This is a genomic window from Ruegeria sp. BE9, assembly GCF_056538765.1.
This window is the reverse complement of record NZ_JBQFTS010000001.1, coordinates 851,207-1,081,892: the sequence shown is the minus strand read 5'-3', so window position 1 is coordinate 1,081,892 and position 230,686 is coordinate 851,207. Positions and strand designations below refer to the sequence as shown.

211 protein-coding genes and 4 tRNA genes (2 of these 215 cut by a window edge) are annotated in these 230,686 nt (G+C 54.6%); 102 read left to right on the top strand and 113 right to left on the bottom strand.

What is annotated here, in order from left to right:
- Window positions 1-207, top strand: the 3' end of a protein-coding gene (gene preA, locus ACR0EO_RS05225; RefSeq protein ID WP_480687675.1) for an NAD-dependent dihydropyrimidine dehydrogenase subunit PreA. It extends 1,098 nt beyond the left edge of the window; the window shows 207 of its 1,305 coding nt (coding positions 1,099-1,305); the start codon falls outside the window, past its left edge; its stop codon occupies window positions 205-207.
- Between the two features lie 45 nt (window positions 208-252).
- Here the strand turns inward: preA and ACR0EO_RS05220 are convergent, their stop codons facing one another.
- Window positions 253-861, bottom strand: coding sequence for a TetR family transcriptional regulator C-terminal domain-containing protein (locus ACR0EO_RS05220; protein WP_480687673.1), 609 nt, complete (start codon window positions 859-861; stop codon window positions 253-255).
- Window positions 862-1,031: 170 nt separating this feature from the next.
- Here ACR0EO_RS05220 and ACR0EO_RS05215 point away from each other — a divergent pair, with 170 nt between their 5' ends.
- From ACR0EO_RS05215 to ACR0EO_RS05170, 10 genes are all read left to right on the top strand, one after another.
- A complete protein-coding gene (locus tag ACR0EO_RS05215) occupies window positions 1,032-2,282 on the top strand; it encodes a Zn-dependent hydrolase (protein ID WP_480687671.1) in 1,251 nt (416 codons plus the stop codon).
- Window positions 2,283-2,371: 89 nt separating this feature from the next.
- Entirely contained in the window at window positions 2,372-3,826 is a 1,455-nt protein-coding gene (gene hydA, locus ACR0EO_RS05210; protein ID WP_480687670.1) for a dihydropyrimidinase, read from the top strand.
- A 79-nt stretch (window positions 3,827-3,905) separates the two neighbouring features.
- Window positions 3,906-4,952 (top strand): hypothetical protein, encoded by a 1,047-nt coding sequence (locus ACR0EO_RS05205; protein ID WP_480687668.1) that lies wholly within the window; start codon window positions 3,906-3,908, stop codon window positions 4,950-4,952.
- Window positions 4,949-5,743 carry an ABC transporter ATP-binding protein gene (locus ACR0EO_RS05200; protein ID WP_480687666.1) on the top strand — a complete coding sequence of 265 codons (795 nt, stop codon included), beginning with the start codon at window positions 4,949-4,951 and terminating at the stop codon, window positions 5,741-5,743. Before ACR0EO_RS05205 ends, ACR0EO_RS05200 begins: the two co-directional genes overlap by 4 nt.
- Complete coding sequence (locus tag ACR0EO_RS05195) at window positions 5,736-6,665, top strand: ABC transporter permease (protein WP_480687664.1); 930 nt, start codon at window positions 5,736-5,738, stop codon at window positions 6,663-6,665. Before ACR0EO_RS05200 ends, ACR0EO_RS05195 begins: the two co-directional genes overlap by 8 nt.
- Window positions 6,662-7,507: an ABC transporter permease gene (locus ACR0EO_RS05190; RefSeq protein WP_480687662.1), complete on the top strand. Its 846-nt coding sequence runs from the start codon at window positions 6,662-6,664 to the stop codon at window positions 7,505-7,507. Before ACR0EO_RS05195 ends, ACR0EO_RS05190 begins: the two co-directional genes overlap by 4 nt.
- A 53-nt stretch (window positions 7,508-7,560) precedes the next feature.
- On the top strand, window positions 7,561-8,550 hold the full coding sequence (locus tag ACR0EO_RS05185) for an ABC transporter substrate-binding protein (RefSeq protein ID WP_480687660.1): 990 nt from the start codon (window positions 7,561-7,563) through the stop codon (window positions 8,548-8,550).
- Between the two features lie 155 nt (window positions 8,551-8,705).
- On the top strand, window positions 8,706-9,419 hold the full coding sequence (locus ACR0EO_RS05180; protein ID WP_480687658.1) for an ABC transporter permease: 714 nt from the start codon (window positions 8,706-8,708) through the stop codon (window positions 9,417-9,419).
- Window positions 9,412-10,146 carry an ATP-binding cassette domain-containing protein gene (locus tag ACR0EO_RS05175; protein WP_480687656.1) on the top strand — a complete coding sequence of 245 codons (735 nt, stop codon included), beginning with the start codon at window positions 9,412-9,414 and terminating at the stop codon, window positions 10,144-10,146. Before ACR0EO_RS05180 ends, ACR0EO_RS05175 begins: the two co-directional genes overlap by 8 nt.
- 18 nt (window positions 10,147-10,164) lie before the next feature.
- Window positions 10,165-10,980, top strand: a complete 816-nt coding sequence (locus ACR0EO_RS05170) for an ABC transporter substrate-binding protein (protein ID WP_480687654.1) — start codon at window positions 10,165-10,167, stop codon at window positions 10,978-10,980.
- A 6-nt stretch (window positions 10,981-10,986) separates the two neighbouring features.
- Here the strand turns inward: ACR0EO_RS05170 and ACR0EO_RS05165 are convergent, their stop codons facing one another.
- The 10 genes from ACR0EO_RS05165 to ACR0EO_RS05120 form a co-directional block, all read right to left on the bottom strand.
- Window positions 10,987-11,859, bottom strand: a complete 873-nt coding sequence (locus ACR0EO_RS05165; RefSeq protein ID WP_480687652.1) for a substrate-binding domain-containing protein — start codon at window positions 11,857-11,859, stop codon at window positions 10,987-10,989.
- Entirely contained in the window at window positions 11,860-11,985 is a 126-nt protein-coding gene (locus ACR0EO_RS05160) for a hypothetical protein (protein ID WP_480687650.1), read from the bottom strand. It abuts the gene before it with no gap.
- A 13-nt stretch (window positions 11,986-11,998) separates the two neighbouring features.
- Window positions 11,999-13,261 (bottom strand): c-type cytochrome, encoded by a 1,263-nt coding sequence (locus ACR0EO_RS05155; RefSeq protein WP_480687648.1) that lies wholly within the window; start codon window positions 13,259-13,261, stop codon window positions 11,999-12,001.
- Complete coding sequence (locus ACR0EO_RS05150) at window positions 13,262-14,470, bottom strand: formate dehydrogenase subunit gamma (RefSeq protein ID WP_480687646.1); 1,209 nt, start codon at window positions 14,468-14,470, stop codon at window positions 13,262-13,264.
- A gap of 70 nt (window positions 14,471-14,540) precedes the next feature.
- Window positions 14,541-15,134, bottom strand: coding sequence for a formate dehydrogenase FDH3 subunit beta (gene fdh3B / locus ACR0EO_RS05145; protein WP_085821701.1), 594 nt, complete (start codon window positions 15,132-15,134; stop codon window positions 14,541-14,543).
- An 11-nt stretch (window positions 15,135-15,145) separates the two neighbouring features.
- Window positions 15,146-18,040, bottom strand: a complete 2,895-nt coding sequence (locus tag ACR0EO_RS05140) for a formate dehydrogenase subunit alpha (RefSeq protein ID WP_480687644.1) — start codon at window positions 18,038-18,040, stop codon at window positions 15,146-15,148.
- A 104-nt stretch (window positions 18,041-18,144) separates the two neighbouring features.
- A complete protein-coding gene (locus ACR0EO_RS05135; protein WP_039530250.1) occupies window positions 18,145-18,333 on the bottom strand; it encodes a ubiquinol-cytochrome c reductase iron-sulfur subunit N-terminal domain-containing protein in 189 nt (62 codons plus the stop codon).
- Between the two features lie 58 nt (window positions 18,334-18,391).
- The gene (locus tag ACR0EO_RS05130) at window positions 18,392-19,003 is read right to left on the bottom strand and encodes a TorD/DmsD family molecular chaperone (protein WP_480687642.1); all 612 of its coding nucleotides are present in this window, start codon (window positions 19,001-19,003) and stop codon (window positions 18,392-18,394) included.
- Between the two features lie 4 nt (window positions 19,004-19,007).
- The gene (locus ACR0EO_RS05125; RefSeq protein WP_480687640.1) at window positions 19,008-19,583 is read right to left on the bottom strand and encodes a DUF3306 domain-containing protein; all 576 of its coding nucleotides are present in this window, start codon (window positions 19,581-19,583) and stop codon (window positions 19,008-19,010) included.
- Window positions 19,580-20,134, bottom strand: a complete 555-nt coding sequence (locus ACR0EO_RS05120; RefSeq protein WP_480687638.1) for a DUF3305 domain-containing protein — start codon at window positions 20,132-20,134, stop codon at window positions 19,580-19,582. Before ACR0EO_RS05120 ends, ACR0EO_RS05125 begins: the two co-directional genes overlap by 4 nt.
- A gap of 229 nt (window positions 20,135-20,363) precedes the next feature.
- Here ACR0EO_RS05120 and ACR0EO_RS05115 point away from each other — a divergent pair, with 229 nt between their 5' ends.
- On the top strand, window positions 20,364-22,316 hold the full coding sequence (locus ACR0EO_RS05115) for a 4Fe-4S binding protein (protein ID WP_480687636.1): 1,953 nt from the start codon (window positions 20,364-20,366) through the stop codon (window positions 22,314-22,316).
- Here the strand turns inward: ACR0EO_RS05115 and ACR0EO_RS05110 are convergent.
- Window positions 22,310-23,038 carry a c-type cytochrome gene (locus ACR0EO_RS05110; RefSeq protein WP_480687634.1) on the bottom strand — a complete coding sequence of 243 codons (729 nt, stop codon included), beginning with the start codon at window positions 23,036-23,038 and terminating at the stop codon, window positions 22,310-22,312. The genes ACR0EO_RS05115 and ACR0EO_RS05110 overlap by 7 nt on opposite strands.
- A gap of 108 nt (window positions 23,039-23,146) precedes the next feature.
- Here ACR0EO_RS05110 and ACR0EO_RS05105 point away from each other — a divergent pair, with 108 nt between their 5' ends.
- From ACR0EO_RS05105 to ACR0EO_RS05095, 3 genes are read left to right on the top strand one after another with little or no spacing between them, the layout of a single operon-like run.
- A complete protein-coding gene (locus tag ACR0EO_RS05105) occupies window positions 23,147-24,208 on the top strand; it encodes an Mrp/NBP35 family ATP-binding protein (protein WP_480687632.1) in 1,062 nt (353 codons plus the stop codon).
- Window positions 24,205-24,897, top strand: a complete 693-nt coding sequence (locus ACR0EO_RS05100; RefSeq protein WP_480687630.1) for a biotin/lipoate--protein ligase family protein — start codon at window positions 24,205-24,207, stop codon at window positions 24,895-24,897. The genes ACR0EO_RS05105 and ACR0EO_RS05100 overlap by 4 nt, the downstream gene beginning before the upstream one ends.
- Window positions 24,898-24,900: 3 nt before the next feature.
- The gene (locus ACR0EO_RS05095) at window positions 24,901-25,380 is read left to right on the top strand and encodes a DUF6505 family protein (protein WP_480687628.1); all 480 of its coding nucleotides are present in this window, start codon (window positions 24,901-24,903) and stop codon (window positions 25,378-25,380) included.
- Window positions 25,381-25,383: 3 nt separating this feature from the next.
- Here the strand turns inward: ACR0EO_RS05095 and ACR0EO_RS05090 are convergent, their stop codons facing one another.
- The 9 genes from ACR0EO_RS05090 to acs form a co-directional block, all read right to left on the bottom strand.
- Window positions 25,384-26,073 (bottom strand): sulfotransferase family 2 domain-containing protein, encoded by a 690-nt coding sequence (locus ACR0EO_RS05090; RefSeq protein WP_480687626.1) that lies wholly within the window; start codon window positions 26,071-26,073, stop codon window positions 25,384-25,386.
- A 63-nt stretch (window positions 26,074-26,136) separates the two neighbouring features.
- Window positions 26,137-26,637, bottom strand: a complete 501-nt coding sequence (locus ACR0EO_RS05085) for a flavin reductase family protein (RefSeq protein ID WP_480687624.1) — start codon at window positions 26,635-26,637, stop codon at window positions 26,137-26,139.
- Between the two features lie 89 nt (window positions 26,638-26,726).
- Window positions 26,727-28,139: a 3'-5' exonuclease gene (locus ACR0EO_RS05080; RefSeq protein ID WP_480687622.1), complete on the bottom strand. Its 1,413-nt coding sequence runs from the start codon at window positions 28,137-28,139 to the stop codon at window positions 26,727-26,729.
- 1 nt (window position 28,140) lies between these two features.
- Window positions 28,141-28,659, bottom strand: a complete 519-nt coding sequence (locus ACR0EO_RS05075) for a hypothetical protein (protein ID WP_480687620.1) — start codon at window positions 28,657-28,659, stop codon at window positions 28,141-28,143.
- 53 nt (window positions 28,660-28,712) lie between these two features.
- Entirely contained in the window at window positions 28,713-30,536 is a 1,824-nt protein-coding gene (locus ACR0EO_RS05070) for a DUF294 nucleotidyltransferase-like domain-containing protein (RefSeq protein ID WP_480687618.1), read from the bottom strand.
- A 107-nt stretch (window positions 30,537-30,643) separates the two neighbouring features.
- A complete protein-coding gene (locus ACR0EO_RS05065; RefSeq protein WP_480687616.1) occupies window positions 30,644-32,428 on the bottom strand; it encodes a sodium:solute symporter family protein in 1,785 nt (594 codons plus the stop codon).
- A 15-nt stretch (window positions 32,429-32,443) separates the two neighbouring features.
- Window positions 32,444-32,728, bottom strand: a complete 285-nt coding sequence (locus tag ACR0EO_RS05060; RefSeq protein WP_480687614.1) for a DUF4212 domain-containing protein — start codon at window positions 32,726-32,728, stop codon at window positions 32,444-32,446.
- Between the two features lie 182 nt (window positions 32,729-32,910).
- The gene (locus tag ACR0EO_RS05055) at window positions 32,911-33,594 is read right to left on the bottom strand and encodes an adenylate kinase (RefSeq protein WP_480687612.1); all 684 of its coding nucleotides are present in this window, start codon (window positions 33,592-33,594) and stop codon (window positions 32,911-32,913) included.
- A 7-nt stretch (window positions 33,595-33,601) separates the two neighbouring features.
- Window positions 33,602-35,566, bottom strand: a complete 1,965-nt coding sequence (acs, locus tag ACR0EO_RS05050) for an acetate--CoA ligase (protein ID WP_480687610.1) — start codon at window positions 35,564-35,566, stop codon at window positions 33,602-33,604.
- Between the two features lie 426 nt (window positions 35,567-35,992).
- On the opposite strand from acs, the gene dctP reads away from it, so the two are divergent.
- The 3 genes from dctP to ACR0EO_RS05035 all read left to right on the top strand — a co-directional run bounded on the left by dctP (window position 35,993) and on the right by ACR0EO_RS05035 (window position 39,110).
- Complete coding sequence (dctP, locus tag ACR0EO_RS05045; RefSeq protein ID WP_480687608.1) at window positions 35,993-37,009, top strand: TRAP transporter substrate-binding protein DctP; 1,017 nt, start codon at window positions 35,993-35,995, stop codon at window positions 37,007-37,009.
- A 64-nt stretch (window positions 37,010-37,073) separates the two neighbouring features.
- Complete coding sequence (locus ACR0EO_RS05040) at window positions 37,074-37,703, top strand: TRAP transporter small permease subunit (RefSeq protein ID WP_480687606.1); 630 nt, start codon at window positions 37,074-37,076, stop codon at window positions 37,701-37,703.
- A gap of 3 nt (window positions 37,704-37,706) precedes the next feature.
- Window positions 37,707-39,110, top strand: a complete 1,404-nt coding sequence (locus ACR0EO_RS05035) for a TRAP transporter large permease (protein WP_480687604.1) — start codon at window positions 37,707-37,709, stop codon at window positions 39,108-39,110.
- A 53-nt stretch (window positions 39,111-39,163) separates the two neighbouring features.
- On the opposite strand, the gene ACR0EO_RS05030 is transcribed toward ACR0EO_RS05035, so the two are convergent.
- Window positions 39,164-40,207, bottom strand: a complete 1,044-nt coding sequence (locus ACR0EO_RS05030) for an ornithine cyclodeaminase (RefSeq protein ID WP_480687602.1) — start codon at window positions 40,205-40,207, stop codon at window positions 39,164-39,166.
- Complete coding sequence (gene rocF / locus ACR0EO_RS05025) at window positions 40,207-41,127, bottom strand: arginase (protein ID WP_480687600.1); 921 nt, start codon at window positions 41,125-41,127, stop codon at window positions 40,207-40,209. The genes ACR0EO_RS05030 and rocF overlap by 1 nt, the downstream gene beginning before the upstream one ends.
- An 86-nt stretch (window positions 41,128-41,213) precedes the next feature.
- On the opposite strand from rocF, the gene ACR0EO_RS05020 reads away from it, so the two are divergent.
- Both ACR0EO_RS05020 and mprF read left to right on the top strand, forming a co-directional pair.
- Window positions 41,214-41,642, top strand: a complete 429-nt coding sequence (locus ACR0EO_RS05020) for an Lrp/AsnC family transcriptional regulator (protein ID WP_480687598.1) — start codon at window positions 41,214-41,216, stop codon at window positions 41,640-41,642.
- A 101-nt stretch (window positions 41,643-41,743) separates the two neighbouring features.
- The gene (gene mprF, locus ACR0EO_RS05015) at window positions 41,744-44,353 is read left to right on the top strand and encodes a bifunctional lysylphosphatidylglycerol flippase/synthetase MprF (protein WP_480687596.1); all 2,610 of its coding nucleotides are present in this window, start codon (window positions 41,744-41,746) and stop codon (window positions 44,351-44,353) included.
- A gap of 3 nt (window positions 44,354-44,356) precedes the next feature.
- Here the strand turns inward: mprF and ACR0EO_RS05010 are convergent, their stop codons facing one another.
- The 6 genes from ACR0EO_RS05010 to ACR0EO_RS04985 all read right to left on the bottom strand — a co-directional run bounded on the left by ACR0EO_RS05010 (window position 44,357) and on the right by ACR0EO_RS04985 (window position 49,098).
- Window positions 44,357-45,919 carry an efflux transporter outer membrane subunit gene (locus ACR0EO_RS05010; protein ID WP_480687594.1) on the bottom strand — a complete coding sequence of 521 codons (1,563 nt, stop codon included), beginning with the start codon at window positions 45,917-45,919 and terminating at the stop codon, window positions 44,357-44,359.
- An 11-nt stretch (window positions 45,920-45,930) separates the two neighbouring features.
- Window positions 45,931-47,076 (bottom strand): HlyD family secretion protein, encoded by a 1,146-nt coding sequence (locus tag ACR0EO_RS05005; protein ID WP_480687592.1) that lies wholly within the window; start codon window positions 47,074-47,076, stop codon window positions 45,931-45,933.
- 21 nt (window positions 47,077-47,097) lie between these two features.
- Complete coding sequence (locus tag ACR0EO_RS05000; RefSeq protein WP_480687590.1) at window positions 47,098-47,460, bottom strand: DUF3302 domain-containing protein; 363 nt, start codon at window positions 47,458-47,460, stop codon at window positions 47,098-47,100.
- Window positions 47,461-47,494: 34 nt separating this feature from the next.
- Window positions 47,495-48,058: a disulfide bond formation protein B gene (locus ACR0EO_RS04995; RefSeq protein ID WP_480687588.1), complete on the bottom strand. Its 564-nt coding sequence runs from the start codon at window positions 48,056-48,058 to the stop codon at window positions 47,495-47,497.
- Between the two features lie 8 nt (window positions 48,059-48,066).
- Window positions 48,067-48,222, bottom strand: a complete 156-nt coding sequence (locus tag ACR0EO_RS04990) for a DUF5993 family protein (RefSeq protein ID WP_480687586.1) — start codon at window positions 48,220-48,222, stop codon at window positions 48,067-48,069.
- A 114-nt stretch (window positions 48,223-48,336) separates the two neighbouring features.
- Window positions 48,337-49,098 (bottom strand): DeoR/GlpR family DNA-binding transcription regulator, encoded by a 762-nt coding sequence (locus ACR0EO_RS04985; protein ID WP_480687584.1) that lies wholly within the window; start codon window positions 49,096-49,098, stop codon window positions 48,337-48,339.
- A gap of 190 nt (window positions 49,099-49,288) precedes the next feature.
- Here ACR0EO_RS04985 and glpD point away from each other — a divergent pair, with 190 nt between their 5' ends.
- Window positions 49,289-50,875: a glycerol-3-phosphate dehydrogenase gene (gene glpD, locus ACR0EO_RS04980; protein ID WP_480687582.1), complete on the top strand. Its 1,587-nt coding sequence runs from the start codon at window positions 49,289-49,291 to the stop codon at window positions 50,873-50,875.
- A gap of 39 nt (window positions 50,876-50,914) precedes the next feature.
- Here the strand turns inward: glpD and ACR0EO_RS04975 are convergent, their stop codons facing one another.
- The 3 genes from ACR0EO_RS04975 to metG form a co-directional block, all read right to left on the bottom strand.
- Window positions 50,915-54,052, bottom strand: coding sequence for an efflux RND transporter permease subunit (locus ACR0EO_RS04975; RefSeq protein WP_480687580.1), 3,138 nt, complete (start codon window positions 54,050-54,052; stop codon window positions 50,915-50,917).
- 3 nt (window positions 54,053-54,055) lie between these two features.
- Window positions 54,056-55,216: an efflux RND transporter periplasmic adaptor subunit gene (locus ACR0EO_RS04970; protein WP_480687578.1), complete on the bottom strand. Its 1,161-nt coding sequence runs from the start codon at window positions 55,214-55,216 to the stop codon at window positions 54,056-54,058.
- Between the two features lie 268 nt (window positions 55,217-55,484).
- Window positions 55,485-57,203 carry a methionine--tRNA ligase gene (gene metG, locus ACR0EO_RS04965; RefSeq protein ID WP_480687576.1) on the bottom strand — a complete coding sequence of 573 codons (1,719 nt, stop codon included), beginning with the start codon at window positions 57,201-57,203 and terminating at the stop codon, window positions 55,485-55,487.
- 256 nt (window positions 57,204-57,459) lie between these two features.
- Here metG and ACR0EO_RS04960 point away from each other — a divergent pair, with 256 nt between their 5' ends.
- Window positions 57,460-58,176: an OB-fold-containig protein gene (locus ACR0EO_RS04960; RefSeq protein ID WP_480687574.1), complete on the top strand. Its 717-nt coding sequence runs from the start codon at window positions 57,460-57,462 to the stop codon at window positions 58,174-58,176.
- Window positions 58,177-58,210: 34 nt separating this feature from the next.
- A complete protein-coding gene (locus ACR0EO_RS04955) occupies window positions 58,211-59,881 on the top strand; it encodes a flotillin family protein (RefSeq protein WP_480687571.1) in 1,671 nt (556 codons plus the stop codon).
- Window positions 59,882-59,915: 34 nt separating this feature from the next.
- On the opposite strand, the gene ACR0EO_RS04950 is transcribed toward ACR0EO_RS04955, so the two are convergent.
- From ACR0EO_RS04950 to ACR0EO_RS04920, 7 genes are all read right to left on the bottom strand, one after another.
- A complete protein-coding gene (locus ACR0EO_RS04950) occupies window positions 59,916-61,136 on the bottom strand; it encodes an MFS transporter (protein ID WP_480687569.1) in 1,221 nt (406 codons plus the stop codon).
- A 70-nt stretch (window positions 61,137-61,206) separates the two neighbouring features.
- Window positions 61,207-61,803, bottom strand: coding sequence for a YceI family protein (locus tag ACR0EO_RS04945; RefSeq protein ID WP_480687567.1), 597 nt, complete (start codon window positions 61,801-61,803; stop codon window positions 61,207-61,209).
- Window positions 61,800-63,014, bottom strand: coding sequence for an MFS transporter (locus ACR0EO_RS04940; RefSeq protein ID WP_480687565.1), 1,215 nt, complete (start codon window positions 63,012-63,014; stop codon window positions 61,800-61,802). Before ACR0EO_RS04940 ends, ACR0EO_RS04945 begins: the two co-directional genes overlap by 4 nt.
- 65 nt (window positions 63,015-63,079) lie before the next feature.
- Window positions 63,080-63,700: an ImuA family protein gene (locus tag ACR0EO_RS04935; RefSeq protein ID WP_480687563.1), complete on the bottom strand. Its 621-nt coding sequence runs from the start codon at window positions 63,698-63,700 to the stop codon at window positions 63,080-63,082.
- 59 nt (window positions 63,701-63,759) lie between these two features.
- Window positions 63,760-64,341: a retropepsin-like aspartic protease family protein gene (locus ACR0EO_RS04930; protein ID WP_480687561.1), complete on the bottom strand. Its 582-nt coding sequence runs from the start codon at window positions 64,339-64,341 to the stop codon at window positions 63,760-63,762.
- A 40-nt stretch (window positions 64,342-64,381) separates the two neighbouring features.
- Complete coding sequence (locus ACR0EO_RS04925) at window positions 64,382-65,002, bottom strand: MarC family protein (protein ID WP_480687559.1); 621 nt, start codon at window positions 65,000-65,002, stop codon at window positions 64,382-64,384.
- On the bottom strand, window positions 64,999-66,852 hold the full coding sequence (locus ACR0EO_RS04920) for an ABC-F family ATP-binding cassette domain-containing protein (protein ID WP_480687557.1): 1,854 nt from the start codon (window positions 66,850-66,852) through the stop codon (window positions 64,999-65,001). The genes ACR0EO_RS04925 and ACR0EO_RS04920 overlap by 4 nt, the downstream gene beginning before the upstream one ends.
- Window positions 66,853-66,960: 108 nt before the next feature.
- Between ACR0EO_RS04920 and ACR0EO_RS04915 the strand changes: the two genes are divergently transcribed.
- Both ACR0EO_RS04915 and ndk read left to right on the top strand, forming a co-directional pair.
- A complete protein-coding gene (locus ACR0EO_RS04915) occupies window positions 66,961-68,163 on the top strand; it encodes a multidrug effflux MFS transporter (RefSeq protein ID WP_480687555.1) in 1,203 nt (400 codons plus the stop codon).
- A 115-nt stretch (window positions 68,164-68,278) separates the two neighbouring features.
- The gene (ndk, locus tag ACR0EO_RS04910) at window positions 68,279-68,701 is read left to right on the top strand and encodes a nucleoside-diphosphate kinase (RefSeq protein ID WP_155143779.1); all 423 of its coding nucleotides are present in this window, start codon (window positions 68,279-68,281) and stop codon (window positions 68,699-68,701) included.
- Between the two features lie 53 nt (window positions 68,702-68,754).
- On the opposite strand, the gene ACR0EO_RS04905 is transcribed toward ndk, so the two are convergent.
- A complete protein-coding gene (locus tag ACR0EO_RS04905; RefSeq protein ID WP_480687553.1) occupies window positions 68,755-69,102 on the bottom strand; it encodes a TfoX/Sxy family protein in 348 nt (115 codons plus the stop codon).
- A 498-nt stretch (window positions 69,103-69,600) separates the two neighbouring features.
- Between ACR0EO_RS04905 and ACR0EO_RS04900 the strand changes: the two genes are divergently transcribed.
- Genes ACR0EO_RS04900 through ACR0EO_RS04890 form a run of 3 tightly spaced genes read left to right on the top strand, consistent with a single transcriptional unit; the run spans window position 69,601 to window position 72,176 of the window.
- The gene (locus tag ACR0EO_RS04900; protein ID WP_480687551.1) at window positions 69,601-70,953 is read left to right on the top strand and encodes a CHAD domain-containing protein; all 1,353 of its coding nucleotides are present in this window, start codon (window positions 69,601-69,603) and stop codon (window positions 70,951-70,953) included.
- A gap of 3 nt (window positions 70,954-70,956) precedes the next feature.
- A complete protein-coding gene (locus ACR0EO_RS04895) occupies window positions 70,957-71,712 on the top strand; it encodes a ParA family protein (protein ID WP_480687549.1) in 756 nt (251 codons plus the stop codon).
- Window positions 71,709-72,176 carry a CYTH domain-containing protein gene (locus ACR0EO_RS04890; protein WP_480687547.1) on the top strand — a complete coding sequence of 156 codons (468 nt, stop codon included), beginning with the start codon at window positions 71,709-71,711 and terminating at the stop codon, window positions 72,174-72,176. The genes ACR0EO_RS04895 and ACR0EO_RS04890 overlap by 4 nt, the downstream gene beginning before the upstream one ends.
- Here the strand turns inward: ACR0EO_RS04890 and ACR0EO_RS04885 are convergent.
- The 8 genes from ACR0EO_RS04885 to ACR0EO_RS04850 all read right to left on the bottom strand — a co-directional run bounded on the left by ACR0EO_RS04885 (window position 72,173) and on the right by ACR0EO_RS04850 (window position 83,579).
- The gene (locus tag ACR0EO_RS04885) at window positions 72,173-73,543 is read right to left on the bottom strand and encodes a sensor histidine kinase (RefSeq protein ID WP_480687545.1); all 1,371 of its coding nucleotides are present in this window, start codon (window positions 73,541-73,543) and stop codon (window positions 72,173-72,175) included. The genes ACR0EO_RS04890 and ACR0EO_RS04885 overlap by 4 nt on opposite strands.
- Window positions 73,536-74,216 (bottom strand): response regulator transcription factor, encoded by a 681-nt coding sequence (locus tag ACR0EO_RS04880; RefSeq protein WP_480687543.1) that lies wholly within the window; start codon window positions 74,214-74,216, stop codon window positions 73,536-73,538. The genes ACR0EO_RS04885 and ACR0EO_RS04880 overlap by 8 nt, the downstream gene beginning before the upstream one ends.
- Before the next feature lie 182 nt (window positions 74,217-74,398).
- Window positions 74,399-75,832, bottom strand: coding sequence for a Do family serine endopeptidase (locus tag ACR0EO_RS04875; RefSeq protein ID WP_480687541.1), 1,434 nt, complete (start codon window positions 75,830-75,832; stop codon window positions 74,399-74,401).
- 755 nt (window positions 75,833-76,587) lie between these two features.
- The gene (locus ACR0EO_RS04870; RefSeq protein WP_480687539.1) at window positions 76,588-77,187 is read right to left on the bottom strand and encodes a nucleotidyltransferase family protein; all 600 of its coding nucleotides are present in this window, start codon (window positions 77,185-77,187) and stop codon (window positions 76,588-76,590) included.
- Window positions 77,188-77,218: 31 nt separating this feature from the next.
- Window positions 77,219-79,636, bottom strand: a complete 2,418-nt coding sequence (locus ACR0EO_RS04865; RefSeq protein ID WP_480687537.1) for a GcvT family protein — start codon at window positions 79,634-79,636, stop codon at window positions 77,219-77,221.
- A 92-nt stretch (window positions 79,637-79,728) separates the two neighbouring features.
- Window positions 79,729-81,036 (bottom strand): HlyC/CorC family transporter, encoded by a 1,308-nt coding sequence (locus ACR0EO_RS04860; protein ID WP_480687535.1) that lies wholly within the window; start codon window positions 81,034-81,036, stop codon window positions 79,729-79,731.
- 63 nt (window positions 81,037-81,099) lie between these two features.
- Window positions 81,100-82,053, bottom strand: coding sequence for a tyrosine recombinase (locus ACR0EO_RS04855; RefSeq protein WP_480687534.1), 954 nt, complete (start codon window positions 82,051-82,053; stop codon window positions 81,100-81,102).
- Between the two features lie 2 nt (window positions 82,054-82,055).
- A complete protein-coding gene (locus ACR0EO_RS04850) occupies window positions 82,056-83,579 on the bottom strand; it encodes a hypothetical protein (protein WP_480687532.1) in 1,524 nt (507 codons plus the stop codon).
- A 218-nt stretch (window positions 83,580-83,797) separates the two neighbouring features.
- Here ACR0EO_RS04850 and ACR0EO_RS04845 point away from each other — a divergent pair, with 218 nt between their 5' ends.
- Together ACR0EO_RS04845 and aroB are read left to right on the top strand one after the other, a co-directional pair.
- A complete protein-coding gene (locus ACR0EO_RS04845; protein WP_480687530.1) occupies window positions 83,798-84,385 on the top strand; it encodes a shikimate kinase in 588 nt (195 codons plus the stop codon).
- On the top strand, window positions 84,386-85,498 hold the full coding sequence (gene aroB, locus ACR0EO_RS04840) for a 3-dehydroquinate synthase (RefSeq protein WP_480687528.1): 1,113 nt from the start codon (window positions 84,386-84,388) through the stop codon (window positions 85,496-85,498).
- Here aroB and ACR0EO_RS04835 read toward each other — a convergent pair whose 3' ends face one another.
- The 3 genes from ACR0EO_RS04835 to ssb form a co-directional block, all read right to left on the bottom strand.
- Window positions 85,499-86,569 carry a site-2 protease family protein gene (locus ACR0EO_RS04835; protein ID WP_480687526.1) on the bottom strand — a complete coding sequence of 357 codons (1,071 nt, stop codon included), beginning with the start codon at window positions 86,567-86,569 and terminating at the stop codon, window positions 85,499-85,501.
- Window positions 86,570-86,958: 389 nt separating this feature from the next.
- Window positions 86,959-89,001, bottom strand: a complete 2,043-nt coding sequence (locus tag ACR0EO_RS04830; RefSeq protein ID WP_480687524.1) for a hypothetical protein — start codon at window positions 88,999-89,001, stop codon at window positions 86,959-86,961.
- Window positions 89,002-89,286: 285 nt separating this feature from the next.
- Window positions 89,287-89,799: a single-stranded DNA-binding protein gene (ssb, locus tag ACR0EO_RS04825; protein WP_480687522.1), complete on the bottom strand. Its 513-nt coding sequence runs from the start codon at window positions 89,797-89,799 to the stop codon at window positions 89,287-89,289.
- 207 nt (window positions 89,800-90,006) lie between these two features.
- On the opposite strand from ssb, the gene ACR0EO_RS04820 reads away from it, so the two are divergent.
- Window positions 90,007-90,585, top strand: a complete 579-nt coding sequence (locus ACR0EO_RS04820) for a lytic transglycosylase domain-containing protein (protein ID WP_480688235.1) — start codon at window positions 90,007-90,009, stop codon at window positions 90,583-90,585.
- Window positions 90,586-90,594: 9 nt separating this feature from the next.
- On the opposite strand, the gene ACR0EO_RS04815 is transcribed toward ACR0EO_RS04820, so the two are convergent.
- From ACR0EO_RS04815 to miaA, 6 genes are all read right to left on the bottom strand, one after another.
- Window positions 90,595-91,776: an MFS transporter gene (locus tag ACR0EO_RS04815; protein ID WP_480687521.1), complete on the bottom strand. Its 1,182-nt coding sequence runs from the start codon at window positions 91,774-91,776 to the stop codon at window positions 90,595-90,597.
- 121 nt (window positions 91,777-91,897) lie between these two features.
- Window positions 91,898-93,985: a dipeptide ABC transporter ATP-binding protein gene (locus tag ACR0EO_RS04810; RefSeq protein WP_480687519.1), complete on the bottom strand. Its 2,088-nt coding sequence runs from the start codon at window positions 93,983-93,985 to the stop codon at window positions 91,898-91,900.
- Window positions 93,986-94,079: 94 nt separating this feature from the next.
- Window positions 94,080-95,543, bottom strand: a complete 1,464-nt coding sequence (locus ACR0EO_RS04805; protein ID WP_480687518.1) for an ABC transporter permease — start codon at window positions 95,541-95,543, stop codon at window positions 94,080-94,082.
- 13 nt (window positions 95,544-95,556) lie between these two features.
- Complete coding sequence (locus ACR0EO_RS04800; protein ID WP_480687516.1) at window positions 95,557-96,603, bottom strand: ABC transporter permease; 1,047 nt, start codon at window positions 96,601-96,603, stop codon at window positions 95,557-95,559.
- A gap of 122 nt (window positions 96,604-96,725) precedes the next feature.
- Window positions 96,726-98,396, bottom strand: a complete 1,671-nt coding sequence (locus tag ACR0EO_RS04795) for an ABC transporter substrate-binding protein (RefSeq protein ID WP_480687514.1) — start codon at window positions 98,394-98,396, stop codon at window positions 96,726-96,728.
- Between the two features lie 327 nt (window positions 98,397-98,723).
- Entirely contained in the window at window positions 98,724-99,617 is an 894-nt protein-coding gene (gene miaA / locus ACR0EO_RS04790; protein ID WP_480687512.1) for a tRNA (adenosine(37)-N6)-dimethylallyltransferase MiaA, read from the bottom strand.
- 97 nt (window positions 99,618-99,714) lie between these two features.
- On the opposite strand from miaA, the gene pyrH reads away from it, so the two are divergent.
- The 11 genes from pyrH to ACR0EO_RS04735 all read left to right on the top strand — a co-directional run bounded on the left by pyrH (window position 99,715) and on the right by ACR0EO_RS04735 (window position 112,766).
- Complete coding sequence (pyrH, locus tag ACR0EO_RS04785) at window positions 99,715-100,467, top strand: UMP kinase (protein WP_480687510.1); 753 nt, start codon at window positions 99,715-99,717, stop codon at window positions 100,465-100,467.
- Window positions 100,468-100,676: 209 nt separating this feature from the next.
- Window positions 100,677-102,263, top strand: a complete 1,587-nt coding sequence (locus tag ACR0EO_RS04780; protein WP_480687509.1) for a BCCT family transporter — start codon at window positions 100,677-100,679, stop codon at window positions 102,261-102,263.
- A gap of 255 nt (window positions 102,264-102,518) precedes the next feature.
- Window positions 102,519-103,745 (top strand): aminotransferase class V-fold PLP-dependent enzyme, encoded by a 1,227-nt coding sequence (locus ACR0EO_RS04775; RefSeq protein ID WP_480687507.1) that lies wholly within the window; start codon window positions 102,519-102,521, stop codon window positions 103,743-103,745.
- Between the two features lie 48 nt (window positions 103,746-103,793).
- Window positions 103,794-105,218, top strand: a complete 1,425-nt coding sequence (locus ACR0EO_RS04770; protein ID WP_480687505.1) for a cryptochrome/photolyase family protein — start codon at window positions 103,794-103,796, stop codon at window positions 105,216-105,218.
- A 69-nt stretch (window positions 105,219-105,287) separates the two neighbouring features.
- A complete protein-coding gene (locus ACR0EO_RS04765; protein WP_480687503.1) occupies window positions 105,288-106,496 on the top strand; it encodes a class I SAM-dependent methyltransferase in 1,209 nt (402 codons plus the stop codon).
- Window positions 106,497-106,512: 16 nt separating this feature from the next.
- On the top strand, window positions 106,513-106,953 hold the full coding sequence (locus ACR0EO_RS04760; RefSeq protein WP_480687501.1) for a TrgA family protein: 441 nt from the start codon (window positions 106,513-106,515) through the stop codon (window positions 106,951-106,953).
- 28 nt (window positions 106,954-106,981) lie between these two features.
- The gene (locus ACR0EO_RS04755; RefSeq protein ID WP_480687500.1) at window positions 106,982-108,097 is read left to right on the top strand and encodes an NUDIX domain-containing protein; all 1,116 of its coding nucleotides are present in this window, start codon (window positions 106,982-106,984) and stop codon (window positions 108,095-108,097) included.
- A 69-nt stretch (window positions 108,098-108,166) separates the two neighbouring features.
- The gene (locus ACR0EO_RS04750) at window positions 108,167-109,201 is read left to right on the top strand and encodes a cysteine synthase A (RefSeq protein ID WP_480687498.1); all 1,035 of its coding nucleotides are present in this window, start codon (window positions 108,167-108,169) and stop codon (window positions 109,199-109,201) included.
- Window positions 109,201-111,639 carry a DUF3772 domain-containing protein gene (locus ACR0EO_RS04745; RefSeq protein ID WP_480687496.1) on the top strand — a complete coding sequence of 813 codons (2,439 nt, stop codon included), beginning with the start codon at window positions 109,201-109,203 and terminating at the stop codon, window positions 111,637-111,639. Before ACR0EO_RS04750 ends, ACR0EO_RS04745 begins: the two co-directional genes overlap by 1 nt.
- A gap of 90 nt (window positions 111,640-111,729) precedes the next feature.
- Window positions 111,730-111,819, top strand: a tRNA-Ser gene (locus ACR0EO_RS04740).
- Between the two features lie 332 nt (window positions 111,820-112,151).
- A complete protein-coding gene (locus ACR0EO_RS04735) occupies window positions 112,152-112,766 on the top strand; it encodes a YrbL family protein (RefSeq protein ID WP_480687494.1) in 615 nt (204 codons plus the stop codon).
- 63 nt (window positions 112,767-112,829) lie between these two features.
- On the opposite strand, the gene ACR0EO_RS04730 is transcribed toward ACR0EO_RS04735, so the two are convergent.
- The 5 genes from ACR0EO_RS04730 to ACR0EO_RS04710 form a co-directional block, all read right to left on the bottom strand.
- Window positions 112,830-113,390: a sarcosine oxidase subunit gamma gene (locus ACR0EO_RS04730; RefSeq protein WP_480687492.1), complete on the bottom strand. Its 561-nt coding sequence runs from the start codon at window positions 113,388-113,390 to the stop codon at window positions 112,830-112,832.
- Window positions 113,383-116,328, bottom strand: coding sequence for a sarcosine oxidase subunit alpha family protein (locus ACR0EO_RS04725; RefSeq protein WP_480687490.1), 2,946 nt, complete (start codon window positions 116,326-116,328; stop codon window positions 113,383-113,385). Before ACR0EO_RS04725 ends, ACR0EO_RS04730 begins: the two co-directional genes overlap by 8 nt.
- Complete coding sequence (locus ACR0EO_RS04720) at window positions 116,325-116,612, bottom strand: sarcosine oxidase subunit delta (RefSeq protein WP_480687488.1); 288 nt, start codon at window positions 116,610-116,612, stop codon at window positions 116,325-116,327. Before ACR0EO_RS04720 ends, ACR0EO_RS04725 begins: the two co-directional genes overlap by 4 nt.
- Before the next feature lie 10 nt (window positions 116,613-116,622).
- Window positions 116,623-117,873, bottom strand: a complete 1,251-nt coding sequence (locus ACR0EO_RS04715) for a sarcosine oxidase subunit beta family protein (RefSeq protein WP_480687486.1) — start codon at window positions 117,871-117,873, stop codon at window positions 116,623-116,625.
- A gap of 84 nt (window positions 117,874-117,957) precedes the next feature.
- Entirely contained in the window at window positions 117,958-118,803 is an 846-nt protein-coding gene (locus tag ACR0EO_RS04710; protein WP_480687484.1) for a LysR family transcriptional regulator, read from the bottom strand.
- Between the two features lie 106 nt (window positions 118,804-118,909).
- Here ACR0EO_RS04710 and ACR0EO_RS04705 point away from each other — a divergent pair, with 106 nt between their 5' ends.
- The 6 genes from ACR0EO_RS04705 to ACR0EO_RS04680 are packed head-to-tail and all read left to right on the top strand — an operon-like array spanning window position 118,910 to window position 124,592.
- Entirely contained in the window at window positions 118,910-119,509 is a 600-nt protein-coding gene (locus ACR0EO_RS04705) for an amino acid synthesis family protein (protein ID WP_480687482.1), read from the top strand.
- Entirely contained in the window at window positions 119,481-120,260 is a 780-nt protein-coding gene (locus ACR0EO_RS04700) for an alpha/beta fold hydrolase (protein WP_480687480.1), read from the top strand. The genes ACR0EO_RS04705 and ACR0EO_RS04700 overlap by 29 nt, the downstream gene beginning before the upstream one ends.
- Complete coding sequence (locus ACR0EO_RS04695) at window positions 120,257-121,165, top strand: flavin reductase family protein (protein ID WP_480687478.1); 909 nt, start codon at window positions 120,257-120,259, stop codon at window positions 121,163-121,165. Before ACR0EO_RS04700 ends, ACR0EO_RS04695 begins: the two co-directional genes overlap by 4 nt.
- Window positions 121,166-121,177: 12 nt before the next feature.
- Entirely contained in the window at window positions 121,178-122,212 is a 1,035-nt protein-coding gene (locus ACR0EO_RS04690; protein WP_480687476.1) for an LLM class flavin-dependent oxidoreductase, read from the top strand.
- Window positions 122,213-122,220: 8 nt separating this feature from the next.
- A complete protein-coding gene (locus tag ACR0EO_RS04685; protein ID WP_480687474.1) occupies window positions 122,221-123,699 on the top strand; it encodes an aldehyde dehydrogenase in 1,479 nt (492 codons plus the stop codon).
- 26 nt (window positions 123,700-123,725) lie between these two features.
- A complete protein-coding gene (locus ACR0EO_RS04680) occupies window positions 123,726-124,592 on the top strand; it encodes an urea carboxylase-associated family protein (RefSeq protein WP_480687473.1) in 867 nt (288 codons plus the stop codon).
- Here ACR0EO_RS04680 and argE read toward each other — a convergent pair.
- Both argE and ACR0EO_RS04670 read right to left on the bottom strand, forming a co-directional pair.
- Complete coding sequence (argE, locus tag ACR0EO_RS04675; protein ID WP_480688234.1) at window positions 124,589-125,746, bottom strand: acetylornithine deacetylase; 1,158 nt, start codon at window positions 125,744-125,746, stop codon at window positions 124,589-124,591. The two genes, ACR0EO_RS04680 and argE, sit on opposite strands and share 4 nt — an antisense overlap.
- Complete coding sequence (locus ACR0EO_RS04670) at window positions 125,743-126,927, bottom strand: M24 family metallopeptidase (protein ID WP_480687471.1); 1,185 nt, start codon at window positions 126,925-126,927, stop codon at window positions 125,743-125,745. The genes argE and ACR0EO_RS04670 overlap by 4 nt, the downstream gene beginning before the upstream one ends.
- Window positions 126,928-127,011: 84 nt before the next feature.
- Here ACR0EO_RS04670 and ACR0EO_RS04665 point away from each other — a divergent pair, with 84 nt between their 5' ends.
- From ACR0EO_RS04665 to ACR0EO_RS04630, 8 genes are all read left to right on the top strand, one after another.
- Entirely contained in the window at window positions 127,012-128,055 is a 1,044-nt protein-coding gene (locus ACR0EO_RS04665; RefSeq protein ID WP_480687469.1) for a pyridoxal-phosphate dependent enzyme, read from the top strand.
- The gene (locus ACR0EO_RS04660) at window positions 128,052-129,197 is read left to right on the top strand and encodes a M24 family metallopeptidase (RefSeq protein ID WP_480687467.1); all 1,146 of its coding nucleotides are present in this window, start codon (window positions 128,052-128,054) and stop codon (window positions 129,195-129,197) included. The genes ACR0EO_RS04665 and ACR0EO_RS04660 overlap by 4 nt, the downstream gene beginning before the upstream one ends.
- Window positions 129,194-129,901, top strand: coding sequence for a maleate cis-trans isomerase family protein (locus ACR0EO_RS04655; protein ID WP_480687465.1), 708 nt, complete (start codon window positions 129,194-129,196; stop codon window positions 129,899-129,901). The genes ACR0EO_RS04660 and ACR0EO_RS04655 overlap by 4 nt, the downstream gene beginning before the upstream one ends.
- A 150-nt stretch (window positions 129,902-130,051) precedes the next feature.
- Window positions 130,052-131,143 (top strand): ABC transporter ATP-binding protein, encoded by a 1,092-nt coding sequence (locus ACR0EO_RS04650; RefSeq protein ID WP_480687463.1) that lies wholly within the window; start codon window positions 130,052-130,054, stop codon window positions 131,141-131,143.
- A 109-nt stretch (window positions 131,144-131,252) separates the two neighbouring features.
- Entirely contained in the window at window positions 131,253-132,344 is a 1,092-nt protein-coding gene (locus ACR0EO_RS04645) for an extracellular solute-binding protein (protein WP_480687461.1), read from the top strand.
- Window positions 132,345-132,410: 66 nt separating this feature from the next.
- Window positions 132,411-133,682 carry an ABC transporter permease gene (locus ACR0EO_RS04640; protein WP_480687459.1) on the top strand — a complete coding sequence of 424 codons (1,272 nt, stop codon included), beginning with the start codon at window positions 132,411-132,413 and terminating at the stop codon, window positions 133,680-133,682.
- Between the two features lie 5 nt (window positions 133,683-133,687).
- Complete coding sequence (locus tag ACR0EO_RS04635) at window positions 133,688-134,899, top strand: ABC transporter permease (protein WP_480687457.1); 1,212 nt, start codon at window positions 133,688-133,690, stop codon at window positions 134,897-134,899.
- Window positions 134,900-135,061: 162 nt separating this feature from the next.
- Entirely contained in the window at window positions 135,062-136,282 is a 1,221-nt protein-coding gene (locus ACR0EO_RS04630; RefSeq protein ID WP_480687455.1) for an aminopeptidase P family protein, read from the top strand.
- 21 nt (window positions 136,283-136,303) lie between these two features.
- Here ACR0EO_RS04630 and speB read toward each other — a convergent pair whose 3' ends face one another.
- Entirely contained in the window at window positions 136,304-137,278 is a 975-nt protein-coding gene (speB, locus tag ACR0EO_RS04625) for an agmatinase (RefSeq protein WP_480687453.1), read from the bottom strand.
- 131 nt (window positions 137,279-137,409) lie between these two features.
- On the opposite strand from speB, the gene ACR0EO_RS04620 reads away from it, so the two are divergent.
- The 3 genes from ACR0EO_RS04620 (at window position 137,410) to ACR0EO_RS04610 (ending at window position 139,805) form a co-directional block, all read left to right on the top strand.
- Window positions 137,410-138,252, top strand: a complete 843-nt coding sequence (locus tag ACR0EO_RS04620; protein WP_480687451.1) for a glycosyltransferase family 25 protein — start codon at window positions 137,410-137,412, stop codon at window positions 138,250-138,252.
- Window positions 138,253-138,372: 120 nt separating this feature from the next.
- Window positions 138,373-138,750 carry a group I truncated hemoglobin gene (locus ACR0EO_RS04615; protein ID WP_480688232.1) on the top strand — a complete coding sequence of 126 codons (378 nt, stop codon included), beginning with the start codon at window positions 138,373-138,375 and terminating at the stop codon, window positions 138,748-138,750.
- Window positions 138,747-139,805, top strand: a complete 1,059-nt coding sequence (locus ACR0EO_RS04610) for an adenylate/guanylate cyclase domain-containing protein (RefSeq protein WP_480687449.1) — start codon at window positions 138,747-138,749, stop codon at window positions 139,803-139,805. The genes ACR0EO_RS04615 and ACR0EO_RS04610 overlap by 4 nt, the downstream gene beginning before the upstream one ends.
- Window positions 139,806-139,808: 3 nt before the next feature.
- Here ACR0EO_RS04610 and ACR0EO_RS04605 read toward each other — a convergent pair whose 3' ends face one another.
- The 9 genes from ACR0EO_RS04605 to guaA form a co-directional block, all read right to left on the bottom strand.
- On the bottom strand, window positions 139,809-140,423 hold the full coding sequence (locus tag ACR0EO_RS04605) for a TetR/AcrR family transcriptional regulator (protein WP_480687447.1): 615 nt from the start codon (window positions 140,421-140,423) through the stop codon (window positions 139,809-139,811).
- A 79-nt stretch (window positions 140,424-140,502) separates the two neighbouring features.
- Complete coding sequence (gene ppk2, locus ACR0EO_RS04600; protein ID WP_480687445.1) at window positions 140,503-141,372, bottom strand: polyphosphate kinase 2; 870 nt, start codon at window positions 141,370-141,372, stop codon at window positions 140,503-140,505.
- 49 nt (window positions 141,373-141,421) lie between these two features.
- On the bottom strand, window positions 141,422-142,375 hold the full coding sequence (locus tag ACR0EO_RS04595) for an alpha/beta fold hydrolase (protein ID WP_480687443.1): 954 nt from the start codon (window positions 142,373-142,375) through the stop codon (window positions 141,422-141,424).
- Window positions 142,365-143,282 carry a homoserine O-acetyltransferase MetA gene (gene metA, locus ACR0EO_RS04590; protein ID WP_480687441.1) on the bottom strand — a complete coding sequence of 306 codons (918 nt, stop codon included), beginning with the start codon at window positions 143,280-143,282 and terminating at the stop codon, window positions 142,365-142,367. Before metA ends, ACR0EO_RS04595 begins: the two co-directional genes overlap by 11 nt.
- A 39-nt stretch (window positions 143,283-143,321) precedes the next feature.
- The gene (locus ACR0EO_RS04585) at window positions 143,322-144,194 is read right to left on the bottom strand and encodes an ATPase (protein WP_480687439.1); all 873 of its coding nucleotides are present in this window, start codon (window positions 144,192-144,194) and stop codon (window positions 143,322-143,324) included.
- Between the two features lie 50 nt (window positions 144,195-144,244).
- Window positions 144,245-145,141 carry a DMT family transporter gene (locus ACR0EO_RS04580; protein ID WP_480687437.1) on the bottom strand — a complete coding sequence of 299 codons (897 nt, stop codon included), beginning with the start codon at window positions 145,139-145,141 and terminating at the stop codon, window positions 144,245-144,247.
- Between the two features lie 101 nt (window positions 145,142-145,242).
- A complete protein-coding gene (locus tag ACR0EO_RS04575) occupies window positions 145,243-146,370 on the bottom strand; it encodes an OmpP1/FadL family transporter (RefSeq protein ID WP_480687435.1) in 1,128 nt (375 codons plus the stop codon).
- A gap of 121 nt (window positions 146,371-146,491) precedes the next feature.
- Window positions 146,492-147,397 (bottom strand): DMT family transporter, encoded by a 906-nt coding sequence (locus ACR0EO_RS04570; RefSeq protein WP_480687433.1) that lies wholly within the window; start codon window positions 147,395-147,397, stop codon window positions 146,492-146,494.
- A gap of 97 nt (window positions 147,398-147,494) precedes the next feature.
- Window positions 147,495-149,054 carry a glutamine-hydrolyzing GMP synthase gene (gene guaA, locus ACR0EO_RS04565; protein WP_480687431.1) on the bottom strand — a complete coding sequence of 520 codons (1,560 nt, stop codon included), beginning with the start codon at window positions 149,052-149,054 and terminating at the stop codon, window positions 147,495-147,497.
- A 171-nt stretch (window positions 149,055-149,225) separates the two neighbouring features.
- Between guaA and ACR0EO_RS04560 the strand changes: the two genes are divergently transcribed.
- Complete coding sequence (locus ACR0EO_RS04560; RefSeq protein ID WP_480687429.1) at window positions 149,226-149,924, top strand: MgtC/SapB family protein; 699 nt, start codon at window positions 149,226-149,228, stop codon at window positions 149,922-149,924.
- Window positions 149,925-149,998: 74 nt separating this feature from the next.
- On the opposite strand, the gene ACR0EO_RS04555 is transcribed toward ACR0EO_RS04560, so the two are convergent.
- Entirely contained in the window at window positions 149,999-150,700 is a 702-nt protein-coding gene (locus tag ACR0EO_RS04555; RefSeq protein ID WP_480687427.1) for a DUF2270 domain-containing protein, read from the bottom strand.
- A 155-nt stretch (window positions 150,701-150,855) separates the two neighbouring features.
- Here ACR0EO_RS04555 and ACR0EO_RS04550 point away from each other — a divergent pair, with 155 nt between their 5' ends.
- Window positions 150,856-152,400: a trimethylamine methyltransferase family protein gene (locus tag ACR0EO_RS04550; RefSeq protein WP_480687425.1), complete on the top strand. Its 1,545-nt coding sequence runs from the start codon at window positions 150,856-150,858 to the stop codon at window positions 152,398-152,400.
- Here the strand turns inward: ACR0EO_RS04550 and ACR0EO_RS04545 are convergent, their stop codons facing one another.
- Window positions 152,401-152,700 (bottom strand): DUF6477 family protein, encoded by a 300-nt coding sequence (locus ACR0EO_RS04545; protein WP_480687423.1) that lies wholly within the window; start codon window positions 152,698-152,700, stop codon window positions 152,401-152,403.
- A gap of 238 nt (window positions 152,701-152,938) precedes the next feature.
- On the opposite strand from ACR0EO_RS04545, the gene ACR0EO_RS04540 reads away from it, so the two are divergent.
- Complete coding sequence (locus ACR0EO_RS04540; protein WP_480687421.1) at window positions 152,939-154,045, top strand: DUF6456 domain-containing protein; 1,107 nt, start codon at window positions 152,939-152,941, stop codon at window positions 154,043-154,045.
- Window positions 154,046-154,100: 55 nt separating this feature from the next.
- Window positions 154,101-155,024, top strand: a complete 924-nt coding sequence (locus tag ACR0EO_RS04535) for a hydrogen peroxide-inducible genes activator (protein WP_480687419.1) — start codon at window positions 154,101-154,103, stop codon at window positions 155,022-155,024.
- 46 nt (window positions 155,025-155,070) lie between these two features.
- Here the strand turns inward: ACR0EO_RS04535 and ACR0EO_RS04530 are convergent, their stop codons facing one another.
- Window positions 155,071-155,619, bottom strand: a complete 549-nt coding sequence (locus ACR0EO_RS04530) for a redoxin family protein (RefSeq protein ID WP_480687417.1) — start codon at window positions 155,617-155,619, stop codon at window positions 155,071-155,073.
- 262 nt (window positions 155,620-155,881) lie between these two features.
- On the opposite strand from ACR0EO_RS04530, the gene lipA reads away from it, so the two are divergent.
- Window positions 155,882-156,832 carry a lipoyl synthase gene (gene lipA / locus ACR0EO_RS04525; RefSeq protein ID WP_480687415.1) on the top strand — a complete coding sequence of 317 codons (951 nt, stop codon included), beginning with the start codon at window positions 155,882-155,884 and terminating at the stop codon, window positions 156,830-156,832.
- Entirely contained in the window at window positions 156,829-157,971 is a 1,143-nt protein-coding gene (locus tag ACR0EO_RS04520; protein WP_480687413.1) for an amidohydrolase, read from the top strand. The genes lipA and ACR0EO_RS04520 overlap by 4 nt, the downstream gene beginning before the upstream one ends.
- 27 nt (window positions 157,972-157,998) lie before the next feature.
- Here the strand turns inward: ACR0EO_RS04520 and hpt are convergent, their stop codons facing one another.
- Entirely contained in the window at window positions 157,999-158,541 is a 543-nt protein-coding gene (hpt, locus tag ACR0EO_RS04515) for a hypoxanthine phosphoribosyltransferase (RefSeq protein ID WP_480687411.1), read from the bottom strand.
- 71 nt (window positions 158,542-158,612) lie between these two features.
- On the opposite strand from hpt, the gene ACR0EO_RS04510 reads away from it, so the two are divergent.
- Both ACR0EO_RS04510 and ACR0EO_RS04505 read left to right on the top strand, forming a co-directional pair.
- Window positions 158,613-159,059 carry a type II toxin-antitoxin system RatA family toxin gene (locus ACR0EO_RS04510; RefSeq protein ID WP_480688230.1) on the top strand — a complete coding sequence of 149 codons (447 nt, stop codon included), beginning with the start codon at window positions 158,613-158,615 and terminating at the stop codon, window positions 159,057-159,059.
- 37 nt (window positions 159,060-159,096) lie between these two features.
- Window positions 159,097-160,392: an MmgE/PrpD family protein gene (locus ACR0EO_RS04505; RefSeq protein ID WP_480687409.1), complete on the top strand. Its 1,296-nt coding sequence runs from the start codon at window positions 159,097-159,099 to the stop codon at window positions 160,390-160,392.
- Here the strand turns inward: ACR0EO_RS04505 and pyrC are convergent.
- Window positions 160,389-161,426, bottom strand: a complete 1,038-nt coding sequence (gene pyrC / locus ACR0EO_RS04500; RefSeq protein ID WP_480687407.1) for a dihydroorotase — start codon at window positions 161,424-161,426, stop codon at window positions 160,389-160,391. The genes ACR0EO_RS04505 and pyrC overlap by 4 nt on opposite strands.
- Window positions 161,427-161,561: 135 nt before the next feature.
- Between pyrC and ACR0EO_RS04495 the strand changes: the two genes are divergently transcribed.
- Window positions 161,562-162,470 carry an AAA family ATPase gene (locus ACR0EO_RS04495; RefSeq protein WP_480687405.1) on the top strand — a complete coding sequence of 303 codons (909 nt, stop codon included), beginning with the start codon at window positions 161,562-161,564 and terminating at the stop codon, window positions 162,468-162,470.
- Window positions 162,470-163,726 carry a vWA domain-containing protein gene (locus tag ACR0EO_RS04490; protein WP_480687403.1) on the top strand — a complete coding sequence of 419 codons (1,257 nt, stop codon included), beginning with the start codon at window positions 162,470-162,472 and terminating at the stop codon, window positions 163,724-163,726. The genes ACR0EO_RS04495 and ACR0EO_RS04490 overlap by 1 nt, the downstream gene beginning before the upstream one ends.
- Window positions 163,727-163,729: 3 nt before the next feature.
- On the opposite strand, the gene ACR0EO_RS04485 is transcribed toward ACR0EO_RS04490, so the two are convergent.
- A complete protein-coding gene (locus tag ACR0EO_RS04485) occupies window positions 163,730-164,230 on the bottom strand; it encodes a hypothetical protein (RefSeq protein ID WP_480687401.1) in 501 nt (166 codons plus the stop codon).
- Between the two features lie 235 nt (window positions 164,231-164,465).
- On the opposite strand from ACR0EO_RS04485, the gene ACR0EO_RS04480 reads away from it, so the two are divergent.
- The 5 genes from ACR0EO_RS04480 (at window position 164,466) to ACR0EO_RS04460 (ending at window position 170,398) form a co-directional block, all read left to right on the top strand.
- Complete coding sequence (locus tag ACR0EO_RS04480) at window positions 164,466-165,434, top strand: XdhC family protein (RefSeq protein WP_480687399.1); 969 nt, start codon at window positions 164,466-164,468, stop codon at window positions 165,432-165,434.
- Window positions 165,431-166,432: a molybdopterin-binding protein gene (locus ACR0EO_RS04475; RefSeq protein ID WP_480687397.1), complete on the top strand. Its 1,002-nt coding sequence runs from the start codon at window positions 165,431-165,433 to the stop codon at window positions 166,430-166,432. The genes ACR0EO_RS04480 and ACR0EO_RS04475 overlap by 4 nt, the downstream gene beginning before the upstream one ends.
- A 151-nt stretch (window positions 166,433-166,583) precedes the next feature.
- On the top strand, window positions 166,584-167,069 hold the full coding sequence (locus tag ACR0EO_RS04470) for a (2Fe-2S)-binding protein (RefSeq protein WP_480687395.1): 486 nt from the start codon (window positions 166,584-166,586) through the stop codon (window positions 167,067-167,069).
- 82 nt (window positions 167,070-167,151) lie between these two features.
- The gene (locus ACR0EO_RS04465) at window positions 167,152-169,512 is read left to right on the top strand and encodes a xanthine dehydrogenase family protein molybdopterin-binding subunit (RefSeq protein WP_480687393.1); all 2,361 of its coding nucleotides are present in this window, start codon (window positions 167,152-167,154) and stop codon (window positions 169,510-169,512) included.
- A 94-nt stretch (window positions 169,513-169,606) separates the two neighbouring features.
- Window positions 169,607-170,398: an FAD binding domain-containing protein gene (locus ACR0EO_RS04460; protein WP_480687391.1), complete on the top strand. Its 792-nt coding sequence runs from the start codon at window positions 169,607-169,609 to the stop codon at window positions 170,396-170,398.
- Between the two features lie 41 nt (window positions 170,399-170,439).
- Here the strand turns inward: ACR0EO_RS04460 and ACR0EO_RS04455 are convergent, their stop codons facing one another.
- Complete coding sequence (locus ACR0EO_RS04455) at window positions 170,440-171,285, bottom strand: MurR/RpiR family transcriptional regulator (RefSeq protein ID WP_480687389.1); 846 nt, start codon at window positions 171,283-171,285, stop codon at window positions 170,440-170,442.
- Window positions 171,286-171,425: 140 nt separating this feature from the next.
- Here ACR0EO_RS04455 and ACR0EO_RS04450 point away from each other — a divergent pair, with 140 nt between their 5' ends.
- Both ACR0EO_RS04450 and ACR0EO_RS04445 read left to right on the top strand, forming a co-directional pair.
- Entirely contained in the window at window positions 171,426-172,205 is a 780-nt protein-coding gene (locus ACR0EO_RS04450; protein ID WP_480687387.1) for a beta-keto acid cleavage family enzyme, read from the top strand.
- The gene (locus tag ACR0EO_RS04445; protein ID WP_480687385.1) at window positions 172,202-173,518 is read left to right on the top strand and encodes an aspartate aminotransferase family protein; all 1,317 of its coding nucleotides are present in this window, start codon (window positions 172,202-172,204) and stop codon (window positions 173,516-173,518) included. The genes ACR0EO_RS04450 and ACR0EO_RS04445 overlap by 4 nt, the downstream gene beginning before the upstream one ends.
- A 75-nt stretch (window positions 173,519-173,593) precedes the next feature.
- Here the strand turns inward: ACR0EO_RS04445 and infC are convergent, their stop codons facing one another.
- The 7 genes from infC to cobA all read right to left on the bottom strand — a co-directional run bounded on the left by infC (window position 173,594) and on the right by cobA (window position 179,217).
- On the bottom strand, window positions 173,594-174,055 hold the full coding sequence (gene infC / locus ACR0EO_RS04440; protein WP_480688228.1) for a translation initiation factor IF-3: 462 nt from the start codon (window positions 174,053-174,055) through the stop codon (window positions 173,594-173,596).
- Window positions 174,056-174,298: 243 nt separating this feature from the next.
- The gene (locus tag ACR0EO_RS04435) at window positions 174,299-175,132 is read right to left on the bottom strand and encodes a ferredoxin--NADP reductase (RefSeq protein WP_480688226.1); all 834 of its coding nucleotides are present in this window, start codon (window positions 175,130-175,132) and stop codon (window positions 174,299-174,301) included.
- Between the two features lie 108 nt (window positions 175,133-175,240).
- Entirely contained in the window at window positions 175,241-175,648 is a 408-nt protein-coding gene (locus ACR0EO_RS04430; RefSeq protein ID WP_480687383.1) for a DUF934 domain-containing protein, read from the bottom strand.
- Window positions 175,645-176,406, bottom strand: a complete 762-nt coding sequence (locus ACR0EO_RS04425; protein WP_480687381.1) for a phosphoadenylyl-sulfate reductase — start codon at window positions 176,404-176,406, stop codon at window positions 175,645-175,647. Before ACR0EO_RS04425 ends, ACR0EO_RS04430 begins: the two co-directional genes overlap by 4 nt.
- The gene (locus tag ACR0EO_RS04420) at window positions 176,396-178,060 is read right to left on the bottom strand and encodes a nitrite/sulfite reductase (protein ID WP_480687379.1); all 1,665 of its coding nucleotides are present in this window, start codon (window positions 178,058-178,060) and stop codon (window positions 176,396-176,398) included. The genes ACR0EO_RS04425 and ACR0EO_RS04420 overlap by 11 nt, the downstream gene beginning before the upstream one ends.
- A 66-nt stretch (window positions 178,061-178,126) precedes the next feature.
- Complete coding sequence (locus ACR0EO_RS04415) at window positions 178,127-178,441, bottom strand: DUF2849 domain-containing protein (RefSeq protein ID WP_480687377.1); 315 nt, start codon at window positions 178,439-178,441, stop codon at window positions 178,127-178,129.
- The gene (gene cobA / locus ACR0EO_RS04410; protein ID WP_480687375.1) at window positions 178,441-179,217 is read right to left on the bottom strand and encodes a uroporphyrinogen-III C-methyltransferase; all 777 of its coding nucleotides are present in this window, start codon (window positions 179,215-179,217) and stop codon (window positions 178,441-178,443) included. The genes ACR0EO_RS04415 and cobA overlap by 1 nt, the downstream gene beginning before the upstream one ends.
- Window positions 179,218-179,358: 141 nt before the next feature.
- On the opposite strand from cobA, the gene ACR0EO_RS04405 reads away from it, so the two are divergent.
- A complete protein-coding gene (locus tag ACR0EO_RS04405) occupies window positions 179,359-179,838 on the top strand; it encodes an Lrp/AsnC family transcriptional regulator (RefSeq protein ID WP_480687373.1) in 480 nt (159 codons plus the stop codon).
- Between the two features lie 6 nt (window positions 179,839-179,844).
- On the opposite strand, the gene ACR0EO_RS04400 is transcribed toward ACR0EO_RS04405, so the two are convergent.
- The gene (locus tag ACR0EO_RS04400; protein WP_480688224.1) at window positions 179,845-181,026 is read right to left on the bottom strand and encodes a cytochrome P450; all 1,182 of its coding nucleotides are present in this window, start codon (window positions 181,024-181,026) and stop codon (window positions 179,845-179,847) included.
- 62 nt (window positions 181,027-181,088) lie between these two features.
- Between ACR0EO_RS04400 and ACR0EO_RS04395 the strand changes: the two genes are divergently transcribed.
- The 6 genes from ACR0EO_RS04395 (at window position 181,089) to ACR0EO_RS04370 (ending at window position 188,260) form a co-directional block, all read left to right on the top strand.
- Complete coding sequence (locus ACR0EO_RS04395; RefSeq protein ID WP_480687371.1) at window positions 181,089-182,807, top strand: sensor histidine kinase; 1,719 nt, start codon at window positions 181,089-181,091, stop codon at window positions 182,805-182,807.
- Window positions 182,804-184,033, top strand: coding sequence for a sigma-54-dependent transcriptional regulator (locus ACR0EO_RS04390; protein ID WP_480687369.1), 1,230 nt, complete (start codon window positions 182,804-182,806; stop codon window positions 184,031-184,033). Before ACR0EO_RS04395 ends, ACR0EO_RS04390 begins: the two co-directional genes overlap by 4 nt.
- A gap of 372 nt (window positions 184,034-184,405) precedes the next feature.
- Window positions 184,406-185,407, top strand: coding sequence for a DctP family TRAP transporter solute-binding subunit (locus ACR0EO_RS04385; RefSeq protein WP_480687367.1), 1,002 nt, complete (start codon window positions 184,406-184,408; stop codon window positions 185,405-185,407).
- 113 nt (window positions 185,408-185,520) lie between these two features.
- Window positions 185,521-186,198, top strand: coding sequence for a TRAP transporter small permease (locus ACR0EO_RS04380; RefSeq protein ID WP_480687365.1), 678 nt, complete (start codon window positions 185,521-185,523; stop codon window positions 186,196-186,198).
- The gene (locus ACR0EO_RS04375) at window positions 186,198-187,574 is read left to right on the top strand and encodes a TRAP transporter large permease (protein WP_480687363.1); all 1,377 of its coding nucleotides are present in this window, start codon (window positions 186,198-186,200) and stop codon (window positions 187,572-187,574) included. Before ACR0EO_RS04380 ends, ACR0EO_RS04375 begins: the two co-directional genes overlap by 1 nt.
- A gap of 374 nt (window positions 187,575-187,948) precedes the next feature.
- Window positions 187,949-188,260, top strand: a complete 312-nt coding sequence (locus tag ACR0EO_RS04370; protein WP_480687361.1) for a DMT family transporter — start codon at window positions 187,949-187,951, stop codon at window positions 188,258-188,260.
- 6 nt (window positions 188,261-188,266) lie between these two features.
- Here ACR0EO_RS04370 and tpiA read toward each other — a convergent pair whose 3' ends face one another.
- Window positions 188,267-189,016 (bottom strand): triose-phosphate isomerase, encoded by a 750-nt coding sequence (tpiA, locus tag ACR0EO_RS04365; RefSeq protein ID WP_480687359.1) that lies wholly within the window; start codon window positions 189,014-189,016, stop codon window positions 188,267-188,269.
- Window positions 189,017-189,142: 126 nt separating this feature from the next.
- Here tpiA and ACR0EO_RS04360 point away from each other — a divergent pair, with 126 nt between their 5' ends.
- On the top strand, window positions 189,143-190,057 hold the full coding sequence (locus ACR0EO_RS04360) for an isopenicillin N synthase family dioxygenase (protein ID WP_480687358.1): 915 nt from the start codon (window positions 189,143-189,145) through the stop codon (window positions 190,055-190,057).
- On the opposite strand, the gene ACR0EO_RS04355 is transcribed toward ACR0EO_RS04360, so the two are convergent.
- A complete protein-coding gene (locus ACR0EO_RS04355) occupies window positions 190,054-190,419 on the bottom strand; it encodes a HesB/IscA family protein (RefSeq protein ID WP_480687356.1) in 366 nt (121 codons plus the stop codon). The two genes, ACR0EO_RS04360 and ACR0EO_RS04355, sit on opposite strands and share 4 nt — an antisense overlap.
- A gap of 210 nt (window positions 190,420-190,629) precedes the next feature.
- Here ACR0EO_RS04355 and ACR0EO_RS04350 point away from each other — a divergent pair, with 210 nt between their 5' ends.
- Window positions 190,630-190,935: a hypothetical protein gene (locus ACR0EO_RS04350; RefSeq protein ID WP_480687354.1), complete on the top strand. Its 306-nt coding sequence runs from the start codon at window positions 190,630-190,632 to the stop codon at window positions 190,933-190,935.
- A 219-nt stretch (window positions 190,936-191,154) separates the two neighbouring features.
- On the opposite strand, the gene ACR0EO_RS04345 is transcribed toward ACR0EO_RS04350, so the two are convergent.
- The 3 genes from ACR0EO_RS04345 to ACR0EO_RS04335 form a co-directional block, all read right to left on the bottom strand.
- Window positions 191,155-191,517: an SUF system Fe-S cluster assembly protein gene (locus tag ACR0EO_RS04345; protein ID WP_480687352.1), complete on the bottom strand. Its 363-nt coding sequence runs from the start codon at window positions 191,515-191,517 to the stop codon at window positions 191,155-191,157.
- A 94-nt stretch (window positions 191,518-191,611) separates the two neighbouring features.
- On the bottom strand, window positions 191,612-191,890 hold the full coding sequence (locus ACR0EO_RS04340; protein ID WP_480687350.1) for an NfeD family protein: 279 nt from the start codon (window positions 191,888-191,890) through the stop codon (window positions 191,612-191,614).
- A complete protein-coding gene (locus ACR0EO_RS04335; protein WP_480687348.1) occupies window positions 191,890-192,780 on the bottom strand; it encodes an SPFH domain-containing protein in 891 nt (296 codons plus the stop codon). Before ACR0EO_RS04335 ends, ACR0EO_RS04340 begins: the two co-directional genes overlap by 1 nt.
- A gap of 173 nt (window positions 192,781-192,953) precedes the next feature.
- Here ACR0EO_RS04335 and ACR0EO_RS04330 point away from each other — a divergent pair, with 173 nt between their 5' ends.
- The 3 genes from ACR0EO_RS04330 to lon all read left to right on the top strand — a co-directional run bounded on the left by ACR0EO_RS04330 (window position 192,954) and on the right by lon (window position 197,683).
- Window positions 192,954-193,865 carry a nucleoside hydrolase gene (locus ACR0EO_RS04330; RefSeq protein ID WP_480687346.1) on the top strand — a complete coding sequence of 304 codons (912 nt, stop codon included), beginning with the start codon at window positions 192,954-192,956 and terminating at the stop codon, window positions 193,863-193,865.
- 64 nt (window positions 193,866-193,929) lie between these two features.
- Window positions 193,930-195,060, top strand: a complete 1,131-nt coding sequence (tgt, locus tag ACR0EO_RS04325) for a tRNA guanosine(34) transglycosylase Tgt (RefSeq protein ID WP_480687344.1) — start codon at window positions 193,930-193,932, stop codon at window positions 195,058-195,060.
- Between the two features lie 211 nt (window positions 195,061-195,271).
- Window positions 195,272-197,683 (top strand): endopeptidase La, encoded by a 2,412-nt coding sequence (gene lon, locus ACR0EO_RS04320; RefSeq protein ID WP_480687342.1) that lies wholly within the window; start codon window positions 195,272-195,274, stop codon window positions 197,681-197,683.
- A gap of 114 nt (window positions 197,684-197,797) precedes the next feature.
- Here the strand turns inward: lon and ACR0EO_RS04315 are convergent.
- A tRNA-Val gene (locus ACR0EO_RS04315) sits at window positions 197,798-197,872 on the bottom strand.
- Window positions 197,873-198,044: 172 nt separating this feature from the next.
- Window positions 198,045-199,925: a M10 family metallopeptidase gene (locus ACR0EO_RS04310; protein ID WP_480687340.1), complete on the bottom strand. Its 1,881-nt coding sequence runs from the start codon at window positions 199,923-199,925 to the stop codon at window positions 198,045-198,047.
- Between the two features lie 582 nt (window positions 199,926-200,507).
- On the opposite strand from ACR0EO_RS04310, the gene ACR0EO_RS04305 reads away from it, so the two are divergent.
- The 3 genes from ACR0EO_RS04305 (at window position 200,508) to uvrA (ending at window position 203,740) form a co-directional block, all read left to right on the top strand.
- Window positions 200,508-200,584: transfer RNA gene (locus ACR0EO_RS04305), tRNA-Asp, on the top strand.
- Window positions 200,585-200,629: 45 nt separating this feature from the next.
- A tRNA-Asp gene (locus ACR0EO_RS04300) sits at window positions 200,630-200,706 on the top strand.
- Window positions 200,707-200,881: 175 nt separating this feature from the next.
- Complete coding sequence (gene uvrA, locus ACR0EO_RS04295; protein WP_480687338.1) at window positions 200,882-203,740, top strand: excinuclease ABC subunit UvrA; 2,859 nt, start codon at window positions 200,882-200,884, stop codon at window positions 203,738-203,740.
- 16 nt (window positions 203,741-203,756) lie between these two features.
- On the opposite strand, the gene ACR0EO_RS04290 is transcribed toward uvrA, so the two are convergent.
- The 5 genes from ACR0EO_RS04290 to ACR0EO_RS04270 form a co-directional block, all read right to left on the bottom strand.
- The gene (locus ACR0EO_RS04290; protein ID WP_480687337.1) at window positions 203,757-204,080 is read right to left on the bottom strand and encodes an excinuclease ABC subunit A; all 324 of its coding nucleotides are present in this window, start codon (window positions 204,078-204,080) and stop codon (window positions 203,757-203,759) included.
- Between the two features lie 97 nt (window positions 204,081-204,177).
- Complete coding sequence (mmsB, locus tag ACR0EO_RS04285; protein ID WP_480687335.1) at window positions 204,178-205,047, bottom strand: 3-hydroxyisobutyrate dehydrogenase; 870 nt, start codon at window positions 205,045-205,047, stop codon at window positions 204,178-204,180.
- Between the two features lie 3 nt (window positions 205,048-205,050).
- On the bottom strand, window positions 205,051-206,091 hold the full coding sequence (locus ACR0EO_RS04280; protein WP_480687333.1) for an enoyl-CoA hydratase/isomerase family protein: 1,041 nt from the start codon (window positions 206,089-206,091) through the stop codon (window positions 205,051-205,053).
- A gap of 7 nt (window positions 206,092-206,098) precedes the next feature.
- Window positions 206,099-207,241, bottom strand: coding sequence for an acyl-CoA dehydrogenase family protein (locus ACR0EO_RS04275; RefSeq protein ID WP_480687331.1), 1,143 nt, complete (start codon window positions 207,239-207,241; stop codon window positions 206,099-206,101).
- Window positions 207,242-207,335: 94 nt separating this feature from the next.
- On the bottom strand, window positions 207,336-208,451 hold the full coding sequence (locus ACR0EO_RS04270; RefSeq protein ID WP_480687329.1) for a carboxylate-amine ligase: 1,116 nt from the start codon (window positions 208,449-208,451) through the stop codon (window positions 207,336-207,338).
- Window positions 208,452-208,582: 131 nt separating this feature from the next.
- Here ACR0EO_RS04270 and ACR0EO_RS04265 point away from each other — a divergent pair, with 131 nt between their 5' ends.
- Entirely contained in the window at window positions 208,583-209,434 is an 852-nt protein-coding gene (locus ACR0EO_RS04265) for a class I SAM-dependent methyltransferase (protein ID WP_480687327.1), read from the top strand.
- 60 nt (window positions 209,435-209,494) lie between these two features.
- Window positions 209,495-209,971 carry a fasciclin domain-containing protein gene (locus ACR0EO_RS04260; RefSeq protein ID WP_480687325.1) on the top strand — a complete coding sequence of 159 codons (477 nt, stop codon included), beginning with the start codon at window positions 209,495-209,497 and terminating at the stop codon, window positions 209,969-209,971.
- A 50-nt stretch (window positions 209,972-210,021) separates the two neighbouring features.
- Here the strand turns inward: ACR0EO_RS04260 and ACR0EO_RS04255 are convergent, their stop codons facing one another.
- Both ACR0EO_RS04255 and ACR0EO_RS04250 read right to left on the bottom strand, forming a co-directional pair.
- On the bottom strand, window positions 210,022-210,606 hold the full coding sequence (locus ACR0EO_RS04255; RefSeq protein WP_480688222.1) for a L,D-transpeptidase: 585 nt from the start codon (window positions 210,604-210,606) through the stop codon (window positions 210,022-210,024).
- Window positions 210,607-210,814: 208 nt separating this feature from the next.
- Window positions 210,815-212,314: a CoA-acylating methylmalonate-semialdehyde dehydrogenase gene (locus ACR0EO_RS04250; RefSeq protein WP_480687323.1), complete on the bottom strand. Its 1,500-nt coding sequence runs from the start codon at window positions 212,312-212,314 to the stop codon at window positions 210,815-210,817.
- Between the two features lie 103 nt (window positions 212,315-212,417).
- Here ACR0EO_RS04250 and ACR0EO_RS04245 point away from each other — a divergent pair, with 103 nt between their 5' ends.
- The 3 genes from ACR0EO_RS04245 (at window position 212,418) to coaD (ending at window position 214,395) form a co-directional block, all read left to right on the top strand.
- Window positions 212,418-213,320, top strand: coding sequence for a LysR family transcriptional regulator (locus ACR0EO_RS04245; RefSeq protein ID WP_480687321.1), 903 nt, complete (start codon window positions 212,418-212,420; stop codon window positions 213,318-213,320).
- Between the two features lie 60 nt (window positions 213,321-213,380).
- Window positions 213,381-213,818 (top strand): CBS domain-containing protein, encoded by a 438-nt coding sequence (locus tag ACR0EO_RS04240; protein WP_480687319.1) that lies wholly within the window; start codon window positions 213,381-213,383, stop codon window positions 213,816-213,818.
- A gap of 85 nt (window positions 213,819-213,903) precedes the next feature.
- Complete coding sequence (gene coaD, locus ACR0EO_RS04235) at window positions 213,904-214,395, top strand: pantetheine-phosphate adenylyltransferase (RefSeq protein WP_480687317.1); 492 nt, start codon at window positions 213,904-213,906, stop codon at window positions 214,393-214,395.
- Here coaD and gap (ACR0EO_RS04230) read toward each other — a convergent pair.
- The 3 genes from gap (ACR0EO_RS04230) to gap (ACR0EO_RS04220) all read right to left on the bottom strand — a co-directional run bounded on the left by gap (ACR0EO_RS04230) (window position 214,387) and on the right by gap (ACR0EO_RS04220) (window position 216,690).
- A complete protein-coding gene (gene gap / locus ACR0EO_RS04230; RefSeq protein WP_480687315.1) occupies window positions 214,387-215,391 on the bottom strand; it encodes a type I glyceraldehyde-3-phosphate dehydrogenase in 1,005 nt (334 codons plus the stop codon). The genes coaD and gap (ACR0EO_RS04230) overlap by 9 nt on opposite strands.
- Window positions 215,392-215,473: 82 nt before the next feature.
- Window positions 215,474-215,617, bottom strand: a complete 144-nt coding sequence (locus ACR0EO_RS04225) for a hypothetical protein (RefSeq protein WP_480687314.1) — start codon at window positions 215,615-215,617, stop codon at window positions 215,474-215,476.
- A 71-nt stretch (window positions 215,618-215,688) separates the two neighbouring features.
- Complete coding sequence (gene gap / locus ACR0EO_RS04220; RefSeq protein ID WP_480687312.1) at window positions 215,689-216,690, bottom strand: type I glyceraldehyde-3-phosphate dehydrogenase; 1,002 nt, start codon at window positions 216,688-216,690, stop codon at window positions 215,689-215,691.
- A 179-nt stretch (window positions 216,691-216,869) separates the two neighbouring features.
- Here gap (ACR0EO_RS04220) and ACR0EO_RS04215 point away from each other — a divergent pair, with 179 nt between their 5' ends.
- The gene (locus ACR0EO_RS04215) at window positions 216,870-217,829 is read left to right on the top strand and encodes a DUF808 domain-containing protein (protein WP_480687310.1); all 960 of its coding nucleotides are present in this window, start codon (window positions 216,870-216,872) and stop codon (window positions 217,827-217,829) included.
- Window positions 217,816-218,244 (top strand): hypothetical protein, encoded by a 429-nt coding sequence (locus ACR0EO_RS04210; RefSeq protein ID WP_480687308.1) that lies wholly within the window; start codon window positions 217,816-217,818, stop codon window positions 218,242-218,244. The genes ACR0EO_RS04215 and ACR0EO_RS04210 overlap by 14 nt, the downstream gene beginning before the upstream one ends.
- 46 nt (window positions 218,245-218,290) lie before the next feature.
- On the opposite strand, the gene tkt is transcribed toward ACR0EO_RS04210, so the two are convergent.
- Entirely contained in the window at window positions 218,291-220,315 is a 2,025-nt protein-coding gene (tkt, locus tag ACR0EO_RS04205; protein ID WP_480687306.1) for a transketolase, read from the bottom strand.
- 236 nt (window positions 220,316-220,551) lie between these two features.
- Here tkt and ACR0EO_RS04200 point away from each other — a divergent pair, with 236 nt between their 5' ends.
- The 3 genes from ACR0EO_RS04200 to ACR0EO_RS04190 are packed head-to-tail and all read left to right on the top strand — an operon-like array spanning window position 220,552 to window position 222,085.
- A complete protein-coding gene (locus ACR0EO_RS04200; protein ID WP_480687304.1) occupies window positions 220,552-221,340 on the top strand; it encodes a hypothetical protein in 789 nt (262 codons plus the stop codon).
- Complete coding sequence (locus ACR0EO_RS04195) at window positions 221,340-221,735, top strand: cell division protein ZapA (RefSeq protein WP_480687302.1); 396 nt, start codon at window positions 221,340-221,342, stop codon at window positions 221,733-221,735. Before ACR0EO_RS04200 ends, ACR0EO_RS04195 begins: the two co-directional genes overlap by 1 nt.
- A complete protein-coding gene (locus ACR0EO_RS04190; RefSeq protein ID WP_480687300.1) occupies window positions 221,732-222,085 on the top strand; it encodes an MliC family protein in 354 nt (117 codons plus the stop codon). The genes ACR0EO_RS04195 and ACR0EO_RS04190 overlap by 4 nt, the downstream gene beginning before the upstream one ends.
- On the opposite strand, the gene grxD is transcribed toward ACR0EO_RS04190, so the two are convergent.
- The 6 genes from grxD to ACR0EO_RS04160 form a co-directional block, all read right to left on the bottom strand.
- Entirely contained in the window at window positions 222,086-222,448 is a 363-nt protein-coding gene (gene grxD / locus ACR0EO_RS04185; protein ID WP_155147033.1) for a Grx4 family monothiol glutaredoxin, read from the bottom strand.
- Window positions 222,435-222,725 carry a hypothetical protein gene (locus ACR0EO_RS04180; RefSeq protein ID WP_480687298.1) on the bottom strand — a complete coding sequence of 97 codons (291 nt, stop codon included), beginning with the start codon at window positions 222,723-222,725 and terminating at the stop codon, window positions 222,435-222,437. Before ACR0EO_RS04180 ends, grxD begins: the two co-directional genes overlap by 14 nt.
- 175 nt (window positions 222,726-222,900) lie before the next feature.
- Window positions 222,901-223,137, bottom strand: coding sequence for a BolA/IbaG family iron-sulfur metabolism protein (locus tag ACR0EO_RS04175; protein WP_155147029.1), 237 nt, complete (start codon window positions 223,135-223,137; stop codon window positions 222,901-222,903).
- A 135-nt stretch (window positions 223,138-223,272) separates the two neighbouring features.
- A complete protein-coding gene (gene purL / locus ACR0EO_RS04170; RefSeq protein WP_480687296.1) occupies window positions 223,273-225,432 on the bottom strand; it encodes a phosphoribosylformylglycinamidine synthase subunit PurL in 2,160 nt (719 codons plus the stop codon).
- A gap of 173 nt (window positions 225,433-225,605) precedes the next feature.
- Entirely contained in the window at window positions 225,606-227,891 is a 2,286-nt protein-coding gene (locus tag ACR0EO_RS04165) for a mechanosensitive ion channel domain-containing protein (protein ID WP_480687294.1), read from the bottom strand.
- Between the two features lie 278 nt (window positions 227,892-228,169).
- On the bottom strand, window positions 228,170-229,078 hold the full coding sequence (locus ACR0EO_RS04160; protein ID WP_480687292.1) for a LysR family transcriptional regulator: 909 nt from the start codon (window positions 229,076-229,078) through the stop codon (window positions 228,170-228,172).
- Between the two features lie 169 nt (window positions 229,079-229,247).
- Here ACR0EO_RS04160 and ACR0EO_RS04155 point away from each other — a divergent pair, with 169 nt between their 5' ends.
- On the top strand, window positions 229,248-230,686 hold the 5' end (the start) of the coding sequence (locus tag ACR0EO_RS04155; protein ID WP_480687290.1) for an indolepyruvate ferredoxin oxidoreductase family protein. 1,981 nt of this gene lie beyond the right edge of the window; the window shows 1,439 of its 3,420 coding nt (coding positions 1-1,439); it begins with the start codon at window positions 229,248-229,250; the stop codon falls past the right edge of the window.

The window sequence follows — 230,686 nt, the reverse complement described above, 5'->3', positions numbered from 1 at the left end:
ATGTCCGAAGACCGCGTATTCGAGGTGATGGATGACGAGTGCGTCGCCTGTAACTTGTGCGTGGACGTCTGCCCGGTGGATGGATGTATCTCAATGGTGCCGATGGAGGCTGGAGAAATCGATCCTCGCACTGGCGCGGAAGTTCAGCCCGACTATGCCAACTGGACAACCCATCCGAACAACCCAATGGCCAAAGCCGCCGAGTAGGTCAGTGGCAGAAATAAAAAAGGGGCCGATTTTCGGCCCCTTTTCTCATGGTGTCAGTAGCTTGCGATACAGTGTGTCGATGAACGGTTCGGCCCCTTCGAACGGATCCTCGTCGCCCAATATTGCACGGACTTGTACATCGAAATCCGCGTAGTGTTGCGTAAGAGCCCAGATCGAAAAGACGAGGTGGTAAGGGTGAACCTGCGCAATTTTACCCTCGTCCATCCATTTTTGGATAATTGTGGTTTTCTCATCCACCAGTACCTTCAGATCCTGCGACAGCGCGTCGTGGATACGTGGCGCGCCTTGGACCAGTTCGTTGGCAAATAGGCGGCTTTCGCGGGGCAGCTCGCGACTCATCTGCAGTTTGCGGTGGATGTATTTGAGGATTTCCTGCATCGGGTCGCCGGCCTCATCCAAGTCATGCAGCGGGGCAAGCCAGACGTCCAGCAGACCTGATAGGAGGGCAGTGTGGATGGCCTCTTTTGAGGGGAAATAATACAGCAGATTTGGCTTGCTGAGCCCCGCCTCGGTCGCGATCTGGTCGACGGTTGAACCACGAAACCCGTGCGCCGAAAACACATTCAGGGCAGCGTCCAGAATCGCTGCTCGGTTCTTTTTCTGAATTCTGGTCGGGGCACGGTCTTTGGGCATGTTTTTAGGTTGTCTCTTTTTCCGGCAAGCAGACGCCGTTTATGCCAAAATTTTCGACGGCGTCTCGCAATTTCTTGACTGATGTCGAACCCGTGATAGCGTGAGTTTGACCATATGGTCAAATCAAGACACCAAAAGCGAGCCAAATCGCAAGCAACAGGGAAGATATTATGGCAGCTCCGGCGCAGAACCTAAGGATCAATGGCGATAGGTTGTGGGACACTCTAATGGAGATGGCCAAGATCGGGCCGGGTGTTGCTGGCGGCAATAATCGTCAAACCCTGACGGACGAGGATGCCGAAGGGCGTGCACTGTTCCAGAAGTGGTGTGAAGATGCCGGTTGCACGATGGGGTTGGATCAAATGGGTAATATGTTTGCCCACCGGGAAGGAACTGACCCTGAGGCCTTGCCGGTTTATGTTGGATCGCACTTGGATACTCAGCCAACAGGCGGAAAGTATGACGGTGTTTTGGGCGTTTTAGGCGGGTTGGAGATTATTCGCACGCTGAACGATCTGGGTATCAAGACCAAACATCCTATTGTCGCGACGAACTGGACCAACGAAGAGGGTACGCGTTACGCGCCGGCGATGCTGTCATCGGGTGTTTTCGCAGGTATCCACACGCAGGATTGGGCTTACGATCGCGAGGACGCCGAGGGTAAAAAGTTCGGTGATGAGCTGACCCGTATTGGATGGCGTGGCGACGAAGAGGTTGGCGCTCGCAAGATGCACGCTTTCTTTGAGCTGCATATTGAGCAAGGGCCTATTCTAGAGGCCGAAAGCAAGGATATCGGCGTCGTTACTCATGGTCAGGGCCTTAGTTGGACACAGATCACGGTGACCGGGAAGGACGCTCATACTGGTTCGACCCCTATGCCGATGCGCAAAAATGCCGGTTTGGCGATGGCACGAATCCTTGAGAAGGTGGACGAGATCGCGTGGTCCCACGCGCCGCACGCCGTCGGCGCGGCTGGACATATCGATGTTTTCCCAAATTCTCGCAACGTGATCCCGGGCAAGGTTGTTTTCACAGTGGATTTCCGCTCGCCAAACCTGGACGTGATTACTGATATGGAAAACCGCCTACGCGTCGCCGCCGAGGATATCGTGGAAGAAATGGGCCTGCAGATCGAATTCGAGAAGGTTGGCGGTTTCGACCCGGTACAATTTGATGAGCGCTGCGTAGCGGCTGTGCGCGATGCGGCTGAGCGGTTGGGCTATTCGCATACCGACATCATCTCTGGGGCCGGGCATGACGCGTGTTGGATCAACCGTGTGGCTCCGACCGCGATGGTCATGTGCCCCTGCGTGGACGGGTTGAGCCATAACGAGGCCGAAGAAATCAGCAAAGAGTGGGCTGCGGCCGGGGCAGATGTTCTGTTGCACGCGGTCGTTGAAACGGCGGAAATCGTGGAGTAGGGGGCCCTGCCTCCGTCGCCCATTGGGTGATTGCCACTGAACGTTTTGCCAGAAAAACAAGCGGCGTAGACCGCGTCAGGGAGATTAATATGAGCACTGTTATCAAGAACGGAACCATTGTGACCGCCGATCTATCCTATAAGGCGGATGTGTTGGTCGAAGATGGAGTGATCACCGAGATTGGCATGGATCTAAAGGGCGACAAGGAATTGGACGCAACCGGTTGCTATGTCATGCCCGGCGGGATTGATCCGCACACGCATTTGGAAATGCCCTTTATGGGGACCTATTCCAGCGATGATTTCGAAAGCGGAACACGGGCGGCCTTGGCTGGCGGCACGACAATGGTGGTTGATTTTGCGCTGCCTAACCCGGGCGAGAGCCTGTTGGATGCGCTGAAGCGCTGGGACAACAAATCGACCCGTGCGAACTGCGATTACTCATTCCACATGGCCGTGACATGGTGGGGTGAGCAGGTATTCGATGATATCAAGTCGGTGATCGAGACACGCGGTATCAACACATTTAAGCACTTCATGGCCTACAAAGGCGCGCTGATGGTGAATGATGATGAGTTGTTCGCCTCATTTAAACGCCTGGCTGAGCTGGGCGGCATCGCCATGGTTCATGCCGAGAACGGCGACGTGGTAGCTGAGCTGAGCGCCAAACTTTTGGCCGAGGGTAATACCGGACCCGAAGCGCATGCCTATTCCCGCCCGCCGCAAGTGGAAGGTGAGGCGACAAACCGCGCAATTATGATCGCTGATATGGCGGGTGTGCCGCTCTACGTTGTTCATACTTCGTGTGAAGAGGCGCATGAGGCCATTCGTCGTGCCAAGATGAATGGCAAGCGTGTTTGGGGTGAACCTCTGATCCAGCACCTGACCCTGGATGAAAGCGAATACTTCCATCAGGATTGGGACCACGCGGCGCGACGGGTCATGAGCCCTCCGTTCCGGAACAAACAACATCAGGACAGCCTTTGGAATGGTCTGCACTCAGGCACGCTTAGCGTTGTCGCAACCGACCATTGTGCGTTCACAACTGAGCAAAAGCGCTATGGTGTAGGGGATTTCACCAAGATTCCGAACGGCACCGGCGGGCTGGAAGATCGGATGCCGATGCTGTGGACGTATGGTGTAAATACCGGGCGTCTGACGCCAAACGAATTCGTAGCGGTCACTTCAACTAACATCGCTAAGATTATGAATTGTTACCCAAAAAAGGGTGCAATTCTTGTTGGTGCTGATGCCGATATTGTTGTTTGGGATCCAGAAAAGTCCAAAACGATCAGCGCGGATACACAGCAATCCTCGATTGACTACAACGTGTTCGAGGGAAAAGAGGTCAAAGGTCTGCCGCGCTTTACCCTGACACGTGGTCAGGTGGCGGTGCATGACGGTGAAATCCGTACTCAGGAAGGTCATGGAGATTTCGTTGCGCGTGAACCCAACGGGCATGTGAATAAGGCTTTGAGCACCTGGAAGGAACTGACAGCACCGCGCCCGGTCGAGCGGACGGGTATCCCGGCAACGGGTGTCTGATGGGGTTGCCGCGAGAAACTGATGGTCTGCCACTGGAAAAAGGCACGCATGAATTGTTGCGGTGGCTATGGTAAGCAGCATGAAATACCCCAGTCAAAGTAATGTCAGCATCGGGCGTTTCGCGTGCTTTGTGCTGGCGTCCGTTTTCTTGGCGTTTCAATTTGCTTTGCCGTTGCCGTTTGTTTGGTCACTCTTTGGGTTGGAAGCAGTCCCTTACGATCACCTTGGTGCATGGCTGCGGATGCTGCAGTTCTTCGCAACTTTTGTGTGGTTGCCGATTGCCGTCGTGGCTGTGTTGCCGGGTTTCTTCATCCATATGTTGCTTCACCGACTGTGCCAAAACTTTGGGTTTGGGCCTTTCTCATCGAAACTGATTGTCTCCGGAGTTTTAGGGGCTGTAGGATGGGTTCTTTTCGTGCTGGCGATTTATAGCTTCAATCGTGAGGGCGATATCTGGCAACAATTTCTGAATGACAGTGTGTATTTGCTGGCAATAGTTCCAGCCGCCGTGGTTGCCGGCTATCTTGTCCTTTTGCGCAGTCGTGAAGGCAGGGAAACAGAACCACAACCTGACCCGGCCATTGCGCCCGACGCAGATGAAGTAGGGCAAAAGCCGTCTGAACCACGCGGGTACTGGCGCCCAAGTGCTTTTCGCTTTGCTGCCTTTTTGATCGTGTCGGGCGTCGTGGCGACCCTTGGTGCTCTTGTCTTTGCATTCGCTGGGGTATTTGGGTCCGGCTCTTCGATCAGTTTAGACAAGGGCGTTACTCTCGTCGTAAGCGCCCTGTTTGTTTTCCCTATGTTCTGGCTGAGTTATGTGTTTGTTGGGCTATTGCCAAGTTTTGCGGCGTATCTTGGCGTAAGGGGCTTGCTGCACAAGCTTAAACGCTCAAAATCAGCCTCGATCGTTGCAGCTTCTGGGTGCGCTATACTTGTTTGCTGGCTTATTGGTGGGCTGGCCCAGGGTGAGTTGTCGGACAACTATATTCTCCATACACCAGGTTGGAAAAGCAGCATCTGGTCTCTTCTTCCATCGTCTATGTTGATCGGACTGTTGATCCTGCGAAGACAGGAAACGCGTCGCGTTTCCACCGAAATGAAATACGAACAGAATGAATGTACATGAGTGAAGCAGCTTCCAATAATACGGTGGTTCAGGCGCAGAGCCTTGACCTGACCTTCCAGACTAACGACGGGCCAGTTCACGCGCTCAAAGACGTGAACCTGACAATCGACAAGGGTGATTTCGTCAGCTTCATTGGTCCCTCTGGCTGCGGAAAGACCACTTTTCTGCGCTGTATCGCGGCACTGGAAACGCCGACCGGAGGTACACTTACGGTTAACGGCATGACGCCGGATGAGGCGCGGCGGAAGAGGGCCTATGGCTATGTCTTTCAAGCCGCGGGTTTGTATCCGTGGCGCACCATTGCCAAGAACATCAAGCTGCCGCTTGAGATTATGGGCTACTCAGCTTCTGAACAGGAAGAGCGGGTAAACAAGGTGCTGGAACTTGTTGATCTTGCTGGGTTTGGAGGCAAGTTCCCATGGCAATTATCCGGCGGTATGCAGCAACGAGCCAGTATTGCACGGGCTCTGGCGTTTGATGCTGATATCCTATTGATGGACGAACCTTTCGGAGCGCTGGACGAGATCGTGCGCGACCACCTGAACGAACAACTATTGGCGCTTTGGGCGCGGACGGGCAAGACCATTGGTTTCGTAACGCACTCAATCCCAGAGGCGGTGTATCTCAGCACCAAGATCGTAGTGATGAGCCCGCGGCCCGGGCGTATTACGGATGTGATAGATAGCCCTCTACCAAAAGAACGTCCCTTGGATATACGCGATACGCCCGAGTTTATCGAAGTAGCCCACCGCGTGCGTGAAGGCCTGCGAGCGGGGCATGCGGATGAATAGCAGTCTCAAAGCGTTTTGTGCTGTCTTAACGGTTCTCGCGGTCATAACTGCATTCTGGTACGCGGCCTGTGTACCTATGAACATCAAAGGCGTGCTGACCGAGCAAGAGCGGGCAGGTGCCGAGGTACAGCCTCCGTCCGCTAAGGATCGGCGCGACATGTCCGAGTTCGGTTTGGCCTTGAACAATAGCTTCGCCATTCCAGCGACTTGGGAACAGGACAGGCCACGCCTGCCGGCTCCGCATCAGGTGGCGATCGAGATGTGGGAGACTACGGTAGAGAAGAAGATCACCTCAAAACGATCGCTGATCTACCACGGCTGGGTCACGCTGAGCGCGACGATGCTGGGCTTTGCTATCGGTACAGGTTTGGGCATCTTGCTGGCCGTTGGGATCGTGCACAGCCGGGTTATGGATTTGTCGGTCATGCCGTGGGCCATCGTTAGCCAAACGATACCGATCATTGCGCTGGCGCCCATGATCATCGTGGTCCTGTATTCAGTTGGTATCCAGGGGATCATTCCCAAGGCGATTATCTCGGCCTATCTGAGCTTCTTCCCGGTCGTAGTCGGCATGGTCAAAGGCCTGCGGAGCCCCGATGCGATGCAACTGGATCTGTTGCGGACATACAATGCCAGCCGCTCACAAGGGTTTTGGAAGCTGCGCCTGCCTGCGTCGATGCCCTACCTGTTTACGTCTCTAAAGATCGGTATCGCTGCCTCATTGGTCGGTGCCATCGTTGGGGAATTGCCGACCGGAGCGGTCGCCGGGCTTGGCGCGCGACTTCTGGCGGGCAGTTACTACGGTCAGACGGTGCAAATCTGGTCGGCGTTGTTCGCCGCTGCCATTCTCGCAGCCTGTTTGGTTGGGTTGCTGGGATTGGTCGAGCGAACAGTGCTCAAACGGATGGGGATGGCGCAATGATTTTGGTTTTCTGTGCCATCCTTTTGTGGCTTTTCGGCTGGTGGCTGAACAGTCGCCTCGCCAGCGGGCCCTATGCTGATACGCGAATGGTGCGGTTTCTGGCACCACTTATCTTTGGTCTTACTGTGATTGGGATTTGGGAGCTGGTGGTTAGGGGGCTAGAAGTGCCTCTGGTCATTCTGCCCGCACCCTCCGTAATTGCTGTACGTTTTGCTGACAGTCTTCCGATTCTGTGGGCAGATTTCGTGCAAACGATCATCAAGGGCGCGTTCAGTGGTTACATCATCGGTTGCGGGTCGGCCTTCCTAATGGCCATTGCGGTCGACCGCTGGGACTTCCTGCGCCTTGGGTTGTTACCTGTCGGCAACTTCGTTGCGGCGCTGCCGATCGTGGGCACGGCTCCAATCTTGGTCATGTGGTTCGGGTTCGACTGGCACTCAAAGGCAGCGGTGGTCGTGGTCATGGTATTCTTCCCAATGCTGGTGAACACGGTGGCCGGTCTGCGCGAGGCGACTGCCATGCAGCGCGACCTGATGGAAACCTACGCGGCGACCTATTGGCAGAGCTTCCTTAAGCTCCGCCTGCCAGCCGCGATGCCGTTTATTTTCAATGGTCTAAAGATTTCTACCACTCTGGCGCTGATCGGCGCTATCGTGGCTGAGTTCTTTGGTTCACCAACCCTGGGCATGGGCTTTCGAATTTCGACCAGTGTCGGGCAACTGTCGCTGGATATGGTCTGGGCTGAGATCGTTGTGGCCGCCTTGGCCGGGACAGCGTTCTATGGGCTTGTTGCCATGATCGAAAAGGCGGTGACATTCTGGCACCCGTCGCAACGAGGATAACAATTTAATAGACCCCGAAAATGGGGCGAAAACAGCAACTAGGAGAAATGAAGATGAAGAAGCTACTCAGCGGGGCGGTTACAGCCTTTAGCATGGCAGCCAGCGCCGCATTTGCGGCGGATGAGGTGACCTTGCAGCTTAAGTGGGTCACGCAAGCGCAGTTCGCGGGTTACTACGTGGCTAAGGATAAAGGGTTCTATGAGGAAGAAGGTCTGGACGTGACCATTCTGCCCGGCGGACCTGATATCGCTCCAACGCAAGTAATTGCCGGTGGCGGTGCCGATGTGACCGTCGAATGGATGCCTGCTGCCTTGGCCGCGCGTGAGAAGGGCTTGCCGCTAGTTAATATTGCGCAGCCGTTCAAGAGCTCGGGCATGATGCTGACCTGCTGGAAGGATGCAGGGATATCCTCTCCTGAAGATCTGAAAAACCGCACGCTGGGTGTTTGGTTCTTTGGCAACGAATTCCCGTTCATGAGCTGGATGAGCCAGCTTGGCATCGACACAGGTGGCAAAAGCGAAAGCGGTGTTGAGGTTCTGAAGCAGGGCTTTAACGTTGACCCGCTGCTACAGCGCCAGGCCGACTGCATCAGTACCATGACCTACAATGAGTACTGGCAGGTTATCGATGCTGGCGTCAGCCCGGACGAACTGGTGACCTTTAAGTATGAAGATCAAGGCGTCGCCACTTTGGAAGACGGTCTATACGTGTTGGAAGAGAACCTCGGCGATGCGGCCTTTGTAGACAAGATGGAACGGTTCGTTCGCGCCTCAATGAAAGGCTGGAAGTACGCCGAAGAGAATCCTGATGAAGCGGCGGACATCGTTCTTGAGAACGACGCTACCGGTGCTCAGACCGAAGAACATCAAAAGCGTATGATGGGTGAGATCGCCAAGCTGACCGCAGGCTCGAACGGCGCACTCGATCCGGCAGACTTTGAGCGTACGGTTGGGACACTTTTGGCTGGTGGCTCTGATCCGGTGATTACCAAGCAACCAGATGGCGCTTGGACCCACCAGATTACAGATGCTGCTTTGAACTAAGGCAGGTACATTAAGTCTAAGTTTGCGCGGTCCCCTAGGGGGCCGCGTTTCTCATTTCGGGTGTCGGAATTGTGTCTGTACTTGGTGTCGAAATGGCTTAGTATTGCATTGAAAATAACCGCATTTAGTACGAATACTGGAAAAGATCGAATAAAATGCAGGGATTTGCATCAGAATTCAACTCAGCCTTTGCTTTGATCCTGACTGGGGATCCAGAGCTTTGGGCGATTGTTCTGCTGTCTTTGAAAGTTTCTATTCTGGCTGTACTGATTTCTGCGCTGATCGGAATGCCTGTGGGCGCTGCGCTGGCAGTAGCGCGCTTTCCAGGAAGACGAATGTTAATCGTACTGATGAACGCCTTGATGGGTTTTCCGCCGGTCGTTGTTGGCCTGCTTGTTTATCTAATGCTGTCACGTTCGGGGCCTCTGGGTGTTCTCGAACTGCTTTACACACCGACCGCAATGATTATTGCCCAGGTGGTTCTTGTCACGCCAATCGTCGCCGCGTTGACACGGCAGGTCGTTGAGATGTTGGCCGAAGAGTATTCGGAACAACTGAGGTCGCTAGGGGTATCACGACTGGCGTCTGTTCCCGTATTGCTATGGGACGCACGACTGGCGTTGGTAACGGCCTTGCTGGCAGGGTTCGGCCGGGCCATTGCCGAGGTGGGGGCAGTGATCATTGTAGGCGGGAACATAAATCATGTGACCCGCGTAATGACGACGACAATTGCGTTAGAGACATCAAAGGGCAACCTGGCGCTGGCTTTGGCTTTGGGCGCTATTCTGATCGGTATTGCTGTAGCGGTGAATGCCATGGTCAGTGCTCTCAGCCTCAGGGCGGAGCAGGAAGGGTTGCGTCATGCGTGACCTGATCTCGGATATGGCGGGTCACCTGACGGCCACTGGGGTCCAGATTTCCCGCAAGGGCAAGGCTCTGTTGGATGTGCCTAATCTGTCGCTGGACGGTCCGGGGCCGACATTGATCCTTGGGCCGAACGGTTCGGGTAAGAGCCTGTTATTGCGCTGTCTGCACGGCTTGATTGTGCCTGATCGGGGTCAGGTAAGGCAGGACGGTGAGGTTCTGAACGCCAACCACAAGTCACGGCAGGCGATGGTGTTTCAACAACCCGTACTGTTGCGCCGTTCGGTCTCCGCCAATCTGGATTTCGTCCTCAAGCGACAGCACCTTCCGAGGGTCATTCGTAAGTCTAGGATTGAAGAATTGTTGTCGGAAGGCGGGTTGGAGGGCAAAGCAAGGCAATCGGCCCGATCTCTTTCCGGTGGAGAAGCTCAGCGGTTGGCGATTTTACGCGCACTCGCGCTGGATCCTGAAACGCTGTTTTTGGATGAGCCAACAAGTGCTCTGGACCCCGGTGCCACGCAGATGATTGAACGAATGATCCTGCGCGCTTCGTCTCGTGGAGTTCGCATCGTTATGGTTACGCACGACATCGGTCAGGCCCGGCGGTTAGCCGCCGATATCGTAATGATGCAAGGCGGGCAGGTGGTTGAACACGGGGTGGCCAAGCAGGTATTGGACGCCCCGAAAAGCGCCGCCTCACGCAGGTATTTGGCTGGCGGGCTAGTAACTTAAATAAAAATGGAGATCGGAATGATCCGGAATTTTCTTGGGGCAGCCCTGGCATCAATCGGCCTTTTTACGGCTCCTTCTTTAGCTGAGGAACCTTTTATCGTTGTGCAGTCGACGACTTCCACTCAAAACTCGGGCCTTCTGGATTACATCCTGCCGGGGTTCGAAGCCGAGACAGGAATTGACGTGCGCGTTGTTGCCGTTGGAACAGGACAAGCGATCCGGAATGCCATCAATGGGGATGGCGATGTGCTTTTAGTTCACGCCAAACAGGCCGAAGACCAATTCGTTGCCGATGGTTGGGGCGTTGAGAGGTTCGACGTGATGTACAACGATTTCGTTTTGGTTGGTCCCAAATCCGATCCCGCGAAAATCAAAGGTGGGAATGACATAGTGGCAGCCTTGACGGCTATATCAGAGGCCGAAGCCCCCTTTGCTTCGCGCGGCGATGATAGCGGTACGCACAAGGCTGAGATGCGCCATTGGGAAACTGCTGGCTTAGATCCAACCGATGCCTCCGGCGCTTGGTACCGTGAAACCGGTTCAGGTATGGGTGCGACGTTGAACGTGGCCAGCGGAATGGGGGCTTATGTCTTGACGGACCGGGCAACTTGGCAGTCCTTTGGCAACCGAGGGAACCTTGAGGTTTTGGTCCAAGGTGATCCACGCCTGTTCAATCAGTATGGCGTAATCCTTGTTAATCCTGAAAAACACCCAAGGGTGCGCGCCGCAGCAGGGCAGCGTTTCATTGATTGGTTAACCAGCCCGGACGGGCAGGCAGCTATTGCGTCATACAAGCTGGACGGTCAGCAACTGTTCTTTCCCAACGCCGAGTGATTGGATTTAGCCACTTGCACCATTGTGGTGGATCGTGCCCAGGCCGGACAGGTCATAGCTACCAAGCTCGGTTGCGCGAGATGTAAACCGGTCGGATTGCAGGAAACTAAGTAACTTGAGCATAGGATCATCGAAATAGGCGCGTCGCCAGATCGCCAGATCAAGACGCTCAGAATGGGTGGCGACAAAGCCCAGATCATATAGTGCTGCCAGAGCTCCGAGGCCAAAACCGGCCTCGGCTTTCCCGTCATGCAGAGCAATTGCCAGTTCTTCCTCGGTACGAGCACAGGTGGGCAATGCATCCAAATCATCGCGAGACAGGCCGTGGCCCTCAAGTTGAGCATCGAACAGTCTCTGACTGGCAGCACTGTCCTGACGCAGGATGACACGCCTGCCTTTAAGATCTTCAAAACCGTTGATGCCTGTAACACCAGGCGCCAGCAACAACCCGCGCTGCCTTTTGGCGACTTCGAACAAAACCACCGGAGCCTCGCCCAAGCTGTCATGCAAACTCTGCGTGTTAAAGCCTTCGTCTTCGTGGATATGCAACGCGGCCGCCTGCGCTGTGCGGTCCTTTAGCCTATCGAGACCGTCAAATGAGCCGTCATAATAAGTAGCAAGTCCAGAACCGCTTTCTCTGAGTGCCCAATCCAACAAAGGATCATGGCTGCCGGCGACAATCGGGGGCAGGGGTGGCTCTGCCACTTGGGGGCCAGATCGAGAGGCGTTCAGCCAGGCGATAACTTCGGTACGTGGAAACAGAAGTTTACCCATTGCACGAACACACGGGACCTCGCCAGACGAGGCCAGATCATAGGCTTTACGCTCGCCGATCCGAAGCAGGTCAGCCAGCTCTTTGGTGGTTAGGTATTCTGGCATTTAGTCGAGACGCACCGAGGATCCAGACCCGACATCTGCGGCGCTGAAACCGATTTGGTCCAACGTAAACGGTGCAGCGACCGTGATCACAACCATTGCAGCAACAGCGGCAAAAAAGGCTTTCATATTCTCCTCCGGCTCAGTTCTCCGGTGCCGTGGCGCTTTGCAGAAATACGATCAGATCGTCCCGATCGCTGGCCTGCGTGATGCGCTGCATCGGCATCTTAGACCCCGGAATGTAATGGTCTGGCCCCTCATCGAAAAGGGCATTTATTGTCTTATCATTCCAAACGATATCAGAGTCTTGCAGCGTGTCCGAGTATAAATATCCCGGCAGCGTTCCCGCCTTTCGGCCGAATACCCCGTATAGGGTCGGCCCCGCGCGGCGTTGCCCATCAGGTGTCAGGCTGTGGCAAATCGAACATTTGCGGGTGAACTGGCGCTCACCGTTACTCATTTCGCTGGGGTTCTTGAGAAAGCTGGGTTCGATGGCGGCCATCTGATCCTGGTCACCCAATGCGGAAACTGGCCAGCTGTACATTGCTTCATCAATCCCACCGGCGTGAAGGTTTTGACCATCTGCAGAAAAGGCCAGCGCCCAAACGGGGCCACGCAGTGTGGCGCGAAAATCTTGTGCTATGCGCCATTCTGCAGTGTCGATCACCATAATATAGCCTTCGCCGTCACCCACCGCCAATTTGCTGCGATCGGGACTTAGCGCGAGAGCAAGGATAGGACGGCGGTCCAAAGTGAAATCCTGCTCATCTCCGGTTTTCAAATCGTGAATTCGGGTTACGCCATCCACAGCGCCATATGCGATCCACCCATCCTGCGCATTCAGAACCAGTTCGTTTATGCCAAACCCATGCTCCACCATACGCAGAGTTTCTTGCCCGGTACTTAAGTCCCAAAGGCGTAGAGCACCGTCCATACCAGCAGAATAAAGCTCATCGCCATCCGGAGTGAAAACCACTGCGTTCACGCCGCTGCCTGTCGGTCCTAGTATCTTTGGGGATGAACCATCCACAGGCCAGATACCGATTGTGCCGTCCCAACTGGCCGTTGCGACATGGGTTTTGGATGCCGCGATGCTAACGATTTTCCCTTTGTGCTGACCCACAACGTCTCCGCCAGGCCATCGGCGCAGCGTGAAATCATCTCCGGCTGAATAAATCGCGGTACCGTTAAAGGCGACGCTGTTGACTGCGGCTTCGTGCCCCTCAAGCCATTCCGGCATTTGGTCCGACCATACCCCGACTGAGTTGTCGAAGCTTGCAGTCGCGATCCGCCCGTCCGGCGCAGTCGCGATCCCCATGATCGGTCCACCGTGACCTTTGAGTGTAAAAAACTCGGCCAAAGCAGGCAGGGGAGCCAGCGCTAATGCCAGAACCAGCAATCGCATCTATTCGGCGGGTGAGGCCGCAGCTTTTTCAGCCTCTTTTTCCTGAACCTCTTCCAGCCACAGCGAGTGGTGCTCGCGCGCCCATTGCTCTTCGACTTCGCCTGTGCCCATGGCGTCGAACGCACCTTCCATGCCGACCGAGCCGAGATAGATGTGCGCGATGATGATGGCGATGAATACGTAGGCGACCATTACGTGCCAAACCTGAGCGTACTGCATCTCTTCTTGCGGAGACATCTGAACGGGAAGGTTTAGGCCGAACATCTGTGGAATGCCGGTGGAGTTTGCGATTTCGAAAGTCTTGGCAAACATCGGAAGTTCAAACGGGAACAGCAACGATAGGCCCGACAAGCTGATCGAGACGCCGAGCAAGATGCAGGCCCAGAAGATAACCTTTTGGCCCGCGTTGAATTTCTTGGCAGGCGGGTGGCTACCTTTGGTAAACAGCCCACCTCCGGCGGCCAACCATTTCAGATCTACCCGGTTGGGAATATTGTGGGCGATCCAATTCACCGTGACGATGACCAACCCAAGCATGAAGGACCAAGCCAGATTGTTGTGCAGCCATTTGCAGCCCTGAGCGATGGTTGCAAATCCCTCTTTTCCGAAAACCGGGATCAAGAAGTCACGACCGTAAAGGGTCAGCAGGCCGGTAATACCAAGGACCAAGAACGACCCGGCGAAAAGCCAATGCCCAAAGCGTTCGAAGCCATTAAAGCGGGTCACGGTTCGACCGGTTTTCTCTCCGTCGATGCGTATTTTTCCACGGATCAGGAAGAACAGCACAATGATAGCCAGCATTCCGGCAATGATGTAAGAACCGTATTCGCGAAGTGGCCCGGTGCGGAAACTCCACCACCACATGCCGCCATCTTGGATCAGAACACCTGCTGCCGGACCCTTAGACGACACGGTTGTGCTTGCCGATCCATATCGTATCGCCCGGTATACGTCGCTGTCAGAGGCGACACCGCGCGTGCCCAACTGTCCCAATAGGCCTTCGGCATTCCCTTGGCCGGTGTTGTCCGATCGATAACTATTATCCACCTTTTCGCCGCGCTGTCGCGCCAAGATGTCTTCCAGCGTAGTTGCGCCGCCGGTGGAAACGCGTTCGTCGGCGGTAGCTGGTGCTTCAGCTTCATTGGTTTGCGCGATGGCGGCCTGAGTTAACCCAATGGTGAACAGCAGTGCAAAGAGTAAGCGGAACATCTGGACCTCGGTCAAAATTCCAAAACAGGCGACCCACCGAAGCAGGTCACCTGATTTTCATGCGGACGGATCAGCCGTCCTTCTGGTCGTAGGCTGTACCCCAACCCCACGCGCCCGAGCCAAACCCGCGTGCGACGACGCGCTCGCGGTAGATGGCCGAGACTACATCGCCGTCACCGGCGAGCAGGGCCTTGGTAGAACACATCTCGGCGCAGATGGGCAGTTTGCCCTCGGCGATCCGGTTGCGACCATATTTGGCGAACTCTGCAGTCGAGTGCGTTTCCTCGGGGCCGCCGGCGCAGAAGGTACACTTGTCCATCTTGCCGCGCGATCCAAAGTTGCCAGCCTGCGGATACTGCGGCGCGCCGAAGGGGCACGCGTAGAAGCAATAGCCGCAGCCAATGCACAGGTCCTTGGAATGCAGGACGACGCCTTCTTCGTTCTGATAGAAGCAGTCGACCGGGCACACCGCCATGCAGGGCGCATCCGAGCAATGCATACAGGCAACCGAGATTGAGCGTTCGCCCGGGTCACCGTCATTGATCGTCACCACCCTACGGCGGTTGATGCCCCAAGGCACCTCATGTTCGTTCTTACATGCGGTGACACAGGCATTGCATTCGATGCAGCGTTCAGCGTCGCAGAGAAACTTTGCTCTAGCCATTATCGTCCTCCTTACGCTGCCCAGATTTTGCAGAGAGTCGCTTTGGTCTCCTGCATCTGAGTCACTGAATCATAGCCATAGGTCTGGGCGGTGTTGGTACTTTCACCCAGCACATAGGGATCGGCACCTGCAGGATATTTCGACCTGAGGTCCTCGCCCTGGAAATGGCCGCCGAAGTGGAAGGGCATAAAGGCCACGCCGGCACCGACCCTGTTGGTCAGCATCGCCATCACCTTGACCTTGCCGCCCTCAGGACCTTCGACCCAGACCTGTGATCCGTCACGAATACCAAGATTGTTGGCATCACGCGGATTGATCTCGACGAACATGTCCTGTTGAAGCTCGGCCAGCCACGGGTTCGACCGTGTCTCATCACCGCCACCTTCATATTCGACCAAACGACCAGATGTCAGGATTATCGGGTAATCCTTTGAAAAGTCGTTCTTTTGGATCGAAGCATAAAGCGTGGGCAGGCGATAGGCCTGACGGTCCTCGTAGGTTGGATAGTCCTCCACCAGATCGCGCCGGTTCGTATAGAGCGGCTCGCGGTGCAGTGGGATCGGATCCGGGAAGGTCCAGACAACCGCGCGGGCTTTCGCGTTCCCGAAGGGCGCGCAGCCGTGCTCGATCGCGACCCGCTGGATGCCGCCGGAAAGGTCGGTTTTCCAGTTGGTCTCTGGTCCCGCAACGGCATCGATCGCCGCACGTTCCTCAGCGGTGAGATCGCCGTCCCAGCCAAGGTCCATCAGCATTTGCATCGTAAATTCGGGATAGCCATCCTGAATTTCCGATCCAGCGCTATAGACCCCTTCGGCCAGCAGGTTGTCGCCATCACGCTCCACGCCGAAACGGGCGCGGAAAGTCAGGCCGCCTTCGGCCACGGGTTTGGACATGTCATAGAGGTTTGGTGTCCCCGTATGACCCATTTCCGGCGTTCCCCAGCAAGGCCACGGCAGACCGTAATACTCACCGTCATTCGGGCCGCCAACAGCTTGCAGCGTGGTTCTGTCGAACGTGTGCTGGTTGGCCATATGGCTTTTCAAACGCTCTGGTGACTGACCTGTATACCCGATGGTCCAGAGGCCCGAGTTGAACTCACGTGTGATGCTTTCAACATTCGGGGTTTCTGCGTCTTCCATCTCGATATTACGGAAGAACCGATCCGCCCAGCCGAACTTGTTGGCGAACTTGGCCATGATGACCTCGTCCGGCAAGCTTTCGAACAGAGGGTCCACCACCTTGTCACGCCACTGAAGCGAGCGGTTCGAGGCCGTGACAGAACCACGGGTTTCGAACTGCGTGCAGGCGGGCAACAGGTAAACACCGTCAGTGCGGTCATGCAAAACGGCCGAGACAGTGGGATACGGGTCGATCACGACCAGCATGTCCAGCTTCTCCATCGCCGTCTTCATTTCCGGACCGCGGGTCTGCGAGTTCGGAGCGTGACCCCAAAGAACCATGGCGCGGACGTTGTTGTCCTGATCCATGTTGGCCGGGTCTTCCAGAACACCGTCGATCCAGCGAGAGACCGGGATGCCGCGTTCGTTCTGAAGCGACTTGTCCTTGCCTTCCTTGTCTTTGATCGAAGCGAACTGACCCGCTAGCCATTCGGAGTCTTCACCCCAGACGCGTCCCCAGTGGCCCCAAGCTCCTTTGGAGAGACCATAGTAGCCGGGCAGGGTGTGTGACAGAACACCAAGGTCCGTCGCGCCCTGAACGTTGTCGTGGCCGCGGAAGATGTTGGTACCACCGCCCGAAGTCCCCATGTTGCCCAGAGCAAGCTGGAGCACACAGTAGGCGCGGGTATTGTTGTTGCCGTTGGTGTGCTGCGTACCGCCCATACACCAGATCACCGTACCGGGACGGTTGTTGGCCATGGTGCGCGCAACACGCTTCAGCTGCGAGCCGGGTGTGCCGGTGACACGCTCGACCTCATCCGGGTTCCATTTAGCGACTTCTTCACGGATCTGGTCCATTCCCCAGACACGGGTGCGGATGAACTCTTTGTCCTCCCAGCCGTTGTCGAAGATGTGCCACAGGATACCCCAAACCAGAGCAACGTCTGTGCCAGGGCGGAAGCGGACATATTCATCCGCATGAGCCGCGGTGCGCGTAAAGCGCGGGTCGCAGACGATCAGCGGGGCGTTGTTCTGCTCTTTCGCGCGCAGAACGTGCAGCAGCGAGACGGGGTGCGCCTCGGCCGGGTTGCCGCCGATGATGAAGATGGCCCGAGAGTTATGGATGTCGTTGTACGAATTGGTCATGGCGCCGTAGCCCCATGTGTTCGCAACACCCGCAACAGTGGTTGAGTGGCAGATACGGGCCTGGTGGTCCACGTTGTTCGTGCCCCAGTAGGCGGCGAACTTGCGGAACAGATAGGCCTGTTCGTTGTTGTGCTTAGCCGATCCGAGCCAGTAAACGCTGTCTGGTCCGGACTCTTCGCGGATGCTCATCATGCCGTCGCCGATCTCGTTGATCGCCTCTTCCCAGCTGATACGCTTCCACTCGCCGCCTTCCTTTTTCATCGGATACTTCAGGCGACGCTCGCCATGAGCGTGCTCACGGACTGCTGCACCCTTGGCGCAGTGAGCACCCAGGTTGAACGGGCTGTCCCAGCCGGGTTCCTGCCCGACCCAAACGCCGTTCTGCACTTCGGCGACTACTGTACAGCCGACCGAGCAGTGGGTGCATACGGATTTGATATTCTCAACGGCTTGGTTGGCCGCTGTTTGGGCGCTGGCTGGCGTCACGGTTCCACCCGTAGCGCTGATCGCGGCAAGGCCACCGATCGTCAGGCCCGAGCCACGCAGGAATGCGCGGCGATCGACGGTCTTTTCGCCGACCTGGGACAGGATACTTGTCCGCTGGGGGCGTCTCGCAACCCCGTTGGTCTTTTTCCTAAGCATTTCTTTCCTCCCTTGCTGGCCATGTGTGTCATGGCTCGCTTGGTACTGCTGATGCCGACGTCAGGGCCAATCGCAACCGTCAGTCGGGTGTGACGTCGTCCGGGTTAGAACCGGGCGCTGTCGAGATACGCGCGAGTATGCGCAGTATCCTGCATCCGGGTTTCGTCCGTTGGTAGCTCGGCTGCCTCGGCCTTCCCGGTCAGACTGGCTGCGGCAACGGCAGCGGGTGCTGCGGTTCCGGCCAGTTTGAGGAAGTCACGGCGCGTTGCGCCTTCTTCCTTGGTCTTGCTCATGGGGTTCTCCTCTCCCATTTGCGTTCTAGCGCCAATTCGGGCGCTGGCGAGTGGCGGGTTATGCCGCCGTCATTCGGAAGGCTTCGCGCTCGATCTCCATGAATACCCGGCCGGCGGTACCGACTGAGGCATAGAGAACCGAGTTTTCAGCGGCTTCCAAATCTGAATAGAAATGCGTGGCCCATGGGCCGATATGTTTGTTCCAAAACGCCTTCTGGTCGTCGAGAGAGGCGGGCGAGCCAAAACGGCCTACGATCATACCAGCCATCATCTCCATCAGCGAAGCGATGTTGTCCTCGGGCTCGAATACGTTGCGTGCGCGGGTGATGCCTCGGACTGCCATGTCGTTGCGCAGCTGGGCCAAGGGTTTCTCGTTCAGGAAACCAGTTAGATAAAAACTGGCATAAGGCAGCAGTTCGCCGCGTCCAAGTCCGATAAAAAGTGCATTGAATTCTCGTTCGGCGGCGGCGGGTTTTGTGACCTTGGCCACCCTAGCCATCGCCTGAATGGCTTGACCCAAGTCGGTTTCGTCCCCAGAGAGCCCGGCAACCTGATCCAACAGCATCTGGTCTGGTGGCGCCGACAGCATTAGGCCGAGGAAATTGTAAAAGTCCGCGCGCAAGCGGTCCTCGGTCGAAACATCCATCTGTTGCGCTTCACTAGCCGTCATTAGGTTATCCTTCGAATTCAAATTTCATACGGCGCGGGGCAGGGTGAAGTTCCGCCTCTTCCGGGTATTCCGGGTGTTCGACCTCTGACACCATGATAGGGGCAGGGTCTGGTTCTTCGATGATGCCTGGCTCTTCTTCAGGTGTATCTACTTCGATCTCGGCGTCGGCCTCTTCTTCCTCAGCTGCCAAAGCTTCGATATGGGCCAACATGCCTTTGCCGACTTGATAAGTGGTCTGGAGGTTTTCGATCACACAGGCGGCGTCAGTATAATCCTCGCCATAGTCCACCAGCCCATCGACGTTTGCGAGAACTGGGTTCAACCGCCACAGGCGACGCAGCGCGCGGCGGCGCAAACGATCTGGCACCGCCTTGGCCATAAAGCCCGAGACATCGTCTCCGGCCTTTAGTTGATCGGGATCTGGCAGATTGAACTCGGCCAGAATTTCGGCGTCAGTCTTTTCCTCAAGCTCTGCGCGTTGTTCTGCAACGACCTGTTCTTCTGTCGCGATGACTTCTGCCTCAGCCTCTGCCTGAACGGCGGCTTTGCGACGGGACCAGAAATCGCGAGCTTCGGTCATTGTACGAACCTCCGCGGTGCACGATAGACGTCCGACTCTTGACGAATGCGCGCATCGCCTTTGCCATCCTCCACAAGATCGGTCCGTTTTTTGTCGCGACGTCGTTTGACAAAGACCTCGTCGCGATGATGCTCCAGGGCAAAGTCCCGCACCCAGGCGATCAAGCCTTCGGTCATCGGGATTTTTTCGACAATCTCTTCGCCAGTGTCGGCATAGTCCTGACCTTCGAACGGAGAGGCTGTTACCAAAACGGCGTCCATAGGGCGCTCCCCGTCCAGCGCGTCGCGTAGAACAAGATAGATAGAAGGTTGCCCGTCCGAGAGATTGACCATGTAGGCCTCGGTCTCGTCCACCCAAAGTGTAAGGGGCAGGGTGGCGGCGTGGTATTCGACGGCTTCACCCTCGCGGCGCAGCTCAAGCCAATCGGCAGGTCCTGCTCCTGGTAGCACGGCAACTGCACGCCAGTTCCATTTCGCCCAGCGGGTTACACCGGGTGTTTTGCGTACAATGACGCCGATCGGCATTTCAATGCGGCTTGCGGCCTTGGCCACTGGCTCCTCCCCGAAAGGCTCTCCCCTGCCTTCCTTGTGGTCTACTATGGTACACAAACTTGCCTTGTGCCAAGCCTGTAATGGAACTCAAATGCAGTGATCACGCATATGTTTGGCGCCAGACATTCTTTTCGGTGCTTTTGCGATCCCATTTCAGCAGATCAACCTAGGGCAGGGATTGCCACTTTCCACATACACCCTAATCTGTTGTTGATGGGGAGGAGAGGTTATGGGCACGAAATTACTTCTATGCGATTGCGCAGGAACGCAGCGGGTGGACGCAGACAAAATTGCATCCGCCTGTGAAGCTGAATGTTCCAAAGTTCACACGGCACTCTGCACGACAGAATTAGAAAAGGCGGCAGCACTAATGCAGGGGGCGGATACAGTCGTCGCCTGTGGACAGGAGCTAGACGTCTTCAAGTCCCTCGCAGAAGAACTGAACGTGGAGACTCCGGGCTTCGTCGACCTGCGTGATCGGGCCGGCTGGTCCAAACAAGGCAACGACGCGGCGCCCAAGATGGCCGCGCTGGCTGCAGAGGCTTTGTTGCCCCAACCGATTACTCCCAGCGTGGATGTGTACAGTGAAGGCACGTGTTTCATTATAGACGCGGGTGGCGTTGCCTTTGACCTGGCACAGCGCTTGTCATCCACATTGGCCGTCACAGTTCTGGTGACAGACGATGCCGAAACGGTTTCGCGCGATTTTGACGTGGTTCGCGGTCGCGTTCGATCGCTGAATGGGGCGTTGGGTGGATTTTCTCTCCGACTAGACGCTCTCCAACAGCTTAACCCGGGTGGTCGTGGTGCATTTGGATGGGCTGAACCGCGCGATGGTGCACAATCAACTTGCGATATCGTCATCGACGTCAGTGGTGAAACACCCCTAGTGCAGGCGCCCGCTAAGAGGGAAGGCTACTTGCGTGCCGACCCGAAAGACACCGTTGCAGTAGAACGTCTGGCTTTTGAAGCCGTACAGCTGGTTGGTACGTTTGAAAAACCGCTTTACGTCCGAATGGAAGAAACCCTTTGCGCTCATTCCCGCGCAGAGCATGTCGCGTGCACAAATTGTCTGGATATTTGCCCGACCGGTGCAATTACTCCAGTGGGAGAGCATGTCTCCATCGACCCGATGGTTTGTGCCGGTTGCGGAGAATGCGCAGCTGTATGCCCTTCAACTGCTATCACCTACGAAGATCCACCAGTTTCCGCGTTGTTGTCTCGGATGCACATTCTAGCCCGTACATATCGAAGAGCGGGAGGCACTGCACCACGCTTATTGGTACATGACGCCCATGGGGCCGAAATGATCCGCCTTGCTGCCAGATTTGGAAATGGTTTGCCGGCCGACGTCATCCCGCTGGAGTTGGGTGTGATCTCTGGTTTCGGCCACTCCGAGATGTTGGCGGCTTTGGCACACGGATTTGCGCGCGTCGACGTTTTGTTGGCTCCGACCACTGAAAGGGATGCCTTGGACCGTGAGCTTGAATTGGCAGCCGCGATAGCCGGGCCAAGTAAGCTGGGTTTGATAGGCGAAGCGGACCCCGATGCAATGTCCGATTTCCTGTATGTGCAGGAAGTTCCTTCACCATTGGCGGATCCAGTTTTACCGCTTGGCAATCGCCGACAAATCGCACGGCTGTCAGCCCAGGCTTTAAACCCGCAAGCAGATGCTCCTCTACCTCTGCCCGACAACGCGCCATATGGGGCCGTCGCGGTAAATACAGACGCATGTACTCTGTGTCTAAGCTGTGTCTCACTGTGCCCATCTGGTGCTTTGGTAGATAACCCAGATAAACCGCAACTGAACTTTCAGCAGGACGCTTGTCTGCAGTGCGGGTTGTGTAAGGGCATTTGCCCTGAGAACGCGATCACACTGGTTCCGCAACTTGATCTGAGCGATGCAGCCCTATCGCAACAAGTTCTGAACGAAGAGGAGCCCTTTGCCTGTGTCGAATGTGGAGCTTTGTTCGGGGTAAAGTCTACGGTCGAGCGTATCATGGAGAAGCTGTCCGGCACGCACCCGATGTTTGCCACGTCGGATAAGGCCCGGATGATCCAGATGTGCGACAATTGCCGTGTTAATGCGCAGTTCCAGCAACAGGACAACCCGTTCCAGTCTGCGCCCCGCCCTAAGGTGGTGACGACCGACGACTATTTCTCAAAAAGAAAGGATCACTGAAGCTGTAGTGGCTCGCCAAGGTCGGCAGCCTTGATGACTGAGACAAAGGCGAGAATCGCCTCCAACTCATCCAGTGTCATTTCGACGGGGTAAATCGGTGAAGGACGCTCGGGATCGAACGGCGGGGTAAGGCCGTCGATCTGAGTGAACGCTGGGTGCGGGTTCAATGCAAAGAATGCTTCAAACCGTTCAGACCAATCAGGCATTGCCCGCAAGACCGCAAAAGAAGGGGTGGAGCCCAGCCCGTTCATCCGGTTCTTTGGCCCGATCACATGACATCGGCCGCAATGAGTCATCGACAGTTCTTCGCCAAGTGCGGCGTCACCATCAATTGGGGTGTCATGTTGCACTGCTGCAATCTCGAAACTGGCAGAGAAAGAAGTCCCTTGATCAGGAGAGAAGCTTTCAACGGTGTTCTTGCCGATATCGGACAAAAGCCAGTCCCGGAACCGTTCATGCCTGGCGTCGTTTTCTATCCGTAAATGGTAAACTTTACCGTCTCGGGCAAAGACCGGATCGCCTGGAGGCGCGGTTTCCAGCACCAAAACACCGTTATCGTCCGCAATAACGCGAATACCGGTCTTGAGAGAGAAGCGTGGAAGGATATGTTGCAACAGACCAGAGTCTTTTACCTCTGCCGGGGCAGCAAGCCCCAGTGCCTCTTGCGACCAAGAGGGGCTGGCAGAGAGCGTCAGGCTCAGGCACAAAAGGACAAAGCGCATGGCCCAACCTAACGGCCCGGGCCTAAATGCGTCAAATAAACTGAATGAGACGGAGACACATGCAATGAAACGCAACCTCATCCTGGGGCAAGTCAAAGGGAAAAAAGCATGAGTGTTCGTGACGCAGTTCTGGCGAACTTAAAGAAAATTACCGATCCGGTTTCGGGGCAGGATATCGTGAGCGCGGGCGTTGTGCGCGCATTGAACGTAGAGGGTGATACCGTCCGCTTCGTGCTTGAGATCGACCCCAAGCAGGCCGAGCGGATGGAGCCTGTTCGTGCAGCAGCCGAGCAAGCCGCGCAGATGGTCGAGGGGGTCGGCAGTGTCTCGGCCATGTTGACAGCGCATTCTGACAAAGCACCACCGGATTTGAAGCCCAAACCCAAGCCATCGCAAACGGGACCGCAGGCTGTGCCCGGCGTTGATCGGATCATTGCCGTAGCATCGGGTAAAGGCGGTGTCGGGAAATCCACCGTTTCCGCCAACCTCGCCTGTGCCTTGGCGGCTGAAGGTCGTCGTGTGGGTTTGTTGGATGCAGATGTTTATGGCCCATCGCAGCCACGGATGCTGGGAGTATCCGGTCGTCCAGCCAGCCCGGATGGCAAAACCATTCTGCCGCTGCGCAATCATGGTGTGACCATGATGTCGATGGGGCTGATGACAAACGAAGGTCAGGCAGTCGTCTGGCGCGGCCCGATGCTTATGGGCGCGTTGCAACAGATGATGAGCCAAGTGCAATGGGGGGCGTTGGATGTTCTGATCGTTGACCTGCCGCCCGGCACCGGAGATGTGCAGCTGACACTGAGCCAAAAGTTTAAAGTGGACGGCGCGATTGTCGTATCTACGCCGCAGGACGTTGCGCTGATTGACGCCCGCAAGGGCATCGACATGTTCAACCAACTCAAGACGCCAATCTTCGGTATGATTGAGAATATGTCGACCCACATCTGCTCGAACTGCGGGCATGAGGAACATGTGTTTGGTCATGGCGGCGTCGCGTCCGAGGCCGAGTCCCTTGGTGTTCCGTTACTCGGCGAGATTCCGTTGCACCTGGATATCCGGGTCGCGGCAGATGGGGGTGCCCCGATCGTGGTGAGCAAGCCAGACAGCCCTCAGGCCGAATCCTTCCGCAAAATCGCTCGCGACTTGATCGCACAAGGCAACGCATGAGCGAGCCAACCTTCCCCCCCTTGCTAACGGGCCACCCGGTTCAGGGTGGGGAAGACCCGTTTGAGCGGGCTCAGGCAATGGCCGCACTCGGCTGCGACGCTGGGTCGGTCGTTTATAACGCTCAAGCCGATCGGTTACGGGTTGCGATTGTCTTTGCACCCGAGGTGCCCTTGAAAGACGCAATGGCTATGTTGCCTTTGTGTGCTGTGGGGTTTCAGAATGCGCTGGGCGCACTGGCCCCGCCAGAGGTCGCGGTGCATCTTGGGTGGGACGGTTTAATCTGCGTGAACGGTGCAAGATGCGGAACGTTCCGAGCCGCCGCATCGAACAATTCCCCGGACGAAGAACCTGACTGGCTTGTTGTTGGTTGGGAATTGGCATTGTTGCAAACAGGTGATGCGCCGGGTGAAAACCCTGATATCACAGCGCTTTACGATGAGGGATGCGCGGACGTTTCCCCGGTCCAATTGATCGAAAGCTGGTCACGGCACGCATTAACCTGGCTTAATCGCTGGGAAGAGGACGGCAATGCACCACTGCATGCTGAATGGCTGGGACTGCTGCGGGGTGTTGGAGAAGCTTATGGAGAGTCAGGCGTGTTCTTGGGCACGGATGAACGGTTCGGGATGCTGATCCGTGACGGCTCTGAAACGCGGCTGCGCCCCATGACAGAAATATTGGAGACCTGAAGAATGAAACTCGCCCGCGCGATCCATTTCGATGAAAGTGACATGAATGTCTTTCACTCTCCGGCGCGTACCGGGGAATGGTGTATTTCCGGGGGCTTTGAGTTTTCGAATTGGGGCGACGGTGATCTTGAAGGAAAGGCACGACAGGCTTTTTCCAATGGATGGCTGGGTGTTGAAACTTTCGGTCGAGTGACCTTTGTCGCCGTCACGCAGGTGGAACCGGCTGAACTCGAATCCATTACGCGCAATTTGGCCGAGCACTTCGTCCAGTTCTATGGCGCGCCTTCGGTCGATTCTGCCATGGGGGTGGCGCAGGCCGAAATAGCCCATATGAGCGAGCTGTGTGATGAACACGATCCGAACACTTTGCTTACGGTTGCGCGCGAGCTATCGGACACTGGCGTGCACGAAGCGTTCCGTATCATCACGCCGCAGGAGACTCAGCTTGAGGCGTTGGCTGTTCACGGATCGCTGGATGACTGAGGTTTAATTCAACAGCTTGGGATGCTTATTCAGCTTCATCCCCAACATCTGGTTGTCTGAGGGATCAGTGCTGTAGCCGAAGGCTTCGAAATCTTGCTGGAACAGATCGGCTACGATGCGCGTGTTCGCTTCATTGAAGTAATCCGAGAAATCTCTGTGCTCGGATTTGTTGACATGCTTTAGCTTTACATTGCGGTTCAGATCGCGGCATATGTCACTGAAATCACTACTAATTGTTTCGACTTTGCCGACTTTCTTCACAAGGCATTTGCCCTGCTTGTCCAGGATGTAGGAAGTCTGAGTAGGGACAGCGACGGGGATGTCGACAACAAAAGAAATGAACTCGTCGAACGTGAGGTGGTGCACCCTGTCGTACAAGTGGTGATGATTGGTCTGTTGAATGTAGTGATAGTGAGACACCAACCGGTCAAACGGATTTCTGACGAAGGTAAAGCTGAGCATACTCCAATACTGGTCTCCGAGATGCTCGACATAGTCAGACGCGGTTGCGTGGTCCCCTAGTTTCTCTACCGGTTTGAAAATCTGACGACCGTAGACGCGCTTCGAAACTCGGTTTGCCAGTTTTTGAAAAGCGTTCAGCTTTCCAAAACTATTGTAGAGAGCTGTTGTAACGGATGTACCTGCGTTCTTTGGAATATGAACAAATACAAAGTTACTTTTCGTGCAGATCATTCGGTCTCAAACGTTTGGCTATTCAACGTCGAAAATTCTCTAACACATATTCGTATCCGATGGTTAGAGTAAATCAGCGAACCCACCAAATTGGCCGCGTTTAAAAATCAAACCTTTACCGGTTCGATACATGACCTTTTTGACTTCACCCACGAGGATATAGTGATCTCCGGCCTCATGCCGGTTGTGCAGTTGGCAGTCAAAGCGGGCGAGACAGTCGGACAATTGTGGACGACCATCCTGGTCTTCGGTCCAGTCAGCATGCGAAAAGTCCAACCCGTTACGAGCGAACTGCAACGCTTGTTGTTGCTGTTCTTGAGCCATGACGTGGATGGCGTAGTGTTCACAGGTGCTGAAGGCATCAAAACGGTTCGAATCTTTGGCCAGGCACCACAAAACTAGGGGGGGATCCAGCGAGACGGATGAAAACGAGTTCACGGTAATCGCACGCGGTCCCTGTGCGGTGTTTGTCGTCACAACCGTGACACCAGTCCCAAAACACCCCAGCGCCTCGCGAAAGGCGATGTTTTGATCCGGGGTAGGGGTGAAGGTCTTTTCCGTCATCGCGTGCTCATTCCGTGGTCGGGCATCAGGTGACACGACCCGTTGGAATTGTCCATCAAAAGCTGAACTTAACCCGCATGTTTCGGTGTTCAGTTCAGGTCTTCAAGCAGACGACCGTGTTGGCGGGTAGCTTCGATAACCTCGCCAAAGGTGTTCATACCTCGCGCCTGTAGCATCGGCAGCATTTTTACCAAGGCTTTGGCTGTTGCAACCGCGTCACCTAGCGCAGTGTGTCGAAGTTCTTCTGGTATGGTGATCTCCAGCCTGTCGCACAGAGCATCCAGCGTGTGTTTGTCGCTTGCGCCAAATAATACGGCGGACAAAAGAACGGTGTCTAAAATGGGGTGGTCCCATTCCACACCCATCGTTTTGGCATGACGTCGCAGAAAGGCCATGTCAAAGGGCGCATTGTGCGCAACGATTACGGCGTCTTTAGCAAACTGGTTGAATACGCGACCGGCCTCGCCGATGCCGGGGGCTCCTTGGACCATTTTATCGTTGATCTTGTGCACCTTAGTCGACGCTGCCGGGATCGGTATTCCGGGATCGACCAGTGTGTCCAGCTTTTCACCTTCGACGATGCGCCCTTTTACAACTCGGACCGCACCGATCTGTACGATCTCATCCTTGTGCGGCAGAAGGCCTGTCGTCTCGGTATCGAAGACAACAAAACACAGGTCCTGCAGGGCCAATTTTTCGAATTGATCCTCACTGTCACTGTGAAGCAGTTCGAAATTGTAGACCAAAGGCCGCGCAGCCTCGGGGGCGATGTTGGCAGAGCTTTCCTCGAACAACAGCAGGTAACCGGGGGCGCCCCCCAATGGCTTCATTCGGGCGCTGTAAGTCTGTGCTCCGTTTATGCTGGTCAGAGCGCATTCCACCTCAAGGCCGGTTTTCATCAGCTTTGCGTAAGCTTTTTCAAGCGGTTCGGGCTGCAGGTATTCGAAAAGCGAAGCGTTCAGCCGCGGATGCGCAATTTGGGCCAGAACACCGGCCGCCTGCCCATCATAAAGAACGATTTTATGGGACGGGCTTGCCAAAACCATCGCGACCGGAATTTCGGTTAGTAGCGCGGTAAGTCGTTGCTTTTCAGCTGCCAAATGGGCGGTTTCTGCCGCAACAGCTTCGGCGACGTCCATTGTTTTGTCAGATAGCTGATCTGCCAACCCTGCGGCCGCAGGTGCCAGATCGCCAAGGTATCGCGCGGCCTGCATGTCTACATCCGTGCTTACACCAGCATGTGCGCGAGCGCGTAACTGTGCAGACAAACGCTCAATCGGTTTTGCGACGTTGTCATCGAACAGCAGCCAGACCGCCGCAATCAAAGCCACAAAGCCGAAGCCCATCAAAATTTCTGCAAAAACAAATGCGCTTGCGAGTTCTTGGTTGGCGGCCCGTTTGTAGCTGATCCACAAAGCGATGGAACTGACAGCCAGGCCCCCAACGGCCAGAAGGCAGAAGAAGAGGAAAATCCTCAATCGCAGGCTTAACCGGGTCAGCATGTTATACTCCGCAAGTCGCCTCAACAATTGGGTCGCCGGATTGGACAGAGATCCAATCAGCGTTCAACAAACGCCCATCATCCCCAAACTCAGCACCATCGGCCAGATTAGCACGACTGTTTTCGGCGCAGTTAACCGCGACTGGCATTTTGGAAACCGGAGCCCAGCGGCCGAAGAAGTAGAGATCAACCAGGCGTTGCTCGGGAACCTGATCGTTGGTGCGCACGGAGACAGTGTCGATTGCAGCGAAACGGTCGACAAACGGAACGGCATAGGTCCAAGGACGGTATATTGCGCGGCTCTCAACTTCTTGAATCACGGTCAACTCATCTGGCAAGGTGTCCCGAGTGCGATCATACCAAGTGTACTCGCTGCTGATCGTCATTCCGATCATACCCAAACCTGCGGCAACCGGAGCCGCCCAGCGGGGCAGTCGACCGCCAGTGAGTTTATTCACAACCATCACCACACCTGCAAAGGCAAAGCCCGCAAAGATGGTGCCGATCAGTTCCAGAAACATAGTGTATCTCCGAATTTCGAGCGCGTCGCGCCCGTCTTAAAGGTGCGTATGCTTTAGCCGAGCATACCCTTGCCGTGACCGACCGCCGATTGCATCGTTTTTACAACAACAAATGCGTCTCGTAGATGACTTCGCTCAAAGTCGGACAGGCCAGATGGTGGAAGATAATTGTCCGGTTTTTTACCGGATTTTACCAGACTCACCTGATGCTCAAGCCGTGTTTCAGCGATAAGGTCATAAGCGTCCAGCAAATCACGTGCGCCCGATGGGCTAAGAACTCCGGCCGCTTCAGCCGCTTTCAGGCGGGCGCGAGTGTTTGCTTCGGGCAATTGACCTTGCAAGCTGTAAACACGGGCTAGGTCAACGATCGGTACGACACCGTTATGCTTTAGATCCAATGTGTTACGGTGCTCACCTGAACGAATAGTCGCGAAGCCACGCAACAGGCCCAGAGGAGGAGTGTGTTTCAGTGAATTCGAAATCATGTGGGCCACGAAGATTGAGTTCGCATTGGCTGCCGCCAGCGTTTCATCTTGCAGATCCGCAAACAACTCGAAAGCTCCGCCGATAGGGCGAAGATCGAACATGACCGAGGCCAACATCTGCGCTTCAGGATTTGGTTTGGCGATCCAGCCTCTGAAATACTCGCGCCAGACACGCACCGGCTGGCACCATTGCGGGTTGGTCGCCATCATATCACCGGGGCAGTAGAAATAGCCGCAAGTATCCAGGCCGTCTGAAACGTATTTCGCAAGCTCTGTGAAATACGACATGTCAGCATCGGATACGCTATCGTCCAGCATCAGACAGTTGTCCTGATCCGAAACGCCAGTCTGTTCTTGCCGTCCTTGCGAGCCGCAGGCCAACCAAAGATAGGGAACCGGCGGAGGCCCCAATTTTTCTTCCGCCAGAGTAAGCAAGCGGCGTGTGGCTGTGTCGGCTATGTCGGTGATCAGACGCGTGACGATTTCATGTCTGTTTCCACTGGCAACCAGTTGAACCAGAAGTTGGGGTATCTCAGCAGTTACATGCGCCATGTCCTGAGCCGAACGTGCCTGTGCTATACGCCGGACCAGTTCTGCCGAGTTAACTGCTTGATAATGTGTCAGATCGGTCTGCGTTACGACGCCAACCAGTTTTCCACCCTCGGAAATCGGTACATGCCCGATCCCGCGTTCCATCATGACGTGCAGAACATCCGATCCAATATCCGCGGGGGACAAGGTTATCGGATCCGCGGTCATGATTTGCGCAATCGTAGTAGCCTCGGGCATTCCGTCTGCCACATATTTTCCCGAGATGTCCCGCAGAGTCGCAATGCCAACCAGCGCATCGCCCTCGGTCACACAAAGAGAGGAGATATGGCGGTCCCTCATCATTTGAGCAGCTTTTTGTACGAGGGTGTCCGGTGTACATGTGGCGGGGTTTTTTGCCATTAACACGTCAATCGAACTGGTTGCCAGACTTTGAGGGTTGGTTCGGTCGCCGCGTGTGCGGTCAAAGAAGCTCGAAACGACCTCGTGGTCGTCGGCGAGACCGCGCACTAGGTCAGGCGCCAGCAAAATCAGAACGGATGGGGCCTGAGCAGAAGCGTTTGTTGCAGCTCGGCCATCCTTGAAGAGACCACGCTCACCGAATGAGTTGCGCAAGCCAAGATGAGACACGACTGCGCCGTTCTCATCAGTAATTTCTACCTGTCCTTCGTAGATTAAAAAAACGCCGGGCAGGGGACTGCCGAGTTCGTAGAGCGAGGCATCCTTTTCAACCTCAAGCACTTCAATTCTTCGGGCAGTTATTTCCAGCACATCTGCGGGCAGGGCGTCGTAAGGGTGTACGGATTTCAGAAACCGGGTGATCGCTTCGTGGGACAGGGGCATGGAATGGTCCTGGGTTTCTGGTTAAAAATCCCGCCCGGTGGAGTGCCGGGCGGGAAAGTCAGTCGAAAGATGCGGTCTTGGGACGGATCCCAGCGACCGCATAAGGCTCATTTATTCTGAGCTGCGCCCGCGCCACGGGGAATGCGAACGCTTTCGACCAGATCTTTGATCTCCTGCGGAGTCTCTTTGGTCATTCCGGCTACAACAAATGCGACTGCAAAGTTGATCATCGCACCGATGGCGCCGAACGAAGTCGACTTGATCGGACCCAGAAGCGGATCAGCATCGGTGAACGAGTTGGTGCCAGGAATGAACAGCCAGCCTTTGTGCAGGAAGATGTAGACCAGAGTAACGGTCAAACCTGCCAGCATGCCGCAGACTGCGCCGGTGTTGTTGATGCGGGTCGAGAAGATACCCATCATCAGCGCCGGGAAGATCGAAGCAGCAGCCAGACCGAAGGCCAGAGCAACCGTTTGCGCCGCAAAGCCCGGTGGGTTCAGACCCAGGTAGGTTGCGACAACGATGGCAACAGCCATTGCGATACGAGCAGCCAGCAGTTCACCCTTTTCAGAGATTTGCGGGTTGATCGCACCTTTGACAAGGTCGTGGGACACAGCTGACGAGATCGCCAGCAACAGACCCGCAGCGGTCGACAGAGCAGCCGCAAGACCACCAGCCGCGACCAGACCGATTACCCAACCCGGCAGGTTGGCGATTTCGGGGTTGGCCAGAACCAGGATGTCGCGGTTGAACTTGGTCAACTCGTTACCAACCCAGCCATTTTCTTCCGCGATTGCGGTCATCGCTTCGGACTTGTCGTTGTAGTACTGGATTTTGCCGTCGCCGTTCTTGTCTTCCCAATCCAGGAGACCGGTTTTCTGCCAGGTTTTCATCCAGTCGTAACGCGGATCCGTGTCGATTTCTTCGACCGAAACAGCGCCACCTTCGATGCCACCGTTGGGCCACATCATGTCGGTGATGTTCAGACGTGCCATTGCACCAACCGCAGGAGCAGTCAGATACAGCAGGGCGATGAAGACCAACGTCCAACCAGCCGACCAACGTGCGTCAGACACTTTGGGAACGGTGAAGAAGCGCATGATGACGTGCGGCAGACCGGCAGTACCGATCATCAGCGACAGTGTGAACAGCACCATGTTCAACGTGTTCGAGTGGTGAGCTGTGTATTCAGCAAAGCCCAGCTCGGTCACGATAGCGTCCAGCTTGGTCAGCAGAGGCTCACCGCTTGCGGTGTCACCGAACAGACCCAGCGCCGGGACCGGCGTGCCCGTCAGCTGCAGCGAGATGAAGATCGCCGGGATGGTATAGGCAGTGATCAGCACGCAGTACTGAGCAACCTGGGTGTAGGTTACACCCTTCATCCCGCCAAACACCGCGTATGCAAACACGACACAGGCACCGATCAGCAGACCGGATGTGTTGGAAACCTCAAGGAAGCGGCCGAAAGCCACGCCAACGCCGGTCATCTGACCGATAACGTAGGTAACCGACGCAACGATCAGACAGATCACCGCAACAACGCGTGCGGTCTGGCTGTAGAAACGGTCGCCGATGAATTCCGAGACAGTGTATTTGCCGAACTTGCGCAGGTAAGGCGCAAGCAGCAGAGCCAGCAGCACGTAGCCACCGGTCCAACCCATCAGGAAGGTCGAGTTGTCATAGCCGGTAAAGGCAATGAGGCCCGCCATCGAGATGAACGAGGCCGCAGACATCCAGTCCGCCGCTGTTGCCATACCGTTGGTGACCGGGTGAACGCCGCGACCAGCAGCGTAGAATTCAGATGTGGAACCCGCACGGGCCCAGATCGCGATGCCGATGTATAGCGCGAAGGATGCGCCAACAAACAGCAGGTTGATGGTAAACTGATCCATTATCCCCGCTCTCCTTTATTCTTCGTCTACGCCGTGTTCGGCGTCTAGCTTGTTCATGCGCCAGGCGTAGTTGAAGATCAGCACCAGAAAGACCAGAATCGATCCCTGCTGAGCGAACCAAAAGCCCAGGTCGGTTCCGCCGACGGCGATGCCCGACAGCAAAGGACGCAGCAGGATGCCGAATCCAAAAGACACCAGCGCCCATATGATGAGGCTGATGTAGATTAGGCGCAGGTTGGCCTGCCAATAGCCCTTATCGGCTTCGGCAGACTGCGCAGAGTTGGTAGATTGATCCGCCATAGCGGGTTCCTCCTTGCTTCCCTCTTGGGCGGCCCGTGCCCGACTCCTCCAGTGCCGCAGGCCGCTCTCTGATTGCGTCTGACGCCTGAATGACGGCAGACAAAACTCCTCTGTTCCGCCAAGGCGGTCCTTCGAAGTATTCCTTTAAAGGATCAAAGCCTCTCGGGGCCTTGCTCCTCCCCTTAGTTCATCGCGTTGTTCACGATCTCCTCCAGATCGCTTGCAATGTTCGAAATCTTGCCCATGGCGTCAGTGCGCTTAAGGACGCCCTGGCCGTCATAGTAAGTGATCAGCGGTGCGGTTTGCGCGTGATAGGCCGTTAGGCGAGACGCAACCGTTTCTGCATTGTCGTCGGCGCGGCGTTTGAATTCGGTGCTGCCGCACTTGTCGCATTTACCTTCGACCGCCGGTTTCTTGAACTGGTCGTGGAAGCCTTCGCCGCAGCCTGCGCAGGTGTAGCGGCCCGAGATACGGACAACCATTTCGGCGTCCTCGACCTCGAGGCTGACAGCGGCACTGATCTTTTGTTTGCTTTCAGCCAGAAGGGCGTCGAGCGCCTCTGCCTGAACGGTTGTACGTGGGAATCCGTCTAGGATCACACCTTTAGAACAATCAGGTTCGGCCATGCGATCGCGCAGGATGGCGATGACGATCTCGTCGCTGACCAGATCGCCGGCTTCCATAACGGCCTTGGCCGCTTTACCTGCGTCTGTCCCAGCGGCGACAGCAGCACGCAGCAAGTCGCCAGTGCTGAGTTGAACCAAGCCGAATTTGTCCTCAAGCATGCGAGCTTGTGTTCCCTTCCCGGCGCCCGGAGGGCCGAGAAGGATCAGAACAGCGGGAGTGGTGGTTGTGGCAGCGTCCATCACACCCTCACTTCGTCGCGCGATTTTGGATCAGGTCGTCAACGACCGAAGGATCCGCAAGGGTCGAAGTATCGCCCAGCGAGCCAAAGTCGTTTTCGGCGATCTTACGCAGGATGCGGCGCATGATCTTACCCGAACGGGTTTTGGGTAGACCGGGGGCCCATTGGATCACGTCCGGGCTGGCGATCGGTCCGATTTCGGTCCGTACCCAGGTGCGCAGTTCTTTCAACAGCTCATCGCTGGGCTCACGGTCATTCATCAATGTGACATAGCAGTAGATGCCTTGCCCTTTGATTTCATGCGGATAGCCAACCACGGCGGCCTCAGCGACTGCAGCGTGTGCAACCAGCGCGCTTTCGACCTCGGCGGTGCCCATGCGGTGACCCGATACGTTGATCACGTCGTCAACACGGCCAGTGATCCAGTAGTCACCGCCCTCGTCACGGCGGCAACCGTCGCCGGTAAAGTAGTAGCCCTTGTAGTCCGAGAAGTAGGTTTTCTCGAACCGTTCATGGTCACCCCAGACAGTACGCATTTGACCGGGCCAGCTGTCCTTGATGCACAAAACACCTTCGACGCCATTTCCGTTGATTTCGACGCCAGACTGCGGGTCCAGAACCACGGGCTGCACACCAAAGAAAGGCTTCATGGCTGCGCCGGGCTTCATTGCATGAGCACCGGGCAGGGGGGTCATCAAGTGACCACCAGTTTCGGTTTGCCACCAAGTGTCAACGATCGGGCATTTGCCTTTGCCGATGACGTCGTTGTACCAGTTCCAAGCTTCCGGGTTGATCGGCTCACCCACTGTTCCCAGCAGGCGTAGATCACTGAGATCGTGCTTTTCGACGAACTCGTTGCCCTGACCCATAAGGGCGCGAATGGCGGTCGGAGCAGTGTAGAACTGGTTGACTTTGTGCTTGGCGCAAACTTCCCAGAAACGACCTGCATCTGGATAGGTCGGAACGCCTTCAAACATGACAGAAGTCGCGCCGTTGGCCAGCGGACCGTAGACGATGTAGCTGTGACCGGTAACCCAGCCGACGTCAGCAGTACACCAGTACACGTCACCTTCGTGGTAATCAAAAGTGATTTCGTGGGTCATTGCGGCATAGACCAGATATCCACCCGTTGTATGAACAACCCCCTTGGGCTGACCGGTGGAACCCGATGTATACAGAATAAACAGTGGGTCTTCGGCGCTCATCTCAGCGGGGGCGCAATAGTCGTCCGCTTCGAGAGCCATTTCGTTGTAGTCATAGTCCCGGCCAGAAACCCATGTGGTTTGACCGCCGGTGCGCTTAACAACCAGACACTTAACGGTGTCTTTACAATGCAGCAGAGCAGCGTCTGCATTTGATTTAAGCGGTGTCTTGCGGCCGCCGCGCGGTGCTTCGTCGGCGGTGATGATTACTTTGGCGTCGCTTCCGTTTACACGTGCGGACAGAGCGTCAGGAGAGAAACCAGCAAAAACAATCGAGTGGATGGCGCCGATGCGGGCACAAGCCAGCATGGCATAAGCCGCCTCGGGGATCATCGGCAGATAGATGACGACGCGATCGCCTTTGCGAACACCCATGGTCTCAAGAATGTTTGCCATTCGGCAGGTGCGACGGTGCAGTTCAGCGTAGGAGATGTACTGCGCTTCGTCGTTCGGATCATCCGGCTCCCAGATGATTGCAGTCTGATCGCCGCGCGTCTTAAGATGACGGTCCAGGCAGTTGGCCGATACGTTCAGTGTGCCGTCGGCGTACCATTTGATGCCGACCGAACCGAAGTCATAGTTGACGTCTTTGACCTGTGTGTAGGGCTTGATCCAGTCGATACGCTTGCCTTGCTCACCCCAGAACGCTTCGGGGTCGTTAATTGAGGCCGCGTACATTTCATTGTACTTTTCTGCGTCTACATGAGCACGCGCGACGGTCTCTGCACTTGGCGGATAGACTTTTGCACCTTCCTGGGCAGCGGTTGTCATACTGAGGCTCCTCCCTCTGGACTGAATTTCACTGGATCGATGTTGACCTGAACTTCAGGTCACGTCGATCTTGCTCCTCCCCGAGACGAATAATACTGGGAACTGAAAACAATGGAATAAATTACAGAAAACCATGAGTTAGTTTGTAAATAAATTTCTCGCCAGCGGTATAAACTGTTAACAAATGGTCAAATTAGGTGTAAAAAATAAATAAAAACAGATAAATAGATGTCAAAGAAAAGTCGCTCGGTTTTGGGCTTTATTTTGCCGAAACTGAACTGCTGTACTCTCCTTTTGGTTGTTAGCGTGTAACATATTCCGGGATCAGAGACCCGGAACTTTACGCGGGGTTGGCACATTTCGATGTTGGCGCTAGCTTTGGCGTCAAGCGCCTTAACAAGGGGCGCATCAAAGGGAGAAATCAGTATGAAGAAGATGTTGAGCGGCGCAGCCGTGGCCGCTTTGGGCGTTGCCTTGGTGTCCGAAGCAGCAGCAACCGAATGGAACGCCTCGGTCTGGGGTAAACGACGCGCATTCACTGAGCATGTCGAAAAGCTATCAGAGTTGGTAAGCGAAAAAACCGGTGGCGAATTTACGATCAACGTCAGCTACGGCGGCTTGTCCAAGCCCAAAGAGAATCTGGACGGGATCGAGATTGGTGCCTTTGAGATGGCTCAGTTCTGCGCCGGTTATCACCGCGATAAGAACCGTGCAATCACGGTGCTGGAATTGCCGTTTCTCGGCGTGAATACTCTGGATGAAGAAGTGGCCGTCAGCCACGCAGTTTATGATCACCCGGCAGTAAAAGATGAAATGGCGCAATGGAACGCGCGCATCATCATGACCTCACCCATGCCACAGTACAATCTGGTAGGGACCGGCGATCCGCGGGCAACGCTCGCTGACTTCGATGGCATGCGTGTGCGCGCAACAGGCGGTCTGGGCCAGGCTTTTGAAGCGGTTGGTGGGGTTCCGACCTCGGTACCCGCGACCGAAGCTTTCAACGCTATGGAATCCGGAGTTGTGGACACAGTGGCATTTGCCCAGCATGCGCACCTGTCTTTTGGCACAATCAACGAAGCTGATTGGTGGACAGCTAACCTGAACCCCGGCACTGTGAATTGCCCTGTTGTGGTGAACATCGAAGCCTATGAGGCGCTGCCCGCCGAACACCGCGAAGCGTTGGACAGTTCGATTGATGAAGCCATTGACCATTACCTAACGAACTATGGTGGCTTGTTAGAGCAATGGGATGGCGTGCTGTCGGAGAAGGGCGTTGAGAAGGTCATGATCGACGACGCCGTGATCGAAGAATTCCGCACCAAAGCCGCCGATCCTATTCGCGAGCAATGGATTGCAGACATGTCTGCACAGGGGCTTCCTGCTCAGGACCTTTACGATCTGGTTCAAACTACTCTGACGCAGCAGCGTGGCGGTAACTGATCGCAATTTCCGGGTGCCTGAATGGGCACCCGGACACCAATCATAAATACAGGGGAACACCGTAATGGCAGGACAGGCCACGGTGCTAGAGGATGGCAGTCGCCTAAGTCGGCTGGACCGCCACCTTTTGAAGTTAGAGCAGTTTTTAGCATTGATCAGCGGCCTTGCCGTCTTCGGTCTTATGGTACTCGCTGTTGTTTCAGTCAGCGGGCGCAATGCGATCAACGCACCACTGCCGGGGTATGTCGACTGGATCGAACAGGCGATGCCTTTGATCGCCTTTCTGGGCATCTCTTATGTCCAGCGCGATGGCGGGCATATCCGCATGGATATCGTTATCTCGCGCCTTCACGGACGAGCACTGTGGCTGTTCGAGCTGATCTCGGTCATTTTAATACTTGTTCTGATGCTGGCGCTGGTTTGGGGAAGTTGGTCCCATTTTGACCGATCTTTCGATTTTGGTGCCCCTCTGTGGAGTAGGGACAGTTCCATCGACATCGGCATTCCTTTGTGGCCAGCAAAGCTCTTGGCGCCGGTGGCTTTTTCTGTGCTGTGCGTTCGCTTGGTGCTGCAGGTTTGGGGATATGGGCGCGCCCTCGTGCTGGGCCTCGAAAACCCGGTCGCCGTGCCTTTGATACAGGACACAGCAGCGCAGGCCGCCGCCGAAGCTGAGCAATTCGAAGGGCAGGACTAACAAATGGACACGATCGAAATTGGCCTGTGGGTCACGGGCGGTCTGTTGGTTCTGGTTGTCACCGGAATGCGCGTGGCCTTTGCGGCAGGACTTGCCGGATTGATCGGGCTGATCTGGATTTTCTGGGCTAAATTTGGCTACGATCCGGATCGTTTTGGCAAGGCTGTGACGGTGGCCGTGAAAACGGCTGGGCAAGTACCGCACTCTAAGGTTGCGGCCCACACGCTCAGCCTGATCCCCACCTTCATTCTCATCGGTTATCTTGCGTACTACGCCGGTCTGACCCGCGCGTTGTTCGAAGCGGCAAAACGATGGGTTGCATGGGTGCCCGGAGGATTGGCGGTTTCTACGGTCTTCGCCACTGCTGGGTTCGCCGCCGTTTCTGGCGCGTCGGTGGCCACGTCGGCCGTCTTCGCCCGGATCGCTATCCCCGAGATGTTGAAGGTCGGATACAATAAACAATTCGCAGCTGGGGTTGTTGCGGCAGGTGGTACGTTGGCCTCTTTGATCCCGCCGTCGGCGATCCTTGTGATCTATGCGATCATCGTTGAGCAGGATGTCGGAAAACTTCTGTTGGCGGGGTTTATTCCCGGTGCCTTCTCAGCTGTTGTTTATGGTCTGCTGATCGTGGGTATTGCCGTTATTTTCAAGTCAGTAGGTCCACCCGTCACCGGCTTTACATGGAAGCAGAGGTTTGCGTCCTTGCCCGGCGCTTTTCCAATCGTCGCGGTCATCCTGATCATCATCTGCTTTGTCTACAATCCATTTGGTGAGGACGCGTGGGGCACGCCAACCGAAGGCGGTGCCATAGGGGCCTTTATCGTGTTCTGTTTTGCCCTGTTCCACGGGATGCGGTGGAAGGAACTGAAATCAGCTCTGCTGGAAACGGCCAAGCTTACTGCGATGATCTTCACGATCATCTGGGGCGTTTTGATCTACGTCAGGTTCCTCGGGTTTGCGGATCTTCCTGGCGCCTTCTCTGATTGGATTACGTCCCTGAAAATGTCACCGATGTTAATCCTGATTTGTATTCTGCTGGCTTATGCCGTGCTGGGTATGTTCATGGATGCCATCGGGATGTTGCTGCTGACGCTACCGGTGGTTTACCCGGCCGTGATGGCCCTGAACGGAGGAGAATCTGTCAGCGCAGCAGACAGTGCCTTTGGCATGTCGGGGCCGATGTGCGCGATATGGTTCGGTATATTGGTAGTGAAGATGGCAGAGTTCTGTCTGATTACGCCGCCTATTGGTCTGAATTGTTTCGTAGTCGCTGGCGTGCGCCCTGATCTGAGCGTTCAGGACGTGTTTAAAGGCGTAACACCATTCTTCATCGCTGATGCGGTCACTATCGCTCTGCTGGTGGCGTTTCCCGGCATCGTTCTCTATTTGCCGTCCTTGGCAGGTTAGAAAAAAGCCCCCGGCGAGAAGCCGGGGGCGAGTTCCTGCAATCTACGGGTTCTTCAGCTTGCCCGCATTAGCATTCCAAACAGGTCACGCGGGTCGTCCGGGTCGGCCAGCATGTCCAGCGGTTCATAAAAATCAGTGCCTTCGATGGCTTCCTTTATGTAGCGAAGTGCCGAAAAGTCTTCGATCGCAAAGCCAACACTATCGAATAGGGTGATCTGACGGTCATCACGACGCCCTTCGGCCTGTCCAGAGATAACTTGCCACATCTCGGTCACCGGGTGATCGTCGTCCAGCGCCTGAATCTCACCTTCGATCCGTGTCTGTTCGGGGTATTCAACAAAGATGTCCGATCGAAGGAGGATGTCACGGTGCAACTCGGTTTTACCCGGGCAGTCCCCGCCGATGGCGTTAATGTGCACGCCTGGTCCGACCATGTTGTCGGTCAGGATGGTGGCGTATTTTTTGTCTGCGGTGCATGTGGTGATGATATCCGCGCCCTCAATAGCGTCTTCGGGCGTCTTGCACGGCACAACCGTCAGGCCTTTACCCTGAAGGTTAGCAGCACACTTCGCTGTTGCGTTCGGGTCGGTGTCATACAGTCGAACGGTTGTGATCCCGCACATCGCTTTGAAGGCCAGGCACTGAAATTCTGACTGCGCGCCGTTGCCAATCATGGCCATTACAGTCGAGGATTTCGGTGCCAAATAGCTGCCCACCAGTGCGGAGGTCGCTGCGGTTCGTAGCGCCGTCAGCATTGTCATTTCGGTCAGAAGTGTCGGGTAGCCAGTATAGACATCAGCCAGAAGCCCAAACGCGGTAACGGTCTGCAGACCTTCTGAGGTGTTCTTTGGGTGGCCGTTAACGTATTTGAACCCATATGCTTCGCCGTCCGAGGTCGGCATCAGTTCGATCACGCCATGCGGTGAGTGGGCTGGGATGCGCGGAGTTTTGTCAAAGCTTTCCCAGCGTTTGAAGTCCGCTTCGATTTGGGCCGCGATCTGAGTGATCATCCGCTCCAGGCCAACGTGATGAACAAGGCGCATCATGTTATCGACGGAAACAAATGGCACTAGGGCCTTGTCAGAAGGTTGGGTCATCAGAAACTCCGGGTGGGGCGGTCAAATATACGGCGGCCCAACAGGGACGCGGCAAGATCGACCATCAGTTTTGCGGTGCGCCCGCGTTCATCAAGGAAAGGGTTCAGCTCGACCAGATCCAACGAGCAGACCAAGCCACTTTCATGCAATAGTTCCATGACCAGATGCGCTTCGCGCTCTGTCGCGCCACCGGGCACGGTTGTACCGACAGCAGGCGCGATGGACGGGTCAAGAAAATCAACGTCAAGCGAGACGTGCAGGATACCGTTTGCAGCCCGAACACGGTCTAAGAATGCCATTAAAGGAGCTTTGATTCCGTGTTCATCGATGCTGCGCATGTCAGCCAGCATCGCTTGGTCTTGTTCTAGGCGGGCACGTTCTGCTGGGTCGACCGAACGCAAACCAATCATTCCAACGCGGTCAGTCGGTACCGGGTTTGGAACAGATGGGAACGCGTCAAACCCCGGTTGTCCGGTGAAATAGGCGACGGGCGTTCCGTGAAGGTTGCCGCTGCCGGTGCTGTCCGGCGTGTGGAAATCGCTGTGTGCGTCCAGCCAAAGAACGAACAGAGGGCGTCCAACCTGATCAGCATGAGCCGCCATTCCAGTTACAGTGCCCATCGACAAAGCATGGTCGCCGCCCATGAATATTGGCAGGCCCTTCGGTGCTGTATCCTGCGCAGCTCGGCTCAAGGCGCTTGTCCAACCGATACATTCGGGCAGAGCGAACAGATGATCATGCTCAGCCACGCCGGTTGTGTCCGGGGCAACATCTCCAACGTCAGAGACCGTTTGACCCAGATCTGTCAGAGCTTCTTTTAGCCCTGCCACCCGATAAGCATCGGGGCCCATTCGACACCCTTGTCGGCGTTTACCCGAGTCCATCGGGGCGCCAACCAGTATAACGTTTTTCTTTTCCATATGATTATCTAGGCCGACGCGATGTCTTGCGAGAAGAGGGCAAAATGTTCAAAATGAAACCATCTAGTGCGAATTGAGAAGATCATATGGACGATTTGGATAATAGGCTGCTCAATGCGTTACATCGGGACGCGCGAGCCTCGTTGTCTGAACTTGCCGAAACGCTTGGGGTGACCCGGACGACGGTGCGTAGCCGATTGCAGCGGTTGAAGCATTCAGGCGAGATCGTGGGCTTTACCGTTCTCACAAGGCAAGACGTCGCTGAAAGCCCCGTTCGTGGTCTTATGATGCTCGAAATCGAAGGCAGAGGAACCGAGCGGACAATGGCCAGAATTGCTGCCATGCGTCAGGTACGCGCTGTTCATTCAACGAATGGCAGTTGGGATCTGATTGCAGAAATTGGCACAGAGACACTGGCTGAACTTGATGAGGTTCTGTTCCAGATCCGGCGGATGGAGGGGATTACACGTTCTGAAACCAATCTGTTGCTGTCTACACGTAAAGGTCGGGTGTAAACCTCGTAGTGCTTTGAGGTTCAAAGAAATTGTGCCAGAGTTGCCCTGCGCGGCTGATATGCGCGAGGTATGATTGCAGTGCCTGAGGGCAGGGGAAGACCATGACCGATCAGGAGACGGGCGAAGAACTCTGGGCAGTTCGCTGGGCTGAACGTGTGTCAGGTTTTCTGGAAAAACCGTGGATTAAAATAGCGATCCCAATTCTGGTCACTTTGATCGCCCTGACTGTTCTGCACGAACTATCTTCGCACGTAAAATGGTCGGACGTGAAAACGGATGTGGCGAATACATCATGGAAGCTGATGTTCTTTGCTCTATGCTGGACCGCTTTCAGTTTTCTGTCCCTATCAATGTACGACGTCTTTGCTGTTCAAAGCGTGGCCGACGGAGAAGTACCTTTGCCAGTGGCTGGCATGGCTGGCGCCAGCGGCTATGCGGTGTCGAACTGCCTTGGGTTTTCGTACATCACTGGAACGGCGATCCGATACCGCATCTATGCGTCGTTAGGGTTGGACCTGAGCCGTGTAGCTGGAGTCATTGCAACCTCGTGGATCGCTTTTTGGTCCGGTCTGGTGCTTCTGCTTGGCATTCTGCTGACCCTTCACCCTGATGGTATCTCTAAGGTTTTACCAATCAGTGACACAGCGGAAACTCTTATCGGTTTGTGTCTGCTGGCAGCTTTAGTAGCTCTGTTCATTTGGCTTGCAAAAGGCGGGCGCAGGCTGGCTTACGGAGGGGTGGGCTTCAATCTGCCGGGCGGCAAACTATCAGGTCTACTAACGCTTGCAGCGATCGGAGATCTGACTGGCGCATCCATGACTTTGTATGTGCTGATGCCGGACGATTTAGGAGTTGGTTATCCATACTTCTTTACGATTTACATAGGTGCCATCGCGGTCGGAATCCTTAGCCACGCTCCGGGCGGTATTGGTGCATTCGAGGCGACCTTGATTGCCGGGCTGGGAGCGTCTGGGCGGTCTGATGTAATTGCGGCTTTGCTTTTGTATCGTTTGGTGTACACCTTTTTGCCATTTGCGATCGCCAGCCTGTCTATCGCCGCAGCAACCGCGCTAAGTCATCGCCATCATATTGGCGGGGCGGCGACTTGGGTATATCGGGCGATCCGGCCGATCGTTCCAATGGTCGCAGCGGGGGTGGCAGCCGTAGCGGGGGTGGTACTGCTGGTATCCGGAGCGCTTCCCTCCAGCAGCCAAAACCTCGGTGCTCTGCGTGACTTCCTGCCCCTGTCGTTTGTCGAGGCCTCACATCTGGCGGGCAGTGCGGTTGGTGTGTTGCTGTTGCTTGTTTCAAGGGGATTGTTCCGCAAGCTTTATCGGGCCTGGGTCGTTGCGATGTTGTTGATGGTGGCAGGTTTCGTCGCCTCGTTGACTAAGGGCTTGGATACCCACGAAGCGCTGAGTTTGCTGGGTACAATAGCCTTGTTGGCAACATTCCGCAGTGCGTTCTATCGTGTAAGTGGCGCATCCATATTCCGCCTGAACATACCGTGGTTGGTAAGCGTTATGGCCTTGTTGGCCGTTATTTTCTGGATCGGACTCTTTGCCTATTCGCACGTCGAATATCAAAACTCACTATGGTGGGAGTTTGCCTGGAATGGGGATGCTTCACGCTTCTTAAGGTCAAGCCTTGTTGTGGCCGTTATTTTGGGGGTGGTCGCCGTCAACTCATTGTTCGGGCGCGAGATCCCGGTGCCAGTTCGCACTGAAATTCCCCCGGCTGTTGAGCGGCTGGCCTTGGAGAGCGAGGATACCGAAGCTCAAATATCGCTCACAGGAGACAAGCAATTCCTAATTTCGCCGGATGAAACCGCGTTTATTGCTTATGCGGATACCGGAAATGCTTTGATAAGCAAGGGGGAGCCAGTCGGCGATGAAAAGGCCGGGCAACAACTGATCTGGCAATTGCGTGAAATGGCGGACCGAGAAGGGAAACTGTGTGCCTTCTATAGTGTTTCCACCAGATACCTGCCGACCTTCTTGGATCTGGGGCTTTCGATTTTAAAAATCGGTGAAGTGGCGCGCGTGCCGTTGAAAGATTTCTCTCTGGACGGCAAATCGCGCAAGCGGTTTCGTCAGGCGAAGAACCGCGCCGAACGCGAAGGATACATATTCGAGATCATTCCAAAAGAAGAGCTGGCGCCAGTCCTGCCTGAATTGCGCAAAGTTTCGGATCATTGGCTTGAAAACAAGGCAGGAGAAGAGAAGGGTTTTGCTCTGGGCGGGTTTGATGACAACTACCTGTCGTACTTTGATCACGCTGTTTTAAGGAACGGAGATACTGGGCAGATCGTTGCGTTCGCTAACCTCTTTCAAGGCGGTCACAAATCTGAGCTTTCGTTGGATTTAATGCGATATGAACCTGATAGCCCCAGTTTTGTCATGGATGCTTTGTTTGCCGAAATGATGTCATGGGGCGCTGAGCAAGGGTTTGAATGGTTTTCTTTGGGTGCGGCACCCTTCGCCGGGATCGAAAACCGCCAGTTGGCTTCGTTTTGGAACCGGGTTGGCGGCTTTGTGTATGAACATGGTGAGCAGTTCTATCACTTCGAAGGGCTCCGTTCTTTCAAGCAGAAGTTCGACCCGGAATGGAGCCCGAACTACCTAGCCAGCCCCGGCGGTCTGGCAGCCCCACGTATTCTGTACGAGGTGAACATCCTGATTTCAGGCGGGCTTCGTGGGCTTACGAAGTAGGTGTTAGTTCAGGCTGGCGCGCGTAGGTGCTTCTTCCAAGAGATCGCCCCAATCCGTGCGATATGCCATTTCGGCCAAAACGGTCTCAGGTAGGAATTCTTGGTTCTGGCGGATCTGCCATCCGCCCCCAAGTCCCTTGTAAACTGCAACCAGATTGCTTGAGACCTGCTGTCGCGCTTCAATCAGGTTGGCTTGCGACCGCAGCAGGGCTGTCTGAGTGTTTAGAATCCGAGAATAGCTTGCAGCGCCGTCACGATATTGATCGATCGCTATTTCGGCCGCCTTCCGCGACGCCGCAACACTGTTTTCGTAGAAACCGACCTGCTTTCTGGACTGCGAATAAGCAACCATTGCGCTTTCGACTTCGGAATATGCTGTAAGCACGGTGTTTTGGTAGTTCGCGATCAATGCTTGATAGGCTGCATCCTGTGCGCGGACATTGTTCTTAATCCGGCCGTAGTTCAGCACGTTCCAAACAACACCTGCATTCGCCAAACCGGTAGAGCTTGCGGACGTAAACAAATCGCGCCCACCCGATGCCTGCAACCCGATTGAACCAGACAAGATGAATTGAGGATATAGATCGGCCAACGCAATGCCGACTTGTGCGGATTGTGTGGCCGCGGCCAGTTCGGCGGCGCGGACGTCGGGGCGTCGACGCAGCAATTCGGCGGGAACTCCGACTGCTACGTTTGAGCGGGCCGAAGGGATGCGGCCGGAATTACCTAGCAGGCTGGTCATACGTGATGGTGTGGTCCCCAGCAAAACGGCCAGAGCATTCTTGGCTTGCTGCAAGTCGCTTTCGATCTGCGGCACCAAGGCCTTAGTGTTGTTCAATAGGGCAGTGGATTCCTGCACGTCCAGTTCGGTTGTTACGCCATTGTTGAACCGTAGTTGGGTCAGGTCAGCGGATTCTTGTTGCAGCTTGATGTTCTCTCGAGCAACAGAAAGAGATTCCTGCAACGCGCGAATGTTCACGTATAGGGCCGCAACATCGCCCGTCAGTGTGACCAAAGCATCGTCGTAGTTGGCGACTTGCAGAGCCAGATTAGAACGAGCAGCTTGTACTCCACGTCGCTGCTGCCCCCACACATCCAATTCCCATTGTGCGTCAAAGCCAACCTGCGAGGTTGAGAACTCGGTGTCCAAAGGGATGATCCGGCGAATATCCGAAATAGGCCCGAGATTGTCACTGACTTGACGGCGTTCAACCGAGGCACCGATGGCTTGAGACTGCGGATAGAGTTCTCCAAATGCGATGCCCAATTGTGCCCGAGCTTGTAGAACTCGAGCGCCGGCCACTTGAAGGTCGAGGTTCTGTGCATAAGCCTCTGAGATCAGCTTGTTTAGAGTGGGGTCATTGAACGTTTCCCACCATTTGACGACAGGTGCACTGCGGGATGTTAAGCCGCTTTGGCCAGTGCTGGGGCTATTTACCTCGATCCATTGTTTTACGACCGGAGAGTTAGGGCGCACGAAGTCTGGGCCGACAGGCGTGCAGCCGACGAGCAAGGCTGCACTTAGGGCTGTCCCCATCAGTCTGCGGTATACTCTGAACCGGGTCATATCAGGTGTCCTCAGATATCCAGGGGTCGGATGAAATTGGCAAAGGAGTAGAGGCGAATATTTATGCGCCGCAGGAACTCAAAACTCTTACCTTGCCCAGTGTAAATGGCCACTGCTGCGTGCCCACCGGCCGGGAAAGTGTGGCCGTCCGGGATGTCGACCGATATTTGCACCGCAATGCGACCGGGCAGCTTAGGAAGTTCAAAGCCCGGCAGCCGACCGGACGGAAGGTACTGTCCTTGACGAGTGGCCCACCAGATAGCCTCGACTTTGCCCGTCAGGATTTCGCCGGGATAAAGATCAAGCGCGACTTCAACTTCTTGGCCGGGCTCGACAAACTTTAGGTTCTGCTGCCGGTACGTCGCCAGGATGTAGGGATTATCCGTGGTGACGAAGCTGGCGATTGCCCCCAATCGAATATCGCCAACAACTAAGCCCGGTCTAGCTTGCTGCGAGACGATCATGCCGTCCTCTGGTGCGTAGATCGTTGTATTGTCGAGGAAATACTGGGCCTTATCCAACTGGGCCTGCGCCTGAAGGATTCCGGTGTTTACCCCGTCGATCTGAGAATCCAGCGCCAACTGTGCTTTTTCCAGATTGGCCTCGGCCTCTTTGATTTGAGCTTGGTCCTCAGTGACTTGCTCGTTCCATCGATCCAGTTCATCTTGCCGAGCACCACCCGCCGGAACGAGGTTCTCATAACGCGCTTGTTGTGTCAGCGCGTAGGCCAGTTGCGCATTTGCACGCTCCACAGCCTCAGAGGCAACGATCACATCTTGTTCGAGTATTTTGGCGTTCTGTTCGGCCGCGACCAACTGAGCATTAGCTTCTTCGACCTCAAGCGAGAAAACGGTGTCGTCAAAACGATAAAGGGGATCTCCCTTTTTCACTTCGGTATTCGGTTCAACCAGCACTTCTGTCAGGATGGTCGGTTCGGTCAGTCGCGGCACGATCTGAATGGTCGAGCGGACCACGTGGCTATCAACAGAGAAAGGCTGAAAGAACCGAAGCGCAACGAGGAAAATCAACAGCAGATGAGCCCCGACCCAGAAGGATACGATGCCCCATGTAATGTTGAATTTCAGCCATTGCGCTTTGAAAAAAATGAACCAAACGAAAATGATGTAAAACAGCGTAATGCCTAGGGCAACGAACATAGTCTGTGGTTTCCTTTGGCCTTAGCTCTTCTGGGTGTCGTCAGGGTCCAGCGGGTCGCGGTACTCTTCGTTCACCGAACCACCCAACCGTTTGATTTCTTTGCGGATAGCATCCTTTTCGTCATCAGGGGTGCGGCGTATGTCGACCGTGACGCCATCGTGGAACGCCCACATAAAGGCGTGAACCCATGGGACAATGGCTAGGAAACCCATCCAGCCCATGATCTTGACGGCTTCGGCATGGGGGTGATTGCGTTTGATCGCAATGCGCCCTGGCAGCCCCATTAGGAACAGAAACAACGCCATTACAGCGGCCAGCAGCAAAATTAGTGCCACGAATGTCAGATAGTCGTAAAAGCCAAGCGGCTGCCCCAGTAATCCCATGCTCGTGCCTCCTTTTGGGAAGGTTGCCCCATCCTCAGCCGTTGCCACCCATTTCGTCAATCAATTTGTAGCTCGTGGGAGGGTCTGCGCAGATTCCCGGGCCGCATTCCAGCAGGGTTGAGACCGCATTCAACGCAGCCAGACCAAACATGACGAAAAACGCGATTTTCGCCAATAGGCTGCCCCCGAAACGTGGCTGTGGTTCGCTTTTGTATTGGCGGTCGAACAACAGCATGAACGCCGTCCCCAAAAGGATCAGGAAAAAGCAGATTGCTGCCCAAGTGTAGTAGTGAAGACCCAGAACAGGCGATCCATAGTGCCCGGTGCCGGGAACGATGTGCAGGAGGATTTGGCGTACAGAAACACTTCCACCGAACAGTGCGGCAAACAACATGATTGCGTAGTGCTGAGGACGTGCGCCGTACAGTAAGTTCAGTCCTAGACCCACGCCCACGGCGACAAAACCAACCCGTTGCAACAGGCACAAAGGGCAGGGCAGTTCGTATAGTTTCAGCTGATAGACGTAAGCGAGCAGCAGGACGAGGCTAACTGCCAGCATTCCCAGCGCGTTCAGAGTGCGTGAAAGTTCAGGTGTCATCTCGCCCCCTACAACTGGATCGTCAGTTGACTGGTGGCGTGGTACTTCAGCCAGTACACACTCAACGCCAGAGTGAAAAAGAACAGCACGTTGGCGGCTGTCGTTCGATTAAAGTAATTTAGCCCCATAGTGGCTGTAAGTAACGCAAACAAAAGCGCTATCATGGCCCGGATCTCCCCTCCCGTGCTACGATTGCTATTTACTTGAGTTTGTCAGGCGAATGCAGGTCTGGCAAGAACCAGAGTTGGGGATTCATCTTTAATGCGAATTACTTAACGTCAGCCACACAGTTTCAATTGTGTTTGCCATTCTGAGCATTTCTGAGTGAGGTGTTCTTGCAAGACGTGGTCGGTATAAAAGACATCTACATCTGACAAAGACGCAATTCGAGCCGGTGCGGTGCGCTGGAATTTGGATTGGTCTGCCACAAGGCAGGTCTGACGAGCCTGGGCTATGATTGTTTGGCTCACCCGAACTTCCTGAAAATCAAAATCCAGAAGGTCCCCTTGGGCGTCCAATGCTGAACACCCGATGATGGCATAGTCGAACTTAAACTGTTCAATGGTCGAAATAGTCAGGTTTCCAATCAACCCACCATCCGAGCGTCGCAGTACACCGCCCGCCACAACAATTTGGCAGTCTGGGTTGTCGACTAGGATATTCGCCACATTCATGTTGTTGGTCACAACCATCAGATCCTTGTGACCCAGTAGTTGTCGGGCGACAGCTTCGGTCGATGTGCCTATGTTCAGAAAAACCGAAGCCCCGTCAGGAATGTCCTGTGCGCAAGTTTGGGCGATGCGTGCCTTGGTGTCCGCGTTCAGGGCGCGACGGTCTTCATATCCGATGTTCGATACGCCTGAACGTAGAACCGCACCCCCGTGCACTCGATCAAGTTTACCCATTTCGGCCAACTCGGACAGATCCCGGCGGATTGTTTGAACCGTCACCTCAAACCGCGCGGCCAAGTCCTCGACCATAACGCGGCCGTCTTGTCTGGCGATGTTCAGGATGTCTGACTGGCGAAAAGAAAGGGACACTGTTTGCTCCAACTAAGACATTTTCGTTTTTGTTCTGTTTTGTGGAACTTTCAACAGTGTTTGATGGGGTAACCGCATTTTTCTCTTCCTATTGCGACAAAACGAACATAAACGAAAGCTAACGCTGATGAAACGAGGAATCGTACGTTTAACGGATCCACGTTTTCCACGAATGGAGAAGCAACCGGGCATGGAACAGACACAAGAACAGATCTCTGATCTTTTCATCATTGGTGGTGGCATAAACGGGTGCGGCATCGCTCGTGATGCTGCGGGGCGGGGGCTATCGGTGACTTTGGCAGAGATGAACGATCTTGCTTCGGCGACGTCTTCTGCTTCGACCAAGCTGTTTCACGGTGGTCTTCGCTATTTGGAGTATTTCGAAATTCGCCTTGTGCGTGAGGCCTTGATCGAACGCGAAACTCTTCTGCGGGCTATGCCACATATTAGTTGGCCGATGCGCTTCGTGCTGCCGTATCACAAGGACATGCGCTTTGATTCCGAGACGCCAACGTCTCGCTTGTTAAGTACGGTTATGCCCTGGATGAAGGGGCGGCGCCCTGCTTGGCTGATACGTTTGGGGCTGTTTATGTATGATCACCTGGGAGGGCGAAAAATCCTTCCGGCTACAAGCTCGCTGAACTTGAGAACCGCCCTTGAAGGGCAGCCGCTGCAGGACAAGTTTGAAACCGCCTATGAGTATTCGGATTGCTGGATCGAAGACGCGCGACTGGTTGTCCTAAACGCCCGAGACGCGGAAGCGCGAGGGGCGAAGATTATGGTGCGTACCGAAGTTCTTTCGGCCGAGCGTGTCGACGATTTGTGGGAAGTAACGATCCAAGATCGCGACAGTGACGAGACACGAGTGATCAAAGCCAAAATGCTGATCAACGCCGGTGGCCCTTGGGTTGGGGACATCATCCAGACGAAAATCCGAGTGAATTCGCGCGAGGGTGTTCGCTTGGTTCGAGGAAGTCATATCGTGACCCGCAAGTTGTTTGATCACGACAAGTGCTATTTCTTTCAGGGCGAGGACGGACGCATCATTTTTGCTATTCCGTATGAGCGTGACTTCACTCTGATTGGAACGACAGATCAGGATCATCCGGACCCTTCAGAGCCTCCGATTTGTACCGAAGCCGAGCAAGATTATCTGTGCGCCTTTGCGACGAAGTATTTCAAGAATCCGATCACCCGAGAAGATGTCGTATGGACTTACTCTGGGGTGCGCCCGTTGTACGATGACGGTGCCAGCAGTGCGACAGCAGCTACTCGGGATTATACACTGAAAGTCGATGCGCAGGGCGGGGCACCCGTGCTCAATGTCTTTGGTGGAAAGATCACAACTTACAGGCGGCTTGCCGAAAGCGCTTTGGAAAAAGTGGCTGAGCATTTCCCTAATCTCCCCGGACCTTGGACGGCGAGGGTTGCCTTGCCCGGCGGTGATTTTCCGGTTGATGGGGTGCAGGATCTGATCGGTAAGCTCGAGGTGGACTTCCCTTTTGTTGGTCGCGGTTGGGCAGAACGCTTGGTGCGCGCCTATGGCACCGAAGCCCGAGCTATTCTGGGCGATGCAAAGTCTGTTGATGACTTGGGTGAAAGCTTCGGCGCCACGCTTACAGAGCGGGAGCTTGAGTGGCTGATGGACAAGGAATACGCACGTAAGGCCGATGATGTGGTTTGGCGTCGAAACAAGTTGGGTTTGCGGCTAAGTACCGACGAGATCGAGCGTATTCAGAACTGGATGGAACAACGCGGCGCCCAGGTTGCCGCCTAAGAAAAAGCCCCGCCGGTTTGGCGGGGCTTTTCGATTAGGTTATGCAGTTTCCTCGGATGGCCCGGGATCGTTCTTGGTGCCTTTGATCCATTCTCTGAGCCCTTGCATCAGGGCATAGAGAACTGGGACCAGCACGACGCCAACCAATGTAGCTGCCAGCATGCCACCAAATACAGCCACACCGATTGCTTTCTGACTGGCCGCACCCGCGCCGCTTGCTGCAAGCAACGGCACAACACCCAGCAAGAAGGACAGCGCGGTCATCATGACCGCGCGGAAACGCTGATAGGCAGCTTCGGCGGCGGCGTCTTTGATCGACAGCCCATTGGCGCGCTGCTCCATCGCGAATTCCACGATGAGAATACCGTTTTTAGATGCCAAGCCCACAAGCATGATCATCCCGATTTGCGTGTAGAGGTTGATATCGCTCCCGACAATCGCCACCGCCGCGACCGCGCCGAATAGGGCAACGATTACCGACAGTAGGATTGAGACCGGCATCGTCCAGCTTTCATATTGCCCCACAAGGAACAGGTATCCGAACAGGATCGCCAAACCCAAGATGATGATTACCAGACTACCAGAGGCAAGCTGCTGTTGCGCTGTCCCAGTCCATTCGAATGCATATCCTGGGGGTAGGGCAGTCGCTGATTCTTCGGTCATTACAGATATCGCGTCACCGGTCGAAAGTCCCAGAGCCGGAACCGCAGTCACTGTTGCCGAGCGGAACAGGTTGTGGCGTTTCAGCAGAACCGGGCCAAGTACGTTTTCGACATCGACCAGAGTTCCAAGCGGAACCATCTCGCCCTTTGTCGAACGAACGTAGAGGTTCGAGATATCCTCCACCTTGTCACGATAGCTGCCGTCGGCTTGGATCATAACGCGGTAAACTCGCCCAAACAGGTTGAAGTCGTTTACGTAGTACGACCCCAATTGTGCCTGCATGGTCTGGAATACCTCGGCCACAGACACCTGTAGCGTCTTGGCTTTTTCGCGATCCAGATCGACGAACAACTGTGGTACGTTCGCGCGGAAGGTCGTGTAGGCCTGACCGATTTCGGGTCGTTGGTTCGCGGAGTAAACGAACGAACCCACAGCCGAGGCAAGATCCTGTGGCGAACCGCCACCTGTTTGCTGGACCTCCATCTCAACACCGGCCGACATGCCCAAACCCTGAATAGGCGGCGGGTTGAAGGCCACGATTGAGGCGGCCGACTCGCCATTTGCGATGGTCAAAATTTTCGCCAGAATCGCGTCAGCGCTAAGATCGTCGTCCTGTCGTTCGTCCCAGTTGTCGAGGTTTACGAAGATTGCCGAACCATTGGTGATGGTTCCGTTCAGCAACGAATATCCGTTGATCAAAACGGTGCTTGCGACTCCTGGCAGCTGTTGAATTTGATCGTCGACGCGTTCCGAAACAACTTCGGTACGCTCAAGCGTCGCCGCGTCAGGCAACTGTATGTCAACAAACAGGTAGCCATTGTCCTCAAGCGGCAGGAAGCCACTGGACGTATTGGACATGATGGTTCCGGCCCCCATCGCCAGTGCAACGATGATGCCAAGCCCAATGACGGGCAGGATCAGCAGTTTGCGGACAATGGCCACATAGCCGCCGCGAATTGAGCCGATGAACCTTTCAAAGACAGCCAGCAGGCCTTTGGGAGGGCCCGAACGTGCTTGAAGAACAAGCCCGCACAATGCCGGCGACAAGGTCAGAGCATTGATCGAAGAGATCACAACTGCGGTCGAGATGGTTACTGCGAACTGCGAATACAGCCGTCCTGAAATCCCCGGCATGAACGTCACAGGGACGAACACCGCCAGCAAGACCAGAGTGGTTGCAATCACGGGACCAGTGATCTGCCCCATGGCTTTGCGGGTCGCTTCGGCAGGGGGTAGCCCCTCGTCAGCAATGATACGTTCGACGTTTTCGACAACAACGATCGCGTCGTCCACCACGATGCCGATGGCAAGAACCAAAGCGAACAAAGAGATGGTGTTAAGTGACATTCCAAAGAGCAGCAAGAAAGCAAATGTACCGATCAGCGAAACCGGGATTGCAACCGCCGGGATGATGGTCGCGCGCCAACTGCCAAGGAAAACGAACACAACCGAGATCACAAGAATGAACGTCAGGATCAAGGTTGAGACCACGTCGTTCAGAGACTGTTCAACGAAGTCAGTGGTGTTGAAAGGAACGTCATACTCTACGTCGGTAGGGAAGGTTCGCGAGAGGCGCTCCAATTCAGCCTCGACACGTTCAGACACCGCCAGCGCGTTTGCGCCCGGGGCCTGGTAGATACCGATGACAGTCGCAGGAACACTGTCAAAGTAACCAGAGGCGGCGTAGTACTCGGCACCCAGTTCCACGCGTGCAATGTCTTTGACGCGCACAATGGAACCAGCATCACCGGTACGAATGACGATCTCACCGAATTCGGCCGCTGAGGTCAGGCGCCCTTTGGTTTTGATTGTGTACTGAAAGGTCTGCCCTTCGGGCACTGGCGGAGCACCAATTGAACCCGCCGACACTTCAACGTTTTGTTCACGAATGGCGTTGATCACGTCGCCCGGTGTGATGGACAGGGCTGCCATTTGGTCCGGATCCATCCAGATCCGCATGGCGTATTCCAGATTGGTCAGAACGTCCGCTTTACCAACACCCTGCACCCTCGCCAGCGCGTCTTTTAGGTTGATCGACGCGTAGTTCGACAAAAACACACTGTCATAGGTGCCGTCGGGCGAGGTTAAGGTGACCAGCAATAGCATGTTGGTCGACGCTTTTTGCGTGACCACACCCGATGAGGTAACCTCGGCTGGCAGAGACGACATCGCCTGTGCCACACGGTTCTGGACGTTGACCGAAGCGATATCTGGGTCTGTTCCCACCTCAAACGTAATGTTCAGCGAGTATGAGCCGTTGTCCGAAGAGGTGGACGTCATGTAGATCATGTCGTCCACACCGTTCACCTGTGCCTCAATGGGCGCGGCGACGGTGTTTTCCACGGTTTCGGCGTTGGCGCCGGTGTAGGTGGTTGTAACGCTGACAACCGGTGGCGTGATATCAGGGAACTGGGCGACTGGCAGAACCAGGTAGCCGATGCCTCCCATGATGGTTAGCACCAGCGAAATAACAAGCGCCAGCTTGGGCCGGCTAATGAACAGGGCAGAGAACATTGGTTACTCTCCCGGCTGCTCAGATGCCACGACGGCATCAACGGCGACACCGGGACGAACCCTTTGCAACCCCTCTACAATGACGCTTTCTCCTTCGCGAAGGCCATCTTTGACGATAATGGCAGTGCCTTCGGTGTCTCCGGTTGTGATGTAGCGCTGTTCGACCATTTGCTTATCGTTGACGACCAGAACAAAATCACCTCGTTGATCGCGCTGTAGAGCGGCCTGAGGTACCAGGACTTCGAGGGTTGGTTCGAGTGCTTCGATCTGTACGCTTAGGAATTGGCCATCTACGATCAGGCGGTTGTTGTTTTCGAACTCAGCTCGAATGGTGATTGCACCGGTCAGAGGGTCGATGCGGTTGTCTACGAAAACAATCTCGCCAGTCTCGTCCAAATTGGTCCCGTTCGGCAGGGTTAAGTGCACATTTGGGCTCTTGTTGCTGTCGGCCAACGAGGCCGCGCTCTCACCGTACTGTTCAAGGACTGAGGTGAATTGCTTTTCGTTTAACGAGAAGTTCACGTAGATTGGTGCTTCACTGACCAAATTGACGAGCGGAGGGTTCGTTGGCCCAACAACGTCGCCTACACTTGTGGTCACCCGGCCGATCCGCCCAGCGAAGGGGGCGTGGATCTTTGTATAACTCAAATCCAACTCTGCCTGCTGGATTGCTGCATTGGCTGCTTTGACTTCCGCTTCGGCTACCAATTCATTGGCTCGGGCGATGTCCCGCTCGGATTCCGGGGTCGCGTCGCGTCTGTAGAGTTCTTCTTTCCGGGCCAGTTCGACTTTGGCCAGTTCCAAACTGGCTTCTGCACGATCCAGATCAGCTTTGCGAGCTTCTAGAGTTGCCTCATAGAGATCGGGTTCGATTGTGAACAGCAGGTCATCTTGGTTTACAAGTGAGCCGTCAGTCACATCTTGGCTTTCAAGAAATCCATTTACCCTAGCCACGATGTCCACTTTATCGATTGCTTCGGCGCGACCGATGAAGACGGCTTCTTCTGTGATTTCTTGAGTGTAGGCAGCCGCGATTGATACTTTAGGCGGCGGCGCGTCACTTTGATCCTGCGCCAGGGCAGAGTGAGCCATGCCCATACAGACAACAGCGGCAAGGGCCGGTCCGTAAAGACGGAATTTCAAGTTCTTCAATGCAAGGGACATGGCAGGTGCCTCGTTAAAACTACGGTTTTTGCGCCAAAGTGGGACAGGTCCCTTTGACGAGTCGATGAATTCCCGATCAGGATGGCCGTTTTGCGCGTATATCTCAAGCTTCTTGAATGCGATTTAACTGTACAGAATTGCAGAAGTTTTCGCGTCTACATGCCGACTTAGCTCTGAGAGTTCGCGTCTCTGAGGCTAATTTTAGCTATTGAGCAAAAAAAACGGGGACCATGAGGCCCCCGTCGTCAAATGAGCATTGTGCGCTCGTTCAATCACGAGTTCCGGCAAATTTGGTTTGCCAGTCTTCACGCTGTTCGTCGGTAATTTTGGCGAACAGCACATCAGGGACGGTAAACGCGTGCCCAGCGGGCAGAGCATTCAGCGCGGCATCAACATCTTCGGGCCAGCTCGTGTCCAGTGTGTTCATTGCGCTCAGCATTTTCGCCGATGTTTCAGGAATGAACGGAGCGCTGAGGACCGCGTACAGACGGATCAGGTTCAGACCCAAGCGCACTTGTGCGGCAGCTTGTTCGGGATCTTCCTTAAACGTCGACCAAGGAGCCGCTGCTTGCAGGTATTCGTTACCAGCAACCCAGATTGCACGCAGTTCTTGTGCCGATTTGCGAACCTCCATCGCCTCCATATGGCCTTCATAGGCGCGGACGCGTTTGGTCAGTTCTTCGACTAGCGCCTGTTCTCGCTCGCCATAGGTGCCGCCTTCAGGCACGGCCTCGGAAAACTTTGAGCGGCAGAACTTGGTGATCCGGCTGACGAAGTTACCCAGAACGTCGGCCAGGTCTTTGTTCACGGATTGCTGGAAGTTCTCCCAGGTGAACTCACTGTCGCTGCTTTCCGGCGCATGGCTCAGCAGCCACCATCGCCAGAAGTCGGCGGGCAGGATTTCCAATGCCTGATCCATAAAGACGCCACGGCCCTGAGAGGTCGAAAACTGGCCGCCGTCATAATTCAGGTAGTTGAACGATTTCAGGTGGTCGACCATCTTCCACGGCTCGCCCGAGCCCAGAATTGTGGCAGGGAAGCTGAGCGTGTGGAAAGGAACGTTGTCTTTGCCCATGAACTGGACATAGCGAACGTCATCCGCGCCCTTATCGGTGCGCCACCAACGCTCCCATTCGGAATCTAGCTTGCCGTTGGCGTCGGCCCATTCTTTGGCGCAAGCGATGTATTCGATGGGGGCGTCAAACCAGACGTAAAAGACCTTGCCTTCCATTCCCGGCCAGTCCTGATCACCTTTCTTGACCGGAACACCCCAATCCAGATCTCGAGTGATGCCGCGATCCTGTAGGCCGTCACCGTCATGCAGCCACTTCTTCGCAATCGATGTCGTCAGGATCGGCCAGTCCGACTTGCTGTCGATCCAAGCGTCCAGCTGATCCTTCATCGCGGACTGACGCAGATACAGGTGCTTGGTTTCACGCACTTCCAGATCGGTCGAGCCGGAAATGGCGGAGCGCGGTTCGATCAAATCGGTTGGATCCAGCTGCTTGGTGCAGTTCTCGCACTGGTCACCGCGCGCACGGTCATAGCCACAGTTGGGGCAGGTACCTTCGATGTAGCGGTCAGGCAAGAAGCGACCGTCGGCGTTGGAATACACCTGTTTCTCGCTGACTTCACGGATCAGACCGGCATCGTCGAGTTTGCCGGCGAAATGCTGAGTCAGATGCTTGTTCTGATCGCTGGACGAGCGGCCGAAGTGATCAAAGCTCAGCCCAAATCGATCGGCGATGTCAGATTGTACGCCGTGCATCTCGGCACAATACTCGGCCACTGGTTTACCCGCCTTGGCAGCGGCCAGTTCAGCTGGTGTGCCATGTTCATCTGTCGCGCACAGGAACATGACCTCATTTCCCCGGCCGCGCTGATAACGCGCGTACAAGTCGGCAGGCAATTGCGAGCCGATCAGGTTGCCGAGGTGCTTGATCCCGTTGATGTAAGGGATCGCCGAGGTGATGAGAATCCGAGCCATTTTGCGCTTCCACGTAACTATCTGCCGGCTCGTCTACAGTATGTCACTGGTTAGAAAAAGCCCGGCTTTTGCCATGATGCTCTTTTCGGCAATCGGATCAGGGAAAAACAGTCTGAATCGAGATTGCGGATTGCACCTCAGAGCAACCACACAATACCCATAGGTTGAAAATCAGAATCACAACATCTTGAAAAATTGAAATGACTTCCCACCTAAAGTGTATACCAAAGTATACAATAACGAGGGCGATCCGCTGATGTTCGACTTTTTGCTCGAGGGTGCATTTGTGCCCTTTACCATTTCGCTTGCGCTGTTGTTCGGTCTTCTGGGGCTGGAGTTGGTGGCCTTGATGGTAGGTGGCAGCCTGTTGGCCGGCGAGGGCGAGGCCGATCTGGATATGGTCGATGCACCAGATTTGGATATCGCAGACTTCGAACTGGATATCGACGCGGATGTAGATCTGGGCGACTTTGAACTGGCCGAAGTCGAGGCAGAAGCACCTAATGTAACTCACGCAGGTCCACTGTCATGGCTGGGGATCGGCAAGGTGCCATTCATGATATGGCTTGCGGTTTTTCTTGCAGGGTTCGGCTTGTCCGGCATGGGCCTACAATTGGCACTGCGCGACTTACTTGGATTCGATTTACCAAGCTGGATGGCAGCCATTCCGGCCGGAGCCTTTGGTCTGTGGTTTGCGCGCGGCTTTGGTAGTGTTTTCGCCCGCTTGCTGCCCAAGGTTGAAACAGAGTCGGTTTCCGAACGAATGCTTGCGCGTCGGCGCGGTGTGATCACTCAGGGCACTTCCACGCGTGGCCGTCCTGCCGAAGTGCGCGTTATGGACCGGTTCGGCAACACCCACTATCTGCGTGCTGAACCGTTGCAGGACAAAGATACGCTCGTGCAGGGCACTGATGTTCTTGTTCTGCGCGACAGGCGTCGTGATCGGTTCGTTCTGGTCGGCCTCTCAGAATAATCAAAATTTCAAACCCCTACACGGAGGATTTTGCATGGAACTCGATTTCCTAATCGTCATCGTTGCGGTTGCATTGGCGGTACCCGCGTTAATTGGACTGATCCTAAAGCGGCTTTATCGTCGGACTACCCGCGAGGTCAGCTTGGTGAAAACCGGGGCAGGCGGCAAAAGGGTTATAATGGACGGCGGCACCTGGGTTATCCCGCTTTTGCACGAGGTCAGCCCTGTAAACATGAAGACTCTGCGCCTTGAAGTGCAGCGTAGTGCTGAGGCGGCTCTGATCACCAAGGACCGTATGCGTGTGGATGTAGGCGTCGAGTTCTATGTCTCAGTTATGGCAACGGATGAAGGCATCGCTCGCGCGGCGCAAACGCTAGGCGACCGCACCTTTGATGTCGAGCAATTGCGCGAGATGATTGAGGGCAAACTGATCGACGGTTTGCGTGCTGTGGCGGCTCAGATGACCATGGACGGGTTGCATGAAAACCGCGCTGATTTTGTGCAAGAGGTTCAAAATGCGGTGTCCGAAGACCTGCTTAAAAACGGCCTGTCGCTGGAATCCGTTTCTCTGACCGCGCTGGACCAGACACCGTTCGAAGCACTGGACGAAAACAACGCCTTTAACGCTGTAGGTATGCGCAAACTGGCCGAGGTCATTGCGGTATCCAAGAAAGAGCGCGCGCAGATTGATGCTGAGGCCGAGGTTGAGGTGCGCCGCGCCGCGATGGAAGCACAACGTCAAAAGCTGTTGATTGAGCAGGACGAAGCGCAGGCTCGCATCGAGCAGACCCAAAAGGTCGAAACCATGCGCGTGGCGCAAGAGGCCGAGATCGCGGCACGGACCGAGGACTCGGTAAGGGAAACCGAACGCGCGCGTATCGCTCGTGAAGAGGCTATTCGGGCCGCTGAAATTGAGCGTGAGCGCAAAATCCGCGATGCCGAGATTGCCAAGGAGCGTGAAATCGAAGTGGCAGAGCAAGAACGCCAGATCATCATTGCGCAGAAGTCCGAAGAAGAAAGCCGCGCACGCGCATCTGCCGACTTGGCCCGTGCAGAGGCAACCAAAGCGAGCGAAGCCGTATCCACCGCGCGACAGGTTGCTGAAGCCGAACGCCAGAAGCAGATCGTATTGATCGAAGCGACACGTGAAGCCGAGCGTCAGGCGACCGCGATCCGTTTGTCTGCGCAGGCCGAGAAAGAGGCCGCCGCTGACCGTGCCGAAGCCCGCCGTGAGGAAGCCCAGGCCGAAGCAGACGCGCTCAACATTCGGGCTGAGGCCAAGAAAAACGACATGCTGGCCGAAGCGGAAGGTAAGCGCGCGATTGTAGAGGCAGACAATGCGCTGTCACCGGAACAAATCCGTATGAAGGTTGATATGGCTCGTATCGAAACCATGCCGTCAATCATCTCGGAGATGGTCAAACCTGCCGAGAAGATCGACTCGATCAAGATCCATCAGGTAGGTGGCATCGGCGGTGCGGCAGGGGGAGGCGCGGCCAACAGCGACAAGCCGGTCGTAAATCAAGCGCTGGACTCGATCATGGGCATGGCGGTTCAAATGCCTGCGCTCAAAAAGCTGGGTGAAGAGCTGGGCCTGTCTATGGAAAACGGCGTCGGTGGCGTTGTGAATGGAGCGCTCGAGCAGACTTCGGAGCCTGCAAAAGTGGTTGAGGTCGTCGAAGAAGATACCCCGCTTACACAATAAAACAGGAAAGGGCCGGTTCTTACCGGCCCTTTTTCTATTCTTCCCGCGATTTTTTTAGCAACCTTCCAATCGTGAACGACGTGCGTGGTGCATAGACATAATTTGTGCGTTCTTCTGGGGTAGGGCGCGATTTCATCCTGGCAAGGCCGAAAACGATCAATCCCAGATGCCCGACGGCCACGAACCCAAAAAGCGCGCCGGGGCCAAACTGTTGTATCAGCGTGGACGAGATATAAGGCGATGCAATCGCTCCCAACGCGTACCAGAACATCAAGGCTGCCGCCAATTCGACTCGCTGCTCTGTTGTGGCAAAGTCATTGGCATGGGCGGATGAGACCGAAAAGATCGGGAACGTCGTAAGGCCGAAGAATACCGCGGCTAGCATAACGCCGAGCGTTCCGGTGCTGCTGGCGGCCATTGTAACGCCGCAGCTAAGAACAGCCGCTGCGGACAACCAGATCAATACCCAACGGCGGTCGTACTTGTCGGCCAGCCATCCTAGTGGATACTGCGCCAATGCGCCGCCCAGAACGAAAGAGGCGAGGAAGAACGCAATCTGGTCCACATCCAGACCAACCTCTTGCCCATAAACCGGACCCACCATTCGGAACGAGGCGGAGCTGAGCGCGGCCACGATAACCCCGGCCACGGCTAGCGGAGAGTTTGTCCAAGCCAGTTTCGGACGCAGGCGCGGTGCATCAGGCGTTTTGGGCTGACTTGCTTTAGTCAGGGTCAGCGGTAGCAAAGAAGCGCAGCACAGGATGGCCAGCAAGTTGTACGAAACATAAGACGCGGGCGGTAGAACAGCGATGATAAGCTGGGCGCACAACGACGCACCAAGATCCGCGATACGGTAGGTGCCCATCGCTCTGCCTCGGGTTTCGTTGGTCACTTTTGCGTTTAGCCATGCCTCAATCACAGTGTAGCAACCCGCGACGCAAGTCCCGGATGCGATCCTCAATGCGGCCCAGACATAAGGATTGTCGGTCAGTGTATGACCCAGCAGCCCCATTGCCCCCAAGGCCGTGCAAACCGCAAACGCGCGGGAATGACCGACGCTTCCCATAAGGCGCGGAACCCACCAGCAACCTATGAAAAAGCCGATAAAATGGGCCGAACCCAGCAGGCCGATCTGCTCGGTTGTGAAATCCAGCGTCAAACCCGAGATGGCGTCCAATGGGCCAACGCCACCCGTCGAAAGCTGCAGTAGAATGACGGAAAGAAACAGGGCGGCAAAAGAAATAATCGTGCGCATGATAATCTCAGATTGGTGAAATAGCCCCACGTTGCGCGCAACTATTCGACTTTATGGCGTCGTTTTTTGTCTATCCGGTGCGTTTGATCTCGGCCTGAATGTCGAGACCTACGGTGTCTTGTACCAGATCAGCGTAACCGGAAGCTCCGAAATCATGACGGTTTACTGCTCCGATCAGATTAATTGAGAGATCATCAAGGCTGTCTGCGGTGCTACCAGGTCGGCGGAATAGATCAGCTTGAAGGGCTATGGGGCGTGTCACACCACGCAGGGTCAGATCTCCGATAACCTTGGCTCCGCGCGAGATACGTCCACCGTCACCTAATTTGATCTGCCTGGATACAAACTGGATGGTGGGGAAGGTTTCTGCATCCAGCACGTCTTTGCTGAGCATCGGCGTTCGCGCGAATGGCAATTTGGTTCGCGCTTTTGCCACGTTCAGAATGACATTCACTCGGCTGTTGGTCAGATCAAAAAGGTCGATCTGAATGTCGGCGGATTCGACCGGCATGGTGCCGGACTGGGCGATACCGGACAGATCGAAGGTAAAATCGACTGATGTCCCTTCGGGCACCAGTTTGTATGAGCTGAGCCCGGCAGCAGCCGGTTTGCAGAGGGGGAGGGTGGCTAGCCCTGCCACGACGGCGCGGCGCGTAAGTTGGATCATGCCAAAGCCTCCTGTTTGCGGGGCCTAGAACGTTGCAGAAGCATCAACAGGATCGCGATGTTCAAACCGTTCCACAGTATCCCGTTGATAAAGGCCAATTGGTAATTTCCGGTAAAGTCGTAAATCCATCCTGACATCCAACCACCTAGGGCCATGCCCATAATGGTCATCATCATCACGAAGCCGACGCGTGCACCGGCTTCTTTCGGTGGCATGTACTCTCGGACGACCAGCGCATAGCTGGGTACAATACCGCCCTGCGCCAGTCCGAACAAAAGACTAATGACATACAGCGAGACCATTCCGTCGTAGGGAAGGAACAGAAACAGTGCTATGCACTGTAGAACGGAACCAATTAGCAGAGTCATGATCCCGCCAAGCTTGTCAGCTACCAGTCCCGATATTACGCGGCTGACCACGCCTCCCAGTAGCATCAGTGACAACATCTCGGCCCCTACTGCCGGGCCATACCCCAATCCGACACAATAAGACACGATATGCACTTGGGGCATCGACATGGCGACGCAGCAACCAATCCCGGCCAGCCCCAGAATATACTGCAAGGCGCGCGGGGATATTCCAACACTGCGCGCATTGATTTGCGCGTTGGCGGCAGCGGTGGTGTGTGCCTCATCCGGTACTTGGCGGCGTAGTAGGAGAGACAAGGGGATGACGACCGCCAAGGTCATTACGGCGAGCGTCAGATAAACCTGTTGCCAGCCATCACGTGCCAAAATGCCAGATAGCATGGTGGGCCAAATGGCACCGGACAAATAGTTTCCGCTAGCCACTAGTGCCACCGCAATCCCGCGTCGCCGCATAAACCAATGCGAGATATCTGCGATCAGTGGCCCAAACCCGATCGAAGTGCCAAGACCCAGCAACAGATGTGCAACCGACAGCAGCAATATATTAGGAGCCCACGTCGCCAGTAGATAGCTGATCGCGCTGAGAACGGCAGCGCCGATCAATGCCCTGGTTACCCCCAGACGATCGACCATTTGGCCCAGCCACATGTTTCCCAATGCAAAGCCGATCATTGCCAATACGTAAGGCAAAGAGGCCTCGGCCCGGCCAGCCTCGAATTGTGCTTCGACGGCGGGCATTACCACGATTACCGCCCACATTCCGACATTCGCTACCATCGCAATGGCAAGCGTGATTATCAGTCTAAGCCAAGAGTATCGGCTGTCATGGATCGGGTGGCTCATGAAAAAAACGCTAGGGCGGGGGTGAGGCTTTTGCCAGTCACTTGTTTTCTTAACTTTGTGAGGTGTCACACCAAAGCATCTTCGGCACCAGTCCGCGTCAGGCTCAGTCCCGCGCGCGGTTTGGTCTGAGTGGCTTGCCAACTGACCGGGGGAAGAGCGCGGGCGCGGCGACGGGTCAGGGTCCAACATCGGGCCTCACCCTGATGGTTCGCGGCCATGTGCCAACGGGTCTCAACCCCTTGCGCGCCGCCGTCACCGGGCGTCAGCAACAGGCCCAGCGGAGCCCGCCCCATCGTGCCGCCCTGTTCGGCAGCCAGATGCATGCGCCGTACCGGAGTCAGTCCGGGTGCGCCGGGCAGGTCACCAATGATCAGTGGAATAGCTCCGCTGCGCAGCGCCTCTTCCATACACCACAGTAGATCCTCGGCGCGGGTAGGGCGGACGAACAGGAACCGGGCAGGATCAGCAAAGGGCATCATTCCATCGGGGTTCAGTTGGCCGGGCTCCCACGCGGGGGAAATCCATAGCACCGGCCCCTGCGCCTGACCGGCCAACCACATGGCAAAACTGCGCCGGGCGGGGCCGCAAGCCTCGTGCACACGACCCAGTTGCAGGGTGATCTGTGGATGCAGGGCCAGTCCCGGCGCCTCACGCGCGGGTTTACGGCCAAGAAGGTTTGTAGACATGCCACCACTCTAGCATGTTCACATTTTGTTCTCAATTCTGGAGTTTTGTCGAGCCCCCTTTATCGGGACAAGATCATACGGCCATCTGTGAACTGGATATTCGAGAAACGATGCAAATAATCCATGCCTAGCAGTGATTGACGCAAATCGCCTTCATTGACCCAGGCTGCGACGCCATGGTCGGTGATCGGACCCAGCTCAAGGCTGTCCAACCGGACGGGTGCAGTGCGCACCTCTCCATTGGCGGTTGAGGCTCGGCCAAGGTAATTTAGCTGGTCAGGGTCGATACCAATTCGCTTGGCATCTTGTTCGCTCAAAACGATCTGGCTGGCGCCTGTGTCGACGAGAAAGGTAATCGGCTCTCCATTCACCAAAACCGGCAGGTAATAGTGGCCATCATAGGAGCGAGGCACTTGGATCGTTTCGCCGGTGACTGTCATTTGCGGAGCAGGGCCTACTGTCGAGCGGATGTCTTCCCAAAGACCGACAACGGCAATCGCACCGACGAAAATAAAAACCCAAGCCATCGCCTGTTGCATCGTTTTATTCAGTGATTGGCGGTTTTGCGAAACGAACCACGCCACAACGGCAGCGCCGAGTACGACCAGATATACCAAACGTCCAATGCTGTCGCCGTCCATGCCAAAACCCCAGAAACTACACTTAAGCTAATATGGGGATTTACGACGCAAAACCAAAGGCCTTGAGGCCATCCAAAATGAACTGAACCGACAGGGCTGCCAGCAGCATACCCAACAAGCGGGTCAGAACATTCAGACCTGTTTTACCCAGTATGCGCGCGATCAAACCGCCCGACAGGAAGAAGGCCAGAACCACGGCCATCACGGCCAGCATGACGATGCAGGCTTCGGCAATGCCCAAAATTCCGGGATGTTGCCCGGCCAGAAGAATGATTGTGGCGATAGAACCCGGGCCAGCGATCAGTGGAATGGCCAAGGGAAACACGGAGGGGTCCGGGTGCTCTTCTTCCTCGGCTCGATCCTCACGCCTTTTTGTTCGGCGGTCGAATAGCATATCAAGCGCGGTCAGGAACAAAAGTGCACCACCGGCCACGCGGAATGCTTCCATTGAGATACCGACGAACCCTAGGACAGCTTCACCAAAGGCAGCAAATGCAATCAGGATGAACACGGCGGTCAAGCAACTGCGGATCGCAGTTTTGCGACGTGTCTTTGCGTCCATGTCCTGGGTCAGCGCCACGAAAATCGGCGTGGTTCCGAATGGGTCGATCACCACGAACAGCGTCGTGAAGGCGGTGATGAAAAAGGCCATGTCCATCATGCGGCGTTCTCGGCGTTTTCGAGTCGTTCTGCAGCGGCTACCCAAAGAGTTTCAGCCTTCTGCATAGCCTCGACTACCTCAGCGAACTTGCGGTTCCAAGTCTCAAGGTCATTGATTTTGTCATCTTCGTACAAGGCTGGGTCTGCCAGTTTCGTCGAAAGCTTGTCGTGCATATCCGACAGCTTCTCGATCCGTTCTTCGCATTTGCGCAAATCGGCTCGCAAGGCCAGCATTGCCTCGCGAGAGGGGCGTTTCGGCTTTGTGACTTGCGGCTTTGCCTTGACCGGTTTGTCGCGGGCCAACAGTGTGGCACGATAGGTCTCGAGGTCTCCTTCAAACGGTTTGACTGTTCCGTCCGAAACCAGCCACAGCCGGTCTGCAACCAAAGACAGCAGATGCATGTCGTGACTGACCAGAACCACCGCACCCGAATACGCGGTTAGTGCCTCGACCAGTGCTTCTCGACTTTCGATATCCAGGTGGTTGGTCGGTTCATCGAGGATCAGCATATGCGGGGCGTCTATTGTCGCGATCAGCAGCGAGAGTCGCGCTTTTTGGCCGCCCGACAAACGACCGACAAGCGTTTCCGCCTGATCCGAATTCAGACCAAAACCCGCCAGACGCGATCTCCATTTACCCGGTGCCTCGTCCGGGCGCAGGCGGCGCAGGTGATCCAGGGGTGTTTCGTCTACATGCAGCTCATCGACTTGATGCTGTGCAAAGTAACCGATGCGCAGCTTGTTGCTGCGGCTCATTTTGCCTGCCATCAATGGCAGGCGATCGGACAGAAGCTTTGAAAGAGTCGATTTGCCCTGACCGTTCTTGCCTAGCAGTGCGATGCGGTCGTCCTGATCAATTCGCAGGTTCAGCCGGCGCAGTACTTCAGTCTCGCCATACCCCGTCACGCCGCCTTCGATCTGAATGATAGGGGGCGAAAGTTCCTCAGGCTCGGGGAAGGAAAACGCGCGCAGAGCAGCCTCTTGCGGGGTCGAGACCAGTTGGATGCGCTCGATCATCTTCAGACGCGATTGAGCTTGAACAGCCTTAGACGCCTTATATCGGAAACGGTCGACAAAGCTTTGTAAATGGGCGATGCGGGCCTTGGCTTTGGCGTTTTCAGATTCCGCCTGTGCCAACCGTTCTGCGCGACGTTCGGCGAACTTGTCATAGGGCACCGCATAATAGATTAGCTTCCGGTCCTCCAAATGCAGGATGGATCCCACCGCCCGGTTCAATAGTCCGCGGTCGTGACTGATGATGATTACCGTGTGCGGATACTTGGCCAAGTAGCTTTCCAGCCACAGCGCACCTTCGAGGTCCAGATAGTTGGTCGGTTCGTCCAGCAGCAGCAGATCGGGCTGAGAGAACAAAACTGCCGCAAGTGCCACGCGCATCCGCCAACCGCCCGAGAAGTCGGAACAAGGGCGCAACTGGTCTTCGTCGTCAAACCCCAGGCCTTTCAGGATCGAAGCTGCACGCGCTTCGGCTGACCAGGCGTCGATATCGGCCAGACGGGTCTGGATCTCGGCGATGCGGGCAGGGTCTTCGGCGCTTTCGGACTCAGCCATCAAAGCGCTGCGTTCGGTATCAGCAGCAAGAACCGTGTTGATCAGCGATACATCCGAAGACGGCACCTCTTGCGCAATACCGCCAATCCGAGCTCGTTTCGGGATCGAGATATTGCCGGATTCCAAGGCTAACTCACCTCGGATCAGGCGAAAGAGGGTGGTTTTGCCAGTCCCATTGCGCCCGACCAGACCAACCTTGTGGCCGTCAGGGATGGTTGCACTGGCCCCGTCGAACAGGGGGCGGCCTTCAACGGCATAGGTGATGTCTTCGATCCGTAGCATGAGCCGCTCTTAGCAGAGCCGTGGTGCCGCCGCCAGACGCTTAGCATGTTCAACGTGCAAGCAATGTGTTAGCGCTGTCTCGTTTGCTTTTCTTAAACGGTTTTCGACATGCGCGCGGCTCAGACGCCCCCATCTTTGATCACGTTGATCTTTGCCACGGCGCTATCCGTGCTATCGCTGAATATGTTCCTGCCTTCCTTGGCTCATATGAGTGAAGACTTCGGGGTGGACTATGGGCTCGTGAATCTTTCGGTCGCTGGATACCTCGCGGTTTCCGCTGTGTTGCAGTTGATTATGGGGCCGCTATCGGATCGCTACGGGCGCCGGCCTGTTTTGTTGATCTGCATGGCTGTCTTTGCGATTGCTTCTTTGGGATGTGCGCTATCAGAAACGATCTGGCCGTTTCTTGGGTTTCGTCTGTTGCAAGCATCCGTAGTCGCTGGATCGGTGCTGTCCAGTGCCTCGATCCGAGATCGGTACTCTTCGAACGAAGCCGCCAGTAAGTTGGGCTATGTTGCAATGGCTATGGCTCTGGCTCCGATGCTCGGACCGATGTTGGGCGGCGCATTGGATATGGCTTTTGGCTGGCGCTCCGGGTTTGTTCTCTACTCGGTGCTGGGGGCAGGGCTCTTGGCGCTATTGTGGTTCGATATGGGCGAAACCAATAGGGACAGGTCCTCGACCTTTGCCGCGCAATTTCGAGAGTACCCGCACCTGTTTCGAGCTCGCAGGTTTTGGGGATATGCCTTGTGTGCAGCCTTCTCGATCGGAGGGTTCTACAGCTTCATCACAGGTGCGCCGCTTGTTGCCGCTGCTTGGTTCGATCTAAGCCCGGCGATGCTAGGTTTGGGTATCGGCATCATCACCGGCGGCTTCATGGTTGGTAACTTTGTGACCGGCAGGATCGCGGCGCGCACTCGGCTGACGACAATGATCCTGATGGGGCGGATCGTCGCTTCGTCCGGGCCATTTTTGGGGTTGGTTTTGTTTGTTACCGGCTTTGGAAGTGTGTGGGTTTTCTTTGGGGCGGCCATTTGTGTTGGGTTTGGCAATGGTCTGACCAACGCCAACGCATCGGCCGGGGTTATGTCGGTAAGACCTAAACTGGCAGGCAGCGCCGCCGGATTGTCCGGAGCGTTGGTCGTGGCATTGGGGGCCATCTTGACCTCGATGACGGGTGCCTTGGTCAGCCCTGAAAACGCTCCGTACGTGGTTCTGAGTATGATGTGCGCAAGCAGTTTCGTCGGTTTGCTCGCCGTATTGTATGTTCAGCGTGTCGACCGTTTGGACCCGCTGCCTGACACAATCTGAACAGCAAAGAGCAGGGCAGGGCATCATAACACTTTTCATGAGCCACAGACCATGTTAGGCGGCGCGCGATGGATTTCGGCGCGGACCCCGCGCCACATTGTAAGGAGAGGCCGACATGGCACTGGAACGCACATTCTCGATCATCAAACCCGATGCAACCCGCCGCAACCTGACTGGCAAAATCAATGCCAAATTTGAAGAAGCTGGCCTGCGCATTGTTGCGCAAAAGCGCATCCACATGACCAAAGAGCAAGCCGGCAAGTTTTACGAAGTACACGCCGAGCGTCCGTTCTATGACGAACTGTGCGAATTCATGTCGTCGGCTCCGGTTGTTGTTCAGGTTCTGGAAGGCGAAGGCGCCATTGCAAAGAACCGTGAAGTCATGGGCGCAACCAACCCTGCAGACGCGGCCGCCGGCACCATCCGTGCCGAGTTCGCTGAATCGGTTGGCGAAAACTCGGTCCACGGTTCAGACGCTCCTGAAACCGCAGCGGTCGAAATCGCATACTTCTTCTCGGGTATCGAACTGGTCGGCTAATTTGCCATCAGATTGAATCTTTGGGCCGCTCCCGGAAACGGGGGTGGCCTTTTTTATACGAGCTTGAGGTCGTCAGCGGACACTCGTACGCCAACTGCATCCAGCTCCGAGACCATCTGAGTTTCAGGTGTAGCGCTGACACTGGCTTTGATTGCGTCGAACCTTTGGCGCAGGGCCTTTTTTTCTTCGCCCTTGCAATCGTTCCACGGTCGCCCCTGAAGCCCCATCACCAAAACATAGTATCCAATGAAATGCGGGCGTGATCCGTATTGGAGCAGTTTGGCATATGCCGCATCCGGCCCCAACTCGCGTAACTGCTGAGCCGAGTGGATTCCGGCCCGCGCGCACGCTTGTTCAAATGCAGGGCCGAGGTTGCGGATCGATGAAACAGGATCGGACATAGGAAACTCTTACTGAGGCCTTAGGGCGATGTCATCAGGTTGTTTTTTGAACATGACCAGATAACTCTTACCCTGCGAAAATTTAAATCAGGCTTGCCAGATTGTCGGGCATGCGCTCACATAACAACATGCTGTCATGAGGTTGCCGATGTCTAAGAACAAGGAAGCCGCGGAAGAGCCTTGCAAGGGCAAAAAAAGCGTGTTGCTCGGACTGGATTGCAACGTACTGAAAGCCATGAGAATTAGAGCGCCCGTTGTGAGAGCGCGTATTCTGAAGACAATCGATGTGCTGGTTGGTGAAGGCCTAGGAATACCCAAGCAGGGGTGTTGTTGATGGCACGAAAGCATGAGTTCTTCTGTGTGCCAGGCAAGTTCGATTGGGAAGGGTTTGGCTCAAACCTTAAAGGCTTGAGGCCACAGCCCCTGACGCGGACTTCCGCGCAGCCTTTTGATCTGTTGGATTGTCATGACCAGTCGTTAAGGGCTGAGGGACGCCTTTTGATCGAAACAATGGGCTCATTGCATTTGGTGCAGAGACAAGGGGAGACCCTTACTCAAGCCTGTGCTGGGAAAGGAAAGTTTGTAGCCGATCTTCCAGCGGGCCCAGTTCGAACTGCGTTGCAAGGGTTTCCGAAGTTGCGCGCATTGATGAGCCTAGGCACCGGCATGATCGAAACCGGCACGCTCGTGGTTTTGGACGACCTGCAAAAGACGCAGGTACGCGGTTTGTTTCTGTCTATGGCGACTAAAGAAGGGCATGCCACTCTTCTAAGTTTTGAGCCGATGCGCGGTTATGATCGTGCCTTCAAAGCCGTTTGTTCGGCGCTAGGTGATATGAGGTGCGATCTAAACGGTGCTGAAACGGTTTTTGAAAGCCTGTATCCCGGTAGTGTTCCGTACAATGCCAAGCCCGAAGTCGTCCTTAGCACCAAGGAGCCCTCGATAGAGGTCGCGACAGATATTATTGGCACCTATATTTCCGTCGCACGTCAGAATGAAGCGGGTGTAATCGCTGATATCGACACAGAGTTTCTACATGACTACCGCGTCTCGTTACGCCGTGTCCGCTCCGTACTCAGCCTTTTTAAAGGCGTGTTTTCATCGGAACAAACTGCAGTGCTAAAGCGCGAGTTTTCTGACCTGATGGCGCCCACGGGGCGTGTCCGCGATTTGGATGTTTACCTTCTAGAAAAAGATAATTTTTTCAAATTAATACCACCCAACCTTCATCAAGGCGCTGAGGCTATGTTCGCGCAGTTTTCGCAGGAGCGAACTCAGGGATTAGTCGCTTTATCCAAACGATTTCGAAGCCAGACATACAATAAACAGATGAACGAGTTGGCGGCGTTGTTTGAAGATGCCCAAAAGTTAGAACCCGGCCCAAATGCGGATCGGGGGGCATATGGGTATGCCTGCGCACTCATCTGGAAGCGCTACCGAAAGGTCTGCAAGTTGGCGCGCGCTATTACCCCGGAAACGCCTGACGAGACGATCCATGAGTTGCGTATAGACTGCAAAAAGCTGCGGTACTTGATGGAGTTCTTTGGTCCGCTTTTTGATAAACGCGACTTTAAAACGCTCATTAAGCCTCTGAAAAAGCTTCAGGATAACTTAGGGCTGTTTAACGATTGTTCTGTTCAGCAAGAAGCGCTGATGGACTTCGTCGCGACCCAAAGCAACGCGCAAGGTCGGGCCAATGCTCAGTTGGCAATGGCCGTCGGTGGGATGATCGCGGTGCTCGACCAACGTCAGAAAGCTGAACGGGAGAGGGTGATCGCCAATTTCCAGCATTTTGACAGCCCGAAAATACAAAAACTGTTCCGGACACTGTTCCACCGCAAGGAGGATTGAGTATTGAAGATCATTGCCTGCTACAGCAACAAAGGCGGTGTTGGAAAAACCGCGACATCGGTCAATCTTGCTTATGCCTATGCGCAGGCAGGTTACACAGTGTTGCTTTGTGATCTTGATCCCCAGGGCGCGTCTGGCTTTTACCTGCGCGTAAAACCGTCAAAGAAGCTGAAAGACGAGCGGTTTTTTGAGGACGTAGAACGCTTTACAGACTCGATTAGGGCCAGCGATTTCGACAGGTTTGACGTTTTGCCTGCAAACCTGACCTTCCGCGACTTTGATGTGTTCCTGTCGCGTATGCGCAATAAACGCTCGCGGTTAAAAAAGGCTCTGACAACAGCCGGCAATGACTACGATGTAATTGTTCTGGACTGCCCTCCGAACTTCTCGACTCTATCCGAGAACATTTTCAAGGCCGCAGATCAGATCGTCGTGCCTGTCATTCCAACAACTCTGTCTGAGCGCACGTTTGATCAGCTTGTTAGTTTTTTCGATAAGCAGGGTTTGCCAAAAAAGAAGATCAAGGCGTTTTTCTCAATGGTGCAGCGTAGAAAGACCTTGCATCAGGACACTATGGACAAGATGCGAAAACTATATCGCAAGCGGTTCTTAAATACTGAGGTTCCGTTCGCCGCAGATGTTGAACGAATGGGCCAGAACCGCGCACCGGTTAGTATTTACGCCGCACGAAGCGCCGCAGCAGCGTCCTATCAGGCGTTGTATGATGAACTGGAAAACGGAGTGGTTTCAAATAAATGAGCACCGAAATTGAACGAAAGTTTCTGGTCACTGAACTTCCGGATCTAGGAAACACAGTCAAAGCAGTTGTTCGTCAGGGGTATCTTACAGCACCGGATGACTCCACGGAATTGCGACTTCGCCAGAAAGACGAAAAGTTCTTTCTAACGCTCAAAGGAAGCGGCGAGTTGGTGCGGGTTGAGCGCGAAGCTGAGATTTCGGCTGAACAGTTCGAGACCTTTTGGCCAGAAACAAATGGGCGTCGGGTTGAGAAAGAGCGTTACACCGGAAAGCTGTCCGATGGACGCGTATTTGAGTTGGACATTTTCTTGGGCGACTTGGCACCGCTGCGGCTGGTTGAAGTAGAGTTTGACAGCGAAGCTGAAGCACAAGGATACGAGCCTCCAGAATGGTTCGGTGCGGATGTAACTTCTGATAAACGCTATAAAAACAAAACGATGGCGATTGACGGGGTGCCCACTTAGGGCTTACGGGCAAGCTTGATTGTGACCTCTAACCCGGGATCGCAGTTGCGTGCCTCAAAGTCGCCGCCGTGCATACGTGAAATCGCTGCGACCAACGCTAGACCGAGACCAGCGTTGCGTTCGGTGCGTGCTGGATCGAGTGTGACAAAGGGCATCTGCAATCGCGAAAGATCTTCCTCCGGGACACCGGGGCCGCAGTCCCGGACACTCAGGTAAGTGTAGGGGCCGTCCTCGGATAGGGTAATTGTGATCGCAGTATCACTCGGCGCATAGCGCATCGCGTTTTCCAGCAGGTTAGACAACGCCTGAGAGAGCAGGGGGCGATGGCCCGGGATTGCGTTGGCAGCTCCGGTGACCTCGATCTGGATATTTTGATCAGCGGCGACGGGATCGTACAATTCAGCCACATCGGCCACCAACTGCTGTAGGTCAACGGGTTCGAATTGCTCGCGCCCGACACCTGCCTCAGCCCGGGAAATCTCGGTAAGTTGGCCAAGTACGCGTAGCACGTGATCAATCTCGGTAGTCGCTCTGGCGACATCGATCTCACGCTCTTGTTCGGTCTTTGCGGGGTCAGACAGGGCCTCAACCCTTTGTTTCAGCCGAGAAAGAGGCGAGCGCAGATCATGCGCGATTGAGTTAGAGGTTGTGCGAAGATTGCTGACCAGTTCTTCGATGCGATCCAGCATAGTGTTTAGCGTACTTGCGACCTGATCAAACTCGTCTCCGGTTCCACGGAGAGGCATGCGTCGGGACAAGTCACCCGAAACGATGTTTTCCGCAGTGCTGGCGATGTCAGAAAGGCGTGAAAACACCAATCTGGTGAACAGCCAGCCAGTCAGCACACTCAGAACCAACGCAATCCCAAGTGCAATACCAACGGACCTCAACAAAACACGGTCGAATTGTTGGCGCGCCAGCGCATCGCGTCCCACCAACAAGCGCTCACCTCCAGGCAACCGAACAGACGCGGCGGAAATTGGCACAAGTTGGTCATTGTCAGCGCGGCGGAGTTCGAGGTCGACCCATCCGCTACCGGCCGTAACGCCTTCGGGCCATTGCTTGAGGTTTCCTGTCAATTTCGCACCGAAGCGGTCAGTTAGAAGGTACAATGCGTCCCGTTCCGAGGCCGTAGGAATGCGCCGCTCGATTGCGGTTATGAGGCCGATCAAACCTCTACGCTCATATTCATCGGCCAAGCCCGTCAGCTCTGCCGAAACAACAGATCGAGTCTCGCCTTCGATGCTGCGATTGGCTGTGACATAAACCAGAGCCAGCACCGTTGCCGTCAGCAATGTGCTAAGGACCATGCTGGCTAAAACGAGGCGAGTTCTGGAATTGTTGAACGAAAGTCGCAGGTTATCCATCAGATATCATGTAACCGGCCCCACGGATGGTCTCAATCAGCGGGGGCGCGCCGCCTTCGTCCAACTGACGCCGTAGTTTTGAGATGTGGACGTCGACCACATTTGTATTTGGGTCAAAGTGGTAGTCCCAAACACCCTCCAGCAGCATAGTGCGTGAAACCACACGGTTCTTACGGCGCAGGAAGAATTCAAGTATTTGAAACTCGCGCGGGGTAAGGGTGATCTCGTGCCCATTGCGGGTGACCTTGCGGGTCAACAAATCCATTTCAAGGTCGCGACATGACAGGGTTGGGCATTCCTCAGCCTCTTGCGGGCGCCGCAGTAAAGCCTCGATACGGGCATGCAATTCTTGGAATGAAAACGGCTTAACCAGATAGTCGTCTGCGCCAGCACGAAGCCCTTTGACGCGCTCGTCAACGGCACTCATGGCGGTAAGCATCAGAACCGGCGTTTGCAAACCTGCTGCACGCATTGACTTTATCAGGGACAGGCCATCCAACTCTGGCAGCATCCGGTCCAGAACGACTGCATCAAATCCGCCATCGGTCGCATGATAGAGGCCTTCGCGACCATCAGCGGCTTGCTCGACAACATAACCTTCTTCGCCAAAACCCTTGGCGATGAATTCCCGGGTGTCTTCGTCATCTTCGACGATCAGCAGGCGACGGCTCATAATGCGAGTTCCTTTCTAACGGGATTTAAACACAAATTTGCGGCAAAGCACATGGTTTGACTAAATAATCTGCCGGGTGCGGAGAAGCGCACCCGGCAGTCCCGGCGGTTTGCGGACAATTCAAACCCGCCGAGGAGGCGCCCGCCAGATTTCCCCATCACGTGGCGCGCGCAGGTGTCAGATCAAGCGATTTCCACCGCCACAAAGATCTGGTTTCCACCGCGATTGATCAGCACAAGAGCCGGATCGGTCTTTTCGCTGTCGAGTGCGGCTTTCAGTGCATCGGGTGTCGCGGTTTCCTGGCCGCCAAGCTTAACGATCACATCGCCGCGCTGAAGGCCGGCTTTTGCGGCAGGGCTATCTGGCTTGAGGTCAGTAACCACAACGCCGTCGACATTCTCGCCCACACCCACCTGAGCACGGTTGGTTTCGTTCAGCGGAGCTACAGTGACACCTAAAGCAGTACCCGAAATTGTTTCGTCTACCGATTTGTCGATCTCTGCCGAGGCGCTTTGGTGTTGGCCGATAGTCAGCTCTAACTGCTGTTCCTTGCCATCACGCAAAACGGTCAAAACACTGTCGGAGCCAACTTTCGTTGTGCCGACAAGGATTGGCAGATCACTGCTGGAGTCTACGGCTTCGTTGTTGAAGGTCAGAATTACATCACCTTGTTCAAGGACGCCCTCAGCCGGGCTTCCCGCGACAACGTCTGAAACTAACGCACCACTTGACGCATCGATGCCCATTGCTGCCGCTATTTCGGGGCTGACGTTCTGGATAGACACACCCAGCCAGCCGCGGCTGACTTGGCCATCATCCCGCAGGTCGGCCGCGATGTGTTCGACGATGTTGGAAGTCACCGCAAAACCGAGACCTACGGAGCCACCAGTCGGCGAGTAAATCGCTGAATTAACACCAACAACTTCACCTTCCATGTTGAACAGCGGACCACCTGAGTTGCCTTTGTTTATGGCTGCATCTGTCTGAATAAATTCAGCATAAGGCCCCTCTGAGATGTTACGCCCTTTGGCCGAGACGATCCCAGTGGTAACGGTTGAATGCAGGCCGAATGGGTTACCAATGGCGACCACGTCCTCGCCGACGCGGATAACATCGCTGTCACCGAGCTCTACTGCCTGAAGGTTCTCACCGGCGTCGATCTTGAGAACCGCGATGTCGGTCAGTGGGTCTGTGCCGATGATCTCAGCGTCAAAGCTACGATTGTCATTCAGGCGTACGGTAACGGTCGACGCGTTGTCTACAACATGATGGTTAGTGACGATGTAGCCTGCTTCGTCCAACACAAATCCCGAACCCAAACCTTGTGCAGGTCCACGTTGTGGCGCGTTGAAACCCTCGGGGGCTCCGAAACGCTTAAAGAACTCGCCAAAAGGATGTCCTTCAAAATCGAATTCCTGACCGCGAGCGGGCACTGGCGCCGCAGTCTGCTCTGCGATGATAGTGACGACTGACGGCGAAACGTTTTCAACTAGGTCGGCCAATGCCTCATCAGCCATCGAGGGCAGGGCGGTTGTCGCCAGCATCGCGGCACTCAAGGTGCCAATGCCGAGCCAGCCAGTTGTCCCGGGAAGAAGAGAGGATTTGCGGATGCTCATTTTTGTCTCCTATTTATTCCACGCGATTGCGTCCGCGCGTTGAAGCAGGAGATGCGGTATCAGTCTGGGTGTTTCCTGAGTGATTTGTTAAGAAATCTTAATTTTGCCATAAAGGCTCGGTTCTATGCGCCCAAGCTTGGGGCGGGAATCGGAGGATTTGCGCGAATCATGCGTCACGAATCGGAGGATTGTTGCCGATCTGGACGTCAAACCCTGAAAAGAGTTGAATTGAATCATTTTCGTTAACAAATCGATCGCGGATCTGGTTGAAATTTCCTCATTCATCTTATGGTTGTTTTCGGACCGTGATGCGACCGTTCCTTTGGTCAATAAATGTTGACTTGAAGGTTCGCGTGTTCATTGTTTTTGTACAAAACGCTGGCTTTCACAAGTTCATTAAAATGCATACCTCACCTTAGGGTTGAATTGGTGCGTAATAATTGTTGCGGAAAAACCATTCTGATACCCGCAAAATTAACCGTTCTCTCTAATTTTACGTTGTTTGAAGGCGCTGGATCGGTGACGATGAAAGAGCCCAAGCGAGGGGGAGCCGATGGCACTAGGGGGTGCCAAAGGCTTGTCACAGTCACTGGAAGCGCTGAGCGGCATGTTAACGAGGGGGTCTTGTTTAGGTTCGGCAGCGGAATAGCCATTTTGCCATTAGGCATTTCTGGCCGCGTTTCTAGGATTGATGAAAAGTGGTAGTCCTGTTTTGGGCAACCGGCCCGGTCTTAATCGACCGGGCCGTGTTCTTTTCAGCGTTCTAGTTTCGCTTTCCATGCGGCCCAATCTTCGGGCGTATCAAGGTCTAGTAGAGCGTTGTTCGAAGGCAAGTTGTGCAGGTGCACTTTGTTCAAATTTGAGCGCACCACACTTTGTGCGCCTTCGTCGCCGGATAAACTGCTGAGTTGGCCAAATAGCCTGCGATCAAACACTACTGGATGCCCAGGTTTGCCGGATTCGGTTGCACCGCGCCAGATCCAACTGTTCGGGTTGGCGTGCACAGCGTTCAAAACAGCCGCAAGATCATCCGCGGTGATATTGGGTAAGTCGGCCAGCAAAACCATGACCGCACGGGAATCTGTTGGAATCTGAGCTAAGGCTCCACGCAAGCTCGCGTTGATCCCTTCGTCAGCGTTCGCGATTTCAATCTTAGAGAGATCCAGCCCCTCTAATGCGTCGTAGCGCGGGTGCGGAAAGGGAGGTAGCGCAACAAATACCGACCCGGCCTTAAGTGCAATTGTTGCCGAACGACGCAGCAAGGGTACACCGTCCACGGTTTGCATCAACTTATCCGTACCGCCCATGCGGCTGGATTGTCCGGCGGCCAGCAGAATGATGGGAATCTGTGTCATGGCGCCACTTTGCCGCCGGATTGGGCGCAAGTCATCCCCGCATACGCGCGCCATCCGCGTCGAACAAAGGCTTTGAAATAACGCGGGCTTTTCTCATCTGGCCGAGAATTTCGATCTCGACTTCCAACCCTTCAGTTGCCCGGCCTGCTGGCAGAAAACCCATTGCGATGGATTTCTCGGCATGGTGCGAGTATCCGCCTGACGTACAGAATCCAGCAACTTCGCCATCTAGCCATATCGGTTCATAAGCGTTGACGTCAGCATCGTCGGCATCGACTTCAAAGGCTACCAGTGTGCGCGTTGGTCCTTCGGAACGTTCCAGTTCGACGGCCGAGCGGCCAATGAAGTCAGTGTCTTTGGAGAAGGAAATAAAGCGGTCCAGACCAGTATCCGCCGCTGTGTAATCCGGTGAAAACTCGCGCATCCAAGAGCCAAAGAACTTATCCAGCCGAAGGCTCATCATGGCGCGCATGCCAAATGGCATCATACCGTGTTTCTGACCTGCGTTCCAAAGCGTCCACCAAAGTTGCCTTTGCGCCATTGGATCGCAATAGATCTCATACCCAAGATCTCCGGTATAGCTGACGCGCTGCACAATGCAGTCGGTCATGCCAACAGTCATAAGTCGCACGTCGAGGAACCGCAGGTTCGAGACATCGTCGCGGGTACAGGCAGACAGCACCTCCGCCGCCTTTGGACCTGCGATCTGAAAACCATTCATCTGGTCGCTGATGTTCTCGATGGTCACGCCGTCCTGTTGGTGCTGCAAGAACCAGCGCATATGGAACGCCTGAGCTCCGTAAGATGCGGTCAGTTGGAATTCGCTCTTTCTCAGGCATGAGACGGTGAAATCCCCGATCAGCTTACCTTTGGGCGACAGCATCGGCGTCAAGGATACCCGCCCGGGCTGCGGGATGCGCCCGGCCATGATCCGATCCAGCCAAGCGCGCGCATTGGGACCCGTGATGCGGTACTTTCCGAAATTGTGGACTTCGTTGATACCGACGCCGTTGCGAACACCGCGCACCTCGCGAGCTGTCGCCGCGAACGCGTCAGATCGGCGGAATGATGGTGTTTCGTATCCGGGCTCGCCGTCTTGCGCGAAATAGTTCGGCACCTCCAACCCGTACTGCTGACCCCATACCGCGCCGAGATCGCTGAAGATGTCGTACATCGGAGTCGTGCGGTTAGGGCGCGCAGCGGGCAGTTCCTCATTGGGGTAGGCGACACTGAACCGTTTTTGATAGTTCTCGATTACTTTCGGTCTGGTGTAACCTGGGCTGATCCAGTCGCCGAACCGTGCCACATCCATAGCAAACACGTCGCGTTCGGGTTCACCTTCGATCATCCATTGCGCCAGCGTCAGACCAACGCCGCCGCCTTGGCTGAATCCGGCCATGACACCGCAGGCAGACCAATAGTTGCGCACACCTGGCACAGGGCCGACCAGAGGGTTCCCGTCCGGCGCAAAGGTGAAAGGTCCGTGTATCACCGATTTCACTCCGGCTTCGGCCAGAACTGGAAACCGTTTATAGGCAAATTCAATGCTATCCGTGATCTTGTCGAAATCGTCGGGCAGCAACTCATGACCGAACTCCCACGAAGTTCCGTCCACCGCCCAAGGTTTGCAGGGTTGTTCATAAAACCCAATGCATAGGCCCCGACCTTCCTGACGCAGGTAGCTCTCACCAGCTGGGTCCATGACGTGAGGGTGCTCGCCACCGGCGTCAATGATCGCTTCGATCTGCGGGATCGAGTCCGTCACCAGATACTGGTGTTCCATAGGGTGTAGGGGGAAATAGATACCGGCCATCGCGCCGACTTCACGCGCCCATAGACCACCTGCGTTGACGACGTGTTCTGCGTGAACCGTGCCTTTATCGGTCACCACATCCCAAGTGCCATCGGGACGTTGGAGCGTTTCGCGTACCATACAATGTGTTTCGATCGTCGCTCCGCCCATTCTGGCAGCCTTGGCATAGGCATGAGTGGTACCCGATGGATCAAGGTGTCCGTCCAGGGGGTCGTATAGTGCGCCGATGATCCCGTCGGTGTTGGTGATTGGGGCGATTTTCTTTATCTCGTCCGGGCCAACAATTTCGGTCTCTAAGCCCATGAAGCGATGCTTCGCGCGCTCGGCCAAGAGCATGTCAAACCGATCCTGATTATCCGCTAGCGTCACACCGCCAACATGATGCAAGCCGCAGGACATGCCGGTGATTTCCTCTAGCTCTTTGTAGAGACGGATCGTGTACCCCTGCAAAGCAGCCATATTCGTGTCGCCATTCAGGGTGTGAAACCCTCCGGCTGCGTGCCAGGTCGATCCGCTTGTTAACTCCGAACGCTCGAGCAGCATGACGTCGGACCACCCCAGTTTCGTCAGATGGTACAGAACCGAGCACCCGACGACACCGCCGCCAATTACTGCTACCTGTGTTGTGCTCTTCATGGATCTGCCTCCCATCCGATTTGAACGAAGACTGCAAGTGCAGAGCGGGGCGTACTGTCTCGTTCACGACATTGCTTGTCGCAGATTGCAGATCAGAGCGGGCGGATCTTCAGTTCAGTAATTCGGTTTCCATCGCGCGAAGTGACTTCGAAGCGAAATCCGTGGAACGAAAACACCTGGCCGACCACTGGGATCATCTGAGCCTCGTGAATGACTAGCCCTGCGATAGTGTTGGCTTCTTCGTCGGGCAAAGACCAATCCATCGCACGGTTGGCATCTCGGATCGTCATCGCACCTTCAACCAGAAATTGGCCGTCTTCTGTGCGTGTCACCGGTACGTCTTCGTCTATGTCGAACTCGTCGGCAATTTCCCCGACGATTTCCTCGAGAATATCCTCAAGTGTTATCAGACCTCGCAACGAGCCGTATTCGTCAACCACCAGAGCAAAGTGGCTGTGCATACGCAGGAACTCACGCATTTGGTCGTCCAGCGTCGTGGTTTCAGGCACGAAGTAGGGATCGTTCGCCACCTTCGAGATGTCGAACTCTTTGAGGCGATTGGTGTCATCTTCGCTCGAACCTGCGTGCGCGTACATGGCTCGGAACAGGTCTTTGGCGTGTACAACGCCCACGATGTTTTCTGGTTCATCCCGGAACACTGGCAAGCGAGTGTGTGGGCTTTTCAGACATTGCTGAAGAATATCTTCGGGCGCATCGTCAGCGTCGATCATCTCGATATTCGAACGGTGAAGCATGATCTCTTCAACTGTACGGTCGCCAAGATCAAGCGCGCCCAAAATCCGGTCGCGGTCTTCTTTCTCGACCACGCCCTCGGAGTGGCCCAGATGCAGAGCACCTGCGATTTCCTCGCGTACGGCAAGGATGTTGCTGTCAGGGTCGATTTGAACGCCGAACAGGCGCAGAACGCCGCGCACCAGCAGGCGTACCGCCGCAACCATGGGCGAGAAAACTGTTACCACAACGCTGATGATCGGCGCGACGGCGGCGGCAGCTTTTTCCGCGTTGGTGATAGCGTAAGTTTTGGGCAGAACCTCGGCAAAGATCAGAACCAGAAGGGTCATTACCAGAGTCGCAAGCGCCACGCCGCTCTCGCCGAAAAGCCTTGTGAACAGCGCTGTCGCTAGCGAGGCTGCGAGGATGTTCACGAGGTTATTGCCCAGCAGGACCGAGCCGATCAGCCGCTCATTGTCATCGGTGATATCCAGCGCCTTTTGCGCTCCGCGCGACCCCTTGTCGGCCTGCGCCCGCAACTTGCCGCGCGAAGAGGCAGTCAATGCCGTTTCAGAACCCGAGAAAAAGCCCGACAGGACAAGCAAAAGCAGAATGGCGCCTGTGGTAAACCAGAATGCGCCGTCGATCAGAGAAGAAGAGGGTTCCATCGGTCCTTGGTTATTCGTGTAGCTGCATCCGTTATGGGGGCGCGGTGCCGCCGGATCAAGGGGTTAGCCCTCGCCTTGTTGTTCTTTGGCCAGAGGATGATGCTCTAACACCAGTTCTGCCAGCCTCTCGTCTAAAACATGAGTATAAATTTCTGTGGTCGCGACGTCAGCGTGGCCCAGCAAGGTCTGGATCGAGCGCAGGTCAGCTCCGTTTGCCAATAGATGCGTGGCAAAGGCGTGGCGCAAAGTATGTGGGGTTACTTTTTCTGGTGAAATCCCACCCTGAACAGCCAGTTCTTTCACGAGCAGAAAGAACATATGGCGTGTGAGATGTCCGGATTTTCCGCGCGAGGGGAACAGATACTTGGATCTCTGACCACCATTTGCAACCAACGCATCTTCGTTCTCATCCCGAACCGAGAGCCAAGCGGCCAGCGCGTCGCGAGCCGGTGGAGAAAGAGGGACCATGCGCTCTTTGCCGCCTTTGCCCAGCACCAATAGCATCCGTGGATCCCCTCGAGCAGAGGAGACAGGCAGTGATACGAGTTCGGTGACCCGCATTCCCGTGGCGTATAGCACTTCCATCAGGCATGCGTTACGCACGCGGTCAGACTCTGTGCGCCCTGTCTGGCGGGCAGCTTGCAGCAATCGATCTACTTCGGGCACGTCCAGCGTTTTCGGAAGGCGTTTATGGCGACCCGGTCCTTTGATCTGTATGGCAGGGTTGGTTTCGCGCCATCCTTCTTCGAATGCGAAACGGTAGACCTGTTTGATCGCAGATAGCCTGCGCGCCCGGGTAGAACGCGACAGTCCCTGCGCATCGCAATCGACTAGATACGCTTCTATCTGGTCCCGGTCTGCGTCGGAGAACCCGGTTTTGCGCCGCTCGAGCCAAGAAGCAAAATCTTTCAGGTCGCGACCGTACGCCAATAACGTATTTGTTGCGGCCCCCAGTTCGGCTGCTTGGGCCTGTAAAAAAGTGGAAATCCACAGTTCTTGTGAGGCCGGAGCTGTCATGGTCAATTATCCTGAAGGATAAGCAGGTTCAGTGCCGCTCGGCGCGCAGTATCCTCAAGGCCAACGCGGCGAAGCGTGGCGATGGCGGCTGTCAGATCAACCAGATTGCCACGTGCTCCGTGTGCGAACAGCTGCATCGTTTCAAGAATGGCTTCTCCAAGCTGTCCGCTTGACAGCATCACATCGATGTCCGCAGGGATCGGAGCCGCCCAAGCAAAACCTTCTGCTACTGCGTCTGCCAGGGGGGAGGGGCTGCGTGCACGCCCGGGATCGCCTTGCGCCAATGCTGCTAGGAACAAAGTGTCCTGAGACTGGTTTGGCGGCAAAAGGGCAGCGGTTTCGTAACGCTCAGACAACAATAGGATGCGCCAACGCAGCTCTTCTGCAGATTGTTCATCCAATGTGATCTGGGAAAGGCGTTCCGCGAACAGCTCTGCAAATGGTACTTCTAACCCGACACTTCGCATTTGCTCCCAAACCGCCGGCAGAGTTTTGGCAATAGCGTCAGTGTTCCCCGATTCAAGCGCCTCTTCGAACTTCTGAATTGCTGAAACCCTGTCCCAGACTGCACCAGAAGCCGCAGGCGCGCGTTCGGTGTATAAGCCCAGCAGTTGGTTCGGCGTCAACGCTCCGATCCGTGTAAGACGTTCAGCGGCCTCGACCTGAGCTTTCCAACCCGCGACATCACGTAAGTCGGCGTTTGCGAAAGCCCTTGGAAGAGGGGTTGAAGGCAGACGTTCACCAATTGCTTCGAACAGGCGGAAACTCAGTGGATCCGGATCATCGGGTTGTGGAAGGTACTCGGCGTCTTCGAAAAGTTCAGGGCTAAGGAAGCGATCCAGTACGTCCAACTCTTCTTGAGAAAGAATTTGTAGGGCGTGGGCGGCCTCGAGTGTCAGCGCGGCTGAGGCCCAATCACCTCGACGAGCCTTGCAAAATATCTGCGCTGAGTAGTCTTGCGACAAGTGCGGTTGCGCGATCAGAGCGGTGCAGCTGCGGTCTTCATCCCCGGTCAGCAGGGTGGCGTCAAACCACCGCTTGAAGCGGGCTCGACTGTCAGTTGGGCCGGCCAATTGCACCAGCGATTGAACCGGATCAGCGGCCCCAAGTTGCATCAGCCGATCCAAGCGCGCCAACAAGAGTGCGTCTTGAGCACCTGGTTCGGCAGGAGCACGTGCTTCGGACAGCAAGAGAGTAAACAGCAGGCGCTGCATCGCTGGGTTATATCTTACAGGCACTTGCGCGATAAGTTGAGCCAGTCGGTCAGGGTCGCTGCTTTGCCACATGTCGATGGGCAACCCGGTAACAGACGATGAAACCAGACCAAGAGGGGGCGAGAGCGCCTCAAGCGGAGTAACCTCAACATCCGGTCTATTGCCGCTCTGCGAAACCGGTGGTTCAAGCAAAACCGTTCCCGGCAGGTTTTCCGGCGGGTTGTTCAACCAGTCGATGACAGAGAGTGGTTCCTGCTGTGCCTGCGCCGATCCGGCCAGAAACAGAGCGAACACTGCGGCCTTATTCGACATTCAGGATTACCGGCTCCCGAACTTCATCTTGCGGTGCCGAGAAGTCAGCGCCGAAGAATTCTCCTAAGTAGGCGTATGCCACCAGCCCGATAAAACACAGGCAAATCAAATATAACAGGAACTTAACAAGTCGGCCCATTGCTCAACGCTGCCCCAATTTTCTCTTTTGTCATAGTTATAGCTAGCATTTTCCGTAAGATCACGTCATTCACGGTTAAATGAGCGAAATTAAGCATAACACTGAAAGCTCGAACCCGGTCTCGGGCTTTGTCTTGCACAAAACAGTGGTTCTTGTCGGAATGATGGGAGCAGGAAAGACAGCTGTTGGGCGAGCATTGGCGGCACGACTCGCCGTTCCGTTCCTAGATAGCGATGCTGAGATCGAATCAGCGGCGAATATGACTATCCCTGAGATTTTTCAACGCGACGGAGAACCGTTTTTTCGGGCGAAGGAAACGCAAGTCATCGGTCGACTACTTGAGGAAGAAAAAGGCATCCTCTCGACCGGCGGCGGCGCCTTTCTGGCAGAGCAAAACCGTACGATGATTACCGAGCGAGGTGCATCTGTCTGGTTACGGGCCGATCTGGATGTGCTGTGGAACCGCGTTAAACACAAGGATACCCGTCCATTGCTGCGTACCTCCGATCCTCGTGCGACTTTGCGCGCCTTGTACGACGAGCGCGTGCCAGTTTATGCGCAGGCTGATCTGGTGGCGGATTCCGATGGCGAAACCTCGATCGAGAATATGGTGGACAGGGTGCTGGTGGCTTTGGCGACACGCCCCGATGTTTTGGAACGGAAATAAATGCATCAAACCGTACATGTAGAGCTGGGCGAACGCTCGTATGACGTAGAAATCGGCCCGGAGTTGCTAGCGGAATCCGGCGCTCGGATTGCGCCTTTACTGCACCGTCCGAAAGTAGCCGTTCTCACCGACGAGAATGTTGCAGCTTTGCATTTGGAGGCACTGAGTGACGGTTTAGCAAAATCGGGAATCGAAATGTCGGCGCTAGCGTTGCCCGCAGGTGAATCCACAAAGAGCTGGCCACATTTTGAGCGCGCGGTTGAATGGTTGCTGGCCGAAAAGGTCGAACGCCGCGATGTTGTCGTCGCTCTGGGTGGGGGTGTCATTGGCGATCTAGCTGGATTTGCCGCCGCAGTGTTGCGACGCGGTGTAAGGTTCGTTCAGATTCCAACATCTCTTTTGGCACAGGTCGATAGCTCGGTGGGGGGTAAGACCGGAATAAACGCACCTCAGGGCAAGAACCTCATTGGTGCATTTCATCAACCCTCGCTGGTTCTGGCCGACACTTCGGTGTTGGGTACGATGACCCAAAGGGATTTTTTGTCGGGCTACGGTGAAGTCGTCAAATACGGGCTGCTTGGGGACTCCGCGTTCTTTGAATGGCTTGAGGCAAACGGTCCTGACGTTTCTGGTGGGGAAATGGCTGCGCGGGTTCGCGCTGTGACGCGTTCGGTTCAGATGAAAGCAGACATCGTTGCCCGTGATGAGACCGAGCAGGGAGACCGGGCTTTGTTGAACCTTGGCCATACGTTCTGCCACGCGCTTGAGGCTGCCACTGGGTACTCAGACCGCCTGCTGCATGGTGAGGGTGTTGCCATCGGCTGCGCTTTGGCATTCGAGTTGTCGTCGCGCCTTGGGCTGTGTTCTCAAGAAGACCCAAGCAGAGTGCGAGCGCACCTGCGTGCTATGGGCATGAAAACCGACCTAGCCGACATTCCAGGAGAGTTACCCGGTGCCGGCGCGTTGGTCGATCTGATGGCGCAGGACAAAAAGGTTATCGACGGTCAACTTCGGTTTATTCTGGCGCGCGGGATCGGTCAGGCCTTCGTTACTTCGGACGTACCGCGTGAGGCCGTTTTGTCGGTGCTAGAAGACGCTTTGGCAACTGTTTGATCACCGCCCTCGGATCACCATTAACTCACCGATGTTTTCACGCGTGATGTAACCGACCATGTTTCCGGCTTTCGTACAAACTGCGATGGCCGGAGCCCCGTTGTGCAAACTGTCCAGAACAGTCTCAAGCCCTGTGGTCAATTCAACTGTCGGGATGTCGGTGACCATGATCGAGGTGGCCGGATCCGAACGTGGGCTGTCCTCGGCCAGGGCGGTGAATAACCGGTCTCGCGTTACAAAACCCAACAACGCCCCGTCCGCATCTGTCACGGGAAACTCGTGCTGTGTCGTATGAATGACGGCCTGAGCCGCAGTGGCCAATGTGTCTCCAGGGGACAAGGCGTGAAATTCAGTGATCATGGCGTCTCGGGCCAGAACCCGCCGAGCGATTGATCGAATAGCAACATCCTGACTTTCAGAAGTAGCGGCGATAAAAACAAACACAGCGATAAGAACAAGTATTGGGTTCCCTGAACTGAGCCCCCAGAAAACAAAGGCTACGGCAACGATCTGGCCGCAGATGGCTGCAAGTTTCGTGGCTTTTACTCGGTCCATCTTCAGGCAAAGCAAAGCGCGCAGTACTCTGCCGCCGTCCATTGGGAAGGCGGGGATCATGTTGAAAGCTGCCAACAGCAAATTCACATAGGCCAAACGGTTCCAAAGGCCGGGTCCAGTGGATTCAATTTGGGCCATCGTCTCAAGTGGCATTCCTGCCCCAAGAGCGACAAGGACAATCCAGATCACGATATTGACTGCCGGTCCGGCCAGGGCGACCCATACTTCTTGCATCGGTTTTTCAGGCATGCGTTCCAGGCGGGCGAGGCCGCCGATCGGCAAAAGAGTTATATCCGGAGTTTTTATTCCATATCGCCGCGCCATCAGCGCGTGGCCAAACTCATGTGCGACAACACACGCAAACAGCGCCAAAACAAAGATCAAGTTCTCAACTGCGGCAGGTACACCGCCGCTGGAGTAGGCCGCAAATCCGACCCATGCCAGCAATAGAAAAAATGTGACGTGAACCCTCAGTTCCGACCCGAGCAGCCGACCGAGTGAGAAGGACCATGTCATCGCGAAACTCCGTTTGTTTTGGCATAGTTGCGCCTGAAGTGCACACCGCTGTGCGAGCGTTCGTGAATGAGATCGCTTATTAGTATGTCGGGATTAAGTGTTTGTCAGCGTTTATATGTTGAGACTTAATCTAAAGCGGAATGGCTGCGTATCGACACTTTGCAGGCCGGTTTGTTCAAAGCCTGCGAAAATCGAGCTTGAAACGATGGACACGAAGGGCTGACAGTTGAGCGCGTGCGCACTTACCTGCAAACTCGTGTGCTATTTGCCAAAGCCATACAATCGTTCGTTTGCGATACGAAGGCGCCAAGCTTAACAAGGTTCTTTTCCGTTAATGAAACTGGCGCCTGTTTATTTAACCGCAAAAATGAAGCTGGCGGGTATGTTGGCTACCGAACACTCTCAACCCGATAGACTGCAATTTTCCGTTCATCGAGGCGATTTGTGAACAAAAGCCCGTTCGAAGGAGACACGGCAAAGGGTATCTGCGCCGTGCTTCGGATGATTTGATGAATTGCACCGCTTTCACGAGATTTGACGACTAGCGTTCCCGCCTTGTCGAGACTGTCGAGCACCCCGACGATTTCCAAGTTTTCTTGGACGAAAGGGAATTCTCGAATTCTTGGCGCTTTCCTTGGGATACGAGTTTCTTCACCGTCAACAAAACCCGCCAAGGATCCAGTGTCGCGGTCGTAGAGTAACCGTCGGCAAAAGGAAGGGCCCCATACCGCATCGGAATGATGGTAAGGAGGGTTTGAGACATCCTGAATTGAGCCACAGAACGTCAGCCGGATCGTTTCTGGCTCTGTTTCGTTGATGGAGAAACCTTGGAAAGTTAGGCGCCCACCTCGATCTAGTCGGAGCGGATTATCAAAAATGATATTTTGAGCCGGGTCAGAGAGATTGGATAGGAAAAATCCACCGTCGTTTCCGCTGACAACCATTGGGATGTATGTGGCATTTTCCAAATGTATGATTGGGCGCATCCAGCCTTGCTTTTCAACACCAAGCCGTTTTCTTGAGCGAACCACTTCGAGACCCGGCAACGAAAGAGTAACCGCCAGTATGCTCTCAGCGTTCTTAGGTGGATCATAACAAATGACGACCAACTCATCCCGATCGTTGAAGAACAAACCGTTCCGTTCAGCCACCGGAAACTGACAGCCAATAGCAGAGGATTGCCACTGCGCGACCATTTGGTAATCCGGCAACTTGTATAACGTGATCTTCGTTTCGTAACGCTTGTAACGTTGGTCTTCGCGCAGTGCTCCCCGAGAACGAACCGCGAGATACTCTGCTGATTTATTCCACAGGTAAGAGGAACGCTCATATCTCGCGAGTGGTTCGCCCAAAGGTCTAAGTCTTTTGCCGGACACAACACCGTAAATCGCAAGTTGCCCTTGGTTTTTACCGTATTGCTCCAAAAGGACTGCCGTTCTTTCATCTGGGGCGAGGCGAAAGCTTACGAAATTTGGATTTGGAAACTCGTAGGCTGGTGCGTCAAGGACATACGAAAACCGAAGTATCTCTTGCCCGGAAAACGTATCTTGTGAAGGGCGAATGGTCAGGTATTTGCGAAACTCGGCAAAGCCTGAACGAAAGCCCTTTGGACCTGAAATGTAGTCAATGGAACAAATTACAGCCCAGAGAGTTACTGCAGTGGCCGCCGACAACATCAGTGCGGAACAACACGGTTTTGGCTTGCTACCTTTTACTCGAACGGGTGCCTCTTGGTCCGAAGACAGAACGCTGTTTAGTCCGATGAAGCTGATTGTTGCACCAATTGCGGACGAGGCTGACCAGGTTGCGATTGCTGAAATGCGTTTCCACCAATCTTGTCCATTCAGTCGCCAAAAGGTCAGCTCGCGAATGTCAAAAATTCCGAAAAGCGTGTTGGACGTAGCAGTTACAAGGCCGGCGAGGAGGACGAACACCATGACGGTGCCAAATGAGCGAACGCTTTGAGAAAGAAGACATATGAGCAGAACCGGACCCCCAAACGTAATGGCTGTATAGGCCAGCGTCGATAAGTAGAGCTTCCACCAAGGCAACGTAAGGATGTCTAACATCCGTATCGGTGGTTCAAATGAAAGTTTGCGGGCTTCGGAAGAAAGCCCAGTTCTCAACCGATGCAATCCATCAACGAAGTAGTCGCTCCCCATCCAAAGGACTAAAATCCAACCAGCGATGATTGTGCCAAGAGATAACAAGTGAAGCCCAATGCCATATCGTGGGACGTGGTGTTTAAGGACAAAAAACGGGGCGGCCAGCAAGATAGCCAGCGAACAGGCGAAGACTTGGAAAGTACCTATTCGGTGAAGTTGAGCCAATGGATCTTCTGCATTGATCTGCTTGTTGATCGCCATCTGAAAAAAAGACAGTGCTATTGGGACTACAGCCCAGAGAAGCACCCAGTCTTTCCACAGTTTCATGTTCATGATGACGCTCGTTTCAAATTATTCGGTCTTAGGTGTTATGGATTTGAAAATGTGCAGAATTTGAGCAGGGTTCGCGCAGACGTTGCTCAGAAAAGGTTCGGTGCTTGAGGGGGGGGCATAGCCGATACCGGACTGCCGAAACTGAAAAGCAAAGTCGTGCTTTCCGTCTGCTGGCCGCTTTCAACTAAAACTTGCAGTTTAAGCAAAAGAAAAGGGCTGGCGATTGCCAGCCCTGAGTAGTCAAAAATGACGTAAAGACGACTAAACCGTTCGTTAGATTTAGAACGGAATTTCGTCGTCGTCGATGCCGCCTGATGCAGGAGCAGGGGCGCTGGACGGTGCTCCGTATGGGTCGCCATAGCCCCCACCGCCACCAGCCTGGCCGCCGCCGTAGCCACTCGACTGGCCGCCACCGTAACCGCCTCCGCTGCCACCTTCACCGCGGTTATCCAGCAAGGTCAGTTCACCGCGATAGGGGCGCAGAACTACCTCTGTCGAGTAGCGGTCCTGACCGGATTGGTCTTGCCACTTGCGAGTTTCCAGCTGGCCTTCAATGTACACTTTGCTGCCTTTGCGCAGGTACTGCTCGGCAATCCGTGCCAATGGCTCGGAAAAGATCGCTACCGAGTGCCACTCAGTTCGTTCGCGGCGTTCTCCGGTGTTGCGGTCTTTCCAAGTTTCAGAGGTGGCGATGCGCAGATTGCAAACCTTACCGCCGTTCTGGAACGACCGGACCTCGGGATCGCGGCCAAGATTTCCGACCAGAATGACTTTGTTGACTGAACCCGCCATGTATTTCCCCGTTCTTAACTGGTTTGGATGCGCCCGAATCTGGCGCGTTGTCTCTGAGCGACCCTATACGGACTGCAGCGGGGTTGGAACACAGTTGATGTGGGCAACAGTGGGCAGGAAAATTCTCAGGCGCTGTTCACTATGCTTTCATTTTTAACTGAAATATTTATACTTAGTCGGGTTACTGGACGAGCGAGATTGGCATTAATGCGTTTTCTGGTTAGTGGTTTTTCAATTGTGTATCTTGCGCTGGTCTCAGTTCCAGCTGCGGCTGATACTTTGTCGACGAAAAGTCGTAAGGACATTTTCCTTAAACAATCCAAGATCTTGGACTCACGTGCGGCTTCGCAGTACCGGGATTCTGAGCGATTGAAGCCTAAGACGGCTCAACCCCAGTTTAGCAAGCGCTATACCGGAAAATATCGCGGTGAATATATGACTTTGGCCCGTCAAGCCGCGCGCAAGCATAATGTGCCCGAAGAGCTTTTCCTGCGCCTTGTCCAACAGGAAAGCGGCTGGAACCCGCGGGCTGTGTCCCACAAAGGCGCCTTAGGGCTTGCACAATTGATGCCGGGAACAGCGCAACTTTTGGGCGTGAACCCACATGATCCCAAGCAAAATCTAGAAGGCGGCGCACGGTATTTGTCGTGGCAATACCGTAAGTTTAAATCGTGGCGCCTGGCTTTGGCTGCCTACAATGCTGGGCCAAAAGCGGTTGAAAAGCATGGTGGTGTACCGCCCTACAAAGAAACTCAAAACTATGTTCGGGTGATTTGGGGCGGGTAAATGCCGTCTTTAGGTTTCGCTATTACTGCTGTGCCTCCCGGTCTTGGACGTTACCGCCAGTACAATCAGAGCGCACAACATTGGCAGGCACGCCGCAAAAATTGCAGTTTGGAAGCTGCTGAATTGCGCGATTAAGCCAACTGAAGGGCCAGCCGCCAAGGCTCCTATGAACAGGCTGTTTACATACAGCGCGTTGGCACGCGCCATGCGTCCGTTTGCAAAGCTCTGAACGTAAGTAAGGCTGACCCCAGCGAACAACCCATAGTACGCGCCTTCCAATGCGGCTCCAACGACCATTGTGCTGATGCCAGACACCTGAGACAGAAGCAGGAATGCACATAGGCCAAGGCATCCAGAAAAAACTAGGCTCGTTAGTGGCGCGATCCGGCGAAGCAACACGGAGGTCGCCAGGATGACTACAATTTCAGTTGCCGTCTTAACTGAAAATGACAAGCCCGGGGCAAAGCTGGGTAATCCGGCTTCGCGTACATAAAACAAGGGTAGGGCACTACTGCAAAGAACGTGGGCGGTCGAAAATAATAGGCATGCTGTCACAGCCAGCCAAAGCATCTGATCGGCCCCGCTAAGGCTCGATTTGGGTTTTTCCGAAACTTCCGAACGCGCATCTTTGGGCATGGTCCTCCACCAAAGAAACGCCCAAACAAATGCCGTCATCAAAGCCGCAATAAAGGTCTTGTTCGGTCCCCATTGACCAGAAATGAAGAATGCGAGGGCTGGCCCCATCATCCATCCCAATGAGGTCATGGCACGCAGCCATGCATTGAATGGAGCGATTTCAAAGCCGTACCGCTCGGCGCTGATCCGGCCAAAACTGTACATCGTGGAGAGAGAACTGCTGCTGAGACTAAAGCCCAAAACGCAGATGGAAACCAACGTCCAATATGATGGCCAAATCAGGACGCATACCAAAGCGATCATGTATCCGGTAATTGACGCCCCGACCAATGGTGCGAAACGTTGCCCTTTGTCTAGTCGTGTAGCAAATACACGATTGAAAGACACTGTCAGTAAAATGCCCAAAGCGCTGTAGATGCTGATCTGCCAAGGGGGATGCCCCAATTCCTGGACAATAAAGAACGGAATGAACGGGGCCATCATACTGGCGCAGAAGGTTCCGGATAAGTGCAGACCCAAAATGGCACGCGCGCGGCGATCGCCGAGTAAAGTCATAAAATGCTCTCAAAAAATATGGTCACGAATGGCGGGGTTTGAGCGCTATTCGAAGAGGCTTTCAGAAATATGACAGGGGCGCCAGTCTAATGACGGCGCCCCTGCTTAGCTGTTCCAAAGGCTATTCAGCCGCAATCTTGATGACGGGTTCCATCCGGGCCAGAACTTCCTCGGACAGATGGCATTTAACCTGATGCCCATCTTCTAATGTCTTCACCGGCGGCACGTCGCGTTCGCACATCCCACCCGGCACTTCCGACTTCCAACGGCAGCGGGTTTGGAACGGGCAACCCGGAGGTGGGTTCATTGCCGAGGGGATATCCCCTTCCAACACTATGTGTTGTTTTTCGATCGACGTATCCGCGATAGGAACGGCGCTCAGAAGAGCTTCGGTATAGGGATGATAAGGGGGCGCAAAGACCTGATCGGTTGTGCCCAGTTCCACCACATGGCCGAGGTACATAACCATTACCCTGTCGCTGAGATAGCGGACGATTGAAAGGTCGTGGCTGATGAACAACAGCGTTGTCTTATGTTCCCGCTGAATTTCCATCAGCAGATCAGTTACCGCCGCCTGTACGGATACGTCGAGGGCCGATACTGGTTCGTCCGCCACAACGATCCGCGCGTCACCGGCAAAGGCTCGGGCAATACCAACGCGCTGCTTTTGCCCGCCAGATAGCTGCCGTGGCATTCGATCGGCAAACGCGCGGGGCAGTTTCACCAGATCCAAAAGCTCTAGCATCCGCTTTTTACGCTCTGCTTCGGATTTGCCTACGCCAAAGATCTCTAGTGCGCGAATGATCTGGCGGCCAACAGTCATCGACGGGTTCAGCGTGTCAAACGGGTTCTGGAACACCATTTGCACTTCGCCGACGGTCTTGGCGTCGCGCTCCTCAATCGGCATAGCTTCGATGTTGCGGTTATCCAGCAGGATCTGGCCGTCCGTGGCGGTTTCCAGACCCATCAGCACCTTGGCAAAAGTGGATTTCCCACAACCGGATTCACCCACGATGGCCAAAGTCTCAGATTCATGCGCTTCGAAACTAAGCGTCTCGTTGGCCTTCACAACTTTGGTGTCACCGCCGCCAAAGAGGGCATTTGCGGCCACCTCGTAGTACTTCTTGAGGTTGTCCATCTTAAGGACAGTGCGTCCGATCTCGCCTTTCTCTTTCTGTTCACCCACGGTGATCGGAGCGTTCCAGTCGATCTCATTGAATTTCAAACAACGAGTATGGTGGCGGTCATTGCCCGGCACCGGCTCCATCAGGATGTTCTGTGCGTCGCAACGGCCTTCTTCGAAGTAGTCGCAGCGTGGGCCAAAGTTACAACCCGGCGGGCGTTCGTGGGGCAGGGGAAAATTGCCTGGAATAGCCACAAGCGGACGCGCGTTCTTGTCCGCGCCGGGCAAAGGGATCGAGCGGAACAGAGCCTGTGTGTACGGATGCTGCATCTCGTCGAACACATCGTGGATCGAGCCACGCTCGACCGCTTCACCGGAGTACATCACGCACAGCCGGTCGCAGGTTTCTAGAACGAGCCCCAGATTGTGCGAGATAAACAGCATCGAGGTGCCGTATTTCTTACCCAAATCCTTGACCAGCTCGACTACGGCGGCCTCGACCGTCACGTCCAATGCGGTCGTAGGTTCGTCTAGGATCAACAAAGCCGGTTTTGACATTAGCGCCATGGCGATGACGATCCGTTGCTGCTGACCTCCCGAAAGCTGGTGCGGGAAAGAGTTCAGCATCCGCTCAGGGTCAGGTAGGCGAACGTCAGTGACTACTTCCAAAGCGCGGGCATAAGCTTCGTCAGAGCTGACACCCTCGTGAATCATCGGCACTTCCATCAACTGCTTGCCGATCTTCATGGCTGGGTTCAACGATGCCATCGGTTCTTGATAGATCATCGCAATTTCATTGCCGCGAATGTCGCGCAATTCGTCCGCAGTCATCTCGGAAAGATCGCGCCCCTTGAACTTTATTGATCCGCCAACAATCCGCCCGTTTTTACCAAGGTCCTGCATAACCCCAAGCGCCACGGTGGACTTGCCGCATCCGGATTCTCCAACCAATCCGACAGCTTCGCCGGGTTGTACGCTCACCGAAAAGTCCATAACGGCCGGGATTTCCCGAAGGCGGGTAAAGAATGAAATCGACAGCTTATCGATTTCTAGAATAGGCCCGTCATAGTCCGCCAATTTGTTCATCTGTGTTTCTCCTCGCGAGAGTCAGGGAGTGTCCCCATCATCTGGCTAAAATCTCGGGGAACCGGGGGAAGTGTTCCCCCCGGCCTCGATCACATCAGTCTTTCAGACTTTCTTCGCGCAGACCGTCGGCCAGCAGGTTCAAACCCAGAACCAGTGACAACAGCGCAAGCGCGGGCGGCAGGGCCGGGTGCAGATAGATCGACAAGAGCTTACGCCCTTCGTTGATCGTCGAACCCCAGTCCGGGCTTTCCGGTGGCAGTCCCAAGCCGAAGAAACCCAAAGTCCCCAACAGGATTGTGGTGTAGCCAATGCGCAGACAGAAATCGACGATCAGTGGACCACGCGCGTTGGGCAGGATTTCCCACAGCATGATGTACCACGGACCTTCTCCGCGGGTTTGAGCCGCCGCCACGTAGTCGCGCGTTTTGATGTCCAGCGCCAGGCCCCGCACGATACGGAACACTGTTGGCGAGTTCACAAACACAACCGAGACGAACACCACCAGGATGCCTCCGGGAATGTCGAACAGGTCCAGATAGGTAGGCAAGCCCCAGATGCTATAGCTGTCGGTGTTTATGATGTAACCGCCGGTCGAAATCAGGGACAGATACAGCCACAAAGCAATGCCCAATACGCCGATCAACAAAGGGGTTCGGAAGGTGGGGCGGGTGTAGAACCGCGAGTTCAGCAGAACTGCAAGGAACAGTATTGGGAACACAAACAGCACTGCCGCCATGTAGTTCGGCACCCCAGTTGCCACGATTTCCGGTGTGACCAGCAGATAGAACAGCAGGATCACGGGGAACGCCAGGATCAGGTTTGCCAGAAACGACAGGAACGTATCCAAGCGACCGCCATAGTAACCCGCAGGCAGGCCCAAAGTGATCCCGACCATAAAGGCAAACATGGTGGCCAGCGGTGCAATTTGCACGACGATCCATGCACCTTTGACCATGCGACTAAAGACGTCGCGCGCAAGGTTGTCTCCGCCCAGTAGATACCAAGCGTATTCTCCGTCTTCCGTTGAGGGCAGAGGAGTTCCTGGCACTTTGTTCTTCATGCCGGAAACTTGGTCTAGAGGATCATGGGTGATGATCAGGTCCATCGCCCCAAAGATGCCGGTGAACACCCAGAACATCACAAGGCCAAATCCAATCATGCCAATCGGGCTATCGAATAGTTTGCCGTACAAGCCCAGCTTGCGTTTAAAGGCAATCGACATTGCAAACAGGATGATTAAGGACAGCCATACAGGCAGAAACTGCTGTGAAATGGCGCCAATGATGCCAGCGCTGGTGCCCATGAGAACACCCAGAACGATGTAGGCCAAAGCGAGCGCGACGCATGCCATAAAGCTGTAGCGCAGCGCCAGCTGTGTCAGTCCACGAAGGCCTGAGCTGGAGCTGATCGTGCCGTCGATATTCACGCTTATCGTTGGCTCTGGCAAAACGATGCTGCCAACGATCCAAACAACAATCGACACCAAAAGGGCTGCTATCGCGATCAGAAGCAAAGGGTTCAGGAGGGCGATAGAGCCGGTCCAGGTAAGTGGTTCCATGATCTATCCCTCCTTACGAAATACGGATGCGTGGGTTGAGGTAGACATAGCCGATATCTGAGATCAGCTGCGTCACGAGCACCACAAAGACCGACACGACCGAAATCGCCAGCAATAGCTGAATGTCATTGTTGCCTGCCGCCTGAACCAGTGCCCAACCAAAGCCTTTATAGTTGAACAGGGTTTCGACGATCACGACGCCGTTCAACAACCAAGGGAATTGCAGCATGATTACTGTGAACGGCGCGATAAGCGCATTTCGAAGGGCGTGCTTCATAACGATGTTCGAAAAGGACACCCCTTTGAGGCGTGCGGTTCGGATGTATTGGGCAGTCATGACCTCCGTCATCGACGCGCGTGTCATCCGGGCGATATACCCCATGCCGTAGAGTGCGATGGTCAGCACCGGTAAGAAGAAGTTCTCGAAAGTCGGATTCTCCATCGCTTGCGTCGCCGTGCCCTTGAACCATTTCAAGCCAACAGCAGATGAGGTGAAGATCGCGATGAAGATCACGCCCGAAACGTATTCTGGCGTTGCCGTAGTGGTGATGGCAAAGGTGGACAGCGTCCGGTCTGTCGCTGATCCCTCTTTCATACCGGCCAATACACCTAGTATCAGCGCAGAAGGGACCATCAGTAACATCACCCAGAACATCAGCCTACCTGTCAGGCCCAGACGAGTACCGACAACGGTTGACACTTCTTCTTTGAAGACTGTGGAGTACCCCCAGTAGCCTTGCAAAATGCCGCAGAATTTCGGGGCGGTCTCTGCGGATTCTCCCGGCAGAATACATCTTCCCTGAACTGTGCCGTCCTCATTCGTGTGTCGATAGGATGGCAGAACACCAAGCCATTCGCCGTATTTCACCGGCATCGGCTGAAGATATCCGTTCTTTTCCAGAAAGCTCTCAACCTGTTCATCCGACATTCTGAAGTTGCCTTGCGTTTTCGCAAGCTTTTCCAGGTTCGGATAAAGGTTGGTTAGGAAAAAGACCAAGAATGTCAGGCATAATGCTGTCATGAGCATGATGCCGACACGCTTTAGAATGAAAAGTCCCATATTGGCCCCTGTTGGTAGGCTAGCGCGAAGAAATTCCGGTTCCGCGCGTTGCTGTTTTTTTGTGTTACCGCGGTCAGGACGAAAAGGCCGCGCCTCTGTGGCGCGGCCCGTTTGTAATCGGCTTAGCCAATCAAGCCGAATTTATAGAGTTGAGGCAGGTCGGCGATATGCTTTTCAACACCGACCATGTTGTCACGGTGGTGACGCATTGCGGTCCGCCAGTAAGGCTGGATGACAACACCTTCGTCGATCATGATCGCTTGAAGCTTGGCCATCACTTCGCGACGCATGTCCACATCAGCGATCGAGTTTGCTTCTGCCAGCAACTTGTCAAACTCTTCATTGGCAAAGCCGGATTCGTTCCATGCCACGCCCGACTTGTATGCAAGTGCAAGAACCTGCGTACCCAACGGACGGTGGTTCCAGTTGGTCGAAGAGTACGGGTACTTGGTCCAGTCGTTCCAGAAGGTCGACCCAGGCAGAACCGTGTGCTTGGCCTTGATGCCCGCGTCATTGAGCTGAGCAACAACCGCCGCAGTTGTGTTACGGCGCCAGTCATCGTCGATGGACTGAACTTCGTGCTCAAAATCGCCCATGCCCGCTTCGTCCATCAGCGCTTTCGCTCCGGCCGGGTCATACGGAATACGTGTCACTTCCGAGTCGTATTCGGGGTGCATCGGACCGACATGGCTGTTTTCGGCTACAATGCCGTAGCCGGACATGCCGAGCTCCAGGCACACTGCGTTATCGACGGCCATTGCAAGCGCCTGGCGCACGCGTTTGTCACCGTAGATTTTGTTACCGTTCGCATCTTCAGCCAACTGGTTGGGACGGATGACGATGGTAAAGCCCGACGGGATTTCCGAACGGACAAGGCCGATGCTGTCAAAGATGTCGACGAATTCACCAACCGATTCCCAGTTCATGTCGATTTCTTCGGCTTCGTAGGCAGCTAGGAAGGCCGCCGGGTCGGTGCCGTAGTCGATAAACTCGATCCGGTCGATATAACCGCCTTTTCCGGCTTCATATCCCCACCATTCGAAGTCTTCGTTACGAACCAGAACGCCTTTAACGCCGACCTCATGGCTTTCCGGGATCATGAACCCAGTGCCGATCGGGTTTTCCAGCATATTGTTGGCATCATGGCTGCTGTGAACGATAGCGCCAGGATAATCAGCCATGCCTGGGATAATCGTGATGTCAGGCGCGTTACACTTCAGCTTTACAGTGTGGCTGTCGACAACAGTGATAGCACCTTCTGATGCCTGCTGGGTATTTTCGTCGATCAACGATGCCATACGAGACGCCATCGAGTTACCCTCGAGCGTGGTGTCGCACCAGCCAGTTATGTTGCGCGCGACGTCTTCGGCGGTAAAGTCATCACCATTGTTCCACTTTACGCCTTTGCGGACGTTCAGTGTGTATTCGGTCGCGTCATCGTTCGTTTCCCAGCTTTCCAGCAACATTGGCTTGAACGAACCGTCGTTGTTGTACTCGACCAGATACTCCAGCCAGCCTGCAGTAAAGGTGGCGATCTGTGTCCAGTCATAAGTCCGCGGATCTTTCAGCGCGCGCACTTCCATTTGATAGCGGATTGTGCCGCCACGCTGAGGCTCTTGTGCCGCAGCAGGTGATTGCAGACCAATCATCCCGTAAGCAGCTGGCACGGCAACACCTAGCGCGGTGGCGCGGGCTAGGAATTCTCGCCGGTTCAATTTGCCGTCCCGATACTCCTGAGCGTGCATCTCTGCTGCCCAGTGAATCGGTGCTCCGGTAATTGTTTGCTTTTTCATGTATGTCTCTCCCTGTGACATAGTGTTTTTTTCGAAGAATTTCTGAACCGCTTAGCTCGAAAAGCACCGAGCAGCAGGTTCGCGGGTTTCGTTTTTTTTGGATTCTGCGTATCCCCATGTCGGTATTCGGCCCCAGAAATTCGGTTAGGTCAACGTTCGAAATCGTCATTCGACGCCCAAAAACGACATATTGAAGTCGGTTACTCCGACAGATCCGACCTAGAAGGCGTATGATTCCCGGCGATTCCGCTGGTTGGATTCAGTGGATTCGTTTCAGTTGAGCGTGTTCGAATATTTTAGCCGAAGATGGCTAAATTGTTCGTGGTATCATTTTGAGAAGTCTACTGGATTCCAGTTTTTCATTCGCGCTCGAAACCAGGTGCGCTGCCGTTTGGCGAATTGACGGGTGGCAATTGTTGCGCGTTCTCTGGCTTGGTCCAATGTCATTCGCCCCTCAAGATAGGCGATGAGTTCTGGTACGCCGATTGCTTTAAAGGCAGGCAGAGAGGGATCGTAGAGGCCGCGCATCTTCTCAACTTCGGCCAACGCACCGGTTTCAAGCATCAGATCAAAGCGACGGTTGATACGATCCAAAAGCCATAGCTTATCGACGTCAAAAACGATTGGGAGCGTGTTGCTGAGGTCAAGAACCGGAGGAGGCGTGTCCGCTTGCCACTCGCTCAAGCTCCGACCGGTGGCCTGTTGCACTTCCCAAGCACGTTGAACGCGTGCACGGTTTTGTGTGTCTATCCGGGCCAAGGTGCGGGCATCTACACCGGCAATTAGTGTCGTCAGATCCAGCTGGTCCGCATCGGCGCGTATTTCTGGCGGGGTTGCCGGAATCTTCGCCATCCCTTCAGTCAGCGCAGTGAAATACAGGCCGGTGCCGCCCACAATGATCGGGCGCTTGCCGCCCGAAAGCAATGGTATCACCTCTCGCAACCAATGGCCGGTGGAATACTCCTGATCATATGGAACATGACCATACAGCAGATGCGGTGCGCGGGCTTCATCTTCGTCCGATGGCCGGGCCGAGATTATTTGCCAACAGTCATATACCTGGCTGGCGTCGGCGTTGATGATGACGCCGCCAAATTCTTCAGCGATCCGCAGGGCCAGTTCGGATTTCCCCGATGCAGTCGGGCCCGCGATGAGCACAGGCTTCCCGTCGGGAATAGGGGGCAGGCGGTCCCAAAACTGCACTGATTTGACGTTGGCCATCCGCAGGCGCCTCATTCCTTATCATCCGCATTGAACCTGCGGAGTTTTTGCTTCATTTTGCGCCGGAAAATAAACCCGTGCCAGCCCGGAGCGCAACATGAGCCTTTCCCCCACATCCGACACTGTCGATAGCCCGAAGACAAAGTACAACCGCGTTATGCTGAAAATTTCTGGTGAGGCGTTGATGGGGGATCAAGGGTTCGGTCTGCACCCGCCGACTGTCCAGCGGATCGCCCAAGAGGTGAAATCGGTTCACGATCTGGGTGTTGAGATTTGTATGGTAATTGGCGGAGGAAACATCTTCCGTGGTCTCAGCGGCTCGGCCCAGGGTATGGAGCGGACAACCGCCGATTACATGGGCATGCTGGCAACTGTTATGAATGCGCTGGGGATGCAATCGGCATTGGAAGAGATTGGGGTCTTTACCCGGGTAATTTCAGCCATCCGCATGGACGAGGTTTGCGAGCCCTACATCCGTCGCCGCGCCGTGCGTCACCTTGAAAAGAAACGTGTCTGTATTTTTGCCGCCGGCACCGGGAACCCGTACTTTACCACCGACACCGCCGCGACGTTGCGCGCCAACGAAATGGCCTGTGAAGCTATCTTTATGGGTAAGAACGGTGTTGACGGTATTTATGACAAAGACCCCAAAGAGCACGCGGATGCCGTTCGCTATGACACGGTGACGTATGACGACGTTTTGGCCAAGCGCCTGCGCGTTATGGATGCTTCGGCCATCGCGCTTGCGCGCGATAACAACCTGCCGCTGATCGTGTTTGGCCTAGACGAACCCGGCGGGTTCCGCGGTATTCTGGCGGGTGAAGGGACCTACACCAAAGTTCAGGGCTGACCTACAGAAAAAGAACTCACAGGCCGGGCTTCAATCCCGGCCTTTTTTGTTTCAAAGCCTTGTTCCAATAATTTCGCAAAGCGTCGCAATCTGTATGTCGGTTTTTGTGAATTTTGTCGTTTTTTCCTGCTAACTAGTCTTCTCAGCCAACCCTTTTCGGTGACGGATATTGAAAGTCCGGAGCACCGAGGAAGGAAGGAAAAGAGACAATGTCCGATAATACGGAGACCGACTATGAAGTCGGTCAGGATAACGTCCAGATCATGGGTCTGGATGTCCATAATCCGGTCTTTGCCGTTTCGGGGCTTACTATCATTGCGTTCGTGTTTTTCTCGCTCGTTTTCCGCGAGCAGGCTAGCGAATTCTTTGGGTGGCTGCGTCCGGCACTGACCAGCAAATTTGACTGGGTGTTCATGATAGCCGCGAATATTTTCGTGGTGTTTTCGCTGCTGTTGATCGTAACGCCCTATGGCTCGATCCGTTTGGGCGGAGACGATGCCAAGCCGGATTACAGCTACGCTGGCTGGTTTTCGATGCTTTTTGCTGCAGGCATGGGAATCGGGCTTGTCTTTTGGGGTGTGGCAGAGCCGATTTCACACTACGGGTCATCGCTTGGCGGTGTCGCTGTTGGTGAGGATGGTGTGCGCACAGACTGGGCACCGTTGGGGGCAGGGCTAGAGGACCCAGAAGCCTCGAAAAAGCTGGCTATGGCCGCCACCATTTTCCATTGGGGCATGCACCCTTGGGCTGTCTACGCCGTTGTCGCTTTGGCGCTGGCTTTTTTCAGCTTTAACCGTGGTTTGCCGCTGACCATGCGGTCCGTATTCTACCCGTTGTTTGGTGAGGCTACATGGGGTCCGCTGGGGCATATCATTGACGTCTTGGCGGTCTTTGCAACGATCTTTGGTCTGGCAACATCGCTTGGCCTTGGGGCGACGCAAGCACTGGCTGGTCTGAACTATTTGTTCGATGTGCCGATTACGGACGGGATGAAAGTGCTGTTGATCGGTTTGATCACAGTATTTGCTTTGATCTCTGTCGTTGCTGGCCTCGACAAGGGGGTAAAACGCCTGTCCGAAGCCAATATGATCCTGGCCGCAGCGCTGCTGTTGTTGGTGCTGATCGTTGGGCCTACTGCCGCAATTCTGACTGGCTTTTTCGACAGCATGGTCGAGTACTTCATCGCGTTGCCCGCTTTGTCGAACTGGGTAGGTCGTGAAGACGCCAACTTCATGCAGGGCTGGACCACTTTCTACTGGGCGTGGTGGATTTCCTGGTCACCTTTCGTTGGCATGTTCATTGCTCGCATTTCGCGTGGTCGGACGGTGCGCGAATTCGTGACCTGCGTAATTCTGATCCCAACTGTCGTTGGCGCACTTTGGATGAGCGTCTTTGGTGGTGCGGCACTGGATCAGGTCATGTCTGGTTCTGGTCAGGCACTGTCGGATGCCGCGCTTGAACTCAAGATGTTCAAGATGTTCGAAGCCTTCCCTATGACAGGATTGCTCTCGTTCGTTGGCATCATCTTGGTCGTCGTGTTCTTTGTGACCAGCTCAGACTCAGGTTCGCTCGTGATTGATACGATCACGGCTGGTGGCAAGACCGATGCTCCCACTGCGCAGCGCGTATTCTGGTGCATTCTGGAGGGCGCGATTGCTGTCGTGCTGTTGTTGGGCGGTGGACTTGGCGCCTTGCAGGCTGCCGCGATTGCAACTGGCTTCCCGTTTGCGATCGTCCTCGTGCTGATGTGCGTATCGATCTTCATCGGTTTGGCGAACGAAAAACGCCGCCGCTGATTTCAGTAGCGATTACAAAAGCCCCGGCCAGTTGCCGGGGCTTTTTTTGTTTTTGGTCGGGTTGACCCAAGACGCTGTCAGTGTCTAGGTAACCATGCCTTTTGGTTGCGATTTATTGCCCAGAAAGGCTGCCCATATCTTTGTTTGTTTAAAGGTGAGTGGGTGGGCTGGAAGACCTGCCGTGATTTCCGAGCTGTCCGAAATCATGCGCGGGCACTTTGCCGGAAAAACCGCATGACTAAGGAGCGACGTGCCATGAGCACTCTTGATATAGATTTTGTCCGAGCGCAGTTTCCGGCCTTCGCTGAGCCCAGCCTGAAAGGACATGCGTTTTTTGAGAATGCGGGTGGGTCATACACGTGCAAGCCGGTACTAGATCGTCTGACACGGTTCTACACGCAGCTTAAAGTTCAGCCTTACAACCCTTTTGAGCCCAGCCGTTTGGCAGGCGAAGAGATGGACGAGGCCCGCGCACGCATGGCTGCGATTTTGGGTGTGGACACGGATGAACTGAGCTTTGGACCATCAACCACGCAAAACACCTATGTGTTGGCGCAAGCGTTTCGCCAGTGGATGAAGCCGGGGGAAGCCATCGTTGTTACGAACCAGGATCACGAGGCGAATTCCGGGCCGTGGCGGCGACTTGCCGAAGAAGGTATCGAGATCCGGGAATGGCAGATCGATCCTGAGACTGGCTCTTTAGATCCCCAAACACTGGAGAATTTGTTGGACGAGAAGGTCCGTCTGGTTTGTTTCCCTCATTGCTCAAATGTGGTCGGTGAAATCAACCCGGTAACCGAGATCACTGCAATTGCTCATGCTGCAGGCGCTTTTGTTTGTGTGGATGGTGTTTCTTACGCTCCGCACGGTTTTCCCAATGTCGGTAATTTGGGGCCAGATATTTATCTTTTTTCGGCTTACAAAACCTACGGTCCGCATCAAGGGTGCATGGTTATTCGTCGTTCTCTGGGTGAGTTGCTGCCGAACCAGGCGCATTATTTTAACGGCGATACCTTGTACAAGCGCTTTACTCCGGCGGGCCCGGACCACGCACAAATTGCAGCCAGTGCAGGTATGGCGGATTATATCGACGATTTATGCGCACATCACGGAGGCCCTGAGACAGACGCCAACGCACGTGGAGAGTTTGTTCACGATCTGATGCGCGCCCATGAAGTTTTGCTGCTTCAGCCTGTGCTTGATGCGGTCAAAGATCGTAACGACGTCCGTTTGATCGGACCGTCGGATGCGTCACTTCGTGCACCTACCGTTGCACTTTCTCTTAACAGGGATGCCTACGCAGTTGCTTCTGAACTGGCGTCGCATGGCGTGATGGCCGGAGGCGGAGACTTCTACGCTGTACGCCCTTTACAAGCGATGGGCGTGGATCCCGATCAAGGCGTGTTACGTGTGAGTTTCACGCATTACACGTCAAAACAGGAAATTGATCAGTTATTAGCTGGACTTGACGCCGTTTTGTGATCCAATTTTTGCTCTGCTTCGTACCTCGAAGAAAACTACAGGGCTACTATGGAAAACGAGCTGTCACCGGTAATTCTCTGGTTCCGGCGAGACTTGCGTCTGTCGGACCACCCGGCTTTGAATGAGGCGGTGGAGTCAGGCCGGCCGGTCATTCCACTATTTATTCACGATGATAGCGTACAAAATTTGGGTGCTGCACCCAAATGGCGGCTTGGGCTGGGGCTTGAGAAACTCGCGCAGTCCTTGAGGGATGCTGGTAGTCAATTGGTTCTCCGACGTGGAGATGCTTTGACTGTGTTAAAGGGGTTAATCGCCGAGACCGGCGCTACTACTGTGTACTGGTCTCGCCTCTACGATCCCGAAGCCATTGCGCGGGACACTCGGATAAAGGCGAGCCTCTCTGATGACGGGATAGAGGCAAAGTCCTTCGCGGGTCATCTCTTGTTTGAACCGTGGACGGTGGCGACGAAAGCAGGCCAGCCTTTCCGCGTCTTCACACCGATGTGGAGGGCAGTGCAGGGGCGCGCAGTAACGGCTCCTGTTCGGGCGCCGTCTCTTGTTTCAGGGCCTGTTCGGTGGCCCGATACCGATGAATTGGAAGCTTGGAACATGGGCGCAGCGATGAACCGAGGAGCTTCTGTCGTTGAACAATTTGTTCGGGCCGGAGAAGCTTCGGCGTACGATGTTCTACACGACTTTCTGGAGCGCATTTCCAACTATTCTGAAGACAGAAATACCCTCTACCTGAATGGGACGTCGGGCTTGTCCGATTATCTTTCGCTTGGAGAGATCAGTCCACGAAGCGTGTGGTATGCGGTCGAACGGGTAGCAATGAATGGCGCAAAGGGGACAGACGCATACTTGCGCCAACTGGTTTGGCGCGAGTTTGCCTATCACCTGATGTTCCATACGCCGCAATTGTTAAGCAAAAACTGGAAGCCTGAATGGGATTCCTTCCCCTGGAACACAGACGAGTCTCGGCCGGAAGTTCTTGCATGGAAACAAGCACGTACGGGAATACCGGTTGTCGACGCCGGATTGCGGGAAATGTACGTTACAGGCCGAATGCATAACCGCGCTCGAATGATTGTAGCCAGCTATCTTACCAAGCATCTTATGACCCATTGGAAAATCGGTATGGATTGGTTTGCCGATTGCCTTGTGGATTGGGATCCGGCGTCAAATGCGATGGGGTGGCAGTGGGTCGCCGGCTCAGGGCCTGACGCTTCTCCGTTTTTTCGGGTTTTCAATCCACACACCCAACAGGAAAAGTTTGATACAGAGGATGCCTACCTAAACCGATGGATTGCAGAAGGTCAGTCTAATCCGCCACCCACTGCATTGGCGTATTTTGACGCCACGCCGCGATCGTGGGGGCTTGACCCAAGTGAAATGTACCCAGCCGCCGTAGTCGATCTTGCAGAGGGGCGGGCGCGTGCATTGGCGGCTTATGAAGACCGGAAATCCCAGTAAGGAATTGAAAACTTGCCAGAAACACAAACTCGGCCTAGCCTTATCGTACCACCGCACAGGGGAGAGCGGATGATCCTTACGACGACTGAAGGTCAGAAAGACTTGCCCAGATACTTTGCGCAGGTCTTTAAGATGTTGAACAAGATGGAGGCAGGGCGCCTTGATATTGCGCTGCCTGATGGTCGTGTTTTTCGATCCGAAGGGCGAAAGCCGGGCCCCGTGGCCCGTGTTGATATTCACGACCCTGACGTCTTTGCACGGTTGATCCGGGAGGGAGAGCTTGGGTTTTCGGATGCCTATCTTGAAGGGGACTGGAGCACACCTGATCTGCGGTCCTTCATGGATCTGGTGCATTTGGGTACTGAGACAGTCTATGACGACTTTACTGGCAAGTTCCTCGTTCAAGCTTATGAGCGTCTAAGGTTCTGGTTGCATCGAAACAACCGCAAGCAAGCAAAGAAGAATATCTCCTACCATTACGATTTGGGTAATGAATTCTATGGCTTGTGGCTGGATGATACCATGACGTACTCCAGCGCGTTGTTTGAGACAGGGCAAGAAAGCTTGGAAAAGGCTCAGACCGCCAAGTATGCAAGTCTCGTTGACGAAATGGGGGCAAAGCCCGGCGATCACATTCTGGAAATCGGATGTGGCTGGGGAGGTTTCGCAGAATATGCTGCGAAAGAGCGTGGCTTACGGGTCACAGGTCTGACGATCAGCCGAGAACAGTTGAAGTTTGCGCAGCAAAGAATTGATAATGCTGGACTTTCAGACATGGTTAACCTGAAGTTGCAGGACTACCGTGACGAGCAGGGTCAATATGACGGCATTGCTTCGATTGAGATGTTTGAGGCCGTTGGTCAGAAATACTGGCCGGTGTACTTCGAAACTGTACGCGAGCGTCTAAAGCCCGGAGCACAAGCCACTTTGCAGATCATAACAGTTGCCGATCATCGGTGGGATATCTACAAAAACGGCGTTGATTTTATTCAAAAATATATTTTCCCCGGCGGAATGCTTCCCGCGCCTTCGATCCTGAAGCAAGAGATTACTCAGGCTGGATTGAGCGTCGTGAAGTCGCGGGAGTTCGGCAAAAGTTACGACCTGACCCTGCGCCGTTGGTACGATACTTTTAACCACAAATGGGACGAAATTTCGGAATTGGGTTTTGATGAGCGTTTCCGCCGCATGTGGAATTATTATTTGACTGCATGCGGCGCAGCCTTTGACACCGGCAATTGCGATGTGACACAGATCACTATAGCAAAACCCGGTTAACAAACGGAAATTTCGAATGCCAACTGCTTCGCGTCTTGTTGCTGCTCTCTGCCTATTGGCGGTGGCCTTTTTGGTTTCGGGCATGATCATCGATAACGGGGACGAGGGTAAGGACTATGGATCTTTCACTGTCGTCAACATGTTGATTGGGTTCGTTTGTGGTTGGGTTGTCATGGGCAAAAGGGCCGGGAAGGGGTGGACGTCTGCTGTGAACAACGGTCTGACGGGCATTGCGACGTTGGTGTTCTGGGGGCTGTTCGTTCAGGGTTGTTATGAAATGTTCCGCTTGGCGATGCGTCATCGCTATGAAGGACCGTTCGAAGCCCTTATCGCTATCTTTAAGATTGGCGTGGAATACGGACACCAGCTTATTGTGCCGGAAATCCTGTGGACTTTGGCAATCGGAGCACTTATCGCCGGTCTTGCGACTGAAGAAGCGAGCCGCCGCTGGCGGTGAGCCCCAAAATTAACGCGAGACCACTTCCGTGTCCCAATTATTCTTTTATGGCACGCTTCGGCACCTGCCGCTGCTGGAGCAGGTGCTTGGCCGTCCTTTGTCTAAGCTGTCCTTTTCGCAGGCTGTATTGCCCGATCACGTAGTTTACGGAGTAAAAGACCAGCCATTTCCGATGATCGTGCCGGAAAAAGGCGGAAAAGCCGAAGGGCTATTGGTCGAAATGCTTGAGCCCGAAGACTTTAAAAGGCTCATCTATTACGAGGGTGGTTTCGACTACGACCTAAGCCCCCGCACTGTGGAAATGCTCGATGGCTCCACAGCAGAGGCGAGCGTGTTTTTCCCAGAACCCGATCTGTGGACTCCTGATATTCCTTGGTCTCTGCAGGCCTGGGCTGAGGATTGGGGGGACTTGACGGTTACCGCGGCGCAAGAGGTTATGGGGTATTACGGCAAAGTAAGCGCCGAAGTCATCGCCCGTAGCTTTCCGTCGATACGGACTCGTGCCTGGGCTAAGCTGGCTGCGCGCTCACGCCGTACTGGTGATCCGCGGGACGTGCGTAGTGACGTTGTGGTTCATCGCCACTCTCGAGCTTATGTCGATTACTTTGGAATGGAAGAGATCGAACTGCAGCATCGAAAACATGACGGTTCGATGGGGCAGGTTCTGAACCGTAACGGGCTGATGCAGGGCAGTGCTGTGGTAGTTTTACCCTACGATCCTGTCCGGGATACGGTTCTTCTGGTTGAACAGTTTCGACCACCTGTGTTCCTGATCGACGACCCCGAGCCGTGGATGTGGGAGCCTGTCGCTGGAATGATCGATCCGGGTGAAACACCCGAGCAAGCCGCGCATCGTGAGGCTTTGGAAGAAGCGCAGATTTCGTTGGATGATCTGGAATTCGCGGGCGAGGCATACTCGTCCAGCGGTTCTTCGACAGAGTACGTGTATCTTTATGTAGGCGTGGCTGATCTGACCCGAACAATCGATAACGGTGGATTGTCGACAGAAGGGGAAGATATTCGTACCCAAATCCTGCCGTTCCAGACCTTTATGGAAAAGGTAGATGGTAACGAATTCAAAGATTTACCTTTGTTGTCGCTGGCTCATTGGCTGGCTCGAAACCGCGACCGTTTGCGCGGGTGACTATCGCTGCTTGTGGTTATCGCACGGCATCTGTAAATCTTCGTTGATACGTAATGAAATGAGGGCGCCATGCGCATTGCACGAGACCTTGCCGACGCAGTCGGGAAAACACCTCTGATCCGGTTGAACCGCATCAGTGACGAGACCGGGTGCGAAATTCTCGGCAAGGCCGAGTTCATGAATCCGGGCCAGTCGGTTAAAGACCGCGCGGCGCTCTACATCATTCGCGATGCGATCGCGCGGGGGGATCTGAAGCCAGGCGGAACTATCGTCGAAGGTACCGCGGGCAACACTGGTATCGGTCTTGCGCTGGTTGGTGCGTCGATGGGGTTCAAGACGGTTATCGTAATCCCGGAAACCCAGTCCGAAGAAAAGAAAGACATGCTGCGTCTGGCTGGCGCCCAGTTGGTTCAGGTTCCGGCTGCCCCTTATCGCAACCCGAACAACTTCGTGCATTATTCGCGTCGCCTGGCCGAAGAGTTGGCGCAGACCGAACCAAACGGAGCGATTTGGGCAAACCAGTTCGACAATGTTGCGAACCGTCAGGCGCATATTGAAACCACTGGTCCAGAAATCTGGGAACAGACAGACGGCAAAGTAGATGGCTTTGTCTGTGCGGTAGGGTCTGGTGGTACGTTGGCCGGTGTGGCCGATGCGCTGCAGCCGAAAGGCGTCAAAATCGGTCTGGTCGATCCAATGGGTGCAGGGCTTTACTCCTATTACACCACTGGTGAGATAGCGATGGAGGGTAGCTCGATCGCCGAAGGTATCGGTCAGGTGCGGGTCACAAAGAACCTAGAAGGTTTCAAGCCGGACTTTTCGTATCAGATGAGCGACAACGAAGCGCTGCCTTATATCTTCAATCTGCTGCGCGAAGAGGGACTCGTCATGGGCGGCTCGACCGCGATTAACATGGCGGGTGCGGTACGCTTGGCCAAGGATCTGGGGCCGGGGCACACTATTGTGACGATCCTGTGTGACTATGGCACACGCTATCAGTCCAAGTTGTTCAACCCTGAATTCCTGCGCGAAAAGGAACTGCCGGTCCCTGAGTGGATGACTGAGGCCCCGCGCAGTATCCCTGGCGTGTTCGAGGACGTATGATGCTGCGGCAGGTCCGCCTGTTTCTGGCTCTTGTTTCTTTTTGCCTGATTGCGCTTGGTAGCATTGCAAATGCCCAGCTTACAGACCGTCAGAGCGAATACTATCAAGGCTGGTTGAAAACGGCGGACCGTGCTGAAACGGTTATCGAAGCGAACAGAGCGTCCAATGCGTCTCTGGAAAATTTGCGCGCAGAAATAAACGGTTATCGTGATGACTTTAACCGAGCGCGTGGGGCCAACACAGAGCGTATTCAAACTCTGGACAGCCAAATTGAAGCGCTTGGCCCCAAACCAGAAGGTGACGCTACTGAGCCCGAGGATATTGCCAGGCTGCGAGCTCATCTGGAAGAGCAATTAAACAGCCTGCGTGTCCCGCGGGTCATATCTGAAGAAGCCTTTAGCCGGGCCAACGGTCTGATCAGTGAGATCGATCAGATTATTCGGAATCGGCAGACAAAAGAATTGCTGGAAAGAGGGCCATCGCCCATCAACCCCATCTATTGGAGGCCGGCCTGGCAGGACATCAAGGAAGCTGCGACCAGCCTGTTCAATGAAACGCTGGAAAACTTGCGAACCGATGTAGTGCGCGAGCAAATCCGGGACCGTGGTTTGGGCATTTTCTTGCTGCTGGTTGCGTCCGCAGTCCTTCTGGTGTTCGGCCGTTACTGGTCTGAAAAGGGTGGCGATTACCTTCGAATGTTGGGCGGCTCGGGTACAGGTGTCTGGACCTTTGTCATCTCTTTGTTGCGGATTTTGCTTCCCTGGCTTGGTGTCTGGGCTGGGGTTCAGGCGATCAGCCTCACAGGTGTCTTAGGTGTGCGCGGAGCGCTATTGCTTGAGAACGTTCCTTACTGGGCAGCGATCATATTCTTCTATGATTGGATCGGGCGCCAAGTCTATCTGATGGGGGCTGCGCAGAACTTTAGAAAGCTTTCCGCGGCCAAAATTACTGAACTGCGTGTCTATATCGACTTTCTCGCAGTGATGTTGATCCTGCACGAAATGGCGATCTTGTTCGAGCAGATCGAAAACGTGTCGGATGCGACCCGGGCTGTCGTGAGCTTTCCGGTTATCATCGCAACAGCACTACTGCTTCTTAGGGTGCGTCAGGTTCGGAGTGCCGACGTTCCGCAGGATACGGCGGATACAAACGCCAATTCACGTTCTGCCGGTTTCAGCCAATTGGTCGAATTGCTGCGCCGCGCGCTGTTCCTTTTGGGTATGGCAACTCCTGTTCTTGCCATTTTCGGCTACACCAATGCCGCTGAGGCGATTGTCTTTCCTGCCGTCAAAACTCTGGTGCTGATTGCCGCTCTGGTCATCTTTCAGCGATTTATCAGTCAGGTTTATGGTTGGGTTACGGGGCAGGGCGATGCCGCCCGAGACTCCCTATTTGCGGTTTTGGTCGGGTTTGCGCTTGCGATCTTGGCGTTGCCCGTTCTGGCGATCTACTGGGGCGCTCGGGAAACAGACCTTATCGAGGCCTGGTCGCGGATGCTTCTTGGGTTTGATATCGGGGGAGTCACGATTTCACCCAGTAATTTCCTGACTTTTGTGGCGATATTTGCCATCGGCTATACGTTAACGCGTCTGTTGCAAAGCGGTTTGCGGAATTCTCTGCTGCCGAAAACAAGTATCGATCCCGGTGGTCAAAACGCTATCGTGGCCGGTTCGGGATATGTCGGGATTTTCCTGGCCGCATTGGTCGCGATCATGGTCGCCGGTTTCGACTTGTCGTCTCTAGCTATTGTCGCTGGCGCACTGTCGGTTGGTATCGGCTTTGGCTTGCAGACCATCGTTTCGAATTTCGTCTCCGGCATCATTTTGCTGGTCGAGCGCCCCATCTCTAAAGGGGACTGGATCGATGTGAATGGGATGATGGGGTATGTCCGTGACATATCTGTTCGGTCAACACGGATTGAAACCTTTGACCGTACGGATGTCATCGTCCCGAACTCTGACCTGATTAGTGGAGTCGTCACAAACTACACGCGCGGCAATACGGTTGGTCGTGTGATTGTGCCTGTAGGGGTGGCGTATGGGACGGACACCCGTCTAGTCGAGAAAATTCTAGGCGAGATCGCGAATGCTCACCCTATGGTCCTTGCGAATCCAGCTCCCAGCGTTGTGTTCCAGGGTTTTGGGGCAGATTCTCTGGACTTTGAAATTCGAGCAATCTTGCGGGATGTGAACTGGGTACTGTCTGTAAAATCCGACATGAACCATGAGATCAATCGCCGCTTTGTCGAAGAAGGTATCGAAATTCCATTCGCTCAACGCGATGTCTGGCTGCGAAACCCCGAAACACTTCAGGCTGTGCCGCCAAAGCCAAATCAGAGCGAGGCGCCTGCCAAAAAAGAACCCTCATCGCCGTCCGCTAGTTCACCTGTAGAGATGACTGAAGGTGACATGTCCGACGCGGATGGGGACGAGATTTAGTGACATCTGAGACGCAAGTGCGGTTGGTTGAAATTTCACTGTTTTCGCCTCTTGCAAATCCCCCGGCGATGGTCCAAATATCGCGCCCACGGAGAGGTGGCCGAGTGGTCGAAGGCGCACGCCTGGAAAGTGTGTAGGCGGGAAACCGTCTCCAGGGTTCGAATCCCTGTCTCTCCGCCACTTACCCTCGATATCCGGTTTTCATTTCGATTTGTGCAGTAAGTCGTTAGACGGATGCAGGTACGTTTGCTCCCGTTAGTTGGTACTTAGTTTGCGTGTCGACATTCGGAGTTTTGAACGGGAAGTGCCTTGCGGTCCCGCTCTTTCATTGGACCGGTTTTCACCCAACCGGCTTCGCTGTGTTTTGAAAGCTTGGTTGAGAGCGTAACTTCTCTGTTACATTCAGGCAGATGATCAATTGTAACGGTTGCGAGAACGTTTTAAGACGGTCACTCATTTTTATACACGGCGCTCACCTTGACGCGCGTATTCTATGAACTGGACCCTGCTATATGATTGACCTGAGTGGTATCAGAGCACTGCGCGAAAGCCGCAACTACAAGATTTTCCAGCACCCCGAGCAGGAGGGGGCATTGTTGAAAGTTCGGGTGGATGCCGAAACGCGCAGCCACATTATCCCCCGTTACTCCGAGTGGCGCTATGGCAACCTGAGACAGTGGAATCGGGAGGCTAACGAATATCTTGCTGCGTTACATCGCGGCTGTCCGGAAATTGATAGGTTGGCGAGATTCATGGGTTATTCAACAACCACAGAAGGTCCGGCCATGGTCGTTGAAAAACTGACAGGCGTAGATGGCGACCTAGCGCCGACTTTGCATGCAGAACGTGTGGCGCTCCACAAAAAGGATCGTGAAGGCCGTCAGAAGCTGCACGATGAGCTGATGGAACTGCTCGACGACTTGAAACGCGGTCAGATTATTGTCGGGGATATGGGGTTCGAAAACATTGTTCGTGCGCAAGAGCGCGGCGGTAAGCTTGTTGTAATCGACGGGTTGGGTGAACGGGTAATGTTCCCGCTTTCGTTGTTCAGCAACTGGGCCTTTGAAAAGTCGATCGAACGCCGCCGTGAACGTATGTCCAAAGGGTTTGGCCTAAAGACTAGTTGAACGGCTGGTCGTGCTCAAACTCACTGATAGTATCAAAGGCCCGCTTCGTTTGGTTGTTGCATTCTAAAGCGCTGCCCGCATTGCAGTGGTGATAGCATGGTGCAGCGACCCAGCAGAGGATCGAGGGCAGTATATGCTGACCATTAGCGCTGTCCGGCAAAGTACAAAGCAGCCTATATGGTGGATCGCGCAGCGTGCGGCACTTCCCTCAGTAAACTTGCGCAGGTCCAGTTGGCACATGAGTTCCAATACCGCATGAATATCGTCACCGCTCAGATCAAAGCGCACCCATGCGTCGGTCTGCTCGGCAACCGAAGCTGTATCACCCACCAATGCTTTAACCTGCTCAGCCAAGTTCTCGTGCGTATCAAGCGGTGCCTCGACCATCCACTGTTCCGGTCCCGTCCAAAATATGGTTACTGACTTGCCAGCCCAGCGGCCAACACCGGGTGTTGGGGCGCCAACCAGTTGAGCCAGAGCTTTTTCAGCTTGTGCTTCCTTTCCCATACGCGCGGCGACTGAGGCCAAGGCGACGTCGGGTACTTCTGTGCACGTAACGCTACCGACATTGTCGACACGCGGCTCGGAACCGCCCAATGCGGTTTTCGCAACAAGATCATGCACGCAGACGTTCTCCTTCAGGATCGACAAAGTGGGGTGATACGAGTTCGACCTCGACGGTCAGATCGGTCAAAGGTGAGACCAGCCGCATTCTTTCGCCCAGCCTTTCCAAACCGTTCTTAACCAAACCCAAACCAATGTTGCTATTTAGGATAGGCGAATAAACCGAGGATGTTACGTAGCCTTGGTCATTGGCCGCATCGACAGGGCCATCGGCATTCATAAGATGTCCACCCGCAGTGATTTTCTCTTCTGCTTCCAACGGTTTTATTCCCACAAGCCGCAGGCCATCCGGTTCAACAAGGGCTTCGCGCTCGGAAAGAACCGAGCCGATGCCGTCCTTCTTCTTTGAGACCATCTTGCCCAAGCCAAGGTTCAGCGCAGTGGTTGTGCCATTCAACTCGTTTCCTGCTGCATGCCCCTTTTCGACGCGCATCACGCCCAATGCTTCAGTTCCATAGGGAACCAAATCGAACTCTTCACCCTCAGTCATCAGACGCCGCATAAGAGCATCGCCGTAACGAGACGGGACAGCAATTTCATAGGCGAGCTCGCCCGAGAACGAGATCCGGAATAATCGTGCCCGCAATCCGCCGCAGACAGTGACGTTTCCGCAGGCCATGAAAGGGAAAGCCTCGTTTGAAATATCGAAGTTTTGGTCGACGATCTTTTGCAACAGTTTACGCGAATTGGGGCCGGCTACTGCGTATTGGGCCCAAGCTTCGGTGGTCGAAACCAACTGTACATCCATGTCCGGGAATAGGCACTGGCGCGTGAACTCCATGTGGCGATATACACTGACCGCGTTTGCTGTGGTCGTGGTGACAACGAAGTGATCCTCGGCCATTCGCGCCGCGGTGCCGTCATCCATTACCATTCCGTCTTCTCGCAGCATTAAGCCGTACCGGGTCTTGCCAACCGCTAACTTGGCAAAACCGTTTGCGTAGATCCGGTTCAGAAACTCGGCGGCGTCAGCGCCTTGCACGTCGATTTTTCCAAGCGTCGTACAATCGCACACCCCAACTGAAGCGCGCGTCTGGCGTACCTCACGGTCTACAGATTGTCGCCAATGCGTCTCGCCGGGCAGGGGAAACCATTGTGCTCTAAGCCAGTTGCCAACCTCGACAAACACCGCGCCACGTTCCTTGGCCCAATAGTGCGAGGGCGTCAGACGTGTCGGATGGAATTCCTTTCCCTTAATTCGGCCGGCAAATGTAGCGATTGGAACAGGAGTGTATGGGGGACGGAAAATAGTTGTGCCGACCTCGGGTATCGACTTCCCTGCGACCTCGGCCATGATTGCCAGGCCAGTGATGTTTGAAGTTTTACCCTGATCCGTCGCCATGCCCAAAGTGGTGTAGCGCTTCAGATGCTCGACCGAGCGGAAACCTTCCTGATAGCTAAGCTTTACGTCCTTAACTGTGACGTCGTTTTGCTGGTCTACCCAAGCGCGCTTGCAACCCTCCACATACCAGAATGGCGTTTGCGCAACGGGCGCGTCCTCGGTCTCGGGAAAATCGGGTAGGGGGCTTGTAAGCTCCAGCGCTTTGGCCGCGCTTTCAGCGCCGGTTAGCAGAGCGCCGTGAGTGGACAAAACACCATTTGCAGCTCCTGCTACGAACATGCCCACTGGTAGCTCTCTGCCGGGCACAAAGGTGGCCAAATCCTCATCCCAGATCGGTCGACCGCGTTGATGGCAAGTCAGGTGTACATTCGGGTTCCAACCGCCGGACACGCCCAGCGCACCGCAATCCAATGTGCGCGTGGAACCATCGGGCATTGCTACATCAACAAAGGTCAGGCCTAGCCTACCCTTGGTGTCCTTTACGTGTGCGCCGCGCAAAACCTGATAGTTATAGCTGATTGGCGCGTCTTCACGCACATCAACGACCGCGGCAATCTTGACGCCCTTTGCGTGAAGGTCTTCAGCAGTGCGATGGCCATCGTCATTGTTGGTGAAAACCGCCACACGGTGTGATGCAGTGACCGCGAACCGGTTAGCATAAGTCCGTAATGCGCTGGCCATCATGACTCCAGGACGGTCGTTGTTTTCAAATGCGATTGGACGTTCTGTGGCTCCTGCGCAAAGCAGTGCTTTTTGAGTGTAGATGCGCCAAAGGATTTGTCGGGGTTTTCCTGAGGGCAGGGTAGCTAGGTGATCTCCGGTCCGCTCTACGGCTCCGTAAATACCGTGATCGAATGCACCAATCACAGTGGTGCGCGGCATCAGACGAACATTGGGTAAAGACGAAAGCTCCGCCACGGTCTGTGCTGCCCAGTCAGCTGCGCCTTGATCGCCCAACGCAAAGGTTTCGCTATTCAGGCGTCCTCCAAGCGTAAAGTCCTCATCTGCCAAAATGACATCCGCCCCGGAACGACCGGCGGTCAGTGCAGCCATCAATCCTGCTGGTCCTGCGCCGATGATCAGCAGGTCACAGTGACGGAACCCTTTGTCATATTCATCTGGATCTGCCTCTTGCGACAGCGAACCCAGACCAGCGGCGCGGCGGATCATTGGCTCGTATAGCTTTTCCCAAAGCGCGGCAGGCCACATGAAAGTCTTGTAGTAGAAACCCGCCGACAAGAAGTTTGAGAACATGTCATTTACGGCCAAAGCGTCGAATTTTAGGCTGGGCCAGCGGTTCTGCGATTTCGCCTCGAGCCCGTCAAACATCTCAATCGTCGTGGCGCGGGTGTTGGGCTCTTTCCGGGCGCCAGTACGCAATTCGACCATGCCATTGGGCTCTTCCGATCCAGCTGTCAGCAGCCCGCGTGGTCGGTGGTATTTGAAAGATCGCCCGATCAGCCGCACGTCATTGGCCAGCAGGGCTGAGGCCAAGGTGTCCCCCGGGTGCGCCGTATAGCTGCGTCCGTCGAACCGGAAGGACAAAGAGGTGTTTCGGTCGATCTGACCGCCATCAAGCCTGTTGGTCTGGGTCATTTGGATCGCCCTCTTGCGCGGGCCACGTCGCGGGCCAGTTCCACCTTTGAAATCTCATGCGTCAGAGTATTGCGTGTCACGACCAGCCAGGATCGGTCTCCGGCCTCGTGATACCACAGCTCCCGATGCTCTCCGGCCGGGTTGCCGCGTAAGTAACCGTATTCATAGAACGCCTCGGCCGCGTTTTCAGATTTCCAGTCAGGGCGGTCGATTAGGGACGCGTCGCCTAGGTAGGTGAATTCCGAGGCGTCGCGTGGGCCTAACAGGGGATGGTTGATAATCATGGAGGTCCCCTCAGTGCAGATTAGGCTGGTTGCCCACGCCTTTTTCGTCGATCATCCGACCGGTTCCGAACCGGCCTAGGCGATAGGCGGTGGCAACCGGGTGTGGTTCATCCTTGGCCAGCAGATGGGCAAAGCAATGGCCCGAAGCTGGGGTCGCCTTGAACCCGCCGTAACACCAGCCGCCATTGAAATAGAGCCCTTCGACCGGCGTGCGGTCGATGATGGGTGAGCCGTCCATCGACATGTCCATCACGCCGCCCCACATCCGCAGCAGGCGCGCACGTCCGATCATCGGCATCAGGGCCATGCCTCCTTCGCAGACATCTTCGACGACTGGCAGGTTGCCGCGTTGAGCGTAGGTATTGTAACCATCGATATCCCCGCCAAACACCAAACCGCCCTTATCGGACTGGCTGACGTAAAAATGGCCAGCGCCAAAGGTTATAACGCTGGGTAGGACGGGTTTCAGACCTTCTGAGACAAACGCCTGCAGTACGTGGCTTTCGATCGGCAGCCGCATGCCAGCCATTCCCATGACACGGCTGGAACTTCCTGCGACTGCGCAGCCCACCTTGTTGGCGCCGATGAACCCCTTGGTGGTTTCAACGCCCAAGCATTTGCCGTTCTCAATCCTTAGACCAGTGACTTCGCAATTCTGGATTATGTCGACGCCGTGCATATCGGCGGAACGTGCAAATCCCCAGGCCACCGCGTCGTGACGTGCTGTACCTGCGCGGCGTTGAACCAGGCCGCCCTTGATCGGAAAACGAGCGTCGTCGAAATTCAGGTATGGGTGTTCCTTGCGGACTTGTTCCGCATCCAGCAATTCGGCGTCCGCGCCATTCAAGATCATTGCGTTGCCGCGTCGAATGTAGGCATCGCGCTGGCCATCGGTATGAAACAGGTTGATGATTCCGCGCTGGCTCATCATTGCGTTGTAATTCAGATCCTGCTCGAGACCTTCCCACAACTTCATCGAGAATTCATAGAACGGTTCGTTCCCGTCCAGCATGTAGTTTGACCGGACAATGGTCGTGTTTCGACCCACGTTGCCGCCACCGATCCAGCCTTTTTCGACTACGGCCACGTTGCGCTGACCATAAACTTTGGAAAGGTAGTGCGCCGTAGCCAAACCGTGACCACCACCGCCGATAACGACGATGTCGTAGTGCGGTTTGGGTTCTGGTTCGCGCCAAACCGGTTTCCACCCCTTGTGGCCGGTTAGCGCCTCTTTGATGACTCGAAAGCCGGAATATCGCATGAATCGGACCTTTTTTGACAGAATTCACTATTCTGAGGTGTTTGGATATCCTCAGATGCGACATCGACTTGTCTAAATCAGCCGCTAACTGGAAAGCGTTCGCGAGAACCAATCCACGAACGCCTCAACTTCGGTCGAGTTTCGCTGGACTGCAAGAAAATACCCTTCACTCGCTGGTGCCGACGTTTCAGCGGCAAGATGAACCTGCCCGGTGTGAAGGGCGTGTTTCGCAATCAGGGCATTCACCAATGCAACGCCGCTGCCGGTCGTTGCTAGCTTTAGCGCCAGACCATAAGAATCTACATAGTATGTAGGCGCATGTACGGGATGACCGGTATCTTCGGCCCAGGAAGCCCAGTTGTCCGACGTGCCCACGGATTCGATTAGCGGAAGCTCTTGCATCACTCCTTCAGACAAGGGTGACTTTACGGCGAGCAGCCTGTTGGGCTGGAGCGGGATGGCGTTCTTTCCAACTTGTTTCTCTGATCCAAATCGAATCTCCACATCAGCGCGCGATGCCGCGTATTCGTCCGGCCAAATGGTGCTGACAAAGCGTACAGATGTATTCGGGTGTTCAGACTGAAATCGCGGTAGGGCAGGTGCAATAACCCACTCTAGAACGCTGACCGACGCAGCGACGGTAATGTGGCGTGCGTTATCTTCGGCCAGGTAAGGTGACGCGGCGGTTTGCAACATTTCAAGCGCTGCTTCGACCTGAGGAAGAAGCTTTCTCCCTTCGTCGGTCAGGGACAAACCGCGCGCGTGACGATGAAAAAGCATCACACCTAAGCGTGTTTCCAAAGACTTGATCTGCTGGCTGACGGCCGATTGTGTCAGCCCGATTTCGTCCGCTGCCGCCGTAGAGCTAAGCCGCCGAGCTGCTGCTTCAAACGACCTGAACCACGTGAGTGGAGGCATGGATTTTGTCATCGGTAACTCACATATTACTGTTATTAATACCTAAGACCGAAGTTCTTTCGTTTGTCAAAGCGCTCCTACTCCAGAGATATGAGGGCAACAGAATTGGGAGCGCGTCGTGGAGCCTGAAATCCGAAAAATCGTAACCTTTGACGAAGAAGTCCTGGTTGAAGGTTTCCGTAAAGCAGAACGCCCTTGGCGGATGTTCGCGGTGGCAGCAGTGGTCAAAAATCCGTGGGCTGGGCGTTATGTCGAAAATTTACAGCCCGAAATTTTAGCCTATGGTCCGATCCTCGGAGAGGTGTTGACCAGCCGTATGATTGCTCTGGCCGGTAGTGGAGAGGCAATCGAAGCCTATGGCAAAGCTGCAGTAGTGGGTTTGGACGGAGAGGTCGAACATGCCTCAGGACTAATCCACACCCTGCATTTCGGAAACATCTTCCGTCAGGCCGTTGATGCGAAATCCTACCTGTCATTCACCAATACTCGGGGCCCGGCGAACGCGCCTATTATGGTGCCCTTGATGGATAAGAACGATGCGGGACGGCGGTCGCACTACCTGACGCTACAGTTCGCGATCCCTGATGCGCCGCGTGCGGATGAAATCGTCGTTGTTCTGGGCGGGGCAACGTCGGGTCGGCCGCATCACCGCATCGGAGACCGGTATCAAGATTTGAAGGACCTGGGTCATGACGTGGACAACCCAGCCTCGGTCTGAATTTGGTTCTCTGGCCGCGATTGATCGTGGCCAAGGACCATTGGTTGTGTTGCTGCACGGTGTCGGCCTTCGCGCCGAGGCCTGGGGCGGACAGATAGCCCCCTTGGTTGCCGCCGGTTACCGGGTCGTTTGCCCTGATATGATTGGGCACGGTGAGACAGCGTTCTACGAACCTGATGGGTTGGAAAGCTATGCGTCTGCGGTGGCTAGGGCTGTAGAGGAACCAGCAGTTCTCGTTGGCCATTCGATGGGGGCGCTGATGGCCGCTCATATAGCGGCATCGGGCAATGAGCATGTCAAAGGTATAGCCGCCTTGAACGCGATCTTCCGGCGTGCTCCAGCCGCACGAGACGCTGTAGTTGCGCGGGCACGTGCCTTGGATGCTCAACGTATGAACGACCCAACAGTCACTTTGAGCCGCTGGTTTGGAGATGGGGTTTCGGCCGAGCGTGCGGCTTGTGATGAGTGGCTGCGCGAGGTCGATCCCCGGGCCTACAAGGCGGCCTATACGGTCTTTGCAGAAAGCGATGGTCCGACACAGGCCCAACTAAGCGAAATCGCATGTCCCGCGTTATTTTTGACCGGAGCAGATGAGCCGAATTCCACCCCTCAAATGTCGGAGGAAATGGCGAAGTTGGCACGAAAGGGTCGGGCCGAAGTCCTACCTAATGCAGCGCACATGATGCCTATGACCCACGCCGATGAAGTCAATTCCATCTTGCTGAGTTTCATTCAGGAGTGCTTGCCATGACTGCCTTGGACCCCCGAGCGTTGCGTGATGCGTTCGGTAGCTTCATGACGGGTGTAACCGTAGTTACGACACGTGATGCGAATGGGGCTCCGGTCGGGTTTACGGCTAACTCGTTTTCTTCGGTGTCTCTGGAGCCTCCGTTGTTGTTGGTTTGCCCAGGCAAGTTTCTCTCCAGCTATGAGGTGTTTACAGGGTGTAAACACTTCGCTGTGAATATTCTGGCTGAAGGACAGCAAGAGGTATCGAACACCTTCGCGGGGTTCAAAGGCGATCGTTTTGCCAAAGTGCCTCATCAAAACGGTGTTAAAGACCTACCGTTGATTGACGGCGCGTTGGCGCAGTTCTGCTGTGAGACTTTCCAGACCATCCCGGCCGGCGATCATACTGTTCTGATTGGTAAGGTCTTGGACTTTCACCATGCCTCAGGTGACGGCTTGGGATACGTTGGTGGTTCGTATTTCAGTCTAGGGCTTGAACGCGAAATAGATGCCAAAGTCCCAACGATCTGCGGCGCTATTGTCGAGTCCAACGGCAGTGTTTTGCTGCAAAGAGACAAAGACGTTTTTGCTCCGGTGCAAATCTCAGGGGCCGAGAGAGGTGGCCAGCTAAACCGACTGACCGAGGGGTTGTCCGAACGTGGAATCACCGCGCGGATAGAGCAGGTCTATTCCTCGTTCAACGATGTCGGCACTCGGCTGCATTACACGTTCTTCCTTGCGTCGGCCGACCCCATGGACCCACCAGAGAATACCATTTGGGTTCCAGTAGATGACCTGCCGAACCTAACCTATGCCAACCAAGGCATTCACCGCATGATGACCCGCTTCGCGCGCGAAGCCCGCACGGGCGACTTCGCTCTTTATTTGGGCGACGCTGAGCAGGGTGAGATCCATAGTTTTCGTTGAAGGAGCCGTTTGATGGAGTTTTCGCTGTTTGCGCACATGGAGCGTCTGACGCCCGACCAACCCCACGATGTTTTGTACGACGAATTCGTTGGATTGGCGAAAATGGCAGACGAAGGTGGAATGCGGGCCGTTTGGACCGGTGAGCATCATGGGATGGAGTTCACTATTGCTCCAAACCCATTCCTGCCATTGGTCGATCTTGCGCACCACACAAAGAATGTCCGTTTGGGAACCGGCACTGTGATTGCGCCATTCTGGCATCCGATCAAATTGGCCGGAGAGGCCGCCTCGGCCGATCAGATCACCAAGGGTCGCATCGAACTGGGAGTTGCGCGTGGGGCCTATTCGTTTGAATACGAGCGTCTTGCACCGGGAATGGACGCTTGGGAAGCCGGTCAAAAAATGCGTGAGTCCACGCCGTTGTTGCCAAAGATCTGGCAGGGCGATTGCGCTCATGAGGGCGAATTCTATTCCTTCCCGGCTACGACCTCAGCTCCGAAACCGTTGCAAGACGGAGGTCCGCCTATTTGGATCGCGGCGCGTGATCCCAATAGTCATGAATTTGGCGTTCACAACGGATTCAACATTCAGGTCACGCCGCTGTGGCAGGGAATGGAAGAAATCGAGACATTGATGAGCCGCTTCAACGAAGCCTGCGAAAGCTATGCTGGGCCGCGTCCGAAAATAATGTTGTTGCATCATACCTATGTGGGCAAAGACGAAGCTGATGTAGCACAGGGTGTCGAGGATTTGAGACGCTACTATAATTACTTCGGTGCGTGGTTCCTAAACAAACGCCCTGTTCAGCAGGGCCTGATCGAACCGATCTCGCAGGAAGAGATGGATGCGAACCCGATGTACACGACCGAGAAATTGGGCCGCGATCTAACCGTCGGCACCGCGCAGCAGGTAATTGACCAGATCAAACGTTATGAAGATCTGGGGTATGATGAGTTTTCGTTCTGGGTCGACAGCGGGATGACCAATGAAAGAAAACGTGCGTCTTTGGCGCGGTTCATCGATGACGTCATGCCAGCTTTTCAGTGAGGACCATCATGGGAAATCTTCAACATTTTCAGTTGTTCATTGACGGTGAATGGACAGAAGGTTCAGACGCTCAGGTCATGACCTCAGAGAATCCGGGGACAGGTCAGGGATGGGCCACTTTTGCTTGCGCCTCGTCTTCGGATGTAGAACGCGCCGTCGCGGCGGCTAAACGCGTTTTGGACGACCCGGTTTGGCGTGACATGACGCAAACAGAGCGGGGAAAGCTTTTATACCGACTGGCTGATCTAGTGGCGGAAAACGCCTCTCGACTGGGTGAGTTGGAGACAACAGACAGCGGCAAACTGTTGGCTGAAACGTCAGCGCAGACTGGGTATGTGGCGGACTACTACCGTTATTTTGCTGGGTTGGCGGATAAAGTCGAAGGTACGGTTCTGCCTATCGACAAACCCGACATGCATGTGTTCACCACCCGTGAGCCTATCGGTGTTGTTGCTGCAATCGTTCCTTGGAATGCGCAGATGTTCCTAACGGCAACCAAACTTGGTCCGGCATTGGCAGCAGGATGTTCCGTCGTTCTAAAGGCCTCGGAAATTGCGCCAGCACCAATGCTGGAATTTGCCCGGCTGATCGAACAGGCTGGGTTCCCACCGGGTGTCGTCTCGATCATTACCGGCGACGCTGAAAACTGTGCTATCCCCTTGACCCGACATCCGGATGTCGACCGAATTGCCTTTACGGGCGGGCCGGAAACAGCACGGCATGTCGTGCGCAACTCGGCCGAGAACTTTGCTGTCACTTCATTGGAGCTGGGTGGCAAATCCCCCATACTCGTCTTCGATGATGCCGATCTGGACGGGGCTGCGAACGGGCTTATTGCGGGGAATTTTGGTGCTTCGGGCCAAAGTTGTGTGGCTGGAACACGCGGTTTAGTGCACCGATCCATTTTAGAGCCGCTGATTGAGTTGATCGAACAAAAGGCCAGCGCCATTCGGTTGGGAGATCCTTTGCAATCCGATACTCATGTTGGTCCGCTATGTACGGCTGCTCAGGTGCGCAAGATCGAAGCCACGCTGGCCAAAGCGCAGGGGCAGGGAGCGGTTATCCGTTTCGGCGGCTCAGTTGCGGATCGTCCGGGCAACTATATAATGCCCACGCTGGTGCAGTGTGTCTCACCCGAGACCGAAACGCTGCAGGTCGAAATGTTCGGGCCGGTAATGTCATTGCTGCCATTCGACACTGAAGAAGAGGCGATCGCATTGGCGAATAGTACACCCTACGGTTTGGGTTCAGGGGTCTTTACGCAAAACTTAGCGCGAGCGCATCGGGTATCGAAACGGATCAGAGCAGGGATTTGCTGGGTCAATACCTACCGTGCCATCTCACCCATTGCTCCGTTTGGCGGGTTCAATCAATCGGGCTACGGGCGTGAGGCTGGAGTAGAGGCGATGCTCGATTACACCCGAACCAAAACAACCTGGATCAGCACATCCCAAGAGCCGATGGCGAACCCGTTCGTTATGCGCTAAGCCTGTCCAAAAGCAGGGGGGCTCAGATGAAACTGGAGAAACCGAATTTTGTGGCACCTTCGGATGCCGAGGATCGAAAAACCATTCATCCGGTCATTTGCTACCCGCCGGAGACTTTGGAGCAACCGGACTTGGCCGCTCTGCACAAGTTGCGTCAGGTGGCCAGCAAAACGGCCGAAGTCACTGCGGCCCCTCGTGATGCCGCCTGCATCGATGTTCCTGCTGGAGCTTTCGTGCGGGTTGTATCGGTAGATGGGCCGCAGGTCGGTGACCTTAACATGTGGAACAAGCATGACCTGACCGAACGGTTCTATTCGGGTAAAACTCGCGCACTCCATGGAACTCATCTATCAACCGGCGACCGGATGTGGTCCAGCTTTCCGAACATGCGCCCGATGGCTACTATCGTGGCCGATACCTTGGATTGGTACGGTTTCGATTCTTTTGGTGGCTCAGTGCATGACGTGATCGGAACACGCTGCGACCCTTATACTGGACGTCTGTTGTCCGGCGATGACTACCATTATTGCTGTCACTCTAACCTGACGCGTGCCCTGGCCAGTCATGGTGACCTGCCGTTGCAAGAGGCTGAAACGCTCGTACATGACGTTCTGAATGTCTTTATGTGCACCGGCTTTACCCGTGACACGGGCCAGTACTTTATGAAAGCCAGTCCGGTGAGGCCCGGTGACTACCTAGAGTTCTATGCCGAAATCGACCTGATCGTAGGCCTATCAGCGTGTCCGGGTGGAGATTGTTCTTCCGAGCATTCGTCAGACGCCGCGGCGTGCTATCCGCTAGTGATGGAAGTCTATGACCCCGGTGAAGCCGAACGCGCGGCCCATGTACAGCCCGCGCGATCCGCTTATGATCGGACCCATGGCGTCGGTTAAGCCGTCAGGCGTTGACCAAGCCTGGTTAGCATCCGGCAGCACAGATCCAACTGCTCAATCTCAAGGAACTCGTCCGCCTTGTGCGCTTGGGAAATCGACCCCGGACCGCATACGATTGCGTGGACGCCTAGCTGTTGGAACAGGCCTGCTTCGGTGGCAAATGACACAACTCCGGTGCCATTTGCGCCGGTCAATTCGGCAACTAGCTCGCGGGCAGCGTTTTCTTCCATAGGTTCCAACCCTGCCACTTCGGCGGTAATATCCCGAGTTATGCTTGCATCACTGTAGACGGCTTGCATGGCGGGCAGGAGCGAATATTCAACGTAATCTGACATGGTCTTCTTAACCAAATCCGCATCGCTTGCCTGCACAGGTCGCATTTCCCAACCAACTTCGGCCTTGCTGGCTATGACGTTGTGAGCAACGCCGCCGCTGATCATACCGACGTTGATTGTGCTCCACGGTGGCTCAAACGCGCTGCCTTTGGGCGCTCGGGTTTTTAGATCCGCTTGAAGCTCGAGCAGTTTACCTATGTAACGCGCTGCATACTCGGCAGCATTAACACCATCATCCGGGGCCGAGCTATGCCCCTCAAGCCCGACGAAGCGGGTTGTGTATTCAAAGCAGCCTTTGTGCCCTTCGATAACGCGCATCTCAGTTGGTTCACCGATAATGGCAATATCAGGAACGATGCCACGTTCCGCCAGATCACTCACAAGGTTCTGAGCGCCAAGACAGCCTGTTTCCTCGTCATAGGTGAATGCGAAATGCAGCGGTTGGGACAGTTTGCCGACATCCAGCGTTTCGGCAAAAGCAAGTGATGCCGCGATGAACCCCTTCATATCGCAGGTGCCACGGCCAAATAGCTTTCCATCGCGTTCGGTCATTTGAAACGGATCGGACGTCCAGTCCTGATCCGCTACCGGTACCACATCTGTGTGCCCGGATAACAAGATTCCGCCTGGCATGTCCGGTCCCAGAGTGCCAAACACGTTTGCTTTTGCCCCGGTTTCGTCACGGGTTTCAATGCACCGGGCACCCAGTGCTTCAAGCCGTTCGGTCAGGTATGCGATCATGTTCAAGTTTGAATCCGCAGACACGGTTTCAAAGGCTATCAGTTCGCCGAGAATTTCTATTGAGCGTTCGAGAGTCATGGTTTTGTAAAGAGCTTTCTTGGCCGATTGCAAAAACACTCGGCGGGTCCGGTTTCGGTGATAAGGATCGACTCGGTGATTTCCAATCCCCAGTCGTCCATCCAGAGGCCGGGCATGAAGTGAAAGGTCATACCGGCTTCCAAAACGGTCTCATCTTCGGGGCGCAGCGATATTGTCCGCTCACCCCAATCTGGTGGGTAGCTCAGGCCAATCGGATAACCACACCGCGCCCCGCGCTCGATTCCAGCGCGTTCCAAAGGGGCCGCTAGGGCAAGCGCAATGTCTCGTGCCTGATTGCCTGCTCGCGCCGCTTCAAGCCCGGCCTCAAGACCCTCAACCAAAGCTGCTTCGGCCTGTAGCAGGTGATCGGGTGGTTGGCCTAGAAACACAGATCTGCAAAAGGGGGCGTGATAGCGGCGATAGCAGCCTGACAGCTCAAAAAAGGTGCATTCACCAGATTTGAAGGGCGCACCGTCCCACGTCAGATGTGGGGCTGCGGCATCCGCGCCAGAGGGCAACAAGGGTACAATCGCGGCATAGTCGCCCCAATCCTCTCCAACGCCGGTGATCGCGTCGTGGTAAATTTGCGCGACCAATTCGTTCTTACGTAACCCCGGCTCAACTCGTTCCAGAACGCCATCAATGACACGCTCGGAAATGCGTGCAGCCTTGCGCATCAAAGCGATTTCTTCGTCGGATTTCACAGCACGCTGCCAATTGACCAAGGCAGTTGCGTCGATCAGGTCAGCGTCAGGTAGCTCTGCCAACAACGTAAGGTGCGCTTTGGCCGAGTAGTAGTAGTTGTCCATTTCAACGCCAATACGACCTGCAGCAAGGCCGTTTTCCCGCATCAAAGCAGCAAGGTTTTGCATGGGGTGGCGCACGGTGGACTGAACGTACTCGTCGGCGTAGCCGAATATTAGATCGTCCGACATCCACACTGTTCGCAGCGCGCCATTTGCATCCTGATTTCGCCCCCACCAGACCGGATCGCTGTCATGTTGGATCAAGACACCTTGGTGAACATAAAAGGACCATCCCTCGTACCCGGTTAACCAGGCAATGTTTGACGGATCTTCTATGAACAATGCGTCCAAACCTGCAGAGGCCATAGCCTTACGGGTCTTGACCAGTCTGCGGTTGTACTCGGCGCGACTAAAGGCTGGATCAGCGTGAGGCAAAGTTGGCTCCTGTGATGACCAGTTTTGTTGACAGAACTTTACGAATGCGGTCTCGTCAATGGGTAACTCAAGAAAGACATCCAATTGAAAATCACATCCAACCCCCATCGTGGCGGCCAGAGGTTGATTGAAACCGCGCCGTACCCGTCTACTGATGCTGACCGTGTGGCAGATCTTTTGAAACAGTGTCCCGCCGCCGCCGAGACTCCGTTGATTAATGCCGATGGTCTGGCAGATGTCGGCGCGGTTTGGATTAAGGATGAACGCGGCCGTATGAACCTGGGCTCGTTCAAGGCGCTGGGTGCGGCTTATGTCATTGCGCGGCACGCCGCGGACTTGTCCGACACGCCGGACCAAACGACACTTACGGGCCGTACTTACGTCACTGCAAGCGCTGGAAATCACGGTATGAGTGTTGCTGCAGGCGCACGAATCTTTGGTGCCGATGCCGTGGTTTATATCGCGGAAACTGTGCCCGAGAGTTTTGCTGACCGTTTGCGCGCCCAGAATGCTCGGGTTGTTCGCCAAGGTGCAGATTACGCCGCAAGCATGGAAGGTGCCAGTACAGCGGCGCAGGAAAATGGCTGGATTTTGCTTTCTGACAGTTCGTGGGAAGGCTATTACGATCTGCCTCATACTCTCATGGAAGGGTATCTTCAAATGGCAGCCGAGGCGGCCCGGCAATGCCCTGAGCCGCCGACGCACATCATGCTGCAGGCAGGTGTTGGCGGATTGGCCGGCGCTGTCGCGGCTTATGCAAGAACTGTTTGGGCCGATGAACCTCAGATCATCGTGGTAGAGCCCGATGCAGCACCAGCTTTGCAGGCAAGTATTCAAGCTGGGGCATGCGTTTTTGCTGATGGGCCGGAAAGCGTAATGGGTCGGCTTGATTGCAAAGAACCTTCGTTGATTGCACTTAACGGCCTTGCTCGGGATGCAGATATGTTTTTGACCCTGACGGACGATGAAGTAACACAACATCTTCCGGCGATGGCAGACGCCGGCGTAGCCACAACCGCGTCAGGAGGGGCAGGGGTTGCAGCTGTTATGAATGAGGATGTTCGCAAGGCCGTTGGAATAGGCCGTGATGCGCGCGTATTGTGCTTTTTGTCTGAGATCGCGGAATGAGGGGCTTTGAAACAGCTGAGTTTCGCGCGCGAACGGAACGCGCACAACTCCGCATGGAGAAGGCGGGCCTTTCCGCCCTGTTACTGACCACAGAGCCAGAGATACGATATTTCACAGGGTATCTGACTCGGTTTTGGGAAAGTCCCACGCGCCCTTGGTTTCTGGTTGTTCCAGCTTCGGGCAAACCGATTGCGGTCATCCCATCGATTGGTGCCGCCCTGATGGGGCAGACATGGGTGGACGATATCCGAACCTGGAGCGCACCTGACCTAAGTGACGACGGAATTAGTCTGTTGGCCGACACGCTGAACGAGGTCGTGCAGGAAAGTGGGCACATAGGTTTGCCTGACGGGCTTGAAACACATGTTCGAATGCCGTTGTCGGATTTTCACCGATTGGACAGGGCGATTGGATCCCGAAAGCTGCCTGGTGATGACGGTATTTTACGTGCGCTGAGAATGGTCAAATCGTCCGCAGAGGTTTCCAAGATTGAAACCGCTTGTTCGATTGCCGGACGCGCCTTTCAGCGTGTCCCCGAAATCGCGGGTGCGGGCGTGGCTTTGGACGTAGTATTCCGCAATTTTCAGATGCTATGTTTAGAAGAGGGTGCGGATTGGGTTCCGTATCTCGCCGGCGGTGCCGAGCAGGGGGGATACGCAGACGTTATCTCGCCAGCTCGCGAAACACCTTTGGCGTCGGGAGATGTGCTTATGCTGGATACCGGATTGGTTTGGGATGGCTATTTCTGTGACTTCGATCGCAATTGGTCCGTCGGGGCGGTTAGTGCGGACGTCAAAGATGCGTATGCACTTCTGATCGAGGCCTCAGATGCCGCTTTTGAAGAGGCCCGACCCGGCGCAACCGCTTCTCAGCTTTTTCACACTATGAACAACGTCGTGTCCCGGAACAGCGGCGATACAGGGGCTGGCCGCTTGGGACATGGTTTGGGAATGTCTTTGACGGAATGGCCTTCTCTGATTCCGACCGACCACACAGTGTTGGAGCCAGGAATGGTTTTGACACTGGAACCCGGCATCGCTGTCGGAGGCAAGATCTTAGTCCACGAAGAGAACATACTGATTACTGAACGAGCGCCCCGGTTTTTAAGCCCCCGCGTAGGGCCAGAGTTGCCAGAGCTATGAGTTATTTGCCGTACACTTTGGACGAAGATGACGTGAACGTTGCACCGATGGGTCTAATCGTTCTGCAAACTGATGAAACCATAGAACCCGAGTTCAGCGCTTATTTCTCTGACCGAACCTGTCCTCTTTACGTTTCGCGAATCCCCAGTGGTGTGAATGTCACGACAGATTCTCTTGCAGAGATGGAGAGAGCTCTGCCTGCAGCGGCGGATCTGTTGCCAAAGATTCGGCCCTACCGTGTTGTTGGCTATGGCTGCACCTCAGCCAGCTCGGTCATTGGGTCCGATCGGGTTGAGCAAATGGTTCAGAAAACCTGCAATGTCGACGTCGTTACGAATCCGCTGAGGGCGGCGTCAGCCTGTGCAGCGCATTTGGGAGTTTCAAACTTTGCGCTTTTGTCGCCGTACATCGAAGAAGTGAATGAGCCTCTGCGGCGGGCATTCGCTCAAAACGGGGTTTCTATGGACGTCTTTGGCTCGTTCGGAGAGGCGGAAGAATCGAAGGTTGTTCGAATTTCAAAGCAGTCGGTTGTCGATGCCGCGATGAAACTTGGGGCCGATTCGGCGGTTGAAGCTGTTTTTCTAAGCTGCACAAATTTAAGAACTTTTGACGCGATACCGGAAATTGAAAAACAGCTAGGGAAGCCTGTTTTATCAAGCAATCAAAGCCTTGCGTGGCATATGAGAGAGTTGAACTCTGCCTGAGTTTTGCACTCGCAGCGAACTTCTTGTCACCACACCGTCATATTTTAGTTGCGTGTCGCGCCTTGCATGTCCTTAAATGAGCCCGATTGGTCTTTTAGATCCGGATAAACTGGGCAGACAAAAGACCGCACAGGGGAGCCAAGTCGGTAAATGTCCAATGACGCAGCGTTCGTCGAGTTTCAGCGTGTCCAAAAATCTTACGATGGTGAAATACTGGTCGTAAAAGATCTAAACCTCTCAATGCCAAAAGGTGAGTTTCTGACGATGCTGGGGCCGTCTGGGTCCGGCAAGACAACTTGTCTTATGATGCTGGCGGGGTTCGAAACGGCCACTCACGGCGAAATCATGTTGGACGGTCGTCCAATAAACAACATCCCGCCCCACAAGCGTGGCATCGGGATGGTTTTCCAAAACTACGCTTTGTTCCCGCACATGACGGTCGCTGAGAACCTTTCGTTCCCACTGGAAGTGCGGAAGATGGGTAAGAGCGAACGTGAGGACAAAGTAAAACGAGCTCTGGATATGGTGCAGATGGGGGCTTTCGGCAGCCGTCGTCCCGCCCAGCTCTCAGGTGGTCAGCAGCAACGTATCGCTCTGGCACGCGCACTTGTCTTTGAGCCCGAGTTGGTTCTGATGGACGAACCGCTGGGGGCGCTGGATAAACAACTGCGAGAGCACATGCAGTTTGAAATCACCCGTCTTGCGCACGAGCTAGGTATCACCACGGTTTACGTGACTCACGACCAGACCGAGGCGCTGACGATGTCGGACCGCGTCGCTGTGTTTGATGATGGACGTATTCAGCAGTTGGCACCGCCGGACCTGCTTTATGAAGAGCCTGAAAACAGTTTTGTTGCGCAGTTCATTGGTGAAAACAACACGTTGGAAGGCGTTGTTAAGTCAATCGATGGCGACTCATGTGTAGTTGCGCTTGATGATGGGTCCGAAATTGATGCCAAGCCGGTGAACGTCCACAAGGCGGGCGAACGCACTAAGGTTTCGATCCGACCTGAGCGGGTGGAATTCAACAAAGACCGCCTGCATGCTGACGCCCATACACTAAAGGCCACGGTGAAAGAGTTCATCTACATGGGCGACGTGTTCCGTTTCCGCCTGTCAGTAGCTGGAAATGACGACTTCATTATCAAAACCCGGAACGCGCCAGACGCAATTAAACTGCATCCGGGTGAAGAGGTCGAAATCGGCTGGTTGGCTCAGGACTGTCGGGCGCTGGACGCCTGATAAGGAATTTCCGTGCGACCCGCCCGGGCGCACGGAACAACAGATGATCGGGTTGCCCCGTGATCCGATCCTCAAAGTCAAAATTAACGGGTATAACAGGGAGTTAACTATGAAAGTTACTAAAACCACTCTATTGGCGAGTGCGGTTGCTGCTGTTGCAGGCGGCGCTATGGCCGAAGAGATGACGATTGTCTCCTGGGGCGGCGCTTACTCCAAATCGCAGCTCAAAGCCTATCACGAGCCCTATTCGGAAAAGACCGGCGTCACCATCCTGAACGATGACAGCTCGAACGAAGCGGTGGCCAAACTGCGTGCGATGAATGAAGCGGGCAATATCACATGGGATGTGGTCGACGTTGTTGCCGCGGACGCAATTCGTCTGTGTGACGAAGGTCTGGCTATGGAAATCGATCATGACGAGATGCTCGAGCCAGCACCCGATGGCACCCCGGCTTCCGAGGACTTCGGTGAACTGATCGTCAGCGACTGCTACATCCCGAGCATCGTTTATTCGACCACGTTCGGGTATCGCACCGATCTGGTGGGTGACACGCCTCCGACCGATGTTTGCGCCGTGTTTGATCTGGAAGCCTATCCAGGCAAACGCTCGCTCGAAAAGCGTCCTATCAACAACATGGAATGGGCGCTGTTGTGCGACGGCGTAGCCAAGGATGATGTTTACGACGTTCTGGCCACGCCAGAAGGGCAGGATCAAGCCCTGGCTAAGCTGGACACCATCAAGGACAGCGTTGTCTGGTGGTCCGCAGGTGCTGACACGCCGCAATTGCTGGCCGATGGCGAGGTTGTCATGGGTTCGACCTATAATGGTCGTCTGTTCAGCGTGATTGAAGAGCAGAACCAGCCTGTTGCAATGCTTTGGGACGCGCAGGTGTTTGACATCGACGGTTGGATCATTCCCGCCGGTCTTGACGATGAGCGCAAGCAGCGCGCACTGGATTACCTCCGGTTTGCGACTGACACTCAGCGCCTGGCGGATCAGGCCAAGTACATCTCGTACGGTCCGGCACGTGCATCGTCGGCTCCGCTGGTAGGTCAGCACGCTGATCTGGGTATCGACATGGCTCCGCATATGCCGACCGATCCAGAGAACGCCAAGAATACGTTCCTGTATAACTACGAGTTCTGGGCTGACTATCGCGACGACATCGACGCGAAATTCCAGGCGTGGCTGGCTCAATAAGCCCGCTTTGAAACGTAAGGTCGGGGCCGCCAATGGCCCCGATCCACTAAAGACCAAGGGACGCAGATGACTGACGCTACTCAATCCGGCCCGATGTTGGCTGCAGATGGCACGCCACTGAAGAAATCACTGGCGCGTTCGCTGAGACGTCGCAAACTCAGGGCACTTGCCCTTGTTGCGCCCCTGCTTCTGTTTGTAATGCTCTCGTTTGTCATACCGATCGTGTCGATGCTGTTGCGCTCGGTGGAAAATGGCATCGTCGCGGAAACGCTCCCACTGACGGTGGTTGAGCTAAAGAGCTGGGACGCCGAGAGCGGAGAGTTGCCGGAAGAGGCTGTATACGCCGCGTTTGCGAAAGACATGGTCGCGGCGGTTGAGGCGAAAGAACACACCAAACTTGGTACGCGTTTGAATTACGAGCAAACAGGAATGTCTTCGATGTTCCGTAAATCTGGCCGTAAGATCAAACGCATGGACCCTGAGGCTGATGCGCCTTTCAAGGAAAAGCTGATTGAGATCCACGACGGATGGGGTGATGTCGAGACGTGGCGCACGATCAAAACTCACGCGGTTCCAATTACGAACGGCTATTTCCTGAATGCTATTGATATGCGCCGCACACCTGAGGGAGCTCAGGCGCAGCCCGAAGACAAACAGATTCTGATCAAGCTTTTCGGACGCACGTTGTTCATGTCGCTGATCATTACCGGCTCATGTATTCTGCTCGCTTATCCGGTCTCGTACCTGCTGGCGACGCTGCCAATGCGTGTTTCTAACCTGTTGATGATCCTCGTATTGTTGCCGTTCTGGACCTCGCTTTTGGTTCGTACATCGGCTTGGAAAGTAATGCTGCAGCAACAAGGGGTTATCAACGAAACGCTGGTCTGGCTTGGGTTGGTCGCGGATGATGCCCGGCTTGTAATTATCAACAACCAGATCGGCACGATTATTGCGATGACGCATATTCTGCTGCCGTTCATGATCTTGCCGATGTATTCGGTAATGCAGACGATCCCGCCGTCTTACACCCGCGCAGCTAAGTCGATGGGTGCTACGAACTGGACGACGTTCTGGCGAATATACTTCCCGCAATCCATTCCGGGTATCGGGGCGGGGTCGATCCTCGTGTTCATTCTGGCCATCGGCTACTACATCACGCCTGAGATTGTGGGCGGCACCAAGGGTGTCTTTATCTCGAACCGAATTGCCTACCACATCTCGTCCTCGCTGAACTGGGGCTTAGCTGCGGCGCTGGGGACGATCCTCCTGGCGGTCGTTCTGTTGCTCTACTGGTGTTACGACAAGATCGTGGGCATCGATAACGTGAAATTGGGATAAAGATCATGGCAGCACTTACACCTATATCCCGCAAACCGTTGTCGGTTGTTCTACCTGCGGTCGCCATCGCCGGAGGTTTCGTCGGAATGTTCGTCGGAGCCGGGCAGGGCAATGTTCTGCTGGGAATCCTGATCGGAGCCGCGTTGATGGCGGGCTTGGCATGGCTCTATATTTCGGTTCTAGACAATGAGCGTGTCGCGCGCTGGGTCACCGTTTTAGGGCTAGCTGCGGTCGGGTTCTTCTTTGCCGGGATCACGGGACTGATTGTTGGCCTGTTGGTCGGATGGTTCTTTGCGTTCTTCATTTTCTGGCTTTACGAGGGGCGTTACAGACAAAAGCTGCTGCCGTACCTGACGGGTCGGCAAGTGTTTGAGCACTACCTGTTCCGCGTGATTTGCGGTGCGATCTTCGTCTTCTTGATCACCCCGATCCTTGTGGTCCTGCCACTGTCTTTCAACGCGCAAGACTTCTTTACCTTCACGCCCGAGATGTTGCGCTTGGATCCTGAGGGATATTCGCTGAAGCACTATCGCGATTTCTTCACCAACAATGAATGGCAGCGGAGCTTTAAGAACTCGCTTATCATTGCCCCGATTGCGACAATAATCTCGGTTTCGCTGGGGACGCTGGCCGCCATTGGCCTGAGCCAAAGCCATGTACCTGGACGTCGGGCAATCATGGGCATTCTGATCTCACCCATGATTGTACCGCTGATCATTTCAGCGACTGGCATGTTCTTCTTCTACAGCGATATTGGCCGGTTCCTTGAAGGCACGCTGGGAATGGACAAGAACTTTGTGGGGTATGTGAAGGTAATCCTCGCGCACGCGGTTCTGGGTATTCCCTTTGTGATCATCACGGTGACTGCGACACTGGTCGGGTTCGATCAATCGTTGACTCGGGCCGCAGCGAATATGGGCGCAGGTCCGGTGAGGACCTTCTTCAAGATCCAAATGCCGCTGATCCTGCCAGGCGTTATCTCGGGTGGCCTCTTCGCCTTTATCACGTCGTTCGATGAGGTTGTTGTTGTACTGTTCGTCGGTTCGGCTAGCCAGAAAACACTACCTTGGCAGATGTTTACTGGCCTGCGTGAACAGATCAGCCCAACCATTCTGGCGGTTGCGACTATCCTTGTTGTCATCTCGATTGCGTTGCTGACAACGGTTGAGTTGCTGCGCCGTCGGTCCGAGCGTCTGCGGGGTCTCAGCCCCGCTTGACGCGACTCGCAAGGTGATTTAGCGATTTCGTTATGTAGCCCGGTCACGATGGCGTCGTGACATCCAAACGGGCGCATGGCTCTCGGTTCCCGAGGCCGCTTGTCCTGAACGCCGGGGCTTGTGGTCGGGCGGGGTGCCTGTCCGGCATTTAGGAGAGAGCAAATGACTGATCTACAAAATCGCCCAGAGTTTTTCACCAGCCACAATGGCGACAAAGCGCCATTGCCATTCAGCAAAGCGGAATACTCTCGGCGTTTGGCTAGCCTGCGAGCGACGATGGCTGCACGTGATATTCCGGCAGTGTTGCTCACGTCGATGCACAACATCGCTTACTATTCTGGCTTTTTGTATTGCGCCTTTGGCCGGCCGTACGGCTGCGTTGTTACGCAAGACAGCTGCACGACCGTTTCCGCAAATATCGACGCCGGACAGCCGTGGCGCCGCTCTGTCGAAGAAAATGTCATCTACACCGACTGGAAGCGAAACAACTATTGGCGTGCTGTTGCCAGCCTGATTGGTTCAGCCGGTCGGCTTGGCATCGAAGGCGACCACATGACGCTCGCGATGCGTGACACGGCATTGGATATGCTGGGCGGACCCGAACTGGTTGATATCGCAGCCGATACAATGGCCGCACGTATGGTAAAGTCCGCCGAAGAAATTGAATTGATCAAAGGTGGTGCGCGTACTGCAGATGTTGGTGGGGCCGCTATTCACGCCGCGATCCGCGAAGGCGCTACCGAGATCGAGATTGCAATGGCTGGACGTGACGCGATGGAGGCAGAGATCGCGCGCGCTTATCCGGACGCTGAGTATCGCGACACCTGGGTCTGGTTCCAATCCGGCCTGAATACAGACGGAGCGCATAACCCGGTCACTAAACGAGCGCTTCAAAAGGGAGATATCCTGTCTCTGAACACCTTTCCGATGATTTCGGGCTATTACACGGCGTTGGAACGCACTCTGTTCTTGGGTGAGCCCGATGCGGAAAGCCTGCGCATTTGGAAAGCCAACGTCGCCGCGCATGAGTTGGGTCTGAGCCTTATAAAACCGGGTGCGACTTGTTCTGGCATTTGCGAAGAGATCAACCGCTTCTTCGCGGATGAAGGCCTGCTGCAATACCGCTCGTTCGGCTACGGCCATTCGTTTGGTATTCTGAGTCACTACTACGGCCGAGAAGCAGGGCTGGAGTTGCGTGAGGATATCGACACTGTATTGGAACCGGGAATGGTCGTTTCGATCGAGCCAATGCTTTGGATTCCAGAAGGCCAGCCAGGCGCAGGCGGGTATCGCGAGCATGACATCCTGGTGGTCGAAGAAACCGGCGCTGAAAACATCACCGGTTTCCCTTACGGCCCAGAGCACAACACGATCAGTGCGTGATCGCATTGGCAAGAAGGGCGATCAGCCCTTCTTGCCCTTTTCGTGGAAAATGAATCCGATGAAATTCAACAGGACTTGAGCAGCAAGAATCTGAGTGCTTTCAGTTGGGTCATAGTTGGGAGCGACCTCGACCAAGTCGATGCCAACAACGTCACCGCGTTTAGCTAGTCCCTGCAATATCTCCAAAACATCATAATATAGAAAGCCGCCGTGGCTCGGCGTTCCGGTCCCGGAGGCGATCGAAGGGCAGAAGGCATCTATATCAATTGTCACATAGTACCGTGCGCCTTGCGGAATTCTTTCGAGCACACCATCCGTGCCAAGCTTTCTGACATGGCGGACCGAAAGGATGTCGGAACCACGTGCACGAGCGTCCTCGTATCCCTCCTTTGCAGTTGAAGACACGTTGCGAATGCCCAGCTGGGTCATGCCCGAGACATAGGGTTTCTCAATCGCACGCCGCATAGGGTTTCCGTGGCCTGCAGTGACACCGTGACGTTCGTCAACAAAATCCAAATGGGCGTCAATTTGAACTACGTGAATAGGCCCGTTGTTCTCGCAATCAGCTTTGAAGGCGTTGATGCACGGGATGTTAACAGAATGGTCTCCGCCAATCGTGACGGGCAGGGCACCCGCCGCTAACATCTTTTCAACGCCAAATTGGATGTTTGCGTGGCTCTCTTCTGTCTTAGTGTGAATGATATCGGCATCCCCGATATCGACCATCCGAACTGAAGCATCCAGATAAGTGGCATCGTCTTCGTGGTCGTAAGCCCCGGCATGGCCAAAACTGAAGAGTGTCGAGGCTTCGCGCACAGCTCGAGGTCCAAATCGCGCTCCGGATCGCCATTGGGTTCCAAAGTCAAAGGGCGCACCCATTATGGCAACGTCAGCGTCGATTCCGTCCCAATCCTCAACGTATGGAGATTTGCCAAAGGTTGAGATGCCGACAAATGGTAAGTTCAGACGTCCGCTTGAATACCCGTGAGATGCCATTGAACGATTCCTATTTCCTGTTCTTCTGGTGCAGCCTAGACGCGATAATCAAAGCTGAATAGACCATCTCACAGGCTTGATTGTCGGGAGTACGGATGTGTATTTGGCTAGAGTGTTCGAAAGGAAAAAACGTGGGTCGTCACGAGCTGCCATCGAAAACGGGCGTGTTTTACATCAACCTAGATCGCGTACCCGAGCGCAAAGCGTTTATGGAGCGGCAGTTTGCCCATGCTGGTTTGATAGGAGCGCAGCGGTTTAGCGCTACGGACGCACAGCAAGACGGTGCATTGGATAACAACGGCTATGTTGCAGGAACAGGTAGCCGGTGGGGGTTAAAGCAGAGTGAAATCGCTTGCTTTGAAAGCCATCGCGCCGTGTGGCAGGCGGCGATTGACCAAGGGTTGAAAGCAGTTGCGATATTTGAAGATGACGTCGAGATGTCCGCGAAAGCAGGTGAGGTGATCACGTCCGTACTAAATTGGGCGACCGGGTTTGACTTTGTAAAGCTCGACTATTCTCCGCGGGCACTTCGGTTCGGACCGCAAACAGAAGTAGCCGGTGTTTCGGTAAGACCGATGTTAGAGATGGCCCCGAGCGCTGCGGCCTACATCCTGACCCAAGAAGCTTGCCGAAAGCTGTTATCGTGGTCAGAGCAATACTCGGATCACCTTGACGACTTCGTTTCAATTCCGCGTCGGGATTGGAAGATGTATCAGTGTTTTCCCGCGGTTGGCGTGCAAATGATTTGGTCAAAGCAACAGGATCAGATTGTTGAAACGGTAAAGGTCAGCGAACGCTCTCAGGATAAAAAGACCAACAGTGGATTGGACAAGGGGCCGCTTTGGTTCCGTATAAGACGGGAAATACAGGCAGCGCGGCGCAAGCTCTATTGGCGCGTGGGTGGTCAAAGCCGACTGTTAGAGCAGGGTGGCTTTGTGGGCTTTATTCCCTGTGCGGATGATCTAACCGTCTAGAGAAAACAGTTTGGAGTCGCCGTTTAGCAATGGCTCTGGTTTCATCGGTCCAATGCATAAGCGTTAACAAAACTGTCAAATTGATATAGCATTCCAGTGTTGTTGTTTGTTTACGACTGGATGTGTGGTGTGAGTCAGACAATTTATGAAAGATATGGTGGGTTTAAAACGATCAGCAGGATCGTGATGACTTTCTATGAAATGGCCTTAGATTCAGATCAGATTGGCGGCCATTTCGAAGATATTGATATGCCACGTCTGATTGACCACCAAACCAAGTTTGTTTCGTCCCTGGTCGGTGGTCCTGCATCTTTCAGTGACGAACGGATTGAAGCAGTTCATCGGCATCTGAATATCTCTCATGCAGATTTTGACGAAATGGCTGAACTCTTTGGTGAGGCGCTGGCTGCGCATGGCATGGAAGATCGGCACATCAAAGTCGCCCTCGGCGCCATTGAGGCCAAACGCGCTATTATAGTTACTCGAGACGCCGCATGAGCATTCTCGCGATCAACGAACAGTTATTACGCGCAATCGGAGTTGGAGTTGCTGTCGTACGGGCCTCTGATCTGACTTTTGTGTTTAGCAACGGACCATTTGGCGAATGGTTTGGCAAACCAGAAGAGGGGCAAACGTTGCTGGATTTGCTCCCCGATCTGGATTTGCGGGAATTAGAAGACGTCAAACAGTCGGGGCTAAGATATTCAGTTGAACTACAGATCAAGCCGAAACGGCGGACATTGATCTTTGCGACGGCCATTTCTTTGGCGAATGGGCTGTCCGAACAGGTTCTGGTCGTTGAGTGCCAGAACATCACGAGGATCCGTGAACTTGAAAGTATGATCGACAGTTACTCGACGATGGTCGAGCGGAACACGCGCGAGTTGGAAAGGGAAAAAGAGCGTGTTGAGCGTCTGCTGCTAAATCTGATGCCACGAGCGGTCTATGAAGAATTCAAGACGTTCGGTGTCGTTACACCGCAGCTTTATGATCAGGTTTCGGTAGTAATGCTTGATTTCGTTGGCTTCACAGACTTTGCCGCCAAAACCGATCCGACTGTTACGCTGAGTGAACTGAACGATATTTTTACCGCCTTTGATCGTATCGTCGAACAATTCGGTTGCGAAAGGATCAAGACGATTGGCGATGCGTATCTTGCCGTGTCTGGTATGCCTGACGCGACACCGGATCATGCCACGGCCGTGGCGCACTGCGCTGTTCGGTTTTTGCGGTATTTAGAGCGGCGAAACGAAAGCCACCCGCATAAATGGCAGGCTCGTATTGGATTGGGAATGGGGGCTGCTGTGGGCTCGGTCGTCGGAATCCAGAAATACGTATATGACGTTTTCGGTCCGGCGGTGAACATAGCTTCACGCCTCCAAGTCTTTGCAAACCCGATGAATATCGTTGCACCCGAAGAAATGAAGTACGCCTTGATCGATGAGTTTCAAGTTTCCGACATTGGGCGTGTTGACATCAAGGGTATGGGTGCGATGGACCTGATTAACGTGACTTCTGGTCTCAGCGCCCCGCAACCATTGTCTAGGTTTTGATCCCTAATCGTCTTGTGGAACCAAGCCGAGGCCTCTCAGATAAATTCCGATTCCTGTTTCAAGCAAATCCTCCGGAGGGAAGGGGGATGTTGCCCCGGTGTTTCGGGCGAACAACTCTACAACACCGTGACTCATTGCCCAGATATGCGCGCTAAACATCGACGCGGGTGGGCGTTTTTCAGGCGGGATGTGCTGAGACAGATCAGCAGCAGCCTTTTCAAGAACCGCTTTTGCATGATTTGCGGCCAGTGCCAATTCGGGGGTTCGGTTGACGGAAATCCCACTCTCGAACATTGCAATGTAATGTCCGGGATGTTTGCGCGCGAAAGCCAAATAAGCGCGGCCTGTGGCTTCGAAAGCGGCGAGGGCAGAAGGCTGGCCTTTATCATAGGCGTACTGCATCAAATCCGCGAACATCTCAAAGCCTTGCCGGGCGGCCTCGGCGATCAGGTCTTCTCGGCCGTGAAAATGCCTGTATACAGCAGCGGGTGTTACGCCCGCAGTTTTTGCAGCCTCTGACAAGGTAAAGCCGGTCGGACCTTTTTCTTCGATCAGAGACAAAGCTGCCTCGATCAGTGCCTGCTTTAGGTTCCCGTGGTGATACCCGCGTTTCGTCATCCCTGTGTCAGGTGCCTTTGTTGTTCAAGCTGTCGGAATACATGACATATGCCGCGTTGTTGTGTTCGTCCACTATCGGTCACGCATCCCAAATTTCTGGCCCACCGCAAATCTTAGGGTCGTTCGGGCCGATGGCATCTTCGTCTTTTTCATCATAGTCCAAAGCGTGTAGGACCGTGCGAATAGCGGCCAAACGCGCGCGTTTTTTGTCATCTGATCGGACGATGGTCCAGGGACAATGCTCGGAATGGCTACGGGTCAGTGTTTCCGAAATCGATTGACTGTATTCATCCCATTTGTTCAGTCCCGCTACGTCAATCGGACTGAGTTTCCATTGCTTTAACGGGTCTGTTTCACGCGCCAAAAACCGATTTAGCTGCTCGGCCCGACCAACGTTCAACCAGAACTTAAACAACTGGATGCCGTCGTTAACGAGACCTGTTTCCAAAGGCAGCACTTGGCGGAAAAAGCGTTCCCGTTCCTCAGTTGTGCAAAAGCCAAATACGTTTTCCACAACGCCGCGATTGTACCAGCTGCGGTCGAAGAAAACGATCTCACCCGCTCCGGGCAGGTGCGATATGTAGCGCTGAAAATACCATTGGCTGCGCTCCATGTCAGACGGCTTACTGAGCGCTACGTTGCGCGCACCTCGTGGGTTCAGGTTTTCACGGAACCGCTTGATGGTGCCGCCTTTTCCTGCAGCGTCACGGCCCTCGAAAATTAAGGCAACGCGGCGATCCGTTTCCTTGACCCAAGACTGCATCTTAACCAGTTCAATTTGCAGCTTTTCCATCTGCTTGTCATAGTCCTTACGTTTCATACGCTCTTCGTAAGGGTAGCTTGGGTTCAGAATATCACCCTTGTCTGACTTTTCTATCGCGGAGCGCACCTCCTTTGGGGCGTCCTTCTTAAAGTACTTTTCAATGGAGCCTTTTTCAGAACGGGTCATGGTTTACCTCGCCATAAAATCCATATCCTACTATGGATTAGCTGGCGACTTAACGCAAACCTGCTCGTTCGGCTGCGCGGTCGATGGCCTCGGCTACTTCTGGTGCAGCGACGACCTGCGGCATGTGGCCGACCCCTGGCAATTCAATTAATTCTGCGCCCGGGATTTGTTCGATCAGGCGTTCGGAGTGCCAACCCAACCCGACAGTTGTGTCGGCTGTCCCGTGAACGATTTCGGTCGGTACATTAATCTCGCTATACTTTGGTTGAAGGGCGCGTACCTCCTCCAGAAGATTGGCCCGTTGTTTGGCGTTGGCGTGCATTGAACCGCGGCGGATTGTTAAGCCCGTACCGAAATGGTCCGCATAGCCTTTCGGCGCAGTTTGTGGGGAAAAAACGTTATCCAACGCGCTTTCGACGTACCATTCGGGCACGAAAGCCGTGATCAAGGGTAGGGCCAGCGCATTCCCGATAGGGGTCGACGCTAACTGATTAAAGCCGTCAAGTGGCGTTTCCCATGGAATCGCGGCCGGAGCGATCAATACCAACGCCGCTATGTTGTCAGGTCGTGTAACCGCCCATGCTAGCGACACAGACCCGCCATAGCTTTGGCCTGCGACAATGGGTTTGTCGGCCCCCAATTGCGCTGCGGCCTTTTGAAGAATATCGGCTTGCTCTTCAAGAGTTTCGCCGTCGGGGTTGAAGCTGTCGCTGTATCCTAGCCCGGGTCGGTCAAAGACTATCACCCGATAGTTTTTTGCGAGGATTGGCGCCAAAGCAAAGGTCATATCCCGAGTATTGCCGCTGGAGCCGTGGAGAAGAACGACATCGGGGCCTTCTCCCATAACGACGGCATGCACGGAAACGCCGTCGACATCGATCATCTCACCTTCAGGAGGAAAGCTGGCCTCGGCTCGCGTTTCATTTCGGGCCACTCGCCACGCGGTGACAAGCGCCAAGACTACCAAAAGCAGCCCGAAGGTTATGAGTGCCTTAACTGCCAATAGCTTCCATATCAAAGGGCGTGGACTGATAGATTTCGTTAATCCAGTTACCGTAGAGCAGGTGGGCATGGCTGCGCCAGCGGTTTTGCGGCGGTAGGCTTGGGTCGTCGTCTGGATAGTAGTTTATCGGCACGTTTATCGGCGTACCGTTTTCGACGTCGCGGTCGTATTCCTGCTTGAGCGTATCGCTGTCGTACTCGAAATGGTTAAAGATGTAGATCGCGCGATGCGCTGGATCCTCGACCAAACAGGGACCGACTTCGTCGCTTCCCAGCAATGTCGTCAACCCATCTGCGCCGTCGATTTCGCTCTGTTTCATTTCCGTCCAACGGCTGACCGGGATCACGCAATCATCGGAAAACCCGCGTAGGAACGGCGAGGCCGGGGCAAGGTTCCGATGCCGGAAACAGCCAAACGCTTTTGCATCCAGCATGTGTTTTCGGACGTTGTGGAAATGGTTGATCATCGCCATTCCGCCCCAGCAAACACCGAAAGTAGAGTGCACGTTGGTCTGGGTCCATTCAAAGACCTCCCCAAGTTCGTCCCAATAGGTAACATCATCAAATTCGAGATGCTCAATTGGGGCACCGGTTATGATAAGGCCGTCGAATTTCTCGTCTTTTACCTCTTGGAACGGGCGATAAAACTCAGCCATATGCTCAGCAGCCGTGTTCTTAGTCCGGTGCTCAGTCATCCGGATAAGAGACAGATCGATTTGCAGTGGTGTTGCGCCGATCAGGCGCGCAAACTGGTTCTCTGTTTGAATCTTCTTGGGCATCAGGTTCAGCAACCCAATGCGCAGCGGACGAATATCCTGACGCATTGCCTGATCCTCGGCCATAACCATGACGCCCTCTTTAGTAAGAACGTCAAAAGCAGGAAGGTCGGAAGGAATCTTGATCGGCATCAGGTACAAGCCTTTGGAAGAACAGTGTAAGAGCGGTAATTAAGCGCGGTTTGCCTGGGTCTCAAGGGTACGTTCGATCAACTCATCGAAATCACCCGCATCACGGATTTTGTGCATGTCATCCGCAGTCACGGTCACGCCCCAGTTTTTCGCCATCGCCTGATAACGCGGCTGACGATGTGCAAGAGCTTGTGCGTAGGTCCAGCGAATAAACGCGTTGGGGTCTACTTCCTCTGCAGTGCACGTGTTTTGAGCCAAGTAGTCATCCCATACCCGGGTCAAGAACTCAGGCTGATAGGACATGGGTTTAGGCGCTCGGTCAAAGCGTCGGACCAACTCAGCAGTATGGTCTTCGTCCCCCTGAATCCAGATCATCAACGTTTGGCAAGATAGCTCCGTCAGCACCTGGTCGTGCGGGTCTTCTGGATCAACCCACTCACAAATCGACCCCCCGGTATCGCAAATGAAATGAGGATACTGGTAAAGACGGTCTGCTCGGTCGATGAAGTATTTCGTGTCCAAAAGGGCATGAATTTCTGCCAAACGGAATTGTTCTTGACGACGGCGGTACTCGGTCAGATCCATACCGCCCAGCTCAGGGTTGCCGGGTTTTCCAAGATAAGAGGCGACAGGGGTCAGGTTCTCAAAAGAAATATTGGAGCCAATGAAGATCGAATCTGACAACAGCAGGTCGCGTAGAAAAGGAACCTTCATCGCTTCGGCTTTGGCATTATCGGCGATGTATTCGCCCATGTACCGAGTTCCGATTCTATAATCGATCGAATAGTGGAACCAATCTCCAGAGTCGCGCAGAACGTTAGAGACATAGGTCTTTCCAAGGCCCGACATGCCAAAAAACAGCACTCTTTTTCGCGCTGCTTCGCGCCAGTCTTTTGCCGAGCTATAGATCATCGTCCGCAGTCCCTTGTTTTGGACCTAGCTAAATCGGGCAGGGGGCGGCGTCAATCATGCGCGCGAGATCGGTTAAGAACCAAAAGGCCAAGCGCAAGAACTGCAAAGCCCAGATACGCCTGAGGCAGCAATGCTTCGTCCCGCAATACTGAGCCCAAAACGATGGCGACGGGCGGGATCACGAGGGTAACGAGCATAAGGTTCCCTGCGCCTGCCATGGCGAGAACCCTGTAATACAGCAGATAGGCACCAGCCGTCGCGATCAGGGCGTAGTAGGCAATGGCCGCCCAGGTTTCCAAGGGTAGTGCTAAGGTCGGTACGCCATCAACTGCCAGAGTTATTGGCAGGATCAAAATTGTGGATCCTGTCAGCATGCCAGCCGCGGCAACGACAGGCGGTAAATCTGACAGTGTCGCACGGGCCCATGCGCCGGCGAGAGCGTAGGAAACAGTGCCAGCTACGATGGCCAACTGAGCAGCGCTTTGGAGATTGAAGCTGGCAAAGTTCTTTAGCCCGATAGCAATCGTCACGCCGAGGAACCCCATGCCAACACCAATGGCACGAGCGCGCGTCAGCCTTTCATCTTTAAAAAATAGTGCTGCTGTCAAAACACCGAAAATTGCCGTCATGGCATTTAGGATCGAGGTTAACCCGGTCTCAATATAGAGTTGGCCCCAAGCCATCAGGGAAAATGGGATAGCATTATTGAGCAGACCCATCACCAAGAATGCGCCCCAGATACGGGGGCTGCAAGGGATCGGTAGTTTTCGAATTCGTACCACAATCCAAAGGGCCAGCATGGCCCAGAAGACGCGATGCAAAACAGAGGTCATCACTGGGATAGTATCCAAGGCAACTCTGATTGAAATGAACGAAGCTCCCCAAATTACACCGAGAAGTAAAAGTTCTGTCCATGCTCTTGAGGAAAGATTTTTTTGATCAGCCATAACTCGTTTTGGCATTGTCGACTGGGCGGCGCGACCCGGAACTTGCGCAAAGAAAAACCCCGCTGAGAAAGCGGGGTTTTAAGTTCGTCTGTGAACCGATCTTAGTTCAGTGCGTAGGTCAGCTGAAAGCCAACGCTCCAGGCCGAGTTGCCTGAGAATTCGCCGCCAGTTGTAGTGGTTGCGTCACCAATGTCAGTGTAACGAACGCCGCCGGACAGCTGAGCATTCTCGAAGCTGTAGGTTCCACCGACACCGAGGCTCCAGAATCCATCAGTCGGACCCAAGTTAGACACGGTCGAACCCGAAGAGGTTTCGTAACCAGCCGACACAGCACCCGAAAACTCGTCCGTGAACTGATAGCCCAAGCCCAATGTATAGGTGAATGTGTCGTCTTCGTAGTCGACGAGGTTATCACCTGTAATACCGACATAGACCGGTGGGGCCAGTACGGTTTGCGGCCAGTCCACCCAGCGGATCGATCCGAACAGCAGTGTTTTTGGTGCAACGCCGGTCTGGAAGTCCAGGTTGATCGATTGCGGTGTAACAACCTCAGTTTCGGTTTGCTGGCTAACCAACGGAACCGGAATTGGTGGGGGCGGCAAGTTGTTGGACTCGGTCGCCGAGAAGTCGTGAGTGATTTTCGAGTTGTATACAAGCGAGACACGAGCCGCGATGTCCGGGCGCTCCCATGCGACACCAACAACATAGCCAAAATCCGTTTCGTCGCTTGGATCGAATTCGTACCCAAGTGCGGCTGGTACGGCCACGTTTGCGCTCGCGCGCTGAGCCCGGATACCACCGATGGCGCTAAAGCCACCGTCGAACTTGTACCGCAGAAGGGCCGTGATCGCGTCTAGATCCGCCTTGGCGCGCAAGACGTCAGTGCGTCCGCCAACAGGAGCTGTGGGGTTTTGGGATAGGGGGTAGTTGGTAGGATAGCTCACATCGGCGCCAAAGGGCTGATCGTAAATCAGAGCGAAATCCAAACGGTCGGTGAACGCATGCTTGTACGCGAGGTGTGGAGTGAAGAAGTCGTCAGTCACATTGCCTGAATCTACACCATTTTGCTGACCGCTTACGTCGGGGTTGGTGTAGCCCAAGCGGAGCTGAACGGCGTTTCCTTCTTCGAACAAGATGTTGACGCCTTGGCCACTGCGATCGAGGCCACCTGCATAGGCCCCCGTCGCCCCGACACATACCGCGCACGCCTGTAGTAGCGCTTTTTTCATTAGTTCCTCCCTTTGTTCCTCCGGCGATCAGTGCTGCATGACGTTCGGTGCGGCCTGATCCGTTTTTGTGGTGCTCGATATTTCCTAGGCGTTTAAGTTAACGTCAACCTGTGACCGTGCGTTACTTCTTCTGAGTGTCTCGTGGAAGTGTTGCTAAACTGTTACGATTTTCAGCGTGCACATTTAGAAAGATCCCGGCGAAGATCACGGCCGCTCCTAGCAGGGTCCATTGGTCCAAAGGCTCGTGGTATAGAACCATTCCCACAACTGCGATTGTAGGCAGGCGGGCAAAGTCGAAAGGCACTACTACAGTCGCCGGCGCGATGGCCAGTGCGTTAGTGATACAGTAGTGGGCAAGTAAACCCGCCAGACCCACCAACAACAAAAACGGTACCGTCTCGGCGTTTGGCAAAGTGAGTTGCCCATCAATTCCAGCGGCAAACAATCCCAGAAACGCCTGCATGACCGTAAGCCAGAACATGATGCACCCGATGCTGGCAAACTGAGTTAGCTTCTTGGTGGAGATTGTTGTCAAAGCGAAGAAAACTGCCGAAAGAGCAGCCGTTAACAGCCCAGTGCTCAACGGCGCGGCGCCCGGTCTGGTGACGATAAGAATGCCAGCAAATCCAATCAGTGCCGACAAGACACGAACGGTCGTCAGACGTTCTCGTAACAACAGAGGGGAAAGCAATATCACCCAGATGGGTTGCGTGAATTCAAGCGCAAATACCTGTGCCAATGGGATGACTGACACTGCATAGAACCAAAGGTTTTGACCTGTGAAATGGAGCACGTTTCGAACACCATGCAGGCTCAACCTATAAGTCGAAACCTGACTCCATTTCTTCGTAAACGTCAAAACCAGAGCTACCACGCAAATGCCAACAAGGCTGCGATAGAACATGATCTCGAACGTGTCGTGCGTCACGCTCAACTCACGCCCGGCGACGGCCATAGAAGAGAATGACGCAATGGCTCCGGTCATCCAGAGAGCTGCTTTGCCGATCTGTGGTTTACTGCTGTCCATTGGCCCGCTTGCAAGAATCACGCATTACAATTTTGAAAACTATGGGTTTTTGACCGGACATAAACAAAAAAGCCGGGACAGAGCCCGGCTTTTTGCGTCATTCCCACTCGATAGTTCCCGGAGGCTTCGAGGTGATGTCATAGGTGCATCTGTTGATGCCCTTGACCTCGTTGATAATCCGCGTGGCGGTCTCCCCTAGGAATTCGTGGGTGAAGGGATAGTAATCTGCAGTCATTCCGTCGACTGAGGTCACCGCACGCAGAGCACAAGCATAATCGTATGTGCGGCCGTCGCCCATCACGCCGACTGTACGGACGGGCAAGATGGCCACGAATGCCTGCCAGATTTCGTCGTAAAGGCCGTGCTTGCGAATCTGGTCGATATAAACCGCATCTGCTTCTCGAAGAATCTCCAGCTTTTCGCTGGTGATTTCGCCGGGGCAACGGATTGCGAGGCCCGGGCCAGGGAAGGGGTGGCGGCCAATAAAGCTTTGCGGCAGACCCAGTTCACGACCGAGTGCGCGGACCTCATCCTTGAACAGTTCGCGCAGAGGTTCGACCAGCTTCAAACCCATTTTCTCAGGCAAACCGCCAACGTTGTGGTGGGATTTGATCGTTACCGATGGACCGCCAGAAAAAGAAACGGATTCGATGACGTCGGGATATAGCGTGCCTTGGGCTAGGAACTCAGCGCCATCGATTGTGTCGGCGTGTTTCTGGAATACGTCGATGAACAGTTTGCCGATGATCTTGCGCTTAGTCTCTGGATCGCTCTGGCCTTCCAGTTCGCCGAGGAACAGTTCGCTTTCATCTGCATGGATCAGCTGAATGTTGTAGTTGTCGCGGAACATGCCCACGACTTCCTCTGCTTCGTTCTTACGCAGTAGGCCATGATCAACAAATACACATGTAAGCTGATCGCCGATCGCCTCGTGGATCAAGATTGCAGCAACCGAACTGTCAACGCCGCCAGAAAGGCCGCAGATGACCTTTTTGTCGCCAACCTGCTCTCGGATTTTGCGGATCATTTCGTCGCGGTAGGCACCCATTGTCCAGTCACCACTGAAGCCAGCCAGCTTTACGAAATTCTCATAAAGCTTGGCGCCTTTTGGCGTGTGGTGAACCTCGGGATGGAACTGAACTGCGTAGAAGTGTCGATTTTTGTCTGCAGTGATGGCGTAAGGTGCATTCGGCGATGTACCGCAAACCTCAAAACCCGGTGCGATTTCACTGACATGATCACCGTGGCTCATCCAAACCTGCTCGTCGCCATCGGCAAACCAACCATCTAGGATATCCAACTGTCCTTTTGGAGTGACAAAGGCACGGCCGAATTCGGCGGTACCGTGACCGCTTTCAACTTTACCACCCAATTGATGCATCATGACCTGCTGGCCGTAGCAGATGCCGAGGATCGGAACACCGTAGTCAAAGATCTCTTGCGGGGCCCGAGGGGATCCCTCGCGCGTCACACTGTCAGGACCGCCCGAGAAGATAACAGCTTTTGGAGCCATTTCCCGTACGAAGTCCATTGTGACGTTCTGGTAAGGGTGGATTTCGCAATAGACATTCAGCTCACGCAGGCGGCGGGCAATAAGCTGCGTTACCTGGCTGCCAAAGTCGATGATCAGAAGGCGGTCATGGGATGTATCACTCATGTCCGCGCCATAGGCTAAGCACGAGAATTTCGCAAGTGAAAGGTCATTTTAAGCGCACTTGAATGTTGATGTTTGGCGGAAATGAGATGCTCTATTGTAAAAGTTTTGTAACAGAAATATGACGCACCTCGCCCGTTAGTCCGGGTGGCAAAACCCAAAGGGGAGGTGTGAGTGCCAATAGCCGTTGAATTAGCCGCTTTGAATCTGGCTTTGGCGCTGTTTTGCGGTGCCTTGATAGGATCAGAGCGTCAGGTCCGTCAAAGAATGGCTGGCCTGCGAACGAATGCACTAGTCGCACTAAGTGCGGCGGCTTTTGTCGTGTTTTCTGCACTTTACCCAGATGAGGTCAGTCCGACTCGAGTCGCGGCACAGGTCGTTTCAGGGATCGGATTCCTCGGGGCGGGTATCATCTTTCGGCATGGCTTTACCATTCACGGGCTGAACACAGCGGCGACTTTGTGGTGTTCCGCGGCGGTCGGTATGATGGCTGGAAGCGGAGCGTGGATTTTCGCGCTAATGATGACGGGTTTCGTTATATTCGTGAACCTTGGCCTGCGCCCTTTGGTAAAATGGTTGAAAAAGACGACACGGGCAGGAGTCCCGTTGACGCAAGAGTTTCGGATACTGGTTCGCTGTGCCGAAAATGCCCAAGCTGATGCACGCGCGGCCGCGTTGCAGGCTCTGGCTCAAAATGGCGTTCGAATAGTTGGGTTTCAAAAGAGCGAGGAAGATGAAGAGGGTGTCCAAACCCTCGAAATTCTTGTGTCCACGGAAGATCAACCAGAGGACGTCCAGCACAAAATTGCAGCTCCGTTGATTCTAGAGCCGGGAATCATGAGCGTGGAATGGGAAGAAACCCCGGAGACCTAGTCAGAAATCTTGGCCTCAAACGGTAACTTTGGGTTGGCAATCTCTATACAGGCTAAAGGCCCTCGTGCAAACCTTTAGCCCATTGACTCAGACTTTTTGCTTCCACGTCGTGATGCGCGACCCACATCTGCGCGATAGCTCCAGATAGCTATGAAAGACCAGCAGATAATATACAAAATACCAGTGACGATCAGAGCTTCACCTGGAATGGGGCCAACGTCCGCTCGGTCGATGGCCTGTGCGAAGTTACTGACCGGTGTCGGGTGGACAAACAGCTTTACACCGAATGCCAGGCTTTGGATCAGGAGGATCCAGAGGTAGTTCCTGCGTATTCTACGTCCGATCGCAACCATAAGGCTCACATGATAGCGCGGGTGTAGGTAGTCTTCCGCGAGAACCTTCTGCCAGTTTTCCTCCATATGGAGGTCTCCGTCATAAAGAAGAGGGGCATAAAAGTGCGTCTCGAGCCATCTTGCGCGAGCGCGCCAGACGTTGAAGTACCTGTATCTGCGGGCCTCAAGCATCAGAAACAAAATGATGAGAACACCAACCAAAACCAGGGGTAGGGGCGACGCTTCGGGAGAGGCGAAGGAAATCGAAAGAGCAACCCCAAGCGTTACCACGGCCCAGTTTGTTGTCGTGTCTAATCGCGTGCGCCAGATGGTGCTTCTGTAGACTTCACCTCGATACAAGTGCGCAACGGCGCCAATCTCAGCCGCATCAAGGGAGCTTCGTTCGGAAATAGCGGCGGGTGCTTTTTGCGATTCCGGTTCCATACTCCTATCATGAACATCCAGTAATTCGGGTCAAAACAAAATCAGAGTGACGAACATGTCGCTTTTGGCCCTATAGCACCGTAAACCACGTTCGATGTGGGTCGCGGTTCCGGTAACACCAATTGCAACGTGAACATGACTAACGGGATTATCTCATGACAGAGGCAAACACCCGACGCAGAGCCCGAGGCGGTGGTGGTGCCGCTCGCCGAGCCGAGCGTACGGCAGTTCGTATCGAAACGGCAAAGTACATCGAACGAAACATTCCGAATTTCGAGATTCTCAACGAAGAAGCGTTGGAAATCATCGAAACAAATGCAGAAACCCTTCTGGCTGAGGTTGGCGTTAACTTCGTCGACAACCCAGGTGCATTGCAGCGCTGGAAAGACGCAGGTGCCGATGTAGACGGTGAACGCGTTCGCATCCCTCGCGGCCTGGCGCGTGAGCTGATCAAAACAGCCCCGAGCCAATTCACTCAGCACGCCCGTAACCCAGAGAAATCGGTTGTCATCGGCGGCCGGAACTTGGTTCTGGCCCCGGTTTATGGCCCTCCGTTCGTGCGTGATGCGCAAGGCGGTCGCCGCTATGCAACCATGGACGACTTCAACAAGTTCGTGAAACTGGCTTACATGTCCAAATGGCTGCACCATTCTGGCGGAACAGTGTGTGAGCCGACCGATATTCCGGTGAACAAGCGTCACCTGGATATGCTGATGGCGCACATGACTCTGTCGGACAAGCCATTCATGGGGTCGGTCACCGATCCTAGCCGTGCGCAGGACTCGGTTGAGATGTGTGAAATCCTGTTCGGCAAAGAGTTCGTGCAAGAAAACACCGTCATGACCTCGCTGACCAACATCAACTCGCCGATGACGTTCGACGATGTGATGATGGGCTCTCTGGAAGTTTATGCGAAGAACAATCAGGCCTGCATCATCTCGCCCTTTATCGTAGGCGGCGCGATGGCACCTGTTTCTGTCGCTGGTACGCTGACTCAGGTTCTGGCCGAAGTTTTGGCCGGTGTCGCTTACAGCCAAATCATTCGTCCGGGTGCTCCGGTGATCTTTGGAGCGTTCGTTACTTCAATCGACATGAACTCGGGCGCACCGACCTTTGGTACACCTGAAGCCGCGCACATCACCTATGGCGCAGGCCAGCTGGCTCGTCGCCTGAACCTGCCGTTCCGTTCTGCCGGTTCGTTCTGTGGTTCGAAACTACCGGACGCACAAGCCGCCTACGAGACAGCGAACTCGCTGAACATGGGTCTTCTGGCTGGCGTGAACTTTATGCTGCACTCGTGTGGCTGGTTGGAAGGCGGTCTGGTCGCCGACTTTGAAAAGTTCGTAATGGATGCTGATCAACTTGGCGTACTGCATGGTCTGGCGAAAGGCGTTGCTTACGACGAAAACGCTCAGGCAATGGATGCGATCCGTGAAGTTGGACCAGGTGGTCACTATCTGGGCTGCGCGCATACGCAAGCGAACTTCAAGGAAGCTTTCTGGAAAACGGATCTTCTTGACTACAAGCCTTACGAGACTTGGGAAGATGAAGGTGCACGTGATACGCGGCAACTGGCGTCGGCGCGGGTCGAGCATTTGCTGGCAAACTACCAGCAGCCGCAACTCGACCCGGCGATTAACGCCGCTCTCAATGAATACATTGAGAAGAAAAAGGCATCCATGCCGGACGCCTTTACCTAACTATTGATATAGCGAAGCGCGACTGGCTTGAAACAGTTGCGCTTCGCCCAACAGCGCAATGAGCAGGTCTAGATGACGGACCAATGAGTAGGCCGCATCTTCAGCCAAACGCTTTGCATTAACTTCTTTTTCCATTTCCATCAGTCGAACAAGAGCTGCACCGGTTCCGGGCAGTGAGCCGTACCCGAGAATGCGTTGTAGATGGCGTTCGCGGTCGTAATCCTGAACTCCATGCTTGGCCGCACGTGCAAGTAGACGAGGGCGGCGGAGGGTCGAAATCATGGTCATTAGGTCCTGCATGTCGAGGGTCCTTTGCGTGAGTGAGTTTCGATATTTTTGACACAACCTAAGCGGGTGTTGCCTTGATTGGGTTCTCTCCGAACTCTGACTTCATGAGTGTTTATGTTTTTGAATCAAATCTGGTTCTTGTCCCCGGTGGTTAACGAACGAGTAACGAAAGCGGCTCTAGTTAGATTTGGTTAACAATTAATTGGGGGCGGTAGAGAACAGATTGTTTTGTCGACGAGGACAAGTAACTATGGAAAATAACATGGCTTTCACCATCCCGGCTTGGGTACCTGAGGGGGCACAACGATACTTGGCCCACACAGAAACAGGCCAGTCGATCCGCGACATCGCGAGATCAGTTGGGTGCCATGCTTCGACAATTCTCAGACAAATCAGACGAATTGAAATGCGGCGAGACGACCCTTTGGTCGATGCTGCTCTGAGGGCCTTGGCGGACACGCACTATTCCGAAGCGGAGGAACTAAACGGAGCGCCTGCATACGGCTTTAATTTGGTGCAGGAGGAAGCTGACGCGGCGGTAGATGAGTTCAACAGTGAAGCGCTCCGTATATTAAGAAGGCTATGCGAAACCGGTTCGGTTCTGGCCGTCGCTGAGGAAATGGAGAAAGCCGTCGTTGTACGCGATTCTGGCGATGGGGCGACGACCAGAACAGCTGTAGTTGAATGTAAGATCGCGCAGGCTCTTGCGCTAAACGACTGGATCACTTGCGATAACCCGGGGCGGATTTCGCGCTATCGAATCTCGACATCGGGGCGGGCGGCTCTTAGCCAACTGGTAGCGGACGCTGAAAACAAGGCTCGAACGCGCAACGAGTTTGGCATGGCCGAGGCGCAAGCATCTTTCCAAATGCCGATGGCCGGATCGAAACCCAAACAGGACCGGCCTAGGCGTATCCGTTATAGCGTGGCGGAAAGCCCATTGATCGCTTTGGCTCGCAGGCGAGACCGGGATGGAAAGCCTTTCCTTGATGAAGAACTGGTTAAAGCTGGTGAACGCCTACGAGAAGATTTCGAATTGGCGCAGGTTGGCCCTCAGGTCACGCAGAACTGGGACCATTTCTTAACCGCCGGAGGCCGAGGTAGTTTCAACAGTGAAGCTCATGGTGGGCGAGGGGCAATGGATGCGCGTGACCGTGTTGCGCACGCTTTGTCTGACTTGGGGCCCGGCCTCAGTGATGTCGCTTTGCGCTGCTGTTGCTACCTTGAGGGGCTGGAACTCGCGGAAAAGCGTATGGGGTGGTCTGCACGCTCTGGAAAGATCGTGCTTCGGATTGCTTTGCAAAGGCTTAAACGCCACTACGAGAGCCAGGCAGAGCGTAGCCGTATGATCGGATAACGACAGGGTTATAAGTTTTTGTTGCGGTTCTGGGTGCAACTGATAATCTATAGTTATGAATTTTACCCTCAGACAGCTGCAATATTTCAACGCCGTTGCCGAACAACGTAACTTTGGTCGGGCCGCTCAGGTTTGCAATGTTTCGCAACCGGCGTTGTCGGTTCAAGTCAAAGCTTTGGAGGGGGTCTTGGGCGGCCCCCTGTTTGAGCGGCAGGCTCGCGATATACTCCTTACCCCTTTAGGGAGAGATGTTTTGGACTATGCCCGGCAGGTGCTTGGTTCTGCTGACCGGTTAGATCAATTTGCCAGGGATCGGTCTGGTGGACACAGGTCCTTGTCTATCGGCATAATTCCAACAATTGCGCCCTATCTGTTGCCCGGAGTTTTGGCCGGCCTGCGGGCCTCGGACGTTTCTTTGCGAGTCCAAATTCGTGAGGCCCGGACAGAGCGTTTGCTGACAATGTTGCGAGCCGGAGAAATCGACGCCGGTGTTGTGGCGCTGCCTTCAGGCGGGAGTGAATTGTACGAGCTGCCGCTTTTCGAGGACCGCTTTCTATTGGCGGGCAGTCAAGTACGGTTAGACAGGTTGGCTTCGAATCTCGAGTCGTTACGCCCTTTGGACTTACAAACCACTCAATTGATGCTTTTGGATGATGGTCATTGCTTAACCGACCAAGCGCTCGAAGTATGTGGTCAGGACAGAAGCAGTGGATTGATCAATATGGGCGCTTCGTCTTTGGCCACACTGTCCAGGTTGGTTGCCGAGGGTTTCGGGCTAACGTTGATACCGGAACTTGCTGCGCAAGCAGAATCAGACGCGGTTCCCGGATTGAAGCTTTCCCGGTTTACAGCTCCTCAGCCTGCTCGGACGGTAGGGCTTGTTCGAAGGTCTTCGACTGTCGGTGAGGATTGGTTTGACCATCTGGCCGACGTCATTCGGCAGGTTGGTGAAGAAATAGTTTCAGCGACCCGCGTATAAAAAAGCCCGCCGGTGGCGGGCTTTCGGTTGTGTCAATACAACGGACTTAAGCCAGTGCAGGTTCTTTGGCTTCGTCCAGGTACTTTTTCAGGTTTTCGGGCGAGGACACGCCATAGGGATCTTCTGGGCAGTTATCCATCAGGCCGGGCTCTTCGAACCAAGCTTCGACAACACCATCTTTAATGATGGCTGCATAACGCCAAGAACGCATGCCAAAACCAAGGTTGTCCTTGTCTACCAGCATGCCCATTTTACGAGTGAATTCACCCGATCCATCCGGAATGACTTTGACGTTTTTCAGGCCTTGGTCCTGCGCCCATTTGTTCATAACAAAGCTGTCGTTAACGGACATGCAGTAGATATCGTCGATTCCCTGATCTTGGAAGTCCGCATAGCCGTTTTCGAAGCCGGGCAGTTGGTAGGTCGAGCAGGTCGGTGTGAACGCACCCGGAAGCGAGAACAGGATCACCCGTTTACCAGCAAAGTAGTCGGCTGTTGTTTTATCTTCCCAGCGGAACGGGTTTGGGCCTTCGATAGCCTCATCGCGAACGCGCGTGTGAAAAGTGACGTTCGGCAGGTTGGCGCCAGTTTTCATGCTCAAACTCCTGTGATTCATTTGTGAACTAGCCGTGAGTTAAAACAGTTCTAAATCGCCTTCAATGAAAGATTTTCCGCAGATGCAAATTTAAATTTTGGCTCGAAAGACGTTGAAAATTAATTCGTATTTTGTGATTTATCTGTCGTTATTCCGCATTTGCGAGGTGCGCTATCATGGCTGCTATGCATGGGTGGTGTAGTTAGCTCGGTATGTTTATGTTAGTCGAAAGCAAATTGACCCAAAGTCAGGAAAGCCAGCTGTGCGTGATCTGAAGATCCCCGAACAACGACACCCCGAAAAAGCGCATCGTCAAGACAATGCGCAACCCAAGAAACCTAACTGGATTCGGGTAAAGGCGCCTGGCGGTAAGGGGTATGCGGACACGCGTAAGATTATGCGTGACAACAACCTCGTCACCGTGTGCGAAGAAGCCGGTTGTCCGAACGTTGGTGAATGCTGGAGCCAGGGTCACGCCACAATGATGATCATGGGTGAGATTTGCACCCGTGGTTGCACTTTCTGTAACATCGCGACTGGTCGGCCGGATAGCCTTGACGCATTTGAGCCAGGTCGCGTGGCGCACGCTGTCCAGAAGTTGGGTCTGAACCACGTTGTCATCACATCGGTTGACCGGGATGATCTGACAGATGGCGGGGCCGAGCATTTCGCTCAGACAATTCGCGCAGTGCGTCATCGTTCTCCTAAAACGACGATCGAGATATTGACGCCAGACTTCCTTAAATGCGACCCCTCGGTCCTTGAGGTGGTAGTCGAGGCTAAGCCGGACGTGTTCAACCACAATCTTGAAACGGTTCCTGGTCTTTACCCCGAGGTGCGCCCCGGTGCGCGTTACTTCCATTCTTTGCGCCTGCTGCAACGAGTGAAAGAGTTGGACCCGTCGATCTTTACCAAATCCGGTATCATGGTTGGATTGGGTGAGGACGAACAGCAAGTGCGTCAGGTTATGGACGACATGCGTGCTGCAGACATCGATTTCCTTACAATTGGTCAGTATCTACAGCCAACGCCCAAGCATCACGGCGTAGATCGTTTTGTTACACCGGAAGAGTTTGCGTCTTATGAAAAGGCTGCGTTTGGTAAGGGCTTCCTGATGGTATCTGCAACACCTCTGACCCGGTCATCGTATCACGCGGGTGACGACTTCGCCCGGCTGCGTGAAGCTCGCCAGAAAAAGCTGGAACAAGGGTGACACCCGAAGCGCTTGCGCGGCTTACCCGCCTGCGCCACGAACTACACCAATACCCAGAGCTGTCTGGTCAAGAGCGTAATACTGCTGCGCGCGTGGCCGAGGAGTTAAAGGCCTTCGGAGCTGATTGTGTCGTCACCGGGGTAGGTGGGTACGGGGTAGCTGCGGTTTTTGACAGCGGGCAGGTTGGCCCAACTGTAGCTATCAGGTGTGAACTGGATGGGCTTCCGATTGAAGAGCTTTCCGGAGTTCCCTACACGTCGAGCGTTGCCGGAAAGGGCCACTTGTGTGGGCATGACGGGCATATGGTCATGGCTCTGGCTGTTGCCGAGGAAGTTTCACAAATCAAACCGGCAAAAGGCCGAGTTGTATTGATTTTTCAACCCGCCGAAGAAACTGGGCAAGGAGCGATTGCATTTCGCGCCGATCCTAAGTTCTCTGAATTTGCGCCAGATTATGTGTTTTCCCTTCACAATCTACCCGGGATTGAATTGGGAAAGGTTTTGCTTTGCCAGGGCTCAGCAAATTGTGCTTCGCGCGGCATGAAAGTTGTCCTTACGGGCAAAACGTCCCATGCGGCAGAGCCTCAGGACGGAGTTTCACCTGCCGGAGCGCTGTCGTTGCTGATGTCTCAGCTTGCCGGGCTTGGAAAAGGTGGCGATCTAACTGCTGATTTTGCTTTGACCACGGTGACCCACGCCAGCTTGGGTGAGGCGACCTTTGGTGTGGCTCCTGGCCATGCCGAATTATGGGTCACTCTTAGAACCGTGGCGGATGCCCGTATGCAGACTCTCGTCTCCGAGGCTGAGGCTTTGGTGGCTGCCGCGGCTGCTAAGCATGATTTGTTGTATGACATCTCCTTCAATGATGTCTTTCAGGCCTGTGAGAATGAGCCAGAAGCAGTTGAGGTTTTGACTCATGCCTGCGCAGAGACGGCTGTGCGCTGTGAGCTTACACCAATACCGCAGAAGTTTTCAGAAGACTTCGGACAATTCAGTAAAGGTGCCAAAACGGCCATGTTCTGGCTAGGGGCTGGCAAGGATCACCCGCAGTTGCATAACCCGGACTATGATTTTCCTGACGCTTTGATCCCGGTCGGTTCCGGGATCTTTCTGGCCGCGATTCGTCAGGTGTTGAGCTGACTCTCGGCTCACCTGCAAAAGGTTTGGTTAGTCCTCGACAAACCGGACCTTGCCGATAAATGGCAAGTTACGATTGCGCTGTGCGTAGTCGATACCGTAGCCGACCACAAATTCATCCGGGATTTCAAAACCGATCCAATCAGACCGAAAATCCACTTCACGCCGGCTGGGTTTGTCGAGCAGGGCAATGGACTTAAGTCGCGTGGGTTTTCTGCTGCGCAACAGGTTGGTCACGTGGTTCAGAGTGTGGCCGGTGTCGACAATGTCTTCGACAACCAGAACATCCCGACCTTCAATAGCGCCTCGCAAGTCTTTGAGAATACGTACTTCTCGACTGCTCTCCATTGAGTCTCCGTAGGAAGACGCCTCTAGGAAATCCACTTCGATGGGTAGATCAAGTTCACGTACGAGATCCGCGATAAAGACGAAGCTGCCGCGCAAAAGGCCAACGACGACAAGTTTGTCAGTGTCACCGAATTCCGATGTGATTTCCCTGCATAGTTCTTCGATCCGGGCGGCGATCGCCTTGGCTGAGATCATCTCATCTATCACATATGCACGGTCGCTCATCGCTGCCCCCTTGATCTTTGGCGCGCAACATACGACATGACGCGCCATTGTCACCTGTAAATACGGACGCCATGCCTACTCATTCGGAAACTCGCCACCTGCCTTACACAGCTCAACAGATGTATGATCTGGTTGCTGACGTGGCGAAGTATCCTGAGTTTCTGCCTTGGTGCGCCGCGGCCAGAATACGCCGCAGCTACGCTGCAGGAGAGGCGCAGGTGATGGAAGCGGACTTGATCATCTCGTTCAAAGTATTCCGTGAGCGCTTTGGCAGCCGAGTGACCCTGTTTCCGGATCAAAAGAAGATTGACACGGAGTACCTGGACGGACCGTTCAAATACATGAAGTCCGACTGGCAATTTAAGGATGCGGCCGAAGGTGGTTGCAACGTCTCGTTTCACGTGGACTTCGAATTTAAGAACGCGATATTGCAAGGCATCATTGGGGTTGTGTTCAACGAAGCGATGCACCGGATCGTACAAGCCTTCGAGACACGCGCCTCGGATCTGTACAGCTAAGCCTTTACCGTCAACGACCGCGCGTTAGACTGCGCGCATGAGTGATTTTACCAAATCTTTGGCCGGCTTTGCTGCTGGCCCTGTCTCAACAACGATGCAAACGCGTGTTGTTACGTCCTTGTCCGTTCTGGACTGGATAGCCGTGGGGCGCGCCGGGGTAGATGAACCGGTATCGCAAGCGGTTAAAGGCCTCGTTCTTGGAGAGGGCGGAACCGAACAAGCTCATCTCTTTGGAGGAGGTGCGGCGCCTTTGCGCGGGGCTGCATTGGTGAACGGGACAGTATCCCATGCACTTGACTACGATGACACTCATTTTGCCCATATCGGCCACCCGTCTGTTGCGATACTTCCTGCTGCGTTAGCTTTAAGTGAGTGGGATGACCGTATCCTCGTTGATTTTCTCGAAGCAGCGCTTGTCGGGATGGAGATTTCTATCCGCGTGGGTCTTTGGCTGGGTCGCAATCACTACCAGGCAGGCTTTCATCAAACAGCCACTGCGGGAGCGTTTGGTTCCGCTGCCGCTGCAGGTCGTTTGCTTGGATTCAGCGAAGAGCAAATGCGAAAGGTGCTGGGGCTGACGGCGACTCGGGCAGCCGGGCTCAAGGCGCAATTTGGAACGATGGGAAAACCGTATAATGCAGGTTTGGCCGCTTCAGCTGGGGTGGAGGCTGCTCTTCTAATTGCAAACGGCTTTGAGCCCAACATGGATGCGTTAGAGGGGCCATTCGGGTTTGGCGCGACGCATAAGGGCGAAGAGGACGCGCAGACTGCCCTCGTTGGATTGGGCGACGAATGGATGTTCGAAAACGTAAGCCATAAGTTTCACGCCTGTTGCCATGGTCTCCATGCAGCGTTGGAGGCTGCGCGTGATTTGGATATTGCGGAACCCGAAGTGGCTGAGATCCGGATAAAAACACATCCACGCTGGATGAGTGTGTGCAATCAAATGTCACCAACAACTGGACTAGGAGCCAAGTTTTCATACCGCACGGTTATAGCAATGCAGGCCCTTGGCTATGATACCGCTTTACCGTCGAGCTATACGGAAAAGGTCTGTTCTGACCCACGCCTCCAATCATTGCGGGACCGCATCTCAGTTGAGGCGGATGAGGAGCTATCCGAAACGCAGGCCCATTTGACACTGCTACGCCGCGATGGCGCTCGGCGCGAGGCTACTCATGATCTGATGGCGCCCATAACACTTTCGGATCGCGAGGACCGCGTGCGTGGTAAGGCCGCTAAGTTGATCGGAATGGAAGATGCGGACGCGATCTGGTCGATGTTGCGTACCGGTGGCCGCGCCCGCGATTTGTCAAAGATGCTTGAGCGTTAGACTACACGCCAATGCAGTGGGAAACCTGGATCGAAAACGGTGACCGGGCCGTCGTCGGACTCGATCTTATCTGGGTACTGTACCGGCTCACCCTTGTTTAGGGTGATCGTATCCTCATTCACCGGCAGTCCATAAAACGCGGGGCCGTTCAGAGAGACAAAGCCCTCCATTTTGTCCAGCGCACCTTCACGTTCGAACACCTCGGCAACCAAAGACATAGTGTTTGTCGCCGTGAAACACCCGGCGCATCCACAGGCCATCTCTTTATTGGCATCGGTATGGGGCGCGCTGTCGGTGCCTAGGAAATACCGTGCGTCGCCTGAAGTCGCTGCGGCCACAAGGGCTAGACGATGCTCTTCTCGTTTGGCAACGGGCAGGCAGTAATAGTGCGGTTTGATGCCGCCAACCAGAATGTGGTTTCGGTTGATGATCAAGTGATGCGCAGTGATCGTGGCACCAAGATCAGTTTCGTTGGCTTTCACATAATCAACACCGTTAGCCGTTGTGATGTGCTCCATCACGACACGAAGACCCGGAGTCGACTTTCGGATCGGATCCAGAACGCGGTCGATGAACACGGCTTCTCGGTCAAAGATGTCGATTTCAGAATCGGTGACTTCGCCATGCACACACATGGGCAGTCCGATCTCGGCCATTTTTTCCAGCACCGGACGAACCTTATCGAAATCTCGAACACCGGATGCTGAATTAGTGGTTGCACCAGCGGGGTAGAGTTTCACCGCCTTGACCAAACCACTTGCATGCGCGGCGGCAACATCCTCGGCGTCGGTATCTTCGGTTAGGTACAGCGTCATCAACGGCTCGAACGACATGCCTTCGGGTAGGGCGGACATGATGCGGTCGCGATACGCGGCAGCCTGATCGCCACGCACGACGGGCGGGACCAAGTTCGGCATGATAATTGCGCGTGCAAAATGGCGCGCGGTTTCGGGCAGGACGGCTTGCAACATCGCGCCATCGCGCAGGTGCAAATGCCAATCGTCGGGGCGGCGGATCGTGATGCTATCGGTCATGGCGCATCGGCTATCACACGGGCCGTCTACGGAAAAGACCTTGTCAACGCACCGGAACGTCGTAGGTCACCAAAGGAGATGGCCTTGACGCGCGAGTATTGCCGTGACCTGTTGTGGCGAGGGAGAAAATAGTAAATGACACAGCCAAATTCTATCGATGCAGTTCAGACAATGCTTGGATCGCAGGGTTATGTCTGTGGACGTGCTCTGGCCACAGTGGTTTTTCTTTCACTTAAACTCGGTCGCCCTTTGTTTTTGGAAGGTGAGGCCGGGGTCGGCAAAACAGAGATTGCCAAAGCACTGGCTGCCGGCCTGAATCGACGTCTGATCCGATTGCAGTGTTATGAAGGGCTGGATGCGTCCTCTGCGGTTTATGAATGGAATTTCCCAGCCCAAATGGTGGCTATCCGTACAGCCGAAGCATCAGGTGGCGCAGATCGTGGCGCATTGCAGACGGAATTGTTTTCGGATGAATATTTGATTGAGCGCCCCTTGCTGCAAGCGATGCGCCCAGATGAAAACGGTGCGCCTGTTCTTTTGATTGATGAGCTTGACCGAACCGATGAACCTTTCGAAGCGTTTTTGCTTGAGGCGCTTAGTGATTTTCAGGTGACCATTCCTGAACTCGGTACAGTAAAGGCACCCGAACCCCCAATCGTTATCGTCACCTCCAACCGCACGCGCGAGGTGCATGATGCATTGAAACGTAGGTGCCTTTATCATTGGGTCGACTACCCCGATTTTGAGCGTGAAATCGAAATCCTGCACGCCCGCGCCCCAGAGGCGGCCGAGGCGCTTAGCCGAGAAGTTGTCGCGTTTGTTCAACATCTTCGCACTGAGGATTTGTTCAAAAAACCTGGGGTTGCCGAAACGATTGATTGGGCCAAATGCCTGCTGGCATTGGATGTGATCAATCTGAGTCCCGAGGTTATCGGTGATACTTTGGGTGCAATCCTGAAATACCAGGACGATATTCAAAAGTTACAGGGATCCGAGGCGAAGAGAATTCTGGACCAAGCCAAAGCTTCGCTAGAACCGGTTTGATGGCAGAACAGCTTACACTGGATATTCCCGATAGCCCGAAGTTGGCGCAGAACATAACGCACTTTGCGCGTGCGCTTCGTAAAGCTGGGTTGCCGATTGGGACGGGCCGGGTTGTGGACGCAATTCGTGCGGTTCAGGCTGCAGGGTTCACTGAAAAGCGTGATTTCTATTGGACACTGCACGCTTGTTTTGTGAACCGCCCCGAGCACAGAACGGTTTTCGCGCAGGTTTTCCGGATGTACTGGCGCGATCCACGTTACATGGAGCACATGATGTCCATGATGCTTCCGGCAATCCGTGGAGTTCAGGAGGAACGTAAGGCGGATGCTGCGGAAAAACGGGCGGCCGAAGCGTTGTTGGATGGTGTCGAGCGGGACCTTCCGTTGACGTCCGATTCCGAAGAAGAAACTGAGCTTGAAATCGACGCTTCGCAAACCGCATCTTCAGAGGAGCGCTTGCGTAGTCTGGACTTTGAACAGATGAGCACCGACGAAATAGCACTGGCCAAACGTGTGCTGACGCGGATGTCCTTGCCGGTAAAACCAATAGAATCTCGTCGTGGGCAAGCGAGCCATTTGGGACACCGGATTGACAGAGCTCGAACCTTACGTGCTGCGATGCGTCAAGGCGGAGAACTGCGCGATATCGCGCGCCTGACGCCAAAACCGCGTTGGCCCAATCTTGTCGTGCTTTGTGACATTTCGGGTTCGATGAGCCAGTACAGCCGTATCATTCTTCATTTCCTGCATACAGTTTCCAACGCGAAGGGGGCCGGATGGGCCAAGGTCCATGCCTTCACCTTCGGGACGCGCCTGACCAACATCACTCGTCATCTAAAACAACGTGATGTCGATGCGGCTTTGGCCGCAGCAGGGGCAGAGGCGCAGGATTGGGAAGGCGGCACGCGGATCGGAGAGTGCCTGCATGCGTTCAACCGGGATTGGTCTCGTCGTGTAATGGGGCAGGGTGCTGTCGTGCTATTGATCTCTGATGGGCTGGATCGAGGTGATCCAGAGGCATTGGGAAAAGAGATGGAGCGCCTGCACCTGTCATCTCGACGTTTGATTTGGTTGAATCCGTTGCTGCGGTGGGATGGGTTTGCCCCCAAAGCGCAGGGTGTTGCGGCTATGCTGCCGCATGTAGACAGCTTTCGCGCAGGGCATTCGATTGCGTCATTGGCAGATCTTGCCGCCGTCATCTCGAAACCCGACGACGTGGGTGAGAAAGCGCGGCTTATGACCGCGCTTTCAGACTGAGTATCAGCCCAGTTGTTCTTCGTTGCACTTGCGTGCCATTTCCATGGCTTTGTAAGTGCCCGTCAGGTCAACAGTGAAGGCAAATTCCTTCTCGGGGAAAACGACCATAACCTGTTGCTTTGCAATATCTTCCGCGAACTGCGGGTCGTCTGACAGAACATAGCCGCCGGAGTACCCTTTGGTGATGTTGCCCTTCATACCAGTGGCTTCACCTAGATACACGTTGTCGCCCAAGAGGATCGCAACAGCTTCGGTTTCACCGCGCTTGATATCAGTCTCGGCCTTGGTAAAGACGCCAACATAGCCAACGCCACGGTCTTCAGTCAGACCCATTTGAACAACGTTTTCCGCGTCATCCACTGCCTCGATAAGGCAAGATTTCTTGTCTTGATCAATGAAGACCTTCCAGCCCTCAACCTCACCGTAACGGAGGAAGGAATCTGCCATAGCAGCGGTCGATGTTAAAAGGCCGATCGCCATTCCGAGTGTAACAATGCGTTTCAACTCACTGTCTCCCTTGTGAAAATATAATATGCGTATGCTGGAATGCAGCAGTTGCGGGTGTAGGCTAGAATCAGGCTATCTGACAATCAATCCCTTGCATGTGACTGCGATTTCTCGGCTTGATTGCGCCGAAAGGCTTGTGTTTACAGCCGCTTCCAATTGGTTGTTGGCGAAGGGTCACTTTTCATCCCGTCAAACCTGCTTATGTTGGGATAGAACATATGGGGAGGGCGCAATGGACAGATTCGACAACAGCCCTGAGACTGCGCTGGATTGGCACAAAGGCGGTAAGCCAACCGCGTTGGCGACCGTTGTTGAGACGTGGGGAAGCGCGCCGCGCCGCGTAGGTGCACAGCTTGTGATTGGTGGCGACGGTCGCATTGAAGGCTCGGTTTCGGGTGGTTGTGTAGAAGGCGCGGTCGTGGTCGAGGCGCTTGAGGCAATCGACGAGGGCGAAGCGCGCCTGCTTGAGTTCGGTGTGAGCGACGAAGATGCCTTTGCCGTTGGTTTGGCGTGCGGCGGCACGATCCGAGTTTTGGTTGAACCCGTCGGAGTCGTCCTTCCCGAACAGATGTTGCAAGAACTGGTGGATGCCCGAGCAAAGCGTCAACCGGTGGCTTATGAGGTGAATATCGAAACGGGGCACAGGGCATTGCGTCGGAACACCTATCCAGATCGATTGCGCATGGATCGATCCGGCTTTGAGGAAGATGGACAGACCTTTGTCGGGGTGCATAACCCACCGTTGAGGTTGATCATCGTAGGCGCGGTTCACATTGCCCAAGCACTGGTGCCTATGGCGAGAATAGCAGGTTACGACCCGGCAATTGTCGACCCTCGCGATGCGTTTGCGTCGAATGCCCGTTTTCCGGGCGAGACGATCCTGACGGATTGGCCCGATGAAGCCGTAACAAAACTGGGAATGGATTCGCGCACCGCAGTAGTTCTTTTGACGCATGATCCCAAACTGGATGACCCGGCATTGGAAGCAGCTTTGAAAGCAGGGGTGTTTTACATTGGTGCACTGGGATCGACCCGCACTCATTCAAAACGAGTAACCAGGATGAAAGAAGCAGGCTTTACTGAAGATCAGATATCCCAGATCCACGGCCCGATTGGCTTGGATATTGGCGCTGCTGGTCCTGCTGAAATCGCGGTTGCCATTCTGGCACAAATGACCGCTGTTTTGCGGGGTAAAGCGTGAAGTTCGGCCCCATCCCGGTTGACCAAGCTGCCGGAACGATACTGGCCCACTCGGTACAAGTCGGTGAGACCAAGTTGCGCAAAGGCATCGTCTTGTTGCCCGAACATCAAGAGAGTTTGGTGGCCGCAGGACATGAGACCGTAACGGTCGCTCGGCTTGATCCCGGCGACTGTCATGAGGATGAAGCCGCCCGAATGCTCGCAGAAGCGCTGACACCGGATCCAGAGAGAGCGTCTCTACGAGTTACTAAGCCGTTCACGGGTCGCGTGAATTTGCTGGCGGATGAACCGGGTGTTGTCGCGTTGGACGTCGCGGCTCTTGAAGCGTTTAACCAAGTTAATCCAATGATTACCGTGGCTACCGTTCCTCAGTATCAGCAGATGACTGCTGGTGGGATGGTCGCGACGATTAAAGTCATCTCTTATGCTGTGCCCGGCGCAGACGTTCTTGCCGCGTCGAGATTGGCGGAGGATTCCATTCGTCTCGTCAGACCCGTTTATCGAAAGGCCGGGTTGATCGTCACAGATATCCCAGGTGGTCCGTCAAATGAAAAGGGTATCGCCGCCATCCGAGGTCGGGTTGAGGCATTGGGAATGGAACTGTCTGACGTCAACATCGTGCCGCACAGAACACACGAACTTGCGGTTGCGTTGAATGAAACACAGGGCGATGTGGTTATGATCTTAACGGGTTCAGCCACCTCAGACCCTTCGGATGTAGCACCCCAAGCTGTGCGGGCTGCCGGCGGGAATGTAGATCGGTTCGGCATGCCAGTCGATCCGGGTAACTTACTGTTTCTCGGCTCGCTTGGTGTGCGTCCTGTGATCGGACTGCCGGGCTGCGCGCGATCCCCGGCATTGAATGGTGCGGATTGGGTCTTGTCACGGGTGTCATGCGGCATCGAAACGACCGGCGCTGATATTGCGGCTATGGGTGTAGGTGGATTGCTCAAGGAAATTCCGACGCGACCGCAACCAAGGGCTGCACGCAAAGGGTAACGTAGGGATTATTTGCCTTCTTGCTTCAACGACATATGTCGTGAAGGCTGTCCGAAAGACCTGGCAAAAAAATCGCTAAATATTTTTGTTCTCAAACAAATTTTCCCGTGTTTAACTCGGCGCAGGGAGAGTTTCATTTTGGGAGGAACATATGACACAGGTCTCAATGACCGTGAACGGAAAATCCGTGAGCGGTGATGTCGAGGGCCGGACGTTGCTGTCTAGCTTTCTGCGTGATCACCTGTCGCTGACCGGAACCCATGTGGGCTGCGATACTGCGCAATGTGGCGCGTGCGTGGTTCACGTGAACGGAGAGGCGGTTAAGTCCTGCAACATGCTGGCACTTGAGGCGGATGGGGCCGACGTTGGCACGATCGAAGGTCAGGCAAGTCCGGATGGCTCGCTGAATGTGATCCAGCAGGCATTTCAAGACCATCACGGCCTGCAATGCGGTTTCTGTACGCCAGGTATGGTGATGAGTGCAGCGGCATTGCTCAAGGAAAACCCGCGCCCGACCGAGGCCGAGATCCGCAAGTATCTGGAAGGCAACCTTTGCCGTTGCACCGGCTACCACAACATCGTCAAGGCGATCATGGCCGCTTCGGGTCAGGATGCCAGCAGCATCGCTGCCGAATAATGCCACTGCGGGCGTATGAGGAGACGCCCGTGGGATGACATAGGGTGCATCGCTGCATCCGTTTATGGGAGGAGAACAAGCAATGCCCAAAGACAGTGGCATCGGAGCCAGTTCCAAGCGGCGCGAGGACGTACGCTTTCTGACCGGAGCGGGCAATTACACCGACGACATCAACGTACATGGCCAGGCCTATGTGCATTTTCTAAGGTCCGACATCGCGCATGGTCGGATCAAATCCGTGGACACTTCGGCGGCCGAGGGGATGCCGGGCGTGGTGAAGGTCTTTACCGGAAAAGACTTCGAGGGCGTGGGTGGGATGCCCTGCGGCTGGGAAGTGACCGACAAACATGGCGCTCCTATGCAGGAACCGCCGCACCCGATTTTGGCACAAGGCAAAGTTCGCCACGTGGGCGACCCTATTGCTGCCGTTGTGGCAGACAGCCTTGAGCAGGCCCGCGACGCGGCTGAAGCGATCGATGTAGATATCGAGGAACTGCCCGCCGTTATCGATATGAAAGCGGCCGCACAGGATGGCGCGACGCTGGTTCACGACGATTTGAAAAACAACATCTGCTATGACTGGCAGCTGGGCGAAACCGACGATGCCAAGGTCGATGAGGTTTTTGCAAATGCGGCCCATGTGACCACTCTGGATCTGGTGAACAACAGACTGGTCGCCAACCCGATGGAACCACGTGTGGCAGTCGGTGAGTACAAGCGCGGCACTGATGAGTACACGCTGTTCACCACGTCGCAAAACCCGCATGTGATCCGCCTGCTGATGTGTGCGTTTGTTCTGGGCCTGCCAGAGCACAAAGTGCGCGTTGTAGCCCCGGATGTGGGAGGCGGCTTTGGCACCAAGATCTTCCACTATGCGGAAGAGGCGTTCTGCACCTTTGCTGCCAAAGCCTGCAACCGTCCGGTCAAGTGGACGTCCAGCCGGTCCGAGGCGTTCATGTCCGATGCTCATGGTCGCGACCATGTCAGCAAGATTGAACTGGCGCTGGATGCGGACAACAACTTTATAGGCTTGCGTACTAACACTTATGCAAACCTAGGCGCTTATCTGTCGACCTTCTCCAGCTCGGTTCCGACATGGCTACACGGGACGCTGATGGCAGGTAACTACAAGACGCCGGTTATTCAGGTGAACGTGAAGGCGATGTTCACCAACACGGTGCCGGTAGATGCCTATCGCGGCGCGGGCCGCCCCGAAGCGACCTATCAGTTAGAGCGTGTCGTCGATAAAGCCGCTCGAGAATTGGGTGTTGATCCAATTGCTCTGCGTCGCCAGAACTTTATCACTCAATTCCCATACGACACTCCGGTCGCACTGACCTATGACACCGGGGATTACAACGGGACAATGGACAAGCTAGAGGCTGCCGCCGATCTGGCGGGTTTTGCCGCTCGTCGTGCCAAGAGCGAAGCGAATGGCAAACTGCGCGGTCTGGGCATCAACTGCTATATCGAGGCTTGCGGTATCGCACCGTCGAACATCGTGGGGATGCTGGGCGCGCGCGCGGGTCTCTATGATGCGGCGACCGTGCGGGTGAACGCCACCGGCTCGATCAGTGTCATGGTCGGCGCACATAGCCACGGGCAGGGGCATGAGACGGCCTTCCCGCAAGTTGTGGCGGACATGATTGGCATCGACGAGTCGATGGTCGAAATCGTGCATGGCGATACTTCGAAGATCCCGTTTGGCATGGGCACTTATGGCTCGCGTTCGCTTGCCGTTTGCGGCTCGGCTATGGTTAAGGCCACAGAGAAGGTGATCGAAAAGGCCAAGAAGATCGCGGCCCACCTGCTAGAGGCATCTGAAGCCGATATTGAGCTGAAAGACGGCCAGTTTAGCGTAGCAGGCACCGACAAGTCGGTGGCTTGGGGTGATGTGACTCTCACAGCTTATGTGCCTCACAACTACCCGCTGGAAGTTGAGCCTGGGTTGGAGGAAACCGCGTTCTATGACCCGGCAAACTTCACCTTCCCTTCGGGCGCCTATGCTTGCGAGGTTGAGGTGGATCCCGATACCGGCAAAGTCACTATCGAAGCCTTCACTGCAGCTGACGACTTTGGAAACATCGTTAACCCGATGATCGTGGATGGTCAGGTACATGGCGGCATTGGTCAGGGCATCGGTCAGGCTCTGCTAGAGAACTGCGCCTATGACGAAAACGGCCAGTTGCTGAGCGCGTCCTTCATGGACTACGCCATGCCGCGTGCTGATGATGTGCCATTCTATGGTGTAGACCACTCCAGCCAAACCCCTTGCACACATAACCCGCTGGGTGTGAAGGGCTGTGGTGAGGCTGGCGCGATAGGATCGCCTCCTGCGGTGGTCAACGCGGTCTTGGATGCGCTGAATTCGGGCGGAAAGGCAGTCGATCATATGGACATGCCCATGAGCCCATCGCGTGTTTGGGCGGCCATGAACGGTTGAGTGGAGGGGGTGGACCGGGGGGCAACCCTCGGGCCCCCGGAGAAATTCCAAAAAGATGAAGGGCAAGGGAGTGCTCTTCGGAAAGGAAGACGAAATGTACAATTTCGAGTTTGAAAAACCCTCAACCATTGCTGATGCGGTGGCCGCTTTGTCGGCTGAGGACTCGCAGGCACTGGGAGGAGGGCAGACCTTAATCCCAACGCTGAAACAGCGGCTGGCGTCGCCTTCGTCATTGGTGTCGCTAAGCGGGATCGCCGAGATGAAGGGTGTTTGTCGCGAAGACGACGGTTCAGTCGCCATTGGCGGAGCAACAACTCATGCTGCCGTCGCGTCCGAGGCTGCAGATAGCTATCCAGCATTGGCGGCACTGGCCGGGCAAATCGGCGACCCTGCTGTGCGAAATCGCGGAACGATAGGTGGCTCGATTGCCAACAACGATCCAGCAGCTTGCTATCCTGCGGGTGTTCTGGGTTCAGGGGCCACCGTTGTGACCAATACACGAGAGATCGCGGCGGACGACTTCTTTGAAGGTATGTTCACCACTTCACTTGAAGAGAGTGAGATTGTCACATCTGTCCGCTTCCCAGTGCCACTGGCTGCAAGCTACCAAAAATTCCTTCAGCCGGCCTCGCGTTTCGCTTTGGTAGGGGTGTATGTTGCGCGCTTTGCTGACGGTGTCCGCGTGGCCGTGACAGGTGCCAGTGAAGATGGCGTTTTCCGTTGGTCCGAGGCAGAGGAAGCGCTGAACAAAGAGTTCCGCGCAGATGCGTTAATGGACCTGCGCATCAACCCAGCCAACATGATCGCCGACCTGCACGGGAGCAAGGAATACCGCGCGCACCTCGTCGGCGTTATGACCAAACGCGCTGTTCAGGACTGTATGTAAAAATCTATAAGAGAAAGCCCCGGCCCGTAGCTGGGGCTTTTTCATTTGCGGCGAAGCTTTGGAACTTTGGCGGGTTGCCAGTAAGCTCCGGTGTCTTCACGTGCTTTCTGATATTCGTCCAAACGTTTCCGCGCGGCATCACCTTTTGTTTCGAACAGGTGGCCCAGTAGACACTCCAATACCGCCATTGCCCCGGTAAAGCAGGAAAAGTGGTGTAGCGTTCTGGTGCTGACAACAAACGTAACATCAGGCTCTACTCCGGGCGCTATGACATCACTGTCCGAAATCAGGATTATGCGCAGCCCTTTTTGTCGTGCAAACCGCATGGATTGAATTGTGTCGGCCGAATATGGGTGGACTGTTATAGCAAGTAAGCAATCCTGATGTTCAGCGTCTAAAAGATCATCCGTTGCTGAGCCAACGTATCTGGGAATTAACTGAATTCCAGGATGCGCCATTCGCCCGGAATATGAGAAGTAATAGGCAAGTGAATAGCTGGCCCGCGTTGCGGTGACGAAACACCTTGGGGCGGTGGAAATGAATTCAACTGCTTCCTTGGTTTGTTCTGGGTTCATTAACCGCAAAGAACGAGCTACCACATTTTGCTCGTTTTGTACCAAACGAGCTTGAGTGCGTCGGAAATCATCGCCGTCGTTGAGGGATGTCACCCAATCCTGGCCAAGATTGCTTTCTCGATCTGTGACAAGGGCGTTCCGGAAAGGGGCGCGAAAGGCGTCAAAACTGTCAAAGCCCATGCGCTGCGCCAGGCGGACGAGGACGTTAGAACTTACGCCTATTTTCTCGGCAGTGACCCGAATAGGGTTGAGCCCAAAATCACCGGGATTATCGATGATGTACTTGGCCGCAGCCTGAAGGTTTCGCGGCATATGCTCGATGTCACTTCGTAGGCTTTCCGTAAGTTCATTCGGCGTGTGTTTCATGGCATTAAAAAAACAAATGTTTTGGAAATAGCCAATAGAAAACGCAACATGTGGGTTTAGATACCTTGGAAATCCTGAGGTAGCCCATGTCCGAGACACACAGAACTAAAAAGGAAAGCCGGTTTCCCTATGTATTGGTCGCACCAAACGGTGCGCGGCGGGGGCCGCAGGACCACGCAAGGATTCCAGTCTCAACAGAAGCGATCGTCGAAACTGCGCTTGCGTGTTTCGCTGCTGGTGCAAACGGCCTCCATCTACATATCCGAGATGCGGAAGGGCGACATTCACTGGATTCTGGCCAGTACCTTGAGACAATGGCCGAACTTCGCCGTGTAGTGCCTCAAATGGATCTTCAGATCACTACAGAGGCTGCAGGCCTCTTTGATGTACCCACCCAGTTCAATTGCTTGAAGAATGTGCGCCCGGACTGGGCATCCATATCGGTTCGTGAAATTGCGCGGGAACCGGGTATGGCAGGCGATGTGTATAGCCTCTGCGCGGAACAAGGGACCAGAGTTCAACACATATTGTATGATGCAGAAGATGCCGTACAGCTGACGAAATGGCATAAGGCCGGGATTGTAAGGCCGGATCAAACGGATCGTTTGCTGGTTCTGGGGAGGTATTCCGCAAATCAGGAATCTTCGCCGCGGGATTTAGATAGGTTTCCAACTGATGCTTCAAACTGGATGGTATGCGCTTTCGGTGCGGGCGAGCACGCGTGCCTTGAATACGCTGCATCTCTTGGCGGAGACGTTCGGGTCGGTTTCGAAAATAGCCTGACCAACGGCGACACTAACACCTGGGACGATAACGCGGCGTCGGTTTCGGCGCTGATTGCCACGCTGGAAGGGGCATTGAAATGAGTCACATTTTTCCACGTCACACAAAATCCGAACTGCCCAAAGCAGCAGGAGGCGATGGCTGCTACCTAATTGACGATCAGGGCCGCAGATATCTTGACTGTGGGGATGCTGCTGTCTCTTGCCTGGGCCATTCTAACAGCGCTGTAATAAAGGCTGTGCAAGAACAGGTTGGACAAATCGCGTTCGCTCATACCGGTTTTATGACGTCTGAGCCTGCCGAAGCGTTGGCTGATTTGTTGGTTGAAAACGCACCCGGTGATTTGGACCGCGTCTATTTTGTTTCTGGCGGATCCGAGGCGACTGAGGCCGCGATAAAGTTGGCGCGTCAGTATTACTTGGAAATCGGCCAACCGGAGCGGCGGCGTGTTATCGCGCGCAGACAAAGCTACCACGGTAATACGTTGGGCGCGTTGTCAGCGGGTGGAAACGCATGGCGGAGAGCTCAGTTCGCACCGATGCTGATTGAAATGACCCATATCGCTCCGTGCTATGAGTATGCCGAAAAACAAGATGGTGAGAGTAGTTTTGACTACGGACAGCGCGTTGCAAACGAACTGGAGGCCGAAATTCTCTCGTTAGGCCCCGAGAGTGTGATGGCGTTTATCGCAGAACCAGTTGTCGGTGCTACACTGGGTGCTGTTCCGGCTGTTGAAGGGTATTTCAGGCGTATCAGAGAAATATGCGACACGTACGGTGTGCTGTTAATTTTGGACGAGGTCATGTGCGGCATGGGGCGGACGGGGCATTTGTTCGCCTGTGACTATGATCAGGTTGAGCCCGATATATTGTGCATCGCCAAGGGTTTGGGCGCCGGCTATCAGCCGATAGGGGCGATGATGTGCTCAGGCCGGATATTTGATGCAATCCGTGATGGGTCTGGTTTTTTCCAGCACGGTCACACGTATATCGGTCATCCCGTGGCTACAGCCGCCGCGCTTGCCGTCGTGCAGCAATTGACTGAACACGAACTGCCAGCTCGGGCGGGAGTGATGGGAGATCGACTGCACGCATCATTAGTAGAGGCCTTTGGTCAACACCCGCACATAGGCGATATTCGTGGTCGAGGTTTGTTCCGTGGTATTGAGTTAGTCGAGGACAGGGGAACAAAAACGCCATTCGATCCTTCGCGAGGTTTGGCTGGAAAAATCAAAAAAGCAGCCATGGCAGAGGGGTTAATCTGCTATCCAATGTCGGGCACGCGAGATGGCCGTTTGGGAGACCACATTCTGTTGGCGCCCCCATTCATTATTGAGGACACGCAAATCGACGAGTTGGTCAGCAAACTCGATAGGGCAATCTCAACCGTTCTGTGATGGTGCTGGCGCGTTGTCGAACAAAAAAGCCCCCTCAAATCGAGGGGGCTTTAATCAGTTGAATTGAAACTGACTTTATTTCTGAGGAAGAGGCCCGATCATCATGATCATCTGGCGGCCTTCCATTTTGGGCATGTTTTCAACTTTGCCCAGTTCTTTGATGTCTTCAGCTACACGTTCCAACAACTCACGACCCAAGTTCTGGTGAGCCATTTCGCGACCGCGGAAGCGCAGAGTGACTTTGACCTTGTCACCTTTTTCAAGAAACTTGACGACGTTCTTCATTTTGACGTCGTAGTCATGCGTGTCGGTGTTAGGGCGGAATTTGACCTCTTTCACCTCAATGACTTTTTGCTTCTTGCGGGCTTCGCTTTCGCGCTTTTGCTGTTCGTACTTGAACTTACCAAAGTCCATAATCTTGCAGACCGGCGGGTTCGCGTTCGGCGAAATCTCGACAAGGTCCAGGCCGGCATCGGCCGCAAGTTGCATGGCTTTGGCAGGATGAACCACCCCGACATTGTCACCATCTGCGCCAATCAGGCGGATTTCGGGGGCACGGATCTTTTCATTGACGCGCGGGCCGGTGTCTCTCTGCGGCGGCGCGTTGTGAGGTCTGCGAGCTATGGGTTCATTCCTTTGATAATTGCAGAATTTCGAGCCCGGAATTTAGACTGCCGCGCGACTTGATTCAAGCGGCATAAGCAACCGCCTGCGTGAAAATTACGGGTTTATCAGGAGTTTTTGGCGGTCGGGCCCAGAAAGACCCGACCGAAAACTCGATCAGCCGACAAAGGCCTTTTCAATCACGAATTCCTTAGGCTCGGAATTTGCACCTTCGCGCAGACCGAACTCTTCAAGGATTTCCTTGATGTCCAGGTTGAAGGCGAGTGAACCGCACACCATCGCGCGATCGGTTTCCGGCTGAATGCCACCTTCGATCCCGAGGTCCGAAAACACTGTTCCGTCTTTCAGCAGGTTGGTGATACGGCCCATCTTGGGGCTCTCTTCCCGTGTGGTCGTCGGATAGTAGCGGATCTTGTCGGCAAAGCCTTCACCGATCAACTCGGCTAGCATTTCGTCCTGACGGATGCTTTCGATCAGCTGACGGCCGTACTCAAGCTCAGCTACTTCACGGCAGGTGTGCGTGATGATGACTTCATCATAATCTTCGTATGTCTGCGGCTCACGCAGCAACGAGGCGAACGGCGCAAAGCCGGTGCCGGTTGCAAAGAACCAAAGGCGTTTGCCTGGCAGTAGAGCGTCGTGAACCAATGTGCCAACGGGCTTGGGGCGCAGGATGATCTGATGACCGGGCTTGATGTGCTGTAGCTTCGAGGTGAGCGGGCCGTCCTGCACTTTGATGGAATAGAACTCCAGCTCTTCGTCCCATGAAGGCGAGGCGATCGAATAGGCGCGCAGCAGCGGCTTGCCGTTGTCGCCCAGAAGGCCGATCATTACGAACTCGCCCGAGCGGAAACGCAGTGAGGCAGGGCGCGACACCTTGAACGAGAACAGGCTGTCGGTCCAGTGTTTGACTTCTTTTACGGTCTGCGCGTCCGGCAGAACAGGGGCCTTTACGGCGGTTGCTTCGGTCACGGGCTTCATCTCTGTCATCGTTTCACTGTCGGTTGGGTAAACCGACATCTCCGTTTAATCTTTGATCCAAGTCAGGAAAAGGGGGCAGTTGCCCCCACGTCCGATATAAAGCTGGCGATCGCGGTTTTAGCCGCGCAGGCGGGCCTGATAGCTGTGGTCTTTCCAGTTCGCGCGTGCCAGCCATTGATCTTCGGGCTGACGAGTCGCCAAAGCATCGTCAATTTCGACTTCGTCAAATCCACTGCGACGTGCCATGGCATATTGGTCGGCCAGCACATGACCTTTCGCGCGCAGACGTCCAGTAAAGCCTTTCAGGCGCAGGACGCGTGCAATTGTGAATCCGCGACCGTCCGCTGACGATGGGAAATCTACTCGCACCATCTGGGCACTACCCAGACGATCAATCAACTCATCCGGGTCAGTGTCCGAGGCCACATCCAGCGCGACCACATCATTGGCCGCGTCTTCCAGTGTGACGAAGCCGTCGGTCCAATCATCAGGGGCGAACCCTGTATCCGATACGATTACGTTCATGTTTTCTCTCCGGCGCGCACCATCTTGCCATCGACAAAATGGATACCGCATTCTTCTTTGCTCTGATCGCGCCAACGTCCGGCGCGAGGGTCTTCGCCTTCTTTAACCGGCGAGGTGCAGGGCGCACAGCCGATTGAAGGATATCCTTTAGCCACCAGCGGATGCCGGGGTAGGTTGTTTTCGTCCATATAGGCACGCACGTCTTCAGGCGCCCAATGGGCCAACGGGTTGACCTTGATCCGGCCGGTACCGTCTTCGACCTCAAAAAACTCGAGCTCAGCGCGGGTGCCGGACTGGAACCGTTTGCGGCCCGTAATCCACCCGTCATAGCCGGCAAGAGCCTTTTGCAACGGGAAGGTTTTGCGCAAGTTGCAGCACGCGTCCATATCCCGTAAGCGCAGCGCGCCATAGGGGTCTTCGCGCTGAACATCCTCATCGTCGGCCCTGATGACGTGGACGTTCTTAAGGCCCAAACGCTCGCTCACTTCTTGCTGGTATTCCAGCGTTTCAATGAACAGCATCTGGGTATCCACGAACAGCACTGGCGTCATCTTATCGACCACCGCTGCCATATGCAGAAGCACCACCGATTCCGCGCCAAAGCTTGAGACTAGAGCCAACTCTTCGATCTCTTCGATGGCGCCGTGCATAACATCGTGAGCACTGTGGTGGCGGAACCGGGTGTTCAGCGCGTTGACTGTTTCAGTCAGTTCCGCGCGGTCCTTACCCAGTTCCGTCTGGATCAGGTCAAGCGGCATTGGCCTGCGCCTCGGGGTAGAGGGCCGCTTTGAACGGCGCCATGCCTACCCGACGATAGGTCTGCAGGAATGTTTCCTCGCTGCTTTCGCGTTGGTCCAGATACGTGTCGACGATGCGTTCAACCGCAGGCACGATCTCATCATAGGCAAAGCCCGGGCCGGTACGGTCACCAATAGCCGCGTTCTCGGTGCCGTCACCACCCAGAGTGATCTGGTAGTTCTCGACGCCTGCGCGATCCAAACCCAAGATGCCGATGTGCCCCACGTGATGGTGACCACAAGCGTTGATGCAGCCCGAAATTTTGATCTTCAGGTGACCGATATCATGCTCCAGCTTCAGATCTTCAAAGCGGCTTGCGATTTCCTGAGCGACTGGGATCGAGCGAGCTGTGGCCAGCGCGCAGTAATCCATTCCGGGGCAGGCGATGATGTCGCTGATCAGGCCGATGTTGGCAGTTGCCAGTTCGTATTCCTTAAGCTTGGCGTGGATCGCGGGCAGGTCCGACTTGTGGACATGCGGCAGGATCACGTTTTGCTCATGGCTGATGCGCAGCTCGTCATAGGCGAACTCTTCGGCCAGATCAGCCATTACGCGCATCTGCTCAGCAGTCGCATCACCCGGCGTCTGGCCGTGCTTTTTGATCGAGATCGTTACGATCGCGTGGTCCGCGTTCTTGTGCGGCGCGATGTTGGTGTCCACCCACGAACGGAAGACTGGATCGTTGGTGTAGGAGCTTTCAAACGACGCAACCGAACCTTCGCGGAAGTCAGGCGCAGCGAAGTGGCCCTTGATCTCTTCCAGCAGGTTCATGTCCGCACCCTTGAACTGCGGGCGAACTTGCAAGAAGCGCTCGTTGACCTTGGCGCGGATGGTGTCAATGCCGTTTTCATGAACGGTGATCTTGATACGCGCTTTGTATTTGTTGTCGCGGCGACCGATCTGGTTCCATACGGAAACGGTGGCCTCGAGGTACGCCAGCAGGTCGTCGAACGCGACGAATTCGGACAGCTCTTTGCCGATCATGGGTGTGCGGCCCAAGCCGCCACCCACGATAACGCGGGCACCAAGAACACCGTCACGCTCGACCAATTGCAGGCCAATGTCATGCGCCTTGATCACGGCGCGGTCGTTTTCCGAGCCAGTGATGGCGATCTTGAACTTACGCGGCATGAACTGGAATTCCGGGTGGTCGGTAGACCACTGGCGCAGCAGTTCAGCATAGGGGCGCGGATCGGCGACCTCATCGGCGGCGGCGCCGGCGAAATGGTCGGCGGTCACGTTGCGGATTGTGTTGCCCGAGGTCTGAATGGCGTGCATTCCAACCTCGGCCAGCGCGTCCAGCATATCTGGCACGTCGTTCAGCTTTGGCCAGTTGTACTGGATGTTCTGACGGGTGGTGAAGTGGCCATAGCCCTTGTCCCACTTTTCAGCCAGCAGAGCCAGTTGCCGCATCTGTGCGCTGTTCAAGGTGCCATAGGGAATGGCGACCCGCAGCATGTACGCATGCAGCTGCAGGTACAGGCCGTTCATCAGGCGCAGGGGTTTGAATTCGTCTTCGGTCAGCGAGCCGTCGATACGGCGCTCAACCTGCGCACGGAACTGCGCATTACGTTCTGCCAAAAATGCTGTGTCGAACTCGGAGTAGCGATACATGATTAGCTGTCCTTAGTTGCAGCCCCGAAACCTTGGGGCCTTGAAGGGGAGAGAGAGGGCCGAGAGTTAGGCCCGGGGCTGCGGGGAAGATTCCTGTTTGCCGTGGGCATAGTTGGACGGACCAGTCCGGCGGAAGTCTTCCCGGAAATGGGTGGGTTCGGGGCCGTTTTCGCCGGCGACGGCATCGGCGAGGTAAGCACCAACGATTTTGCTGGCCTGACATGTGGCATCCAGCAGGCGCACTTGAGCGTGGGCTTCGTCAGTGATCAACTCAGCCTCTGACAATTCGCGCGACCAGCGGTCGTCTTCGGTCAGATAGATAACATCACCTTCCAACAAATCGTTGGCGGTCACCACTTTGGGGGTAAAAGCGCGGGCCATCAGGCATGCTCCTTCTTGAATTCGGTCAGTGCCTTCGCCGCTTGACGCGGAGCAAGGCCATAAAAGGTCAGGGTGGGGCCGTCCATTTCGGCGGCGTTCAAATCGTTGGGCAACTGGTCCAAGTTCGTGGCCAGGATGCGTTGATCGGGGCGCGATGCGTTTTCCACCAAAGTCACCGGCGTTTCGCGGTCGGCGCCGTGCATGATCAGACGGCCCTGGATAAAGCGGGCGGACTTTTTTCCCATATAGATCGCGGCAACAGAACCGGCACGTGCTAGTGCAGTCCAATCGTGGTCGGCGAAACCCTTCATGTCGTGGCCGGTTAGAAAGCGGACGGAAGAATTACGGCCCCGACGGGTCAGGCTTTGGCCGATTCCGGCAACAGCAGCCGATGCCGCGGTGATGCCTGGCACGATCTGCCATGAGATACCTGCAACCTCGACGGCTTCGATCTCTTCATCCAGACGCCCAAATACGGTTGGATCACCAGACTTCAGGCGCACGACGTGCTGACCCTTCAGTGCATGTTCAACGAGTAACGCGTCAATGTCTTCCTGCTTCCAAGACGGTCCAAACCCGGCCTTGCCTACATCGATCAATGCAGCTGTGTTGCCGGCGAGATCCAGAACTTCAGCGCTGATCAGGCGGTCGTGCATAACGACGTCAGCACGGTCAAAGGCTTTGAGTGCCTTGACGGTCAGCAATTCCGGATCGCCCGGACCTGCGCCGACAAAGTCGACGTGTCCTGTGCCATCATATGATTGCGTAAGCTGCATGCTCTATTCCGGTTGGTTTGACTTGACCCCCAATATAGGAAATATTCCCGGTAATGCGCCATATGGGCGCTTAAATAAGAACATATGTTTCGTTGAGGTTTGCGATCGGGATGTTTGTTTTAATACGAAGGAAAAATTGGAATGTCGGTGCGAATTGATGACACGGATCGGAAAATTCTGGTTGAGCTACAGCGCGACGCCAGCCAATCGCTGGATGAAATAGCGGCCCGTGTCGGCAGTTCCAAGACCCCCGTCTGGAATCGAATCCGTAAGCTGAAAGGGGCAGGAGTAATCGGTCAGCAGACCGTTCTGCTCGACGCTGAGGCGCTCGGGTTTGAGGCCACGTTCTTTGTGCTGATCCGAACTTCGGAGCATGAAGCCGATTGGCAACGCAAGTTTCTCAAAGCGCTGCGGGATCGTCCCGAAGTTCAAGAGGCTCACAGGCTGGCTGGTGACATCGACTACATCCTCAAGGTCCGGGTGAAGAACGCGCGCGCATACGATGAGTTCTATCAGACACTGATCTCAGAGGTGCGCGTACACAATGTGACTGCGCTGCTTTCGATGGAGGAAATTAAGTCCACCACGATGCTTCCGCTGAACGCATTGATCGACAAATGAGGATCGTTAGACCTGAACCATCAATCGGGTTAGCCCGTGGAAGTGGTAGGTGTTGGAGTATTCGGGATCGCCACAAAGACGAAGTTTCGGGCAACGCTCGAACAAGGCCATTAAGGCGAGGCGCATCTCTAATCGAGCGAGCGGTGCTCCGACGCAAAAATGCAGCCCAGCCCCAAAGCTGGTGTTTGTCACAATCTGTCGGGCAGGGTTGAACACATTGGGATCATTCCATGTGGCTGGATCACGATTTGCCGCGCCTAGCAAAAGAGCAACTTCCTCTCCGCGTTTGAACTTGTGCCCGAACGCTTCGACGTCTTCGTAGGCATAACGTGAGAACATATGCAGAGGCGGGTCAAATCGCAGAATTTCTTCGATCAACCCATCAATTTGGTTGGGGATAAACTGTAACGGATCAATACCAAGCTGCAGTACGGTTTTGACCCCATTCCCAAGTGAATGGACCGTGGCCTCATGACCGGCGTTTAGCAGTAGGATGCAGGTGGCGACCAACTCATCACGAGAGAGCTTCTCGCCATCTTCTTCTGCTACGATTAAGCGTGTGATCAGGTCGTCCCTTGGATCGCTACGCCGCTGTTCGATGTATCCTGAAAGAAAGTCGGTGAAGTCTTTTGCGGCGGTTGCAGCGGTATCTTCTGTTTGACGCGTCCGGTTGGCCTGATACATCGCGACCATTGAATGGGACCAACGGAGCAAGCTGGGCGACATTTCCTCTGGGACCCCAAGTAATCTGCAAATAGTGATTACAGGGACCTGTGTGCAGAAGGCATCCAGCAAATCGAACGGAGCGTCTGAAAAGTCGCTGATCAGCTTATGACACAGATCATTAACAGAAGGTTTCAGGGCGATAATTGCACGTGAAGTGAATGCGCGCATCACCAGAGCGCGTAACCGTGTATGTCGTGGAGGTTCCGCTTCGAGAAGCGAGTGCGCTTCAACATTCAGCCAAGGGGCCAGGTGTTCGGGGCCAGGGTGTTGCTGCTCAATTGGGACTTCACGACCGAAACGGCGGTCTTTCAACAACGCCTGAACCGCGCGATGTGAGACTGCGGCGACTTTGTTGTAGTCGGACCAAAAGACAAGATCCCCTTCAGCACGAGCGTTGTCATAGAATGGATAGGGGTTTTGCACGAAATCCGGGTCAACCGGCGATTGGAATAGTGTCTTCATGGCGCGCACACTTGCCATGAGGCGCTCTGAATGCAAGACCCTATGTCATGCGCAGGCTATGGATGATCCTGGGATTTTTGTTTGCTGTCGGGCTTTTGTCCGCTGGCGTGTGGTCTTACGGCTATAGGCAGGCTCTGTCGCAATTGAGTGAAAAAGCCGAAGCTGACTTGGAACTGGCGGCGGACCGTCTCAGCACTCAGATGCAGGTTTATCAGGAACTGGCGGTTCTAATGGCGAACCATCCCAGCCTGAGAGAGCTTGAGACACCATCGCAACAGCGGGCTGCACGCGGGCTGTTATTGGACGTGGCGGACAAAACGTCCGCCGTCAACATGATGTACATCGACCAATCCGGTCAGGTGTTAGTCTCAGCTCAACCGATGGATCAGCGCAGCATGATCGGGCATCCTGCCTTTGCCCGTGCCATGCAGGGTGCCATGGGAAGCTCGCATGGTGTAATGCCGTCCAGTGGTGCCAGAATATATTCGTACGCAGCCCCAGCCTTTAGCCCCACAGGCCAAGTTGAAGGCGCACTAATGGTCGTTGCTGACGTTCAGGACGTTGAGCAAACCTGGCGGGGCAGTACTGAGGCTGTCTTTTTTGTTGATGCAGATGGGGTGGTCTTCATTTCGAACAGATCTGACCTGTTGTTTTGGCACCGCGACGAAGATCAGCAAGGCCTGACACCGCCAGATGGTGGCGGCGTTGATTTCGAGTCGATGCAGGTAGGTCGACACGAGTTATGGAAATTGAATTGGGGTCGGTACTTGCCACGTCGCGCCTTGCACCTGACGCTCGACTTGCCGGTTATCGATATGATCGCCGAAGTGCTGGTTGACGTCGCACCGGCTCGCCGGCTTGCGGGGCTGCAGGCGGCAGCTGTGGCTGCGATTTGTTTGGCTTTTGGTGCCTTTCTGTTTTTGGCGACTGAGCGTCGTCGCACGCTGGCTGAGGCCAATGCTGTACTTGAGAGCCGAGTGGCGCAACGAACGCGTGCGCTAACGGCCGCGAACTCTGCATTGCGCCGTGAGGTTCATGAACGGCAAGAGGCCGAAACTGCGTTAAAGCACGCTCAAGAAGAGCTTATCCAAGCGGGAAAACTAAGTGCGCTTGGTCAGATGTCTGCTGGTATCAGCCATGAGCTCAACCAACCTCTGATGGCAATTCAGCAATTCGCTGACAACGGAGCGGCTTTTCTATCAAGGGGACGAGAAGAAAAGGCCGCCGAAAATCTGACACGCATTTCTGACATGGCTGCTCGGATGGCCCGAATTATCAAAAACCTGCGTGCGTTTGCTCGAAACGAGAATGAACCGATGGGCAAGGTCGATCTGGTGCAGGTAATCAACACGGCTGTGGAGTTAACCGACGCCCGTTTGCGCGCCGACGGGGTCACAATGGACTGGCAGCCACCAAACAGTCCGGTTTTTGCATGGGGTGGTGAAGTGCGATTGGTCCAGGTGTTCGTGAACCTGATCAACAACGCAGCAGATGCGATGAGCCAGCAGGAGGAGCGGCTTATTTGCATTGTGATAAACAACGGAAAGAAACTGGCGGTGACAGTACGCGATATTGGGCCGGGTATCGAAAACACCGAAAAGCTTTTTGAGCCTTTCTACACAACCAAGGCCGTTGGTTCGTCGGAAGGGATGGGGCTGGGCCTTTCGATCTCTTATGGTTTGGTTCAGAGTTTCGGTGGAAACATTCGTGGAGCCAACGCGCCAACAGGCGCAATGTTTACCGTGGAGCTTGAGTACTATCGGGAAGACGAGGTGGCATGAGCCGTAAAGTCCTTTTGGTTGATGACGACGCCGCTGTTCGTGAGGCATTGGCGCAGACGCTCGAACTGGCTGACTACAACCCTATTACGGCCGGGTCTTTTGTTGCTGCCAAAGACCATATCGATCCTGATTTTCCGGGTGTTATCGTTTCTGATATCCGTATGCCGGGGCGAGACGGTTTCCACCTGCTGAACTACGCGCATGACGTAGATCCTGACCTGCCCGTAATTCTTTTGACTGGAGAAGGTGACATTCCGATGGCCGTACAGGCCATGGGGCAAGGTGCATTCGATTTTCTCGAGAAACCATGTGCGGCGGCGGATCTGCTGGCAGTTTTGGACAAAGCTTTCGCGCAGAGAACTCAAGTTCTTGAGCACCGCGCGCTAAAGTATGAGCAAGAGCGAGGTGACCCGGCTGCGCGGTTGTTGTTTGGGTTGTCAGTTCAGGCCGAGGCGTTGAGAGAGCGTGTTCGGTCTGTGGCGCTCACTGGGGCCGAAGTTCTGGTCACAGGGCCAGCAGGTAGCGGGATTTCTAAAGTGGCGGAAGTCATACACCTGATGTCTCCGCAAGGGCAGGGACCTTTTGTCAAAAGACCTTCCTCGGGGCTGACCGCCGACGACTTAGTCCGCGTTTGCGAAGATGCGGCTGGCGGATCACTGTTTTTGGATGAAATCTCGACTATGCCCGAAGCAACGCAATACGCGGCCTTGGAGTTGGTAGAGCAGGGTATCGGTGCCCGAATACTGGCCGGCACGACAGCTGACCTGGCGGTCATGTCTTCTGAAGGTCGGTTCCACGCGGATTTGTTTTATCGGCTAGATGTCATGAGGGTGCGCATTCCGTCCCTCGCCGAGAGGCCCGAGGATATCCCGGTGATCTTTCGTCACTATGTGGCCCAAGCAGCTGAGCAAGCTGGAATAGCAGAGCCCGAAATCTCTTCAGAACATTTGGCCTCTCTTATGGCCAGTGACTGGCCCGGGAATGCTCGGTCCTTAATGTCATCCGCGATGCGGTTTGTCTTGGGAATGCCGGAAGAAGTGTCACAAGCAACTGATTTGGGGCTCAGCGAACAAATGGCTCGGGTGGAACGCTCTTTGTTGATCGCTGCATTGGGGAGGCACAATGGCAAGGCCGCTGACGCAGCCAAGGCTCTAAAGCTGCCGCGCAAGACCTTCTATGACAAGTTGACCCGCTATCAAATCCGTCCGGAAGACTATCGCAGGTGATCTGAAACAACGGCGACTGCGGAAAGCCGCAGTGTCATACAGTTCAGCAACTTGAGTGGGGCAGCTCGCGTATGTGGACCGCGGTTAAGCGCATTGACCGTCGAGTGATTCTTAAAGTGTGATTCGCCTTTAGTGCGAAAATCCGCACAAACACAGTACAGCTTGTGCGGTTTTTCGCACAGTGCCATTCCGACCTGAAAATGTATGTTTTAGGGTTCTCTTTTAAATCTATGTTTCCAAATAGAAAAAATCAAAAATTATGGAAATGTAACAAATTATTGAGCGGTAACCTTCGATTCGGTTCACTTCGCACCATACGGCTCTGACCAAGGGCCAAAGTGAAGTTAGAAGACGTTTGGGAGGAACAAACCTATGAAATTTCTGACAACAGCTGCAACCGCACTCGCTCTGAGCGTTACAGCGACCGCTGGTTTCGCGGCGTGCGACGATGGCGAAATCGTCGTGAAGTTCGCACATGTGACAAATACCGACAAACACCCAAAAGGCATCGCTGCATCGCTGCTTGAACAGCGCGTAAATGACGAAATGCAAGGTGTGATGTGCATGGAAGTTTATCCAAACTCCACGCTCTACAATGACGACAAAGTGCTCGAAGCGATGTTGCAGGGTGACGTGCAACTGGCGGCTCCGTCGCTGTCAAAATTCGAGAAATTCACCAAACAGTTCCGCCTGTTTGACCTGCCATTCATGTTCAAGAACATCGATGCCGTGGATGCATTCCAAGCTTCGGCAGACGGTCAGGCAATGAAAGACAGCATGCAGCGCCGTGGCTTGCAAGGATTGGCCTTCTGGCACAATGGCATGAAGCAAATGTCCGCGAACAAACCTCTTGAGAGCCCATCGGATGCCGAGGGTTTGAAGTTCCGCGTTCAATCTTCGGATGTTCTGGTCGCTCAGATGGAAGCAATCGGTGGTAGCCCACAGAAAATGGCGTTCTCGGAAGTTTACGGTGCTCTGCAGCAGGGTGTTGTAGATGGTCAGGAGAACACCTGGTCGAACATCTACGGCAAAAAGTTCTTTGAAGTGCAGGATGGTATCACCGAGACCAACCACGGCATTATCGACTATCTGGTCGTGACCTCTGTTGACTGGCTGGACAGCCTTGATCCCGAAGTGCGTGATCAGTTCCTGACCATTTTGGCCGAAGTCACCGACACTCGGAACAAAGAAGCCTTTGCTGTGAACGAAGCAGCCAAAGTTTCGATCACCGATGCAGGCGGTATCATTCGTGAACTGAACCCAGAACAGCGTCAGGCATGGGTCGACGCGATGAAGCCTGTTTGGGACAAGTTCGCTGACGATGTAGGTCAGGACAAGATCGACGCCGCTCAGGCGATTAACGCCGGGTACTAATCCCGGGGCTTGCCGCGCGTCGGGGGACTGGGGAGTTATCGACGCGCAGGCCGGGCGGGCCGCAAAAGGCCCGCCCCAATCACTCTCATCACAAAAAATGCGGGGACAGAGAGATGTCTGGTGCGAAATCCGGCCAAGGCGGGCTGGTCGACCATATCGAAGAAACCCTGATTGCGTTGCTCTTGGGCCTTATGACGGCCGTAACTTTTGCCAACGTAATCGCGCGGTTCGTTTTTAACTCAAACATCCTATGGGCGCTGGAGTTGACGGTTTTCACGTTCGGCTGGCTGGTGCTGCTGGGGGCCTCCTACGCGGTCAAAAAGCACGCGCATCTGGGCGTGGACGCGATTTTGAACATGTTGGCTCCGGCGCCTCGCCGGATTTTGGCCCTGATTGCTGTAGGTTGCTGTCTGGTGTTCTCGCTTTTGATGCTCAAGGGCGCGTATGACTATTGGGCTGTTTTCGCGGATCTGCCGCCCACCTCGGGCCGTTGGTTCCCGACAGGTTTCAACTTTGATGCTCGTAGTCAGAGCTTTTACGAAGTTGATGACATTCCGATGGTCGCGCCGCTGCGGTTTCTGGAAGACATGATCAACTACGGCGAAGCCTACGAAAAACTACCTAAGGTCGTTCCTTACTTCATTTTACCGCTGTCCATGGTGCTGCTGGTGTTTCGTTTTGCACAGGTCGCCGTTCAGATCTGGCGTGGCGAAACCGACCGTATCGTCGCTAGCCACGAGGTTGAGGATGAGATCGAAGAAGTGCGCGCTCAGCAAGGGGAGCATGATTGATGGACGTAGTACTTCTCTTCTCGATGGTCATTGGCCTGCTGCTGATTGGGGTGCCGATTGCCGTCGCTCTGGGCCTCAGTTCGACTCTGTTCCTTCTCATGTATTCCGACAGCTCGCTAGCATCCGTTGCCGGAACGCTTTTCGAGGCGTTTGAAGGCCACTTTACCCTGCTGGCTATCCCGTTCTTCATTCTTGCGTCATCCTTTATGACCACAGGCGGTGTTGCGCGGCGGATCATCCGGTTTTCGATCGCTTGTGTGGGGCATTTGCCCGGCGGTCTGGCCATTGCGGGCGTGTTTGCTTGTATGTTGTTCGCCGCACTCTCGGGGTCGTCTCCGGCGACTGTGGTAGCCATCGGTTCGATCGTAATCGCGGGTATGCGTCAGGTTGGATACTCCAAGGAATTCGCTGCAGGCGTGATTTGTAACGCTGGCACGTTGGGAATTCTGATCCCGCCATCCATTGTGATGGTTGTGTATGCTGCGGCCGTTGAAGTCTCGGTTGGGCGAATGTTCCTGGCGGGTGTCATTCCTGGGTTGCTGGCCGGTCTCATGCTGATGGTGGCCATTTATGTAATGGCCAAAGTCAAGAACCTACCCAAAGGCGAGTGGAAGGGTTGGGGCGAAGTATTCGTCTCAGCGCGTGAGGCGGGTTGGGGTCTTTTCCTGATCGTCATCATTCTGGGTGGGATCTACGGCGGGATCTTCACCCCGACCGAAGCTGCCGCTGTGGCAGCTGTCTACGCGTTCTTTATCGCTAGCTTTGTCTACAAAGACATGGGACCGCTCAGCACCGAAGAAGGCGCGCCGAACCTGCCGCTGCTGAAAAAGCCTTATGCTTTGATTACCGCGTTCTTCCACCCGGACACCAAGCACACGCTGTTCGAAGCTGGAAAGCTGACTGTTACGTTGCTGTTCGTGATCGCAAACGCTCTGATCCTAAAGCACGTTTTGACGGACGAGCAGGTTCCGCAGCATATCGCCGAAGCAATGCTGTCGGCGGGTCTGGGGCCAGTTACCTTCCTGATTGTGGTCAACGTTATCCTGTTGATCGGCGGTCAATTCATGGAGCCTTCGGGTCTTCTGGTCATCGTCGCGCCTCTGGTATTCCCGATCGCTATCGAGCTTGGCATTGACCCCATTCACTTGGGTATCATCATGGTGGTGAACATGGAGATCGGGATGATCACGCCTCCGGTCGGCCTGAACCTATTCGTGACATCAGGCGTAGCCGGAATGCCGATGATGGGGGTAGTGAAAGCTGCTTTGCCGTTCCTAGCTGTGCTGTTCGTTTTCCTCATCATGGTGACTTACATACCGTGGATATCGACATTCCTGCCCAATACCTTCATGGGGCCGGAAATCGTGACCAACTAGGTTAACTCACTAGAAAGCAAAAAGGCCGGGTCCATGATTGGGCCCGGCCAAATTTGTTTTTAGTTATGCAATTGACACTTTCTGATGGCCTCAGCTGGCGCTTCAGGGGGCGCTCAGTAAGTTCCAAGGACTGGCTCACATATCAAACGCTGGGGACGCATTGGACAACGCGGTTGTGAACGCTTCGTTTCTGTTGAGCGGTAACTAAGAGGTTGGGTGAGGAGTTTTTCTAAAACACTGGCGATAGTGTCGCGGTGGAATGTTTCCGAACAATACCTTGAATCTCAACTTTGCTTGCTTAAGTAAAAATTCGAGGACGACCTCAGTCATTTGGAAATCATTCGGGACGACCCGTGATGACTTGAGGTGTTCTTATGTCCTGGATTTTCTTATTACTTGCGGGCCTTCTCGAAATTGTTTGGGCTGTAGCCATGAAGCAATCGGCTGGCTTTACACGTCTCTGGCCGACCGCCTTGATGGTGGTATCGATGATCGGATCGTTCGGGCTGTTGGCCTTGGCGATGCGGACGCTTCCACTGGGAACTGCCTATGTGATTTGGACTGGGATTGGTGCAGTCGGCGCATTCCTTGTCGGGGTGATGTTGCTAGGTGAATCCCTGAACACCGCGCGCGTTATTGCGGCGGTGCTGATCGTAACGGGAATGGTGACGATGAAGCTGGCCTGAGTTTACTCAGGCCTTTTCCAAGGCCTGGATGATTCCTGAAAAGTCCTGCGCCTTCAGGCTGGCACCACCGACCAAGGCTCCGTCTACGTTTGAAACTCCGAAAATCTCCAAAGCGTTGTCTGGTTTGACCGACCCGCCGTAAAGCAAACGAACGGATCGACCGACGCCCTCACCAAAACGGCGTTCCAGCCGGGCGCGAATAAAGTCGTGCACCTCTCCGATTTCGTTCAGCGTTGGGACTTTGCCGGTGCCAATGGCCCAAATGGGTTCGTAGGCGACGATCAAATTCTCGCCAGTAGATTGATCTGGAATCGAACCCGACATCTGTCCGCCGATAATATCCAGAGTGTTTGCAGCCTCTCGTTGCTCAAGGCTTTCACCAACGCAGATGATCGCCTTCAGACCTGCGTCCATAGCGGCCCGCGCCTTGGCTCGGACATCTTCGTTCTGCTCACCATGATCTTCTCGCCGTTCCGAATGACCTAGAATAACGGAGCTCGCGCCAGCGTCGATCAGCATGTCCGCGCTGATGTCACCGGTGTGAGCACCCGAAGAAGCCGAGTGGCAGTTCTGGCCGCCGACAGTGATGTCCGTCTGGTCGACAGTTTGCGCTGCGCGATGAAGCAATGTGGCAGGTGGACAGATCAGAACATCTACGGATGAACTAGGGTGGCTGCGAGCCAGAGTCTCAAGCTCGGACAGTGCCGCAGCTGTTCCGTTCATCTTCCAATTGCCTGCCGCCAGCTTGCGCCGCATATCGCGTACCCCCTGATAATATTTCGAATTTCTTAAAACCGGATAGCACCGCCAGCACGGGCTGACAATTCCGGTTGCAGAGCAGGCAACAAAACGGCACGTTCCGCCGAAAGAAATGAGGGCAGAATGATCCAAAATCTTGACTTGGAGAAACTGGACCAACGGGATCCAGATGAGTTGGCGAGCCTCCTGCTGGCGGTCAAGACCGTGGGTTTTTTGACCGTTTCCAACACCGGGTTGCAAGAGGAACGTGTGCGCAAGGTTCTCTCCGCCTATCGCGAATTTTTTCATCTGCCAGAAGCTGAGAAAAAGCGCGTAGACATGGCAACTACCGGTTCAAACCGGGGGTGGGGTGCCTCTCAGTCAGAGCAAGTAGACCCCGAAGCAAACCCTGACTTTAAAGAGGTTTTTGACTGCGGGTACGAAGTTCCGTCAGACAGCCCTTACCACACCGCGGACTTGAGTGTTTACGCACCGAACCTCTGGCCGGACAACCCGCCCGAGTTTCGTACAATCATTCAGGCCTATTATAAGGATGCTTGTACGGTCGCCATGCGTGTACTCAGGGCAATCGCTGTTGCCATTGGAAAAGATGAAGCCAGCTTTGATGCTGCGTTTGACACTCCAATGGCGCTTTTACGAGGCAACTATTACCCCCAGCGGCCTGTTTGGGCAGGTGCTCGGGATTTTGGAATTGGGGCGCACACGGACTATGGGTGCCTGACCTTGCTGGCGACAGATGGTACGTCAGGGTTGGAGGTCTTCATGCCGGATCAAACATGGGAGAGGGTTGAAGCCCAGCCCGGCACCTTTGTGATTAATTTTGGCGAGATGCTGGAATTCTGGACCGCGGGCCAGGTAAAGGCCACGCTTCACCGCGTGATCGGTGGGCAGAACGAGCGTCTTTCCGTGCCTCTATTCTTCAACCCAACCTACGACACAAACGTGGCCCCCCCGAATTCAGGTCAAACCATTCGGGCAGGACAGCATCTAACACAACGTTTTAGTGAAACTTACGTTCACCTTCAGGCCGCGAGCTAGGTCTGAGATGTCAGGCCTTCATCGAACTTGATCGATTCACCGCAGCCGCAGGCGTCGACCACATTCGGATTCCGAAACTTGAAGCCTGCTTCCAGCAGAGAGACTTCATAGTCTATCTCGGTGCCAAACAGGAACATTTGGGCCATAGGCGCGATCATGATCCGAGCGCCGTCCTGTTCCACGACCTCGTCATTCGTGTCAGGTTGATCGACGTAGTCCATGGTGTATTCCATGCCCGCACACCCACCTTTTTTGACGCCAATACGCAAACCTGCGTGGCCGCCTTTTTCCATAAGGCGTGCAATCTGCTGAGCAGCTTTCGGTGTCATAGTCACGGCTTGTTTGCCGGGAATGCCGAACATTGTGATCTCCGTCGTCGCGCGTTTCTTCTAATTTAGTGTTCTGTTCTCAAAGGCTCAAGGCACAGCAGCTATACTTACCTAACTTTTGAGACGGTGGTGAATGGTGCTTGCGTTTTGAAATAAGCTACCCTTAGCCTGAGTTTACTCAAATTCAGGTAGATTGCGATAGGGCGGGAAGAAATGAACCTTTTAAAAAAATGTAGAAAAAATATGTTTGTAGCGGTGGTTTTGGGGGTCAGTTCTGTAATTGCAAGCGGTGCGGTGGCTCAGGATAAGGTTAAAAGGCACCCTATCAACTGTTCAACTGCCGAAGGTGACTTGAGGGCAATTGCCGCAGAAAAGAAACATGCCCAAGACCAGCAAGTAGAAAGCGTTTTGTCTCTTACACCGGCCGGTGCGCTGTTGGGGTTGGCCACTGGCACTGAAAACAAGCGGCTTTCGATGCTGTCGGGCGACTACGTCAAAGCACTGGACGACAGGGCGGCTGAAATCAAATCCACCTGTGGTATCCAATAGGCAATCTGTTTGATGAAAAAGACCGCTCTCGGGCAAGAGCGGTCTCATATTCCAGGCCGGCTTTTAAAGGGGGCGGCTAAGGTGTTGTCGGCCTACGCAGTACAGCATTGTGAGGCTAGCACTTGCACGCGGCAACTATTTCACAATCTTCGTGACGGTTTCGCTACACGCTCATGACGGTGGAATAAATCTTTTATGACAAAGACTTATTGAGCCGGATTACATAAACCCAAGCTCAAGCCTTGCCTCGTCTGACATCATTTCCATTCCCCAGGGCGGTTCCCAAGTCAGTTCAACGTCAACTTCCTTGATTCCAGCGACGGGTTCGATTGCTTCGACGATCCAGCCCGGCATGTCGCCCGCAACAGGGCAGCCAGGCGCAGTCAACGTCATGATCACCTTAACCGCGTTTTCATCGGAGATGTCGATCGTGTAGATCAGGCCCAAATCATAGATATTCACCGGGATTTCCGGGTCAAACACCGTGCGGCAAGCTTCGACCACTGCTTCGTACAAAGGATGCTCTATGGTCGAAGGCGCGATCAGCGGTGTGCCTTCAAACTGTTCACTCGGATGAGTCATTTGTGCCTCGGGGCTGTTTCCTGAGAAATTATATAGGGAAAGCCAGAGGCAGCGTCCAGAGGTGCAATGGCGCCCAAAGGGGCGCCAATTGTGATTAGTCGTTAATGTCGTGGTTGAAGGTTTTGACCTGTCCGTGGGGCAGGGCGAACATGCGCCGCAGAACAAGCCAAGCAATTAAAGATAGTGCTGCAAAGATCAGTAGCATGATTGGCAGCGACGGTGAGAATGCGGGAATGATCAGCAAAAGGCCGGTGACGGCTGCTCCAATCGCGAAGCCCAGAAAGATGAAACCGGGCAAAACGATCTCGAGAATTCCCAGGGCGAGCGCCCCCGCCAGCCAGAGCCACCATGTCAGCCAGAAGGGATCAGCCATTAACGTCCTCCTTTCAGCATCTTGAAGGCATCTCCAAATGCCTCAAGTGCATTCGCTGGAACCACGATAGTTTGCGATCCAGAACCGTTACCCAAGGCGTTCAAGGATTCGACCTGTTTCAGAGCGACTTGGTACTGAGCGGCTTCGATCCCGTTATCCTGAATAGCCTTGGCGACGACGCCAGTTGCATAAGCTTCGGCTTCGGCCTGAATGCGTCGGGCTTTTGCAGTTTGCTCGGCGGCATACAGTTCGGCATCAGCGTTTAGCTCTACCGCACGTTTTTGGCCTTCGGCTTCGGTAACTTGTGCACGGCGAGCGCGTTCGGCGTTCAACTGCTGCAGCATCGCGTCGCGCGTTGCCTGATCGAGATTAACATCCAGAATCTCAGCTCGGGTCACTTCGATCCCCCAGTCATCAACAGCCGTTTCAACACTCTCTTGAATGCGTTCTATCAACTGAGCTCGATTGGATTGAACTTCGTCCAGATCCATTTTGCCGATTTCCGCACGCACTATACCTGCAACGGTTGTTGCGATCGCACCGTCTACGTCACGGATACGATAAACCGTCTTTTCAGGTTCGAGAATACGGTAGAACACTGATGTATCGATTTGGACCAGAACGTTGTCCTTGGTGATTGCGTCCTGAGTAGCGTTGGGCAGCTGACGTTCCAGAATCGAAATCTTGTGTCGCGCAACGTCTAGAAAAGGAACAATAAAGTTAATTCCGGGCCCCAGAACAGAGTGTAGTCGACCGAACCGTTCAATCACGTATTTTTCAGATTGCGGTACGATTTTAATACCTTTGAAGATAACGACAACGATCAACACCGCCGCTAGTACGTAAACGATGTTTGACGTCAACAATCCAATAATCTGGTCTTCGGTCATAACTGTCCTCTTTTTGTGTACAACAGTATACATTTGGGTATTGAGTCGCCCAATTTCAACTCTGGTATGAAGGGGTTGCCCCCGGATGCAAAACAATGAATCCGAAGCGGACGAGTTGATTTTTGGGAATGTGACTGCTTTGCATCCTGACCTGATTGCGCTATCGCACAGGGATGAAACTGATTATCGACACTGATCCCGGAATCGACGACGCAATGGCAATTGCCTATGCGGCAGCCGCACCTGAAATTGATCTCATTGGCCTAACAACAGTATTCGGCAATACTCACGTGCATCAATCCAGCCGGAACGCACGGTTTTTGTTGCATAAACTTGGGCTCGATGCAGCGGTTGCAGAGGGCGCCGAGTTCGCGTTGGGTGAAAACAGCCATGCTCCGTCAGAGCATGTGCACGGCCCAGAAGGTTTTGGGTACATAACGGAAATTCCCCAAATCGGTGCAAACCATTCACTGTCCGCCGCCGAGTTCTTGGTCGAGATGGCGCGAGAGCACAAGGGAGAGCTGGTTGTCTGCGCTGTCGGCCCGCTGACCAATATTGCGCATGCGATGCGGTTGGATCCGGAGTTCACCGAGAATATCAATCGGTTGGTAATCATGGGTGGTGCTGTGTTCTGCCCGGGAAACATCACAGCCCACGCCGAAGCCAACATTTTTCACGATGCGAAGGCCGCTGATGAGGTTTTTGCCTCCCCGCCAAACACCGTTTTGGTCGGGTTGGATGTAACACTGAAAACTCTATACGAAACAGCGGATTTCGAAGCACTGGCCGACCGCTCACCCGAAATGGGTGGGTTCTTGCGTGATATCTCTCGGTTCTATCTGAAGTTCTATAAAGAGGTTGGCGGTCTCGAGGGATGTGGTCTGCATGATTCAACTGCAGTAATCGCATGTTCACATGAACCGATGTTCGATTTGGTTGAGACTGGCCTGCAGGTCGTTTTGGACGGCGATGAAGTCGGCGCGACCAAGGTTGATCCCTCCAGACCTCCAGTGCGAGTGTGCCGGGACGTAGATGGGGCAGGGGTTGTACGCCTGTTTACACAGCGCGTCGCGTCACTGCCCTGACGGGTTGCAAAGACTAGCCAGATAAGGCAAATGCTGCCCGGTTCCGCGACCCTGAGGCGACCTTATGACTGACCGATTTTCTTTTGAACTGAAGGCCACAGACGGCAAAGCCAGAACTGGTGCAATTCAGACGCCACGTGGCGAAGTGCGCACGCCTGCTTTCATGCCCGTGGGCACTGCGGCAACGGTCAAGGCAATGATGCCGGAAAGCGTCCGGGCAACAGGTGCCGATATCCTTTTGGGGAATACCTACCACCTAATGCTGCGTCCTACTGCAGAGCGTATCGACCGTTTGGGTGGTCTGCATAAGTTCATGAATTGGGACCTTCCCATTTTGACGGATTCCGGCGGATTTCAGGTCATGTCGCTTGCTGGGTTGCGCAAGCTGACTGAAAAGGGCGTGACCTTCAAATCGCATATCGACGGTTCAAAGCACGAACTGACGCCGGAAAGATCAATGGAGATTCAACGCCTGTTGGGTTCGGACATTGTTATGTGTTTCGACGAATGTCCGGCGCTGCCTGCAGACCGTGATCGGATCGCCGAATCGATGCGTCTGTCCATGCGGTGGGCTGATCGCTCTCGAGAGGCCTTTGGAGATCGCCCCGGCCATGCTCTGTTCGGCATTATGCAGGGTGGTTTGGAACAGGATCTGCGAGAAGAAAGCGCCGAGGAACTGAAAAAGATCGGTTTTGAAGGATATGCCGTCGGCGGTCTAGCTGTCGGTGAAGGGCAGGAGGCGATGTTTGATTGTCTCGACTATGCACCGGGTTACCTCCCCGTTGATAAGCCGCGCTATTTGATGGGTGTTGGAAAGCCAGACGATATCGTCGGTGCGGTTGCGCGTGGGATCGATATGATGGATTGCGTGTTGCCTTCGCGCTCTGGTCGCACAGGCCAAGTCTTTACGCGATTTGGGGTCGTGAACATCAAAAATGCTCGTCATGCTGATGATCCACGCCCGTTAGATGAGACATGTTCTTGCCCAGCCTGCTCAAACTACTCGCGTGCCTATCTGCACCATGTTTTCCGATCAAATGAGATGATTTCGGGCATGTTGCTGACCTGGCATAACCTGCACTACTTTCAGGAAATCATGCAGGGCATGCGAGACGCCATTGCCGCTGGGACTTTTGATGCATGGCAGGAAAATTTCCATGCTCAACGCGCGCAAGGCGATATTGAGCCGATTTAATCACCTGCAGATCGTCTCAATTAGCAAAATCGTTGGATATATCTGCGCGATACCTTGCAGTCCGCAAAACCTCGGGTCATTCTGATCCTGACAAATGACGGTGAGGTTGAAAACGGCTACAAAAGCCCCACCTTTATCGTCCAAACAGGAGACGGCCAGGCGTTGCCTCAATGAGGGACCAGTGCCGTCTTGCCAATGATAAGGATTGAGCATGCAAGAGCCCCTTAATTCCTCGTACCCAGTACTGCCGCTGCGCGACATTGTGGTATTCCCACACATGATCGTGCCGCTGTTTGTTGGGCGGGAAAAATCCGTCCGTGCATTGGAAGAAGTAATGCAGGACGACAAACAGATTTTATTGTCCAGTCAGATTGATCCGGGTGACGACGACCCTTCGGTCGACGGCATTTACCGTTCTGGTGTTCTGGCTAACGTTCTGCAATTGCTGAAGCTGCCCGATGGCACTGTTAAGGTGCTGGTCGAAGGGCAAGCACGTGTGCAGATCACCGAATTTCTTGAAAACGAAGAGTTTTTCGAGGCTCGCGCCGAATATCTGACTGAGATTCCGGGCGATGTGACCACAACCGAAGCTCTATTGCGGACCGTCGCGGACGAGTTTGAGCGCTATGCGAAAGTGCGCAAGAACATTCCCGAAGAAGCTCTCACAGCGGTTGGCGAAACTGCTGAGCCTGCAAAGCTGGCTGACCTTGTATCGGGTCATCTGGGTATTGAGGTTGAGCAAAAGCAAGAGCTTCTGGAAACACTCAGCGTCAGCGAGCGGCTTGAGAAGGTCTATGGCCTGATGCAGGGCGAAATGTCGGTTCTGCAGGTCGAGAAAAAGATAAAGACTCGTGTCAAATCGCAGATGGAGAAGACCCAGCGTGAGTACTACCTGAATGAGCAGATGAAAGCCATTCAGAAGGAACTGGGCGATGGCGAAGATGGCTCGAACGAAGTCGCTGAGCTGGAAGCCAAGATTAATGAGACCAAGCTATCGAAAGAGGCGCGCGAAAAGGCTGAAGGTGAGCTGAAGAAGCTCAAGAACATGTCGCCTATGTCCGCCGAAGCCACCGTAGTGCGCAACTATCTGGACTGGATCCTGTCTTTGCCATGGGGCACCAAATCCCGCGTCAAAAAGGACCTGGGTCGTGCGCAGGATATTTTGGACGCCGATCACTATGGCCTCGAAAAGGTTAAAGAACGGATCGTTGAGTATCTGGCGGTTCAGCAGCGTTCGAAGAAGCTGAAAGGCCCAATTCTGTGCCTTGTAGGCCCTCCGGGTGTAGGTAAGACCTCGCTGGGTAAGTCCGTTGCCAAAGCCACGGGGCGCGAGTTCATTCGTATCTCACTGGGTGGCGTGCGCGACGAGTCTGAGATTCGCGGCCACCGCCGTACCTATATCGGTTCGATGCCCGGTAAGATCATTCAGGCGCTGAAAAAGGCAAAAACCACGAACCCACTCATCTTGCTCGACGAGATCGACAAGATGGGGCAGGACTTCCGTGGCGATCCGGCTTCGGCGATGCTTGAGGTGTTGGACCCGGAACAGAACAGCACGTTTATGGACCACTACCTTGAGGTCGAATATGACCTGTCCAACGTAATGTTCCTGACCACGTCAAACAGTTACAACATGCCTGGGCCTCTGCTGGACCGGATGGAGATCATTCCTCTGGCCGGTTACACCGAAGAGGAAAAGAGCGAGATCGCCAAGCAACACCTGATCGACAAACAGGTCAAAAACCACGGTCTGAAGGCTAAGGAATTTGAACTGACCGATGAGGCATTGCAAAAGATCATCCGCACTTACACTCGCGAAGCGGGTGTACGGAACCTTGAGCGTGAAATCGCCAAAGTGGCTCGGAAGTCACTGACCAAGATCATCAAGAAAGAGGCGGAATCCGTTACGGTGACGCCGGAAAATCTGGATGACTTCCTTGGGGTGCCGAAGTTCCGCTATGGCTTGGCTGAACAGGACGATCAGGTTGGTGTTGTCACCGGTCTGGCTTGGACTTCGGTCGGTGGTGATCTGCTGCATATCGAAGCTCTGAAACTGCCGGGTAAAGGTCGGATGAAGACGACCGGTAAGCTTGGTGATGTGATGAAAGAGTCGATCGACGCCGCCTCATCCTATGTGCGGTCGATTTCGCCTCAGATCGGGGTGAAACCGCCCAAGTTCGATACGCTGGATATTCACGTCCACGTGCCGGACGGAGCAACGCCAAAGGATGGTCCGTCTGCGGGTCTGGCGATGGTAACATCGATTGTCTCTGTGTTGACCGGCATTCCGGTGCGCAAGGACATCGCGATGACTGGCGAAGTTTCGCTGCGCGGTAACGCGATGCCAATCGGTGGCCTGAAAGAAAAGCTGCTTGCTGCTCTTCGTGGTGGGATCAAAACAGTTCTGATCCCTGAGGAAAATGAAAAGGATCTTGCAGACATTCCGGACAACGTGAAGGAAGGTCTGGAGATCATTGCAGTCTCGCACGTTTCGGAAGTTCTCAAGAAGGCTCTGGTAGGCGCGCCTGAGCCTATCGAATGGGACGAAGCGGCAGAAGATGCTGCAGCGGCAGCTGCAAAGATTGCTGCTGACGGCAGCGGAGCGTCAGCCACCGCGCACTAAGCAAGCAAACTAAAGTCACAGGGCGGGGTTTATGACCTCGCCCTTTTTTGTTTCCAAGGTTCAAAAGAAAACCAACACGGTCATCGCTTCAACGTTCCTTGGCTGCAATGAAAATGGTGGGTGATAAGAGTTTTGAACTCCTGACATCTTCGGTGTGAACGAAGCGCTCTACCACTGAGCTAATCACCCTTGAGGCGGCGTCTTATCGTCAGATGTGTGTGCCTGCAAGGCGATTGAAACAACCTGTCGGGCTTCTTTTATCGACCTGTTTCAACAGAAGGTTTGCTGGACTTTTGCCGCCTTATTGCGGCGACAAAAAAGGCGGCGATAACCCGCCGCCCTTTGGTTTAAAGAGACTGTCTTACAGGATGAAATCGTCAGCTGTCAGGTTGTGGAGACCTCTGAGTTCGATGACCATTTCGGCGCCTCTGTCTGCATCGGTATCGATGAAGATGAAGGTCTTGTCGTTTGCTGTACCTGCCAGATCCACTTTCCTGTAAAAGATTTCGCCTCGAGGAACAGAGAAGAAGTTTCCTTGGCCGCGGAAAACAAAGTCTTCATCGCCGGACAGAAGCGTGCTGGAGTCCATCGCGCTCAGGTCAATCTTGTCGACGCCGTGTTGGAAGTCCATGATTACGTCAGCGTTCGTGGTAGTTGCAGTGCTCTCGCGAGTAGCGTTGAAAACAAATGTATCCGCACCGGCATCTCCTCTGAGAAAGTCGCGACCCAAACCTCCAATCAGAATGTCGTCGCCAAGACCGCCCAGCAGCGTATCGTGTCCGCCTCCGCCGATCAGGGTGTCGTTACCAGTATTTCCGAATAGCCTGTCGTGGTTCCATGAGCCGTCAAGGTTATCATTGCCGCCGCGACCAATCATAGTATTGGCGTATTCGTTGCCAACAAATTGGTCCCCCTGGCTGGTGCCGTCGACATTCTCAACACTTCTGATGATATCTTGACCGTAGCCGGTGTCCTGACGATTAACGTTTGTCAGATCGACGGTAGCTCCGACTTGGCCACTAAAACGAACCCAGTCCGCTCCAGAACCGCCGTTAATGTAATCGTTGCCGTCGTTTTGCCGGAAAACAAATACATCGGAACCGTTTCCGCCAACCGCGCTGTCGTTTCCGCCACCTGCAATGATCGTGTCGTTCCCATTTCCGCCGAACACTCTGTCGGCGCCAGATCCTGACGACAAGATGTCGTTTCCGTTGAGCCCTTCGAGTTGGTTGTTCAACGCGTTACCGTTGATCAAATCGTTGCCTGATCCGCCAATTGCGTTCTCAATTTCCACGGTGTTTGCAATAGTAAAGCCACCGCGGATGCCGTTGGCAAAGGATGGATTGCCGCCCGCATCGTTTCCTTCCAAATCAGCCGCACGGAGGTCGATCACGACGCGACGTGTTACGCCTGCTGCGGAAATCGTATCGGTACCACCAGTGTCCCATATAGACTGCCAGAACGTGCCAACGCCGTTTGAACCCTTTATGGTGTAAACGTTATCGCCTTCCCTGTAATTTTTTGTGCCGTAAATCGCTTGCAACGCAGCTATGTCCAAAGCCATCGGGGTGGCAATGCCGCCATAGGTGTAAGACACGACTGGCACAACTTCGGCATAGCCCGAGTTGTACGACATAATCGTGTACACGCCCTGATTCTGACCATCAGTACCGTAATCTCCGAACGGTTCAGTCACTCCGGCAAAAACTGAGGAACTGCCGCCGTCATCATGGGGGTGTGCCAGCCCAAGGCCGTGTAGAATTTCATGCAGAATTGTCGCGAAACCTTCGCCACCGCGAACCAATGCTTCGCGGCTGAACAGTGGGGTGTCGTAGGCAAAAAGACCGAACAGAGTGCTAATGCCAAATTGAGCCTGATACGGCGGGGTGTCGCCCGGAACTTGGTGGAACCCGAGGCCGCCATCCAAATCATCAGTAGTGACTAGGCCAAAGGAGATATTCTCGTAATAGGGTGTTCCACTAGGTGCCAAAAAGTCTACTTCGACGAAATCAATCGGGATAAATGTCTCAATAATCGACAACGCGGTGCGAAATGCCTGCATTTCGTACGAGCGCATCGTTTTGAAGCCGGAAACCGAAGCGTCTGCAAAGGAATACGTAATTGTACCTGCGGGGCCGCCGACGTTCGTGCTGATATCCCAAGAGGTGCCCCAAATTATACCGTCTACGTACTCAAGGCCCGTAGGGTTAGCACCCGGAAAAGTTGTGCTGGCAACTGACATTCTTCTACTTCTTCCTTCTAAATTAGACGCAGCTGGATACAAAAATTTGGTCTGAAATCCGTTTGCGTCAAAATCGTACTACTGCCCCCGAGTTAGAATCGGGCTGTTGTGTTTGTTTAGAAAAGTCTCAGTCCGAAACTCGATATACAAGCATTTGGCCTGAGATTCCCGAGAATAGATGTTCTTTTGTACCATCTGCCGACTAATTATGGCCGAACAGAGGCGAGCTTGAGGAAAGTGACCAAACGTAAGTGCAATGTACTTTGATCTCTTTTTGCATCTTTTGGTGCAGTTTAGTTATTTGAGCGGGCATGGAAAAACATTCACCCTAAGCGTGTCTGAGATGTGGCGGTAAGTTAAAAGGGCATAAAATGTTGTTCACAGCTGAAAAGGCCCAAGTTCAATAGGTTAAGATCGCTTTGACCGCTTTAACCTCTGGGGTTCGGCGGATTTTTGAGAGCCATCCCGCCGGTAAGAAATCTAACAAAAACGGTCTTCATCAAAAAAACTTCAAAACGCCGCTTGACGGCGTCGGGACGTAGCCATAATACACCCCAACGTTCAGCAACGAACGGGCAGCGGGCGGTTGTAGCTCAGTTGGTTAGAGTACCGGCCTGTCACGCCGGGGGTCGCGGGTTCGAGCCCCGTCAACCGCGCCATCGCTGCCATCCTTGGTCCAGGTTAAAGGCCACGAAAATAGATGCGCGGTTGTAGCTCAGTTGGTTAGAGTACCGGCCTGTCACGCCGGGGGTCGCGGGTTCGAGCCCCGTCAACCGCGCCATTTTCACCTTTATCTCCAAAATCGATGCACAAAAGGTGTAGCGCGCATCCTCTGTCGACCTGATGTCAGTTTATGTCGGCAATAATCAGTTTGTTCTCATTTTGTTCTAACTTTTCTATTGGAGACTCAGAGTAGCTCGCCTATTTCTAAGACACTTGTGTGTTGGGGGCCGAGAATGGCTGAGCTTAAGAATATCGAGGTGCGCGGCGCGCGCGAACATAACCTCAAAGGTATCGATGTTGATATCCCGCGTGATCAGTTGGTGGTGATCACCGGCTTGTCCGGCTCGGGCAAGTCGTCTCTGGCCTTCGATACCATTTATGCCGAAGGCCAACGTCGTTACGTTGAGAGTTTGTCAGCCTATGCCCGGCAGTTCCTCGACATGATGGAGAAGCCCGATGTAGATCACATCAGCGGCCTTTCTCCGGCGATTTCCATCGAGCAGAAAACTACGTCCAAAAACCCGCGTTCAACTGTTGGTACGGTTACAGAGATCTATGACTATCTGCGCCTGCTGTTCGCTCGTGCAGGAACGCCGTACAGCCCAGCGACCGGCCTGCCGATCGAAGCGCAGCAGGTGCAGGATATGGTTGATCGCATCATGACGATGGAGGAGGGGACACGCGGCTATCTACTTGCTCCGATCGTTCGTGATCGGAAAGGAGAATACAAAAAGGAATTCTTGGAACTTCGGAAGCAGGGGTTTCAACGCGTCAAAGTGGACGGTGAATTCTACGAGCTGGACGAACCTCCGACATTGGACAAAAAATATCGCCATGACATCGATGTAGTTGTTGATCGTTTGGTTGTCCGTGAAGGTATGGAAACGCGCCTGGCCGACAGTTTGCGTACTGCTTTGGATCTTGCGGACGGAATCGCGATTCTTGAGACAGCGCCTCGTGAAGGTGACCCGGAACGAATTACATTCAGCGAGAATTTCGCATGCCCGGTCAGCGGCTTCACGATCCCTGAAATCGAACCGCGCTTGTTTTCGTTTAACGCTCCGTTCGGTGCCTGCCCAGATTGCGATGGGTTGGGGGTTGAATTGTTCTTTGATGAACGCCTCGTGGTACCTGACCAAACACTGAAGCTGTACGACGGTGCACTCGCGCCGTGGCGTAAAGGCAAGTCACCGTACTTTTTGCAGACGATTGAGGCCATCGCGCGACATTACGAGTTTGACAAAAACACTCCTTGGAAGGATCTGCCAAAAAAAGTGCAGCAAGTATTCCTGCGCGGGTCTGGTGATGAGGAAATTCAGTTCCGTTACGACGAGGGCGGACGCGTATACCAAGTCACTCGAAGTTTCGAAGGCGTGATCCCGAACATGGAACGGCGCTATCGGGAAACCGACAGCGCATGGATCAGGGAAGAATTCGAGCGTTACCAAAACAATCGGCCCTGTGGCACCTGTGAGGGCTATCGCTTGCGGGCCGAAGCTCTGGCTGTAAAGATTGGAGGGCTTCACGTCGGGCAAGTCGTTGAAATGTCGATCCGCGAAGCTTTAGCTTGGATCGAAGATGCGCCCAATCACCTGACAGCTCAAAAGAACGAGATTGCACGAGCCATTCTAAAAGAGATTCGTGAACGCTTGGGCTTCCTGAATAATGTTGGCTTGGAGTACCTTACGTTGTCACGTTCAAGTGGAACGTTGTCCGGGGGTGAAAGTCAGCGTATCCGTTTGGCCAGCCAGATTGGTTCCGGCCTGACGGGCGTTTTGTACGTACTGGATGAACCGTCCATCGGCTTGCATCAACGAGACAACGATCGGTTGCTGGGAACGCTCAAGAACCTCCGTGATCAAGGGAACACGGTAATCGTTGTCGAACACGACGAAGAAGCGATCCGCGAGGCCGACTACGTTTTCGACATTGGCCCCGGCGCCGGCGTGCATGGTGGTCAAGTAGTGAGCAAGGGTACACCAGAAGAAATTGCTGCTGATGCTGCGTCAATGACGGGTCAGTATCTTGCTGGGACACGAGAAATTCCGGTTCCCTCAGAGCGGCGCAACGGTAATAAGAAGAAAGTTACTGTTGTCAAAGCCGTTGGGAACAACCTCAAGAACGTCACAGCAGATTTTCCGCTCGGCAAGTTTGTTTGCGTAACTGGCGTGTCCGGGGGCGGTAAATCGACCCTGACGATAGAGACCCTGTTCAAAACCGCTTCAATGCGATTGAACGGCGCGAGACAGACTCCTGCGCCCTGTGAAACCATCAAAGGGCTTGAGCACCTCGATAAGGTTATCGACATTGATCAGCGCCCGATCGGGCGCACTCCAAGATCAAACCCAGCGACTTATACCGGTGCATTTACTCCCATCCGCGACTGGTTCGCAGGGTTGCCCGAAGCGAAGGCACGCGGGTACAAACCCGGACGTTTCAGCTTTAACGTAAAGGGTGGTCGTTGCGAGGCGTGCCAAGGTGACGGTGTAATCAAGATCGAGATGCACTTTTTGCCTGACGTTTACGTGACATGCGAAACCTGTAAGGGCGCCCGTTACAACCGAGAAACACTTGAGATTAAGTTCAAGGGCAAGTCGATCGCAGACGTCCTTGATATGACCGTAGAAGACGCTCAGGAGTTCTTTAAGGCCGTACCTTCGATCCGAGACAAGATGGATGCTTTGGCGCGAGTTGGCTTGGGCTACATCAAGGTCGGTCAACAGGCGACCACACTCTCTGGCGGTGAAGCGCAGCGCGTGAAGCTGTCCAAGGAACTATCTAAGCGATCAACCGGTCGCACGCTGTATATTCTGGATGAGCCGACAACAGGCCTTCACTTCGAAGACGTTCGTAAACTGTTGGAAGTGCTGCATGAATTAGTCGATCAAGGAAATACGGTGGTTGTGATTGAACACAATCTGGACGTGGTGAAAACTGCTGACCACATCATTGACATCGGACCAGAAGGTGGGGATGGGGGTGGCGAAATCGTTGCCGTGGGAACACCGGAAGATGTTGCCGAAGTGGGGCGCAGCCACACCGGGCGCTATCTCAAGCCAATGCTTGAAGGCGCTCGTGTCGCGGCTGAGTAATGGTAGTTTCAGACCCCTAGTTCAGGATGTCTACAACGGCGCCGATCAGGTTGAGGACTTTTCGCGTATCGGGATCCACTCGATAGACGTAGTCACCTGCGCGGACATATGAGTATCTGTTATTCAACCCGTACCGTTTTGGGTCATTTATCCAGCGGTAATCGTTGTAGATGTAGTCGCCATTTCGATAGAACTTCTTGGCTTGGCCGGGGGGAACGCAGGGCACAGACTTCTTGGCCAGACCGGGTGGGCAATGACCGCCCTTATTCTTCGCCATCGCTGGAGCAACCGACAAGGACAGAGCAACAAGCGCTGCTGTCGTAGTGAGGAATTTTGTCATTCTTGCAGTCCTTTGTGGCACCACTTAACCGATCTTAACTAAGTGGTAGTTTGCACAGTGACTGTCAAATCACTGTGCAGGATGTCGCTTAGACTATTTAGCGTCCCCGTTTTTCAAAACGGGGCAACATGGCTGAGAAATCCTTCCCCAAACCATCTTCGGCCTCGACGAACTGTTCGTAAAGCGCGGTTGCGGCCTGTCCCATTGGGGTATCCGCGTCCGAGCTTTCTGCAGCCTGTTGGCTAAGACGCAAGTCCTTGAGCATCAATTCTGCAGCAAAGCCGGGTTGATAGTCATTGTCTGCAGGGCTTTGTGGACCAACCCCAGGGGCAGGGCAGTAGGCGTTCATCGTCCAGCTATACCCAGAGGATGTGCTTACAACATCAAACATCTTTTGGCGATCCAGCCCAAGCTTATCGGCCAAAGCGAAAGCTTCGCAGGTGGCAATCATCGTCACGCCGAGGATCATGTTATTGCAAATCTTAGCAGCTTGCCCGGCTCCGGATTCACCGCAGTGAACCGCCTTTTGTCCCATAATGTCGAACAAGGGCGCAGCTTTGGCAAAAGCTTCATCGCTTCCGCCTGCCATGAAGGTCAACGTGCCGGCTGCTGCTCCGCCAATTCCGCCAGAAACCGGGGCGTCGACGGCAAGAACGCCTGACTCTTTCGCCTGCTCCGCAACTGCCCGTGCGCTGTCTACGTCTACGGTCGAGCAATCAATCCAAACAGCGCCTTTTTGCATTGCTGGAATGATTTCATCCGCAACTGAACGGAGGATATTGCCGTTAGGCAGCATAGTAATGACGATGTCAGCGCCTTCGGCGGCCTTGGCGCCCGATTCAACCATTTCGACACCAGGAACACTGACATCTGCCATGTCAAAACCAGCCACAGTATGCCCGGCTTTAGCCAGATTGACCGCCATCGGGTTGCCCATATTGCCTAAACCGATAAACCCGATTTTCATTCCTTAGTCCTCCTGAAAAGTCAGTGTGTCTGCACCCAACGGCTGAAGCATTTTAGAAACAGCGACAGCTGGTACGCTCATGCCGCTGAATTGCCATTTGGGATTGCGATCCTTGTCGATGATTTGCGCGCGGATACCTTCCAGGAAATCACCGTGCTCCATAGCCCGGAAGGTAAAACGAAACTCCAGTTCCAGCGCTTTACGCAATGTTAGATTTGGGGTGCGAAGCCTGTGTAGAATTTCGACGGTGCATGCCATGGACAATGGAGAGTTACTGCTCATCAGCGTCAAGGCTTCATCCGACAACCCTAAGTCAGAATGCCTCAGAGTGTTGAGGATATCGCCCAACGTCTCACCGTCGAATAGAACATCGATTTGATCCTGTTGTTGCTGTAGATCGCTTTGGGGCGGAGTTATCGCATGTCGTTCTATCAGCGCTGCGTCGCCAGAAGCTTCGAGCAGTTCGATCAGGTCGGGCCACGTTTCGAGGGGGACGAAATAGTCAGCGAATCCGGCATAGATGGCGTCTCCTGCATTCATCCGATGGCTCGTCGTGCCCAAGTATTCGCCCAAACGTCCCGGCGCCAGCGCGAGCATGAGCGAGCTGCCAACATCAGGAACCAGCCCAATTGCGCATTCAGGCAATGATATTTTTGAGCTTTCACCAACAATGCGGTGGCTTCCGTGGCAGCCGACACCGACACCACCACCCATTGTGAAGCCCTGCAAAAAGCTAACGATGGGCTTGGGGTATTCGAAAATCAGTGCATTCAGCCGATATTCATCCTGCCAGAACGTACGACCGTATTGATAATCTTGTTTTCGGCCTGTGGCATAGAGCTCGGCAATATCTCCACCAGCGCAAAAAGCTTTCTCACCTTCAGCATCCAGTATGACTAAGTCGACCGACTCGTCTTCACGCCAATTGCGCAGAGCGGTTTCTATCGCCATGCACATTTCATAGCTCAGCGCGTTTAACGCCTTGGGTTTAGTCAGCGTGATACGCCCGGCGCGCCCGGTTGTGCGAATGTCGATATCGGCCATTTATTCCTCAGCGGTTGGCAAGCATTTGTCGGGATACGATGACGCGCATGATTTCGTTGGTGCCTTCCAGAATCTGATGAACGCGCAGATCACGGACCAGCTTTTCTATACCGTAGTCAGCAAGGTAACCGTAGCCCCCGTGTAGCTGAAGACACTGATCCACAACCTTTGATCCGGTCTCAGTCACGAATTTCTTGGCCATTGCGCAGAACTTAGTTGCGTCTGGCGTGTTGTTATCCAGCTTCCACGCTGCCTGCCGTAAAAAAGTACGCGCGGCTTGTAATTCGATCTCCATATCAGCCAGCCGGAATTGCAGCGCCTGAAATTGATCGATGGACTGACCGAAGGCCTTGCGTTCGGACATGTACTGCAGGGTCATATTCAACCCGGCTTGGGCCGCGCCCAAGGAGCAAGAGGCGATGTTCAGGCGTCCTCCATCCAGGCCCATCATCGCATACTTGAAGCCGTCACCTTCGATCCCAACCAAGTTCTGAGATGGAATTTTGCAATCATCAAACTGAACCTGTGCAGTTGGTTGGCTCTTCCAGCCCATTTTTTCTTCTAACGCACCGAAGCTGAGGCCTGGCGCGCCATCCTCGACATAAACGGTCGAAATACCCTTCGGGCCATCTTGTCCAGTACGCACCATACAGACATAGGCATCAGAGTAGCCGCCCCCGGAGATAAAGGCTTTGCTTCCATTGATCGTGAAGCCTTCGTTCGTGCGTTCTGCGCGGGTTTTCAGTGCCGCGGCATCAGAACCTGATCCGGGTTCCGTAAGGCAATAGCTGAGGACCGTGTTCATGGTTAGAACATCGGACATTATGCGTGATTTCAGGTCGTCGCTCGCAAAACTGTCCAGCATCTTGGCGCACATATTGTGAATCGACAAAAATGCCGCGACCGAAGGGCAGGCCATCGAAAGTGCCTCGAACACCAGAGTTGCATCCAGACGGCTTAGACCTGAACCGCCTCCATCCTCTGAGACATACAATCCGCCGAACCCGAGTTCACCTATCTGGGGCCAAAGGTCCTTAGGAATGGTGCCGTCAGCCTCCCACTGTCGGGCGTAAGGGGCGATGTTGTCCTGGCCGAAATCGTAAGCCATGTCGAAGATCGCGGTCTGTTCTTCCGTCAATGCGAAATCCAAGGCTTGCCTCCCACTTTGCCAAATGAATTGAACGAGTGTTTATTTCTGAATCCTTACAGAAATTTTGCACGAGCGGCAATCACAGCCATGAGCTTTATAGATCTAGGTGATATTCTTCGATCAAGTGTCGAACGACTGCCTTTCCGGGGTCCTCACCTCGCGCAGATGCCTCAGCATACACTCGTCGTTGGCGCGTAGCAGATGTTCCGTTTTGAGCGATCTGTTGCAGCCGAGCAAGTTCAGTCATCGTACCTAGGGCCTCGGCATCCTCGGCCAGCATACCCATCAATTCGCCCATAAGTTCGGGCATTGGTTTGATGGAACGATCGCCAAAATCGATTAGACCTTCGCCAACCCCATAGCGTTGAGCACGCCATCGGTTTTCACCGATCAGGAACTGGTCGTAGTGCCTCCAACGAAGGTTGCGGTCCTTCAGGCGACAAAGCATGCGAGTAAGTGCCTGAACCAAGGCTGCAAGCGAAAGTGTATGTTCTAACCTTGGCTGCACGTCCATGATGCGCGTTTCCAGCGTCGGAAAACGGTGGGACGGCCTCAGATCCCACCATATCTTGGTCGTGTCTTCTATCACTCCGAGTTCGACAAGAATGCCAGTTGTCCGTTCGTAGTCGGCCCAACTGGCAAGAACCGGGGGCAATCCAGTTCTGGGCAGATTGTCGAATACAGTCAGGCGGTATGATGACAGCCCAGTGTCCTCGCCGTTCCAATACGGGGAAGATGTCGACAGTGCCAAAAGGTGCGGAAGGAAGTACGACAACTGCGGCATGAGATCAGCGCGCAGGGCAGGGTCTTCAACGCCGACATGAACATGCATGCCGCAGATAAGCATGCGGCGGGCAACTCCTCCGAGAGCATGTTGCAGAGCGTCATAGCGATCTTTGCGAGTGTGGTGCTGTTTTTTCCAATCCGCAAAGGGGTGGCACGAAACCGCGATTGGCGCGAGGTTGTACTCTGCTGCGCGGTCCGCCACACAAGAGCGCAGGCGTTTTAGGTCTTCTCGCGCTGACTTGATTGTTGTGTGGGGCCTCGTTCCAACTTCAATCTGACATTGTAAAAACTCGGGACTGACTTGCCCCTGAAAATCCGTCTGACAAGCTTCCATCAGGGCAGGAGGCGCTTCGGCGAGTTCAAGGCTGTCTCGGTCTACGAGCAGATACTCTTCTTCGATGCCTAGCGTGTATTCCTGCTGCATGGAGGCCCTCACTATCAACTTCAACCAGTGAATACGGAAATTTCCAATTTGCCAAGCGTTGGGCGTCGCGCTGCTTGCAGAGGGCCGCCCGGCAACTGTATGGAACAATCGATACGAAAGTGGAGCCGACCGTGAAACCTAGAAAATTCCCCAAGATCAACGACGCCCTTGATGAGTTGGGAGTAAAGCTGATCGACAAGGCTCCTGAACTAGACGAACAGGCGCGACTGGAAGCATTCGAGAAGGCGGGTGGGCTAACGCGGCCAGCCTATGCTCTGTCACCGGGAATGGAAGAGTTCGATATTGGTGAACTCGTTGCCGAATACACACGACATGCCGAGGCCCTCAAGGCGCTGAAAGATCCTTCGCTCAATCAGACCGGGTTCAGTCTAGGGAACGGATACTACGATAGCCCTGATGCGGATGCCCTTTATTTGATGGTCCGTCGGTTTGCGCCGAAACGCGTGATTGAGGTTGGTTGCGGAAACTCTACTCGTGTGACCCGTCAGGCGATTATTGATGCTTCTTTGGATACGCAGATCACAGCAATTGATCCGTATCCTCGCGCAGACATCGCCCATGTGGTTGATCAGTTTGAACAGAAGCGCTTGGAAGAGGTGGATCCGGCACTGTTTGACCAGCTTGAATCTGGTGACATCCTCTTCATCGATTCCAGCCACGTCGTTCGGATGAGTAATGACGTGGCGCATCTCTTCTGCCGGATCATTCCTGCCCTCAAGCCAGGAGTTGTGATCCATGTGCACGATGTTTTTCTTCCCTATGAATATCCCAAGCGGTTCTTCTACGACTGCCCAGGTTGGGGTGAACAGTACATACTGCACGCCTTGCTACAATCTGGTTCCTTTTCAATGCTTTGGCCGGGGTACTACTTGCAGCAGGACCGCCCGGATGCGGTCGAGGCACTTCCTTTCCTAAATGATGGTCGCGCTCAAAGTATTTGGGTGCAGGTGAGGGAAAAGTGATCCGATTGCGCTAAAGCCCCGTAACCCTTTCCATAACACGCTGGAGAGGAGACAACAGCCATGTTTCGCCGTACTTTCATGGGCGCCGCCGCCGCGCTTGCACTTGCACTACCTGTAAAAGCTCAGGCTGCTGATATCGTGGACACCGCCGTTTCGGCCGGATCGTTCAACACATTAGTCGCTGCGGTACAAGCCGCCGGTTTGGTCGACACCCTCAAGGGCGATGGCCCATTCACTGTTTTCGCTCCAACGGACGAAGCGTTTGCTGCTCTGCCGGAAGGCACAGTGGAAACGCTGCTGCTGCCTGAGAACAAAGACCAGCTGGTCGAAATCCTGACTTACCACGTCGTACCAGCCAAAGTGATGTCCGGTGATATTGCTGGTAAGCGTGCAAAGGTTCTGACCGTTCAAGGCGATCGCCTGAGCGTGAACGCTAAGAATGGCGTCAAGGTAAACGGAGCCGAGGTCGTACAGGCCGATATCGAAGCGAGCAACGGCGTCATTCACGTCGTAGACGCAGTGATCCTGCCTGAATAATTACTTCAAGATTAAAAAAGCCCCGGTCAATGATGACCGGGGCTTTTTTATTAAACCAATCTCACCTGAGTGCCGATTTGGACAAGAGGATACAATTCCTCGACATGTTGGTTGTAAAGGCCGATGCACCCCGAAGAGCTTTGACGACCAATTTTACGCGTGTCGTGGGTTCCGTGAACCAAATAAGCCGGCCAGCCAAGATACATCGCACGAGTACCAAGTGGATTCCCTGGTTCTCCGCCTTCCATCCGTACGGGCAGGGACGGGTCGCGCTCACGCATTGACGACGTTGGTGTCCAAGTTGGGTTTTCACGTTTACGGACGACTTCGGTGTAGCCGCGCTTGGTCAGTTCTTCGCTCATCGGAACTGAGCTTGGGTACAGTTTGTACGTACCGTCTGCACCCCAATAGTGAACCGCGCGGCTGGTGATGTCGGCCAGTAAGCAACCCACGCCAAGTTGGTCAAAGTGATCTTGCCAGTTCTGCTGCGAGAACGAGGATACGTTCCGGCGAACGGGTAGTTGCGTACTGATGGCTTCTTCGTTTTGAGGGAACGCGTCGATGCTTTGAGCGCGCGCCACGGCGGGCGCTGCCAGAAGAGACGCTGCGCCCAACAAAGCAGAGCGGCGAGTCATGCGGGGATTTGACAATTTGGCCTCCGGATCAGGAACTGCACGATCAACAATTTAGTGTAAAATATTGCTGTATGATCGGATTTGCCAGAGTGCGACGTCTGAATTTGTTGTGAACCGGCTATATTTGTCCGGATTAGGCAGCTCGTCGCCTAAAAAAGCCCGGCCTTTGATTGGCCGGGCTTTCTTAAGTTGTGGTTCGATCCTTGGATCAATCCATTGCTTTGAAGTTGAACTCGCCACCTTCTTTGATGCCCGACGGCCAGCGTGCGGTCACAGTTTTGGTGCGGGTGTAGAACTTGAAGCTGTCCGGACCGTGCTGGTTCAGGTCACCAAACATGGATTTCTTCCAGCCGCCGAAGGTGTGGTAGGCCAGCGGAACCGGGATCGGTACGTTGACACCAACCATGCCGATGTTGATCCGGCTGGCAAAGTCACGAGCAGTGTCACCGTCGCGAGTGAAGATCGCTGTGCCGTTGCCGTACTCGTGGTCCATAGCCAGGCCAATAGCTTCTTCGTAGGACTTCGCACGTACAGTTGACAGAACCGGGCCGAAAATTTCCTGCTTGTAGATGTCCATGTCTGTCGTGACGTGGTCGAACAAGTGAGGGCCGACAAAGAAACCGTCTTCATAACCCTGCAGGTTGAAGTCGCGGTTGTCGACGACCAGCTTTGCGCCTTGTTCAACGCCCGAGTTAATCAGGCCGAGGATGCGTTCTTTTGCAGCGCGGGTCACAACAGGACCCATGTCCACATCGTCGCCTGCAGTGTAGGGGCCTACCTTCAGCTTCTCGATGCGCGGGATTAGCTTTTCGATCAGCGCGTCCGCTGTTTCTTCACCCACCGGAACAGCAACCGAGATGGCCATGCAGCGTTCACCAGCTGCGCCGAAACCGGCACCGACCAGAGCGTCTGCAGCTTTGTCCATGTCGGCGTCGGGCATGATGATCATGTGGTTCTTGGCGCCGCCAAAGCACTGTGCGCGTTTGCCGTTGGCGGTTGCGCGGCTGTAGATATACTGCGCAATCGGGGTCGAACCCACAAAAGAAACGCCCTGAATGATTTCGCTATCCAGAAGTGTATCCACGGCTTCTTTGTCGCCATTGACGACTTGGAAAACGCCTTTCGGCAGGCCGGCTTCGATGAACAACTCAGCCAGCATCATCGGTACCGAAGGGGCCCGTTCTGATGGCTTCAATACCACGGCGTTTCCACAGGCCAGAGCCGGGCCGACGTGCCATAGAGGCATCATAGCGGGGAAGTTGAACGGCATGATTGCAGCCACAACACCCAGCGGTTGACGCATCGAATAAAGGTCAATGCCGGGACCAGCGCTGTCGGTGTACTCGCCCTTCAGCAGATGAGGCGCGCCAATGCAGAACTCAATGACTTCCAGACCGCGCTGCAGGTCGCCCTTGGCGTCGGGGATGGTTTTACCGTGTTCGCGGCTCAGCGCCTCAGCCAATTTATCCATGTCACGGTTCATCAGACCGACCATGGCCATCATGACACGAGCGCGTTTTTGCGGATTGGTTGCGCCCCAAGCAGGCTGAGCAGCTGCGGCAGCCTCAATCGCGGCGGTGGTTTCGGCCGCACTGGCCATTGGGCATTTGTACTGAACTTCGCCCGTTGCCGGGTTGAAAACGTCATCAAAACGGCCCGAGGTTCCTGCCACGTTCTCGCCGTTGATGAAATGAGTCAGATCTTGCATTGCAAACTCCTCCGGTGAATTTGGGCGCAGAATAGGCTTGCAGAAATCGCCTGAACAGAGGCAATATTTCAAAGGTGCTTTGCAAAAATGCAAAGAGGGGAAGATGACTCCGAATTGGGATGACATTCGTATTTTTCTGGCTGTGGCACGTGAAGAAAGCCTTTCTGCTGCCGGCCGGGTTTTAAAGATTGACCCAGCTACTGTTGGACGGCGGATTTCAAGGCTTGAAGCATCCTTCGATGCTCCGCTCTTTACTAAGTCGCAGCAGGGGTATGTTTTGACGTCAGCCGGTGAACGCCTACTTTCGCATAGCTTGCAGGCCGAAGAGGCTATGCGTGCTGCCGCAGGCGCCTTGGCTGGATCATCCAAGACCCTCAGTGGACAAGTTCGGATAGGTGCCCCTGACGGAAGCGCTAATTACCTTCTACCTCAGGTATGTGCCAAGATTTGCGATGCGAACCCAGATCTGGACATCCAGATACTCGCATTGCCACGAGTCATTAACCTGTCTCGTCGCGAGGCGGACATGGCCGTCACTGTCAGTGTACCCACTGCAGGTAAGCTAGTTGTCCAGAAAATCTGCGACTACAAGCTGCACCTCGTTGCAACGCAGGACTATTTGGATCAGCACCCAAAAGTTCAGTCGCCCGGTGATCTCAAAGGGCACCGAATGATCGGGTACATTCCTGACATGATTTTCGACCGGGAACTGGACTACCTCGTGGATATCGGCGTTGACCGTGTTGCCCTTGCATCGAATTCAGTCTCTGTCCAATTGCGTCAGGTCGCGCTGGGATCGGGGATATGCGTCGCGCATGACTTCACACTGCCGTTTCACCGTAATCTACGGAAAATCCTGTCGGATCAGGTTAGTCTGACCCGTAGTTTCCATCTGGTCCGTCACGAAGGAGACCAGCGAAATGAAAGACTGAATCGTTTTGCCCATGCATTGAGCCAAGGTATTCGCGAAGAGGTTGAGCGACTAGAAGCCGAAGCTTCACCTTGACAGGTTCAGACATTCCGGCAACGCTTTGTAAAACAGGAAGTTATTTCGGAGGTTACGCATATGCTTGTTCAAGCCATTCTGAAATCTAAAGCGTCCGAAGGTGTCGTTACAGTCGAACCGTCTGTAACGGTGTCTGAAGCGTCGAAGATTCTATCGGAAAAGCGGATTGGAACGGTTGTTGTGTCCGAGGATGGCGGTGAGACAGCTTCGGGCATTCTTTCGGAACGCGACATTGTTCGCGAGCTTGCCGCTAGTGGCAGTGGATGCCTTTCAGAACCGGTAAGCGCGTACATGACCAGTGAGTTGGTAACAGCAACTCAACAGGACTCGGTACAAGATATCCTGTCGCGTATGACCGAAGGGCGTTTTAGGCATATGCCGGTTGTCGAAAATGGCAAGCTGGTTGGCATTGTAACCCTAGGCGACGTTGTAAAAGCTCAGCTTTCTGAGTTGGCGATGGAAAAGGACGCTTTGGAAGGCATGATCATGGGGCACTAAGCCCCTTGGTCGCAGATGCGCCCCCTTGCACCTAAGGTAAAGTTGTGTTTGCTTGCGCAGAAATTATGTTGCGCAGGAGACCGCGATGAGGGTTGGATTATATCCCGGAACATTCGATCCGATCACATTGGGCCACATCGATATTATTCGTCGCGCATCGGCTTTGGTGGACAAGCTTGTCATTGGCGTCGCGATCAACCGGGATAAGGGGCCTTTGTTCTCTCTGGAAGAGCGCGTTGCCATGATTGAGGCGGAGTGCGCCCATCTGACAGCCCAGACTGGCACCGAAATTGTTGCGCACCCGTTCGAAAACCTGCTGATCGATTGTGCCAGAGATGTGGGCGCTCAGCTCATCGTACGCGGACTGCGCGCCGTTGCGGACTTTGAGTACGAATTCCAGATGGTGGGCATGAACCGTGCTCTGGACGATTCGATCGAGACGGTCTTTTTGATGGCCGAAGCACGTCATCAAGCGATTGCCTCGAAGTTGGTCAAGGAAATTGCCCGGCTTAATGGGGACGTGTCGAAGTTCGTCACGCCCCTGGTCAACGATGCTTTGCGCGAACGGTTAGGCTAGGGCGCCCATTGCGACAGCTGTATCCAGCATCCGGTTAGAAAAACCCCATTCGTTGTCGTACCAAGCCAGTACGCGAACTAGTGTGCCGTCAGTCACTTTGGTCTCGGGCAGTGAAACGGTTGAGCTATGAGAATCGTGGTTAAAATCCACCGAGATCAAGGGGCGACTCTCAGCTGCCAAGACGCCGGGAATTTTGCCTGCGGCCTCGACGAACAATGCGTTCACTTCTTCGGCTGTTGTCGGGCGCGAGACTTCTGCGACCAAATCAACAACAGAGACGTTGGGCGTGGGAACACGGATGGCCTGACCGGTCAGCTTGCCGGCAAGTTGTGGAAGTACGAGGCCTACCGCTGAGGCCGCGCCAGTCGTGGTCGGGATCATCGACAACGCAGCGGCACGCGACAGGTAAGGATCTTTGCCTGCTGTATCATGGACTGGCTGGCTGGCCGTGTACGCATGAACAGTTGTCATGTTTCCGTGGACAATACCCAGGCCTGCATCCAGAGCAGCGGCAACAGGCGAAAGGCAGTTCGTCGTGCATGACGCATTTGAAACTACTGTATCCTCCGCAGTTAATTCATGATCGTTGACCCCGTAAACCACTGTTTTCACAGCACCGTCGCCGCGAGCAGGAGCGGAAATCAAAACCTTTTTAGATCCATTTTCAAAATGGCGCGATGCGGCTTCGCGAGTACGGAAGACACCAGTACATTCAAGCACAACGTCCACATCAGACCAGTCCAGCTTTTCTGGCTCTCGCTCACTGGTCAGTCGGATTGGACCCGCGCCTACGTCTAGTCCCGCGTCTGACAACGACACTGGCTTGCTATAACGGCCATGGACGCTGTCGAATTCAAACAGGTGTGCATTGATTTCGGGCTTGGCCAGATCATTGATTGCAATGATCTCGACGTCCGTACGTCCAGATTCCATCACTGCGCGCAATACTCCGCGTCCGATACGTCCAAATCCGTTGATAGCCAGTTTAAGTGTCATTTTCTGCTCCGTCCGAAAGTCGGCTTGCTCAAAGTTAGCGCTAACAAAGCTAAGTTTGCAGAAAAGTCAAGAAAAACCTCTGTCAGCGCCAGAAAGCGAGCCAATCGAGGAAGGCGTAAAGCTTCTTGCCAAGGAAGATCAAATGCTCGGGGCCGAAGACTGCATAATCGATGATAAACCCGCCGAGGATCAGAAGACCCAGCCAGATTGCTATTTGATTGGTCATAGCCGCCCCGAACGAAAATGCCCGCTCAGATAACCTGAGCGGGCAAATAGGTGCAAGATTTCAAACTGATCTTAGTTAAGCCGGCCCATCGCAACAGCGACGTCAGCCATACGAACCGAGAAACCCCACTCATTGTCATACCAAGCCAGAACGCGGACCATGCGGTCGTTTACAACGCGTGTCTGGTCAGGCGCGAAGATCGAGCTTTCTTCGGTGTGGTTAAAATCGGTCGAAACCAGCGGCGCAGGCTCATAGCCCAGAACGCGCTGCATCGGGCCTTGGGCAGCTTCGCGAACGACAGCGTTAACTTCGTCGACGGTAACGTCGCGCGAAGCACGGAAGGTCAGGTCAACCGCAGAAACGTTCGGCGTCGGAACACGAATGGCGGATCCGTCCAGACGGCCTTTGAGGTTTGGCAGAACTTCACCAAGCGCTTTGGCGGCACCCGTCGATGTTGGGATCATCGACATCGCGGCAGCACGAGCGCGGTACAAATCACTGTGGCGACGGTCTAGAGTTGGTTGGTCGCCGGTATACGCATGGATCGTGGTCATGATGCCGTGTTCGATACCAATGCCTTCGTCCAGTACCTTTGCAAGCGGTGCAAGGCAGTTCGTGGTGCAAGATCCGTTCGAGACCATTTTGTCTTCGGTCGTCAGCGAGTTATGGTTCACACCATAAACGATCGTCTTATCGACGTTTTTACCAGGGGCTGACAGCAGGACCTTTTGCGCACCGCGCTCCAGGTGGGTCTTGGCTTTCAGGCCGTCATTGAACTTGCCGGTGCATTCAAGAACAATGTCGCAGCCTTCCCAGTCCAATTCGTTCATGTCATAGGTCGAGAACATCTCCATCGGACCACGGCCCAGATCCATGGTGTTGCCATTGATCGATACATCGCGTGGGAAACGGCCGTGAATGCTGTCGTACTTCAGCAGGTGGGCGGTTGTTTCCAACGGGCCGGTTGCATTGACCTTGATCACTTCGATGTCGTTACGGCCCGACGCGGCGATGTGCGACAGGGTGCAGCGGCCGATGCGGCCAAATCCATTGATGCCGACCTTGATGGTCATGTGATGTCTCCAGATGCACTTGCGTTGGTGGCCATATAGCCGCCATCGGCAATTCTCAAAAGAGCAAAAGTGACATATTTTTAACGTGTTAGCGCAAACTCAGTCCGGTTGCGCTAACGCTTGCGCTAGCCTTAGTATAAGGTAGGGTCGACAACGGCAAAAAGATGAGAGGACGAGGCATGAGCGGTCTGTTGGCCCTGTTGGACGACGTTGCAGGTATTGCAAAGGTCGCGGCGGCATCGGTTGATGATGTCGTTGCAGCGGCAGGAAAAGCGGGTGCAAAGACTGCCGGTGTTATCATTGATGATGCCGCAGTTACGCCGAAGTACGTTCAGGGTTTCGCTCCTGCAAGAGAGTTGCCGATCATCTGGCGGATCGCTCGCGGATCTGTATTCAACAAGATCGTCTTGCTGCTTCCTGTTGCGTTGCTGTTGGCTAATTTTGCGCCTTGGATGATTACGCCTCTGTTGATGCTCGGCGGATCGTATTTATGTTTTGAGGGGGCAGAGAAGATATTTCATGTCCTTTTCCCGCACGGTAGCCATGCCATCGACCAAGACATGAAAATCCGCGACCCCGGTCATCTCGAAGAACAAAAAGTCAAAGGGGCGATCAAGACAGATTTCATTCTCTCAGCTGAGATCATGACGATCGCGCTTGCTGCAATTGAGGCTCCAAACTTGTGGATGCAAGCCGCGACATTAGCAGTGGTAGGCCTTGGTGTCACAGTAGCCGTTTATGGCTCGGTCGCCTTGATCGTAAAGATGGATGACGTGGGTTTGTATTTGGCTCAGAACGCGCCGACACCCGTGGGTCGTGGATTGGGGCGTGGACTGGTTAAGGCTATGCCGGGCGTGATGAAGACCCTGTCGATCGTTGGAACTGCGGCAATGCTGTGGGTCGGCGGATCGATAGTGATACACGGGATGGAAGTTCTTGGCTTTGGGTGGCTGGGCCATCACATTCACGACTGGGCCTATGCGATTGGGCATTCCGTGTCCGAACAATGGGTGGGCGCTGTCGAATGGATCTCCAAGGCCACGATGGATGGCGTGTTTGGTCTGGCATGGGGTATGGTATTGATCCCAGTTGCGACCAAGGTGATAGGACCATTGTTCAATAGGAATGCCGACCACTAAGGTGAAGAATTTCCGCCGAGAAACCTTAATAGATGGGCCTATCATCGGAGAAATCGGATCACGCGGGTCGTCTCGGAGCGGTGCATCCTCGCTTTTCTCTGCGCTGAGCATTGCCGCCGACGAAGTGCCGTTCGATGAAGAAGAACTCTACGGGTTCTTACATTTTCGTATTGATACAGCACTCAAGGCACAGAAGCGTAGTCATTGGTCGGGCGGACGAGTTTACAACACTTTTACCGGGCAATCGGCAACGTACGTTCCACTTTCAGGTACACATCTTCGCCAAGCGTTGTCTTGTATCGGCTTGCAACCACCCAAGAAAGTGGTGGTGCAAGGACGGTATGAGTTGCGATTGGATTACGCTCTGAAAGCCTATGACGCGTTAAAGCGGAAGATTGAAGCCGGAGCCAAATGAAAAGGGCGGCCAGAGCCGCCCTTTGCTTGGTACTTTGTGATTTAGCTTACAGGCCCAGCAGTTCCTTGACCTTGGCAGCGGTTGCTTCGGCGGTGATGCCGAAATGTTTGTAAAGCTCACCTGCCGGAGCTGATGCACCAAAGCCTGACATGCCGATGAAACCTGCTTTGGCTTCACGGCCACGTTCACCCAACAGCCAGCGATCCCAGCCTCCGGCGCGAACAGCGGCCTCAATGCCGACACGTACCGGACCTGCGGGAAGGACACGTTTGCGATACGCTTCGTCTTGCTGAGCGAACAGTTCCATGCAAGGCATCGAAACGACGCGAGTGCCGATGCCTTCGGCCTCGAGCATCGCTTTGGCTTCCATCGCCAAAGAAACCTCGGAACCGGTGGCGATCAGGATGGCCTGACGCTTGCCTTCGGCTTCGGCCAAAACATAAGCGCCCTGAGACACAAGGTTCTTGGTCTTGTGATCCTTACGGACAGTCGGGACACCTTGACGGGTCAGCGACAGCACCGAAGGACTTTCCTTGAAGGTCAGCGCCAGTTCCCATGCTTCGGCAGTCTCAACTGAGTCGGCGGGACGGAAGACGAAGGTGTTCGGGGTCGCACGCGAAATCGCCAGATGCTCAACGGGTTGGTGGGTCGGTCCGTCTTCGCCCAGGCCAATTGAGTCATGGGTCATAACGAAAACGGACGGGACTTTCATCAACGCAGCCAGACGCATGGACGGGCGCGCATAATCTGTGAAGGCCATGAAGGTTCCGCCATAAGGACGGATGCCGCCATGCAGCGCCATACCGTTCATTGCGGCAGCCATGCCGTGTTCGCGAATACCGTAATGGATGTAGCGGCCTTTACGGTTTTCCGGCAGGAAGACACCCATATCAGCAGATTTGGTGTTGTTTGATCCAGTCAGGTCAGCCGATCCGCCTACGGTCTCGGTCATGATCGGGTTCACAACGTTCAGAACCTTCTCGGACGAGGCGCGGGTGGCCAGTTTCGGCTGGTCTTCAGAGATCTGCTTTTTGAACGCGCGGATCGCTCCGGCCAGCTTTTTTGGTGCTTCAAACGCGTAGGCGCGGTTGAATTCTGACTGCTTGCGTTCAGAGAGTTGCGAAAAGCGCTCTTCCCATTCTGCACGCTCAGTCGCACCGCGGCTGCCAATCGCTTCCCACGCGGACTTTACATTGGAAGGAACTTCGAACGCATCATGCGGCCAGCCGTATCCTTCTTTTGCTGCTTTCAGCTGATCCTGATCAGTCAAAGCGCCGTGGCCCTTCGAGGTATCCTGTGCCGCGTGACCCAAAGCGATGTGGCTTTCGCAGGCGATCATGGTCGGTTTGTTCGACTTTTTTGCCTGTACGATAGCTGCGTCGATGGCTTGCGGGTCGTGGCCGTCGATCTCGATCACATGCCAGCCCGAAGCCGCAAAACGGCGGACCTGGTCTGTACGGTCGGCGATATCAACGGTGCCGTCGATGGTAATGTTGTTGTTGTCCCAGAAGACGATCAGCTTGCTCAACTCATGGCGACCAGCCAGAGTGATTGCTTCCTGGCTTACACCCTCCATGAGGCAGCCGTCGCCAGCGATCACGTAAGTGTAGTGATCCACGACCTTCTTGCCGTAATGCGCGCGCTGGATTTCTTCGGCCATGGCAAAGCCCACGGCGTTCGAGATGCCCTGACCCAGAGGGCCGGTTGTGGTCTCGATCCCTTCGACCAGGAAGTTTTCCGGATGGCCCGCTGTTTTCGCGCCCAACTGGCGGAAGTTCTTGATCTCATCCAGTGTTACGTCAGCGTGACCGGTCAAATAGAGTAGCGAATAGACCAGCATCGAACCGTGACCCGCGGACAGGATGAACCGGTCGCGGTCAGGCCAGTTCGGAGCAGCGGCATCGAATTTCAGGTGCTTTTCGAACAGCACGGTCGCGACGTCGGCCATGCCCATTGGCATACCGGAATGGCCAGAATTGGCGGCGGCGACGGCGTCTAGGGTCAGGGTGCGGATGGCCGCAGCTTTGTCCCAGTGTTCGGGGTTTGCATTGCGCAGCGCAGTCAGGTCCACGGGCGTTGTTCCTTTGGATTACAGGCAGATGAGGCGCTCAATACCATTCACCCCCCAAAGTGCAAGCAGAACTGGGTGTTTCGTCCCGTTTGTGGATCAAGAAAGCTGCCCAAGTTATTGAAACCAAACAGTGGGTATTTTCCGCTTCGTTAGGTTAGACTAGGTCAAGACGCGGACGATGTTGATTCGGACAAACCCGCGATACGAAGTAACCTTGGTAAAGAGGTGGCAGAGGCATGAGTCAGATCGAAGAACTACAACGCCGTATTGTTGCTGCGATGGACCGGATCGGAACCGGCGTTGAGGCACTGCGGGATGCAGCACCGGTCAGTGGTGGAGCAGATGAAACCCTGCAATCTGCGCTGAATGACGAGCGCATCGCGAATGCGCAACTGGAAGAGCGCCTCAAAACACTGAAAGAACGTCACGAGCAGGAAGTCGACGCCATGCGCGTTGACATGGAAACCCTACGGACTGCTCCGGTTGAGGACCCCGAAAACAGTGCGTTGCGAGAGCAATTGGCCGAGGCAACCGCCAAGCTGGCTTCGGTCGAGGCCGCGCGCGCGGAACTAGCAGAAGCCAAGGCCGCGTTAGAGAACCAAGACGAACTGAAGGCGGAGAACGCGCAGTTGAAATCTGCCGTGGCCGCGGCGCAGGACGTTCAGGCTGAAAATGCACGTCTGCGGTCGGAACTCGCCGACAGTGAACGCGTCGCTGAACTGAGCGCGGAGCTGGATATGCTGCGCGCAGAACGTGCAAGCCACGGCGCGGCAATGTCCCGTTTGGATGACGATTTGCAACGGATGCGCAAAGCCAACGAGCAGTTGCGCCAATCTGTGGACGAGTTGCGTGCAGCCGCCGAAGAAGGTGTGCCTGATGCTGAGCTTCTCAACCGCGCCACAGTAGCAGAGCTTGAAGCTACGCGCGCTGCTCAAGCAACAGACGCCGCCGAAGCACACGCGGTACTGGCCCGACTGGAACCACTGCTATCGCAGGCTAAACTGGCAGAAGGAGAGGTTGAGTAATGCCCGAGGTGACCATTCAAATCGGTGGACGCGGCTTTGAGGTCTCGTGCCAGGAGGGGGAAGAGACGTTTCTGCATTCGGCAGCAAAGATGCTGGATGATGAGGCCCAAGTCCTGTCGGATCAAATAGGGCGTATGCCAGAATCTCGAATGTTGCTGATGGCCGGCTTAATGCTGGCGGATAAAACTGCGGGAACAGACGATAAGATCAAAGCACTCGAGGCGAAATTGGCAGCGGTCGAAGCTGATCTGCATGCGCTTAGAAACATGCCACAGCCCGAACCTGAAAGAATTGAGGTGGCCGTAGTGCCGCCTTCGGTAACAGATACTCTGGCAGAACTAGCTGCAAGAGCTGAAGCCTTAGCATCGGTGATTGAAGAAAGGTCAGGCGGATGAGTGCCTTACGAGTAATTGTTTGCGCAGCTGCGTTCGCGATCCCTGGAGGGATGGCTTCGGCGCAGATCGACATTCTGCCAGTAACGTTCACCTGCGATAACGGTGTTCCATTGGAAATTGCGTATTTCAACGCTCCCGATGGTTCCAGCGCTGCTGCGATGATGGTGGACAATCAGTTGGTCACTCTGCGACAAGCCGAAAGCGCATCGGGTATTCGTTACGAATCTGAAGGACGGGCAGGGAAGTACATCCTGCGTTCCAAAGGCTGGGACGCCACTGTGAGCTATCTGGCGACAGGCGCTGATGCCGCCAGTGAGCAGGTTGTCTTACAAAATTGCGTCAGCCGCTAATCAGGCGTTTGCTTCACGGATCTTGTCAGCGGCTTCTTTGTTGTAGCCAACACCGTTGTCGTCAAACAGCGTGTCCAGTTCGCCCGACAGGGTCATCTCGGTGATAATATCGCAGCCGCCGACGAATTCGCCTTTAACGTAAAGCTGCGGAACGGTCGGCCAGTCGGAATAATCCTTGATGCCCTGACGAACTTCTTCGTCGGCCAGAACATTAACGTCAGTATAATCGACGCCCATGTAGTTCAGCACACCGGCCACGCGAGACGAGAAACCGCACTGCGGCATTTCCTTGGTGCCTTTCATGTACAGCACCACATCGTTGGCTTTGACGGTTTCGTCGATTTGGGTCTTAACGTCGCTCATCTTGCTTGTCCTCTTCACCCGCTTCCCGGGCGTTCGTTTCATTCTGTGACGGGTCAGAGGTCCAGCCTTCTTCCTCTAACCGCCGGTGTTCGGCTTGCGCGAGGGCCAGCGGATCCAGCCCGTATCTTTCAATGCCGCCAACCTTGCTGATTTTGTCCGGGTCTGGGCGCATGTCCGCAAGGTTACGTTTTCTGTTCCGCTTCACATAGGCTTCGATCAGAGCGGCGGCAACTATCAATGTTGCGGGTACACCTATCCAGAATAGCCAACCGTTCATTTTGGACCCTTAAACTAATATTAGCGTCGTCTAGTTTCCCTGTGATACGCCAACAACTTGGCTCGTCTTTTTACCAGTTTCCGTAGATTACACATCAAAAAACCGGTCAACGAGTTGGATATGCCAAAGATCAGATAGGTTAGTTTCAGTGGAACCCATCCGATCGGTTCATGAACTATTCAGGCACTTTGGTCGTGAGCGCCAGTGCGTGCAACTCTCCGTCAGGGCCGTCCATTTTGCCTTTCAGAGCAGCATAAACAGCGCGTTGCTGCTGAACCCGGTTTTTCCCGCGAAAGCTTTCGTCCACGACCATGGCGGACATATGTACGCCGTCATGCCCGCCAACCTGAATTTCCGCATCCGGAAAGGCTTCGCGCAGCAGGTGTTCGATTTCGTGGGCGCTCATCGGCATGTAGGTAACTCCTGAAGGTCTTTCCCAAGATGTAGAGCGCCAAAGCGGGGCGCGCAAGGGTGAGAAGATGGTGTGAAAAAGACAAAACCTGCGCTCGGATGAGCGCAGGCCTAGCAATCGAAACACTATCGGTTGTTAAGCAACAGCCTCGGCAAAGCTGCTGCGGAATGTTGCAGTCAGATCCTCGAGCGAAGCTTCAGAGTTCCCAATGCGCACACTGTCACCAGTGAAGCGACCAACCGAAACCAGCGGAACGCCAGCTTGACCCGCAGCAATCATCAATGCTTCGGCCTGATCGAAATTACAGGCCACCAGGTAGCGCGCTTGATCTTCGCCGAACAGGAATTCGGTTGATGCCTCATCAAGGTGAACGCCAACGCCTGCGGCCTCAGCCAACTCAAAGGCGGCTAGAGCAAGCCCGCCATCGCCCAAATCTGTACAAGCCTTGATCATATCTCGGTTAGCCCTGATGAACTCGCCGTTGCGCCTTTCGGCATCCAGATCGACATGAGGTGCGTCGCCGTCTTCGCGATTAAACACTTCGGTCAGCAGGGCGGATTGACCCAAGTGACCGTTGGTTTCACCTATGATCAACGCAACATGGCCTTCGCGAACCTCGTTACCGATGATTTCGTCGGTATGGGTTAGCAGGCCAACAGCACCGATGGTCGGAGTGGGCAGGATCGCTTGACCGTCGGTCTCGTTATAAAGCGACACGTTGCCCGATACGATTGGCATATCGAGCGCTGCGACGGCCTCACCGATGCCCTGAATGGCACCAACGAATTGGCCCATGATCTCAGGCTTTTCTGGATTTCCGAAGTTCAGGTTGTCTGTGGTCGCCAGCGGCTTTGCACCGACGGCCGTCAGGTTCCGGTAGGCTTCAGCCACGGCTTGCTTCCCGCCCTCGACCGGGTTGGCACGCACATAGCGCGGCGTCACGTCACTGGTGAATGCCAGTGCCTTATCTGTGCCGTGAACACGGACCATACCGGCGCCTAGGCCCGGTGTGCGCGCGGTGTCGGCCATGACCATCGTGTCGTATTGCTCATAGACCCATTGTTTGCCCGCATAGTTGGGCGAGGAGAGCAGGGCGCGCAGACCGTCGATTGGGTCAATTTGCGGGACCTCGGACAGTTCTTCAGCTTCAGGTGTCGCCACCCAGGGGCGGTCATACTCTGGTGCCGTCGAGGACAATTTCGACAGGACGAGATCGGCTTTCACCTCGCCGTTGTGGACAATAAGGAAACGATCTTCGGCGATCGTTTCGCCAACAATAGCGAAATCTAGGTCCCATTTTTCGAACACAGCGCGCGCTTCGGCTTCAAGCTCAGGCTTGAGGACCATCAGCATGCGTTCCTGAGATTCTGACAGCATCATCTCATAGGCGGTCATATTCTCTTCACGCTGTGGGACGTTCTCAAGATCCAAGCGCACGCCCAAACCACCTTTGTCGCCCATCTCGACAGCAGAACAAGTCAGGCCAGCAGCGCCCATGTCCTGGATCGAGATAACTGCGCCAGTTTGCATCAGCTCAAGCGTGGCTTCCATCAGACGCTTTTCGGTAAAGGGGTCACCGACTTGAACAGTGGGGCGCTTTTCTTCGATGGTGTCGTCGAATTCGGCTGAGGCCATTGTCGCGCCGCCCACGCCATCACGGCCAGTTTTCGCACCCAGATAGACGACGGGCATACCGACGCCTGACGCCGCAGAGTAGAAAATCTTATCGCTGTCCGCCAAACCTGCCGCAAAAGCGTTCACCAGGCAGTTGCCATTGTACGCGGGATGGAACCGAACTTCGCCGCCAACGCAGGGAACGCCAAAGCAGTTACCATAGCCGCCGATGCCTTCTACCACTCCGTTGACCAGTTGACGGGTCTTGTGGTGGCCCGGCTCGCCGAAGGACAGCGCATTCATCGAGGCGATGGGGCGGGCGCCCATAGTGAATACATCACGCAGGATGCCTCCAACTCCGGTCGCGGCACCTTGGTACGGCTCAATGTATGATGGGTGGTTGTGGCTTTCCATCTTGAAGACGACAGCTTGTCCATCGCCAATATCGACGACGCCAGCATTTTCGCCAGGCCCGCATATCACCTGAGGGCCAGAGGTCGGCAACGTGCGCAGCCATTTCTTAGAGGATTTATACGAGCAATGCTCGTTCCACATGGCCGAAAAGATGCCCAACTCAGTGAATGTCGGCTCGCGCCCGATGATCTCAAGGATCATTTCGTATTCATCGGGCTTAAGCCCATGTGCGGCGATCAGATCGGGGGTGATTGCGGGCTCTTGCATCTTCTGTCCTGTGTCCAAGTGGGCCGAGATTGCGCGCCTTGTAGGGCAAGGGAGCGCCCGTGGAAAGAGTTAAGACTGGCAACGGTATGTTTGACGCGGTCAAGTGACCAAAAATACGGCCGCCCGACTAGAAAGCGGGGCGGCCGAAAGTCGTTTTCACAGTTTGGCTCGAACTACTTCGGAGCGCCGTGTTCCGATCCCGGTTTTTGAGCTTGTTGCTCGGCCTGCTGGTTTGCGACCTCGCCCGCAGCGGCTCCTATGGCTGCTTTTTGCTCTTCGCTTAGATGATCGGCATCCTCAAGTCCGGGGATCGCAACGCGAACCTCACGTCGAGCAAAGTCGATGCCGTTTTCTTTGAACGCTGCTTTGACTCGGTTAAAGATCTCTTTTCGCAGGGTGAACTGCTTTCCAGGCTTAGCCATGAACTTGCCGCGGATAATCATACCGACATCGTCAAAGTCGAACACGCCTTGAGACTTGAAGGGCTGGAGGAAGCCATCCTTATGAACCTCATCCTCCATCATTTCAGCACCGATCTTCTTAAAGATCTTCTTCACCTTGTTCGGATCGGTGTCGAAGGGCACGGTGAACTTGAGCTTCATGATGACCCAGTCACGGCTGTAGTTGGTCAGTTTTTGAATTTCACCATATGGAATCGTGTGAACAGGTCCGCGGTGATGGCGCAACTGCATCGAGCGGATCGAGATTTTTTCAACCGTGCCGGTGGTGCCGCCGACGTCGACGTATTCGCCAACTCTGAAGGCATCGTCGATCAGGAAGAAAATACCGCCCACAATGTCCGAAACCAGCTTTTGAGCGCCAAAACCGATAGCCAAGCCCAGGATACCAGCACCAGCCAACAGCGGTGTAATATCCAGACCCAGAGCGCCCAGCGCCAAAAGTACGAAGATCACGGCGATAGCTACCTGTGCTGTCACGCGCAGAAGGGGGAGAACCGTTGCCAAACGCGATCCGCCAGACCCACCGCCTTCGCCAGCTTCCTCATCAGGGCTCTGCTCAGCAGCGGTTTGCTCTTTCGCCAGACGACGGTTGATCCAGAGCGAGACAACCTCGTTCAGAATGTATCCGATTGCGATAATAATGAAGAACTGGATGATCTTGCTGCCAGACTCATCATCTCCACCAGCGATTTCCTGAAGATCCAAATCCCATGCATTTGCAATCATCAGGATGACCAGAATGCCGGCGAGAACACGCCCGATACGGATATAGCTACGTTTGGTTGATTTGTATGCGCGCTCAGCCACGGGGCCGTCACCCAGCATAGGGGGCTGAAGGTGGCGCACCAGACCACGTATCAAGGTGTCTAACGCCGGAGCGATTAACAACCAGAACATCGTAGTGAAGTGTGCACCATGTGCCAGCAGCTCAAAGATTGCAGGGTTGCGCTGCGAAGATAGGTATTCGACCAGCAGCCACGTACCTGCGGAAACACCAATTGCAAGATAGGGGTAGAGTCTAGCGACTTCCTCGTCAAAACGCGTACGATCTGGGTCAGACCCGCGCATCATGTCGGTGAGGCCGTCGCGCGCGCGCCAAGCGATAACACCGATATAGATGTGGATCGCGGTGTTCAGCCAGAAACCCAATCGTGACTCACCCGGCGGGACACCATTCAACGCGTTGAAATCCAAGATGAACAGGGTGAAACCGATCAGCAGGAACAGACCGATCAAATTGCGGTGCAAGTACTTAGCCCAGTGATCGTCTACGTTTACCAGACGAAGATCGTGTTGTTTGGGGGCCAGAATAAAGCGCGAAATAGCAGCACCCAAACGTGGGAACCAGATCAGGTAGAAGACGAAGGGCGCGGCCTGAGCTATTTGTTGTTCATTCAACAGCTGCCGACCGACAAACACTAGCGTGTAGTAAAAGACCAAAAGGCCAAGGAATTCGCAGAGAAACCGCTTGAACAGAAAGGTTACGGCGCCTCTTAGGTTAGAAGACGCGTCGCCTTCAACAACCTTTACCCATCGGCGTGTCCAAAGCCCCACAACTTTTTCAGCGGCATATCCAACGGCCAGCGCCAAAAAGGTAAATCCGAACAAGGTCATCAGCCCATTCGCACCGAATGTCGATCCAAAATTCGAGAACGCTTCGACCTGAGCGGAAATAAGTAGGGGAATTTTTCGGATCACATCCAGCCAAGAGGCTGTCATGCTGCTGATGGTGTCCGAGATCGTTTGGACCAAGCTTTTACGTCCGGATGTCGTTTCGACCTGCTGAGAGGCAACGGCGTCCAGTCGCTCCAGCAGGATCGCGCGGACCTGATCGTCGGACATCCGGGCAACCATGTCGTCCACTTGTTCTGGCGTCAGGTCATCTGGAATTGTGATGGTAGCCGTTGAACTGGCGGAGCCGTTTTCCTGAGCAGCCAATGGGCCTGATAGGAGCACAACTGAAAGGATCGCCATTAAAAGACGAATAGGGTGAAACATCGAATCTGTCCTCGAACACACAAATTGGTGATTTTTGCACGATCATAGGTTTAAGTGCCCGACTTTCCCAGATGTTTTGCCTTTTCGACGTCGGCTTGACACGAAATGGCAAAAAAAAGGCCGAGCTCTAAGCTCGGCCGTAGTCCAACAGGGAGGTATGAAGATGATGAGCGTTTCAGCATCACCGCCTTCGAGTGCTCATTTAGGGATCACTTTGTGAACGATCAAGATATTTCAGGCTGATCCTTGGTCATGTCCGTTATGACCAAGGCGCATAGCTAGAGTTTTCCCATTTGCTTCAGTTGTTTACGCTGAGCAATGATTTCATCTTGTACAAAGTCCCGGAATGCCGCGACGCGCTTTGAATGCCGCAACTCTTCGGGATAGGCGAGGTATACAGGAACATCGGCCGTTTCGATGTCTGACAAGATCGGAACGAGATGCGGGAAATCCTGAGTTACATAGTCTGGCAGCACACCAATACCCAGATTGTGCAACACACCTTGCAGAACCCCAAAGTAGTTATTCACCGTTAAGAGGGAACCGGGGTTATACGTCATCAGATGTCGAACCATTGATGCACTTGCCCCAACCTGCGGCGCGGAGGGCGTTTGGCAAATTAACCGGTGGTCTTTGATCTCATCCAGGGATTGCAGCATACCACCGTGCGTTTCGATGTACTCTTGCGTTGCATACAGAGTCATCTGAACGGTCATCAGCCGCTTGCGCACCAGATCCGCCTGACTTGGTTCCTTCATGCGGATAGCAACATCAGCTTCGCGCATGGGAAGGTCCAGAACCCGCTCTTCTAGCATTAGGTCAATGTTGAGGTCAGGGTATTGTTCATAGAGCTTTGGAAGGCGAGGGGCCAGCCAGAGGGTTCCAAAGCCAAAGGTTGTGGTGACACGCAGAACACCAAAGACTTCTTCTTCACTGTCGCGAATTCTAGCAGCGGCCGCGTCCAGTCTTTTGGACATGGCGGATGTAGCGTCAAACAGCAACTCACCTTGTTCCGTCAGGATCAGGCCACGGGCGTGACGGTGAAACAAGGTCGAATCAAGCGATTCTTCCAATGCCCTAATTTGCCGACTTACCGCAGATTGTGACAGGTTCAGCTTGTCACCCGCATGTGTCAGGCTGCCCGCGTCCGCGACCGCGTGAAATATCCTAAGCTTGTCCCAATCCATCGCCGCAACTTTCGTTATCTTTCGGAAGGCCTATATGAAATAGGTAACAACTTCCACAATCAAACCGTGAAATCCTTAGGATTCAGAGGATAAACCCTATACAGGTCAGAAATTATGACCTAATATGGGTGAAAATGTAGCACACTGATCTGACGAGGGGAGGCGTCTGATGAGTCAGCCACAAATATCGTTAAACGACCGCTTTGACCTGAACAAAAACCCTGTTCTGCTGAACGGAACCCAAGCTCTTGTTCGCTTGATGCTGATGCAGAAAGCCCGTGATAAGCAAGCTGGCTTAAACACAGCCGGGCTTGTGACGGGATACCGTGGGTCTCCTTTGGGGGCTGTTGATCAGCAAATGACGCGTGCCCAAAAGCAATTGGTCGAAAGTGACATCACCTTTCAGTACGGACTGAACGAAGATCTGGCTGCGACAGCCCTTTGGGGGAGCCAGCAGGCTGGACTGCGCGGAGACGGTAAGTTCGACGGGGTCTTTGGCCTATGGTACGGGAAGGGGCCGGGCGTTGACCGATCCGGCGATGTAATGCGCCACGCAAACATGGCAGGCACCGCGCAGCACGGTGGCGTGCTGATGGCAATGGGCGATGACCATACGGGTGAAAGTTCAACTGTATTGCATCAGTCCGAATGGTCGCTTGTCGACATGTATATGCCGATCGTAAGCCCCGCAGGTGTTCAAGAGATTTTAGACTACGGTGTCTATGGTTTCGCGCTTAGCAGGTTTGCGGGTGTTTGGGTCGGTCTGAAAACAATGAAAGACACGATCGAGGTAACGTCCGTCGTGGATGGAAGCCCCGAGCGAATGAACCTCGTTGTTCCTGATTTCGATATGCCCGAGGGTGGCTTGAATATCCGCCTAGGCGACACGCCGCACTTGCAAGAAGGGCGTATCATTGATTTCAAGCGCTTCGCTGCCGAAACGTTCTCACATGCAAACAAGATGGACCGGCGTGTTTGGGGCAAACCCGGAGCAAAGATTGGGTTTGTCGCTGCAGGTAAGAACTGGCTCGACTTAACGCATGCCATGTCACTCTTGAACATCGATCAGGCCGAGGCAGAGCGTCTGGGCATCACAACTTACAAGGTCGGACAGACTTTTCCGTTGGACATGGCTGGGTTTCACGACTGGGCCGAGGGTCTGGACCTGATTGTTATTGTTGAGGAAAAGCGCAAGCTGATTGAGGTACAGGTCAAGGAAGCCATATTTGACGATCGCCGTGGGCGTCGTGTTTACGGCTGGTACAAGGGCGGAGCCGGCACATTGCACCGCGAGGAGCTGTTCCCAACCCGTGGTGCTCTCGACCCGATCATGATCGCCGAGAAACTGGGCGGCATTCTGATAGAAGAGGGGCGCGATACCGATGGTGTTCGTGCCGGTCTGGAAAGCCTTTCAGAGGCGCGGCGCGCTGATAACGCCGAAGAGATTGCAACGCGACTTCCATATTTCTGTTCAGGTTGCCCGCATAACAGCTCGACCAAGGTGCCCGAAGGTAGCCGCGCTTACGCCGGTATTGGGTGTCACTATATGGTGCAGTGGATGGACCGGGAAACCACCGGATTCACACAGATGGGGGGCGAAGGCGCGAA

Coding starts and splice junctions, on each gene's coding strand:
- ACR0EO_RS05220 (WP_480687673.1), bottom strand. CDS start 861: ATGCCCAAAGACCGTGCCCCGACCAGAATTCAGAAAAAGAACCGAGCA.
- ACR0EO_RS05215 (WP_480687671.1), top strand. CDS start 1,032: ATGGCAGCTCCGGCGCAGAACCTAAGGATCAATGGCGATAGGTTGTGG.
- hydA (WP_480687670.1), top strand. CDS start 2,372: ATGAGCACTGTTATCAAGAACGGAACCATTGTGACCGCCGATCTATCC.
- ACR0EO_RS05205 (WP_480687668.1), top strand. CDS start 3,906: ATGAAATACCCCAGTCAAAGTAATGTCAGCATCGGGCGTTTCGCGTGC.
- ACR0EO_RS05200 (WP_480687666.1), top strand. CDS start 4,949: ATGAGTGAAGCAGCTTCCAATAATACGGTGGTTCAGGCGCAGAGCCTT.
- ACR0EO_RS05195 (WP_480687664.1), top strand. CDS start 5,736: ATGAATAGCAGTCTCAAAGCGTTTTGTGCTGTCTTAACGGTTCTCGCG.
- ACR0EO_RS05190 (WP_480687662.1), top strand. CDS start 6,662: ATGATTTTGGTTTTCTGTGCCATCCTTTTGTGGCTTTTCGGCTGGTGG.
- ACR0EO_RS05185 (WP_480687660.1), top strand. CDS start 7,561: ATGAAGAAGCTACTCAGCGGGGCGGTTACAGCCTTTAGCATGGCAGCC.
- ACR0EO_RS05180 (WP_480687658.1), top strand. CDS start 8,706: ATGCAGGGATTTGCATCAGAATTCAACTCAGCCTTTGCTTTGATCCTG.
- ACR0EO_RS05175 (WP_480687656.1), top strand. CDS start 9,412: ATGCGTGACCTGATCTCGGATATGGCGGGTCACCTGACGGCCACTGGG.
- ACR0EO_RS05170 (WP_480687654.1), top strand. CDS start 10,165: ATGATCCGGAATTTTCTTGGGGCAGCCCTGGCATCAATCGGCCTTTTT.
- ACR0EO_RS05165 (WP_480687652.1), bottom strand. CDS start 11,859: ATGCCAGAATACCTAACCACCAAAGAGCTGGCTGACCTGCTTCGGATC.
- ACR0EO_RS05160 (WP_480687650.1), bottom strand. CDS start 11,985: ATGAAAGCCTTTTTTGCCGCTGTTGCTGCAATGGTTGTGATCACGGTC.
- ACR0EO_RS05155 (WP_480687648.1), bottom strand. CDS start 13,261: ATGCGATTGCTGGTTCTGGCATTAGCGCTGGCTCCCCTGCCTGCTTTG.
- ACR0EO_RS05150 (WP_480687646.1), bottom strand. CDS start 14,470: ATGTTCCGCTTACTCTTTGCACTGCTGTTCACCATTGGGTTAACTCAG.
- fdh3B (WP_085821701.1), bottom strand. CDS start 15,134: ATGGCTAGAGCAAAGTTTCTCTGCGACGCTGAACGCTGCATCGAATGC.
- ACR0EO_RS05140 (WP_480687644.1), bottom strand. CDS start 18,040: ATGCTTAGGAAAAAGACCAACGGGGTTGCGAGACGCCCCCAGCGGACA.
- ACR0EO_RS05135 (WP_039530250.1), bottom strand. CDS start 18,333: ATGAGCAAGACCAAGGAAGAAGGCGCAACGCGCCGTGACTTCCTCAAA.
- ACR0EO_RS05130 (WP_480687642.1), bottom strand. CDS start 19,003: ATGACGGCTAGTGAAGCGCAACAGATGGATGTTTCGACCGAGGACCGC.
- ACR0EO_RS05125 (WP_480687640.1), bottom strand. CDS start 19,583: ATGACCGAAGCTCGCGATTTCTGGTCCCGTCGCAAAGCCGCCGTTCAG.
- ACR0EO_RS05115 (WP_480687636.1), top strand. CDS start 20,364: ATGGGCACGAAATTACTTCTATGCGATTGCGCAGGAACGCAGCGGGTG.
- ACR0EO_RS05110 (WP_480687634.1), bottom strand. CDS start 23,038: ATGCGCTTTGTCCTTTTGTGCCTGAGCCTGACGCTCTCTGCCAGCCCC.
- ACR0EO_RS05105 (WP_480687632.1), top strand. CDS start 23,147: ATGAGTGTTCGTGACGCAGTTCTGGCGAACTTAAAGAAAATTACCGAT.
- ACR0EO_RS05100 (WP_480687630.1), top strand. CDS start 24,205: ATGAGCGAGCCAACCTTCCCCCCCTTGCTAACGGGCCACCCGGTTCAG.
- ACR0EO_RS05095 (WP_480687628.1), top strand. CDS start 24,901: ATGAAACTCGCCCGCGCGATCCATTTCGATGAAAGTGACATGAATGTC.
- ACR0EO_RS05090 (WP_480687626.1), bottom strand. CDS start 26,073: ATGATCTGCACGAAAAGTAACTTTGTATTTGTTCATATTCCAAAGAAC.
- ACR0EO_RS05085 (WP_480687624.1), bottom strand. CDS start 26,637: ATGACGGAAAAGACCTTCACCCCTACCCCGGATCAAAACATCGCCTTT.
- ACR0EO_RS05080 (WP_480687622.1), bottom strand. CDS start 28,139: ATGCTGACCCGGTTAAGCCTGCGATTGAGGATTTTCCTCTTCTTCTGC.
- ACR0EO_RS05075 (WP_480687620.1), bottom strand. CDS start 28,659: ATGTTTCTGGAACTGATCGGCACCATCTTTGCGGGCTTTGCCTTTGCA.
- ACR0EO_RS05070 (WP_480687618.1), bottom strand. CDS start 30,536: ATGCCCCTGTCCCACGAAGCGATCACCCGGTTTCTGAAATCCGTACAC.
- ACR0EO_RS05065 (WP_480687616.1), bottom strand. CDS start 32,428: ATGGATCAGTTTACCATCAACCTGCTGTTTGTTGGCGCATCCTTCGCG.
- ACR0EO_RS05060 (WP_480687614.1), bottom strand. CDS start 32,728: ATGGCGGATCAATCTACCAACTCTGCGCAGTCTGCCGAAGCCGATAAG.
- ACR0EO_RS05055 (WP_480687612.1), bottom strand. CDS start 33,594: ATGGACGCTGCCACAACCACCACTCCCGCTGTTCTGATCCTTCTCGGC.
- acs (WP_480687610.1), bottom strand. CDS start 35,566: ATGACAACCGCTGCCCAGGAAGGTGCAAAAGTCTATCCGCCAAGTGCA.
- dctP (WP_480687608.1), top strand. CDS start 35,993: ATGAAGAAGATGTTGAGCGGCGCAGCCGTGGCCGCTTTGGGCGTTGCC.
- ACR0EO_RS05040 (WP_480687606.1), top strand. CDS start 37,074: ATGGCAGGACAGGCCACGGTGCTAGAGGATGGCAGTCGCCTAAGTCGG.
- ACR0EO_RS05035 (WP_480687604.1), top strand. CDS start 37,707: ATGGACACGATCGAAATTGGCCTGTGGGTCACGGGCGGTCTGTTGGTT.
- ACR0EO_RS05030 (WP_480687602.1), bottom strand. CDS start 40,207: ATGACCCAACCTTCTGACAAGGCCCTAGTGCCATTTGTTTCCGTCGAT.
- rocF (WP_480687600.1), bottom strand. CDS start 41,127: ATGGAAAAGAAAAACGTTATACTGGTTGGCGCCCCGATGGACTCGGGT.
- ACR0EO_RS05020 (WP_480687598.1), top strand. CDS start 41,214: ATGGACGATTTGGATAATAGGCTGCTCAATGCGTTACATCGGGACGCG.
- mprF (WP_480687596.1), top strand. CDS start 41,744: ATGACCGATCAGGAGACGGGCGAAGAACTCTGGGCAGTTCGCTGGGCT.
- ACR0EO_RS05010 (WP_480687594.1), bottom strand. CDS start 45,919: ATGACCCGGTTCAGAGTATACCGCAGACTGATGGGGACAGCCCTAAGT.
- ACR0EO_RS05005 (WP_480687592.1), bottom strand. CDS start 47,076: ATGTTCGTTGCCCTAGGCATTACGCTGTTTTACATCATTTTCGTTTGG.
- ACR0EO_RS05000 (WP_480687590.1), bottom strand. CDS start 47,460: ATGGGATTACTGGGGCAGCCGCTTGGCTTTTACGACTATCTGACATTC.
- ACR0EO_RS04995 (WP_480687588.1), bottom strand. CDS start 48,058: ATGACACCTGAACTTTCACGCACTCTGAACGCGCTGGGAATGCTGGCA.
- ACR0EO_RS04990 (WP_480687586.1), bottom strand. CDS start 48,222: ATGATAGCGCTTTTGTTTGCGTTACTTACAGCCACTATGGGGCTAAAT.
- glpD (WP_480687582.1), top strand. CDS start 49,289: ATGGAACAGACACAAGAACAGATCTCTGATCTTTTCATCATTGGTGGT.
- ACR0EO_RS04975 (WP_480687580.1), bottom strand. CDS start 54,052: ATGTTCTCTGCCCTGTTCATTAGCCGGCCCAAGCTGGCGCTTGTTATT.
- ACR0EO_RS04970 (WP_480687578.1), bottom strand. CDS start 55,216: ATGTCCCTTGCATTGAAGAACTTGAAATTCCGTCTTTACGGACCGGCC.
- metG (WP_480687576.1), bottom strand. CDS start 57,203: ATGGCTCGGATTCTCATCACCTCGGCGATCCCTTACATCAACGGGATC.
- ACR0EO_RS04960 (WP_480687574.1), top strand. CDS start 57,460: ATGTTCGACTTTTTGCTCGAGGGTGCATTTGTGCCCTTTACCATTTCG.
- ACR0EO_RS04955 (WP_480687571.1), top strand. CDS start 58,211: ATGGAACTCGATTTCCTAATCGTCATCGTTGCGGTTGCATTGGCGGTA.
- ACR0EO_RS04950 (WP_480687569.1), bottom strand. CDS start 61,136: ATGCGCACGATTATTTCTTTTGCCGCCCTGTTTCTTTCCGTCATTCTA.
- ACR0EO_RS04945 (WP_480687567.1), bottom strand. CDS start 61,803: ATGATCCAACTTACGCGCCGCGCCGTCGTGGCAGGGCTAGCCACCCTC.
- ACR0EO_RS04940 (WP_480687565.1), bottom strand. CDS start 63,014: ATGAGCCACCCGATCCATGACAGCCGATACTCTTGGCTTAGACTGATA.
- ACR0EO_RS04935 (WP_480687563.1), bottom strand. CDS start 63,700: ATGTCTACAAACCTTCTTGGCCGTAAACCCGCGCGTGAGGCGCCGGGA.
- ACR0EO_RS04930 (WP_480687561.1), bottom strand. CDS start 64,341: ATGGACGGCGACAGCATTGGACGTTTGGTATATCTGGTCGTACTCGGC.
- ACR0EO_RS04925 (WP_480687559.1), bottom strand. CDS start 65,002: ATGATGGACATGGCCTTTTTCATCACCGCCTTCACGACGCTGTTCGTG.
- ACR0EO_RS04920 (WP_480687557.1), bottom strand. CDS start 66,852: ATGCTACGGATCGAAGACATCACCTATGCCGTTGAAGGCCGCCCCCTG.
- ACR0EO_RS04915 (WP_480687555.1), top strand. CDS start 66,961: ATGCGCGCGGCTCAGACGCCCCCATCTTTGATCACGTTGATCTTTGCC.
- ndk (WP_155143779.1), top strand. CDS start 68,279: ATGGCACTGGAACGCACATTCTCGATCATCAAACCCGATGCAACCCGC.
- ACR0EO_RS04905 (WP_480687553.1), bottom strand. CDS start 69,102: ATGTCCGATCCTGTTTCATCGATCCGCAACCTCGGCCCTGCATTTGAA.
- ACR0EO_RS04890 (WP_480687547.1), top strand. CDS start 71,709: ATGAGCACCGAAATTGAACGAAAGTTTCTGGTCACTGAACTTCCGGAT.
- ACR0EO_RS04885 (WP_480687545.1), bottom strand. CDS start 73,543: ATGGATAACCTGCGACTTTCGTTCAACAATTCCAGAACTCGCCTCGTT.
- ACR0EO_RS04880 (WP_480687543.1), bottom strand. CDS start 74,216: ATGAGCCGTCGCCTGCTGATCGTCGAAGATGACGAAGACACCCGGGAA.
- ACR0EO_RS04875 (WP_480687541.1), bottom strand. CDS start 75,832: ATGAGCATCCGCAAATCCTCTCTTCTTCCCGGGACAACTGGCTGGCTC.
- ACR0EO_RS04870 (WP_480687539.1), bottom strand. CDS start 77,187: ATGACACAGATTCCCATCATTCTGCTGGCCGCCGGACAATCCAGCCGC.
- ACR0EO_RS04865 (WP_480687537.1), bottom strand. CDS start 79,636: ATGAAGAGCACAACACAGGTAGCAGTAATTGGCGGCGGTGTCGTCGGG.
- ACR0EO_RS04860 (WP_480687535.1), bottom strand. CDS start 81,036: ATGGAACCCTCTTCTTCTCTGATCGACGGCGCATTCTGGTTTACCACA.
- ACR0EO_RS04855 (WP_480687534.1), bottom strand. CDS start 82,053: ATGACAGCTCCGGCCTCACAAGAACTGTGGATTTCCACTTTTTTACAG.
- ACR0EO_RS04850 (WP_480687532.1), bottom strand. CDS start 83,579: ATGTCGAATAAGGCCGCAGTGTTCGCTCTGTTTCTGGCCGGATCGGCG.
- ACR0EO_RS04845 (WP_480687530.1), top strand. CDS start 83,798: ATGAGCGAAATTAAGCATAACACTGAAAGCTCGAACCCGGTCTCGGGC.
- aroB (WP_480687528.1), top strand. CDS start 84,386: ATGCATCAAACCGTACATGTAGAGCTGGGCGAACGCTCGTATGACGTA.
- ACR0EO_RS04835 (WP_480687526.1), bottom strand. CDS start 86,569: ATGACATGGTCCTTCTCACTCGGTCGGCTGCTCGGGTCGGAACTGAGG.
- ACR0EO_RS04830 (WP_480687524.1), bottom strand. CDS start 89,001: ATGAAACTGTGGAAAGACTGGGTGCTTCTCTGGGCTGTAGTCCCAATA.
- ssb (WP_480687522.1), bottom strand. CDS start 89,799: ATGGCGGGTTCAGTCAACAAAGTCATTCTGGTCGGAAATCTTGGCCGC.
- ACR0EO_RS04820 (WP_480688235.1), top strand. CDS start 90,007: ATGCGTTTTCTGGTTAGTGGTTTTTCAATTGTGTATCTTGCGCTGGTC.
- ACR0EO_RS04815 (WP_480687521.1), bottom strand. CDS start 91,776: ATGACTTTACTCGGCGATCGCCGCGCGCGTGCCATTTTGGGTCTGCAC.
- ACR0EO_RS04810 (WP_480687519.1), bottom strand. CDS start 93,985: ATGAACAAATTGGCGGACTATGACGGGCCTATTCTAGAAATCGATAAG.
- ACR0EO_RS04805 (WP_480687518.1), bottom strand. CDS start 95,543: ATGGAACCACTTACCTGGACCGGCTCTATCGCCCTCCTGAACCCTTTG.
- ACR0EO_RS04800 (WP_480687516.1), bottom strand. CDS start 96,603: ATGGGACTTTTCATTCTAAAGCGTGTCGGCATCATGCTCATGACAGCA.
- ACR0EO_RS04795 (WP_480687514.1), bottom strand. CDS start 98,396: ATGAAAAAGCAAACAATTACCGGAGCACCGATTCACTGGGCAGCAGAG.
- miaA (WP_480687512.1), bottom strand. CDS start 99,617: ATGGCCAACGTCAAATCAGTGCAGTTTTGGGACCGCCTGCCCCCTATT.
- pyrH (WP_480687510.1), top strand. CDS start 99,715: ATGAGCCTTTCCCCCACATCCGACACTGTCGATAGCCCGAAGACAAAG.
- ACR0EO_RS04780 (WP_480687509.1), top strand. CDS start 100,677: ATGTCCGATAATACGGAGACCGACTATGAAGTCGGTCAGGATAACGTC.
- ACR0EO_RS04775 (WP_480687507.1), top strand. CDS start 102,519: ATGAGCACTCTTGATATAGATTTTGTCCGAGCGCAGTTTCCGGCCTTC.
- ACR0EO_RS04770 (WP_480687505.1), top strand. CDS start 103,794: ATGGAAAACGAGCTGTCACCGGTAATTCTCTGGTTCCGGCGAGACTTG.
- ACR0EO_RS04765 (WP_480687503.1), top strand. CDS start 105,288: ATGATCCTTACGACGACTGAAGGTCAGAAAGACTTGCCCAGATACTTT.
- ACR0EO_RS04760 (WP_480687501.1), top strand. CDS start 106,513: ATGCCAACTGCTTCGCGTCTTGTTGCTGCTCTCTGCCTATTGGCGGTG.
- ACR0EO_RS04750 (WP_480687498.1), top strand. CDS start 108,167: ATGCGCATTGCACGAGACCTTGCCGACGCAGTCGGGAAAACACCTCTG.
- ACR0EO_RS04745 (WP_480687496.1), top strand. CDS start 109,201: ATGCTGCGGCAGGTCCGCCTGTTTCTGGCTCTTGTTTCTTTTTGCCTG.
- ACR0EO_RS04735 (WP_480687494.1), top strand. CDS start 112,152: ATGATTGACCTGAGTGGTATCAGAGCACTGCGCGAAAGCCGCAACTAC.
- ACR0EO_RS04725 (WP_480687490.1), bottom strand. CDS start 116,328: ATGACCCAGACCAACAGGCTTGATGGCGGTCAGATCGACCGAAACACC.
- ACR0EO_RS04720 (WP_480687488.1), bottom strand. CDS start 116,612: ATGATTATCAACCATCCCCTGTTAGGCCCACGCGACGCCTCGGAATTC.
- ACR0EO_RS04715 (WP_480687486.1), bottom strand. CDS start 117,873: ATGCGATATTCCGGCTTTCGAGTCATCAAAGAGGCGCTAACCGGCCAC.
- ACR0EO_RS04710 (WP_480687484.1), bottom strand. CDS start 118,803: ATGACAAAATCCATGCCTCCACTCACGTGGTTCAGGTCGTTTGAAGCA.
- ACR0EO_RS04700 (WP_480687480.1), top strand. CDS start 119,481: ATGACGTGGACAACCCAGCCTCGGTCTGAATTTGGTTCTCTGGCCGCG.
- ACR0EO_RS04695 (WP_480687478.1), top strand. CDS start 120,257: ATGACTGCCTTGGACCCCCGAGCGTTGCGTGATGCGTTCGGTAGCTTC.
- ACR0EO_RS04690 (WP_480687476.1), top strand. CDS start 121,178: ATGGAGTTTTCGCTGTTTGCGCACATGGAGCGTCTGACGCCCGACCAA.
- ACR0EO_RS04685 (WP_480687474.1), top strand. CDS start 122,221: ATGGGAAATCTTCAACATTTTCAGTTGTTCATTGACGGTGAATGGACA.
- ACR0EO_RS04680 (WP_480687473.1), top strand. CDS start 123,726: ATGAAACTGGAGAAACCGAATTTTGTGGCACCTTCGGATGCCGAGGAT.
- argE (WP_480688234.1), bottom strand. CDS start 125,746: ATGACTCTCGAACGCTCAATAGAAATTCTCGGCGAACTGATAGCCTTT.
- ACR0EO_RS04660 (WP_480687467.1), top strand. CDS start 128,052: ATGAGGGGCTTTGAAACAGCTGAGTTTCGCGCGCGAACGGAACGCGCA.
- ACR0EO_RS04655 (WP_480687465.1), top strand. CDS start 129,194: ATGAGTTATTTGCCGTACACTTTGGACGAAGATGACGTGAACGTTGCA.
- ACR0EO_RS04650 (WP_480687463.1), top strand. CDS start 130,052: ATGTCCAATGACGCAGCGTTCGTCGAGTTTCAGCGTGTCCAAAAATCT.
- ACR0EO_RS04645 (WP_480687461.1), top strand. CDS start 131,253: ATGAAAGTTACTAAAACCACTCTATTGGCGAGTGCGGTTGCTGCTGTT.
- ACR0EO_RS04640 (WP_480687459.1), top strand. CDS start 132,411: ATGACTGACGCTACTCAATCCGGCCCGATGTTGGCTGCAGATGGCACG.
- ACR0EO_RS04635 (WP_480687457.1), top strand. CDS start 133,688: ATGGCAGCACTTACACCTATATCCCGCAAACCGTTGTCGGTTGTTCTA.
- ACR0EO_RS04630 (WP_480687455.1), top strand. CDS start 135,062: ATGACTGATCTACAAAATCGCCCAGAGTTTTTCACCAGCCACAATGGC.
- speB (WP_480687453.1), bottom strand. CDS start 137,278: ATGGCATCTCACGGGTATTCAAGCGGACGTCTGAACTTACCATTTGTC.
- ACR0EO_RS04615 (WP_480688232.1), top strand. CDS start 138,373: ATGTGTGGTGTGAGTCAGACAATTTATGAAAGATATGGTGGGTTTAAA.
- ACR0EO_RS04610 (WP_480687449.1), top strand. CDS start 138,747: ATGAGCATTCTCGCGATCAACGAACAGTTATTACGCGCAATCGGAGTT.
- ACR0EO_RS04605 (WP_480687447.1), bottom strand. CDS start 140,423: ATGACGAAACGCGGGTATCACCACGGGAACCTAAAGCAGGCACTGATC.
- ppk2 (WP_480687445.1), bottom strand. CDS start 141,372: ATGACCCGTTCTGAAAAAGGCTCCATTGAAAAGTACTTTAAGAAGGAC.
- metA (WP_480687441.1), bottom strand. CDS start 143,282: ATGCCGATCAAGATTCCTTCCGACCTTCCTGCTTTTGACGTTCTTACT.
- ACR0EO_RS04585 (WP_480687439.1), bottom strand. CDS start 144,194: ATGATCTATAGCTCGGCAAAAGACTGGCGCGAAGCAGCGCGAAAAAGA.
- ACR0EO_RS04580 (WP_480687437.1), bottom strand. CDS start 145,141: ATGGCTGATCAAAAAAATCTTTCCTCAAGAGCATGGACAGAACTTTTA.
- ACR0EO_RS04575 (WP_480687435.1), bottom strand. CDS start 146,370: ATGAAAAAAGCGCTACTACAGGCGTGCGCGGTATGTGTCGGGGCGACG.
- ACR0EO_RS04570 (WP_480687433.1), bottom strand. CDS start 147,397: ATGGACAGCAGTAAACCACAGATCGGCAAAGCAGCTCTCTGGATGACC.
- guaA (WP_480687431.1), bottom strand. CDS start 149,054: ATGAGTGATACATCCCATGACCGCCTTCTGATCATCGACTTTGGCAGC.
- ACR0EO_RS04555 (WP_480687427.1), bottom strand. CDS start 150,700: ATGGAACCGGAATCGCAAAAAGCACCCGCCGCTATTTCCGAACGAAGC.
- ACR0EO_RS04550 (WP_480687425.1), top strand. CDS start 150,856: ATGACAGAGGCAAACACCCGACGCAGAGCCCGAGGCGGTGGTGGTGCC.
- ACR0EO_RS04545 (WP_480687423.1), bottom strand. CDS start 152,700: ATGCAGGACCTAATGACCATGATTTCGACCCTCCGCCGCCCTCGTCTA.
- ACR0EO_RS04540 (WP_480687421.1), top strand. CDS start 152,939: ATGGAAAATAACATGGCTTTCACCATCCCGGCTTGGGTACCTGAGGGG.
- ACR0EO_RS04535 (WP_480687419.1), top strand. CDS start 154,101: ATGAATTTTACCCTCAGACAGCTGCAATATTTCAACGCCGTTGCCGAA.
- ACR0EO_RS04530 (WP_480687417.1), bottom strand. CDS start 155,619: ATGAAAACTGGCGCCAACCTGCCGAACGTCACTTTTCACACGCGCGTT.
- hpt (WP_480687411.1), bottom strand. CDS start 158,541: ATGAGCGACCGTGCATATGTGATAGATGAGATGATCTCAGCCAAGGCG.
- ACR0EO_RS04510 (WP_480688230.1), top strand. CDS start 158,613: ATGCCTACTCATTCGGAAACTCGCCACCTGCCTTACACAGCTCAACAG.
- ACR0EO_RS04505 (WP_480687409.1), top strand. CDS start 159,097: ATGAGTGATTTTACCAAATCTTTGGCCGGCTTTGCTGCTGGCCCTGTC.
- pyrC (WP_480687407.1), bottom strand. CDS start 161,426: ATGACCGATAGCATCACGATCCGCCGCCCCGACGATTGGCATTTGCAC.
- ACR0EO_RS04495 (WP_480687405.1), top strand. CDS start 161,562: ATGACACAGCCAAATTCTATCGATGCAGTTCAGACAATGCTTGGATCG.
- ACR0EO_RS04490 (WP_480687403.1), top strand. CDS start 162,470: ATGGCAGAACAGCTTACACTGGATATTCCCGATAGCCCGAAGTTGGCG.
- ACR0EO_RS04480 (WP_480687399.1), top strand. CDS start 164,466: ATGGACAGATTCGACAACAGCCCTGAGACTGCGCTGGATTGGCACAAA.
- ACR0EO_RS04470 (WP_480687395.1), top strand. CDS start 166,584: ATGACACAGGTCTCAATGACCGTGAACGGAAAATCCGTGAGCGGTGAT.
- ACR0EO_RS04465 (WP_480687393.1), top strand. CDS start 167,152: ATGCCCAAAGACAGTGGCATCGGAGCCAGTTCCAAGCGGCGCGAGGAC.
- ACR0EO_RS04460 (WP_480687391.1), top strand. CDS start 169,607: ATGTACAATTTCGAGTTTGAAAAACCCTCAACCATTGCTGATGCGGTG.
- ACR0EO_RS04455 (WP_480687389.1), bottom strand. CDS start 171,285: ATGCCGCGAAACCTTCAGGCTGCGGCCAAGTACATCATCGATAATCCC.
- ACR0EO_RS04450 (WP_480687387.1), top strand. CDS start 171,426: ATGTCCGAGACACACAGAACTAAAAAGGAAAGCCGGTTTCCCTATGTA.
- ACR0EO_RS04445 (WP_480687385.1), top strand. CDS start 172,202: ATGAGTCACATTTTTCCACGTCACACAAAATCCGAACTGCCCAAAGCA.
- ACR0EO_RS04435 (WP_480688226.1), bottom strand. CDS start 175,132: ATGACAGAGATGAAGCCCGTGACCGAAGCAACCGCCGTAAAGGCCCCT.
- ACR0EO_RS04430 (WP_480687383.1), bottom strand. CDS start 175,648: ATGAACGTAATCGTATCGGATACAGGGTTCGCCCCTGATGATTGGACC.
- ACR0EO_RS04425 (WP_480687381.1), bottom strand. CDS start 176,406: ATGCCGCTTGACCTGATCCAGACGGAACTGGGTAAGGACCGCGCGGAA.
- ACR0EO_RS04420 (WP_480687379.1), bottom strand. CDS start 178,060: ATGTATCGCTACTCCGAGTTCGACACAGCATTTTTGGCAGAACGTAAT.
- ACR0EO_RS04415 (WP_480687377.1), bottom strand. CDS start 178,441: ATGGCCCGCGCTTTTACCCCCAAAGTGGTGACCGCCAACGATTTGTTG.
- cobA (WP_480687375.1), bottom strand. CDS start 179,217: ATGCAGCTTACGCAATCATATGATGGCACAGGACACGTCGACTTTGTC.
- ACR0EO_RS04405 (WP_480687373.1), top strand. CDS start 179,359: ATGTCGGTGCGAATTGATGACACGGATCGGAAAATTCTGGTTGAGCTA.
- ACR0EO_RS04400 (WP_480688224.1), bottom strand. CDS start 181,026: ATGAAGACACTATTCCAATCGCCGGTTGACCCGGATTTCGTGCAAAAC.
- ACR0EO_RS04395 (WP_480687371.1), top strand. CDS start 181,089: ATGATCCTGGGATTTTTGTTTGCTGTCGGGCTTTTGTCCGCTGGCGTG.
- ACR0EO_RS04390 (WP_480687369.1), top strand. CDS start 182,804: ATGAGCCGTAAAGTCCTTTTGGTTGATGACGACGCCGCTGTTCGTGAG.
- ACR0EO_RS04385 (WP_480687367.1), top strand. CDS start 184,406: ATGAAATTTCTGACAACAGCTGCAACCGCACTCGCTCTGAGCGTTACA.
- ACR0EO_RS04380 (WP_480687365.1), top strand. CDS start 185,521: ATGTCTGGTGCGAAATCCGGCCAAGGCGGGCTGGTCGACCATATCGAA.
- ACR0EO_RS04375 (WP_480687363.1), top strand. CDS start 186,198: ATGGACGTAGTACTTCTCTTCTCGATGGTCATTGGCCTGCTGCTGATT.
- ACR0EO_RS04370 (WP_480687361.1), top strand. CDS start 187,949: ATGTCCTGGATTTTCTTATTACTTGCGGGCCTTCTCGAAATTGTTTGG.
- tpiA (WP_480687359.1), bottom strand. CDS start 189,016: ATGCGGCGCAAGCTGGCGGCAGGCAATTGGAAGATGAACGGAACAGCT.
- ACR0EO_RS04360 (WP_480687358.1), top strand. CDS start 189,143: ATGATCCAAAATCTTGACTTGGAGAAACTGGACCAACGGGATCCAGAT.
- ACR0EO_RS04355 (WP_480687356.1), bottom strand. CDS start 190,419: ATGTTCGGCATTCCCGGCAAACAAGCCGTGACTATGACACCGAAAGCT.
- ACR0EO_RS04350 (WP_480687354.1), top strand. CDS start 190,630: ATGTTTGTAGCGGTGGTTTTGGGGGTCAGTTCTGTAATTGCAAGCGGT.
- ACR0EO_RS04345 (WP_480687352.1), bottom strand. CDS start 191,517: ATGACTCATCCGAGTGAACAGTTTGAAGGCACACCGCTGATCGCGCCT.
- ACR0EO_RS04340 (WP_480687350.1), bottom strand. CDS start 191,890: ATGGCTGATCCCTTCTGGCTGACATGGTGGCTCTGGCTGGCGGGGGCG.
- ACR0EO_RS04335 (WP_480687348.1), bottom strand. CDS start 192,780: ATGACCGAAGACCAGATTATTGGATTGTTGACGTCAAACATCGTTTAC.
- ACR0EO_RS04330 (WP_480687346.1), top strand. CDS start 192,954: ATGAAACTGATTATCGACACTGATCCCGGAATCGACGACGCAATGGCA.
- tgt (WP_480687344.1), top strand. CDS start 193,930: ATGACTGACCGATTTTCTTTTGAACTGAAGGCCACAGACGGCAAAGCC.
- lon (WP_480687342.1), top strand. CDS start 195,272: ATGCAAGAGCCCCTTAATTCCTCGTACCCAGTACTGCCGCTGCGCGAC.
- ACR0EO_RS04310 (WP_480687340.1), bottom strand. CDS start 199,925: ATGTCAGTTGCCAGCACAACTTTTCCGGGTGCTAACCCTACGGGCCTT.
- uvrA (WP_480687338.1), top strand. CDS start 200,882: ATGGCTGAGCTTAAGAATATCGAGGTGCGCGGCGCGCGCGAACATAAC.
- ACR0EO_RS04290 (WP_480687337.1), bottom strand. CDS start 204,080: ATGACAAAATTCCTCACTACGACAGCAGCGCTTGTTGCTCTGTCCTTG.
- mmsB (WP_480687335.1), bottom strand. CDS start 205,047: ATGAAAATCGGGTTTATCGGTTTAGGCAATATGGGCAACCCGATGGCG.
- ACR0EO_RS04280 (WP_480687333.1), bottom strand. CDS start 206,091: ATGGCCGATATCGACATTCGCACAACCGGGCGCGCCGGGCGTATCACG.
- ACR0EO_RS04270 (WP_480687329.1), bottom strand. CDS start 208,451: ATGCAGCAGGAATACACGCTAGGCATCGAAGAAGAGTATCTGCTCGTA.
- ACR0EO_RS04260 (WP_480687325.1), top strand. CDS start 209,495: ATGTTTCGCCGTACTTTCATGGGCGCCGCCGCCGCGCTTGCACTTGCA.
- ACR0EO_RS04255 (WP_480688222.1), bottom strand. CDS start 210,606: ATGACTCGCCGCTCTGCTTTGTTGGGCGCAGCGTCTCTTCTGGCAGCG.
- ACR0EO_RS04250 (WP_480687323.1), bottom strand. CDS start 212,314: ATGCAAGATCTGACTCATTTCATCAACGGCGAGAACGTGGCAGGAACC.
- ACR0EO_RS04245 (WP_480687321.1), top strand. CDS start 212,418: ATGACTCCGAATTGGGATGACATTCGTATTTTTCTGGCTGTGGCACGT.
- ACR0EO_RS04240 (WP_480687319.1), top strand. CDS start 213,381: ATGCTTGTTCAAGCCATTCTGAAATCTAAAGCGTCCGAAGGTGTCGTT.
- coaD (WP_480687317.1), top strand. CDS start 213,904: ATGAGGGTTGGATTATATCCCGGAACATTCGATCCGATCACATTGGGC.
- gap (WP_480687315.1), bottom strand. CDS start 215,391: ATGACACTTAAACTGGCTATCAACGGATTTGGACGTATCGGACGCGGA.
- ACR0EO_RS04225 (WP_480687314.1), bottom strand. CDS start 215,617: ATGACCAATCAAATAGCAATCTGGCTGGGTCTTCTGATCCTCGGCGGG.
- gap (WP_480687312.1), bottom strand. CDS start 216,690: ATGACCATCAAGGTCGGCATCAATGGATTTGGCCGCATCGGCCGCTGC.
- ACR0EO_RS04215 (WP_480687310.1), top strand. CDS start 216,870: ATGAGCGGTCTGTTGGCCCTGTTGGACGACGTTGCAGGTATTGCAAAG.
- ACR0EO_RS04210 (WP_480687308.1), top strand. CDS start 217,816: ATGCCGACCACTAAGGTGAAGAATTTCCGCCGAGAAACCTTAATAGAT.
- ACR0EO_RS04200 (WP_480687304.1), top strand. CDS start 220,552: ATGAGTCAGATCGAAGAACTACAACGCCGTATTGTTGCTGCGATGGAC.
- ACR0EO_RS04195 (WP_480687302.1), top strand. CDS start 221,340: ATGCCCGAGGTGACCATTCAAATCGGTGGACGCGGCTTTGAGGTCTCG.
- ACR0EO_RS04190 (WP_480687300.1), top strand. CDS start 221,732: ATGAGTGCCTTACGAGTAATTGTTTGCGCAGCTGCGTTCGCGATCCCT.
- grxD (WP_155147033.1), bottom strand. CDS start 222,448: ATGAGCGACGTTAAGACCCAAATCGACGAAACCGTCAAAGCCAACGAT.
- ACR0EO_RS04180 (WP_480687298.1), bottom strand. CDS start 222,725: ATGAACGGTTGGCTATTCTGGATAGGTGTACCCGCAACATTGATAGTT.
- ACR0EO_RS04175 (WP_155147029.1), bottom strand. CDS start 223,137: ATGCCGATGAGCGCCCACGAAATCGAACACCTGCTGCGCGAAGCCTTT.
- purL (WP_480687296.1), bottom strand. CDS start 225,432: ATGCAAGAGCCCGCAATCACCCCCGATCTGATCGCCGCACATGGGCTT.
- ACR0EO_RS04165 (WP_480687294.1), bottom strand. CDS start 227,891: ATGTTTCACCCTATTCGTCTTTTAATGGCGATCCTTTCAGTTGTGCTC.
- ACR0EO_RS04160 (WP_480687292.1), bottom strand. CDS start 229,078: ATGGATTGGGACAAGCTTAGGATATTTCACGCGGTCGCGGACGCGGGC.